We start from the raw sequence: 187235 nt of genomic DNA on the forward strand, positions 1-187235 counted from the left end.
ACAGCGGCGAGCAGGCCGTGGCGATCCTCGGCACTGCGCCGGTGGAAGGCCATATCAGCGGCGTGGTGGATATTCCGAATGCCTGCGCCACCTTGTGGCTGCCGACCGAGATCTTCGATTTCGACCTGAAGCCGAATGCGGATGGCCCGAAGAAGATCATCACCGGCACCGCGGATGTCGCCAAGACATCCTGAACAGCGTTTCTTTATTGACGATTTGAAAGCATAAGGGGAAGAGCCATGCCTATGTATGAATACCGATGCGACGAGTGCGGCGTGTTTTCCGCACTGGGGAAGATGAGCACATCCAGCGAGCCCACGATCTGTCCGGATTGCGGCGAGTTGAGCGAGCGCATTCTCTCGGCACCGCGTCTGGCCATCATGGGCAAGGCTCAACGAAGTGCGCATGAACGCAACGAAAAATCTGCCCATGAACCCCGGTCCACCCGCCGCTCCAGCTGCGGATGTTCCGGGAGTCATACCTGCGGTTCATCCTCCACTTCGAAGCAGTCCACTCAGGGAAAAGAGAAAGGAAGCCTATTGCAGATGCAAACCAAGAAAACCGCCCGCCCCTGGATGCTGGGGCATTAGGGATGTCCAGCATTGCGCGATAGCGGCGTTGCGCCTCCTTGCCGTACTTGTTCGTACTGTCTGCGTTGGCGTGCCTTGCTCTCACACAATGCTGAATATCCTCGGTAGTTAAGTTAATTGAACACCCCACTTTTTTAGTTTTTTCAGGAGAATTCTGATGAGTAAGACAAATCGACGCCAGTTCATCACCAAGACAGGCGCCCTGATGGGGGCAATGCTCGCAGCAGGCATTATTTCCGGCAGCGCTTATGCAGCCGACTTCCCGACAGCCAAGGTCAACACCACCAAACTGGCGGTGACCGACACTACAGTCAAGGTCGGCATCCTGCATTCGTCCACCGGCACCATGGCGATCAGCGAAACCGGTTCCATCCAGGCTGAGAAGCTGGCGATCGCCCAGATCAACGCCATGGGCGGTGTATTGGGCCGCAAGATCGAGGTGATCCAGGAAGACGGCGCTAGCGATTGGCCGACTTTCGCCGAAAAGTCCAAGAAGCTGCTGGAAAAAGACAAGGTAGCCGCAGTGTTCGGCTGCTGGACTTCCGCTTCCCGCAAGGCGGTGTTGCCGGTGTTCGAGAAAGACAATGGTTTGCTGTTCTACCCGACTTTCTACGAAGGCCTGGAGCAGTCCAAGAACGTGTTCTACACCGGCCAGGAAGCCACGCAGCAAATCCTCGCTGGCCTGGACTGGATCGCCAAGGAAAAGAAGGCCAAAACTTTTTACCTGATCGGTTCCGACTACATCTGGCCGCGTACTTCCATGAAGATCGCCCGCAAGCACATCGAGAACAAGCTCGGCGGCAAGGTGGTGGGTGAAGAGTACATCGCGCTGGGCGACACTCAGTTCGGTTCGGTCATCAACAAGATCAAACTGAAGAAGCCTGACGTGATCTACGCAGCGGTTGTCGGCGGCAGTAACGTGGCATGGTTCAAGCAGTTGAACGCCGCTGGCCTCAACTCCAAGAAGCAGAACATGCTGACCATCTCCGTGACCGAGGACGAAGTCCTGGGCATCGGCGGCGAGAACCTCGAAGGCTTCTACTCCGCGATGAAGTACTTCCAGACCTTGAAGAACCCGAACAACGAGAAGTTCGTTGCCGAGTTCAAGAAGATGTGGGGTCCCAAGGCTGTGATCGGCGACGTGACGCAGGCTGCCTACCTCGGCCCATGGCTGTGGAAGGCTGCGGTTGAGCGTGCTGGCAGCTTCGATGTGGACAAGGCAGCTGCAGCATTGCCTGGCTACGAGTTCAAGGAAGCACCAGAAGGCTACGTCAAGGTTGATCCTAACCATCACTTGGAAAGTAAGCTGCGTGTAGGCAAGTGGCGTGCTGACGGCCAGGCGGACGTGGTTTACGAGTCCGAGCTGATCAAGCCTGATCCGTTCCCAAAAGGTTATCAATAATCAGCTAGCGCTGACAATGCAAGAACCCGTGACAGCCCCTTATGGGGTTGTTACGGCGTGCAGTACCGGAATTTAAATCTGTAAGTAAAAGGCTGGAGGCCGATTATGTTTGATTATTCAATGGCAGAGATAGGCAATATCGTTGTCATGCAGGCTTTCTCGGGGTTAAGCCTGTTCAGCGTTCTTCTCCTGATGGCACTTGGCCTGGCGATCATCTTCGGGCAAATGGGCGTGATCAATATGGCCCATGGCGAATTCATGGCGATAGGCGCCTATACCACCGTGTTTCTTTCCCGGGTGGCCGAGACTTACGGAATCGTCAATTACTACTTCCTGTTTGCGATCATCGCCGCGTTCATTGTGGCGTTCATCATCGGTTATATCGTAGAGTTCGCCCTGATACGGCACTTGTACAAGCGGCCTCTCGATACCTTGCTTGCCACCTGGGGCTTGAGCCTAGTGATGCAGCAGATTTTCCGTTCCACTTTTGGCGCCAAGGAGGTTAGCGCCGTGCTGCCAGAATGGCTCATGGGCTCCTTCCAGCCGACGCCTGACATCGATATCCCGATCAACGGGGTGTTCGTGCTCGGTCTGGCATTGGTGGTCACCGTAGGCGTCTTTATCTTCATGTTCCGTTCCCGCTGGGGCCTGCGCGTGCGCGCCACGGTGCAGAACCGCGTGATGGCGGGTGCCGTCGGCATCAATACCAAGAAGGTCGACCGCGTGACCTTTGCGCTTGGCTGCGGTATCGCCGGCGTGGCAGGCGCGGCGTTCACCACGATCGCTTCCACCGGTCCCACCACAGGCTCGCTCTACATCGTCGACAGCTTCATGGTCGTCGTGTTCGGCGGCGCGGCCAGCGTATTAGGCACGATCGCTTCCGCCTTCGGCATCGCCCAGGCGCAATCCATCCTGCAGTTCTTCATGACCAGCTCCATGGGCAAGGTCGCGACCCTGATGGTGATCGTCGGCATCCTCATGATGCGTCCGGAAGGCCTGTTTGCATCCAAAGTACGTAAGTAAGGGGAACAACATGAATGAAACATTGAGCAAAATACTAGGCGGAAAGCAGGGGGCCATCGGCCTCGGCATCCTCGCCGCGTTCATCCTGGTGGTGCTGCCGCTGGGCCTGGACCCCTTCCGCCTTGGATTGGTCGGCAAATACCTCACTTACGCCTTCGTCGCGGTCAGCCTGGTGCTGCTGTGGGGTAACGGCGGCATCCTGAGCCTGGGTCAGGGCATCTTCTTCGGCCTGGGCGGCTACGCGATGGCGATGTTCCTCAAGCTCGAAGCGTCCGACCCGGTCAGTACCGCGATCCAGTCCACGCCCGGCATCCCCGACTTCATGGACTGGAATCAGCTCACGGCCCTGCCGTGGTTCTGGGAGCCGTTCAAGAGCTTGCCGCTGACTATCATCGCAATCCTGGTGGTGCCTACGCTGTTCGCCTTCATCATCGGTTATGCGATGTTCAAGCGCCGTGTCGGCGGCGTGTATTTCGCGATCATCACCCAGGCGATTGCACTGATCCTGTCCATCCTCATCATCGGCCAGCAGGGCTATACCGGCGGCGTGAACGGAATCACCGATCTCAAAACCGTGCTGGGCTGGGATATCCGGACCGAGAACGCCAAGTATGTGCTGTATTACCTCAATGCCGCGCTGCTGATCGGCTGCATCCTGCTCTCCCGCTATGTCCTCAGCAGCAAGTTCGGCATGCTGCTGCTGGCGATGCGCGACAAGGAAGAGCGCGTGCGCTTCTCGGGTTACGACGTGTCCAACTTCAAGATATTCATCTTCTGCCTGTCTGCCCTGATCTCGGCGATCGGCGGCGCGATGTTCACCTTGCAGGTCGGCTTCATGTCGCCATCCTTCATCGGCATCGTGCCTTCGATCGAAATGGTGATCTTCGCGGCGGTAGGCGGGCGCATGTCGCTGATCGGCGCAGTGTACGGCACCTTGCTGGTCAACTTCGGCAAGACCATGTTCTCGGAAACCTATCCGGAACTGTGGCTGTTCCTCATGGGCGGCCTGTTCATCGCCGTGGTGATGTTCTTCCCGAACGGCCTTGCCGGTATCTACGACAAGTATGCAAAGAAGGTGCCTTTCCTGCGCAAATTATCGGAAGAAACGCCCAAGGCCAAAAAGGCTGAAGCTGTACCAGCCGCGCCGATTGAAACCAAGGAAGTGGGGGTAAAAGCATGAGTAATACCGATTTCGTACTGGCTGTCGAGGACCTGACCGTGTCGTTCGACGGTTTCAAGGCGGTCGACAAGCTCAATATGTACATCGACAAGAACGAGTTGCGCGTGGTGATCGGGCCCAACGGCGCGGGCAAGACCACGGTGCTGGACCTGATCTGCGGCAAGACAAAATCGACTGCCGGTTCGATCAAGTTCAAGAACCGCGAACTGACCAAGCTTTCCGAGCACGAGATCGTGCGCGCCGGGGTAGGCCGCAAGTTCCAGACGCCGTCGATCTACGAGAACCTCACGGTGTACCAGAACCTGGAAGTCTCCTATCCCAAGGGCCGCGGCGTGTTCGGCAGCCTGTTCTTCAAGCGCAGCGACGAAGTCGTGGCGCAGGTGCACAAGATTGCCAAGGAAATCATGATGGAAGACATCCTGGGCATGGAAGCGGCGCTGCTGAGCCACGGCCAGAAACAATGGCTGGAAATCGGCATGCTGCTGATGCAGGAGCCGGAGCTGTTGATGCTGGATGAGCCTGTGGCGGGCATGAGCGCCAAGGAGCGCGACCAGACGGCCGAGCTGCTCAACCGCATCTGCCAGAACCGCTCCGTGATCGTGATCGAGCACGACATGGAATTCGTCAAGAAGATCGCGCACAAGGTGACCGTGCTGCACCAGGGCAAGATTCTTGCTGAAGGCGCCATGGACAAGGTGCAGGCCAACGAGAAAGTGATTGAGGTCTATCTGGGCCATTAATGCATGAAAGATGCGGCACTGGCTGACTAGGCCAGTGCCGCCAGCCCGGACAATGAAAGGATAGAAAATGATTGAGATTGAAGACCTGACAGTCAGCTACGGACAAAGCGAAGTCATCCACGGCATCAGCTTCAGCGCCGCCAAGAACGAAACCCTCGCCATCATGGGCCGCAACGGCATGGGCAAGACCACCTTGTTCAAGTCGTTGATGGGCATCCTGCCTAGCAAGAGCAAGAAGGCCAGCGTGGACGGTGTGGACATCGGCGGCAACGAAACCTTCCAGCGCGTGCAGAAAGGCCTGGCTTACGTGCCGCAGGGCCGCATGATCTTCCCGACCATGACCGTGCAGGAAAACATCGAGACCGGCCTGGAGAAGTCAAAATCCCGCCAGATTCCCGAGGACATCTATGCCTTGTTCCCGGTGCTTTACGACATGCGCAACCGCAAAGGGGGCAACCTTTCCGGCGGCCAGCAGCAGCAATTGGCGATTGCCCGCGCATTGGTGACCAACCCCAAGGTGTTGCTGCTGGACGAGCCGACCGAGGGCATCCAGCCGTCCATCATCAAGGACATCGCCAAGGTGCTGAATGAAATCCGCAAGATGCGCGAGATCACCATCATCGTGTCCGAGCAGGTGCTGAGCTTCACCATGGAGATCGCGGACCGCATCATCGTCATCGACAAGGGCAACTTCATCCATGAGAACAAGCGCAGCGAGGTGGATGCGGCAAAAATCAAGGGCTACCTCTCGGTCTGAGTGGAACAATCAACAAGGTCTGCTGGCGGCGTTGCGCCTCCTTGCCGTACTCATACATACGTACTGTCTGCGTCGGCGCGCCTTGCCAGCACCGTTTCACTGACCTTCTTGATTGTTCTTACATGCCAGGAGGGCAATTGTAATTATTTATGATGCTGGCGTTTTTATGGCAGGATGCTGCCGATGGATGACTCACAAACAAAAACGGCGGCATGGGCGGATAAGCGCTGGCAGGCATTGCTGGCGCTAGATTTTGCAGCCAGGGCAGGGCGGACGACGCTGGTAGGCAAACGCCACCAAGGGCCGCTGATGGTGCAGAAAATGCTCTACCCGGAAGGAGACGAGGTCTGCCACGGCATCATCATCCATCCGCCGGGCGGCGTCGCGGGCGGCGACCAATTGCAATTGGTCGCAACCTTGGGAGCATTAGCTAAAGCCTTGTTGACTACGCCGGGTGCCGGCAAATGGTACAAGGCCAACCAATTGAGCGCGAGCCAGGAAATACGGTTCCAGTTGGCGGCCAATAGCTGCCTGGAATGGCTGCCGCAGGAAAACATCCTGTTCGACGGCAGCGATGTGCGCTTCAGTAGCGAAATCGACCTTGCCGAGGGTGCCGTATTCTGTGGCTGGGACATCATGTGCTTTGGCCGCCAGGCGCGGAGCGAGCAATGGGACGAAGGTGAGCTGCGTCAGGTGATGCAAGTGCGGCGTGAAGGGCGCTTGATCTGGAACGAGCGATTGTTTGCCCAGCCGCAAAGCCTGGTGATGCGTTCCGGTATCGGCTTGAAAGGCATGCCGGTCAATGGCAGCCTGGTGGTGGCCGCAGGCGCGGTGCCTGTGGATATTGTCGAAGCCTGCCGGGCGATCGAAGCCCGTGGCGATGCGCATTACGGCGTGACTGCCTTGCCGGAGATATTTTCGGCGCGTTATATTGGCCGTTCCTCGGAAGCTGCGCGGGAATACTTCGAGCGGCTCTGGCAAGTGCTCAGGCCATGGTATGCTGCGCACCCTGCCGTCAGGCCCCGGATATGGAATACCTGACTGGCATCACATTGAATCGATGAAGAAGAACTGTCTATGGAATTAAGCCCAAGAGAAAAAGACAAGCTGCTGATCTTTACCGCAGCCTTGCTGGCGGAGCGGCGCAAGGCGCGTGGCCTCAAGCTCAACTATCCCGAGTCGATTGCATTCATCAGCGCCGCCATCATGGAAGGCGCGCGCGACGGCAAGACGGTGGCTGAATTGATGGGGTACGGCGCGACGCTGCTGACGCGCGAGGATGTGATGGAGGGCGTGCCGGAGATGATTCCGGAGATACAGGTGGAGGCGACGTTTCCGGATGGGACCAAGCTAGTCACCGTCCACCAACCGATTCCTTGAGGTCGTGTTTCACAATCCATCGCTAGCGGCGTTGCGCCTTCTTGCCGTACTCATCCGTACTGTCTGCGTCGGCGCGCCTTGCTAGCAATGGATTGTGAAGCACTCAGGACAGTGTGAAATTGAAAAAAGTAAATGAGCGCGACTGGAGCAATACACATGATCCCAGGTGAAATGAAAATAGACGCAGGCGAAATCCTGCTCAACGACGGGCGCGAGACGGTGACGTTGGAGGTGGCGAATACGGGCGACCGGCCTATCCAGGTGGGTTCGCATTACCATTTTTACGAGACCAATGAAGCCTTGTCGTTTGAGCGGCAACTGGCCTATGGCTTCCGCCTCGATATTGCCGCAGGCACGGCGGTACGTTTCGAGCCGGGGCAAAGCCGCACGGTACAATTGGTTGCCTTGGCCGGAGATCGCAAAGTGTATGGGTTTGCCGGCAAGGTGATGGGAGCGCTGAAATGAGTGTGAAAATCGACAAACGTGCCTATGCCGAAATGTTCGGCCCGACGGTGGGCGATCGCGTGCGCCTAGCTGACACTGAGCTGTGGCTGGAGGTGGAAAAGGATTACACCATCTACGGCGAGGAGGTGAAGTTCGGCGGCGGCAAGGTGATCCGCGACGGCATGGGGCAAGGCCAGGGCGTGGCGAGCGAGGTGGCGGATACGGTGATTACCAATGCGTTGATCGTCGACCATTGGGGCATCGTCAAGGCCGATATCGGCATCAAGGGCGGCTATATTTCCGCCATCGGCAAGGCGGGCAATCCCGACATCCAGCCCGGCGTGGAGATTGCCATCGGCGCGGGCACAGAGGTGATCGCGGGCGAGGGCATGATCGTCACCGCAGGCGGCATCGACACCCATATCCATTTCATCTGCCCGCAACAGATCGAGGAGGCGCTGATGTCCGGCGTCACCACCATGATAGGCGGCGGCACCGGCCCGGCGACCGGCACGTTTGCCACTACCTGTACCCCCGGCCCCTGGCATATCCACCGCATGCTGCAATCGGCGGATGCCTTCCCGATGAACCTGGGTTTTCTCGGTAAGGGCAACGCCAGCCTGCCGCAGCCGTTGCGCGAGCAGGTCGAGGCGGGCGTGGTCGGGCTCAAGCTGCATGAGGACTGGGGCACCACGCCAGCCGCGATCGACAATTGCCTGAGCATTGCCGAGGAAATGGATGTGCAGGTGGCAATCCATTCAGATACCCTCAACGAATCCGGTTTCGTCGAGACCACGCTGGATGCGTTCAAGGGCCGCACCATCCATACCTTCCATACCGAGGGTGCGGGCGGCGGCCATGCGCCGGACATCATCCGCGCGGCGGGGCATCCCAATGTGTTGCCATCGTCGACCAACCCGACCCGGCCTTTCACTATCAACACCATAGACGAGCATCTCGATATGCTCATGGTCTGCCACCACCTCGACCCGGCAATTGCCGAGGACGTGGCGTTCGCCGAAAGCCGCATCCGCCGCGAGACGATTGCGGCGGAGGATATCCTGCACGATCTTGGCGCGTTCGCCATGATGTCTTCCGACTCGCAGGCCATGGGCCGCGTGGGCGAGGTGGTGATCCGCACCTGGCAGACCGCGCACAAGATGAAGGTGCAGCGCGGCCCCTTGCCTGAAGACAGCGCGCGCAACGACAATTTCCGCATCAAGCGATACATTGCCAAATACACGATCAACCCTGCATTGACGCACGGCATCGCCCATGTCGTCGGTTCGGTCGAAGTCGGCAAGCTGGCCGACCTCGTGCTGTGGCGACCGGCCTTCTTCGGCGTCAAGCCTTCGACTATCCTCAAGGGCGGCATGATCGCGGCTGCCGTGATGGGCGACGCCAATGCCTCTATCCCGACGCCGCAGCCCGTGCATTACCGTCCAATGTTCGGTTCCTATGGCGGTGCGTTGCAGACCTCGGTGACTTTTGTTTCGCAGGCGGCGTTGAGCAACCCGGAAGTTGCGGCATTGAACCTGAAGAAACCGTTGGTGGCGGTCAAGGGCACGCGTGGCGTCAGAAAGTCGGATATGGTGCACAACGGTTGGATGCCCGAGATTGACGTGGACCCTGAAACGTATGAAGTGCGTGCCGATGGCATGGTGCTGAGCTGTGAGCCGGCGGAGGTGCTGCCCCTGGCCCAACGCTACTTCCTGTTTTGACGCGCACTCAATAAAGCGACCCCGACGTTGTTGCTTTGCCTTGCCGTACTAACTGTACTGTCTGCGACAAAGCGCCTAGTCAGAATCGCTTTGTTGAGCGCTTGTAGTCCTTATTTTAAGAGTTTAAAGACATGATGCTGGAATTTGAATGTTAGGAATCAGCAAGAAAATAGAGAGTGCCAGCCGGGTTGACGACCAGCTAGTGCTGCCGTTCGACCGCAGGCAGAAAAGCCGCTTGCGTGTGGAGCTGGCTTCGGGCACTGAGGCGGCGTTGCTGCTGGAGCGTGGCACGGTCTTGCGTGGCGGCGATTTGCTGCGGGCCGAGGACGGGCGTGTGGTGCAGGTGGTCGCGGCGGATGAGCCGGTATTGCGGGTGACGGCTGCGACGCCGCGCGAATTGGCGCGGGCGGCCTACCACCTGGGCAACCGCCATGTGCCGCTTGAGGTCGGTGATGGCTGGCTGCGTCTGGAGCAGGACCATGTGTTGCAGGAGATGCTGCTCGGGCTGGGCGTGCAGGTGGAAGGGCAGATGGCGCCGTTCGAGCCGGAGGCCGGCGCGTATGGCGGCGGGCATCGCCATCATCATGACGACGATGCGCCTTCGATTCGCCCGCCGGCACGCTTGAGGACGTATGAATAAATCTAGGTCATTGGTGCGCCTGCTGCAACTGGCAAGCCCGATGCTGCCAGTGGGCGCGTATAGCTATTCGCAGGGGCTGGAATGGGGCATCGAGTCGGGCGAAGTGCATGACCTGGCAAGCGCCCAGGCCTGGATAGGCGACGTATTGCAGGTGTATCAGGGCGGTTTCGAACTGCCGCTGCTGAGCCGGTTTTACCGTGCATGGCAGCGTGGCGACGCTGAGGCATTGAACGAATGGAACGCGTTTTACCTGGCCGGGCGCGACAATGCCGAGGCCTTGGCTGAGAGCAGGCAGATGGGGTATTCGCTTAAGCGACTATTGTTGGAATTTGATGATTTGCCCAATGGCTGGATGGCGATGCTGGAGGCTCTGCCCACAGCCTCTTTTCCTGTTTTGTACGCGGGCATTAGCCAGGTTTGGGGCATCGACGAGCAGGATGCCTTGCAGGCGTATGCCTGGTCCTGGCTGGAAAACCAGGCCAGCGCGGCGATGAAGGCGGTGCCGTTGGGGCAGGTGGCGGGGCAGAAGATATTGTTGGGAGTGGCGGAGAAAATTCCTCTGTTGGTGGAGGCTGCGATGCAGATGCAGGATCACGAGATCAGTAATTTTTGTCCTGCGTTGACTATTGCGGGATGTAGGCATGAGACGCAGTACAGCAGGTTGTTTAGGTCGTAGGCAGTTTGATGGCGAAAGGATGGTTGTCGTCCCTGACGGGCGAGTCACTTTCCTTTGCTTCGCCAAAGGAAAGTAACCAAAGGAAAGGCGACCACGATTGTCTGCGACCCGGAACGTTGTTCCGGGCAACCTGCGTTGCTCGCTTTTAATGGGGACTGGCTGAACTCGCTGCGCTCAGACAGACGCAAGCCCTGGTCCATCCGTCACTTGCGCTACTCGGCGCAGCCAGACGGGGAAGATTGGGCGGATGGCGAGCCTTTTGCTTATAGATAGTTACCGTGTCGAGCTTTTTTGTTTTTGAGTGATTTTAAATATTGGATCAAGTAATGCAGATTAAGGAACCTTTACGCGTTGGCATCGGCGGGCCGGTCGGGTCGGGCAAGACGGCGCTGACGTTGGCCTTGTGCCAGCGCTTGCGCGATGTGTACAACATCGCGGTGGTGACCAACGACATTTATACGCGGGAGGATGCCGAATTCCTCACGCGCAACGAGGCGTTGGCGCCGGAGCGCATCATCGGGGTGGAGACGGGCGGCTGCCCGCACACGGCGATCCGCGAGGATGCTTCGATGAACCTCGAGGCGGTGGCGCAGTTGAGCGAGCGTTTCAACCCGTTGGATATCGTGTTTGTCGAAAGCGGCGGCGACAACCTGGCGGCCACGTTCAGTCCGGAGCTTTCCGACCTGACGATCTACGTGATCGACGTCGCGGCGGGCGAGAAGATTCCGCGCAAGGGCGGGCCGGGCATCACCAAATCCGACTTGCTGGTGATCAACAAGATCGACCTGGCGCCGCTGGTGGGGGCCTCGCTCGAGGTGATGGACCGCGATGCGCGCAAGATGCGCGGCGATCGTCCTTTCATCTTTACCAATCTCAAGAGCAGGCAGGGCCTGGAAGAGATTGTCGGCTTTATCGAGAAACAAGGGTTGATGCTCTAGCAAGCCAAAAAATAAGGAAAACATATGAAAATTCATCGTTTCGCAGCACTGGGCCTGTTGGCGTTCTCCCCGTTGGCTTTCGCGCACCCTGGGCACGAAGCCCAAGGCTTGCTGGCCGGCTTCATGCATCCGCTCACCGGGCTGGACCACCTGTTGGTCATGCTCGCTGTCGGCTTATGGGCCGGACGCATCGGCGGCGCGGCGCGCTGGCAGCTTCCGGCTACCTTCGTTGCCGTCATGGCGCTGGGCGCCGTTATCGGCATGGCGGGATACCGCCTGCCCGCTATTGAAACGCTGCTTGCCGCGAGCGTGATGGCGCTGGGCGCATTGCTTGTCATCAGCCTGCGCCTACCACGGGCGCTGCAAGCCGGGCTGGTCGCCTTGTTCGCCCTGTTCCATGGCATTGCCCATGGCAGCGAGCTGGCCACGGATCAAGGTTTGGCGGTGATGTTTGGCATGTTGGCCGCAACTACGCTGCTGCATATCTTCGGTCTGGTATTGTCCAGCCGCCGCTTGCGGCTTCCTGTTTTGGTGCATTCAATTTTTGGATGCACCATGATGGTGCTAGGCGCATGGTTGTTGGCAAGCTGATTATCGCCATGGGCGTATGCCCGGTTGATTAGCCGGACAATAGAGGGAATATGGTTTTCTAGTGCCTGACTGGCTTGAAACTTGCTGCATTGATGGCAGGCATTAACGGAGAACAACACGGCTGCATGACGGCGATTGACTATCAGGCGGGGGCAAGCGGGGGCGTTGGCGAGGTGATGGAACCCACGCAGCGCATCGTCAAGGTGCGCCGCGACTACAACACCTGGGTAGTCAACGAAACGCTGGAGGATTACGCGCTCAGGTTCACGCCGCGCTCCTTCCGCAAGTGGTCGATCTTCCGCGTCGCCAATACTGCGTTCGGCGCGATTTCCTTCCTGGTGTTGGAGGCGATCGGCGGCACGTTGGCCGTCAATTACGGCTTCACCAACGCTTTCTGGGCGATTCTCGCCATTGGGCTGGTGATCTTCATGACCGGGCTGCCGATCAGCTATTACGCGGCCAAGTTCGGGCTGGACATGGACCTGCTCACGCGCGGCGCGGGCTTCGGCTACATCGGCTCCACCATCTCCTCGTTCGTCTACGCCTCGTTCACTTTCATCCTGTTCGCGCTCGAGGCGGCCATCATGGCCTATGCGCTGGAGCTGTATTTCGACCTGCCGCTCTACATCGGCTACCTGGTGAGCGCGCTGGTGATCGTGCCGCTGGTGACCCACGGCGTCACCCTGGTCAGCCGCATCCAGATGATTACCCAGCCGGTCTGGCTATTCCTGCTCGCATTGCCCTATGTGTTCATCATCTACAAGGACCCCGGCGTGCTCGGCCGCCTAGGCGAGTTCGCGGGCAAGTCGGGCTACGACAGCGACTTCAACCTGCTGATGTTCGGCACGGCGATGGCGGTCGGCATGGCCTTGATCCCGCAGATCGGCGAGCAGGTGGATTTCTTGCGCTTCATGCCGGAAAAGACGCACAAGAACCGCTTCCGCTGGCACCTGGGCGTGCTGGTGGCGGGGCCGGGCTGGATATCGCTCGGCATGCTCAAGATGCTGGGCGGCGCCTTGCTGGCCTACTTGGCGGTGGAAGGCGCCAGGTCTTTCGAGCAGGCGGTCAATCCCAACCAGATGTACATGGCCGGCTTCAGCCAGGTGTTCTCGAACCCCGAAGTCGTGCTGGCGGTGACGGTGTTCTTCGTGGTGATCTCGCAGATCAAGGTCAACATGACCAATGCCTATGCGGGCTCCCTCGCGTGGTCGAATTTCTTCGCGCGCCTCACGCACAGCCACCCGGGCCGCGTGGTGTGGGTGGTGTTCAATGCCATGATCGCGATCATCCTCATGGAGATGGACGTGTTCCAGGCGCTGGAGCAGGTGCTGGGCCTGTATTCCAATATCGCCATTTCCTGGATCACGGCGGTGGTGGCCGACCTCGTCATCAACAAGCCGCTGGGCCTGAGCCCCAAGGGCATCGAGTTCCGCCGCGCCTACCTTTACGACATCAACCCGGTCGGCGTCGGGGCGATGGTGATCGCCTCGCTGCTGTCGGTGGCCGCGTTCTTCGGCATATTCGGCGTCGAGGCGGAAGCGTTCTCGGCCTTGATCGCGCTCGGCACCGCGTTGGTGGTTTCCCCGTTGATCGCCTGGCTGACCAAGGGCAGGTACTACATCGCGCGCCGGCCGGTGAGCTACCAGCCGGTGAGCGGCGTGCAGCGCTGCAGCATCTGCGAGAAGCAGTACGAGGTCGACGACATGGCGCATTGCCCGGCCTACCAGGGCGCGATCTGCTCGCTATGCTGCTCGCTGGACGCGCGCTGCAACGATATCTGCAAGCCGCACGGTCGCATCGAGTACCAATGGCAGCGCGTGATGCGGCGGGTGCTGCCGGACAGCTGGGTCGAGGTGATGCAAAGCGGCCTGGGGCATTACCTGCTGCTGATGGCGGTGACGCTGGCGTTCCTCAGCGCCTTGTTCGGACTGATCTATTTCCATGAATCGCTCACCTTCACGGGCGAGAAGGAAGTCCTGCTGCCCGAGCTCAGGCTGGGCTACCTCAAGGTCTTCGCAGCGCTTGCGTTCGCGAGCGGCATCATTGCCTGGTGGATCGTGCTGACCTCGGAGAGCAGGCGCGTCGCGCAGGAGGAATCCAACCGCCAGACCAATTTATTGCAGCGCGAGATTACCCTGCACAGGCAGACCGACGCCGAACTGCAGCGCGCGCGCCAGGTCGCGGAGCAGGCCAACCAGGCCAAGAGCCGCTACATCACCGGCATCAGCCACGAGTTGCGCACGCCGCTCAACAGCATCCTCGGCTATGCGCAGCTACTGGACAACGACCCCAGCATCCCGGAAAGCCGCCACCAGTCGATCCGCGTGATCCGCCGCAGCGGCGAGCATTTGCTGTCCCTGATCGAGGGCACGCTGGACATCGCGCGCATCGAGAGCGGCAAGCTTACGTTCGATCTGCGCCTGGTGCGTTTTCCCGAATTCATCCAGCAGCTCGTGAGCATGTTCGAGCTGCAGGCGCACAACAAGGGCATCGGTTTCCATTACGAGCTGCATGGTGATTTGCCCAAGGTGGTGCGCATCGACCAGAAGCGCCTGAGCCAGATCCTCATCAACATCCTCGGCAACGCCGTGAAGTTCACGCGCCAGGGCGGCGTTTCGTTCAAGCTGCGCTATGCGCGCGAAATGCTCAATATCAGCATCGAGGATACCGGCCCGGGCATTGCGCCGGAGGAGATCGAGAAAGTGTTCGAGCCGTTTGCTCGCGGTTCGGCCGCCGCCAACAGCAATATCGGCGGCACCGGCCTCGGCCTCACCATCAGCAAGATGCTGACCGAGCTCATGGGCGGCCAGCTCACGGTGCGCAGCACGCCGGGGCAGGGCAGCCAGTTCAATATCCGCCTGTTCCTATCGCAGGTGCGGGTGGCTGAAGAGATCGAGAACGCCTCCATGCCCATGCCGCTGGCCTACAAAGGCCCGCGCCGGCGCATATTGGTGGTGGACAACGAGCAGGTGGACAGGGAGCTGCTCAAGAATATCCTGCAGCCCCTGGGCTTCGAGGTGGCGGAGGCGGCGAGCGGGCGCGAGTGCCTGCAGGTCTACACCGAGTTCAAGCCCAACGTGATCCTCATGGACCTTGCCATGCCGGACATGGACGGCTGGGAGGCGAGCTACATGATACGCAAGGTGCACCAGTCCGACGTGCCGATCGCGATCGTCTCGGCCAATGCGTTCGACAAGGGGCTGGAAAACACCGCAGGCATCCCGGCCTCGGATTTCATCGTCAAGCCGGTGAACGTGATGGAACTGTTGCGCTGGATCGGCGAGCAGCTCAAGCTGGAATGGGTGACCGAGATGGGCGACGCGGTTGCCGATGCAGGCATTGCCGTCGCTTCCGGACCTAATGCCGTGGAGGCGCCGTCCAAGGAGCAGCGGGACGAATTGATGGCCTTGATCAAGGTGGGCTACGTGCGCGGCATCACCCGCAAGCTCGACGAGATCGGGCAGGACGACCGATATGGGACTTTTGTTGCGGCGATGCGCCAGCTGTCGCAGCAGTTCGAACTTGAAGCAATGCAGAAAATGTTGGAAGAAGTGAATGATGGAGGCTAGAAAAGACACCGCGGTCGTGCTGATCGTGGACGACGTGCCGGATAACCTGGCCGTGCTGCACGATGCGCTGGACGAATCCGGCTACATGGTGCTGGTGGCCAACAACGGCGAGACCGCGCTCAGGCGCGCGGAAGAGGCGCGCCCCGACATCATCTTGCTGGATGCGATTATGCCGGGGCTGGATGGTTTCGAGGTCTGCGCCAGACTCAAGGCCAACCTCAACACCCGCCATATTCCGGTGATCTTCATGACTGGGCTCACCGAGTCCGAGCACGTGGTGGCAGGCTTCGCCGCCGGCGGCACCGATTACGTCACCAAGCCCATCCGCACCGCCGAAGTCCTGGCGCGCATCAGCACCCACTTGCAGGCGTCGCGCCAGATGCATCAGGCGCGCGGCGCCCTCGATGCCTTCGGACAGGCGGCCATCGCCGTATTGCCCGCGAGCGGCCGCATCGTCTGGCAGACGCCCCTGGCGCGGGACTGGATGCAACGGTATTTCAGCGCCAGCGAAGCCGATACCGAAACGCACACGCCGCAGGCATTGCTCAAATGGCTGGCCAGCCTGAAAACCAGCGGCGCGGAAGCCAATCCGCTGACCGTGGTCCAAGGCAGCGGTCGCCTGATCTTCTCCCCGGCCGACCTCAATGCCGAGGAGCAATGGGTCATCATTCTCAGGGAAGAATCCGACGCCGCCCAGATCGAGGCCCTGATGCAGACCTTCGGCCTGACCCAGCGCGAATCCGAGGTGCTCTACTGGGCGATCAAGGGCAAGACCAACCGCGACATCGGCGACATCCTCGGCACCAGCCCGCGTACCGTCAACAAGCACATGGAACACGTCTTCGCCAAGCTCGGCGTGGAAACCCGCACCGCAGCCGCCGCGCTCGCCACCAGCAAGATGCGCAACCTCAAGGCGGGCTGACGGCCAGACTTGGAGAGCGGCTAACAAAATTCAGCGAAGCGATGCTGGCTAGGCGCCCTGCCGCAGGCAGTACAAGCAGTACGGCCAGGCAGGGCAACAACGCCAGCAGGATTTTGTGGCAGCGCTTAGGCCGCCTGTTCCAGCATATCCCCTGTCTCCGCATTGGATGCGGCGGCATGCGAATTCACCTGCTGCGCCGCTTCGCTGATTCGCGTGATCAGGTTGACGGCCGATAGCAGGATCAGCAGGTTCTCGCCTTTTTCCGTCATCACCTTGGCAATGCCTTCGGCCGGGATGTTGATGGTCGCGAAAAAGGCCGACAGCGGCTCGATCGCGTTGGGGGCGATGGCGGGGATTTCTCCGAGTGCGCTCACCAGCAGGCCGAACTTGGGCAGCTTGGGGACGGCCTGGACAATGACGATCTGCTTGTCCTGCTCGGGCGGCTGGAAGTCTATGCCGGTCAGACGGGCGAGGTTGAGCACCGGCACGACGTTGTCCTCATGCTTGAGCATGCCTTCCAGCACAGATGAGGTGTCGGGCAACGGCTTGATGTTGTTGGCCTGTACCGCTTCGACAATTTGCGAGGCGGGCAGGCCGAGCCAGTGCTTGCCGATGTAGAAGGTGGCGTATTCCTCGGCATCCGCGGCGGCGGCCTGGTTGCCTGCCGGTTTGAACTGGTTCTGCTGCAGCAGGTTTTCCGAATCGATCATGGCGTTGATGTCCGCAGCCTTGCCCAGCGGAATGAAGATCAGCGCGGTCACGTGGTTCTTGTAGCTGTCGTCGGCACCCTTGTATTCGCGGTACCCGGCCGATGCGCGCGCGCCCACGGCGTAGTAGTTGCCGTTGTAGAGCGCGATGTCGAAGCCGGTGCTTCCCGGCGTCAGCTTGCACAGCTCCGGATGCACGGCGAAGTGGCTGCCGACGGCAAAATCGCGCGAGGTGGATGAGATCACGCGCAATTTTTCATCAACGTAGAGCGTGAAGCTGCCTTTGACGACATCGTTGTCCGCGCCGCGAGGCAGGGCGTCCGCGAGCATGGCGGAAAACTGCGGCGTGCTGTCGAACACGATGCCGATGCCGCCCACGGTCTGCTCCTGGTGGCGGATGGCGGCGGCATAGATGTAGGTGGGCTGATTGCCGTAGAGCGGGCTGGGCTCGAAATCCGACACGACGTAGTCTTGCGAATGGCGCAATTGCAATGCCGCCTTGACCCAGTCGGCGGTGATTGTTTCGCCGACCAGCCGCTGATAGGCCGGGTTGGAGGCCGCCACGATACAGCCGTGGCGGTCGAAGACGACCAGGTTGGAGTACACCGTGTAGGCCTTGTTGATGTAGACCAGCACCTTGGTGATCGCATTTTTCTCCTGCATGCTGAGTTCCGGCTGGGATAGCAGGCGCTGGAACGTCGCGGTCAATGCCCACCAGCGGCAGTCGTTGGCGCGCTCGTACAGGTTGCGGTCCATGATGTCCACTGCCAGCGATGCAAAGAAACGGGAGTTTTCCAGCATCACGGCCACCACGGTCTGGTAGAGGTCGGCCACCGTCTTTTCCACCACGTTTTGCGTCTTGAAGCCGGTATTGCTGATTTCCCACAACAGCATCTTGGAGAAATTGTTCTGCTGCGCGTTGTGGCTGGCGTCGCGCTTTTGCCAGATATTGCCGTTCCATACCGATTGGTTGAGCTTGCTCTGGATGGTGGCGGCCTGTTTGGGAATGCCCAGCAATGTCGCCGAGAACAACAGCGGGCTGCGCATGACTTTCTTCAGCAGCTTGCCGTCGATGCCGGCAATGATGTTGGCGACATTGTCTTCGAAGGCGTGCTCGAGCGGGATCATCACATGGCCGCGCCAGCCCGGGCCCATGTAGCCCTGGTAGCCTTTGGTTTCACGCGTGACGGCAAGATAGAGCCTGCCGGCGAAGCGCGTGAGTATCCAGTCCTGGCCCTGGGCATGCTCCAACGGCGCGCCCAGCGGGATCTGGTAGTGGTCGCTGCTGGCGACGACCCGGTCATTCTCGTCCAGCAGTAAGCCCACGCACCATTCGTTCTTGCGGATCAGGTCCTTGAAGATGCCATCCATTTCATTTTCAAACTTGAAGCAAAGGCAGAGCACGCCCAGCGCGTCGTCGCTGTCGTCGTGGCATACCCTGCGGGCATAGATCAGGCTGGTATCCTGCCCGGGCGATAAGTCGCTGTGACGGAATACCTCGATATAGGGTTCGTCGGAATGCAGGGCTTCCTTGATCAAGGGGTCGTGCGATTGCCTGGCCGGGTTGTCCTCATCCAGTTGCACCAAAATGTTGCCTCCTGCATCAAGCAGGATCACGTTGAAGTACACCGAGTACTTCTGGACGTACTCGCTGAAGCGTTCGCGCAGCAGCATGTAGTCATCCTCGTCGGCGCTGCCCGCAAGGTGCTTGTCGAGGAAGTTGCTGAGATTGTCGTCGGTGGAAAGAAAGCCGATATCCGCCGTGCGCTCGAACAGGTTGCGCACCACGATATCCACCGCCACCTGGGCCTTCGCCGTGATCGCTGTGATGGTCTTGTTCAGGGTTTCCCTGGCCAGGCTGTCCAGCACGTCGGTCGTGACCTTGCCGAAGGCCTGGCGCGTCTCGCTCATGTCGGTGCCCGTGCCGGAAAGCTGGCTGAGCAGGGATAGGTTGTCCCATGTGCTCTGCAATTGCTGCAACGATTCGCGATAGCGGTTGAGGCTGCTCATGCTTTGCGTCATGGCAGGGATATTGTGGTTTGCGGTGGTCATGCTTTGCTTTCTTGTCGGGATGCCTGCCTCCAGAGCAGCAATTATCATGCCCGTTGTGACGGCCCGGATTGGCCCTTGATTTCTCCCGAAGCTGAAAGTGCGCTTAGCCAGGGAGTAGGCAAATGTATTGTACGAACGTACAATATGCCGATGCAAGTGAAACAGAAACTCGAAATACTGGCCGACGCTGCCAAATACGACGCCTCGTGCGCCTCCAGCGGCACCGAGCGGCGCGACTCGCGGGACGGCAAGGGCATAGGCTCGACCACGGGAACGGGGATTTGCCACAGCTACGCGCCGGACGGCCGCTGCATTTCCCTGCTGAAAATATTGCTCACCAATTTTTGCCTGTACGACTGCGTCTATTGCGTCAATCGGGTAAGCAGCAATGTGCCGCGGGCGCGATTCAGCATAGACGAGGTAGTGCAGCTGACGCTGGCGTTTTACCGCCGCAACTACATTGAGGGCCTGTTCCTGAGCTCGGGCATTATCCAAAGCCCGGACTACACCATGGAGCAGGTGGTCGAGGTGGCGCGCACTCTGCGCGAGGAGCATGGCTTCCGCGGGTATATCCACCTGAAAACCATCCCGGATGCCGATCCGGAATTGCTGGCGCGCGCGGGACGCTATGCGGACAGGCTGAGCATCAATATCGAGTTGCCGACGGCAGCAAGCCTGTCCGCGCTGGCTCCGGAAAAGGACGGCGCGGCCATCCGCATTTCGATGGCGCGGCTGCGCGAACGCATTGACGCGGGCAAGGACAAGACCGCCAGCGGCAAGCGCCCGCCGAAATTCTCCCCGGGCGGACAAAGCACGCAAATGATCGTCGGGGCGGACGCCACGGACGACAGGACGATACTGAGCACCAGCGCCGACCTGTATGGGCGCTACCGCTTGCGGCGCGTCTATTATTCCGCGTTCAGTCCCATCCCAGATGCGAGCCCGGTATTGCCGTTGCAATCGCCGCCGCTGGTGCGGGAACACAGGCTGTACCAGGCGGACTGGCTGATGCGCTTCTACGGGTTCGAGTCGCATGAAATCATTACCGGCGAACAAGGCATGCTGGCGCTGGACATGGACCCCAAGACGGCATGGGCGCTGCAGAACCGCGCCATGTTTCCCGTGGACCTCAACCGTGCGCCCAAGTCTACGTTGCTGCGCGTGCCGGGCCTGGGGGTGCGCAACGTGCAGCGCATCCTGGCAGCCCGCCGCGTGCGCGCAGTGCGGCTGGATGACCTGGTGCGCATGCATGCCCCGATCAACCGCATGCTGCCGTTTATCCAGTTGCCGGACCATCATCCCGGCGCGACGCTGGACGCCGCCAGCCTGTCGGCGCGGCTCAAGGACACGCGTACAGCCCCGCAGCAACTGGGATTGTTCATGTAGAGCAAACACCATATGCACAATGTTTATCTCAAGGATGAAACCGATATCGAAGGCTGGCGCGCCGCAGCGCGGCGGCTGGTTGCCCAAGGCGTTGCGCCGCAGCAGGTGGACTGGTACGTGAGGCCGGCCGCAGACGAGGCGGTTCAGGAAGATTTTCTGGCGATGGCGGATGAGGCAGCGAACTTGGCTGGTGCTCAACCGCTCATTGCCGCCCCGGCAAAAAGCGCAGATATGGCGCCGCCAGCCATTTCAGAAGGGCAGCCTGCCGCCAGCGCGCGCCTGATGGTGCCGCGCCCATTCGTCGAGCTGGTGCGCCCGGTGATCCTGCACCGGGCGCCGGAGCGCTTTGGCTTGCTTTACCGGGTGCTATGGCGCTTGCAACGGGAGCGCGGCCTGATGAGGCTGGCAGGGGATGCCGATATTGCCCGCCTGAATTCCATGGTCAAGGCGGTGCGGCGCGATATGCACAAAATGACGGCGTTCGTCCGTTTCCGCGAGGCCATGGTGGAGGGCCGGCCGCGCTATCTGGCCTGGTTCGAGCCGGAGCACCACATCATGGCCGCGATCGCGCCTTTCTTCATCGGGCGTTTTGCCGCGATGGACTGGACCATCATGAGCCCGCGCATGGGCATGCGCTGGGACGGCGGCACGCTGCATTTCCTGCCCGGAGGCAAGCAAGAGGCGCTGCCCGCGGAGGATGCCGGCGAAGCGCTGTGGTTGAGCTACTACCGGCATATCTTCAATCCCGCGCGCCTCAAGCTCAAGGCCATGCAAAAGGAAATGCCGAAAAAATATTGGCACAACCTGCCCGAGGCGGAGCTGATCGCGTCATTGATCGCAGGCGCTGGAACGCGCACGCAGGCGATGCTGGAAAGGGCGCCCGAGCCGCCCAGGCGCAAGGTCGTCGGCTATCGGCGAAAGCCGCGGCGTCCGGATATCGCTAGCGGAAACGAATAACGGCATTCAGCATGCGATAGAGAGCCGGTAAAGCAGCAAATGTCGTGGCTGGCATTTTTCGTGCTTTTGCTCGGGTAACCCGCAAACCGCGAACAACCATAAGAAGCCGCCATGCAAATATTCCTGTTCCCGCTATCCGCTTTTTTCTGCCTTTACTTTCTTGGTCTCCCAGCAGTATCCGCAGGCGATGGCGCATCCCAGGCGCAGGCCATGGATAGCGTCTGGGTGGCGATTTCCGGCGCGCTGGTGTTCATGATGCAGGCCGGGTTCGCCATGCTGGAGAGCGGCATGGCGCGCGCCAAGAACGCCGTGAATGTGATGATGAAGAACTATATGGACTTGGCTGTCGGAGCGCTGTTGTTCTGGCTGGTGGGGTACGGCCTGATGTTCGGCGGCAATCCCAGCGGCTGGATCGGCACGGACCATTTTGCCTTGGCCTACGGCGGCGACTGGAGCGCCAGCATGCTGTTTTTCCAGTTGATGTTCGCGGCGACGGCAGCGACCATCGTGAGCGGCGCCATGGCCGAGCGCACGAGTTTCGTCGCCTACCTGCTGGGGGCTTGCGGCATCATGGCCTTGATCTACCCGGTGTTCGGCAGCTGGGCTTGGAATGAGCATGGCTGGCTCAAGCAGATGGGCTTCATCGATTTTGCCGGCTCCACAGTGGTGCATTCGGTCGGGGCATGGTGCGCGTTGGCGGGCATCATGGTGCTTGGCCCCAGGCTGGGGCGTTTCGGCAGCAAGGGCGAGGTGCACATGATCCCGGGGCATAACCTCAGCCTGGTGGCGATGGGCGGCTTCCTGCTCTGGTTCGGCTGGTTCGGCTTCAACGGCGGCAGCACGCTGGCGGCAGGCAGCGAGATCGGCCCGATTCTCTTGAATACGCATATGGCCGGCGCCGCAGGCGCGGTGGGCGCATTGCTGACTGCGCTGGCCATGCGCCAGCCGGTGCTGATGGCCTTCGTGGTCAACGGCAGCCTGGGCGGTCTGGTGGCGATTACGGCAGGTTGCGCCAGTATGGATGTGCCATATGCGGTACTGACCGGTTTCATGGGCGGGATCGTCACGATGTTCGGGGTATGGGCGCTGGAAAAATTAAGGCTGGATGACGTGGTGGGCGCGGTGGCCGTGCATGGCTTCAGCGGCGTATGGGGCACGATTGCGGCCGGCTTGTTCCTCAAGGGCAATATGTTCGACCTCAACCAGGTCATCGTGCAGCTGATCGGGGTGGCCGTGGCTTTTGTCTGGGTCTTCCTCAGCGCGTTGCTGATGTACGGGTTGCTGGCGCGCACGATCGGCTTACGCGTCAGTACCATGCACGAACAGCGCGGGCTGGACATCACGGAGCATGGCGAGGTGGGCTATCCCGAGTTCAACCGCGATGCCGCCTACCAGCGCGAACATGTTCAGCAACTCAACCGGCTCTGAGTCGATCTATGGATATCGTGTTACGCCGCCGCGCAATCCTTACCGGGCTCAGGCCATTCCTCAGCGATGAGGAGTTGCTGCCTGCGGTGGCGTTATGGGAGCGAGAGTATGCCGGGCAGCCAGTATTTGCCCTGAGCGGGTTCATCGCGAAATGCTGCACACGGCCGGCGCTCAAGGCGCAACGCGGCCAGATGCTGCGTGCCGTGATCGGCGCCATGGAGTTGCCGGAGAGACAATTGCTGTCGGACCCGGGCGCCCGGGAGGGCGATGCGGAAACGGCGCAACGCACGACAAGCTTGAGCGCAGATGATAAAACCAGTATGTTCGCCGTCCTGCTCCAAGCCATGCTATTGCTTATTGAGCCTGCATTGCAGGGTGCGGTTCGCAACCGCCTGTTGCAGCAGCTCGACAAGCAAAAGTTTGAAGGCGTGCGCCAGCAGGTATTGCAGGAGTGGCTGGCGGGCCATAATGCCACGCTGACCCACAGCTACAGCCTCGACTTGCTGCGGTCGTTCATCAACCAGGCTTATGTCGCGATGTGCGAAGCCCTGGGGCCGGTCAAGGCTGACCAGCTATTGGCGCAGGCGATCCGCCAGGCCGAGATACAAGGGCATCACCTGAGTTTTCGGGTGCATGATTTGTTGTAGATGAAGAGGCCAATAAAAAAGGGAGCTAATGCTCCCTTTTCAATATAGCCAATCGGTCTTACTTCACGCGGTTCTTGTATTCCAGCGTGCGGGTGTCGATTTCGATCTTGTCGCCGATGTCACAGAACAATGGCACTGGCAACTCGAAGCCTGTGTTGATCTTAGCCGGCTTCATTACCTTGCCGGAAGTGTCGCCCTTGACGGCCGGTTCGGTGTAGGTGATTTCGCGTACGACGGAGTTTGGCAGCTCGACGGAGATGGGCTTGCCGTTGTAGAACACCACTTCGCACTCCATGCCGTCTTCCAGGAACTTGAGCGCGTCTTCCATGGTTTCAGCTTCAACTTCGTACTGGTTGTATTCCGCGTCCATGAACACGTACATGGGGTCGGCGAAATAGGAGTAGGTCACTTCCTTCTTTTCCAGCACCACCACGTCGAACTTGTCATCAGCCTTGTAGACCGCTTCGCTCGGGGACTCGGTGAGCAGGTTCTTGAATTTCATCTTGACCACGGAGGAGTTGCGGCCCGATTTGCTGTATTCGGCCTTCAGCACGACCATGGGATCGTTGCCTACCATAAATACGTTGCCTACGCGAAGTTCCTGAGCTGTTTTCATGTGATGTCCTGGGACTTAAAATTGGTGAAGTGTAAAAAGTCGCGCATTATACCCGAAAATTAGAAAAATTTCTTACAGTAAATCACCAGCTTAGCGGCCAAGCCGGTTTGTTTTGCACATGCCTGGGCATAGTTCTGCGCCTGCCGCTGCCAGCCAGGCAGGGCGGTGAGCAGCGCTTGCCAGGCTGAGGAAGTGAAGCCATACCGGTTCCAAGCGCGATGGGCCGCCATGATGTGTACGGTCAAGTCTGACGGACTATCTTGACAATAGCGTTGCAGGAAGGCCTCCAGCTTGGCGAGGTGGGCATCCTCCGCTTGCAGATAGGGCTGCCAGATCATGGGCTTGCCTGCCCATAGTGCCCTGACCCAGCTGTCCTCGCCGCGCACGAAGTTGAGGTCGCAAGCCCAGAGCAACTGGTCATAGCGGTCCTGCGGGAGAAATGGGACGGTGGCGATCCTGAGCCCGCCTTGATTCTCCCTCTCTTCCAGCCAGCGCATGGCCTGGTCGGCGACAGGGCCGTGGGGAATAATGCAGAGGACCGGTTTATCCGCTTCCGCCATGGCATCCAGCAACGAGTCCACCGGCGCATGCGGATAGCAGAACAGGCTGACGGTATAGGCATGCTGCGGCATGATGCCCAGGCTCTGCCAGAAGGCCGCCTGCAAGGCCGGGCTTTGCTGGAAGCGCGCGCGGGCTTCCAGCAAGCGGCCTTCGCGCAGCAATCCGCCGGAAGCCGGGCTGAACCCTGGAAAGAAGAAGTGCTTGGTCAAGCCAAGCTGCGGGTGCGGGGAAGGCCGGGCGTGAAAGTCGTCCACCCATTGTTCCGCGCTCAGGTATTCCAGATTGACCCACACCGGCCGGGCATCCTGCATGGCGCGCAGGTAGGGTTCCGGCAACGCGCAGCCGAATGCCTCGATCACGACATCGGCAACATCCACTTGCGGGAATGGCGCAGTCCAGTGGCGGATTTCCACCCCAGAGGTTTCCTGCGACGCCAGTGCCGGGTCCAATCCCTGGACCAGCTTGGCGGCGGTTTGGGGCCGGTCTATCCACAGCCTGACTTTTATCCCATGCTCGTGCGCCAATTGCCTGGCCAGACGCCAGCAGACGCCGATGTCGCCGTAGTTGTCGACGATGCTGCAAAAGATGTCCCAGCGCATGGCTTCAGTCAGCCTTGTCTGGCGCATGGTAGCTCACGTCGACGACCTCGAAGCTTTCTTCCCCGGCCGGCGTCTCCACGCGGATCACGTCTCCGGGCTGCTTGCCGAGCAACGCGCGGGCGAGCGGCGATATCCAGCTGATATAGCCCTTGCCCGGCTCGAGTTCGTCCTGGCCGACGATACGGTAATGATGCTCGCTGTCCTTGTCGATGGAGTAGAGCTCGACCCAGGCGCCGAAATAGATTTTCTCCAGGTCCTGCTGCTGCGCCGGGTCCACGACCACGGCAATGTCCATGCGCTTCATGAGGAAGCGCAGGCGGGAGTCGATCTGGCGCAGGCGCTTCTTGCCGTAGATGTAATCGCCGTTCTCGCTGCGGTCGCCGTTGCCTGCCGCCCAGGCGACATCGCTGACGACCTTGGGGCGCTCGATTTTGTAGAGTTGCTCGAACTCGTCCTTGAGCCGCGCGTAGCCTTCCGGCGTGATGTAGTTTTTCTTGTCTGCCATAGGCTCGCAAATTAGGCGGCAAGGCGCCGGCTGTCAAGCGAGCAGGCGTGAAAAGCCGTAGCCATTGCATGAGCATGAGCTTTGGAGGTAAGCTCGACCCTGCCTTGCAGGCAAGGCAGGCATCATCAATTTATATAACAGCAACAATAAATTAAGGGAGTTTCATGATGAGTGGGGAGCAAAAAACGCCTGTCGTGTTCACAGGCAGGACGGGCGAGTATTTCGGCATCTGGATCGTCAACCTGCTGTTGAGCATCCTGACCTTGGGCATTTATTCCGCTTGGGCCAAGGTGAGGCGCAAGAAATATTTCTACCAGCATACCTTCATCGACGGCGTCGCCTTCGACTATCACGCTTCGCCGGTCGCCATCCTCAAAGGACGCTTTCTCGCTTTCGGCTTGTTCGTTCTGTATTCGATCAGCGCCGAGATTTCTCCCGTATTGTCCGGCGTGTTCATCATCGCCTTTATTATCTTCCTGCCCTGGATCATTGTGCGCTCGTTGACCTTCAATGCGCGCAATTCCAGCTATCGCGGTCTGCGCTTCGATTTCAAGGGCAGGCTATGGGACGCAGTGCTGTATTACATCTTGTTGCCGATACTGATGGTGCTGACGCTGGGCCTGCTGTACCCCTTCATTTCCCAGCGGCGCAACCGCTTCCTGGCCGAAGGGCACCGCTTCGGCAGGAGCCCCTTCATTGCCGGTTTCAAGGTGAAGGACTTTTACTTCGCCTACCTGAAAGCCTTGTTGCTGCTGGTGGGGCTTTTACTGGCGGCAGGGCTTTCCATCGGCTTGCTGAACGTCAACAACACCGACGCCTGGGCCAAGGAAAGCATGCAGCAAGCCATCGTGCCCTTGATATTCATCTACCTGCTGATCCTCACCATTTGCGGGGCCTTCCTGCGTGCGCGTTTGCTCAACCTGGTCTGGAGCGGCACGCGCGTCGAGCATGTCGGGTTCAGCGCCAACCTGCGCTCGCGCGACCTGGTCTGGCTCTATGCCACCAACCTGCTGCTGATCGTGCTTTCGCTCGGCTTGCTGACGCCATGGGCGCAAATCCGTACCATGCGCTACCATGCCGAGCGCCTGAGCCTTGTGGGCGAGACCGATTTCGCGCATTTCGTCGGCGAGAAAAAGGCGGAAGTCAAGGCCGCGGGCGAGGAAATCGGCGAGATGTTCGACGTCGAGCTTGCCCTGGGATAATTCCAGGAACATTGGCCTGTCATGCGCGTTTTTGAAGCGGATTATTTCGACGGTATCACTGCCGATGCCAAGCCTGTGCTGGTGACGCTTGAAGCGCAGCACCTGAGCTTTGGCATCGGTGGCGAACCCGAGCGTTTCCTGCTCGCGGCAATCCGGCCGCAAGCGCCGGTGGGCAGCGCCAGGCGCGTGATCGAGCTGCCGGACGGCGGCCGCCTGGAAACGCGGGACCATGCGGCCTTCGACAGCTTGCGCCTGCCTGCGGGCAACCGTTTCTGGCGCCTGCTGCATTTCATTGAAAACCACCTGGCGTGGGTGCTGCTCGCATTATTGCTGGCCGTGCTCGCCGGCTGGGGAATGATACGCTACGGCGTGCCGCTGGCCGCGGAGCAGGTGGCGCGCATGGTGCCTGCGGGCACGGAATCCGGCCTGGGGGAACAGGTGCTCAAGGCCATGGACCACAAGTATGGCTATTTCAAGCCGACCAGGCTGAAGCCCGAACGCCGGCAGGCCTTGGAGCAAGCTTTGGCTGCATTCTGCGCCCGCCAGGAAAGTTGTCCTCCTCACCGGCTGGAATTCCGACGCGGCGGTGATATCGGCGCCAATGCCATGGCGCTGCCGGGCGGCATCATCGTGGTCACCGACGAGCTGGTGGCGTTGAGCCGCAGCGACGACCAGGTGCTGGCCGTGCTCGCGCACGAACTGGGGCATGTGCAGCGGCGCCACTCCCTGCGCCACGCCTTGCAGGCGACATTGTCGGGATTGGTGCTGGTGGCGCTGACCGGCGATTTCGACGCGCTGGCCTCCGGCCTGCCGGCCGTGCTGTTGCAGCTCAATTACTCCCGCAGCATGGAAACCGAGGCAGATGCCTACGCCCTGGCAGCATTGCGTCAGGCCTGCATTCCTCCCAGTGCGTTTGCGGAAATCCTGACGGCGCTGCAACGCCAGGCCAAGGGCGGCAGGGTGCCGGAGATGCTTTCCTCGCATCCCGGTACGGTAGCGCGCATTGCGCCTTTCAAGGACGGTCTGCCTGCAGGTTGCGGAATTTAAGCAAGAGCGGCTAGCTAACATCCTGGCAGAGCTGTTCTGCTTGCCGTACCACTATAGAACGTCTGGCCAGGATCGCTTCGCTGGGCCTTGTTGGCCGCGCTAAGTCCTGAATGCCGATGCATAATCAAGTAAAATCCCGCTGATGAGTACCGATCACCTAATTCTCTGCGCCACGGCACGGCTGGCGCGCGCATTGCAGTTCGACCATGCCAGGGCGCAGTCGGCCCGTGGCATGAAGCAATGGGCGCTGCTGGATGCCATGACGGTCAGCCAGTGGCTGGACGCCTTGTTCGAGGAAGCCATGCTGACGGGCGGGCTGGACGTGCAGCAGGTGCCGCAGGGCGTGCTGAGCAATGTGCAGGAGCGCATGCTGTGGGAGGCGGTCATCAAGGAGATGTTGTCAGCCGAGGTGGCTGGCGAACTGTTCGACGTCAAGGGGCTGGCATGCATGGCGCAGGAGGCAAACCAGTTGTTGCTGGAGTGGCGCCTGCCGTTGCCCGATGCCGGTTATAGCGAGGAAACACGCCAGTTCCTCGCCTGGCGGCGCGAGTTCGTGTCGCGTTGCAGGCAGGGCGGCTGGATGGAGGCTGCGCGTTATCTCGACTGGCAGATCGACATGCTGGCGAACGGAGCGGGGCGTCTGCCGGACAGGATCGCGTTCGCGGGCTTTGACCGCATCACGCCGCAAATGGCGCGATTGCAGGAAATATTGCGGCAGCGCGGTGTCGATGTGCAGCGGCACCACACCGGACTGGCTGAACCAGGCCATGTCCGGCGTGTGCTGCTGGCTGACCAGGAGGCGGAATGCCGTGCCGCCGTTGCCTGGGCGAAACGGCAGCTTGCTGAAAACCCCGGCGCCAGCATCGGCATTGTGGTGCCTGAATTAGCCAAGCTGCGGGGCACGCTGGCACGTTTGCTGGATGATGTCCTGCATCCTTCATGGGTGCGTCCTGCCATGGTGGAGGCGCCGCGGCAATATGATTTTTCCCTGGGGCAGCCCTTGCAGCGGGAGCAGGTAGTGCAGACGGCGCTTGAGCTGCTGCGGTTCTTCAGCCAGTGCCGGCACCGGGACAAGGTAGAACAGCAGGATTTCTCGCAATTGCTGCAGCGGCCTTATTGGTCGCATGCCGTGACCGAGGCGGATGCCCGCGCCCAGCTGGATGCGCGCATGCGGGAATGGCTGCCGTTGTCCATGAGCATGCCGCGCCTGGTCCGGTTCATCCGGCGCGAAGCGAGCAGCGAGAAGGCGCCGTTATCGTTGGCCGGCCTACAGGCGCACATCAATGCAGCATTGGACATTCTGCAAGCCCAGTCCGACCGGCAGCTGCCTTCGGCCTGGGTCGACGTCATGCAGCGCACCCTGGAAGCGCTGGACTGGCCGGGCAGGCAGCGCAGCCTGTCCAGTTTCGAATTCCAGGCCATCCAGGCTTTCGATAAGGTCTTGCAGGCGATGGCGGCGCTGGATGTGCTGCAGCAGCCCATATCTTTTCAGCAGGCATTGGCAAGGCTGCGCGAGTTAGTGCAGGAGCAGATCTACCAACCGGAAGCGGAAGGCGAAGTCAGGTTGCAAGTCATGGGCATGCTGGAAAGCGTCAGCGAGCCGCTGGACGGCTTATGGGTGATGGGCATGAACGACCATAGCTGGCCGCCGCCGCCGCGGCCCAACCCCTTGCTGCCAGCCTCGATGCAACGCCAGCATGGCGTGCCGAACGCCGATAGCGCGGTGCAGGCCGCATTTGCCCAGGTGATCCATCAGCGCCTGCTGCATAGTGCGCATCGTGTCGTGTTCTCAAGCGCAGCGAAGGAGGGCGAGCGCGAGTTGCGCCTGAGCCCGTTGGTGCAGGCGATTCCCTTGCGTGAAGATATGGCGGAAGCCAGCCAGAGCCTGGCGCAGATGCTGGCAGAGCACGATAACAAGCCGCTTCAGCGGCTGGATGACCACCAAGCGCCGCCGGTTGCGGAAGGGGAGCATATCTCGGGCGGCACCGGCCTGCTCAAGGCGCAGGCGGTTTGCCCGGCCTGGGCCTATTTCCAGTACCGCTTGCATGCGCGGGCGTTGAAGACCCCTGTCAACGGCCTGGATGCGGCGGAACGCGGCACGCTGGTACACCTGGTGCTGGAGCATTTCTGGCGCGGAAGAGGCCTGCACGACCTGCAGGCGATGGACGAGCTGCAACTGGAACAGGCGCTTGCCGAAGCGGTGCGGTCCGCCTTGGCTACTTATATGGAAACTTGCGGCGAAGTATTGAGCGACGCGTTCGCCGGGCTGGAAACCATGCGCCTGACCCGCTTGCTGAAAGGCTGGCTGGCCTTGGAGAAAATGCGCGAGCAGCCGTTCACCGTGCTGGCAAGCGAACAGCAACAGAAGGTGGTCATCGAGGGGGTGGAGATCAGCCTGGTCATCGACCGCATCGACCGCTTGGAAAACGGCAGCCGCATCGTCATCGATTACAAGACCGGCCGCAAGCCCGATACCCGCAACTGGGCGCAAAACCGCATCACCGAACCGCAATTGCCGGTCTATGCCGCTTTCGTGCTGTCATCGCCTGACCCGGCAGATACGGGAGCAGGCAGCACGGGCGGCGACAGCGCCGAAATCTCCGCTATCGCCTTCGCCATGGTCAGGCTGGAGGAGCACGGCTTTGCCGGGCTTTCCAGTGAGAACGTGCTGCCGTCGATGCCAGTTTTGGACGACAAGAAGACGCGGGAAATCTTTCCCGAGGCGGATTTCCCCGATTGGCACAGCGTGCTCGCGCACTGGCGCGGCAGCATCACCGCGGTGGTCGATGAGTTGAAGCGCGGCGAGGCGGCGGTGCTGGTGCAGGACGAAAAGGAACTGGCCTATTGCGAAGTGCTGCCCTTGCTGCGCCTGCCGGAAAGGCGGCTGCAGTTCGAGCACATGCAGCAGGGAGAAGGGAAATGACTCAAACGACAGGTCAAGCCTTGGATTTGCTCGAGCTGGACCGCGTCAGCCGCGAACGCGCCCTCGAGCTTGCCTCCTTCATCGTGGAAGCGCCTGCAGGCGCCGGCAAGACCGAGCTGCTGACCCAACGCTTCCTGCGCCTGCTCACCACCGTATCTGCGCCCGAGCAGATCATTGCGATCACCTTCACCAACAAGGCGGCCGCTGAGATGCGCTCGCGCATCCTCGACAGCCTGCTCATGGCGGCGAGCGGCAACATGCCGCTGGCGGCGCACAAGCAGCAGACCTTCAGGCTGGGCGTGGCGGCATTGCAGCATGCGGCCAGCCAGGACTGGCAACTGCTGGACAATCCCTCGCGGCTGAGGATATTCACGATCGACTCCTTATCCGGCCACCTGGCGCGGCAGATGCCGTTGTTGAGCCGCTTCGGCAGCCAGCCTGCCATCAGCGAGGATGCCAGTGCGCATTACCGGCTTGCCGCCGAGCGCACGCTTGCTCTGGTGGATGAAGACGGCCTGGGCGAGGCGGTAAGGCTTGCGCTGAGCTATGTCGACAACGACGTGCAGAAACTCACGGGCCTGCTGGTCGATATGCTGGGCAAGCGCGACCAGTGGCTGGATTACGCCAACCACGGCGACCTGCAGCAGGCTGCCGAGCGGGCGCTGGAGCATTTGATCGCCCAGGACCTGCAAGCTGCCGCCAACCTATTGCCGGGTCGCTTGCAAAGCGCCTTGATGCCGGTGGCGCGGTATGCCGCCGGCAATCTGGCCTGCGACGTGCCCCAGGCCTTGTTGCTGGATTGGGAAACGCCATTGCCTGCCGCACCGCAGGCATTGCGTGCATGGCTGGCGCTTTGCGACCTCTTGCTGACCGGCACCGGCACATTGCGCAAGACGGTCAATGTCAAGAACGGCTTCCCGGCAACGCCGGAATCCAAGCCGTTCAAGGAGCAGTTTGCCGAGATCGTTGCCACCTTGCAGCAGACTGCCGGCGCGGAAGCGGCTTTGCAGCGCCTGCGCAGCCTGCCGTTGCGGCAGGACGGACAAAGCTGGCAGATGGTGGCGGCGCTGGCGCAGTTGTTGAACATTGCCGTGGCGCAATTGTGGCTGGTGTTCCAGCAGGCGGGAGAGGTCGATTTCGTCGAGGTGTCGCAGCGCGCGTTGCGGGCATTGGGCAATGAGGACGATGCGCCCAGCGAGCTGGCCTTGAAGCTGGATTATGAGATCAGCCATTTGCTGGTGGACGAGTTCCAGGACACCAGCCCGGGCCAGGTCAAGCTGTTGCAGCGGCTGACGCAAGGGTGGACGCCCGGCGATGGGCGGACCTTGTTTGCCGTAGGCGACCCGATGCAGTCGATTTACCGCTTCCGCAAGGCCAACGTCGGCCTGTTCCTCGAAGTGGCCGAGGAGGGCATAGGCGAGCTGCCGCTGGAGCGTCTGCAGCTTTGCCGCAACAACCGTTCTTCGCCGCCGGTGGTGGACTGGATCAATGCCACGTTCCGGCATGTGTTCCCTGCCGATGACAGCGTCGTGCAGGGCGCAATCCGCTACCGCGAGTTCGTGGCGACCCGCGGGCATGAGGCCGGTGCCGGCGTGACGGTGCATCCGTTGATCTGCGGAACTGAAGAGGACGCCGAAGCCCTGCGCATCCGCGAGGCGGCTACGGTGATCGAGATCATACGTAATACCTGGGCAAGCAAGCCTGATGCGAACATTGCGGTATTGGTGCGCGCACGCGCGCATCTTGAAACGCTGGTGGCGGAAATCCGCCGCCGCCATCCCGACCTGCGTTTCCAGGCGGTGGAAATCGAGCAGCTTACGGGACGCCAGAGCGTGCAGGACCTGCTGGCCCTTATCCATGCCCTGTTGCAGCGCGCCGACCGCGTCAACTGGCTGGCGATATTGCGCGCGCCCTGGTGCGGCCTGCAGCTTGCCGACCTGCATGTATTGGCCGGGCGCGAGCGCTATCGCACGGTCTGGTCGTTGTTGCATGATGGCGGTTTGCTGGCCGCCATGAGCGAGGATGGCCGCCAGCGCAGCCAGCATGTGATGCATGTGTTGTCGGAAGTCCTGGGGCAGCAAGGGCGTATGCCCTTGAGCCGGTGGCTGGAGAGCGCCTGGCTGATGCTGGGCGGCGCGCAATGCCTGTGGCAGCCGGGCGATATTGCCGACGTGGAAGCCTTTTTCTCGCTGGTGGACCAGCTTGACCAACAAGGCCGCTTCAGCTTGGAGCGCCTGGTGCAGGAAGTGGAAAAGCTCTATGCCGCACCGGATGTTGCAGCCGACGGCCAATTGCAGTTCATGACCATCCACAAGTCCAAGGGCCTGGAATTCGATACGGTCATCCTACCGGGGTTGGAGCGCCGCCCCCGCAACGGCGAAACGCCATTGTTGCTGTGGGAAGAAGTGGCAGTGGAAACCGAGGCCGGCGTCAGCACCGAGCTGGTCACGGCCCCTTTCATTCCCAAAGGCGCAGCGGGGCGGGACGAACCCAGTCCGTACAGCTACCTCAGGATGCTGGAAAAGGAACGCGCGGATAATGAAAGCGCGCGGGTGCTCTATGTCGCGGCGACCCGCACGGAGCGGTGCCTGCACCTGCTTGGCAGCGTCGCCCCGAATGCCAAGGGCGAGCTCAAGCCTGCCGGAGGCGCCTTCCTCGATTTGCTATGGCCGCATCTGGCGGGCGAGTTCCTGCAAATGGCTGCGCAAGATGTTCAGCCTGCGAATAATGCAAGCCAAGGCCCGCTGTTGGCCGACTTCATTCCCAAGCTGGTCAGGGTTGCAGAAGCAGGGATGCCCGCCATATATGCCGACAACAGGCACGAAGCCATTTCTTCCGGCCAGCCACATGGCGAGGCGCCGATGTTGGGCAGGCAAGCAGGGCTGGAAGCCCATATCGGCACGCTTGCGCATAAATATGTAGAAATGATCGCTGCCGATCCTGATCTGGATGACTGGCTTGCGCGCCTGCCGAGCCTGAAGCCTGCGATGGCCCGCTGGCTGGTCCGGCAAGGGCATCAGCACCATGCCGCTCAGGTGGCGGCAGACCAGGTGCTGCAGTTGTTGGAGCTTACCCTGCAAAGCAAGGATGGCCGTTGGGTATTGTCGGCCCGTCCGCAGGCGGCAGCCGAGCTCGCTATCGGGCATATCGGCGATACAGGCTTCAAGCAGCAAATCGTCGACCGGTGCTTTATCGAGAATGGCGAGCGCTGGATTATCGACTATAAATCAACACGTCTGCCCGCCGACGCGGATACTGAAATGATACTGAACGCCGCTTCGGCATATGAAGCGCAATTGGCCGGTTATGCTGCGTTGTTTGCGGATGAGGGAATCACGGTTCGCAAGGCGATTTACTTCATGGCGCTAGGAAAACTCTGTGAGTTGCCTTGAAAGGAAGTGGCAAGATTGACGAAATCATGACGCATGATTGTCAGAATTTTGATGGATGTGTGGAAATTTTGTCATATTGACTGGCATGGTCTTCAACCACAATCAGGCGTTTTTAATTGAAAATATATGGCCGTTAATTTTTAAATTATTGAATTTTAAATATATTTATCAATTAATCCTTAATTTGGCATACTGTCGATCCAGATTGGTACAGGGGTTGCTTATAGTAAAGCGAACGTAACCCCACTATAGGAAAACTGAAAGATGAAAACGAAGTTAGGTATGTTGGCAGTATTGGCAGCAATCTCTGCTCCGGCCGCTGCGGGTACGATTGATCTAGGGGTTGCGAGCGATTACAACGCATTCATTTTTGGCGATTACAGGACCAGCGGAAACTCTGTCGCTGGAGCGTTGGCAGTTGGTGGTGATGCGACCTTGTCCAGCAACAGTATTGCCAACGGCAAGCATAACGAATACGGCTTGGTGGTGGGGGGAGACTTTAACCAAGTATCTGGCGGTAGCCTAAATGGTAACGCCTGGATAGGCGGCAATAACGGCATTACCCAACAATACAGCGTTTCTGGTCACGTCGATACTGCGGCGACAGTGGGGGCACCAATCGATTTTGCCTCTGCTCAGGATTATCTGGCTTCATTGTCCAGCGGCTTGGCTGGTGTCGATGCCACAGGCACATATAGCAAGCCAAATAACTGGACTCAGGCGCTGACCGGCTCTGGATCGGCAGTAGAGTTCTTTTCGCTGGATGCTAGCGATTTTATCTCTGCGAATTTCGCATTAAACAATATCGTATCCGGCGCGACCTTGATTTTCAACGTGGCGGGGAGCGATGTTACCTTGGGTTGGCCGTGGCAGGTATTGAACGGCAATTACAACGTACTGTTCAACTTCTACGAAGCGACGAGCGTGAGACTGGAGAATGCGAGCATCAATGCAAGCATTCTGGCAGTCAACGCCACTATCACGGGTTCAGGAAACCTATATGGCACAGTGGTAGCCAACCAGTGGGACAATGCCATGACGTTGGGCAACGGCAGTTTTACGGTGACCGAGACCGCCTTGTTCTCCGGCATTACAACCGCTGTGCCGGAACCGCATGATTATGCCTTGCTATTGGCTGGTTTGGGTGTGATCGGGTTGACAGCAGCCCGTCGCAGGAAGATTTTGGCTAGGAAGTAAAGCCAGACCGTCTGAATCCCGGGGGGGATAGAGGAGGAGAAAGGCGTGGGGTAGCATTACCCACGCTTTTTTCCTTTCTGGCGTTTGCGTTTCTCTATCCGTTTTGACGGGATGCAGCAGTCCGGATTAACGGTGGTCGTGGTGGTGTACGCGGCGGATGGCCTTGAAGTGGCGCCTGACGTACCACACGGCAAAGATCACGCCAACGACGACCAACACGATATGGAACTGGTGGAAGTAAACCTCTAAGGATTCCCAGTGCTGGCCGAATTTCATGCCGGCATATGCCAGCAGGAAGCACCAGATAAGGGAGCCGACGAAGGTATAGGCGACGAACTTTCCTAGATGCATGCGTGCCACGCCGGCCGGGAAGGCGATGAAGGTGCGCACCGCAGGCAGCAGGCGGCCGATGAAGATGATGATGTCGCCGTATTTCTCGAACCAGCGGTCCGCCAGGTGTAGGTCGTGATGCGAGATCAGCACCCACTTGCCGTATTTCTCCACCAGTGGGCGGCCGCCGAACATGCCCAGATAATAGGCGGGGATGGAGCCGACCACGCAGCCCACAGCCCCAGCCAGCGCCACGCCCCATAAAGTCAGCTCTCCCGTGAACACCAGGTAGCCGGCAAACGGCATGATGATTTCAGAAGGCAGGGGAATGCAGGCGGACTCGATCGCCATCAGCAACACGATGCCGCCGTAGCCCATGGTCGAGATGATGCCGATGATCCAGGCTGCAACTGCGGCAATGATTTTTTCCAGCATGTCAGGCGAGTTCCTTTAACAAGTTCTTGATGAAGTCGGCGCGTGGCGCAATGCCGGGGTATTGTACCGTAACCCTGAGCTTGTCCGGCCCGTTCATGCGGCAGCGGCGGTCGCGTTGCAACAGCGCGATGAGCTTGGTCGGGTCGAGGTCGGTGCTCGGCGCGAAATGCAGCTGGATCGCGGAGTCGCTGGCGTCGATCTTGTTGATGCCCAGCGGCTTGGCGGCGATGCGCAAGCGGTGGCAGGCCATCAATGCCTCGCCTTGTTCCGGCAGCAATCCGAAACGGTCGATCAGTTCTTCCTGCATGGTGTCCAGCTCATCGTCGTCGTTGCAGTTGGCTAGGCGCTTGTAGAGCACCAGGCGTTCATGCACGTCCGGGCAATAGTCGTTCGGTAATAAGGCAGGCGTATGAAGGTTGATTTCGGTGGTAACGCCGAGCGGGGCCGAGAGGTCCGGCTCCTTGCCTGCCTTGAGCTGTTTCACGGCATGGTTGAGCATGTCGGAATAGAGGGTGAAGCCGATTTCCTGCATTTCCCCGCTTTGGCTATCGCCCAATAGTTCGCCCGCGCCGCGGATTTCCAGGTCGTGCATCGCTAAGTGGAAGCCTGCGCCCAGGTCTTCGAGCAGCTGGATCGCGTCCAGGCGCTTTTGTGCCTGTGGCGTGATATTGCGGTCGGGGTCGGTCAGCAGGTAGGCGTAAGCCTGGTGGTGCGAGCGGCCCACGCGTCCGCGCAACTGGTGCAGTTGCGCGAGGCCGAACATGTCGGCGCGGTTCATGATGATGGTGTTGGCCGTCGGCACGTCGATGCCGGTTTCGATGATGGTGGTGCACAGCAGCAGGTTGAAGCGCTGCTGGTAGAAGTCACGCATGACATGTTCCAGCTCACGTTCACGTAATTGGCCGTGGGCGATGCCGATGCGGGCCTCGGGCAGGATTTTCTCCAGCTTTTCCTTCATGACGAAGATGGTGTCCACCTCGTTGTGCAGGAAATACACCTGGCCACCGCGCTTGAATTCGCGCATGGCAGCTTCGCGGATGATGCCCTCGGAATAATGGGTGGCGAAGGTCTTGATCGCCAGGCGCTTCTGCGGCGGCGTGGCGATCACCGAGAATTCTCGCAGGCCTTCCATCGCCATCGACAAGGTGCGCGGGATCGGCGTGGCGGTCAGCGTCAGCACGTCCACTTCGGCGCGCAGGGCCTTGAGCTGCTCCTTCTGCCGCACGCCGAAGCGGTGCTCCTCGTCGAGGATGACCAGGCCGAGGTTCTTGAACTTGACGTCCTTCTGGATCAGGCGGTGGGTGCCGATGACGATGTCGATGCTGCCGTCTTCCAGGCCCTTGAGCGCCTGCGCTTGTTCCTTGGCGGTACGGAAGCGGGAGATTTCAGTGATTTTCACCGGCCAGTCAGCAAAGCGGTCGCTGAAGTTGTTGAAGTGCTGTTCGGCCAATAGCGTCGTCGGCACCAGCACGGCGACCTGCCTGCCGCCCATGACGGCGACGAAAGCGGCGCGCAAGGCTACTTCGGTTTTGCCGAAGCCGACATCGCCGCAGACCAGCCTGTCCATGGGGCGTCCGGACTGCATGTCGCCGATGACGGCCTCGATCGCGGCAAGCTGGTCGGCGGTTTCCTCGAACGGGAAGCCTTCGGCAAACGCCTCGTAATCATGCAGGCCGAGCTTGAAGGCATGGCCTTTGCGCGCCGCGCGCTGAGCGTAGAGGTTGAGCAATTCCGCGGCAGTATCGCGTACCTGCTTCAAGGCTTTTTTCTTGGCCTTTTCCCAATGGCCGCTGCCCAGGCGGTGTAACGGCGCGGATTCCGGCGGCCCGCCGGAATAACGCGAGATCAGGAACAGTTGCGACACCGGTACGTAGAGCTTGTCGTCGCCGGCGTATTCGAGCAGCAGGAACTCGGTCTCGCCTTCGCCGAAGTCGATATTGACCAGGCCGCGGTAGCGGCCTACGCCATGCTGTTCGTGCACCACCGGGTCGTGCTCGCGCAGCTCGGAGAGGTCCTTGAGCATGCCCTCGGTATTGCGCTGCTTTTCTTTGTCGCGGCGGCGCTGCTGGCGCACGGTATTGGCGTAGAGCTCGGCTTCGGTGATGACGGTCACGTCCACCAGCCTGAAGCCGCCATGCAGGGGGCCGATGCCCAGCATGACGTGGGCAGCGCTAGCCTGGAAGCCTTGCCAGTCCTCGCAGGTCTCGAATTGGATGCCATGGTCGTTGAAAAGCTGCGCCATGGTTTCGCGGCGGCCCAGGCTTTCGGCTGCAATCAGGATGCGGCCCTTGAAGCGGCGGATATAGTCCTCCAGCTTATGCAGCGGTTGTTCGGAACGGCGTTCCACTTCGAGCGCGGGCAGTTTCTTTTCCGCATCGAGGTTCAGTTGCAGCCTGGCCCAGCCGTGGCTTTGGCCGAAGAAATCCTCCGCCTTGATCAGCAGCGCATCCGGTTTGAGGATGGGGCGCTCGGGGTCGTGCGCCAGCTGGCGGTAGCGCGATTGCGCGTCGTGCCAGAAGGCTTGCGACGCTTGGTCGAGATTGCCATGCAGGCATAGCAGGGCGTCGGGCGGGACATAATCCAGCAGCGTCGCGGTCTGTTCGAAAAACAATGGCAGGTACCACTCGATGCCGCCGCTGGCGATGCCCTTGGAAACATCCTTGTAGATGCGGCTGCGCGAGGGGTCGCCCTCGAACACTTCGCGAAAACTCTGGCGGAAGCGGGCGATGCCGGTTTCATCCAGCGGAAATTCCTTGGCCGGCAGCAGGCGGATATCGGCCACCGGGTAGAGGCTGCGCTGGGTATCGACATCGAAGGTGCGGATGGTCTCGATTTCGTCATCGAACAGGTCCAGGCGGTAAGGCAGGGCGCTTCCCATGGGAAACAGGTCGATGAGGCCGCCACGCACACTGAACTCTCCCGGGCTCATGACCTGGCTGACATGGTGATAGCCTGCATCGGCACATTGGTTGCGCAAGGCCTCGATATCGAGAGTTTGTCCCTTTTTCAACAAGAAAGTATGGGCTGACAGGTAGGCATGAGGCGGCAGGCGTAGCAGCGCAGTCGATATCGGCACGAGTACGATATCGCAACTGTTCTGGCTGATCTGGTACAGCGTCGCCAGCCGCTCCGAGATCAGGTCCGGGTGCGGCGAGAAATGGTCGTACGGCAAGGTTTCCCAATCGGGCAGCAGGTGCACGCGCAACTGCGGTGCATACCAGGGAGTTTCTTCCAGCAGGCGCTGTGCATCGAAGGCATTCGAAGTGATGACGACGATAGGTGTCTTGGCTGATGCCTGTATGCGCTGGATGGCGAGTTGTGCGAGCGCCAGGCTGTCGGTGCCGGGCGTGAGTGGATCGATCCGGGATGTTTGGCCGGGTGCCGGGATGGGCAGGGAAAACTGCATTGCTTTGCCGTGACGTATTGAATAAACGGCTTATTATAGCCTTTTCACCTACCGGACAGGGCTAATGCCGGCATCAGGCGGAATTCTGGGATGGGGTGTCCCAAATGGCATTCCAGGCTGTCCGCTTGCGGACATGCCAGGAGCCGGACTTGAGAGAATTACTTGCTGAGCAGCTTGCTGATTTGCGCTTCGGCAGCCGTCCAGTATTCCACCGGGCTGCCAGCAAAACCATTGCGTTCGGCAAGAAAATAGGCGGCTACTTCCACCATGCGATAGCGTTCTTCCGGGCTGATCTGAGTCACGGTATCGGTAATCTTGGCCTTGCTAGTGCTAGCCTTCCTGGTGGCGGTGGTTTTTTTGGGAGATGCTGGTTTTGCCGTTACGGCCTTGGGCGTTGCGGTTTTTTTTGCAGTAGTGCTCTTGGATGTAGCCATTTCGGTTCCTTTCTTGTAGTCGGGACTTCCATGCTGCTTGGAATGGGAGGCGAAGGCGGTAACCTTCGCTTCCCATCATATTAAACCGTTCCGCCTACCGTCAAGCCGTCTATGCGCAGGGTGGGCTGGCCGACGCCGACCGGCACGCTCTGGCCTTCCTTGCCGCAGGTGCCGACGCCGCTGTCCAGCGCCATGTCGTTGCCGATCATGGACACTCGGGTGAGCACGTCCGGTCCGTTGCCGATCAAGGTGGCACCCTTGACCGGGTAGGCGAGCTTGCCGTCCTCGATCATCCATGCCTCGGCAGCGGAAAATACGAACTTGCCGCTGGTGATATCCACCTGACCGCCGCCGAAGTTGGCGGCATACAGCCCTCTCTTCACCGACTTGATGATTTCCTCTGGCGCCATGTTGCCGTTGAGCATGTAGGTATTGGTCATGCGTGGCATGGGGATATGGGCGTAGGATTCGCGGCGGGCGTTGCCTGTCAGCGCCATGTTCATGAGGCGGGCATTGAGGCTGTCCTGCAGGTAGCCGCGCAAGATGCCGTCCTCGATCAGCACGGTGCGCTGGGTGGGGTTGCCTTCGTCGTCGATATTGAGCGAGCCGCGGCGGTTGCTGATGGTGCCGTCGTCGACCACGGTCAGGCCCTTCGCAGCGACCTGCTGGCCGATCGCGTTGCTGAACGCGGAACTGCCCTTGCGGTTGAAGTCGCCTTCCAGGCCGTGGCCGATGGCCTCGTGCAGCAGGATGCCGGGCCAGCCGGCGCCGAGGACGACCGTCATGCTGCCTGCGGGGGCAGGGCGCGCCTCCAGGTTCACCAACGCCTGGTGCACGGCTTTCTGCGCGTAATCCTGCAACACTTCGTCGGTGAAATAGCTGTAGTCGAAGCGGCCGCCGCCGCCGGCGGAACCTTGCTCGCGCCTGCCGTTCTGCTCGGCGATCACTTGGATGGAGAGTCGCACCAAGGGGCGTACGTCAGCCGCCATGACGCCATCGTGGCGCGCCACCATGACCACTTCGTATTCGCCTGCGACCGAGGCCATGACCTGGGTGATGCGCGGGTCCGCCTTGCGCGCATACAACTCCAGGCGCTCCAGCAGCTTGACCTTGGCCTCGGCGCTCAGCGAGGCAATGGGGTCTTGCGGCAGGTAGAGTTGGGGCGCGCTGATGCGCTGAACGGCTTGTCCCTGCTTTTCCTCGCCGAGCGCGGCGATGGCGCGGGTGGCGGTGGCGGCCTGTTTCAAGGCTGCCAGGTTGATGTCGTCGGAATAGGCGAATGCGGTTTTCTCGCCGCTCACCGCGCGTACGCCTACCCCTTGGTCGATGCTGAAATTGCCCGACTTGACCTGGCCTTCTTCCAATCCCCAGCTTTCCGCACGGCTGTATTGGAAGTACAGGTCGGCGTAATCCACCTGGTGCGACATGATATTGCTGATCACGCCCTGCAAGTGGCCGACATCCAAGCCGCTAGGGTTGAGCAGGGCTTCTGTCGCAGTATGGAAATGCGAGTCGGTGGCGGGGCTGGAGGCGGTCGGTAATGTATCTGGCTTCATGGCGGAACGTCTTCAAGGTTGATTGATACCATCATAACAGCCCGCCGGGATGGCGGAACATAAGTATTTTCTGTAAATGATGATCAAGATATTGAGCTGTTTGGCTGTTTTTCAAGCCAGACAATTTAGAGCAACCAACGAACTCATCTTGCCGTTGTTGCCCTGTCTTGCCGTACTTACTTGTACTGTCTGCGGCAGAGCGCCTAGCCAGGATCGCTTCGCCGAGTTTTGTCAGTTGCTCTTTTACAGCTTGCGGTGCTTCAATGCCGGCAGGCTCTTGCGCAGGCTCTTCAGGTAGGCGGTATTGATGGATGAGATCACGATGCCCGACCCGCGCGGCAGCCTGTCCTGCACGACGCCCCAGGGGTCCACGATCATGCTGTTGCCATGGGTCTCGCGACCGGAAGCGTGATAGCCGCCTTGGCCTGGCGCAATCACGTAGCAAAGGTTCTCGATCGCGCGTGCCCGAATCAAGGTTTCCCAGTGGGACTTGCCCGTCGTCTCGGTAAAGGCCGAGGGCACGGCGATGATGTCGACATCCCCCATGGCGCGGTACAGCTCGGGAAAGCGCAGGTCGTAGCAGATGGAAAGTCCGAGCTTGCCGAAGGGGGTGTCCACGGTGACGACTTTGCTCCCGGGCTCTATGGTCTTCTTTTCCTGGTAGTGTTCCTGGCCTTTTTCGAAGCCGAACAGGTGAATCTTGTCGTAGCGCGCCACCTGCTTGCCCTTGTCGTCAAAGACTAGGCAGGCGTTGCGGACTTTTTCCGGGTTGTCGCATTCCAGCGGGACGGAGCCGCCGATGATCCAGACCTGGTGTTTTTTTGCCGTCTTCGAGAGAAAGCGCTGGATCGGGCCGCTGCCCTCTTTTTCACGGACGGCGACCTTGTCGGTGTCCTTGAGCCCCATGATGGCAAAGTATTCCGGCAGGGCGACGAGCTTGGCGCCCATGTTGACGGCAATTTCGATCAGGCGTTCCGCTTCGCTCAGGTTGGCGGCGACATAAGGCCCGGATGCCATCTGGATGGCAGCGATGCGGTTGATCCCGGGGATGGAGTTCTTGGTCTTGCTTTTGGCAACTTTTTCTCTTGATTTGATGGCCATATTTTAATTTCCGGACGGAATGCGAATTATCAGCTTGGTTTGTTGCATTTGTATGAGCAACCAGTCACCTGCCCAGCGGCAGCGGCGCCTGGTTGGCATTGTCCCGCTTGCTGCTTGCCTTGATTTCCACCGGGTTGTCCCAGGTGCCGACGAACTCGTACTCCGAGGAGGCGATCTGGTTCAGCGGGTCTTTCAGCAGTTTCTGCGCGAGGTAGGTGGCGGCGCCCACGACAGGGCCGCCTGCAAGCGCCGCAATCGAGAGGCTGTCGCTGACATAGGGCGTTACCTTGACCTTGATGTGCTGGGTTTCCTTCTGCAGGTCGGTTTCGCCTGTCATTTGCACCAGGGCGGTAGGGCCTTCCAGGCGGAAATCGTCGCTGCGCATGATGCCGTCATCAATGCGCACGTTGGCGCCGATCTTGTCGAAAGCAAAGCCGCTGCTGAACACGTCGCGGAAATCGAAAGTAAGGCGGCGCGGCAGGTTCTGCAATGTCAGCACGCTGAACAGGCGGCCGACGCCGGGCTGTATCTTGAGGATTTGCCCCTTGCGCACGTCGAGCTGGAGGTCGCCGCTCAGCTTGGTGGTTTCAAAGTCATGCGGGCTGCCGGGCCACTTGAGCTGGCCGGTGAGGTTGGCTGTGCCGTCCCTGATGGCGTTGGGATAGCCGAAGCGTTCCAGCGTCTTGCCTACGTTGCCGATTTTCCAGTTGATGTTGAGGCGGGTGTTGGGGGAGCGCTTCCAGTTATGCCATTCGCCATCAGCGTTCAGCTCGCTTTCCGGGGATGAAATGCGCAGTTTCTCTATGCTCCAGTCATTGTTGTGCTCGTTGGCGAGCAGCTCCAGTTTCCCCAGCTGCTTGGCACCATATTCGAAGCTGTCGGCGACGATGTCCAGCGAAGGGTATTCGCTGACATTGCTTTGCTGGCTGAACTGGCCCTGCGTGCGCAACATGGCGGTATCCGGCGTCGAGGAAGGGATGCTCAGGCGTTTCAGGCGCGCCAGCACTTTGCCGTTGCCCTGGCTTAGCCACTGGATATCGCCGGTCAATTCCTTGCTTTGCGCCTGCATCTGCCAGCCGTCCTTGATCGCGGTGGCGGCCAGCTTGAGGTCGTTGATGCGGCGGTCAAACACGTCCAGTTTGTTGATGTCGAGGTCTATCTTGCGGATGTCGACACTGTTGCCGGCTTGCTGTTTGTCGCCCTTGGTGCTGCTTGCCAGCTCCCGCCATTCGTCCACATCCAGGTGCTCGATCTTGCCGTGCACCGTGATGCCCGACTGCTGGGCGAGGGAGGGCGCCACGTTGAAGCCGATGTCTCCGCGCTCGATTTTCCAGTCGCCGTTGCCCTGTTTGCTGCGGGTGAATAAGGCGCCGAGGTTGCTGCCGTAGCTGATGCTGATATTGTCCTGGCTGGGATTGGGCTGCTTTTTCTCGATGCGCAACGGCACGTTGTCATTCATGGCCTTGTTGAGCGGGAAGGGCAGGCTGGACGTCATGCCTTGCAGGTTTGAATTGATGGCGATGTCGACGCCATTGGGGCTGACATTGATATTGCCGTTCCAGTCCGCAGTGCCGAATATGCGGTCGAAGACGCCATTGCCGAAGCTGGAGCGCAGGCCGGCATCGCTGACTTGCCCGCGTGCGGTGATGCGGACGGACTTGTCCTTGCCAGTGTTGAGGCTGACCTGCGCCGGGCCGCCGTACACCCAGGTCCCCAGATTCTGGCCGCGCACGCCGTTTTCAGTGAAGTCCAGCTTGCCGTTGATACGGGTCAACGGCGGCATGTCGTCGCTGGAGAGGCTGCCGTTGATGATGGTGTAGCTGCCCTTGACCTTGGTGGTGTTGACGTCATGCAGCGGAATCTGCAAGTCCAGCGCCAGCTTGCCGTTGCCGCTGGTTTGCAGGCCTTGGGTGAAGCCGCCCATGATCTTGACCAGCGGGCTGGAATTGAGGTACTGGATGCCGTTGCTGATCGGGCCCTGCCCTTCGCTCACCACGCTCAGGACCGGTTGGTGCGATGCCAGGTTCGGTATCACGACCTTGCTCCTGACCACCTGCGTGCCCAGCGTGCTGCCCTTGTTGGCATTCAATTCCATGCGGTTGCCCTCGAACAGCATGTCGAGGGCGATGTTCTCGATCTTGGGCCATTCCGGGGCGAACTTGAGTTCGCCGTCGTGAATTTTCGCCTTGACCTGGAACAAGCCGTTCTTGTTATCGGCGAAAGGGAATTGGCGCACGTTGCCCTTGATGATGACGCTGACGTCCTCGCTTTTGCCGGCCAGGATGGAGTTGTCCAGCCATGACAGGGTATGCTCGCCCAGCAACAATGGGTAGTAGAAGCGCGCATGCTGCCCATCCACGCGGTTGAACTTGCCGATCAGTTCGAGTATGCCGCCCTTGGCAGGGTCGTGCTGGAAGCTGGCGTTGATGGCGCCTGCAAGGTGCCGGTTGGCAATATTGAGATTGTTGACGCGAACTTCCGGTTTGCCGTCATTGGTTTTCCATTTCACCTGCCCGGTGAGCTTGTCCACAGGCAACGGCCAGCGCAGTATGTCCTTGAACTCAAGCTCCGTGTTGCGCGAGTTGAGCGTGAGGCTGCCGCCATCTTCATCAGCACTGATGGAGCCGCTCAACTGCTTGAAACCAGGTATCTTCATGTAGGGCTGCATGCCCAAGTCGCTGAACTGCGCGTGGAGCTTGTATTTTTCCGGAAAGCCGCCATGGCTGGTCCATTCCAGGCTGAGCTTGTGCAGGTCGCCCGCGGGCTTGATCTCTTCCAGGGCCTGTTTGAGTTTTTCCGGCAAGGGCAGGTGGGATGCGAGGAGATGGGCGGACGGCAGCGATATTTCATCGAGTGTGATGTTGCCTTCGAGCGATTGCTTTTCCGCAGCATGCCGTTCGCGCAGCGCAATCTGGCCGTTCTGCATATCCAGGCCGTTGGGCGTGACGATTTTGAGGTTTTCGCCCACCAGCTCCTGCCCGTCACCGTGCTTGATCCAGGTCAGCCTGCCGGAGAGTTTCTCCAGCCTGGTTTCGGGTTGCTCCTGGATAATGCGGCTAACGACGTTGTGCAGAATCATGTCGCTGACGAGCTTCTTGGGCTCGCCATTGGCAAACTCCAGCCATGCCCGCGTGGCGCCGTACCCTTGGCGGATATCGATCAGGTTGGCCGGCAGCCATTGGTGCCAGGCGGCGATATCGGTGCCGTCGGCGTGGACATACAAGGTGCCGCGCCAGTCGCCCGGCCTGCTGATGTCCTTGCCGTAGAGGTTGCCGCGTACATCGATCGGCCCGGAAGCCGCCACCGAAGGGACGGTCTGCAATCCAAAGCGGTGGTGGCCGACCAGGCTGCTCCAGGCCGGGTTTTCGACATGCAGGTTGAGTTTGTCTAGGCTCAGCGGCGGGGCCTGGCGCAAGTCGTCATGCCAGGTGATGCTGGCATTGCTTACATCGATGCGGGCCTGGCGCAGTAGCCAATTGGCGAAGTCCGGCTTGGAGGGGCCGCCGGTTGCAATGCCGGCGATATAGACCGTGCCGTCCGCCTCCCGGCGTATGCTCAATGCGGGCTCATGAATGACGAGCGAACTGAGGCGAGGCTCCAGCAGGGCAATGCTCAGCCACGATACGCTGGCCTCTATATGCTGGAAGGAAAGCGCAACGCGCTGCTCGGCATCGTAAATATCGATGTCGCGCAAGGATAGATGCGGGTTCAATCCGCTCCAACTTGCGTGCAGTTGCTTGATGGTCACGGTCTGGCCCAATGCCTCGCTGACCTTGGCGGCAATGCGTTCGCGGTATTCGCCGATATTGGGCAGGACGAGGTAGCGCAGGCTGAGGACGATGATGGAGAATGCAATGATGGCGAACCATAGCAGGGCAAGGGTGGCGCGGTAACACCATAGCAGGGACTTTTTGACCATATTTTATTGCACTATCATCGCCGGAATCCGCACGAATTGTGCCTGTGAGCAGCATGTCTATTTAATATGCCCAAAGTATTTCATTGGCACGATGGTTGGTCAACGCTTGAAGGGCGAAAGTTGCCAGGATTGGCTTACAATAACAATTGTTGACAATATATTTCCTGCAAAAGTCCTTCTTTAGACTTGGGCATTATCGAGTAAAGTTCTTGATTCAGCTAAAAAACATCAAATTATACCGTGGAGTGAAGTGCCTGGTCGAAGGCGCAAGCTTCCAGCTTCATCCCGGCCACAAAGTCGGCCTGACCGGTGCGAACGGCGCGGGCAAGTCCAGCGTATTCGCCATGTTGCGCGGCGAACTGCATCCCGAGTCGGGCGAACTGGAAATTCCCGCCCATTGGACCATTGCCCATGTGGCACAGGAAACCCCGGCGCTTGCCGACGCTGCGATCGAGTTCACGCTGGATGGCGACGTCGAGCTGAGGCAGGTCGAGGCGGCGTTGCGCGAGGCAGAGGCCGCGGGAGAAGGCGAAAAGGTCGGCGAGTTGCATGCCCGCCTGGGCGAGATCGATGGTTATTCCGCACGTGCGCGGGCGGCCGAGCTGTTGCATGGCCTCGGCTTCGCTACCGCCGATTTGCAACGCCCGGTTTCCGATTTCTCCGGCGGCTGGCGCGTGCGGCTCAACCTTGCCCGCGCGTTGATGAGCCGTTCCGACCTGCTGCTGCTGGACGAGCCGACCAACCACCTCGACCTCGACGCCGTGATCTGGCTGGAAAACTGGCTCAAGGATTACCGCGGCACCTTGCTGCTGATCTCGCACGACCGCGATTTCCTCGATGCCATCGTCAACCACATCGCGCATATCGAGCAGCAGAAACTCACCCTTTATCGCGGCGGCTATTCCGATTTCGAGCGCCAGCGCGCCGAACGGCTGGCACAACAGCAGGCAAACTACGAGCGGCAGCAGCGCGAAGTGGCGCACTTGCAGAAATATATCGACCGTTTCCGTGCCCAGGCCACCAAGGCCAGGCAGGCGCAAAGCCGTATCAAGATGCTGGAGCGCATGGAACTGATCAATGCGGCGCATGTGGACAGCCCGTTCAGTTTCAGCTTCCGCGAGCCATTGGCCGCACCCGATCCGTTGCTGGTGCTGGATGAGGCCGATGCAGGCTATCAATCCACCCCGATATTGCAGCGCATCATGCTGACCTTGCGCCCGGGCGAGCGGGTCGGCCTGCTCGGCCGCAATGGTGCAGGCAAGTCCACCCTGATCAAGCTGCTTGCCAATGCCATGACGCCCTTGCAAGGCAAACGGGTGGAAGGCAAGGATTTACGCCTGGGCTACTTCGCCCAGCACCAGCTCGAACAACTGCGCGCCGACGAATCGCCGTTGCAGCACATGCTGCGCCTGGACCCCGAGACGCGCGAGCAGGAGCACCGCAACTACCTCGGCGGTTTCGATTTTCGCGGCGACATGGCCACCAGCGCGGTCGGCGCATTTTCCGGCGGTGAAAAATCCAGGCTGGCATTGGCATTGCTGATCTGGCAGCGTCCCAACCTGCTGTTGCTGGACGAGCCGACCAACCACCTCGACCTGGAAATGCGCCATGCCCTGACCATGGCCCTGCAAGACTACCAGGGCGGCATGGTGCTGGTCTCGCATGACCGTGCCCTGTTGCGTGCCACCTGCGACCGCTTCCTGCTGGTCGCGGACGGCAAGGTGCAGGAGTTCGACGGCGACCTCGAGGATTACCGCAACTGGCTAAATGAGCAGCGCCTGCGTGACAAGGCCAAGGAAGAAAAAATCAAGCCCGAGGCGGCGCCCAATCCACGCGCGCAGAACAAGGCGGAACGCCATGCAAGGTTGCAGGAGCGCAGGCCATTGTTGAAAGAGCTGGAGCAGATAGAAAAGAAAATGGCCGCCTGGCAGCCGGAAAAGAACCAGCTGGAGCAAGCCTTGGCCGCGCCCGAGCTATACCAGGAGGCAGACAAAACCCGCCTGCAAACCCTGCAGAAGCGCCAGGCCGAGCTTGAGCAGCAATTGGGCCACGCCGAGGAGCGCTGGCTCAGCCTGCAGGAGCAACTGGAAGCCTTGCCGGAAATCAGTTGAATACGATCCGTCAAGATAATCGCCAAAAGAATTAAAAAGGAAAGCAAAGCAATGGAAATAAGTTATTCGCAAAGGCTGAGCCTGACTTACGCCCTGTGCCTCAACGAGGCGCGCACCAATGCCGGTGAGCCCCCCAGCACCAAGCTGGAAGATTATGATGCGCTGGAGGCTTCGACCTACCTGGCCTGCTACATCACCTTCCGCGCGATCCAGCACGCAGGCCGTTCGCCTGCCGACGAGCGCGTGGAAAATTTCGACATGCTGGCTGTGTACCAGGCGTACGCGATGCTGGCCTATACCTACCTGACCCTGCCGTTGGGGGATGAAGGCATAGAGCCGGATTACAAGACGGCCGCCATTACCATTGCGCGATCATTGTTTGCAGAGCTGGAAAACGAGGAACTGGCCGAGATCATCGAATCGGGTAACCATAAATACCAGTTGATCGGCGATGCCGAAGCCGAACACTGGATGAATTACCGCCAGGATATCGAGAAGGTGCTGATGGCCTTCGTGATCGCCGCGACGGATGAAGAAGCGCCATTCGACAAGGAGGAGTTGGTGCCGATGCAGGGAGCCTTGCTCAGTATGTTGTGTGAGGCGTTTGCGAGTGAGTAGAAATTGTCAGCATGTACAAAATCGCGCGAGGCCAGTAATTTTGAACGTTATACATTATGAGTCGTAGATGCTATGTGCCTCACTTTGAACACGTTGACCTTCCTAACATTCAGTCGTGTTTTTTTGACGGGAGAAGCCATCGTGCTTATCTTAAGATTCCTTTTGCAGGGGACAGAGGAAAAGAAAAGCTGTGTGTCATCGGGCAAAATCCCAGTGCTGCCGATGAGTTCAAAGCAGACAAAACCATTCGCTACTTGGAAAAACTCATTTGTTTAAAACATTTCCAGTACCGACAGTTAATTGTTTTGAATCTTTATTCCCAAGTTGATACGACCAAAACTGAACAAACAAATCCTCTTCACCCAAAATGCGAAGAGCTTTTCAACCGCATACTCGAAGAAGAGGCCAATTTCCTAGTTGTGTTCGGGAAGTTAACAAACCAAGGTCAGTATTGTTTTCTTGATAGAGTGCGGCAGATCGAACCTTTATTACGATACAAGCGTGTATCCAAGCTCAACCTTGATACGCAATACGCACCACATCCTGGTAACCCAAAAATTCTCTATAACAATTTTAATGTGGATTTCTCTCCGTATTCTTTCGCAGACATAGGTATATCAAATTCATCATGATATTTAACCAGTCGCTGGACACTATGCGATGAGGCACTATAGCGCCGATATGCGCTACGGTAGGGCTATTAGTAGCATTCCATACAATTTTAACGAGGAAGATAATGAAAGAAATCATTTTTTTTGTTGCTTTTTCCATCATTTCAACAACAGCTCTTAGTGCGAGTTTCGATTGCACTAAGGCTGGAACATCTGTTGAGAAAATGATCTGTAGTAATGAAGATATATCAAGGTACGACGATGAGTTAGGAAGTCTTTATAAAAAAGCTAAAGAGGTTTTTCCTGAAGAAAAGGTAAAACAGAGAGCCTGGATAGAGAAACGTAATCAATGTGATTCAATAATTTGTCTTATGAGCCTCTATCAGCAAAGAAATCTAGAATTGCAGGCAGTAGTTGACATGGCGCCTGTACAGGAGCTTGCTGTGTCAGCGGTCACTGAGGTGTCCGATATTGCAGAGTTGCCAGACGCATATCAGCAAAAAGATATAGAAGTTCAAGTACAAGCTCCAGTCGAAGTAGTCGCTGCACAAGAGGATAATGTGTCAGTAGTTGCTGATTCATCTGCTTCTCCAGAGTCGCTTGACGTAAACCAGCAAAGCTATGTGGAAGATCAAGCACAAGTTCAAGCTGAGGCGCTCGAAAATACTCAAGTGATGCCTGCAACACTGAAGAATCAGCCAAATATTAGTAGTCAAATTATTTTTCTGAGCGGGGGCTTTTTACTGCTTGCCATGGTAATTTCTGTCTGGGGCTTCATGAAGCGTTGTCCGAGTTGTGGTAAATGGTTTTCTGAACGGGTCATAGAGCAGGAGTTAGTAGATCAGCAGCAAAGTTTAAAGACAGTGAGGCGGGAAGATAAGCACAGAGATCGTAGCGGAAACATCATTAAGACAGTGGAACGGCAAGAGCAAGTTCAAATTACGATTTCTAGGTACAACCTGTTCCATCAGTGCAATAAATGTGGTCATGAGTGGACTACGACTAAAACGGTTGAGTCGGAATAACTCTAATCTCTTAATTTAGCGAGATCGGCTTGATTCAGGGGGTGATGGTTGAGGGAATAAGAAGCGAAGTTACTGTAGGCGAGGTCAGGGCCTACTCAATATGACGCTTTGATTGAAACGCAATGACCGTTGGTTATTGCGTCTTAAAGGTTCAAGCAGCCAAACTAAGCGAGCTGCTGGCGTTAGCATCGTCACCGCTGCCATAAGCCGCAATCAACTGCCCGATCTGCCGGTTGATGCTATTGGCCTCCTGCTGTTTTGCCTGGTTGCTATCGTTCTGGCTTTGATATTCCATTGCTTCCTTGGCGCTTACCTTGCCGTCCTTGTTGGTGTCGGCAGCCTCGAAATTGGCGGCGACGCTGCTCGCCAGGCTGGCGAGGTTGGTATCGGAGGTGGTGGACGCAATGCTTTCCAGTTCTTCCTGGGTATAGCCTTCATCGTCCTCTTCGTTTTGCGGGGGCGGTGGAGGTGGCATGCCGCCTTGCACGCGCGCATTGTTGAACTGGCTGTTCAGTTCGCTCAGCAGGTTGCTGATGCCGTTGCTGAGTTCCGATTCAGTCAGCTTGCCATCGCTGTCGCTATCCAGTGAGCTGAACAACTCGTCTGCATCGCTGCTGTCGTCGTTGCCATTCAGTTTGCTGAGCACGGACTGCAGGTCCGCTTGTTCGATATAGCCTTTGTTGCTGGTGTCCAGCTTGCTGAAAATCGAGCTGGCAATCTGGGATGCGTTGCCGGAAATGCTGTTGATCATGTTGTTCTTCTGATTGGTCGCGCTGTCGGCCGGGCGGTTGCCCGGCTCCTGGAGTTTCTAACGGACATGATGCGCTTATTTTTTGCCTGCGAGGTGTAAAGCCGGGTAAAGCTGTGTAAACCCTCATCCTCTAAAAAATGCTCCTGGCGCTGTTGCCCTACCTGGCCGTGCTACTTGCACCGTATGCGACAGCGCAAATAGCCAGGATCGCTGCATTGAGTGATTAAATGGGCCTGGGGCGATCCTCTTTCGGGCGGCCTTCCCATGGCTTGCTTGCAGGGAATGGGCATAGCTCGGGCCGGCCCTTGCCCAGCTCTTTTCTTTCATCCAGCTTGCCAAGCTGCTCGGGCGTGAGCAGTGCGCGAATGCGCGATTCCGTACTGACTCGGGAGAAGATGGCATCACTTTGCACGCGCGCGAGCTCTGCGGCCAATTGCCTGGCTTTCTTTTCATCGAAGTTGGGCGCAGTGCCCAGTTTGTCTATTTCCTCGCGCAGCTTGCGTTGCTGCTTGAAGTTGTTGCGTATTGCGGGCGCTTCGGCATGCAGGAGATAGAATATTTTATCTTCCTGCGCCTCGCTGAGCTCCAGGCCGGCAAGGTGAGGGGGCAGGGCAAAGCCCGGGGCTTCCTGGATAAGGCCGGAGCCCGGCCTTGGCGGGCCGTCTTCGCGCAACGGGGGCTCGGCGCTGGCCCATGTGCTTGATATTGCGAATGCTGCCATGAGGATCATGGATGGGATGATGCGGGGATTCATATGCGTCCTTTCTATTCACGGTAGGTATGGGGAAATTCTGCTGCCGCGAGTTGTTAGATGCTGTTAACCAGGGGTAAAGATAGGTAAAAGTAGGCGGCCGGGCATGTCGCCGGCATAGGCGAATCGTTATGATGTGATTGCAAAAATACTATTCAACATCTCAGCATTCAGAATCTTATGGTTAAAGTACTATTGATCGACGACGACGTGGAGCTGGTCAACCTGATCAGGGAATACCTCGTGCAGGAGGGGTTTGACGTGGAGTGCGCGCACGACGGCGAAACCGGGGTCGTCTATGCCGAGTCGCTCAAGCCGGCGCTGATCGTGCTGGATGTCATGATGCCCAAGCTCAACGGCATAGAGGTGCTGCGGCGCATTCGCGCCTCCAGCAACGTGCCGGTCTTGATGCTCACCGCCAAGGGCGATGATGAGCACCGGATTGTCGGCCTGGAGCTCGGGGCCGACGATTACGTGCCCAAGCCCTGCACCCCGCGAGAGTTGGTGGCGCGCATCCGCGCCATCCTGCGCCGCATCGTGCCGACCGACCAGCAGCCGCAGGCCCATCATATCGCCGTGGGGCCGTTGACGCTCTGGCCGGAGCGGCGTCTGGTAGAGTGGGCGGGCCAGCCTGTGAACCTGACCAGCACCGAGTTCAACCTGCTGGAGGTCCTGGTCAGGCAGGCAGGGCGCGTGGTCAGCAAGAGTGATCTCTCGACACTGGGCCTGGGACGTCCATTGTCGCGCTTTGACCGCACCATCGACGTGCATTTGAGCAGCATACGCCAGAAGCTGGGTACGCTGGCCGACGGCCGTCAATGCATCCAAACCGTCTACCGCATGGGTTACCAGCTGATCAAAGAATAGCCATGGGCCGCCTGTTCTGGAAATTCTTCACCTTTTTCGTGCTCGCACAGATGGCCTCCATCATCGGGGTGAGCCTGTTTTTCTGGATTTCCGCGCAGCAGCAGGCCAGCGAAAGGCAGGCGCGTGAATTGCTGCGCAGCGGGCCGATGGAAATGGCATTGCTGGAAGCGGCGAAAGGCGCCTTGCATTATGGCGGGGAGGCCGGGTTGTCGGATTTGTTGCGGCTATGGTCGCAGCGGCAGATGCCCCAGGTTTTCGCCGTCGATGAGGCTGGGCAAGAACTGTTGCAGCGTTCCTTGCCTACTGGCATCGAGGAAATATTGCGTTCCGGGCGCGGGGTTGCCGTCGGGCATGATAGCCAAGGCAAGTCCATCCGCCTGTTCACGCTGGACGGGCGCCGCATGGGTCCCGGCTTCGGCGCTATGCCTCCCCCACAGCCAATGTACGGAGATCGCCGTCCTCCAGGGCCGCCCGGCAGAATGGGCGGGCCACCCGATCCGCACGGCCCGATGTTTCCCTGGACGCCGGTATGGGCAGGCCTGATTGCCAGCCTGGTGTTTGCCGCATTGCTGGCCTGGTATGTTTCCAAGCCGATCAAGGAGTTGCGCGGCGCGTTTGCACGCGTGGCTGGAGGCAACCTCAAGGACAAGGTCAGCCCGGCCATGGGCAGGCGGCGCGACGAGTTGGCAGACCTGGGGCGTGGTTTCGACCGCATGACCGAGCAGCTGCATGCCCTCATGCGGGGGCAGAAACGTCTGTTGCATTACGTCTCGCATGAAATGCGCTCCCCGTTGGCGCGCCTGCAGATGGGTATCGGCCTTGCCAAGCAGAATCCGGAACGGCTGGGGGACACCCTGGACCGCATCGAGATGGAATCTATGCGCATGGATAAATTGCTGGGCGAGGTGTTGGAGCTGTCCAGGCTCGAGTCGGGCATCATGGCGGTGAAGAAGGAAAGGATTATGCTCAGCGAGTTGCTGGAAGGCGTGGTCGAGGATGCGCGTTTCGAAGCTTCGGCCAAGCATGTGGATATCCAGAGCCGGATAGAGGCGGACGCTGAAATAGAGGCGCAGCCTGATCTGTTGTACCGCGCGCTGGAAAACGTGCTGCGCAACGCCATCAAGTACAGTCCCGACTATAGCGAGGTCAGCCTGGAGACCCAGCGCAGAGATGGGGGCCTGGCGGTGCTGGTGTCGGATCGTGGGTCTGGCATTCCTGAAACCGAGCTCGACAATATTTTCCAGCCATTCTACCGCGCCGATAGCGCTGGCAACGTCAGCGGGCACGGCCTGGGGCTGGCCATCACCAAGCAGGTGCTGGACCTGCACGGCGGCAAGATCAAGTTGCAAAACCGCCAGGGCGGCGGCTTGGTGGTGGAAATCTCGTTGCCGGTGGCTTGAGCATGCCTGGCTGGCTATACTCTATGCCTTGGGTTCGCCAACAACGCCCAGTGAGGCGATTCTGCCGCAAGCAGGAGCACAGCAGGCAGAGCGACATCATCAGAAGGACTTTGTCAGCGCCCTTATAGCAGTTCGTTGAACAGTTGGCGGTAGGCCGAGATGCCTTGGCTCAACGGGTAGCGCTCAATGATGGTGGCGCGTGCGGTGTCGCGCATGGCTTGCAGTTTGTCTGGCGCTGCAAATACCCGGTCTATGGCATCCGCGAGTTGCTCGTCGGAGAAGAAATCCACCAGCAACCCGTTCTCTTCATGGCGAATTACTTCCTCCACCGGCGCGGTGCGCGAGCCTATCACCAGGCAGCCGGCGGACATGGCTTCCAGCATCGACCATGACAGCACGAAAGGCACGGTGAGGTAGACGTGCGCTGCGGACACTTGCAGCACGCGCAGGTATTGCTGGTAGGGCAGCTTGCCGAGGAAGTGCACCCGGCTGAGATCCAGGCCTGGCACTTCCTGCAATAGCTTTGCCCGGTAGGTTTCCCCCGGCGGTAGCTTGCGGCCGTAGCTGACGTCGTCGCCTCCTACGATCAATACATGGCACTTGGGCCTGCGCCTGAGAATTTCCGGCAAGGCGCGCATGAATACGTGAAAGCCGCGGTAGGGTTCTAGGTTACGCGACACATAGGTGATCACTTCGTCCTTGCGTGTGAGCCTCAGGCCGGAACCGAGCTGCAACCAAGCAGTGGGGTCGGGGTGGGCGGCATCGGTATTGATGCCTTCGTGGATCAGCCGGATTTTGTGCTGGTATTCCTGCGGGTAAAGGCTGCGTTGCCAAGCTGTGGGGCTGATGCCGATGTCGGCGGCATACAGCGAGAGCAGGTTGGTGATGTTCTTGGTGCGGATGCGCAGGAAGTCGTCCAGCGCGAGCGGGTATTCGGGGTCGAAACCGGCATCGGCGCCTTTCGTTTGGTAAAAGAACTCGAAGAACGTGACCAGCGGCACGCCGGGATAGATGTCCTTGGGGTAGATCGCCTCGCCCCAGCCCATATGGGCGACGATGATGTCGGGCCGGTAGCCCTTTTCTTTCAAATGCAATAGCGCGCGAGCGACGCTTTGGCCGCGGATCACATGTTCTTCCACGGGCGCCAGGTAGGCATGCACGCCCTGGGTGGCGGCGCGTGCCGGCTTGTACTCCATGCGCTGCACGCCCTGCATGCCGGGGGCATGGGCTTCGCACAGGCTCAGCACTTGATGTCCACCTTCATCGACCAGGGATTGGGCAATATGGCGGAATTGCCCGGGGAAGTTCTGGTGGATGAAGAGGATATTCATGTCAGTCCTCGATGAAGTCGCCGTCAACGTACAGCCATTGTCCATGTTCGCGCACAAAGCGGCTGTTCTCGTGGAGTTTCTCCGCCTTGCCGTTTACCTTGTAGCGGGCAATGAACTCGACAATAGCGCGGTCGCCGCCGGTTGCCTCATGCTGTACGATTTTGAGGCCTAGCCATTTCGGTGGCTGGGCACCCGCTTCGTCCTGCAAGGAGCCTGGACGAGTAGAGGGGTGCCAGGTATGCAGCAGGTAATCATTCAGACCTAACGCATAGGCCGTGTAGCGCGAACGCATGAGCGCTTCGGCGTCGGGCGCGGGCTCTCCCTGGTGCCAGCGCCTGCAGCACCGCTTGTAGGCAGTGCCGCTTTCACAAGGGCAAGGGTCGCTTGGTTTCATCGGGCTCAGAAAATCTCGCGGGTTTCGAGGAACTCGATGTCGGGGTAGCGTTCCTGCGCCATTTGTAGGTTGACGCGGTTGGGCGCGAGATAGACGTATTCCTCGTTGCCGTCCAGCGCGACATTGAAGCCGTACTTGTCGGCAATCGCCTTGAGGTCTGCATCCGAACCGCGCATCCAGCGTGCAGTGGCGCAATCGTAACTCTCGAACGCGACATCCACGCCGTATTCATGTTCGAGGCGGTGCGCTACCACGTCGAACTGCAACAGGCCGATGGCGCCGAGGATCAGGTCGTTGGAAAGTAAAGGGCGGAACAACTGCGAAGCGCCTTCTTCGGCAAGCTGTTTGAGGCCGATCTGCAATTGCTTCATCTTCATCGGGTTCTTGATGCGTGCGCGGCGGAAATATTCAGGCGCGAAGGATGGAATGCCGATGAACTTGAGGTTCTCGCCTTCGGAAAAAGTATCGCCGAGCTTGACCGTGCCGTGGTTGGGGATGCCGATGATATCTCCGGAATAGGCCTCGTCCATGGTGGTGCGGTCTTGCGCCATGAAGGTGATGGCATTGTTTACCGACAATGTCTTGCCGCTTGCGACCTGCTTGATCTTCATGCCGCGCTCGAAGCGGCCCGAGCAGATGCGCAGGAAGGCGATGCGGTCGCGGTGCTTGGGGTCCATATTCGCCTGGATCTTGAACACGAAGCCGGAGAATTTTTCCTCCTTGGGGTCAACGCTGCGGCTGGCGGTATTGCGCGGCAGAGGTGAGGGCGACAGGTCGACAACGGCGTCGAGCAGCGACTGCACGCCGAAGTTGTTGATGGCGGAACCGAAGAACACCGGCGTTTGCTTGCCATCGAGGTAGGCCTGCTTGTCGAACGCATTCGAGGCGCCACGCACCAATTCGACATCCACGCGCAGATCGTCGGCTTGCGAGCCGATCAATTCGTCCAGGCGCGGGTTGTCCAGGCCCTGGATGATTTCGGCCGTGCCTTTCTCCGCATGCGGGTCGAAGAAGCTGATGGTGTCGTTGTACAAATGGTAGACGCCGCGGAAGCTCTTGCCCATGCCGATCGGCCAGGTCATCGGGGCGCATTGCATGCCCAGCGTGGATTCAATCTCATCGAGTAGTTCGATCGGCGCGCGCGATTCGCGGTCCAGCTTGTTGATGAAGGTGAGGATGGGCGTGTCGCGCATGCGGCAGACGTTGAGCAGCTTAATGGTCTGCGCTTCCACGCCATTGACCGAGTCGATCACCATGACGGCGGAATCCACGGCGGTAAGCGTGCGGTAAGTGTCTTCCGAGAAATCGTCGTGGCCTGGTGTGTCGAGCAGGTTGATCATGTGTTCGCGATAGGGGAACTGCATGACGGAGGAGGTGACGGAAATGCCGCGCTGCTTTTCCAGCTCCATCCAGTCCGAAGTGGCATGGCGTGCCGCCTTGCGTCCACGCACTTCACCAGCCACCTGGATGGCGCCGCCGAACCAGAGCAGTTTTTCGGTGAGCGTGGTTTTACCCGCATCCGGGTGGGAGATGATCGCAAAGGTGCGGCGGCGTTGGACTTCTGAGCTGAAACTGGACATATCTAATATTGGGGATTTGGGCAAAAGGCTTATTTTACCTTTTTGCGCGGCAGTTCCGTTTTTATTTATGTTTTCGCGGGTATGATGCCGTGCTTGCTGCGCTCACTACAAAAAGTAATGAAAAGATGATAAAAACATAACGTCGCTGCAAGGGGGTAAGATATACGTCATCGACATTCATTATGTGAAAAGACATATTGCTAAGTATATGGTTTTTCTATAATCCACTTGCAGCTTATAAAAACCAGGGGGGCAGCGTGAGTAACAATAACAATCAGGCTCTAGAGGTTTTATCAAGGTTGAGGCAGGCCATCGCCGCACTGCATCGAAATATCGACAGTGCGTTGCCGTTAGCTGGCATTGCCCCCAGCCAGCAGGATTATATCGCCCACTTGAAACTCAGCTACCGCTGGTTGGCCGGGGTGAACGCGGTATTGGCCGGCGTGAGCGGTTTTTCCGCAGCGATGCTGGGCTATAACCGCTTGTGCATAGACGCATTGCGGCAAGACCTGGAATCGGCGCATATGCTCGAAGATGCGGAGTCCGAGGACATGGCCGGCTTTAGCCTGCCGGCAGGCCCAGGAGTGCCATGGGGCGTCCAGTATGTCATCGAGGGCTCTTATCTCGGGGTCAGCGTGCTTTACCAGCGCCTGCGCCACATGCAATCCCCTTCCTGCCCGATGCATTTCTTCTCTGCGCGCAGCCAGGCAAGCGCAGGCCGGTGGCGAACGTTCCGGTCGACGATCGAACAGGTATTGGATAACGAGCAGACGTTGCAGGAAGCCGAGCAGGGCGCTATCGAGGCGTTCCATTATTTCTCGTTGGTCATGCAGTCTGCAACCAAGGAGCGGGATGAGCCTCGCCAGCGTTACGCTTGATAATTGCGACCAGGAGCCCATCCACATCCCGGGTCTGATCCAGCCGCATGGCGTGCTGCTGGCCTTTGATTTCGAGGGGCACCTGCGCCACTACAGCAGCGGCGCCAACGCCGTGCTGGGCGCCCTGCCCAAGATCGGCGAAGTGTTGCAGCCTTCCCACATGCCGCATGCTGCCGCTGCCTATCAATTGATCAAGGAATACACGCAGGACGTGGTGGTGATCGAGGGCCTGGCACAGACCCATGAGCTGGAAGTGCAGGGCCGGAAATTCGACCTGGTGCTGCATGTAAACCAGAGATGCATCATTGCCGAGTTCGAGTTGCGCCTCAACGGCGACAAGAACATCAATATTTATTCCGTGAAGGCGCAGAAAGCGATCAATGCGATCAAGAGCCAGCGCAGTATAGAAAGCCTGCTCAACGTCGCTGCCGAGGAGTTTCGCGGCCTGACCGGGTTCGACCGCGTGATGGCTTACCGCTTCGGCCATGATGACAGCGGCGACATCGTGGCCGAAGCGAAGCGCGAGGATCTCGACAGCCTGGTCGGCAGGCGCTATCCCGCAAGCGACATCCCTGCCCAGGCAAGGCGCATGTACGTGGAAAACACCCTGCGCCTGATTGCTGACGTCGACGGCCAACCGGTGCCGGTTGTCAAGGCTGCGGATACGCCGCCGCTGGACATGAGCCGCAGCGTGCTGCGCAGCGTGTCGCCCATCCATATCGAATACCTGCGCAACATGGGCGTCGGGGCTTCCATGAGCGTTTCGATCGTGCTCAACGGCAAGCTCTGGGGCATGATGGCCTGTCACCATATGTCCGCGTACCAGGTGCCGTATTCCGTGCGTATGGCCTGCGACGTGCTCTGCCATATCCTCGCCAGCGCCATCCAGCATATTGAAACGCGCTTGAGCGCGGACAGGCAGATTGCCAGCAGCCACCACCGTGCGAGCCTGGTGATGAAATTTCTCGAATCCGACGACCTGTCGACGGCGCTTTTTTCCAGCTTGGATCGTCTCAGGGAACTGATTTCCTGCGACGCCATGGTGGTCAGCTACGGCGATAAAACCTATGCGACGGAAGGCATCCCGCAGGAACTCGGGCGCCAGCTGGTGCAATGGCTCAACCAGGGGCTGGAGGCCAGGGATTTCTACCATGTTTCCACTCTTGCTGAAATGCCGCCGGTGCTGGATGCCTTAACCGAAAGGTTCTGCGGCTTGCTGGCCTTCAACATAGACAAGGTGAATGCCAGCTGGGTCGTATTGTTGCGGCGTGAGCAAATCCATACCATCAGCTGGGGCGGCAAGCCGGAAAAGCATTACAAGCCAGGCCCGCTCGGGCCAAGGCTGACGCCGCGCGGCTCGTTTGACGAATGGAAGGAAACCGTCAAGGGCCAAGCCGAACCCTGGAGCGCTGCCGACCTGGCTGACGCCCGCGACCTGCAGCACGAGCTGCTCAAGGTGTGCAATGCGCGCAACGCGGAAACCGAGCGGACGCGCCTGCAACTCATGGCGATCCTGGGGCATGATTTGCGCGATCCCTTGAATTCCATCAGCATGGCGGCACAATTGATGGAAATGCAGTCCGGCTCCTCACGCATGAGCGCCCGGATCAAGAATTCAAGCAGCCGCATGCAGCGCCTGGTGAACCAGGTGCTGGACATGGCACGTCTGCAAACAGGGCTGGGCCTGAACCTGGGTTTTATCGAGACGGATGTTTCCGCGCTGCTGCATGACCTGGTGGAGGAAAACCTAACGGCCTATCCCGACGTCAGCATGGAAACGGACATCGAGACCCAGGTCACGGCGCAGGTCGACCCTGACCGGGTCGCGCAGGCGATCGCCAACCTGATCAGCAATGCGCGGCACCATGGCGAATCAGGCCGCCGGGTGAGGGTGAGGATGTGGCGCGCCGGGCATGCGTTCAATATCAGCGTGCATAACGCGGGCGCGCCGATCGATGCGGGCGCGGTGGAAGGCCTGTTCAACCCGTTCAAGCGGCAGGAACAGCTCAATATGCGCAACCGCAACGGTCTCGGCCTCGGGCTCTATATCGCCAACGAGATTGTGAAGGGGCATGGCGGCGAAATCAGCTACCGTTACCAGGACGGGGAAATTGTATTCAATGTGGAGTTACCGCTACGCAAGTAGCGAAAAGGAGCAGGATTGAACAGGCAAGTGCGGCAGGCATTGATTATCGAGGATTACCAGGCAGCGGCGGAAACTTTCAAGGAGCTGCTGGAGATGCTGGGTTGCGAAGCGAATTATGTCATGGCGGGCGCAGAAGCGCCGCAGGCGCTTTCCCAGCGTGATTACGACGTGGTGTTCATGGACTTGAACCTGCCTGACATCCCGGGCGTCGCGCTGGTCAAGCAACTGAGGGCCTTGGCTGCCGGCCGGATGCCGAAGTTTGTCGCCGTCAGCGGCTATGCCGAGGCCGAGCTGGGAAAGGAGGCTAGCGACTTGTTTGACTTCTACCTGGAGAAGCCGCTGGATATGAATAACTTGGAACGCATATTGCAATCCTTTTGACTAAGCCATGGATTCTCCAATGACAATACAACAGCAGGAGTGGCTGGTGGCCGGCATCAAGCATGAGATATTCATGCGGATTTTCCCGACATTGCGGCATGGCCTTGTCGGGCCGATCTCCATTGCCCGCATGAGCGCTTCCATCGTCAGGCGCCTGTTGTCGAAAGGCGAGAGCAGCAAGGCAGCGCTGGGCGAGCCGGTGGAGCGCATCGATCAGCAGCTGGCCGAGGCGGTGACCGGCATCCGCGCCTTGCAGGCATGGGAGCCGGAAGCCAGCGGCCTTGCCATCCCTGCCGAGATATTGCGTCAAGGCATTGCGCTGATGACGGCGCCGTTGGCTTTGCGCGATATCAAGATGGACTATGTGCCCAGCGATATCCAGGATCTTGAAGAGGTGCGGCAGCAACCGTTTCTCTATGCATGGCTTGCCTTGCTGTGCTATTTCGAAGACCAGCTGAACGAGCCTGCGACCTTGCGCCTCGAGCAAAAGGAGCCCAGGTCCATGTGCGTCCAGATCACCCGGCCTTTTTACGACGTCAATCAGGCAAAAGGCAAGGTCAAAGCCCATGCGCGCATCATTGACAAGTTTGCGTTGGAGGCTGTCGCAAATGCCGGCGGGTTTCGCCTGAAATTCGGCCAGGAGTGGGCCAGTTTCAGTTGGACATAACAGCCTAGCAAAGCAAGGGCCGGGGCTTGAGCGGCGCATAGAAATAATCCGCGAGGCTGGCCAGCATTTTTTCATCGTAGATAGTCAGCGAATTGTTGTTGATGCTGTGCAGCCCGAGCTTTTCCAGTTTGCGCAAGGTCTTGTTGGTATGGGCGAGCGATAGCCCCAGCGAGTCGGCGATTTCCTGTTGCGTCAATGGAAAGGGAATCGTTTTTCCAGGCGTGGGGTAGATGGATTTATAGCGTTTGTAGAGATGCAACAGCAGCATGGCAATTTTCTCCTGACCATTGCGCGCGCCTACGTTGACCAGGTTGTCGTCGACGATTCTCTCTTCTTGCGCGCATAGCCAGGTGATATCGTATGCCAGCGAAGGGTGATGCTCGTAAAGCGACCAGAGCCTGTTCTTGTCCAGTTCGCATAGGGTAACGGGCGTCAGGGATTGCACGCTGCTGTCGCTGTTGTCCAGCAGGTTCTGCTGCAATCCGATCAAATCTCCGGGCAACAGGAAATTGAGGATCTGGCGGTTGCCGTTCTTCAAGGCGCGGTAGCGGTAGGCCCAGCCGTCAAGCAAAGTGTAAAGCTGTGTCGAGCTGGTGCCTTCTTCCACGATCAACTTGGCGGCCGGCAAAGTGAGTTGGCGCTGCTTGAGTTGTTCGATAAAAGCGATTTCCTCAGGCCGGTGGGTTTTAAAGGCTTTTTGTTGCCGCAGGTACTCGCTCATTGTATCCATAAATATTTCCTCGTGAGAGTGGTTGTAGCCAGGAAGGCCTTTGTGCGCCCGCTTTATCAATGCCTGCTCACCCGTGTGGCAGGGACTCTATCCCCAGCCTGCGGTTGGCTGGCACCGCAATGTCGATCATCTCGGGCTTTGGCAGGTCGAGCGCGTGCATGATGGCAATGAATTCTTCACGGGATTTTCCCGCAAGCCTCGGATTGATGGCCTTTTCCTGGCCTATGGCGCTGACGCGATAGCCCTGGTAATCATGCCCTGGATAGACCAGCGTTTCGTCTTGCAAGGTGAAGAGCTTTTGTGTGATGCTGTCGTAGAGCGTGCCGGCATCGCCACCCTGGAAATCGGTCCGCCCGCAGCTGTTGATCAGCAAGGAATCTCCAGTGAATACACGGCCATCCACCAGGTAACTGACGCTGCCCGCCGTGTGACCCGGGGTCGCGAGCACGTGGATGATGTGGTGCCCCAGGCTGAGCTGGTCCCCATGCTGCAGTTGCAGGTCTGCAGGCAAGGCATTGCAACGGCTGCCAATGCCCGTGAGCGTATTGGTTTCCTGCCGCAGCAGGCCGCTGGCCGTAATATGGTCGGCATGCACGTGGGTTTCCAGGGAGTATTTCAGCACCAGGCCATATTGTTCCAGCAATGTAAGGTAGTGCTGGAACCCTGAATCCACAGGATCGATCAGCAATGCTTCCTTGCTGGATTCATCGCCGAGCAGGTAGGTATAAGTGGAGGATTCCTGGTCAAACAGTTGCCTGAATATCATTGAGGTTCCTTTCTTGATTGTTATCGGTTGATCCTCGAGGCAAGTATTTCAACTCAAACTGACACTGTAGGAGACAACGGTTTGCCGGACTATGTTCCTGGCCGGCATCCGTCTCATCAGCTTTTTACGTAGCCGCACCAAAAATTTTTCCAGCGTTATGGCAGGCTGCGGAAACATATCGTAAAAGGAATGAAATGTTGTCTCAGTCCTACAAATAAGCCGCTTTCCAGATAGTTAGGTTCCTTCCGAATTCTGGATATCCCGCGTCGCATCAGATTGAATCGAAAGACCAAATAGCCGAGCAGTAACGAAAAATATGTTATGGTAAAAAAGTCATCATTCATTTCACACTCGAGGTGAACCCCCATCATCAATCAGCGTTAAGGATTTTTAATGATTTTCAAGGAAAGACTTATCCATGCCGCCATATTCGATATGGACGGCACCATGTTCGATACCGAACGTCTTCGATTCACCACCATCAAGCAAGCTTCCGCCGAGCTATTCGGCGAAACCATCAGCGACGAAATCCTCATTGGATCCCTGGGCCTGAGCGCCAAGAAGGCGGAAGAGCTCGCCAAGAGCCGCTATGGCGAGGGGTATCCATATGCCGCGATCCGCAAGCGCGCGGACGAGCTGGAGCTGGCGCACGTGCGCAAGCATGGCGTGCCGGTCAAGCCGGGGCTGTATGAAATCCTCGAGCGCCTCAAGCGCAACGGCCTGTTGATGGCGGTGGCCACTTCAAGCCGCCGTGCGATTGCCGAGGAGTACCTGATCAACGCCAACGTCATGAAGTATTTCGACATCACGGTCTGCGGCGACGAGGTAAAGCAGGGCAAACCGCATCCTGAGATATTCCGCACCGCGGCCAAGGAGCTGAATTGCCTGCCCGAGCATTGCCTGATGTTCGAGGATTCGGAAAACGGCCTGCGTTCCGCCTCGGGAGCCGGCGGCCTGCCGATATTGATCAAGGATATCAAGGAGCCTCGGCCCGAGATCAAGCAACTGGCCTACCAGGCTTACGACCGCATGCCGGATTTTCTGGCCGACCTGGTCAGGTTTACGCCCAACCTGCCCAAGCCAAAATTGACGGATGCGTTCCCGCAAACCATCAACAACATGCGTGCCGGCATCCATGGCTTCGGCGCCATGGGCGGCGGTTACCTGGCGCAGATATTCTCGCATTGGGACGGCTATACCCGGCCTTATGAAATCATCGGCGCTAGCAACAATACGACCCTGCGCAGCTTGGTCAATGCATTCGGCAAGTACGACGTGCACTACAGCAACCTGGCTTTCCGCCAGACCATAGACCGCATCCGCTTGATCGACATGGCGGACGAGGCGGCAGTGTGCGAGATGTATGCGGTTTCGGAAATCGTCGGCCTGTGCCTGCCGGAATCGGCCATCAAACAGCAGGCGGCGATGATTGCCAAAGGGCTGATCGCACGCTACCAGAACGGGGCGGGCTCATTGACCATCCTGGTCGTACTCAACAAGCTGAGCGGGGCGGCATTTGTCCGGCGGCAAGTGAGGGAAGCCATGCTGCGCATGCTGGAGGGGCCGCAGGCAGAGCAGATCATGGAAATGGCGTACTTTACAGAAACGGTCGTCAACCGCATGGTGTCAAAAATACCGAAAGAAATTCTCTTGAAGCAGGCCAGGATTAATTTCGCTAGTTTTGAAAAGCACACCCAGCAAAAGGCATTGGCGCCTGGCGGTAGTGCAGCACCTATGCACCAGGAGTCCATCCTTCTGGCCGAGCCGGGGCTGGGCAAGATCGTGAGCCAGTTGCGGCATGCCTCGCACCTCAACCGGGCATTGGACCAACTGGGGGTCACCCTGTTTGAAAGCGGTCCCGACATGGTGCTCTACGCCAAGAAGGGCGGCAAGATACTGGAACGCCTGCGCCAGGTGCAGACCGTGGATAATATTGCCGAGATCCAGGCGATCAAGAACCGGCTCCTGAACGGCACGCACGCCATCATTGCCTGGTATGCCAGCCTGCTGGGCTACCAGACCATCGGGCAAGGCATGGGCGACGAGCGCGTCGTCATGCTGGTGAAACGCCTGGTGAACAACGAGATCAAGCCCGCCATGCTGCAGGAAAACCCGGCACTGGCGGAATACATCAACACTTCGTTCGTCAACAGCTTCATCGCGCGCTGCAAGGCTTCGTTCAAGGACCCGTGCCGCCGCATCGGGCGCGACCCTCTGCGCAAGCTGCAACGCAAGGAGCGCATCATGGGCAGCATCGAGCTGGCTGCGCGCCATGGCATTCCAACCCCCATGCTGGAGTTCGGCGCTGCGCTGGGCATTTTGTATTCGTTGCGCCTCATCACGCCCGAGGACAAGGAATGCCAGCGCATCAAGGCCTTGTTCGAGGAGAACGCTTCCGTTGCCGATGTGCTGGCCTTCAGCGGCGACTACCACGGCAAGCCCTACCAGGGCTTGGACCCGCAACAGGATGCGGCATTGATCGAACGTATCGCCGAGCATCTGCGGCAGTTGACCAATCCTGCCTCGGCCCACTGGCAATGGCCGCTGAGCTATAACTACGCGGAAGAGCTGGCGTCCTGATCGCCAGCCGATATCAAGGAGGCCCCGCCTCCTGTGGTATATTTGGCATTACCTTACAGGAGGAAACACAGGAAGATGACGCTTACCACCAAGACCATCAGCGACCAGTTCAGCAGTTGTCCGCAATTGACAGTCGACCAAGTGGCAGAGGCCTCTGCCGCCGGCTTCAAGACCATCATCAACAATCGCCCGGATGGCGAGGGTGGCGCCGAGCAGCCCAGCAGCGAGGAAATCCGCCAGGCTGCCGAAGCCAATGGCCTCCAGTACGTGCATATTCCTGTGGTGCCCGGCCAGTTGACTTATGCCCAGGTGGACGAGCTGGCCGGACTGCTACCCAGCCTGCCGATGCCGATCCTGGGGTTTTGCAAGCTTGGGACGCGCGCGGTCAATATCTATCAGCAGGCGTTGGCCAAGCATGAGCAGCAAGAGTGAACAATAAGTAAGCTGGAACACTAAAAAAACGGCATCCCTGGATGCCGTTTCTATTTTTAATGTGACAAAGTTTCTAACCTGCTGCCTGTTTGAGTTGTTCCAGGATGGCAGGGTTGTCCAGCGTGGAAATATCCGAGGTGATTTCCTCTCCCCTGGCGAGGGAGCGCAGCAGGCGGCGCATGATCTTGCCCGAGCGGGTCTTGGGCAGGTTCTCGCCGAAACGGATTTCATCCGGCTTGGCGATCGGGCCGATTTCCTTGCCGACCCAATCGCGCAACTGTGCCGCGATGGCCTTGGCGGCATCGCCTTCAGGGCGCTCGCCCTTGAGCACCACGTAGGCTATGATCGACTCGCCCTTGATGTCGTGAGGCTTGCCTACAATCGCGGCTTCGGCGACCAGCGGATTGGCGACCAGCGCGGACTCAATTTCCATGGTGCCCAGGCGGTGGCCGGAGACGTTGAGCACGTCGTCGATGCGGCCCATAATCCAGAAATAGCCGTCCTCGTCGCGGTGCGCGGAGTCGCCGGCCAGGTACAGGCCCTTGAGTTCCTCGGGGAAATAGGCTTTCCTGAAGCGTTCTGGGTTGCCCCAGATGTTGCGGATCATCGAGGGCCAGGGCTTTTTCACGACCAGCAGGCCGCCGCCTGTGCCTTCGATATGCGTGCCGTCTTCTTCGACGATATCCACGATGATGCCGGGCAGGGGGCGGGTGCAGGAGCCGGGCTTGAGATCAACGGCGCCGGGCAGCGGGGCGATCATGTGCGAGCCGGTCTCGGTCTGCCACCAGGTATCGGCGATCGGGCAGCGCTCCTTGCCGACCACCTTGTGGTACCACATCCAGGCTTCGGGGTTGATCGGTTCGCCCACGGTGCCAAGCAGGCGCAGGCTCGAGAGGTCGTACTTGTTCGGCAGGTCGCCGCCCAGCTTGATCAGCGAGCGGATGGCGGTGGGGGCGGTGTAGAAAATGCTGACCTTGTGGCGCTCTATCATCTGCCAGAAACGGCCCGCATCAGGATAGGTGGGCACCCCCTCGAACACCACTTGGGTGCTGCCGAGCGCCAAGGGGCCGTAGGCGACGTAGCTGTGGCCGGTGATCCAGCCCACGTCGGCGGTGCACCAGAAGATATCCGTGGCTTTGTGGTCGAACACCCATTTCATGCTCATGATGGCGCCGAGCAGGTAGCCCCCGGTGGAGTGCTGGACGCCCTTGGGCGTGCCAGTGGAGCCGGAAGTGTAAAGGATGAACAGCGGGTGCTCGGCATCCACCCAGGTAGGTTCGCAATAGTCGCTCTCGGCTGCTTCGACTTCATGCCACCATAAGTCGCGTTGCGGGTTCCAGGCAATATCAACGCCTGTGCGCTTGTAGACGATGACTTTCTCGACGGCTTCGCAGCCGCCCAGGGCCAATGCTTCGTCAACCGCCGGCTTCAGCGCTACCGGCTTGCCGCCACGTACGCCGCCGTCGGCAGTGATGACCAGCTTGGCGCCGACATCGACGATGCGTTCATGCAGGCTCTTGGCGGAGAATCCGCCGAACACCACGGAGTGGATGGCGCCGATACGGGCGCAGGCCTGCATGGCGACGATGGCTTCTATGCTCATGGGCAGGTAGATGATGACGCGGTCGCCTTTGCCGATCCCTTGCTTTTTCAAGGCATTGGCGAAGCGGCATACGCGCTGGTGCAGCTCCTTGTAGCTAATGTTCGCGATGTCGCCATTGTCCGCTTCGAAGATCAGGGCGATCTTGTTGGCGCGTTTTTCCAGGTGGCGGTCTATACAGTTGTAGGAGGCATTGAGCCTGCCGTCGGCAAACCAGCGATAGAACGGAGCGTTTGATTCGTTCAGCGTTTCAGTGAAGGGGGTCTGCCAGGTGATTTCCTGCCGGGCAAGATTGGCCCAGAAGCCGGTGTAATCCTGCTCAGCCGCATCGCACAAGGCCTGGTAGCCTGATAAACCCGACACGGTGGCGGCTTGGCGGAATGCTTCATGCGGCGCGAAAACGCGCGTTTCCGTCAGCACGGATTCAATGGACGACATAAATGCTCCTTCAAAACTCTATAATGAGGCGATGCTATCGGTGCCAAGGCACCCGTAACGTTAGGAAACGAATTATAACATTTCATTTACAATTTCAAGATGCGCACACTATCACAGATTTTGCAGACAGATACAGACTTATCGCAGAATGAACAATATTTGCTGCACGCCGCCAAGTGCAGCCCGTTCATTGCCAGGCTGGTCAATAGCGATGCGAGGCTGCTGCCTGAGCTGGATGCAACTTTGCACCAGGCATGGACAGCCGCGGAAATGCAGGCATGGCTGGATAGCCAGGATGTGGTGGATGATGCCAGCCTCAAGCGCGCATTGCGCAAGCTGCGCCAGCGCGTCATGCTGCGCCTGATTGTGCGCGACCTCAACGGCCTCGGGGGACTGGACGAAGTGATGCTAGTGGTGAGCGCATTGGCGGAGATCAGCCTGCAATTCGCCTTGTTTCACATTACCCCCTGGCTGGAAGCGCAGTATGGCGAACCTATCGGCGAGGAAAGCGGCGAGCGCCAGCATTTTACAGTGGTGGGCATGGGAAAGCTGGGCGGGCACGAACTCAACGTCTCTTCGGACATCGACCTCATCTTCGCGTTTGCCGAGGATGGCGAAACCAACGGCGCCAAGTCGATCGGCAATGTCGAATTCTTCACGCGGCTGGCCAAGCGACTGATCGCGGCGATCGACGAGATCACCGAGGACGGCTTCGTCTTCCGCGTCGACATGCGGCTGCGGCCTTACGGCTCGGAAGGCCCGCTGGCTTGCAGCTTTGCGATGCTGGAAGAGTACTACCAGAACCAGGGGCGTGAATGGGAGCGTTATGCCTGGATCAAGGGCAGGGTGGTCGCGGGGCCGGATCAGGGCTTGAGCGAATTGCTGCGGCCTTTCGTATTCCGCAAGTATCTCGATTTCGGCGCGTTTTCCTCCATGCGCGATCTCAAGGTGCAGATACAGCGCGACGTCAACCGGCGCGACATGCACGACAACATCAAGCTGGGACGCGGCGGCATCCGCGAGGTGGAATTCATCGCCCAGGTGTTCCAGTTGATCCGCGGCGGCCGCGATGCCAGCCTGCAGATCAAGCCTACCTTGTCGGTGTTGCGCCTGCTCGGGGAAAAGGGCCTGCTGCCCGCGAACGCGGTGCAGGAGTTGAAGCAGGCCTATATTTTCCTGCGCAACCTGGAGCACAGGCTGCAATACCTCGAGGACACGCAAACCCAGGATTTGCCGGTGAACGAGGAAAGCCGTCAACGCATCGCGTTGGGCATGGGATTCGGGGAATGGAGCGCTTTCCTCAAGGTGCTCGAGCAGCACCGCAGCGTGGTGCAGCGGCATTTCGAGGAAGTGTTCAGCGACCCTGCGGAAGAGCGCTCCGAGCAAGAAGTGCCGCTACAGCGCGAAGCGGCCTTGTGGCGGCGGATGGTAGAAGGCGAGGAGGCGGTCGAGGCCATGGCGCAGCTCAATTACCAGGAACCGGCGGAAACGTTGCGCAAGCTGCTCAGCCTGCACGACAGCCCGCGCTACAAGCAATTGCCGGAACTCAGCCGGCAGCGTTTCGATACCCTGATTCCGCTGGCGATCAAGGAGGCGGCGCAGGAGTCCAATCCGGACCAGGCGCTGATCCGGGTCGCCGACCTGCTGGACAGCATCTGCCGCCGCGCGAGCTACCTTGCGCTGCTGGCGGAATATCCCTCGGCGCTGACGCTGGTGACGCGCATCGTCAGCGCCAGTCCATGGCTTGCGCAATACCTGACCCTGCACCCGATACTGCTGGACGAATTGCTCGATACGCGCAACCTCTATGCTGCACCCGATTTTGCCGCTATGCATGCGGACCTGGAGCAGCGGGTGAGGCTGCTCTCCGGCGATGTGGAGCGGCAAATGGATGAAATGCGGCATTTCAAGCATGCCGCCGTGTTCCGCTTCGCTGCCAAGGACGTGGCGGGAGAGCTTGCGCTGGAGACGCTATCGGATTACCTGAGCGCACTGGCGGACATCATATTGGACGTGGCCATCAAAGCCATCTGGCCCAGCCTGCGCCACCGTCACCGCGAAGACCCCCTGTTTGCCGTCATCGGCTACGGCAAGCTGGGCGGCAAGGAACTGGGCTACGCTTCCGACCTGGATATCATCTTCCTTTACGACGATGAAGCGCCAGAGGCCGGCGAGGTGTATGCCAAGCTCGGGCAGCGCGTCAACACCTGGCTCAGCAGCATGACCCCGGCCGGTACCCTCTATGAAACCGACATGCAGTTGCGTCCGGATGGGGCGAGCGGGCTGCTGGTGAGCTCGGTGCAAGCGTTTGAAACCTACCAGCAGGAAAAGGCCTGGGTCTGGGAGCACCAGGCGCTGACGCGGGCCAGGTTTTGCGCAGGCAGCCAGGAGATCGGCGCCATCTTCGAGCGCATCCGCGAAACCGTGTTGCGCCAGCCGCGCGACAAGCAGGTACTCGCGGCCGAAGTCGTGGCGATGCGGCATAAGATGCACCAGGCCCATCCCAACCATGGCGAATTGTTCGACCTGAAGCATGACCGCGGCGGGATTGTGGATGTCGAGTTCATCGTGCAATACCTAGTGTTGGCACATGCGCCGCAATATCCCGAGCTGACGCGCAACCTCGGCAATATCGCATTGCTCGACATCCTGGGCGGTCTGGGCCTGGTGGATGCGGCGTTGGCGCACGAAGTGGCGCAGGCATATCGCGATTACCGGCGCCGCCAGCATGCCATCCGGCTGCAGGGAGACCAGAAGGCGCGCGTGCCGCTGGCAAAGGTGGAGCAGGAAGTGTCAGCCGTACGGCGCTTGTGGCAACAGGTGTTTGGCGAGGAGGGCGGCTAGTGGGCTAGGTGCCTAGTTGTTTAGAGCGACTAACAAAACTCGGCTAGGCGCTCTGTCGCAGACAGTACAAGCGATACGGCAACGACGGCAGGAGAGTGTTGTTAACTGCTCTTAGTCCACGCGCGCCTGGCTATACGCGATTACCCGCATGAATCGGGAGAGTACGTCGGGGTCGGCCTTGATGCCCTCCTCCGAAGCCAGGATACCTATGATCTCGCGATGCGAGCGCGCCCGGTGGTAGGGCCGCGTCGTCGCCATCGCGTCATAGGCGTCGGCGATCAGCATGATGCGGGAAGCCAGCGGAATTTCGTCGCCGGATAAGCCGTCCGGGTAGCCGCTGCCGTCGAAGCATTCGTGGTGATGGCGGATGATGTTGGCGACTTGATGCGCCTGGGGGTGCAGGGTATTGCGGAACAGGCGCTCGCCCTTCACGGGGTGCATCTTCATGATGCGCCATTCCTCGGCATCCAATGGCCCGGGCTTGAGCAGGACGCTGTCCGGGATGCCGATCTTGCCGATGTCGTGAAACCGCGCGCCCACGGCAATCAGGTCAAGCTCCTTCTGGCTCAATTCGCATGCCACGCCAATCTCGTGGGCGAGCAGCGAGACCCGGTCGCAATGCTGGTGGGTATAAGCATCCCGCTCATCCAGGGCGATGAACAGCGCCTGTGTGGATTCGGCAAGATAAGACTCGAAAGAGGAGGGAGCGACTGCGGTCGATGCACTATATGCCAAAACCGATCCCCTGAAAGCGCGTTGCAGGTAGTGCTACTATCAATCTAAATCCGTTTGAAGCTAAATATTACGTAACCTAAACACTAGGTGCGTACATTAACATAGGCATCTATTGATTGAAATAGCTGAATTCAGCAGGCGGGATTCTTGTCGATGATGGATTGCAGGCTCTTGCTGGCTTTCTGCGCGGCAAACGGGGCGTGGTATTCGATATCGTAAATCATCCACTGGCCGTTTTCCTTGCGTAGGATGACCTCGTCATCCCAGCGCTGCACCTTGCCGTCTTTTTCCAGGATGAAATGGACGGTCGACTGGCGCCCGAATTGGTTCGGGATGCTCGGCTCGATAGTAAAGCTGGTAAAGCCGGCATCGTTGGAAGTGAACAAGTCGCCGTTGGACCATGGCGTGACCTTGCCCCTGGTCCGGCAGCGGTGCTGCTCGCGCAGCGAGATATAGAAAATGCGGTGCAATTTCGGGATGAAATGCTGCGAAATCGCATCGAGCTGCTGCATATTCGGCAAGCCCACTACCTTGTCGTTTTTCTGCAAGGCGGCATAGTCGTCGAAAAAACGTATTGCCGCTTCCCGTGCCTCGTCCTTTTCCGGTTTTGCCGCATTGACCGGCAAGGTACCCAGCAAGCTGAGGCCGAGTGCAATGGAGAGAAATTGCCTGATCATGTTATGCGGCTCCGGTTAATGCAGCGACGAGTCAAGATGGCGCATTAGAGCATGTCGGGAAAAGTGCAGGCAAGCCCTGATTAGGGCTTGCCGCTAGATCAGGAAAAAATCCGTACCGCGCCTCATTAATTTGCTGACGACGATGACGTCACGCGCCAGACGGTATTGCCCACGTCGTCAGCTACCAGCAATGCGCCTTTCTGGTCCACCAGCACCCCTACCGGGCGGCCTTGCGCCTCGCCTTTCTCGTTCAGGAAGCCGGTGAGCACGTCGACAGGATAGTCGGAGGGTTTGCCGTCGGCAAAGGGCACGAACAACACCTTGTAACCACTGCTCGGCTTGCGGTTCCACGACCCGTGCTGTCCGACAAACATGCCGTTGGCAAATTGTTCAGGCAGCTTGTTGCCTTTGGCCGAGGCCAAGCCCAGTGAGGCCGTATGCGGGCCTAGCGCATAGTCGGGGGCAATGGCCTGGGCGACCAGTTCCGGCTTTTGCGGCTGTACGCGCACGTCGACATGGTCGCCATAATAGCTGTATGGCCAGCCATAGAAGCCCCCCTCCTGCACCGAGGTGATGTAGTCCGGCACCAGGTCGCTGCCGATTTCGTCCCGTTCGTTGACCGCGGTCCACAGCGCGCCGCTATCCGGCTCCCAGGCCAGGCCGTTGGGGTTGCGTAGGCCCGAGGCGAAAATACGGTGCTCGCCCGTCTTGGTATCCACTTCCCAGATGGCGGCGCGGCCTTGTTCGATGTCCATGCCGTTTTCGCCGATATTGCTGTTGGAGCCGACAGTGACGTACAGCTTGCTACCGTCCTGGCTGGCGATCAGGTTCTTGGTCCAGTGGTGGTTAAGGGGCAGGCCCGGCAGGGCAACCAGCTTGGTGGGCGGGGCGCTGATTTCGGTAGCGCCCTCCTGGTACGGGAAGGTCACCACGGCGTCTGCATTGGCAACGTAAAACGTATTGCCGATCAACGCCATGCCGAAAGGCGAGTGCAGGTCCTTGAGAAAGACCGAGCGCTGGTCGGCCACCCCGTCGCCGTCGGTATCACGCAATAGGGTGATGCGGTTGGCGCTCGGAGTGCCGGCACCGGCGCGCGCCATGAATTTCCCGGCAAACCAGGCGCGAAGGCTGAAGCTGCCTTCTTCCTTGGGAGGACTGTTGGTTTCCGCGACCAGAATATCGCCGTTGGGCAATTGGTAGAGCCAGCGGGGGTGGTCGAGGTCCTTGGCAAATGCATTGACCGCGGTGCCCTCCGCCGGCGTGGGTAAGGCCCCTTCGGCCCAGCCCACTGCAGTGGCGACATGCACCGTGGGAATCAGGCTGCTGCGTGGCTCCGGCAGCTCGGGCTTGGTGCCGGTGCCGGCGGAGACAGGCAGCTTGGCAACGTCGCCGCAGGCAGCGAGGGATAGTGTAAGCAAGGCAGGAAGCAATAGTCGATGCATGGTAATTGTCCTTTATGGCATCCGAGTCGGGGGCGGTCATGCTCTATAATGAGCGCTAGATTTATTTTGATTCTGCAGTTTAATGACGCATCTCGCATCAAGAAAGTTCTGATTTGAGCACATCCTCCCTCGCTGATACGCTTGTCCTCTGGCAGGAGGGCGAACAATCCCGCCAGGCGCTGTGGCGATCTGAAAACCATAGTAAGCCGCCGGCGCGGGTGCAAGTGGCGGATGACAGCATCAAGGCGGACCATGCCTACCGCTTGGCTTGCGAGGGTACGGCACTGCTGTGGCGAGGGGATTTCCAGAATGCCCGCCAACTGCTGCAGGCAATGGCGAGGCGGGTGGACCGCAAGCCTGCCAAGACTTCAGTCCAGCCCGTGGAAGCATTCAATCTGCACCGGCAAGCGCAGGCGCAGCGGGCGCGCGTGCTGGGCATGCTGCTGGTGGAGCTGGGCCAGGATTACACTATCGCCTTGCGCCGCGCGCCTGACGTGAGGGAAGCCTGCCTGCAGGCTTATGGCGCTGCGGATCAGCCATCCCTGATATCGTTGCGCGAATTGCAGGGGGTGGTCGGCGCATACGAATGGCGTAAGAAAGGCGTGGAGGTGGCAGCGCTGGGCGCCCGGATTCACCCGCATTACGGCGTGTTTTCGCCAGTGCGCGGCGAATATGTCGACCTGGTGGCCCAGGCGCCGTTGCCGGACAAAACACTGGCGTTCGACATCGGCACCGGCAGCGGCGTGCTGGCCGCGCTGCTGGCAAAGCGGGGCGTGCAGAAAGTCATTGCGACCGACCAGGATGCCCGCGCCCTGACCTGCGCGCGGGAAAATATGCAAAGGCTGGGTCTGGAGCCGCAGGTGGACGTGCTGGAATGCGACCTGTTCCCGCAGGGCCAGGCGCCGTTGATCGTCTGCAACCCGCCCTGGATACCGGCAAAAGCCAATGCCGCCATCGAGTATGCGATTTATGATCCCGCCAGTGCGATGCTCAAGGGGTTCCTCAATGGCGCCCCGGCCCATCTGACGCCTGGCGGGGAGGCCTGGCTGATCCTGTCCGATATTGCCGAGCACCTGGGGTTGCGCACCCGGGCGCAGCTGTTGGCAATGTTTGAAGAGGCCGGGCTCAAGGTGATCGAGAGGCTGGATATACGGCCGCGGCATGGCCGTGCCAGCGACCAGGCCGATCCGCTGCACCGGGCAAGGTCGGCCGAGGTCACGTCATTGTGGCGGCTCGCTGCCGTTTAGGCGGCGGCTTGCGGCTGGTCCGCATTTTCCATCGGTTCATCAACTGCCGGGGCTTGCTCGTCGAAACTGGCCTGTAGCTTATCGAACGCCAGCAGGGCCTTGGTCAATTGCTGGTTGAAGCGCCGCGTTTCCGCCAGCTTGAGCAGGTCGTCGCCCCCCGATTCCTGGCCTCGGCGTTCGTGCAGCACATCCTGGAAAATGAGCTGCTTTTTTTGCTGACGCTCGCGTACGAATTGCCGGTAGGCACGGCGCAACGCCGCCTGGTCAGGCGGCAACGGACTGCTGCTCAATGTCTGCCAGTAAGGGATTTCCAGTTCGAAAGCAGTCCGGTCTTGATCCAGGTGCCGCGCCAGGCTGGGCAGCAATTGCAGCGCCATGGAAAGGCGCAGCTGGTTCTGTACGAGCTGGTTGAGCAATTCGGCCTCTTCTGCCGACATGCTTTGCTGGGCAAGCTGCGCAATGTAGTGATGCAGGTTTTGCAGGATATGCTTGTTATCTTCCAGCAGCTGGCTGTCCAGTTCGTGCCGTTGCCCCATCATCAGCGCCAGGCGCGCGATCAATTGTCCGGCGCGCATGCCTTCCAGGCTCACGGCTTTGATCGCAAGGCTGGGGATTGCCAAACTGGATTGATCCAGGCTGAACGATCCCAGGTGGGTAGGCGTCTTGAACTTGGTTTCCAGCCAGCGTAGCAGCGGGGGCGTCAACGGGTACATGAGCACCACGCCCAAGGCATTGAACATGGTATGGAACAAGGCGAGGATGAATTGCGGCTGGGTGTCGTTGAATATCAGCTGGGCAATTTCCTGGATGCCCCAGAGCAGCGGTTTGAGCAGCAGCAGGGCCACGGTCGCGGTGAGCACGTTGAACAGCACGTGCAGGCTGGCAACGCGCTTGGCGGTTGCAGTGGCTGCCAAGGTCGCCAATAGTGCAGTCGATGTCGTGCCGACATTGGAGCCGATGACCACGGCAGCCCCGATCTCCAGCGGGACGGCGCCGGTCGATACCGCGGTGACGACGAGGGCGATGACCGCCAATGACGCCTGCATGACCACCGTGAGCAAAATGCCCGCCAGCATGGAAAGCAGGATGCCCCAGACGCCTAGGCTGGTGAGGTAGGCGAAGTCGACATTGACAAAGGCGGAGTCGAAGCTGGCCTTTAGGTAGCCCAGCCCGAGAAACAACAGCGCGAAGCCGGTAAACGCCTCTCCGATGCCTTGCCGGCGGGTTTGCTTGCTGAACAGCTTGAGCATGACGGCAATACCGAGGATGGGCAGCGCCAAGTCGTCCAGCTTGATGCTGCCGCCGACGACTGCCACCAGCCATGCGCTCAGCGAACTGCCCAGGTTGCTGCCGTAAATGACAAAGGCCGCGGCGGACAGCGAGAGGATGTTGGCATTGGCGAAGCCGATGGTCGCCACCGTAATCGCGGTGGAGGACTGTACCGCGAGCGTACTCGCGCCGCCGATGAAAATGCCTTGTAGCGGCGTGCCGGTCCAGCGTTGCAATAGTTGCATGAAGCTGGGGCCTGCCGCAGTTTTCAGGCCGCGCGTCATCCAGTCTATGCCCAGCAGCATGAGGCCGATCGCCCCCAGGCCCATGAAGAGATCAGACCACATTAAATTGTTGATGCCTCTGTATGCAGGGAAAACATTAGTTTAACCCGAAGTGATGTCGTGCCTGCCCTTAGCTGAAGTTACTAAAGATGCATTCTGGAAGATGGGGATGGACATGAAAAAGGAGAATGCCGATCGGCATTCTCCCTGGGTGTGATTGGCAAATGGCTTACTTGCCGACCTTCAATTTGCCGCCTGTGCCCAGGCCGCCTTCAACTTCCTGTGCCTTGTAGTGGCGCAGTGAAACTACCATTTTGTTGTAGGCATCCACGAATGCGGCGACAGTCGCCTTGCCTTCGGGCGTGCGGGAGAAGCCGCCGAGGCTGCCTGCTGCGCCGCCGCCAAAGGCGCCGAGCGCGGCACCATAATTAGTGGCGGTGGCATTGCCTTCCGCAATGCCGATTTGCACGGAAGAACGGATATCGTATAAAGACAATGTCACGACAGATACCTTGGATTCCAGGGAGCCAGCCAATGTGCCTACGCCGTTGCCGATCAGGCTGCCCAAGGCGCCTGCGATTTTACCGGTGGAGTCGTTGTCGATGATGATCGCTGGTTCAAGGAAGTAGTCGGCAGCCACGCGCTGGCCTTTTTGCTGGTTGGATCCAGCGCGGAATTCGCCGGAGTTGCGTTGCTTGTCGGTGATGGCGGAGATGCGGCCGTCAGTGCGGCTGTTGCCGATAGCGGTGATCACGAAGCAGTTCGACTGCTGCACCGCCAAGCGCAACAAGGGCTCGATGCTGGTGACTTTGGTAGCGGAACCGAAAGTGGTAAACCATTCCTTGTCGCGGCCGTCATCCATGGCAATCGTGCCAAGGGGAGCCTTGCAGCGCTCCAGGTTGGAGTTTGCATCCGCGCTGGTGCTGCCAGCCGCTGCGCCGGAAGCTGCAGTCGGCGATGAACCAGTGGACAGCATACCGCCCAGGCCGGGGCCATCGGTGCTGACGCAGCCAGCCAGTGTCAATGGCAGCAACACCATTGCCAGGTTAAGTTTTTTCTTGAACATGCTTATTCTCGCTAAGGTTGGGGTTGAGGTAATCGTAAACGTATCAATAAAAATACCAGGAAGATCCGCGCCAATAGCTGCGGTAGGTATAGCCGCTATGCCAATATCCGTACCAGTAAGGCCGGTAAAGATTCAGCCACCTGCGGTATTCCACTTCATTTTTCTTGGCTTCCTGTGCTTGTTTCAGCAGCGTTTGCGCTTCCTGGTTGCCCTTGCCTGCGGCCATACTCAGCCAGGATTCAGCCTCGGCAGGGTCTGAGCCCATCTCTTCCAGGCCCATCAGGTAGAAGCGGCCGACTGCCAGCTGGGCATCGACGTCGCCACGCTCTGCGGCATGGCGCATCCAGGTCAGTGCTTGATATGAGTTGCGGGTGATGCCATCGCCACGGAAATACCGCAATCCAAGATCAAAAGCTGCGCGCGGGTCTTTCTCTGCCAGCGCGGTGAGTTGCTCGATCTTCTGCTTTTCTTCCGGCGAGATGGAGGATTCAGGGACGAAGGTGGATTCGCTGCGCGGACGGTCTGAACAGCCTTGCTCATCGCAGATACGGACAGTTTGCTTGTTCGGGTTGGACGCACAAGCGGACAGATTGACTAATATAGTCAGAAATATAAGAAAATTTTTCATTGGTGTTTGAGTTATTCTTTTTTAAATCAACGCACTCATGACATGCTTATTTCCCAATAATAAGCATGAACTTATATTGATTCTATAGCGATAGATCGAATGGGGGCAAGTCTAGATTTTCACCTCACTGTCGAGGTGGTTGTCCCAAGATTTTTAGGAGAGGAGGGAAAAGCGCTACTGCATATGCTGCAGTAGCGCTTGAGTCGCCGATTAGGCTTGCTTGCGGCGGCGTGCTGCGAAACCTACAGCACCCAGACCCAGCATGAGCATCGCGTAGCTGGATGGTTCAGGCACGGCGGCAACTTGGTCAACCTGGAAAGCCAGGAGTTGGGAGTAGCCGATGCCGAAATTGATGGTGTAGGAAGTCACGGTTTCGCCCAGGCTGGAGAAATCCCAGCTGTATTGGTAGTAGTCGGCAGCCCATTGGGTATCGACGAAGCTTACCAATGTACCGGCAATGTTCTGGTCGCCGCCGTTATAGCTTAATGTAAAGCTGATATCGCCACCGCCCATTTGGGAGCTAAAGTCGTTGAGGATGCCTTGGAACACTAGAGAGGTAGCGCTGCTGTCCACGGTCGTGTCGGTGAAAGTGAAGGTGGATGGACCGCCATAAAGGCCGGCGCCAGCAGGGTAGTGGCTGCCGGAAGTGCGGGTGAGCACGGCGTCGCCGGAACCGGCGACATTGCCCAGGGTACCGGCAACCAACTGGTCTGTGGTCAATGGATCGGCATTGCCGTCAGCATCCAGGCGGCCGCGGTTGAGCTGGTTCCAGCCGTCAAAGGATACGGAGCCGTCCACATCTACAAAGCTATCGAAGGTTGCATTCGCTTGAGCCAGGGTTGCCACTGCGAGCAGGCTTGCACCGACGACGGTGCGAACAGATGTCATGTTCATTTTGTTAGTTTCCTTAGTGTTGAGAATGATCAACCGGATTTTCCCAATGAAAATCCGGATATCTTCGCTAGCTGTCTTGCAATGAGCACAAGCTGGGCCGGCGAGTTCCTATCTGGTATACAAATAATAATGATTTGTATTATGTTTATTTTTAATAATATGTCAACACAATTTACCTTTAGGTTGATCGATACAGAGGTTTTTCCTTTTGCCTTGTCATCCTCAAGCCTTGTAGAACGTTGGGTTCGGGATGCGTATATTCTCTTCTCTCGTTAGCCTTTCCCTGTGCCTTGTTCCCACTGCTTCGGCATTTGCGGCAGATACGCTGCAAACGCTCATGGATGACGACCGCCAATGGGCAAGCCCGCGCAAGGATTACTACAACCAAGGCTATAGCCGCCTCGGCCAGATCAATCGCCACAATGTTTCGCGCCTGAAGCTGGCATGGAGCTTTTCCACCGGCGTGCAACGCGGGCACGAAGGGGCGCCCTTGGTGGTGGGGAACGTGATGTATGTGCATACGGCGTTTCCTAATAATGTCTATGCGCTGGATCTGGATCATGACCGGAAGATTCTCTGGGCCTATTTCCCCAAGCAATCCAGCGATATCGAGGCCATCCTCTGCTGCGACAACGTGAGCCGCGGCTTGGCGTACGGCGACGGAAAGATATTGCTGCAGCAGAACGATGGCCTGTTGCTGGCACTGGACAGCCGCGATGGGCACAAGGTATGGGAAGCGCAGGTGAACGACCCCAGGATTGGCGCCACCAATACCAATGCGCCTTATGTCTTCCGCGACAAGGTGCTCACGGGGTGCAGCGGAGGCGAGTTCGGCGTGCGTTGCTTTCTTGCCGCCTACGCGTTGCAGGACGGCCAATTGCAATGGAAAGCCTACAGCACCGGGCCGGATAGCGATGTGTTGATCGGGCCGGGCTTCAATGCCGACAACCCGCATTACAACGCGCTCTCGGCCTACGAGGACGTCGCCGGCGGCAACAGGGAGGGCGGTTCGTTCCGCGCCTTGCCAAGGGAAAAACTAAAGTTCCCCGAGACTGAGCTGGGGGTCAAAACCTGGCTCAAGCCGCAGGCGGCCGCCAATGGCTGGCAGCACGGAGGAGGTCCAGTCTGGGGATGGTTTTCCTATGACCCTAAGCTCAACCTGGTGTATTACGGCACGGGCAATCCCTCGGTCTGGAACCCGGATATCCGGCCAGGGGACAACAAATGGGCCATGACGTTGTTTGCGCGCGACCTGGATACCGGCATGGCGAGGTGGGGCTACCAACTGACGCCCCATGACGAATGGGATTACGACAGCGTCAACGAACTGATCCTCTGGGATCGCGGCGGGCAAAAACTGGCGACGCATTTCGACCGCAACGGCTTTGCCTATACCCTGGACCGCCGGAGCGGAAAATTGCTGTCGGCGGAGAAAATGCATCCCTTCGTCAACTGGGCGACCGGCATCGACTTGCAGACCGGGATACCGCTCAAGGATGGCCGTTACTCCACGCATGAGGACCAGGAAACCGCGGCAATCTGTCCGTCCGCGATCGGGGTCAAGAATATTCAGCCTGCGGCATATTCCCCGAAAAACGGCTGGTTTTATGTGCCGATGAACCACCTGTGCATGACTTACGAAGCCGTGGAGGCCAAGTATGTCGCCGGCCAGCCGTGGGCCGGCGCGAGCCTGACCATGCAGCCGGGGCCGGACGGCGACATGGGCGCCTTCATGGCCTGGGATGCGCTCAAGGCTAAGCCGGCCTGGTACAACCGCGAAAAATTCGCGGTGTGGAGCGGGGCGTTGGCAACCGCCGGGCAACTGGTGTTCTACGGCACCTTGGATCGATGGTTCAAGGCCCTGGATGCGCGTAATGGCAAGGAGTTATGGCGCTTCCAGGTCGGCTCGGGCATTGTGGGCAATCCCATGACCTATCAGCATCGCGGCAGGCAATACGTCGCGGTTTTCTCAGGCATCGGCGGCTGGGCCGGGGTTGCGCTCAATCAGGGCTTGAGTGGCGATAGCGATGGGGCGGGCACTGCGGGTGTGTTTCGGGAGCTCGGCCGCTACAATGCCGCGCCAGGGAGCGGTGCGCTGAACGTATTTGCGCTATAGGTATACCGAAAGCGGTGCTGATGCGCTATTGCCATGTGAGCTTGAGTTCGCGCTGGTTACCGGAAAAGTCCAGGCCACCGACAGTGATGGCGAGAGTGGCGGCACGAATATCGCCATCGATGACGAACTCGATCAGCGCATCCTTGGTTTCATCCCGCGCCACCAGTTCATTGAGCATGTTGCTGGGCTTGATGCGCATGTCGCCGATGATCAGCCGAAACGAATCGCTCCAGAAATTCAGTCCGCCGGACGCGCTGGTCCAGGCGCGGATATTGAGCCGAAGGCGCTGCTGATTGGACGGTTCAGGCATGGTCGTGGCGGAAAGAATGGTATAGCGAAACTGGTAGCCGGTGCCGCTATCCATCTGCACGCTGTTGCCATCGGGAAGCTGGATATTCGCAGCATCTGCTGTTACCGGCGCCGGGCGGGAAGACGCAGGTTGCGCCCTTTCCGCCTGCTGGCTCGCAGCAGGTGAGGGCGGGACTTGTAATGTCGCTGCCGGCTCCGGCTTGCCAAACCATCCAGTTTGCTGCAATGCCACTACCAGGCCTGTCAATGCCGTGACGATGCCGGCAATCGTCGTCAGTATCCCGGGGATGGTTTGCCACCAGCTGCCTGTCTTGTTTTCATTCATCGCTAAGCTCCTAGGCGAAGACTGCAGTGCCGGCAGACAAGCGCTGCCTGAATTCAGCCAGCATTTGGCGTTCGGGAAGGTTCAAGGCCCATACGGGCCTGAGCTGGAAATGCGGCTGGTCGACAATGGTCTTCCAGTTGCCGCCCCATTCCAACCCCAGTTCCTCGCCGAGTACGCCTGCGGCCTTGTATTTTGGGGAGTCTCCCAAGTAGCGGTTGCCTTCGAACACGCCGATGTCGAATGCGATAGCGAAATTGTGATTGGAGTAGCCGCCGCGCGCATTGGTGACGATATTGCCGGCCGAAGTCCGGCCCTGGGCATAAAGCGCATCCTGTTCCGCATAGGTGCGCAGCCCGCTGATGATACGGATGCGGATACCTGCATTGGCGGCCTTTTCAACCAAGGCGCGAGCCAGCGGCTTGACTTCGGGTAGTAAGGTGGCGATGTGCTTTTCGCTTTGCGGGTCGGCGATATCGGGGACCGGAGGCGCAGTGAGGGGTTCTCGTGTCACCAATTGACGATAAATCGCTCCCCAGGTTTCCGGGCCTGCCTTGCCATCCACCTGCACGCCAAGCGCCTTCTGCACTGACTTGATCATCTCGTCCATCGTCATGATGCGCTCCCTGATGTCTTTGCTTCACATCATAGGGCAGAAATGATGATATGGGTATATCTTTAAATGGTGCTGGCAATGCAGGTCGATGGGGGTGCAATCTGCCATGTTCAGGAGGAGGTGCTCAGCAGCGCTTTGACGAATCCGCCAATGCCGCTGAGCTTGCTGCCGTATTCCAGTATGGCGGGCAGCCGTGATTTCTTCTGTGATTTCAGCTCTTCCAGGTGGTTTTCTGCAATGTGGCGGCCGATGTTGCCGATAATCGCGCGGATTTTTTCGCGCGCTTGCTCCAGCGGTTGTCCCTGCCATTCCGGGCCAAAAGCCTGTTCTTCCCAGCAATGGTCCAGGATGCGGTAGAGCGTGGCGAGGTTGCCAATCACATATTCCGATGCCGCGTTGAAGCTCAGGCTGTCATCCGCCAGCCGCGCCTGGTTTTGCAGATGGCGGAACAGCAATGGCGTTTTCAGGTGAAAGCGCATCTGGCCTTTTTCCACGCTTTCCACATGGTAGTCCACGCTTGCCAGCGCATCGAGCAATTGCGACCAGGCCTCGGCCTCCGTCAACTGGCCGAACTTGATCGCGGCGCTTTCCAACAGGCTCTTGGCGCGGGATTCGCGGATGCGGAACACGGAGCTGAGGCGGAATGTGTCGGCGGTCTGCACTGCCTGGGCATATTCCCATAGCAGCAAGGCGTCAAAGTCGTTTTTTGCCATGCCGCCCAGGCCGTGGGTCGTGACGTATTCCTGCCAAATGCGGTCGAAGAGGTCGATTTTCTGCTGGTCGGTGAGGGGCATGCCGGTTGGGTTTCCTTCTACGATCTAGCATGCATCATCGCCCGATTGCCTGGCTATTTCAACTCCCTCAGCCGGCCGTTTTCCAGCAGCAGGCGGATGCTGGCTTTCTTGCTGGGGAAGTTGACCGCATCATCGGAGAGGTTTTCCATAATCGGCATGGTGAACAGTACGCCGCCTTGCTTGGCCCGGCCTGTCACCTTTGCCTGCAGGCCGACAATGCTGCGCCAGCCGCCGGCGCCAATCGGAATGACGTCGAGCAGGCTGTAATAGGGCTTGTCTGCCGCCTCGTCGCTGCTGAAAGCCGCGAGATACTGGCGGAAATTATTGCCGCCGCCGAACCCCTCCACCGTGAACACCGCCAATGTCGTGGTTTCCTGGCCATGCCTGGACAATACCTGCGTTTGCGTGGCCCCCGGGTAGCCGACGGCAAACCCGTCGCTGAGCAAGGCTGCCAGGCGCTCAACCTGTGCCGTAAGCGCTTTAGGCGTAGCTGCCAAGGCCTGGCTGGCAGCGAGGCAGCATATGACGACCATCCACCTTAGTCTTTGTATCATGAGGCCAGCCTACTTTCCCAGCCGCGCCAGGGCGCGGTCATGCAACCGGGACAGCAGCAACAGGGCAAAAGCTCCGCCCAATAGCGCAAACGCCATATCGGATTGCGTATCCCATTCATCGCCTTGCGTGCCGAGGAACTCGTCCGCACCTTGTCCCATGATCAACGCCGCAGCCCATTCGATCAGCTCATAGGCGGCGCTGATCGCAAGCACGACGCTTAACACTAGGAATATCAGCATCTTTTTTCCGCGCACATAAGCGCCGCGGAGCAGGATTTCCCGCACGGCAATCGCCGGTACGAAGCCCTGCATGAAATGCCCGATCTTGTCGTAAGGATTGCGTTCCAGCCCCAGCCAGTGCGCCATCTCGAAACCCAGTGGGACGCGTGCATAGCTATAGGCACCGCCTATGATCAGCACCAATGCATGCAAGAAGATCAAGCCGTAGAGCAGTGTGGTCAAAGGGTAGTTGCGGTAGCTTGTCCACAAGATGGGCAGCACGATCAGCACCGGCAGCACTTCCATCAGCCAGGTGAGCCGGTCGTAGGGACGAATGCCGGAGGCCGCCAAGGCCGCAAGCAGGATCAGGCTGCCAAGCTGCAGCCAACGCAGTCGTGATATATGGCTCAATCTTGGTCAGGCCTGTTGAATAAGGAAAATACAATCCCAAGGGCAATGCCCACCACGGCACCTAGCAATAGGTTGTCGAGCGTCAGGCCGGTAATGGTCCCTAGGATGGTTGCGACGCTGAGGTTGAAAATGTCTTTGTATTTGTTCGGCATGGCAGGATTATAGGCTTTAAGCACACGCTGCAAAACCCGGTCATGCCAGTTGTACTTGCGAAGGTGGTCGGCGACACAACGAGCAGTAGGGCTATGTAACAGAGTTGTTGCATAGTCTCTCAATGCCTAACGTTGGAGGTAAGGGGCTGCGGCGCGAAAACGACTGGCCGGAGAAACCACGCCGGTTCCGCAGTCCCGCTTGACCGAAGGGTTAGATGTATTTATTCGCACCATACTTCACACTTCTCGCGTGTTCTCAAATTAAGCAAAGTAGCACTAGCACAGGCCCCGTATGGGCTGCCATCGAGAAATATGACCTGATCCCCTTCGTCCCAACCCAAGCAATACGTTTTCGCCTCGAACTTTTCGCCATTAATGATGAAGAGTTCGTCGTTATGGGCGACTTCAATTTCGTAACTATCTCGGCTTGCCCCCCGTCTTGGCGCGCTGCGCAGGCGGGCAGATGGTGCCCCTTTGACAGTAGGCTGTTGTGGAACAGATTTTGTACCACGAAGAGCATTCGACTCTCGCTGAATGCACGCGATATACAACGATGGGCCAACTGACGTCGGGCAAGTATCAGAAAGCCATTGTTTCTGCTGTTCAGTAAGCGACGAAATATCTACCCTAGCGTTTGCCAAAGCGCTACTTTCACGGTTAAGGCAGCTAATAGCTAATGATGGCCCTAGTGAATCTGGACAGCTACGAACTATCCAGGTTTGAAACTCTGGCTTGAAACGAGAAAGGTCCGGTTTCCCTTGTGAGGCCGCCGACGCTTCCCTCAAAACGCAGCTAGACCACAGTGATGGCCCCAAATTACGAGCGCAGGATCTATTAACCCAATCACGCATGGCCGGAGAAAGTTTGGCTAGCGCGGCATCCGGACTCTGTGCCATCACTACTGGCGCAGCTAAGGCAAGAAGGATCGCAAAGGCTTTCGATGTCCAACCCATATTCACATCTAACACCTGAGTTAAGCCGCGCCGCGAAGCGGCGTCGGCTTCGACGAATTGTTAGGCACTCCGCAACGTACGCCGGAACCACTCATACATCACCTCCATAGCCAGCTTCGCGTCCGTCTCAAGTATTGTGGCGGGGTGTGCCTTGGTGGCAAGGAATCGCGTGCCGAATGCCTCTGGGTGATCAGGCGCCTTGCGATGAGTGAAAGGGTTGCGGAGTAGGCGAAGCCTGTCCGTGCGATCAAACAGGTCGCTAGGCAGCGGCAGGTGTTGCCGCCCTGCCTTAATCATAAGCTCGAACGTGCGGCGCTTATGTGCAGGCACCACGTTTTCAAGCTCTTCGCTGAGGGTCTGCTCCACGAAGGAAGTGGCGAGGAGCAACGCGCCGACGAAGTGACCGGAAATGAAGCAGAGCCGAGCCTCTTCCAGCATGTGGAGCACGGCCAACTCACCCATCACGGCACCCGGATGGAAGTAGTGCTGAGCCAGCCACTCGATCCGCTCCACACGAGCTGCCCGCGACGATTCGTCGGCCTGCGCAAGGGCGGAAGTGAGATTTTCACGAGTTGCTGGAATGGGCATCGGGGTGCCTAACGTTTGACATGAGAGGCGGCGCCCGGCTTGCCGGGCGACGTCCTCTCGATGGAAGGGTTGGGCGTCACGGCTACGGCCTGGCCTTAGCCCCAGTTTTGATCTCTGACAGATGTTCCCGGTAGCCGGCTACTAGCTTCTTAGGAATGAAGACGTACTTGAGCAATTCGTCGAGCATCTCGGGATAGAGGTACAGAAGCGAATTCTGCGCATTTAGGTGATTCTTGGCCTTTACCGTAGCTCGCTTCCGAACGCCGAAACACGGGTTGTGCCAGAGCAGCGCTGAGTGACTTGGGTGCTTTCGGTCGGTGACGATCTTCTCCAGAAGACCGCCATGTAATCGGAACTTGTACCGAGGCTTGGTTTCGCTCAAGGCCAAATCTGACCGGGCATCTTCAAGAAGCTTCTGCTCCTCAGGCGGAAGCTGCTTTCCAAAGACTTCCAAGACTTGACAGTACCTGCGAACCTCCCAGACAGCCAAGTCGAGATCGACCAGTATGTGACCGTACACATGGAAGGGAACGTCGATGTATCGAAACTCGCCGACCTCCGCAAGGTGGTCAATGAACTTGCGGCTTCTCGTCGAAAGTTTGATTTCGAATGGCAAGGACTGTGTAAGAGACAAAGCTTGGGCCAGATCATGGCCCACCTGAGTTGCCTTTATGCGGTTGTAGAGAAGGATCGCCTTTAGGTACTTCTCTATCGCTTGATGTGAAGACCAAAGAAACTGCGGGAAGAGTTCATGGCGACATGCCAATCGCGCGGCAATGTAGTCCCGGTCTGCTTGATCTCGAAATGATTGCGTGGCGAATGCATTGACATACCGATCCAGCTTGTCTTGCTCGTTTGCGTAAGGAGCGAAGGACATGTTCTTGATCTCCAAGAGGTGCGATTTCGTGACGCCCAACGTCTGAATTCACCGGCTTGCGCGGCTTTTCGCGCAGGTCCGGTGGAATGATGGGTTGGGCATCAACTACCTGATGCTGAGCAATCGGGAAGCTGGTTGATCGGAGGATTGATACCACGCGCCTCGTAATCTTGTGGCGAAAGCGTCATTCCGATACCTGCTGTATCGACAACGTGAACACTAACGATCTCGCCTGTCGAAATGCGAACCACACACTTTCCTGTGTATTGGGACATGAACAACCCTCCCTTCAGAATTTGTCAAATTCAGCGACGTAGGTTGATGGCATGTTGGGACATGACCGAGCAGTGTCCATGCCAAGCATGGCGTCTACTCTCAAGGCCGACTCCATTTCGCTCCTACTTTGAGTCCTAATGCAGGTATCTATGAAGCTGTAGGCACATTGCCCGCTACGGTAGCCTTGTGATTTTGCTTGTTCAATGCACCGACTTCTAAGCGCTACGGCTGCTTTCTGCTCCGTGTCGGTTGAAGTTGAGGCAGATTGTGCGCCTGCCTGTGACTCGGTGGAATCATTCTTGCCACACCCTACAAGAAGGGCGATGAGAATAGTTGTTCCAAACAATGCAACAGATTTCATTTTTTTTGCTCCAATATCCCGACCGACTCAAAGGCGCGACCGAGAGGCCTAACGCTCAGCTTAACCGGCTGGCTTTGGAGCGCTAGCGGAAAAGCCAGTCCGAGTTGAAGCTGTTGTTAGATTTCATTTCGCGAACGGAGCTCTTGCAAAACCACGAGGTACTGATTAGCCATTAGCTCAATGGCATATCCAATTTTTAGGACGGGAAAATTGCAGGTCTTTCCGAACACATCTTGAAATATTGTGCCCAGGCTTTTTCCATGCGTATCGAAGCTAGCGATTCGATAAACGAAATACAGGTAGTTCAGCCGATCGCCATAGTCGTTTGTTGACTGAGCCATCATGCTGTTGACATCAAGTGCTCTCGGTAGAGTTGACCAAGCAGGATCAGCCGGTTCGAGTTTGGCTTTATGCGGAAGATGATTTTCGTTCAAAAGCTTCACGTAGTCGCGCTTAAAGGAGTTCTTTAACTCATCGTATCGGCTACTTGACTGTGCTGGATCATCGAACAGATAGATGGTCCAAAAGTAATTTTCTAGCAACGACCTGACGAGAATGTGAGTGAAATAGCGCTCATCATTACTGGCCGACTCATCCAAACGAAAGTCACAACCTTCCACCAAGGTGCCAGCAATTGAATGGAAGCGAAGCACCTCTTGCCCGAAGAAACCTAGATGACCGCCTCTTGAAGAAAGAGACCGATAGGCTTCGAGTTCGCTTTTTAACTGTTCAAAGTAATTGGTAGTCACATGCTCTCCCTGAAATCTAACGTAAAGTAGCCATCCTATTTGACGCTTTATTTTCCGTCAAATGGGTTTTTGAGTTGAGGGTAATTAATTTAATGTATAGTGTAATCATTAAGTTAGTATTTTTTAGTACTGCCTAAATTTTAAAAATGCATCCGTCAAATAATTCATCGCCAAAATTGCTCGATCAGGTGCGGGGTAAAATCCGCCTCAAGCATTACAGCATCCGCACCGAGCAGGCTTATGTTGACTGGATTAAACGGTACATTTTGCATTTTGGCAAGCGGCATCCAATAGAGTTGGGTGCTGCCGAGGTTGAGCTATTTTTAACTTATCTTGCAGTTGAAGGCAAGGTGTCTGCCTCAACGCAGAATCAGGCGAAAAGCGCATTGTTGTTTTTGTATAAAGAAGTGCTGGGAGTTGAACTGCCGTGGCTAGACAAGGTGGAACGTGCAAAAGCACCGCGGCGATTGCCGATTGTGCTGGCGGTTGAAGAGGTTCAGCAGATATTGGCGCGTTTGAGCGGAACCCATCATCTGGTTGTCAGTTTGTTGTATGGCACGGGGATGCGGATTTTGGAGGTGTTGCGCTTGAGGGTGAAGGATGTGGATTTTGCCCGTGGCGAGATTCTGGTTCGGGACGGCAAGGGATTTAAAGACCGGGTGACGATGTTGCCGCAGGTATTGGTGAAACCTTTGCGGGAGCATTTGAAGCAGGTGAAGGTATTGCACGAACAGGATTTGGCGGCAGGATATGGTTCGGTATATCTGCCTTATGCATTGCAACGCAAGTATCCGAATGCAAACCGGGAGTGGGGATGGCAATATGTGTTTCCTTCTGCGCGGTTATCGACTGATCCGCGGGATGGTGAGGCAGGGCAAGCAAGGCGCCACCACGTGCAGGACCAGGCGATTCAGCGTGCGGTTAGACAGGCTGTGGTGGATGCCGGTATCGCCAAGCATGCGACACCGCATACGTTTCGCCATAGTTTCGCCACTCATTTGCTCGAGAGTGGTTACGATATCCATACTGTGCAGGAGTTATTGGGCCACGGCGATGTTTCAACAACGATGATGTATACCCATGTATTGAACAAGGGTGGGCGTGGGGTAAGTAGCCCATTGGATAGTTTATTATGAGCCTGCGCGTCAGATTCAATCTCCTCATTACCACTCTGCTGCTGATGCTGATGGTGGCGGTGGGCTATGTGGTGATCAAGGGCATGCGCATTTCCACGGAGGAGAGCGTGGAGGCGGCGACGCGGGTGACGGTGCAGTTGCTCGATACCGTCATCATCAATTCGCGGCAGAACCCGGAGTGGGGCTATACGCATGACGTGATGCATACTTTTTTGCAGTCCCTCGGGCATGTGCGCAGCAGCGAGATTTTCCTCTACAACGCGCAGGGCGAGCTGATGTACCAGTCGCCGCCATCCACTTATCGCGCCAATGAAACCCCGCCGCGCTGGTTCGCCCGCATGGTGGAACCCGAACCGGAAGTAGTGTCGCGCCGCATCCGCTTCGGTATGCTGGTGGTGGCGTCCGATGCGGCCGGGGCGATCCGCGAATCCTGGGCTTCGTTCCAGAACTTGCTCTGGATCGAGACCGGGTTCTTCTTCGTGCTCAACGCCTTGATTTACTGGATGCTGGGGCGCTGGCTCAGGCCTGCGAACGATATCCTCAAGGCAATTTCCGCGGTGGAGCAGGGCAACCTGGACGTTAGGCTGCCCAAGTTCAAGGTTCCCGAGTTCTCACGCATTGCGCAGAATTTCAACCTAATGGGCGAGTCGTTGCGCGAGCGCACCGAGGAAAACCGCCGTCTCGCGCTGATCGTGCAGCAGAGCGCGGATGCGATCATGATTCACGACCTTAACGGCAATATTTCGTTCTGGAACCCCGCAGCGCAACGGATGTTCGGCTACGCACCGGCGGACATTATCGGCAGGTCTGCCGAGCTGCTGATGCCGCCTAACCATGAGAGCGAGCTGGAGCGTAACATGGCGAACATGCTGGCGAACGGCCTGGTGGAGCATTACGACACGCAACGGGTGGCACGCGACGGCAAGCTGCTCGATGTATCGCTTTCCGCCGCGCCGTTGATGGACCCGAAAACCGGCGAGCTGATCGGCGAGATCTGCAGCATGCGCGACATCACCGAGCGCAAGCTGGCGGAGGAAACTGCGCGCAAGCTGGAGGAAAACCGCCAGTTGACGCACCTGATCCAGCGCCATATCGAGGACGAGCGCCGCAGCCTGGCACGCGAGCTGCACGACGAGCTCGGGCAGTACGTCACCGCGATCAAGACCTTTGCGGTGGCGATCGCGAACAAGACCAGGCAGGATATGCCGAGCATAGAAAGCAGCGCGCAAACCATCGTCTCGGCAGCCAACCATATTTATGACGGCATGCATAACATCATCCGCCACTTGCGCCCCGGGTCGCTGGACAACCTCGGTTTGTCTGAAGCCTTGCGCGATGCCGTCGCCGATTGGCAGGCGCAGAACCCGGACGTGAAATTCAACCTGCAGTTGCACGGCAAGCTGGACCTGCTGGGGGAAAGCTTGAACATCAATCTCTATCGCATCGTGCAGGAATCCGTCACCAATGCCTTACGCCATGCGCGGGCCGACCGTATCGATATCAGCCTTTCGCGCCATGAAAATGGTACCCTCACACTTTTGATCAAGGACAATGGCATCGGCATGAATATGTGCAATGTGGACCAAAGCCGCCATTTCGGACTGCTGGGGATGCGGGAGCGCACTCAGGCCCTGTATGGCAGTTTCAACATTGATTCCCTGCCGGGCCAGGGTTCCGCCATATTGGTGACGATTCCGGAGAGAGTGTCATGAGTGCAGCAATCAAGGTGATGCTGGTGGATGACCATGCCGTGGTGCGCATGGGGTTCAAGCTGCTGCTTGAGTCGGACCAGGCGATCCAGGTGATTGCCGAAGCGGAGAGCGGCGAGCAGGCCATCAAACTGTACCAGGAGTATCAGCCGGACGTGGTGGTGATGGATATCACCATGCCTGGCATAGGCGGGCTGGAGGCGATAGACCGCATCCGGGCCAAGGATGAGCATGCGCGCGTTCTGGTGCTGTCCGCGCATGAGGATTCCGTGCATCCCAAGCGCGTGCTGAATGCGGGCGCGATGGGCTACTTGACCAAGCGCAGCGCGGCCGAGGAGCTGATCAAGGCGATCCATACGGTGGCGGGCGGCAAGATGTATCTTGAGGCCAATGTGGCCCAGCAGATGGCGATCCAGCAGATTTCAGGGCAGCAGAATCCCGTGGATATCCTCTCCGACCGCGAGTTCGAGGTGTTCATGGCCTTGGCCAAGGGCAAGACCACCAACGAAATCGCCGACACCTTGTCCCTCTCGCCGCGTACTGTCGGCACGCATCTCTACAATATCAAGCAGAAGCTCAATGCCAATAATTCGGCCGAGATCGCCCTGATCGCGATGCGGTCCGGCTTGATCGACCCTTGAGGATTCAGCGCTGGTTGACAGCAGGGTGGCCCGAGGCCTGCTGGAAGGCGTGTTGCGGCTGCATGAGGTAGCGTGCAATGTTCAGGTCGTTTTGCCCGGATATTTCCACCAGCAATTCCTGGCCGCTGCTGATGCGGCCAAGCTCGGGAGGCACCAAGAAGGTGATTGGCGATTGCGGCGAGGCGATGGACGCGCCCACTGCCATTTGCCATTGCGCTAGTTCCTGGATCTGAGGCAGATCGTTGCCGAGCAGCCTGGCCCGCTCCAGGACGGCGGTTTTCTCTTCTCCCACCAGCGTGCTCCAGACCTCAATGGCGACCAGCTCGCTCGCCGTCATGGCGTGGCTTTCGTCTTTTGATGCGCTGGCCGCGTGTTCAGGCAAAGGCTCTGCAGAAGGCTTGATCTCGGTAAAGCCCGCGTTGAGGAAGGCAATCCAATACTCATCAATTTGCGACTGCGACGATGGGGCGACGTGAATGGCGCCGCCATGGCCGGGAATGGTGGCCGTCGTGCTGGATTCATGGCCAGGAGAGGACGTGGACGGGTCTTTCAGCAAATATGCGTCGTAGGCATTGGACGTGGCCTGGTCTGCAGCGCGCATCAGCAGCGATGAAGCCACCTGCTGCGCAATGGGGCCGCCCATGCAGCCTGCCAGCATGAAGCTTAGCAGCGCTGTGCATGCAATGCTGGCAATGTGGCGGGAAGGCAAGAGGGTCATTCCATATTCTACGGACGCATCTGGCTGAAGTTTAACCTTTTATCCGGCCTAGGTGTCTTTCTTGGGTTTAGGCGTCGCGCATACGCTGATGATGCCGCTGAGGATGATCAGGCCGACAGCGAACCAGCGGTCCGAGGATAGTGTCTCGTTCCAGATCAGGATGCCGAACAGGCTGGCCAGTACCACTGTGGTATAGGCTAGGCTGCCGACCACGAGCGGGCTGCCGGTACGGTAGGCGCGTGTCAGGGCAAGCTGGGCGATGGTGGCCGATACGCCCAGCCCCAGCAGCAGCGGCAGGTCCGGCCAGTCCAGCGGCGTGAAGCGATAGAACAGCATCCATAGGCCGCCGCCTATGGTGCAGACCAGCGTGAAGTAAAACACCGTGCGCCAGTCCGGTTCGCCGGCGCGGCCAAGCTGGGTGACATGGACGTATACAATGCCCGCCATCGCGCCCGAGAGCAGGCCGATGGCGCCCGCGATCAGTTCATCCATGTGCAGGCTGGGCTTGAGCAACAAGGCGACGCCGATGAAGCCGAGCACTACGGCGAGCAGCAGGATCTTGCGCGGCTTTTCGTGCAGCATGAAGGGCAGGGCCATCGCCAGGAACAAGGGCGAGGTGTAATTGAGCGTGATGGCGGTGGCGAGCGGCAATTCGCTGATGGCGAAGAAAAAGCAGATCAGCGACGCGAAGCCGAGAATCGCCCGCTTCATGTGCGTGTTGATGAGCCGGGTCTTGAGCGAAACCTGCCGGTAGCGCGCGACGGCGATGATGAACAGCAGGCCGAACAGCGAGCGGTAGAACACCAGTTCCGCGCTGCTGAATTTTGCCGCCCCCAGCTTGACCAGAACGCCCATGATGGCAAAAAAGAAGGCGGCAACCAGCATCCACAGGCTGCCGAGTCTGGGCAGGTTCAAGGTTCGTCTTTCCGGCCTGGCGTGCAGGCCCAAATATTGAGCAGGCAATATGCTTGCCTGGAGAGGGTTATTTCAGGTGCGGGTCCAGTTGCTTGTGCAGCCAGGCATGGAAGTGCTGCATGCCGGTTTCCATCGGGTGCTGGTAGGGGCCGCGCTCATCGATGCCTTGGGCGGCCAGCGCATGGCGGCCGTCATGCATGCGCTGGCAGATTTCCATGTCTTCCACGGCGGTCTCGGTATACGCCGCCTGTTGCGCTGCGATGAATTCTTCCTCGAACAGGGCGATATCCTCGGGGTAATAGAACTCGACTACATTGGTGCAGGCGTCCGGTCCGCGCGGAATGATGTTGGAGACCACCAGCGTGTTCGGGTACCACTCGATCATGAGGAATGGGTAGTACACCATCCAGATCGCGCCATACTTGGGCGGCTGCTGCTTGTTGTAGCGCAGCACTTCATTGTGCCAGTTGTCGTATATCAAGGAGCCGGATTTCTGCAGGGCCTTGTGCACGCCCACTGTCTGCACGCTGTACCAGTCGCCGAACTCCCAGTTGAGGTCCTCGCAATCGACGAAGTGGCCGAGGCCGGGATGGAAGGGGCCGACATGATAGTCTTCCAGGTAGACCTCGATGAAGGTTTTCCAGTTGAAATTGTATTCATCCACCATCACGCGGTTGAGCATATAGCCGGTGAAGTCGAAGTCCTGTTTGCAACCTAATTTTTGCAAGTCCTGCGCAATATCGCGCTTGCTGTCGAAAAGCAGGCCTTGCCAGTTCTTCAGCGAGGATTTATTGAGGTTGAGGCAGGGGTTTTCCTTGAAGTGGGGGGCGCCCAGCAGCTGGCCACGGGTATCGTAGGTCCAGCGGTGCAAGGGGCAGATGATGTTCTTGGTCTTGCCGCTGCCCTTGAGCATGAGCGCCTGCCGGTGGCGGCAGACATTGCTGATCAGCTCGATGCCGTTTTCGTTGCGGACCAGCGCCTTGGCATTGTTCATCCATGATAGGACGTGGTAGCTGCCGACTTCGGGAACCATGAGCTCGTGCCCGATGTAATGGGGCGAGTGGGCGAACAGATGTTGCTGTTCAAGGGCGTAAACGGCAGGGTCGGTGTACCAGGAAACCGGCAACTGGGTGCCGGATTGCGCATCATGGCCCTGATCGGGCATCTTGGTAACTGTGGCTAGCGACACCATATAATGCAGGGTTGTGAGTAAATATCTTGAATTCGAGCGAACATTAGATTCTGCCTTAAACCCAAGGATTTTGAAACCCGGTTTGCATCACTGCCTGTGGTTTAATGCATAAATCCTCTTGCCTAATTCTTGCCTAAATCCGGGATTTGCGCTACTCTCGAGCCCTTGAAGAAAAATGTTTAAATAGCTTGAAAGCTTGGCAAAGTCCGGCGTAGTGGCAGGTTTTGGCCGGGTTTCCATTTGTAGAATTCGACGGTGACCTCATGAAGACTGTAGTGCGCAAGGTAGCAACTGGTATTGCTCTGCTGGCAGCCATCCGACTGCTGAAAAAGCGCGCGCTCGACCGCTGAGGGTGCCGCATGATGCTGTAAACGGCGGCTGGTGCCGCCGTTTTTGTTTTTGAGCTTAAGCTTGTATCCAAACGTAGAGGCTAGATACTGCAATGTCCGAACATTTGATGAATACCTACGCCCGTCAGCCTGTCACCTTCACTAAGGGAGAAGGCGCCTGGCTCTGGGATACCGAGGGCAAGCGTTACCTGGACGCATTGGCCGGGATCGCGGTCAATGGCCTGGGCCATGCGCATCCTCGCCTGGTGGCCGCCATTAGCGAGCAGGCCGGCCGCTTGATCCATGTCTCGAATGTCTACGGCATTGCCGAGCAGTCCAGGCTTGCGGACAGGTTATGCGAGGTTTCCGGCATGGACAAGGTGTTTGTCTGTAATTCCGGTTGCGAGGCCAATGAGGCCGCCATCAAGCTTGCACGACTCTATGGGCACAACAAGGGCATAGAAAATCCTGAAATCATCGTCATGGAGCGCGCATTCCATGGCCGCACCCTGGCAACGCTTTCCGCTACGGGCAACCGCAAGACCCAGGCCGGTTTCGAGCCGTTGGTGAGCGGCTTCATCCGCGTGCCGTTCGATGACCTCGATGCCGTGCGCCAGGTGGCGCGGCACAACAAGAACGTCGTCGCCATCTTGCTCGAGCCTATCCAGGGCGAGGGCGGCATCAATGTGCCGCGCGACTCGGCGGCGTATTTCAAAGGCTTGCGCGAGATTTGCGATACCCATGGCTGGCTGCTGATGCTGGACGAAGTGCAAAGCGGCGTGGCGCGTACCGGCACCTGGTTTGCATTCCAGCACACCGATGTAGTGCCCGACGTCATGACCCTGGCGAAGGGGCTGGGCTCGGGCGTGCCCATTGGCGCCTGTCTGGCACATGGCCCGGCGGCGGAAGTGTTTACCTATGGCAAGCACGGTTCTACTTTCGGCGGCAACCCGCTGGCCTGCAGCGCTGCGTTGGCGACGCTGGACATCATCGAGTCCGACGGCCTGCTCGCGCATGCCGAGCAACTGGGCAATTACATACGCGAGGCTTTTGCTGCCAGCCTGCAAGACGTGGCCGGCGTGAGCGTGATCCGCAATGCAGGCCTGATGATCGGCATAGAGCTGGACCGCCCGTGTGCGGAACTGGTCAAGCAGGCGCTGGAAGCAGGCTTGCTGATCAATGTGACGGCAGAAAAAGTGATCCGCCTGTTGCCGCCGCTCGTCATGAACGAGCAGGAAGCGCAGCAAGTGGTGGATATCCTGGCACCTTTAATCAAGAAGTTTTTGGCTTGATCGCGGGAATATAAACGTTATGGCAATCAAACATTTCTTGCAGTTCAACGACCTGAATGCAGACGAGCTGGCGCATATTTTCGACCGTACGCGCTGGATCAAGGAGCAGTTCAAGGCCTACCAGCAATACTGGCCGTTGACCGACCGCACCCTAGTGATGATTTTCGAGAAGGCCAGCACCCGCACGCGCCTGTCGTTCGAGGCCGGCATGCAGCAGTTGGGCGGCTCCGCCATCTATCTCAATACGCGCGATTCCCAATTGGGACGCGGCGAGCCGGTGGAGGATGCGGCGCAAGTCATCTCGCGCATGAGCGACATCGTCATGATCCGCACCTTCGAGCAGGAGATCATCGAACGCTTTGCCGCCAATTCGCGCGTGCCGGTGATCAACGGCCTGACCAATGAATACCATCCCTGCCAGATCCTCGCCGATATCTTTACCTATATCGAGCATCGCGGTTCGATCAAGGGTAAGACCGTGGCCTGGATCGGTGACTCGAACAACGTCTGCAACACCTGGCTGCAGGCGGCTGAAGTGCTGGATTTCAATGTGCATGTATCGACGCCACCCGGATACGAGGTCGAGCCGGAGCGCGCCAATCTCTATGGCACCGACCATTACGAAGAATTCACCGACCCGATGGAGGCAGCACGCGGTGCCGATCTCGTCACTACCGATGTCTGGACCTCGATGGGCTTTGAGGCCGAGAACGAAGAGCGCCGCCGTGATTTCCATGATTGGCAGGTGGATGCCGATATGATGCGTGTCGCGGGTAAGGACGCCTTATTCATGCACTGCCTGCCCGCGCACCGCGGCGAAGAGGTCGAGGCTGCCGTGATCGACGGCCCGCAGTCCGTGGTATGGGAAGAGGCCGAGAACCGGCTGCACGTGCAGAAGGCATTGATGGAGTATTTGCTGCTGGGCAAGGTGCAGGCATAAACCTAGGTTGAACTGGATTTAATCGAGAAAGAAATAGCGAAATGAGTGATGTGAAGAAAGTCGTGCTGGCCTATTCCGGCGGCCTGGATACCTCCGTGATCCTGAAATGGCTGCAGGACACCTACCAGTGCGAGGTGGTGACCTTTACTGCGGATATCGGCCAGGGCGAGGAGCTGGAGCCGGCGCGCGAAAAGGCCAAGAAGTTCGGCGTCAAGGAAATCTATATCGACGACCTGCGCGAGGAGTTCGTGCGCGACTTCGTGTTCCCGATGTTCCGCGCCAACACCGTATATGAAGGTGAATACCTGCTCGGCACCTCGATTGCACGTCCCCTGATCGCCAAGCGCCTGATCGAGATCGCCAATGAAACCGGCGCCGATGCCATTTCTCACGGCGCTACCGGCAAGGGCAACGATCAGGTGCGCTTCGAGCTGGGCGCCTATGCGCTCAAGCCCGGCGTCAAGGTCATCGCGCCATGGCGCGAATGGGATTTGCTCAGCCGCGAAAAGTTGCTAGCCTATGCCGAACAACATGGCATTCCTGTTGAGATGAAGCACCGCCAGGGCGGCAGTCCGTACAGCATGGACGCCAACCTGCTGCATATTTCCTACGAAGGCCGCCACCTGGAAAACCCGGCTGCGGAAGCCGAGGAAGATATGTGGCGTTGGACAGTATCGCCCGAGCGCGCGCCGGACGAAGCCGAATACCTGGAGATTGAATATCGCAATGGCGACCCCATCTCATTGAATGGCAAGGCATTGAAGCCGCATGAACTGCTGGCGGAGCTGAACCGCCTGGGCGGCAAGCACGGCATTGGCCGTCTCGACCTAGTAGAAAACCGTTATGTGGGCATGAAGTCGCGCGGCTGTTACGAGACTCCGGGCGGCACCATCCTGCTCAAGGCGCATCGCGCGATCGAGTCCATTACCCTCGACCGCGAAGTGGCGCACTTGAAGGACGACCTGATGCCGCGTTATGCGAGCATGATCTATAACGGCTACTGGTGGAGCCCTGAGCGTGTGGCCTTGCAGGCTTTGATTGACCATACGCAGCAGACCGTCAATGGCTGGGTCAAGCTCAAGCTGTACAAGGGCAACGTGATCGTGACCGGCCGCGATTCCAAGACCGATTCGCTGTTCGATCCGAACATCGCGACCTTCGAGGATGACGCAGGCGCCTACGACCACCGCGATGCGGGCGGCTTCATCAAGCTGAATGCCTTGCGCATGCGCATTGCTGCCAACCTGCGCAACAACAAGAAGTAACCAACCAATTTTAGGAGAAGCGTCGTGGCCCAGTTCGACAATGTGAGCGTCAAGAAAAAAGCCAATGTGTATTTCGATGGCAAGTGTGTCAGCCATACCGTGCTGTTCCCGAACGGCACTCGCGCGACCGTGGGCGTGATTTTCCCCGGCACGTTGACCTTCAATACCGGTTCTCCCGAGTTGATGGAAATCAACAGCGGCGCCTGCAAGGTGCGCCTCAATGGCGAAAGCGATTGGAAGACGTATGGCGCGGGCGAAAAATTCACTGTGCCGGGCAACTCCAGCTTCGACATCGAAGTGACGGAAACGCTGGATTACGTCTGTCATTTCGAATAAGCGTTGCAGCACCTGTATTTGTTGAATTTTAAATCGCTGCCTCACGCCGGGCTTACCGGCATGCAGCGTTGAATTTGGATGAGGATGGATAACGATGCCTTCATTTGATATTTCTTCTGAAGTCGATATGGTCGCATTGAAGAATGCGGTGGATGTCGCTGGCCGCCAGATTACCAACCGCTATGACTTCAAGGGCACCAGCGCGAGTGTCGAGCTGAACGAAAAGGATAACCTGATCACCTTGCATGGCGATTCAGATTTCCAGCTCGACCAGATCAAGGCCATCCTCCTGCCCGCGATGGAAAAGAAGGAAGCCGACAGCGCCAAGCGCCTGGATCACCAGGACGTGCAGAAGATTTCCGGCAACAAGGTCAAGCAGGTGCTCAAGATCAAGGCTGGCATCGATGCCGAACTGGCGAAGAAAATCGTCAAGCTGCTCAAGGATAGCGGCCTCAAGGTGCAGGCCAGCATCCAGGGCGACGAGGTGCGCGTGACCGGCGCCAAGCGCGATGTGTTGCAGGAGGCGATCGCCTTCGTCAGGAAGTCCATCACGGATTTCCCGTTGCAGTTCGGCAACTTCCGCGATTGAGCGGCCGGATTCAACCATAAACCGTCTCGTGACGTTAAACGGACTGTATCAGCAGGATTAGAAGGATCGTATGTCAGCCAAAACGCTTTACGACAAATTGTTTGATTCCCACGTGGTGCGTGAGGAAAACGGTGCCGCGTTGATCTATATCGACCGCCACCTGGTGCATGAGGTGACCAGCCCCCAGGCGTTCGAAGGCCTGAAGATGGCCGGCCGCAAGCTATGGCGCATCAGTTCCGTGCTGGCGGTGCCTGACCACAACGTGCCGACCACCGACCGCAGCCAGGGCATTGCCGATCCGATCTCGCGCCTGCAGGTGGAAACGCTGGACCAGAACTGCAACGATTTCGGCGTGACCGAATTCAGGATGGGCGATGCGCGCCAAGGCATCGTGCATGTCATGGGGCCTGAGCAGGGCGCGACCTTGCCTGGCATGACCGTGGTCTGCGGCGACTCCCATACTAGCACCCACGGCGCGTTTGGCGCATTGGCGCACGGCATCGGCACTTCAGAAGTCGAGCACGTAATGGCGACTCAATGCTTGGTGCAGAAGAAATCCAAGGCCATGCAGGTGCGTGTGGAGGGCCAGCTTGGCCCCGGTGTCACTGCCAAAGACATTGCGTTGGCGATCATCGGCAAGATCGGCACCGCGGGCGGCACCGGCTATGCGATCGAGTTCGCGGGATCGGCGATTCGCGGCTTGAGTATGGAAGGGCGCATGACATTGTGCAACATGGCGATCGAGGCGGGCGCGCGCGCCGGCATGGTGGCCGTGGACGACATCACCATCGATTACGTCAAGGGCCGTCCCTATGCGCCCAAGCCGGAGCAATGGGATGCGGCAGTGGCCTACTGGCGTACCTTGCATAGCGACGAGGGCGCCAAGTTCGATGCCCTGGTAGAACTCAAGGCTGAAGAAATCGAGCCGCAGGTCACCTGGGGCACTTCTCCCGAAATGGTGACGGCGGTCAACGGCATCGTGCCAGACCCCACTAAGGAAAACGACCCGACCAAGCGCAGCGGCATGGAGCGCGCCTTGCAGTACATGGGCTTGCAGGCCAATACCCCGATCTCGGAAATCCCGATCGACAAGGTGTTCATCGGCTCCTGCACCAATTCCCGCATCGAGGACTTGCGCGCCGCCGCGGCTGTGGCCAAGGGCAAGCACGTCGCACCCAACGTCAAGCTGGCGATGGTAGTGCCGGGTTCCGGCCTGGTCAAGGCGCAGGCGGAGCAGGAAGGCCTGGACAAGATTTTCAAGGAAGCCGGTTTCGAATGGCGTGAGCCCGGCTGCTCCATGTGTTTGGCCATGAATGCCGACCGCCTGGAGCCGGGCGAGCGTTGCGCCTCCACCTCGAACCGCAATTTCGAGGGACGTCAGGGCGCAGGCGGCCGTACCCACCTCGTCAGTCCTGAAATGGCGGCTGCCGCAGCGGTGACCGGGCATTTCGTCGACGTGCGCCAATTGCTGAATTGAGCCCGGCCATGCGACAAGTGTTCATGATGGCGGCCATGTCATTGCTGGCGATGGCCCTGGCTGCATGCAATACCATCAACGGCATGGGCAAGGACATCGAAAAGGCCGGCGAAGCCATACAGAAATCAACCAAGTAACGAATCGTTTATTGGATCAATATGCAAGCATTTACCCAGTTGAATGGATTGGTGGCCCCCTTGGATCGCGCCAATGTCGATACCGACGCCATCATCCCCAAGCAGTTCCTGAAGTCGATCAAGCGCGCGGGCTTCGGCCCCAACGCTTTCGATGAGTGGCGCTATCTGGATCAGGGCGAGCCGGGCAAGGACAACAGCAAGCGGCCGTTGAATCCTGACTTCCCGCTCAACTTCCCGCGCTACCAGGGCGCCAGCGTCCTGCTGACGCGCGAGAATTTCGGCTGCGGCTCCAGCCGCGAGCATGCGCCGTGGGCGCTGCTCGATTACGGTTTCCGCGCCATCATCGCCCCGAGCTTCGCCGACATCTTCTTCAACAACTGCTTCAAGAACGGTATCCTGCCGATTGTCCTCGATGCGGAAATCGTCGATAGCCTGTTCAAGGAAGTCGAGCCCAACGAGGGATATCACTTGCTGGTCGACCTGCAGACGCAAACCGTGCAGACGCCCGGCGGCAAAAGCTATGCTTTCGAGATAGACCCGTTCCGCAAGCATTGCCTATTGAACGGTCTCGACGATATCGGCCTGACCTTGCAGCACGTGTCCGACATCAAGGCGTTTGAAGCCAAGCACAAGGCCGCGCAGCCCTGGCTGTTCAATTAACCATGATCCATGCTGCCCGCCATAGGGCGCGGCATGGATTGCTCCTGTTCAAATCAATTCAATATCTGGGAACACGTTTATGAAGATTGCGGTATTGCCGGGCGACGGCATCGGTCCTGAAATCGTGGCGCAAGCCGTCAAGGTGCTGAAAGCGCTTGATCTCGACCTGGAGTTGCAGGAAGCGCCGATCGGCGGTGCAGGTTACGAAGCGGCCGGCGACCCGTTGCCCGAGGCGACGCTCAAGCTCGCCAAGGAGGCCGATGCCGTCCTGCTTGGCGCGGTGGGCGACTGGAAATACGATACCCTGCCGCGCGACAAGCGTCCCGAGCGCGGCCTGCTGCGTATCCGCAAGGAACTCAACCTGTTCGCCAACCTGCGTCCCGCCTTGTTGTATCCCGAGTTGGCTTCGGCATCCACACTGAAGCCAGAAGTGGTTTCCGGCCTGGATATCATGATCGTGCGCGAACTGACCGGCGACATCTATTTCGGCCAGCCGCGCGGCATTTCCACGCTGGACAACGGCGAGCGCGAAGGCGTCAACACCATGCGCTACAGCGAATCCGAAATCCGCCGCATCGCGCATGTGGCGTTCAGCATCGCGCAGAAACGCAACAAGAAAGTCTGTTCCGTGGACAAGGCCAACGTGCTGGAAACCACCGAACTCTGGCGCCAGGTGATGATCGAGGTGGCGAAGGAGTATCCGGAGGTCGAGCTCAGCCATATGTATGTCGATAATGCCGCGATGCAATTGATCCGCGCGCCCAAGCAGTTCGACGTGATGGTCACCGGCAACATCTTTGGTGACATCCTGTCCGATGAGGCTTCCATGCTGACAGGCTCCATCGGCATGCTGCCTTCCGCATCGCTGGACCAGGACAACAAGGGCATGTACGAGCCCAGCCACGGTTCTGCGCCGGATATTGCAGGCAAGGATATCGCCAACCCGCTGGCGACCATCCTTTCCGCCGCCATGATGCTGCGCTACACCTTCAATGACGAAGCTAATGCCAGCCGCGTGGAAAACGCCGTGAAGAAGGCCCTGGAACAGGGATACCGCACAGCGGATATCTGGACCGAGGGCACCAGCAAGGTCAAGTGCAGCGAAATGGGCGATGCGGTTGTAGCAGCGCTATAATCGTAAGCTAGATACAACGATAGGCCTGTGCAAGGCCATTTAACCAGGAAGAGATGATGTTCAAAGTAGGGTTTGTCGGCTGGCGGGGCATGGTGGGTTCCGTGCTCATGCAGCGCATGATGGCGGAAGGCGACTTCAAGGATATCGAGGCCATATTCTTCACCACTTCGCAGACCGGCGGCGCAGGCCCTGCGATCGGCCGCGATACGCCTCCGCTCAAGGATGCGAAGTCGCTTGCCGAACTCAAGGCCATGGACATCATCGTTTCCTGCCAGGGCGGCGACTATACCAGCGATATCTTCCCCAAGCTGCGCGCCGAAGGCTGGCAAGGCCACTGGATCGATGCTGCCTCCACGCTGCGCATGGAAAAGGATGCAGTGGTCATCCTGGACCCCGTCAACCTGGACGTAATCAAGCAGGCATTGTCGGCAGGCGGGCGCAATTGGATTGGCGGCAACTGTACCGTCTCCCTGATGCTGATGGCCTTGAACGGGCTGTTCAAGGCCGACCTGGTCGAGTGGGCGACTGCCATGACCTACCAGGCTGCTTCCGGCGCTGGCGCGCAGAACATGCGCGAACTCATCAAGCAGATGGGTGTGGTGCATACCGGTGTCGCATCCGAGTTGCAAGATCCATCCTCGGCCATTCTGGATATAGACCGCAAGGTGGCGGATACCCTGCGTAGCGATGAGTTGCCAGTGGACAATTTCGGCGTTCCGCTTGCCGGCAGCCTGATCCCATGGATAGACAAGGACTTGGGCAACGGCCAGAGCAAGGAAGAATGGAAGGGCATGGCGGAAACCAACAAGATCCTGGGACGCGAGGCTAACCCCATCGTGATCGATGGATTATGCGTGCGCATTGGCGCGATGCGCTGCCATTCCCAGGCGTTGACTATCAAGTTGAAGCAAGATGTGCCGTTGGATGAGATAGCCGATATGTTGGCAGCAGCCAATTCATGGGCGGAAGTCGTGCCCAACGAGCGCGATGCGACCATGAGGCGCTTGAGCCCCGCAGCGGTGACCGGCACCTTGCAGACCCCGGTTGGGCGCCTGCGCAAGATGGGCATGGGCGGCGACTATCTCTCCGCCTTCACCGTGGGCGACCAGTTGTTATGGGGCGCCGCAGAGCCGTTGCGCCGCATGCTGCGCATCCTGGTGGAAGCCTGATTGCGTTAGTCTGCGCCCTTGCGACCTTGGTCCCAGGGGATACATGCTGCCTGGGCTGGCATTGAGAATGTAAAGTTATGTATTAGCTTGAAACGGTAACTGATTGATGTTAGCTTAATAATGCTATTTAAAAGTTGATAAGGGTGGAATAGTGCATAAGTCCAAACTAAAGGGGGTCGCACTTGCCATGTTGTTGGCGTTTGCGCCAATGGTGGGCGAGGCTGCAGGCCTGGGCCGCTTGACCGTGACATCCGGACTTGGTGAGCCGCTTTCTGCTGAAATTGAACTTCTCTCCACTACGCCGGATGAACTGGCGACGTTGACGGCGGGCATCGCACCACAGGAGGCTTACAATGTCCAAGGCGTGGAGCGCACGGCAATCCACAATGCCATCAAGGTCGATGTGAGCAAGCGCGCCGATGGCGCCCCCGTACTCAAGCTCACGTCGTCGCAAGCCATCAGCGACCCTTTCCTGGATATGCTGATCCAGGTCGACTGGGCAACCGGCCGCTTGCTGCGAGAATACACCGTATTGCTCGACCCGCCCGGCTACAACAACCAGGCGCAGGTCTACAATGGCGTGCAACTGCCGCCGAGCGCGGCGCCTGCCATTCCTGCACCTGCCGCTACGCCAGCACAGACTCCTCCTCCCGCCAGTACAGCTACCCAACGCCCACCGGCGCCGACTCAAACCCCAGCAAGAGCCGCTCCCGAACCAGTTGCCCCAGCACAAAGCTCCGCATCGCAAAGCTATACCACCGCTAGCGGAGATACCTTGAGCGCGATTGCGCGAGAGCACCAGGTGCAGGGCGTCAGCCTTGACCAGATGCTGGTCGGCCTGTACCGCGCCAATGAGGATGCCTTTGCCGGCAAGAACATGAACCGCCTGAAGGTGGGGCAGATCCTGCGCGTGCCGAGCGCAAGCGAGCTGCAACAACTCACCCCTGCCGAGGCAACGCGGGAGGTCAGGGTCCAGACCGCTGATTGGAACGCCTATCGCAACCGCCTGGCTGACCTGGCTGCCGAGTCAGTGCCTTCAACAGATGGCGGAGCGCAGCAGTCTGCATCCGGACGCATTTCCTCTCCAGCGACTGACCGCGCCGCGCCGCCTGCCGACGCTTCCCGTGATGTGGTCAGGCTTTCCAGCAACAATGCCAGCCAGGCGCAATTGAATGCCATGCAGGAAGAGCTCACTGCCAAGGACAAGAGCTTGAAGGAGGCGGCCGAGCGTGCTGCGATGCTTGAGAAGCAAATCGCCGACATGCAGAAGCTGCTGGCAATCAAGAACCAGGCGTTGGCTACCCTGCAGAACGGCGACGCGCCTCCCGCCAAGCCTGAGGAGGCTCCTGCACCTCCTCCTGCAGAAACGCCAGAGCCCCAGCCTGAACCTGAAGCCGCTGCACCCGCGGCAGAGCCTTCCGCACAGGAGCCAGCCACTGATGCAGCACCGGCAGGCGACGAAGCGGAACCTGTGAAGCCGGAACCTCAACCGGCGCCTGCACCGGTCGCTCCGGCAGTGGAAGACCCCAGCTTGTTTGACGAACTGGTCGGCGATGATCCATTGCCGCTTGCGCTGGCTGCTGGCGGCATCGTCTTGTTGCTTGGCGGCTGGCTCTATATGCGCAACAAACGCAAGCGCGAGCTGGACAGTTTCGAGAGGGGAATCCAGACGGCCGGCGGGCTCAAGCCCAATACCGTGTTCGGCAACACTGCCGGCGCCACCGTCAATACAGGGGATACCTCCTTCCTCAACGATTTCTCCCAGAATACCGGCGGCATGATCGATACGCACGACGTCGACCCCATTGCCGAGGCTGAAGTCTATATGGCATACGGGCGCGATGCGCAGGCTGAGGAAATCCTCAAGGATGCGATCGTCAAGGAGCCCCAGCGTCATGAGTTGCATCTCAAATTGCTGGAAATTTATGCAGCGCGTAACGATACCTCGGCATTCGAAACTGTCGCGGGCGAAATCTATACCACGCTGGGCGCAGCCGATCCCATCTGGAGCAAGGTTGCCGCGATGGGACGCAAGCTGGAGCCGGACAATCCCTTGTATTCGGAAGACAACATAGCTGAGCGGCCTGCATCATTGCCCGCTCAGAACACGCCTCAAGCCGGCAAGCCCGAACAGCAAGCCGCACAGGATCATCAGTCGGCATTCACCAGTGCTGCCGTCGCAACTGGCGCCAGTCTGCTGGGTGAAAAAGACGCACAAGACTCTGTCGTTGACGATGCGCCTTTTGCCGGGGCGGACGATAGTCAGGCGGAAGAGCGTGATTTGCCGGCGCTTGACTTCGATCTGGATGCCGCGTCGCTGGAAAGCGCCAAGGACGCGGATGCAGATGCCGCCGAACAGCATGCGGGCAACAGCATGGACTTCACCTTGGACCTGCCGGAGCCGCCAGCCAAGAACAGCTTGCAACTGGATATCGCAGAACTTGATGCCGCAATCCCGGACTTTGACTTGCCGGAGTTGCCTGGCAATGAAACGGATGAGAATGCGGTAACCGAACCGGATGCCGATGCCGTGCCTGAGTTCTTCATTCCCGAGCTGGATGATGCGGATAGCCAGCAACAGCCGGTAGATTCGCCGTTGCAAACTCCTGATGTCGACCTTGGCTTGCCTGAGATTGCATTGCCGGAAATCGAACTTCCCAATCCTGCAGCCGAAAGCACTGCAGAGGGCGAAGATTTGCAGGACTATGGTCTGCCAGATATCGATTTTGATCTGCCGGAAATCAGTTTCGCTGAAGAGCCGGCCTCAAAAGAGGCCGAAACAGAAGCGGGCGGCGACTTGTCTGAGTTGCTGGGCAATGGTCCGGATGTTCCTGAGTCGACTCTTGAAGCTGATGGACCGCAGGATGATGCGGCTCCCAGCTTCAATTTTGCCGAGATAGACCTGGATAGTGACGAGCTGAATAGCGGTGTTAGCGCAACAGCGGCGCCGAGCCAGGAGGAAGAGATCGTATTGCCTGATTTCGATCTGGATATCGAGGAGGACGAACCTTCCCAGGCTACCACAGCGGATATCGATCTTTCCGGCATCAGCCTGGATGTCGCAGGTGATTCGACAGAGGCAGAAAGTCTTGCTCCAGACGGAGAGGTTGAAGAGTCAGCCGATGTGGACACCAAGCTGGATCTGGTGACTGCCTACATGGATATGGGCGACAACGAAGGCGCGCGCGAATTGCTCGAGGAAATCCTGAAAGAGGGAGGTCCGCGGCAAAAGCAAAAAGCCCAGGCTATCCTGGATAGCCTTGCCTGATTAATGCGCCAGCCTTCCATGCAAAGCCGGGCATTGCCCGGCTTTTTTTAATGGCATGCCGCTCAAACACGATGGCAGGCAAGGGTAAAATAGCGCCATGAACAAGTATCTGGAGCAGGGTGGCAGCGTATGAGGCTGGCATTGGGTATCGAGTATGACGGCGCCGGCTTTTGTGGCTGGCAGAGCCAGCCCAACGGGCTTGCCGTGCAGGATGCCCTGGAGTCTGCATTGTCGCAGCTGGCCGGCCACGAGGTGCGGGTCTCCGCTGCCGGGCGTACTGATACCGGGGTCCACGCCCTGTCCCAGGTCGCGCACTTCGATACGGCGGCTGTACGGCCGCAAAATGCCTGGGTGCGCGGCGTGAACACCAGACTGCCAAGAGGCGTACGCGTTTTATGGGCAAGCGAGGTGGATGCGCGTTTTCATGCCCGGTTCGATGCCTATCAGCGCAGTTATCAATACTGGCTCATCAACCAGCCGGTAGCCCCCGCGGTGATGGCGGGAAAGGCGGGGTGGTTTCATCAGCCGCTCGACCTGCAGGCGATGCAGGAAGCCATGGCCTATTTGCAGGGGCAGCATGATTTCAGCGCGTTCCGCGCGGCGGAATGCCAGGCGAAGTCGCCGGTCAAGACCATGCACCGTGCCTCGGTCAACGCCTTTGGCAGCAGCCTGCTATTCGATTTTTGCGCCAATGCCTTCCTGCACCACCAGGTGCGCAATATGGTGGGAGCGCTGGTGTATATCGGCAAAGGAAAATATCCTCCAGCGTTCATGGCGGAGTTGCTCGCAGCACAGGACCGTACGCTTTCCCCTCCCACTTTTTCGCCCGACGGGCTGTACCTGACCGGAGTGGGCTATGATGCCCGCTGGGGATTGCCTGGCACTGAGCGCAAATTGCAGCTCGGGATTGCCTGAGATGAATCAGGATTTTTGTGACAGGGGGCCGGCTTTAAGGTACCCTAGCGCCTTTCAATGACAGGTGCTTTTTTGAGTTTGAGAACCCGTGTCAAAATTTGCGGGATCACCCGCGTCGAGGATGCGCTAGCTGCCGTGGAGCATGGCTGTGATGCCATCGGGCTGGTGTTTTACCGGCCTAGCCCCAGGAGTATCGATCTGCAGCAGGCTGAGGAAATCGCGGCTGCGCTGCCGCCTTTCGTCAGTATCGTCGGATTGTTCGTTGATGCTGAGCCAAGAGAAATAGAAGCGGTGCTCGCCAAAGTCAGGCTTGATCTATTGCAGTTTCACGGCGATGAGACTCCCGATGCTTGCCGGGTTTACAGCGTGCCTTATATGAAGGCGGTCCGCGTCAAGAACGATACAAATTTGCTACAATACGCCACTCAATACCATGATGCCCACGCGCTGTTGCTGGATGCTTATTTGCCAGGCGTGGCAGGCGGCACAGGGCAGGTGTTTGACTGGAGCCTGGTCCCGCGCCAAATGCCAGTTCCCATCGTGCTTGCGGGCGGACTGAGCCCCGATAACGTGACAGCGGCCATCCGCCAGGTGCGGCCTTATGCGGTGGATGTCAGCGGCGGTGTCGAACAAACCAAAGGAATCAAGGATGCGGGCAAGATTGCCGCGTTCATGCAAGGAGTACAGAATGCAGCTTTATGACATGCCGGATCAGCGTGGCCATTTTGGCCCTTATGGCGGTATTTTTGTGGCCGAGACCTTGGTCGAGGCGCTGGAAGAGTTGCGGGTCATGTATGAGCGCTATCGGCATGATCCTGAGTTCCTTGCCGAGTTCGCCTATGACCTCAAGCATTTTGTCGGGCGTCCCAGCCCGGTTTACTATGCCGAACGCCTGACGCAGAAGGCCGGTGGCGCGAGGATTTACCTCAAGCGCGAAGACTTGAACCACACCGGCGCCCACAAGGTGAACAACACGATCGGCCAGGCGTTGCTCGCCAAGCGCATGGGCAAGCCGCGCGTAATCGCCGAGACCGGCGCGGGACAGCATGGCGTGGCCACAGCCACGATTGCAGCCCGCCTGGGCCTCGAGTGTGTCGTGTATATGGGGTCGGAAGACGTCAAACGCCAGGCGCCCAATGTCTATCGAATGAAGCTGCTGGGCGCAACCGTCGTGCCGGTGGAAAGCGGCTCCAAGACCCTCAAGGATGCGCTCAATGAAGCCATGCGCGACTGGGTGACCAACATCTCGAACACTTTCTATATCATCGGCACCGTTGCAGGCCCTCATCCTTATCCCATGATGGTGCGCGACTTCCAGGCGGTGATCGGCATCGAAGCCAAGCAGCAGATGCAGGAAATGATCGGCCGCCAGCCCGATGCGGTGATTGCCTGTGTCGGCGGTGGCTCCAATGCCATGGGCATTTTCTATCCCTACATCGACGTGGAAGGCGTGCGCCTGATCGGCGTCGAAGCCGCCGGGCACGGCATCGACACCGGCAAGCATGCCGCGCCTTTGACCGCCAACAGTCCTGCCGGCGTGCTGCACGGCAACCGTACCTACCTGATGCAGGATGAGAACGGCCAGATCATCGAGACGCATTCTGTTTCGGCCGGGCTGGATTATCCTGGCGTCGGCCCCGAGCATGCATGGCTCAAGGACATCAAGCGTGCCGAATATGTCGCCATCACGGACGATGAGGCCATGGAGGCGTTCCATACGCTTTGCCGTACCGAAGGCATCATCCCTGCGCTGGAATCCAGCCATGCCCTGGCCTATGCGATGAAGCTCGCAGCAACCATGTCGCCTGACCAGGCGTTGCTGGTCAACCTGTCCGGACGCGGCGACAAGGATATCAACACCGTAGCCAGCCTGGCTGGCATCACCCTGTAAGCTGGTTTTTCACATGTCTCGTATTCAAGCAACTTTTGCGGCGCTGAAGTCGCAAGGCAAGAAAGCCCTGATCCCCTACATCACTGCGGGCGATCCTCATCCCAAGCATACCGTGGCGGTGATGCATGCCCTGGTGCAGTCGGGTTCCGACATCATCGAGCTGGGCGTACCATTTTCCGATCCCATGGCGGATGGCCCGGTCATCCAGCGTGCAACCGAGCGCGCCTTGGCGCACAAGGTCGGCCTCGGGGATGTGCTGGAGATGGTGCGTGAATTCCGCCAGACCGATGACAAGACACCGATCGTCTTGATGGGGTATGCCAACCCCATAGAGGCCATGGGGCAGGCCAAGTTTGCCGAGCGTGCCCATGCGGCGGGTGTGGATGGCGTGCTGACGGTGGATTATCCGCCAGAGGAGTGCCAGGATTTTGTCGAGCTGCTGAAAACACAGCAGCTTGACCCGATATTCCTGTTGTCGCCCACCTCCGAAAGCAGCCGCGTCGACATGATCGTGCACCAGGCTGCAGGCTTTGTTTATTATGTCTCGCTCAAGGGCGTCACCGGCTCCAAGAATCTGGATATTGTCGAAGTCGGGGGGAAGGTGAAGGCGATCCGCGGCCAGACGGACCTACCCATCGGCGTTGGCTTTGGCGTGCGCGATGCCGCCACGGCAAAGGCGGTGGCCGAAGTGGCCGATGCCGTGGTGATCGGCAGTCGCATGATTCAGGAAATTGAAAATTCCAGTGAAGATGATTTGTTGAGCAATGTGGTGAAGTTGACGCAGAGCATGCGCGCTGCCATTGACGATACCAAGCGTTAATCAATGAGGGCGAGCAGGCCCGCCTGCTTGACCGAATGAAAGCAATTGAAAGTAGAGGGCTGGCGATCATGGCTGGCCGCTTCATTTCTGAATAAAGGATAAACCATGAGCTGGTTGCAAAAACTTCTGCCTCCAAAGATCAACCGCCCGGCGGGCAATAGCCGCAAGACCGTGCCGGAGGGGTTGTGGAGCAAATGCCCTTCATGCGAATCAGTGCTGTATCGCACTGATCTGGAAAGCAATGCCGAGGTTTGCCCCAAGTGTTCCTACCATAACCGCATCTCTGCGCGTACGCGGTTGAATTTCCTGCTCGATGAAGAGGGGCGCTCGGAAATCGGCGTGGAAGTGCAGCCGGTCGATCCGCTCAAGTTCAAGGACAGCAAGCGTTATGTCGACCGCTTGAAAGCTACCCAGACAGAGATAGATGAAACCGATTCGCTGATCGTGATGCAAGGCAGCATCAAGACGGTAGGGGTGGTGGCTGCCGCATTCGAGTTCAAGTTCATGGGCGGCTCCATGGGCTCGGTGGTGGGCGAGCGGTTCGCGCGCGGCGTGCAGGCGGCGATTGACAACAATATCCCGTTCATTTGCGTATCGGCCAGCGGCGGCGCGCGTATGCAGGAGGGCTTGTTCTCCCTGATGCAAATGGCCAAGACCAGCGCTGCGCTGACCAAGCTGAGCAAGGCCGGCCTGCCCTATATCTCGGTATTGACCGATCCTACCATGGGCGGGGTGTCGGCAAGTTTTGCCATGCTGGGCGACGTGATCATTGCCGAGCCGCAAGCGTTGATCGGCTTTGCCGGTCCGCGCGTGATTGAACAGACTGTCCGCGAGACCCTGCCGGAAGGGTTCCAGCGCTCCGAATTCCTATTGGAGCATGGCGCAATCGACATGATTGTCGACAGGCGTGAAATGCGCGACAAATTGGCGACCCTGATGACCAGCTTTATGCGTATTCCTGCAAGCGCGGCGTAACTTATTCAATCTCCTGTGACATCCTTCTTTCCTGCCACTCGTGACTTAGCGGACTGGCTTGCTTACATTGAGGCTTTGCACCCGGCCTCCATCGAGATGGGGCTGGAGCGCGTCGAGCTGGTCCGCCAGCGCCTGGGGCTGCATCCGCAATTCCCCATCGTGATCGTGGCGGGCACCAACGGCAAAGGCTCGACCTGCGCCATGCTGGAAAGCATTTACCAGGCAGCCGGCTACAAGGTCGGCTGCTACACGTCCCCGCATTTTGTACGCTATAACGAGCGCGTGCGCATCGGCGGGATCGAGGCTGAGGATGCCGTGCTAGTTGAGGCTTTTGAGGCGATAGAGCAGGCGCGCCATGAAACCGCATTGACCTATTTCGAATTCGGCACCTTGGCTGCCGTCTGGAGCATGGTGAAAGCGAATGTCGATGTGGCGATACTGGAGGTCGGCCTGGGCGGCCGCCTGGATGCCGTCAATGTGTTTTCGCCGGTATGCAGTATCGTCACCAGCGTGGACCTAGACCATATGGATTTCCTCGGCAATGACCGCGAGTGCATAGGGCGGGAGAAGGCGGGGGTGTTCCGCAGCGGCATCCCGGCAATATGCGGCGATGTCCGTCCGCCGTTGTCGCTCCAGGCCCATGCGGCCGAGATAGGGGCCGATCTGCTTTTGATCGGCAGAGAGTTCCGCTTCCAGCCGCAAGCGACTGGTTGGCTTTACCGCTCGCCTACCCATGAATACCTGTTGCCATTGCCCGCCTTGGCGGGCGAGTTCCAGCTCAATAACGCGGCTTGCGTCGTCAATGCCGTCGATGCTTTGCGGGAAATATTGCCCGCGACGCCGGAGCACATGCGGCAAGGATTGCAGAGCGTTGCCCTCAACGGCCGCTTCCAACTGTGCCGCCAGCAGCCGCAAGTGATCCTGGATGTGGCCCATAATCCGCATGCCGCCTGGGCGCTGGCTTCTAATCTCGCACAGCATCCAGTTGCCGGACGCACCTTGGCGGTGTTTTCCATGCTGGCCGATAAGGATATTCCGGGAGTGGTGCGGGCAGTCGCGCCCCATATCGATGCCTGGCATATCGCCAAGGTGGCGCATGGCCGGGGGGCCGGCGCAGCGCAACTGCGCGAATGCGTGCTGGCCCAGGCGGCATCCAGTCCGGTATCCATCCATGCCGATGTGAGCACTGCTTACCGGCAAGCCTGTAATGATGCAGGCGAAAATGATAGAATTATCGTCTTTGGTTCATTCTTCACTGTGGCCGATATCATGCGCGAGCTTGCCATATCCGGTTCTGCAGAGATAGCGGCGCACTGACTCAACAAGGATAGTAGGATTTTTGATGGCATCTGACCAGTCGAGTGATCAGGAACTTCAGTTCAAGAAACGTGCGCGCAGGCGCCTGGTAGGAGCCATCGCATTGGTGCTGCTGATGGTCACCATCCTGCCGATGGTGCTGGATGACCGCAGCAGCAAGACCCTGCCGCAGGAAATCGCGATCAACATTCCCAGCCAGGACGGCCCTGAGTTCACCTCCAAGGTGGCTCCCCAAGGAGAGCCTGTAGAGGAGGTCGTCTCCGAACCTGTATTGTCCGTGCCGGAATCACCGGATACCGAACCTGATTTTGAAGCAGCCCCCGTTCAGCCTGCGCCCAAGCAAGAGCCCGTAAAGAAGGAAGCTGCCAAGCCTGAAGCGAAGCCCGTTGCTCCAAAAGTCGAGACTCCCAAGGCGGAAGCTCCAAAAGCTGAACCAGCAAAGCAAAAGCCCGCCGATGCCAAGCCCGCCGCTACAGGCAGCTTCCTGGTTCAGATCGGCGTATTTTCCGACCCGATCAACGTCAAGAATTTGCAGGATAAGCTATCAGGCCAGGGCCTGAAGTCGCATACCGAAGTCATCGCCACTGCCAGCGGCGACAAAACCCGTCTGCGCGTCGGGCCGTTCGCCAGCCGTGAAGCTGCCGAGCAGGCGTTGGGCAAGGTCAAGGCGGCCGGTTTGTCCGGAATGGTCATCAGCAATAAATAGCAATGACCGGCTTTGACTATGCAGTGCTGGTGATCATGGGGGTTTCCGTCCTGCTCAGCATGATGCGCGGGTTTGTGCGCGAGGTGCTGGCGCTGGCGGCATGGGCAATTGCATTCGTGGTAGCCAAGCTTTACACCGTGGAAGTGGCGGCCATGTTGCCCGATTCCATCCCGGCGGAGGAATTGAAATTCCTTGCGGCCTTTTTAATTTTGTTTTTGTCCATATTATTGGTGTGTAGCCTGCTGGCGATCGCGATTGCGCAAATATTCAAGACCATAGGTCTGAGCGCCCTCGATCGAGGCTTGGGCGGCCTTTTCGGGTTCGCCCGCGGGCTGCTGATTATACTGACGCTGGTGCTGTTGGCCGGCCTGACTTCGTTGCCGCAAGATCCGCGTTGGCGTAATGCGATGTTCAGCGCGCCGCTGGAGGCAATGGTCGTCGGTATCCTGCCCTGGTTTCCGCAGGATATTGCAAAACATATTAAATACGACTAGATTGAGGCCAATGGCTTGTCTAGTTATTCCAGATTTTCGTTTCTAAGGCATATAGCTCATGTGTGGAATTATCGGTGTAGTCGGTAAAAACCCAGTCAACCAGCTGCTGTACGATGGGCTGCTGGTCTTACAGCATCGGGGCCAGGATGCTGCGGGGATTGTTACCTGCGATGGCAATACCTTCTTCATGCACAAAAACAACGGCCTAGTCCAGGACGTATTCCGGACACGGCATATGCGCAGCCTGATCGGCAACGCGGGCATTGCCCACGTCCGCTATCCCACCGCCGGCTCCTCGTCCGCGGCGGAAGCCCAGCCCTTCTACGTGAACTCCCCGTTCGGCATCGTGCTGGGGCATAACGGCAACCTGACCAATTCTGCCCAGCTCAAGCAAGAGATGTTCAGGCAGGACTTGCGCCACATCAATACCAGTTCCGATTCCGAAGTGCTGCTGAATGTGCTTGCGCACGAGATCGAGACCTCCTCGCACAACGCGGTCCTCAACACCGACATGATATTCGAGGCTGTGGCCGGCGTGCACAAGCGCTGCCGCGGCGCTTATGCCGTAGTGGCCATGATCGCGAATTTCGGCTTGCTGGCATTCCGCGATCCGCACGGCATCCGTCCCCTGGTCATCGGCAAGAACGAGTCCGAGCAGGGGACAGAGTATATTGTCGCCTCCGAAAGTGTGGCGCTGGACGTGCTGGGCTTCACCCTGGTGCGAGATGTCGAGCCGGGAGAGGCCATCTTCATCGACCTGGACGGCAATTTCTTCTCGCGCCAATGTGCTGAGGCACCGCAGCTATCTCCTTGCATTTTCGAGTACGTCTACCTGGCGCGTCCCGACTCCGTCATCGACAACGTTTCCGTCTACCAGACCCGTTTGCATATGGGCGAAAGCCTGGCAGACAAGATCGCACGCGAGTGGAAGCACTTGAAGATCGACGTGGTGATCCCGATTCCGGATACCAGCCGCCCGAGCGCGCTGGAGCTGGCGAACAAGCTCAATCTGACCTATCGCGAAGGCTTTATCAAGAACCGCTACATTGGCCGTACCTTCATCATGCCCGGGCAGGCCTTGCGCAAGAAATCGGTACGCCAGAAGCTCAACCCCATCGGTATGGAGTTCCAGGGTAAGAACGTGCTGTTGGTGGACGACTCCATCGTGCGGGGCACCACTTCCCAGCAGATCGTGCAGATGGCGCGTGATGCCGGGGCGAGCAAGGTGTTCTTCGCCTCTGCTGCGCCTCCGGTGCGTTATCCCAACGTCTATGGCATCGATATGCCTTCGCGCAGCGAGCTGTTGGCCACCGGGCGTACGGATGAGGAAATCTGCGCGGAAATCGGCGCAGACGCCTTGATCTACCAGGACCTGGATGCCTTGATCAGCGCCGTGCAGAAGAGCAACCCCGACATTGAGGTATTCGATTGTTCCTGTTTTGACGGCAAGTACATCACCGGCGATATCGACGAAGCCTACCTGGCGCGTGCAGAGACGGTGCGGGGCGACGGCGCCGCGCAGAAGCGCCCGGCCAACTCGATCACCCAGCTTGACCTCAACCTGGTCGGGGCCGAAGAGGAGGAGCTGGTATAGTTGACGACGGGCCCTGGCGGGACTAATATCAACCCATGCGCCGATTTGAGGAGAAGTAGCACTCAGCTTGCGGGCGCAATATAAATACTGCTAAAGCGAGTTGATATTGAAAAACCCGTTTTAGCCCAGGCGCTACAGCGGGTTTTTTTATGCCCGTCCTTTTTGTTATTGAGCCCGGTAGCGGGCGGGAAGGTAAGAAGTATGAGTCAGCATGAATGGCATGCAGAAACATTGAGCGTGCGTGCGGGTAGCGAGCACACGCCATTCGGGGAAAACTCCGAGGCCATGTTCCTGACATCCAGTTTCGTATTCGAAAATGCCGCACAGGCCGCCGCGCGCTTTGGCGGCCAGGAGCCGGGCAATATCTATTCGCGCTTTACCAATCCTACCGTCAGCATGTTCCAGAACAAGCTGGCGGCGCTGGAAGGGGCGGAATTTTGCGTGGCGACTTCTTCCGGCATGTCGGCCATCCTTGCGTGCGTCATGGGCGTTTGTTCCGCCGGCGACCATGTGGTCGCTTCGCGCAGCATCTTCGGCACATCGGTGCAATTGTTCAGCAACATCCTCAAACGCTGGGGGCTGGAAACCACCTTCGTTCAGCTTTCCGATCCGGAGGCATGGAAAGCGGCGGTCAAGCCTAATACCAAGCTGTTCTTCCTGGAGACGCCCTCCAACCCGCTGACCGAAATCTGCGATATTGCGGCGGTGGCCGAGATTGCGCACCAGGCCGGAGCGCTGCTTGCAGTGGATAACTGCTTTTGCACGCCTGCATTGCAGAAGCCCCTGGAGCTCGGCGCGGATATCGTGGTGCATTCCGCCACCAAGTACATCGACGGGCAGGGGCGCTGCCTGGGCGGCGCGGTATTGGGCCGCAAGGACGTGCTGGAGCCGGTCTACGGCTTCCTGCGCACGGCTGGCCCCACCATGAGCGCGTTCAATGCCTGGGTGTTCCTCAAGGGGCTGGAGACCTTGCACGTGCGCATGGAGGCCCATGCGCGCAATGCTTTGGCATTGGCACAATGGCTGGAGCAGCAGCCGCGCGTCGAACGCGTGTACTATCCTGGATTGCCGTCCCATCCGCAATACGAGCTGGCACAGAAGCAACAGAAGAGCGGCGGCGCCATCGTGTCGTTCGACGTCAAGGGCGGCCAGCCTGCGGCCTGGCACTTGATCGACGCCACCAGGATGATCTCGATCACGGCGAACCTCGGGGACGCGAAAAGCACGATTACGCATCCGGCCACGACCACCCACAGCCGCGTCAGCCCCGAAGCCAGGGCGGCGGCGGGTGTCGGCGACGGCCTGGTGCGCATTGCCGTCGGCCTGGAACATATCGACGACCTCAAGGCCGACCTCGCCTGGCTCAGCAGCCAGGGTTGAAAACGGGCACTATTGCAGCGTAAGCCTGTCATAATGACAGTGCATGAATCGTTTGATCAGATCAGATAAGGAGAACAATATGAGCTTGAAAGATGAATACGTTGAAAAGCTGAAAACACAGCTTGACGAGTGGAGTGCGGATATCGACGTGCTAGAAGCCAAGGTGCGCAAGGCCGACGCTGAGCTGCGCGTCAAATACGATGAGCAGATTGCCAGCTTGAAGGAAAAGCGCGAAGAAGCCAAGGTGAAGCTCGGCGAAATCCAGGCGTCGGCAGGAGAAGCCTGGAAGGAGCTCAAGAAGGGCAGCGACGAGGCATGGGAAGCCATCAAGCATGCTATTGCCGAGGCACGCAAGAAATTCAACGAATAAACCATAATCCAGATTCTTGACCACAGGCGAGGAGGCCGCGATGAAAACATCGATAATTGTTGGCGTGTTGCTGATCGTATTGGGCGCTGCAGCGTTGGTTTACAAGGGTTTCAGCTTTACTACGGAGGAAACGGTGGCGCAAATCGGGCCGTTGAAGGCAACCGCCGAGGTTGAGAACGATGTGGCGATTCCCGAAGTGCTGGGCATCGTCGCGATTGTGGCAGGGATTGCAGTCGTAGCCTTGGGTGCACGCAAGAAGTAGCCGAAGGCAATTTGTGCTGTAGCCAATAAAAAAAACGGGACATCGAGTCCCGTTTTTTTATTGCGCCGTCCTGCTGAATTTACAGTGCGGAGGCGTTTTCTGCCAGGTACTTGGCAACGCCTTCAGGGGAAGCGTTCATGCCGGCCTTGCCTTTCTTCCAGCCTGCTGGGCAGACTTCGCCATGCTCTTCGAAAAACTGCAGGGCATCCACCATGCGCAACATTTCATCAATGTCGCGGCCCAACGGCAGGTCGTTTACCACCTGGTGCACGACAACGCCTTCCTTGTTGATGAGGAAGGAGCCGCGGTAGGCGACGCCGCCGTCAGATTCGACGTCGTAAGCCTTGGCGATCTCGTGACGGATGTCCGCTACCAATGGATAGCCGACCTTGCCAATGCCGCCCTTGTCCACCGGCGTGTTCTTCCAGGCCAGGTGGCTGAAGTGGGAGTCGATGGAAACGCCAATGACTTCGACGCCGCGCGACTTGAAATCCTCCAGGCGGTGATCAAAGGCGATCAGCTCGGAAGGGCAGACGAAAGTGAAATCGAGCGGGTAAAAGAAGATAACGGCAGGCTTGCCCTTGATGTGTTGGGAAAGGTTGAAGTCTTCCTTGATGGAATTGTCACCCAGTACTGCGGCAGCAGTGAAATCGGGAGCTGGTTTGCCAACTAAAACGGCCATGTGCTTTCTCCTTTTATCGTTAAGTTGTTCGAAACGCGTTAGCCTAAAGCAACTCCGGGTAAATTTCTAATTAATTTTTGCAATCGCCGGGATGGATGCCAAGGTCGCGATTGAGCCTGCTGGCGGCGCCAGGCCTGAAATCCTCTGCAGGATCAAGGACTAAATCCCGGCATGCTTTGCCGGGCGTATCGTGCTAGAATCCATGGCTTTAAGCCATTTTAAAGCCGATAGCCAATAATGGATCAGTTCGCCAAAGAAACCCTTCCTATCAGCCTCGAAGACGAGATGCGTCGCTCCTATCTCGATTACGCGATGAGCGTGATCGTGGGGCGCGCGTTGCCGGATGTGCGTGACGGCCTGAAGCCCGTGCATCGCCGTGTCCTTTTTGCGATGCATGAGCTCAGCAACGACTGGAACAGACCTTACAAGAAATCTGCCCGTATTGTCGGCGACGTCATCGGTAAATACCACCCGCACGGCGATACCGCGGTATACGACACCATTGTCCGCATGGCGCAGGATTTCTCGTTGCGCTACATGCTGGTGGACGGCCAGGGCAACTTCGGTTCGGTGGACGGCGACAATGCCGCTGCGATGCGGTATACCGAAATCCGCATGGCGCGCATCGCGCACGAACTGCTGGCCGACATCGACAAGGAAACGGTTGATTTCGGGCCGAACTACGACGGTTCCGAGCACGAACCGCTCATCATGCCGGCGCGTATCCCGAACCTGCTCATCAACGGCAGTTCCGGCATTGCGGTCGGCATGGCGACCAATATCCCGCCGCACAACCTCAACGAGGTGATTGCAGGCTGTCTGGCGCTGCTCAAGAACCCGGAAACCACGGTGGATGAATTGATCGAGATCATCCCGGCACCCGACTTCCCGACCGCCGGCATCATTTACGGCACGGTAGGCGTGAGGGAAGGCTACCGCACTGGCCGTGGACGCGTCGTCATGCGCGGCCGCACCCACGTCGAAGACCTGGAAAAGGGCAACCGCCAGGCCTTGATCGTGGATGAGCTGCCGTACCAGGTCAACAAGAAGACCTTTGTCGAGAAGATCGCCGAGCTGGTCAACGAGAAGAAGATCGAGGGTATTTCCGACCTGCGCGACGAGTCCGACAAGTCGGGCATGCGAGTCGTGATCGAGCTCAAGCGCGGCGAAGTCCCCGAGGTGGTGCTCAACAATCTCTACAAGCAGACCCAGCTGCAGGACACTTTCGGCATGAACATGGTGGCGCTGCTGGACGGCCAGCCGCGCCTGCTCAACCTCAAGCAGATGCTGGAAGCCTTCCTGCGCCACCGCCGCGAAGTGGTGACGCGCCGTACCGTCTACGAATTGCGCAAGGCGCGCGAGCGCGGCCACGTGCTCGAAGGCCTGGCAGTTGCATTGGCCAACGTGGACGAGATGATCGCGCTGATCAAGGCCGCACCGACGCCGCCTGAAGCCAAGCGCGAACTGATGGCGCGCACCTGGAAGTCGCCCGTGGTCGAGGAAATGCTCAAGCGCGCGGCCATGGAGGCTTCGCGTCCTGAAGGCTTGTCCGTCGATTTCGGCCTGACTCCGAACGGCTACAGATTGTCCGACGTGCAGGCGCAGGAAATCCTGCAGATGCGCCTGCAACGCTTGACCGGCCTTGAACAGGACAAGATCGTCAACGAGTACAAGGAGGTCATGGATATCATTGCCGACTTGCTTGATATCCTCGCCAAATCGGAGCGCGTGACGCAAATCATTGTGGAGGAGCTGGCAGCCATCCTCAACCAGTTCGGCGACAAGCGCCGCAGCGAGATCGTGCACAACGCGCAGGACCTTTCGCTGGAAGACCTGATTACGCCGCAGGACGTGGTGGTGACGCTTTCGCATACCGGGTACGTGAAGTCGCAGCCGCTGGAAGAATATCGCGCGCAGCGCCGCGGCGGCCGCGGCAAGCAGGCGGCGGCTACCAAGGAAGACGATTTCATTGACAAGATGTTCGTGGCGAATACGCACGACTACATCCTGTGCTTCTCCAGCCGCGGCCGCGTCTACTGGCTCAAGGTCTACGAAGTGCCGCAAGGCAGCCGCGTCAGCCGCGGCAAGCCGATCGTCAACCTGTTCCCATTGGAAGAGGGAGAGAAGATCAATGCCATCCTGCCGGTCAAGGAGTTCGACGAGAACCACTTCGTCTTCATGGCGACCGCCAAGGGTACTGTCAAGAAGACCGCGCTCACCGAGTTCTCCAATCCGCGCCGCTCGGGCATCATTGCGTTGAACCTGGACGACGGCGATTACCTGATCGGGGCTGAAGTCACCAACGGCGTGAACGACATCGTCCTCGTTTCCAACGGCGGCAAGGCTGTCTGGTTCGATGAAGAGGACGTGCGCGCGATGGGCCGTGCCGCGCGCGGCGTGCGCGGCATGAAGCTGCAAGCCAAGCAGCAGGTGATTTCGCTATTGATTGCGGACGACGACAAGCAAACGGTATTGGTGGCCACTGAAAATGGCTACGGCAAGCGCACCGTTCTGGCTGATTTCCGTCATTCCGGCCGCGGCACGCAAGGCGTGAAAGCGATTGCCACCAGCGAACGTAATGGCGTGGTGGTAGGCGCGCGCCTGGTGAACGACGATGACGAGATCATGCTGATCACCACAGGCGGCGTGCTGATCCGCACCCGTGTCAAGGAAATCCGCGAGCTGGGCCGTGCCACCCAGGGCGTGACCTTGATCAACCTGGGCGAAGGCGAGAAGCTTTCCGGCCTGGAAAAGGTCGTGGAAACGGATGACGACACCGAAACTGCCGATGAATAGAGCCAAGTAGGGTATTGATGACGCAAATCTATAATTTTTCTGCAGGTCCCGCAGTGCTTCCCAAGGAGGTATTGCAACAAGCCAGCGAGGAAATGCTGGACTGGCATGGCTCTGGCATGTCCGTGATGGAAATGAGCCATCGCGGCAAGGAGTTCATCAGCATTGCGCAAGAGGCGGAGGCCGACTTGCGAGAACTAATGGGGATTCCAGCCAACTACAAGGTGTTGTTCCTGCAGGGTGGGGCGCATGCGCAGTTTTCCATGATTCCTATGAACCTGCTGCGCGGCAAGAAGACAGCGGATTATCTGGATACCGGCATCTGGGCGCAGAAGGCGATAGAGGAGGCATCCAGGTATTGCGAGGTCAATATCGTGGCTTCCGCTGCCGGGCAGCAATACCGGCAGGTGCCGCAACAGTCGCAATGGAAACTGAACCCTGACGCTGCGTTCCTGCATTACACATCCAACGAAACGATAGGCGGCCTTGAAATGTTCTGGACGCCGCGAGTGGACGATGTGCCCCTGGTGGTGGATATGTCCTCGCATATTCTTTCCCGTCCCGTGGACGTGAGCCAATACGGCCTGATCTACGCGGGCGCCCAGAAGAACATCGGCCCGGCCGGGTTGACCATCGTGATCGTTCGCGAAGACCTCATCGGCGAGACCCTCCCCGGAACGCCGACCATGTTCGATTACAAGGTGCATGCGGATAACGAGTCGATGTACAACACGCCGCCTACCTACGGCATCTATATCGCAGGCCTGGTGTTCAAATGGCTGAAAGCCAAGGGCGGCCTTGCGGCCATCGAGAAGCTCAATATCGAGAAATCGGCCCTGCTGTACGATTATCTCGACAGCACGGATTTCTACAATTCGCCGATCGCATTGGAAAACCGCTCACGCATGAACATTCCGTTCACGCTCAAGGATAGCGCCCTGGATGCGGAATTCCTCAAGCAGGCGCAAGCCCGCGGCTTGTTGCAGCTCAAGGGCCACCGCTTGCTTGGCGGCATGCGCGCTTCCATCTACAACGCCATGCCGTTGGCCGGTGTGCAGGCATTGGTCGGCTTCATGCAGGATTTCGAGCGCGCTCACGGTTAAGAGAGGTCTGCATGAGTGATATCCTAAAAGGTTGCCGCGACCAGATCGATGCGATTGACGAGCAACTGCTGAAACTGATCAACGCGCGGGCCGCCCTGGCGCGCGAAATCGGCGCGCTCAAGGGCGAGGGGCCGGTCTACCGCCCCGAACGCGAGGCCCAGGTGTTGCGCCGCCTGCTTGAGAAGAATACCGGACCGCTGTCTGCAGAAGCGGTGACCGGGATTTTCCGCAGCGTCATGTCCAATTGCCGCGCATTGGAGCGCGAGCTCTCCGTGGCCTTCCTTGGTCCGCAAGGCACCTTCAGCGAGGAGGCGGCCAACAAGCAGTTTGGCGGATTGAGTTCTCCCAAACCGTGTATTTCCATCGATGAAGTATTTCGCATGGTGGAGTCCGGCGGCGCGGATTATGCCGTCGTGCCAGTGGAAAATTCCACCGAAGGCGCGGTGGGACGCACCCTGGACCTTTTGACCACCACCAGTCTGCACATCTGTGGCGAAATCACCTTGCCGATCCATCATTGCCTATTGCGCAGCAAGCAGACCGACGGGGAAATCAAGCGGGTCTATTCCCATGCCCAGTCCCTTGGGCAATGCCATGAATGGCTCAATCTCAACCTGGGCGGAGTCGAGCGAGTCAGCACCGGCAGCAATGCCCAGGCTGCGGAGCTGGCAAAGCAGGATCCATTTGCGGTGGCGATCGCCAGCCAACGCGCAGCCGAGATATTCGACTTGGCCGTCCTGGCTGAGAATATTGAAGACGATCCCAAGAACGTGACGCGTTTCCTTATCCTCTCCACGCACGAGGTCGACCCCTCGGGCAAGGACAAGACTTCCTTGTTGCTGGCAGCCAAGAATGTGCCCGGTGCCGTGGTCGGCTTGCTTGCGCCGCTGGCCCAGCATGGCGTGGACATGAGCAAGTTCGAGTCGCGTCCTTCCAAGCTGGGGATATGGGAATATGTGTTCTTTGTGGATATCGAGGGGCATTATCAGGACCCCAAGGTGGCCAAGGCATTGCATGAGCTTGAACAGCGTGCTTCCTTGCTCAAGGTGCTTGGTTCTTACCCTGTTGCCGTAATATGATGCGGGTGTGCCAGATGCAATGTCTGGCGCGGAATTAGCGCAAGCTGCATGATAGTATTTCGTTGCCTCGTTCGGGAAGTTTGAGGCGGGTAGTGCGTGCTTGCGAATTATCGGGGAAATGATCTGTTGTTGAAGGGGGAGTATGCCGATTAGCCAGAACTTGTTATGGTCTGCTTCGCTACGCAAATGGACGCTGAGTTTCGAGAATGAGCGCCTGGAAGCGCTTTATCAATTGCACGCCATTTCCAGTTTGCGCAGGCATTCACGCTTGGCCCTGGTGATCGGGGCCGTCATGACCATGCTCTACGGCTTGCTGGACCCATTATTCGTCAAGCCGGATGCCTTTGTCCATGTCTGGTATATCCGTACCATGGCGGTAATGCTGTTTTTCGCGGTGTTCTGGCTTTCATTCTATCGACATTTCCTGAAATACAACCAGTTGTTCCTCGCCATCGTCGCCTTGTTCAGCGGCCTGGGACTATTAGCCCAGGTGAGCTACATGCCCGTGGCCGCCATCAATTTCTACTACACCGGCTTGGTGGTCATGGTGTTCTGGACCTATACCTTCTCGGGGCTGCGATTTTTCAACTCGACCCTGGTCGGCATTGTGTTGTTCTTGGTGTTCAACATCATGTTTCTGTTTTTGAGATCGCTGCCGCCATTGCAGGTACTGATTTATGACGTATTCATCCTCTCCGCGAATATTGTCGGCGGCTTCGCTAGCTATGTGTCTGAAAAGCAGAGCCGGGAATTGTTTTTGCGCGAGAAGGATCTGGACAACGAGCGCCAGCGCCAGCAGGAGCGTGCGTTGCATGACCGCCTGACCGGCTTGCCCAACCGTGAGTTGCTGCTTGACCGCATCGAGCAGGCGATCAATTACTCTTCACGTAACAACCAGGTATGTGCCGGCTTGTTCATTGACCTGGACAAATTCAAGCCGATCAACGATACCTACGGCCACCTCATCGGCGACATCGTGCTGAAAGAGGTGGCGACGCGCCTGAAATATACCATGCGCGAGGCGGACACCCTGGCGCGGCTGGGCGGCGACGAGTTCTTCGTGTTGGCACGCGATATCGGCAATGCGGAAGCCGCCGATATTCTGGCCGAGAAATTGAAACGGCAGTTCCTGGCGCCGATCATTCTCGATGGCTTGCCGCCGATCCGCGACCTGTCCGCCAGCATCGGCATCTGCGTCTTCCCGTACCGGGATGTGTCGGCGGTAGACGTCATCAGGCGCGCGGACCATGCCATGTATGACGCCAAGCGCGAGGGCAGGCGCGAATCAAGCTACGCTTGAACGCCCGTGTTCGAATTCAATACCATGTTCAAAGGAAACCTATCGTGACCAGGCTGTGCGACCTCGCGCCGTCCAATATTCGCGCGATTGCGCCTTACCAGCCGGGCAAGCCGATTACCGAGCTTGCACGGGAAATGGGGCTCAAGCCGGAGGCCATTATCAAGCTGGCTTCCAATGAAAATCCATTGGGCGTCAGCCCCAAGGCTTATGAAGCCATGCAGGAGGCGCTGGAGGATATCGCACGCTATCCTGACGGCAATAGCTTTGCCCTGCGCGACTGCGTATGCCGCAAATTCAAGCTGCAGCCGGATCAACTGGTATTCGGCAACGGCTCCAACGACATCCTTGAGCTTGCCGCCCGTGCGTTCCTAACGCCTGGCACTGAAGCGGTATACGCCCAGCATGCGTTCGCTGTCTATGCCTTGGTGACGCAGGCCACGGGGGCGGTCGGCATCAGCGTGCCTGCCCGGGATTTCGGCCACGACCTGGATGCCATGCTGGCGGCAATCACGGACAAGACCCGTATCGTCTTCATTGCCAATCCCAATAATCCGACCGGCACCTTGCTTGGCAAGCAAGCCTTGCGCGATTTTCTCGCCAAGGTGCCCAAACAGGTATTGGTGGTACTGGATGAGGCTTATGACGAATATCTTGCCGCCGATCTCAAGTCCGAGGCATTTTCCTGGTTGGCTGAGTTCGATAACCTGCTGATTTCCAGGACCTTGTCCAAGGCATATGGCTTGGCAGGCCTGCGCATCGGCTTTGGCGTTACCTCGCCCGCGGTTGCGGATTTGATGAACAGGGTGCGCCAGCCCTTCAACGTCAATAGCGTAGCCCAGGCGGCGGCGGTGGCCGCATTGGAGGACGATGAATTTGTCGAGCGCAGTTATGCGCTTAACCAGGCCGGCATGGTGCAGGTCACGCAAGGCTTGGTCCGGCTCGGCTTGAACTATGTTCCCTCGTATGGCAACTTCGTTAGCTTCCACGTGGCGCAGGCCGGGGAGGTGTATCAGCAATTGCTCAAGCACGGCGTGATCGTGCGGCCGGTTGCGGCATATGAAATGCCGGACTACCTGCGGGTAAGCATCGGCTTGCATGCGGAAAATGCGCGTTTCCTCGAAGTGCTTGAACACATATTGAAAACACGCGCTTAACTCCCCATCGTCACAGGCCTCGCAAGAGGCCTGATTGCTTTCTGGCCTTTGTGAGAGCTTGGTTCTCCTTGATTGACTCATGATAATCATGAGATGACTTTCGGTGTTTTCGCACTGTTTCCTGAGTCGTCCTCATTGCACAATGCACTCACGTTGGCGTCAGGCGTTTTTGCCCGGCGGCAGCGATATAAATCAATTCAATTTAAAGGAGAGTATTATGTGGACCAAGCCAGAAGTTACTGAAATGCGTTTCGGTTTTGAAGTCACTATGTACGTTTGCAATCGCTAAGCGAGTCGATTGTAAGTGACACGATAGCCGGGGACCGAGGTTCCCGGCAATTCATCAGCAAAAATCGAATTCTATAAAAAGGCTGATATGCATATTCATGTTCTAGGATCGGCAGCAGGCGGCGGTTTCCCGCAATGGAACTGCAATTGCCCGAATTGCGATGGCCTACGCAAAGGCACGATCAAGGCAAAAAAACGCACGCAGTCTTCCATCTGCGTCAGCGCCGACGGCATCAACTGGGTACTGTTCAACACTTCCCCCGACATTCTGCAGCAAATCCAGGAATTTGCTCCATTGCAGCCTGGCCGTGCGATCCGCGATAGCGGGATCGTGGGCATCGTGCTGATAGACGCGCAGATCGACCATACGACGGGCCTGCTGATGTTGCGCGAGGGTCAGGTCAAGCGCGAGATTTACTGTACCGACATGGTGTACCAGGACCTGACCACCGGTAACCCCTTGCTCAACATTCTCGGCCATTATTGCGGCGTGAACCGCCACGACATCCCGATCGACGGCAAAAACAGCTTCAGCGTGGAAAATGCGCCTGGCTTGCGTTTTACCGCTGTCGCCCTGAAAAGTGCTGCGCCGCCGTATTCGCCGCATCGTAACGATCCGCATCCCGGCGACACCATCGGCGTGCTGATCGAAGACCTCAACAACGGCAAGAAAGCTTTCTATGCGCCAGGCCTGGGCGAGATCGAGCCTCACCTGCCAGCCCTGATGGAGCAGGCGGACTGCATCATGGTGGACGGCACGTTCTGGACCAATACCGAAATGATCGATATGGGCCTGATGACCAAGAAGGCACGCGACATCGGCCATAACCCGCAGTCGGGCCCAGGCGGCATGATCGAGGTGCTGGATGCTTACCCCAATGCGCGCCGTGTGTTGATTCATATCAACAACACCAACCCGATTCTGCGCGAGGATTCCGCAGAGCGTGCAGAATTGACAAAACATGGTATCGAGGTCGCCTATGACGGCCTGGACATTATTCTCTAGGAGAAGGACATGAACGCACCTGTGATAGGCAACACTCCCTGGACACGCGAAGAGTTCGAGCAGCAATTGCGCGACAAGGGCAGGGGATACCATATCTACCATCCGTTCCACGTGATGATGTACGAAGGCAAGCTCACGCGCGAGCAATTGCAATGCTGGGTCGCCAACCGCTTCTATTACCAGATCAGCATTCCGCAGAAAGACGCGGCCATCATGTCCAACTGCCCGGACAAGGAAATCCGCAAGGGCTGGATCCAGCGCATTATCGACCATGACGGAGATGCAAATAACGTCGGCGGCATCGAGGCATGGATACAGCTCGGCCAGGCAGTCGGCCTGAGCCGTGAAGACGTGACTTCCCTCAAGTTCGTCGCGCCCGGCGTAAGGTTTGCCGTGGATGCCTATGTTAATTTTGCCAAGCAACGGCCATGGCAGGAGTCGGTATGTTCCTCCCTGACCGAACTGTTTGCGCCACATATCCATCAACAGCGCATCAGCTCCTGGCCCAGCATGTATCCCTGGGTCAAGGAAGAAGGGCTGGTCTATTTCAAGAAGCGCCTGACCGAAGCCAGGCGCGATGTCGAGCAAGGGCTCGCCGTGACCCTGGATTACTTCAGCCAGAGCCGTGAGTTGCAGGAAAAGGCGCTGGATATCCTGCAATTCAAGCTGGATGTGCTATGGGTCATCGCTGATGCCATCATGCTCGCCTCAACCAACATCAAGGTAGAACAGAATGTCGACTATCTCAGACAACCACGATAAGGCGGATAACGCCAGCGTCGTCTCCGCAGGCGACGTCTATGCCATTGCGCGCCATTACCGTTTCCAATGGGAAGAAGCGCAGCAATGCTACGTGCTGCTGTTTCCCGAGGGCATGATCAAGCTCAACGGCGGGGCTGGCGAAGTTATCAAGCGCGTGGACGGCCAACGCAGCGTCGCTGACATCGTGGCCGATGTGCAGGCCGCCTTTCCCGACGTGGCGGACATCGAGGCTGACGTGATCGCCATGCTTGACCTTGCGCTGGAAAAGGCCTGGCTGGAGAAACGTAATTAGCGGCCTGTGGCAGGCGCATTGCGTGAAGGAGCAGACAAATGAGTACACCAGTTCAACAAAACAACGGCGTTGCCGCTTCCAAGACCAACACCCAACCCTTGTGGCTGCTGGCCGAGGTGACGTATCGCTGCCCCTTGCATTGCGCCTTCTGCTACAACCCTACCGATTACGACAAGCACACCAAGAACGAGCTGAGCACCGAACAATGGATACAGGCCCTGCGCGATGCGCGCAAGCTTGGCGCATTGCAATTAGGTATCTCCGGCGGTGAGCCGCTCTTGCGAGACGATATTGAGGAGATTATTGCCGAGGCCAGCAGCCTTGGGTATTACACCAACCTCATCACCTCCGGCGTCGGCCTCACGGAAAAGCGCATCAGCGCCTTCAAGGAGGGCGGGCTGGACCATATCCAGCTTTCCATGCATGACATCACCGAGGAAATCAACAACTTCATCACCGGCACCCGCACCTTCGAGCTCAAAAAGAAAGTCGCCGCCATGATCAAGGAACATGGCTATCCCATGGTGCTCAACGTCGTGATCCACCGCTTCAACATCAAGCACGTCAAGGAAATCCTCGAAATGGCGGAAGCGCTGGGGGCGGACTTTGTCGAACTGGCGAATACCCAGTATTACGGCTGGTCCCTGGTCAACCGCAGCCAGCTTATGCCGACCAAGGAACAGATTGATGAGGCCGAGGCCATCACCAATGCCTTCCGTGAAAAAGTCGGCAATAAAATGAAGATATTCTTCGTGGTGCCGGACTACTTCTCCAACCGTCCAAAAAAATGCATGAACGGCTGGGGCGAAGTGTTCATGATCGTCACGGCCAACGGCGACGTGCTGCCATGCCACTCGGCGCGCGTATTGCCCAACATGAGCTTCCCCAACGTCAAGACCAATGGCCTGAAATGGGTTTGGGAAGAGTCGCCCGCATTCAATAAATACCGCGGCGACGATTGGATGAAAGAACCCTGCCGCAGCTGCCCGGAAAAAGAGAAAGACCTCGGAGGCTGCCGTTGCCAGGCCTTCCTGCTCTCAGGCGATGCCGAGGCGGCTGACCCCGTTTGCACCAAGTCGCCGCACCGGCACTTGATCGACGAAGCCATCGCCAATGCGCAAAAGCCTTACCTGCAGGCGCAGCCCATCCTCTTCCGCAACGACAAGAACTCGCGCAAGCTGATCGAAGGTGAGAATAGGGAGTTGGTGGAAGAATTCCACGCATTGCCTTAATTAATGAAAAAGGGGAGCGACGGCTTCCCTTTCTATTTCAGCCTTAGAGGCTTAGTGCGAAAGATGCAAACCGCACTCGCGATTTTCTTCGCCCTTGGTCGGGTCGAAGTAGTCGAAGTTGTTCGGCAAGTTGTGTGCAGTCAGGTATTGATACAGGTCTTTTGAGGTCCAGTGCAATAAAGGCGCGACCTTGATCAAGCCGTCCGGGTTGATGCTGACCGGGTCCATTTGGGCGCGTACTGCGGTATCGGTGGCGCGGAGGGCGGTGAACCAGACTTCAGGTGCGGTTTCACGCAGGGCGCGTGCGAAGGGTTCCAGTTTGACTTCTTCCGTAAACGCGGCGTGGCGCGGGTCATCAAGTGCCGGAACGGGGCCGTCAACGGCCTCCTGGTGGGCGCGGGAGCGCCTGGGCAGGTAGATGCTCAGGTTGAGTTTGAGCTGGTTCGTGACTTCATCGGCAAAGCGGTAGGTGGCCTCGGTGTTGTAGCCGCTGTCCATCCAGATCACGGGAGTGTCGGGCCGGATTTTGGCGACCATGTGCAGGATGACGGCCTCGAAAGGGCGGAAGTTGGTCGTGACGATGGCTTTCTTGTTCAGGCCTAGCGCCCATTCCACCAGTTTTTCCGCGTCGCGTCCCAATTCTGCGTTGATTTTTGCCAAGTCCAGTTGCATGCTTTACTCCGTATTGATGGATCGACTAAAGTCGACATAAGGTAAGTGACTTATTGTAACAAAGCGCCGCTCCGATTACATTGGCACTAGCCTGGTTGCAGGCTATCCATTATTGGCCGTATGGGGAATGTTGGAGCGGCTTATAAAAAAATCAAACGCTTAGTCTATGGAGGTAAGGGATGTTCAGTGCGCTGCTGCAAAACCAGATCCAGAAGAGTTTGACCGGCTTGCCCGTATCCGTGAGCTGGAACGGCGAATTAGTCGCAGGCGATGCGGATGCCAAGGTATCGATCCTGGTGAACGATGCCAAGGTCCTGGCCGTGCTGGCCAAGCCGACATTGGGCGGGCTTGCGCGGGCCTATGTCGAAGGCTGGGTGGATTTGCTGGGCAGCGCGAAGGATATCTTGTCGCTGGGCCAGGCCTATTGCGGGGTAGATGCGAGCAACGATGCCGAGACGCGCAAGGATTGGCGGTGGTGGCGCCACACCCGCAGCCGCGACCGCCGCAATATCACTTACCACTATGATGTTTCCAATGATTTCTACGGGTTGTGGCTGGATCGGCGGCGGGTCTATTCCTGCGCTTATTTCGCCGATGGCGACGAAAGCCTGGACCTGGCCCAGGAAAAAAAGCTCGACCATATCTGCCGCAAGCTGATGCTGAAGCCGGGGGAGCGCTTCCTCGATATCGGTTGCGGCTGGGGCGGCCTGGTGATGCATGCCGTCGAGCATTACGGCGTGAAGGCGGTAGGCATTACCTTGTCCGACAACCAGCATGCCCACGTGCAGCGCCTGATAGAGGAGCGCGGCTGGCAGGATAGGCTGGAGGTCAGGCTCATGGACTACCGCGACCTGCCTGCGCACGAGACGTTCGACAAGATTGCCAGCGTCGGCATGTTCGAGCATGTCGGCCGCAAGAACCTCCGGCTGTATTTCGACAAGATCTACAGCCTGCTGAATACCGGCGGGCTGGTCATGAACCACGGCATCACCTCGGTGGCGGTGAAGAGCAGCGGGCTGGGCAACGGCATTGCCGAGTTCATCGATGAGTATGTCTTTCCCGGCGGCGAGCTGACGCATGTGTCCAACGTGCTGGCGGAGCTGTCCCTTTCCGGCCTCGAGCCGCTGGATGCGGAAAACCTGCGTCCGCATTACGGCAAGACGCTGTGGGAATGGGTGGAGCGCCTGGAGCAGCATCGCGAGCAGGCATTGTCCATGATCGGCGAGAGTAAATATCGCATTTGGCGCATCTACATGGCGGGGTCAGCGTTCGCGTTCGATCATAACTGGCTGGCCTTGTTCCAGGTCGTCGCCGGCAAGCCCGATGCGCAAGGCATGCTGGATTATCCATACAACCGTAGCCATATTTACCGTTAGGCGATATTCTTGAGGCTTTTGCCGGGCTGGCCCTGGCAGGGCTTACCGGAACATGCGTCATTCCATTTTGCTGGTGTACGTGCTTGCAGGCCTGACGGCGCTGGCACCGTTCGCGATCGATACCTACCTGCCTGCCTTTCCCCTGCTGGAGCGCGATCTTGGCGCTTCCACGGTGGAAATCCAGCATAGCCTTACCCTGTACCTGCTGCCTTATGCGCTGATGACGCTGTTCCACGGCGCCATCAGCGATGCGGTAGGCCGCATCACGACCATACGCTGGGGGCTGGGCATCTTCATCCTCGCCTCGATAGGCTGCATGCTGGCGCCCAATGTGGAGACGCTGTGGGCCATGCGGATTCTGCAGGGGCTCTCGGCCGGGGCAGGCAATGTGGTGGCGCGCGCCATGGTGCGCGATCTTTTCCAGGGAGTGGAGGCGCAGCGCGTCATGGCGACGGTGCAGATGCTGTTCGGCATTGCCCCGGCGGTGGCGCCCATCATCGGCGGTTGGCTGCTTGGCATCCATTGGCAGGCAATCTTCGGCTTCCTCGCGCTGTATGCGGTATTGATCGCGCTTGCGGCATCAAGGTATCTGCCCGAGACCATGACTAAGGAAAAGCGTACGCCGTTGTCGGTGGCGAACGTATGCCGCAATTACCAGACGATTTTCGGCCATCGTGAATTCAGCTTGCTGGTGTTGGCAATCGGGGCGAATTTCTCGGCATTCTTTCTCTATGTGCTGGCGAGCCCGGTATTCCTCATCCATCACCTGGGCCTGAGCTCGCAGCAGTTCGCCTGGATGTTCATTCCCACGGTTTGCGGCACGGTGCTGGGCTCATGGCTTGCCAAGCGCGCGGCGGGCAAGTATGGCGCCCAGCAGATATTGCGCTTTGCCTATGTCTGGATGGCTGCCATGGCAGTGCTGAACCTTGCAGCCAGCCTGTTGCCTTTTACCCACGCTGCATTGAATATCCTGCCGATCGCCTTGTTCAATATCGGCCTGGCGCTCGGCATGCCATTGCTTTCGATCAGCGCGCTGGATTGCCATCCCCGAATCCGCGGCACGGCAGCGTCCGGGCAGGCGTTCATGCAAATGCTGCTGTCGACGGTTTCCGCCGGAGTGGTGGCCCCCTTGGTCTGGCATCATCCGGCAGGACTGGCCTTGGCGATGCTCGGCTATTTGCTGCTAGGCTGGCTCGCCGTCAGGCGCACCGGGCTGTTCAGACATGCGCATGCCGGGCAAGGATTGCCCGAGCAATAAAGGCGCCAGCCCTTTATAATAGCGAACTTGACTGGCCGTACTGTGGTAGGTACTGGCTTCAACTGCATTCAACCAGGCAGCCTTGCTGCCAAGAACTCGAGAGGTTTTCATGGTAATCAAACCCCGCGTGCGCGGCTTTATTTGTGTCACGGCACACCCCACCGGCTGCGAAGCCAACGTCAAGCAGCAGATCGACTACGTCAAGGCGCAAGGCGCCTTCAATGGCCCCAAGCGCGTGTTGGTGATCGGCGCATCCACCGGCTATGGTCTGGCGGCGCGCATCAGTGCCGCATTCGCAAGCGGCGCCGCGACAGTAGGCGTGTTCCTGGAGCGGGCAGGCGAGGGCAGTAAGCCGGGGTCGGCGGGCTGGTACAACTCCGCTGCATTCCACAAGTTTGCGGAAGCGGAAGGGCTGTATGCCAGCAGCGTGAATGGGGATGCGTTCTCCGATGCCGTGAAGCAGCAGACCATAGACATCATCAAGCGCGACCTCGGACAGGTCGATCTCGTGGTCTACAGCCTCGCCGCGCCGCGCCGCACCCATCCCAAGACCGGCCATGTCTACAACTCCACCCTCAAGCCCATAGGCAAGACCCTGCATCAGCGCGGCCTGGATACCGACAAGGAAGTGGTGAAGGAAAACGTGATCGAGCCTGCCAGCGACGAGGAAATTGCCAACACCGTCGCCGTGATGGGCGGCGAGGACTGGCAGATGTGGATAGAGGCGCTGGACCAGGCGGGCGTGCTGGCCGATGGCGCCAAGACCACGGCCTTTACTTACCTGGGCGAGAAGATCACGCACGATATTTACTGGAACGGCACCATAGGCGCGGCCAAGAAGGACCTGGACCAGCGTGTTCTGAAGATTCGCGAGCAATTGGCCGCCAAGGGCGGCGATGCGCGCGTGGCGGTGCTCAAGGCATTGGTGACCCAGGCCAGCTCTGCGATCCCGATGATGCCGCTCTATCTTTCCCTGTTGTTCAAGGCGATGAAGAAGGCAGGCACGCACGAAGGCTGTATCGAGCAGGTTGACGGCCTGTACCGCGATAGCCTATACAACGGCACACCGATTGTGGACGAAGAAGGCCGTTTGCGTGCCGACTACAAGGAGCTTGCGCCCGAAATCCAGGAAGAAGTGGCTACCTTGTGGGATAAAGTCACTGATGAAAACCTGTATGAGCTGACTGATTTCTCAGGCTATAAATCAGACTTCCTGCGCCTGTTCGGTTTTGGCGTGGAAGGCGTGGATTATGAGGCCGACGTGAATCCTGAAGTCCCGATTCGGAACCTGGCCCAGGTTTAAAGATCCAGGTGTAAAAACTATGCCCAATAAAAAAGCCCACACATGTGGGCTTTTTTATTGGGCTGAAAAGCGCGAATTGACTATTCAACCAACAGGTCGCGCTTGCCAGGCGTGCCGTTGTTGGCATCGGCATCGGGCAGCGGGGCCTTGCGTGCGGTAATAGCCGGCCAGATTTGTGACAGGCGGGCATTCAGTTCGATGAATTCCTGCTGGTCTTCGGGCACATCATCCTCGGAGAAGATGGCTTCAGCAGGGCATTCCGCTACGCACAGGGTGCAGTCTATGCATTCATCCGGATTGATTGCCAGGAAGTTGGGGCCTTCAACAAAGCAATCCACCGGGCAAACATCGACACAGTCGGTATATTTGCACTGGATGCAGTTCTCGGTTACTACGTATGCCATTTATATTCCTCTATGGGTCTTAGCACTACTTAATATAATGCTGGGATTATAAGCGATATTAAATACGGTATTTATTGATTTTAGCAATAAGACTGTTTGGTTTTGCCGATATAAATCAAGCCTGTACCATCCCTGCGCCAACGGTGTTGTTGGTCGCTTCATCGATAATAATGAACGAGCCGGTGGCACGGTTGACATCGTAAGGGTCGACCATCAACGGTTGCGCCAGCTTGAAGCTGATGCTGGCGATATCGTTCATGTTCAGGCTGCCCTCGGCTGCCAGTCGCTCGGTGGTGTTGACATCGATCTTGTACTCGATGCTGCCCACCTTGGCCTTGGATTCGCGCGTGGTATGGCGGATGATGTAGGTGCGGGCAGGCGAAAGCGGAGTTTCGGACAGCCAGCACACCATGGCATTCAACTGCTTGACCGGGGCAGGCGCTTCAGCCTTTTTCACGATCATGTCGCCGCGGGAAATATCAATCTCGTCCTCGAGCAGGATGGTGATGGATTGCTCGGTGATGGCATGCCGCAACGTCACGTCGCCAAGCTGGATCGCCTTGACGCGGGAATTCAAGCCGGACGGCAGCACGGTGACTTCGTCGCCCACGGCAATGTCGCCGGACTCGACGCGGCCCATGAATCCACGGAAATCATGCAGCTCGGGATCGTCGGAAGCGTGCGGGCGGCAGACGAACTGCACGGGGAAGCGGAAGGACTCGGTGCGTTCGGAGTGGGCCGGCGGGGCCGATTCCAGCAGCTCCAGCACCGTAGGGCCCTGGTACCAGGGCATGGCATTGCCGCGATCCACGATCATGTCGCCGTTGAGCGCGGACATGGGCACGAAGTGGATATCACGTCCGTTGCGCTGCAGGCCGATCTGCTCGGCGAATTCCAGGTAGGTGGCGCGGATGCGCTCGAATTCGGACTGCGAGTAATCCACCAGGTCCATCTTGTTGATCGCGACCACGATATGCGGGATGCCCACCAATTGCGCCAGATAGGAGTGACGGCGTGTCTGGGTCAATACGCCCTTGCGCGCGTCGATCAAGATGATGGCGAGGTTGGCGGTGGAGGCGGCCGTGACCATGTTGCGCGTGTATTGCTCGTGACCGGGGGCGTCGGCAATGATGTACTTGCGGGTGCCGGTGCTGAAGTAGCGGTAGGCGACATCGATGGTGATGCCTTGCTCGCGTTCCGCCTGCAGTCCGTCGGTGAGCAGGGAAAGGTCGACGGATTCCATGCCGCGCTTTTGCGAGGTGCGCTCGATCTGGGTCAGGGTGTCCGCCAGGATGGTCTTGGTGTCGTACAGCAGGCGGCCGATCAATGTGCTCTTGCCGTCGTCCACGCTACCGCAGGTCATGAAGCGCAACAGGCTGTCGTTGTGCGCAGGTAGATTTTCTAGTTTGGACATCTTCAGTACTCTTTAAACTTGTCGCTATTCAGCTGGTTGGTTGGTCGGCTGATGAATCTGGCCGTCATCTGCAGTGCGTAGTGGCCTAGAAATAGCCTTCCTTCTTGCGTTGCTCCATGGAGGCGTCCGAGGTCTGGTCGTCCAGGCGCGTGGCGCCGCGTTCGGTGATGGTGGTGGTCGCGGTTTCCAGCACGATCTTGCCCAGAGAGTCGGCATCGCTAGGCACCGGCGCCGTACACGTGATGTCGCCGACGGTGCGGAAGCGCACCTGCATGCTGATGACTTCTTCGCCTGCCTTGGGATGGTTGATGACCTCGCCGCTGGTAAGCGGCACATTGACAGGGAAAATCGCGCCATTGCGCATCACGACATCGCGGTTGTGCGCGAAGTAGATGCTGGGCAGGCCGAGCTGCTCGCGTTCGATGTATTGCCAGACGTCCATTTCCGTCCAGTTGGAAATCGGGAAGGCGCGGATGTTCTCGCCCTTGTGGGTACGGGCATTGTAGAGGTTCCACAATTCCGGGCGCTGGTTCTTCGGGTCCCATTGGCCGAACTCGTCGCGGAAGCTCATGATGCGTTCCTTGGCGCGGGCCTTTTCCTCGTCACGGCGTGCGCCGCCGATGCAGCAATCGAAGCCGAACTCTTCAATCGCTTCCAGCAGGGTGACGGACTGGTGCTTGTTGCGGGATTCGTCCGGCGATTTCAGCACCACGCTGCCGCGCTTGATGGAGTCTTCAACCGAGCGCACGATCAGGCGCTCGCCGAGCTCGGCGGCACGCTGGTCGCGGAAGTTGATCACTTCCTGGTAGTTGTGGCCGGTGTCGATATGCATGAGCGGGAACGGAAAGCGGCCCGGGCGGAACGCCTTTTCTGCTAGGCGCAGTATGCATAGCGAATCCTTGCCGCCGGAAAACAGCAGCACGGGGTTGGAGCATTGGCCTGCCACTTCGCGCAGGATATGGATCGCTTCCGCTTCAAGCCAGTCGAGGTGGGAGAGGGTGGATTGGGTCAAGGTCGTCATATCGATTTTGTGCTGAAACTGTTGCTGTCTGTCAGCTCACATCTCCAGTTAGGATTCCTAAAACAAAACTACAACTTGCAAAGCCAGGCTGGCGTAGTCGTGGTGACCAGCCGGCATACGGTTTACTGCGCAGTGGGCTGCCGGTTCACGCGGCGCCAGACGGGCAATTGCTCGTCAACGGCGCCTTGGTAGGGCTGGCTGAAGTCCTGCAGGCTAGCCAAGGCGTCTTCCGCGGAGCGGTCGGCGCGGATCAGGTAGCTGTTGAAGCCGCAGCGCTTGAGGAAGAACAACTGGTCACGCAGCACATCGCCGAAAGCGCGCAGGATGTTCTTGTAATGGTAGCGCGTGCGCAGCAGGTTGCCGATCGAGAAGATGCGGCCGTCGGCGAAGCGCTCCACATGCACGGCGATCAAGGGCAGGCTGTTGATGTCCTCGACCGAGCCGACCAGGTCTTCCAGCAGCTCATGGGTGTCGAGCCAGACGCCCAGCTCGCCGGCGGCATGGCGTGCCGCGAGTTCGGCCTTGCGTTCGCGCCATACGGCCAAGGGCACCAGTATCTTGCCAGTGGCTGGGATTTCGGTATTGGCGATCTGCTCGGCGGTGTGGCTGGCTTCGCCCGTGAGCTTGAACAGCACCACCTTGCCGGCCTGTTTCTTGACGACTTCTTCGCCGGCGGGCATGGTGACCAATGCCCATTCGTCCTCGACGATGGCGTTGTTCAGGATCAGGTTGGACTGATGATCAGGCATGTGCTACTTCCTTTTTCTTCTCGCCATAAACATGCGTCTTGAACGGGGCAACGCCAATGCGCCGCACCGTATCGATAAAGCGTTCCTCCGGGGTGCGCTCGCGCACATAGACATCGATCAGCTTCTGGATCACGCCAGGCATTTCTTCAGCCGCGAACGACGGGCCGAGAACGGTGCCCAGGCTGGCATCGTTGCCTTGCTTGCCGCCCAGCGTGACCTGGTACCACTCGGAACCGTCCTTGTCCACGCCCAGAATGCCGATATGGCCCACATGGTGGTGGCCGCAGGCATTCATGCAACCCGAGATGTTCAGCTCGAGTTCGCCGATGTCGTATACGTAGTCCAGATCGTCGAATTGCATCTGGATGGCCTCGGCAATCGGGATGCTCTTGGCATTGGCCAATGCGCAGAAGTCGCCGCCGGGGCAGCAGATGATGTCGGTCAACAGGCCGATATTCGCGGTAGCGAGGCCAGCCGCGCGCGCCTTCTCCCACAGCGGGAAAAGGTCGGACAGCTTGACGTCGGCCAGGATCAGGTTCTGCTCGTGAGAGGGCCGCACCTCGCCGAAACTGTATTCGTCGGCGAAGTCCGCAACGATATGCATTTGCTCGGAGGTAATGTCGCCGGGCGGATTGCCATGCGTCTTGAGCGACAAGGTCACGGCGCGATAGCCAGGCTGTTTGTGCGCATGGGTGTTGCGTTTGACCCAGGCAGCGAATGCGGGGTTGCTCGCGACTGCGCTATCAAAGCCGGCATCATGCTCCGGCAGCGTTTCGTACGGCATTTGGGTGAAATACTTGCTCACGCGGGCCAGTTCGGACTCGGTGATGGTGTTCGGGCTGTCCTTGAGGTACTGCCATTCCTCTTCCACCTGGCGGCGGAACTCCTCGATGCCCAGCGCCTTGACCAAGATCTTGATACGCGCCTTGTAGGCGTTGTCGCGGCGGCCATGCAGGTTGTAGACGCGGATGATCGCTTCGCAATAAGTCAATACATGCTGCCACTCCAGGTGTTCTCGCACGACGGAGCCCAGGATGGGGGTACGGCCCAGGCCGCCGCCTACCCAGACGCGGACTGCCATCTTGTCTTCCTGGTCGCGATAGAACTCCAGGCCGATATCGTGGGCCTGGATCAAGGCGCGATCCTGTTTGGTGCCCGAAACCGCAATCTTGAACTTGCGCGGCAGCAGGGCGAATTCAGGGTGGAACGTGCTCCATTGGCGGGCGATTTCGGCGATGGCGCGCGGGTCGACCACTTCATCAGGCGCAACGCCGGCGAACTGGTCGGTGGTGATATTGCGGATGCAATTGCCGGAAGTCTGGATGGCGTGCATTTGCACAGTGGCGAGCTCTGCCAGGATATCGGGCACGTCTTCCAACTGGGGCCAGTTCAATTGCAGGTTTTGACGGGTGCTGAAGTGGCCATAACCGCGGTCATAGCGCTTGGCAATGTCGCCAAGCTTGCGCAGTTGCCTGGAGGAGAGCATTCCGTAAGGGACTGCGATACGCAGCATGGGGGCATGACGCTGGATGTACAAGCCGTTTTGCAGGCGCAGCGGACGGAACTCCTCGTCGGTCAACTCGCCCGCGAGAAAGCGGCGAGTCTGGTCACGGTACTGTTTGACGCGCTCGTCTACGATGGCCTGGTCAATTTCGTCGTATTTATACATGAGCTCACTTTATGCTAGAACAAATTTCAAACCGATCAGCAAGAGGATCAATGCCAGGATCGGGCGTAATACTTTTTCCGGAATTTTGGCACTCAAATGGCTGCCAATCCAGATGCCTGGCAGCGAGCCGATCAGCAGGCTGCCGAGCAATACAAAATCCACGTGACCCAGCGTCCAATGCCCGATGCCTGCGAGCGCAGTCAGCGGAATGGCGTGGGCGAGGTCGGTGCCCACGACTTTCAAGGTGCTCATCTTCGGGTAGAGCAGGAGGATGGCAATCGTGCCCAGCGCCCCCGCGCCTACTGAGGATAATGTCACCAGCGCTCCTAGTACGGCGCCAGTCAAGATAGTGGCAGCGACTTGTGTCGTGCCCGTGAAGCGACCGGTGCTGATGGCACTTTGCTCGACTTCACGCTGCTTGTTGCGCATGATGACGCTGCGGACCAGCAGAGCACATGCGGTTAAAATCAATGCAATACCCAGGGCATAGGTAATCAACCCGCCGATTTCCTTGCCCACGGCCATCAAGTGCTTGATGACGTAAATCGTGATGACCGATACTGGCAAGCTGCCAGCCGACAGCAACCCGACGACCTTCCAGTCCACAGACTTGTGAGTGCCATGATGCACCCAAACGCCGCCTGTCTTGGTTAGTGCCGCAAACAGCAAGTCGGTTCCAACTGCCACTACTGGCTTGAAGCCAAACAGGAATACCAGCAGAGGGGTCATCAATGAGCCGCCTCCCACTCCGGTAATGCCAACAAGAAAACCTACGGCAAAGCCGGAGAGAATGTATCCTATGTCCATGAGTTGATTGTTGTTTTTATCTGGGACGTCTGGTTGTCCAGTTAAAAAACCATGCCAGAAAAAGCCTTACATTATAACAGGTTAATTAAAATTTTTCATAGTATGTTATTCTATGCATATGTGATTTTGTTATAAAACCAAGGCTGAATAAACACATGAAAATACATCAATTGCGGTACATTCGCGAAGTCGCCCGCCAGGGCTTGAGTGTATCCCTTGCGGCTGATGCCTTGCATACTTCCCAGCCGGGGGTAAGCAAGCAGATCCAACTGCTTGAGGACGAGTTGAGCCTGCAGATATTCAAGCGCAATGGCAAGAGGCTGATCGGGGTTACGGAACCGGGCCAAATTATACTGCAGTTGGCTGAACGCGTCATGATGGAGATGGACAACATCAAGCGCGTCGGCGATGAGTTTTCACATGAGGATTCCGGCACGCTGACCATCGCCACCACCCATACCCAGGCGCGCTATCGCCTGCCTGCGGCGGTGAAGGAGTTCATGCAGCGCTATCCCAAGGTCAAGCTGACCATCCACCAGGGCAACCCTACGCAAGTGGCTGAGCAGGTGCAGAAGGGGGAGGCCGACATCGGCATCGCAACCGAGTCCATCAGCAGCTTCACCGACCTGCTTTGCCTGCCTTGCTACCAATGGAACCGTTGCCTCGTGATGCCGCAGGCCCACCCCTTGCTGGCGGAACAGCCCATCACGCTCGAGAAAATCACGCGCTACCCCTTGATCACCTACGATTTCGCTTTCACCGGCGGTTCCTTGGTGAGCAAGGTATTCGAAAAGGCAGGCCTGAACCCGAACGTGGTATTGACCGCGATTGATGCCGATGTGATCAAGACCTATGTCAACCTCGGGCTGGGCATTGGCTTGCTTGCCAACATGGCGTACGACCCGCAGCGCGACAGCCACTTGGCGATGCTGGACGTGAGCGATTTGTTCCCGCCCAGCACGACTTATATCGGCTTGCGCCGCGATGCCTACCTGCGCGGGTATTCTTATGCGTTCATCGAATTACTGGCGCCGCATTATCCCCGCAAGGCGGTGGAGGCCGAATTGAAGACCGGCTACAACGCGGCGGCGGAACAATAAACGTTCATGCGGTGATTACCGAGGTTGCCGCCGTGCATTTCTGGTATTGTTGAGCATCTGTTCAATTGATAGTTCTTTGAGGTTGTATGACACCGACTCCTTTAGCTAAAAGCGCGGATTTCCTCTACCTGCTGCCTAAAATGGCCAACCGCCACGGCTTGGTGGCAGGCGCGACGGGGACCGGCAAGACGGTAACGCTGCAGAGCATCGCTGAAAGCTTTTCGCGCATGGGCGTGCCGGTGTTCATGGCCGACGTCAAAGGCGATTTGGCCGGCATCAGCCAGGTCGGCGGCGGCAACGCCAAGATCGATGCGCGCGTCGCCCAGCTCGGCCTGAACGATTTCAGCTTGGCCGCCTGCCCCGTGACCTTGTGGGATGTCTTCGGCAAGCAAGGCCACCCGATCAGGACCACCATCGCCGAGATGGGGCCGTTGCTGCTGGGGCGCATGCTCAACCTCAATGACGTGCAGTCCGGCGTGCTGACCGCGGTATTCAAGATTGCCGACGACCAGGGCTGGCTGCTGCTTGACCTCAAGGATTTGCGCGCCATGATCCAGCACGCATCCGAAAATGCCGCCCAATACAGCGCGCAATACGGCAACATCTCCAGCGCCAGCGTGGGAGCGATCCAACGCGCATTGCTGCAGCTCGAGCACGAGGGGGCGGACCAGCTTTTCGGCGAGCCGGCCTTGAACCTCGACGACATGATCCAGACCGACCAGAAAGGCTGGGGCGTCGTGAACGTGCTGGCAGCCGATACCCTGTATAACTCCCCTAGGGTATACGCGACCTTGCTGCTGTGGCTGTTGTCCGAGCTGTTCGAGAAACTACCGGAAGTAGGGGACCTGGAAAAACCCAAGCTGGCATTCTTCTTCGACGAGGCGCACCTGTTGTTCAACGATGCGCCCAAGTCCCTGCTCGACAAGATCGAGCAAGTCGTGCGGCTGATCCGCTCCAAAGGCGTTGGCGTATATTTCGTCAGCCAGAACCCGCTCGATATTCCCGATGTAGTGCTCGGCCAATTAGGCAACCGCGTGCAACACGCATTGCGCGCATTCACGCCGCGCGACCAGAAGGCGGTCAAGGCCGCGGCCGAAACCTTCCGCGCCAACCCGGCGGTGAAGGTCAGCGAGGTCATCACCGAGCTTGCCGTGGGCGAGGCATTGGTGTCGTTCCTCGACGAGCACGGCCGCCCGACCCCGGTGGAGCGTGCGTTCATCTGCCCTCCGGGCAGCCGTATCGGTGCCATAACGCCGGTCGAGCGCGAGCAGCTCATCAAGAGCTCCATCGTATACGGCCATTATGAGAACAGCATAGACCGCGAGTCCGCCTATGAAATCCTCAAGGGCCGGGCCACGGAAACGCCTACTGAACAGCAGGAGGCCGACAAGGGCTTCGATTGGGGCGACTTGTTCGGCGGCAATGCAGAAAAGTCCGGCAAACCGTCCAGCCGCCAGGGCGTGCTGGAAACCGCCGCCAAGAGCGCAGCGCGTGCAATTGGCTCCGAATTGGGGCGGCAGATATTGCGCGGGGTGCTGGGTTCCATTCTCGGGGGCAAGCGCCGCAAGTAGCCGGCGGTATTCAGTATTCAGTGGTAAAGGTCGGGTAGTTTGCAGATCATCGTACAGCCAGGTCAGGCAGAGCAGACCATCAATAAATCCCGTTTTTTCGCGATCGCGGAGTATTGCGCGGATGAGCGCGCCGTCGGCATGTCGCTGCGCCGCCTGGCGGCAGCGCACCAGAGCGCACATCATCTCGCCTATGCGTTCCGCCTCAAGACGCCCCAAGGCATCGTGCAGCGCTTCAGCGACGCAGGCGAGCCGTCCGGCACTGCGGGCAAGCCTGTGCTGCAATTCCTAGAAGGCCGCGACCTCATCAACGTCTGCGTCGGCGTGATTCGCTATTACGGCGGCATCAACCTCGGCACCGGCGGCCTCGTCCGCGCCTATGGCGGCACTGCGAAGATGGCGCTGGACGCCGCGCAGATTGGGCCTTTCGTCGAGATGCAGAAAATTCGGATTGAGCTTGATTACAAGCAGTTGGATATCTTCACTCGGGAAATTGCCAAAATGAATGGCGAAATCCTGGACAAGACATTCGCTGAATATGTGACGGTCATTGCGACCGTGCCGGCAAGCGAGATTCCGGACTTGCAGCAGAAATACGGATAGTTGTGGTGTTGGGAATGCAATCTATGTGGCGCATATTTTTAATATTGTGTGCTGCATTAACGTGGTTGGCGGTATCTGTGCTCTGATGCTTAAGTTGTTAAGCCGTGCCACGAAGCAGCATCGGCTTGAATGAATTGTGAGAACCCAACTCAGTGCGTCTCAAAAGAGTTCCATTGATGCGTGTCCAACTCAAGAGCGCAATACGGCTCGAAGACGTACAGCTCAAGCGGATTCTCGATAGCGATGGCAGCGACCTTCAACGAGCGTAAATAGGCTTGGGCCTCAGCGAAAGACGTTCCAAACAGTGGGTCTTGCATTGCCTCCGATCGGGTTAGGTTGGCAATAGCTCTGTCCGGGTGTCTGGCCATGGCGATGCGGAACGCTAAGCTCGCGTCAAAGTGAGTTTTGCCGAAGACATGCTGCCGAAGTCGCCCGATCACACCACGCGAAATACCAACGTAGATTGGTGCGTCTGCTTCAAGAAGCACATAGCAGCCAGAGAAGTCCTGGGGAATGCCAAATTCTTTGATTAGCGTGCCGGGGCCGATTCCGGGTCTTGCAAATAGATCCATGTTGCGCGGATCCGCTAAGGCGACGTGCATTCTGGCCATGTGCGCCGGAAGCGTAGTTGTGGCCAGCTCTTGGAAGGTGTGAGGGCACTCGTGTAGTGGCATTGGGAGCTAACTAATATTTAGATAGCCGCATCGTATTTGATGAGGTAAAGCTAAGTCAATCTACTCTCCAATGATTCAAATAACATCAATCTACATATGATGATTTAGGCCGACTAAAATTTTGCAGATCAATATATTGATAATGCTCACTGGCATTAATAGGTATCGTATCGTAATCTGATTATCATCAGCCAATACAGCCTCAGAATTCATTCATAAAATAACCCCGCATATTCAACTGAATATGCGGGGTTATTCATTGGCTACCTGCTAAGAATGTCAGACGAGGTAGGGTTATTGCGCCGGTGCTGGTTCCGCGACGAAAATCTCCACGCGGCGGTTCTTGGCACGGTTGGCTGGAGTGTCGTTGGCAACTAAGGGTTCGTGCGAGCCACGGCCGTCAATGGTGAAGCGGCTGGCGGCGATGCCGCGCGCGGTGAGGTAGTCGCGAGTGTTGGCAGCGCGGTTCACGGACAATGGGTTGTTGATGGAATCGGAACCGGTATTGTCGGTGTGGCCGATGATAGTGACCAGGGTGCTGGGGTTGTTTTTCAGGGTGGTGGCGAAGTTGTCCAGCACAGCACGGAAATTAGGCTGGATATCGGCCTTGCCCGAGGCGAAGGAGATGTCGCTGGGGATGTTCAGCTTGAGCTGGTTGTCTTCGGTCTGGGAGACTTGCACGCCAGTGCCTTGCGTGGCTTCCTCCATCTGGCGCTTTTGTTCTTCCATGCGCTTGGACCATACATTGCCCGCAATGGCACCAGCACCAGCACCGACGGCAGCGCCAATCGCTGCGCCTTTGCCCTTGCCTGCGATAGCACCTACTACTGCGCCTGCACCTGCACCAATTGCAGCGCCTTTTGCGGTACCTTTCTGAGTTTCAGACATATTGGCACAGCCGCTTAATATCAGGGCTGTGACGAGTGCGCTAATGGTCAGTTGAGTTTTCATATTTTCCTTTATTGTTGGGTAACGCATTGATGCTTTTGTCAGTTTAACTCAGCATAAGTTCGCTATTTCAGTGATTAACATTTGTTGATATTTGATTGGAAAAATGAAAAAAGCCCGTCCAGGCAGGCACGGGCTTTTTTTATCCGGTGTGATGCAATGAAGCTTATTTGAACACCAGGATTTCACCCTTGCCATCATTGGCAATATCGCCAGCATAACGCTGTACGCGGTTTTTGCTGATGCTGGCAAATTTGCTTGGCAAATTGCGGAATGACTTAAACATCAAGCTGAGGTAAGGCAAGGTGTGAGTGCCACAGTCTTGCAAGGTGGCATGTAGTTGAGGCTCTTGCGTGAGCAGCAACGTGCCACGGCGCATGCCGTAACCGACATATTCACCGACGCTGCCCAGCACGCCGATGGTGCCTGCCAGCATGCGCGAGGCGAGGTATGATCCGGCGTTGCCCTCGATGAGGATGATGCCGCGGCGCATCTGGTCGCCTGCGCGCTCGCCGACGTTGCCGCTGATGAGGACGATGCCGCCTTTCATGCCCTTGCGGTCGCCGGGCAGCGCTGCGGCGAGGAAGTCGCCTACATTGCCCTTGACCTCGATCAGGCCGCCCGCCAGTCCGCTGGCAAGGAAGGCGTCGGCATCGCCGTTGAGCACGATGTGGCCGTTGCGCATCTGCAGGCCGAGATAGGAGCCTGCTCCGCCGTTGACGGTGATGCGGCCAGACTTCATCTGACTGCCGATGAAGTCCAGCTTGCCGTTGGCGTTGTTGAAGACGATGTCTGCGGTATCGTCGCCTGAAATGTCGAACAGGCTGTCCGCGCGCAGTTTCTCGCGGCCGCTATCAAGCAGGATGGCGCCGATGTCCGCCAGGCTCTTGCCTGCCAGGTTGTCGGGGGTGAGCGGGGACAGGTCGACCCGTTGCTGCAATGTTGTCTTGAGAGTGAAGGTCAAAGCGCTCATGCCATGATCTCCCTTAGTTTGAAGTGGTAGGGTCCGAGTTTGCCGCCGTAGTTGCCGGCGGAGATGCGCTTGATGCCGTTCTTGGCGCCGAGTGCGCATGCGGCGGCGATGCCTGCGCGCATGGCGACGCGGATGTCGGGGTCGGTGAGGCCGTCGATCACGATTTCCATCACCGATTCGATCTCGGGCGAAAGCTCGGTCTTGGTGATGCCCTTGAGCGTGGGGCAGAACGCATCGTTGGTCGATGCGATCAATGCCTTGTACTTGGAGCCGACCTTGGACCCGGAGCGTACCACGCCGCCGGGGAACGGCATGATGACGTTGGGCACCTTGCTCATGGCGTCGATCGCGGCTTCGCATGCGGCGAGCGCTTGCGGCTGGGATTCCGCCAGGATCAGGAAGTTGCCGCCGCCGACGGAGCGGATCATGCCGGTGCTTTCCTCGGTGAGGAATTCGCCGTCCATCACTGGTACGCGCCAGTAGCGCTTGCCGTTGAACACCTTGGAGATCTGGAAGCCGTCGCCGAAGAAGCGCAGGTTCTTGCCGAGATTGATCTTGGTAATTTCAGGATAGCCGTCGTCTATGCCCGAGAATGCCGCCGCGGTAGGGCAGGTCAGCACGCATTGGCCCATGCGGGTTTCGAGTTGCTTGATCAATACCGCGCTACTCATCGCGAACATGAGGATGGAGACGCCGGGGCGGCCGTCCGGGGTTTCTTCCGGGGTGAGCTCGCGCTCGATGCCTGCTTCCACGCCGCAGGCGATCACCGAGGTGGCGAAGCCGGTCATGGCGCACGCTGCGTTGTAGGCCCAGCGCAGGTTCTGCGCGGTGATGATGACACGGGTGCCGCGCATGCCGAAGGCTTCGGCAAAAGTGTCGTCTATGGTTACGCCGTTGATAATCATTATGCTGTCTTCTCCCTGCGACCCTTGGCTTCCTGAACAATCACCTTGCCGCGGCCGCCGTCTTCAAGCTCGGCGGCGTTGACCTTGTAGTTTTCCATGTTCATGGTGTGATAGCGGTCGAAATATTGCTTGAGATCCTTTTCAATGCTGCGGTCGAAGTCCGGCTTGACCGTATGCGTGCTGCCCCAGGTGACTTTGACCACCTGGCCGTCCCTGACCACCAGTTCGCCGTCCTTGAACACATAGTCGGGTTTGGAGAACATGGCTTCGCGGTCCGGGTTGTCGGTGTAGACCGTGATGTCGGCGGCACCGCCGACGCCGAGATGGCCGCGGTCGTGCAGGCCGACCAGCTTGGCTGCCCCAGCACGCGTCATGACGGCGATTTCGTAGAGGCTGTATTCGCGGTCGATCGATGTCAGCGTGCTCATGGCCTGGGCATCCAGGTTGAGCTTGGTGAACATATCGTTGCGGAAGCTCTTGTCCATCAGCAGGCGGATCAGGTGCGGGTAGCTGGTGAAAGGCGCGCCGTTCGGGTGGTCGGTGGTAAGGAAGATGCGCCATGGGTCTTCCGTCAGCAGGAAGATTTCCAGGCCGATCGCCCATTGCAAGGCGTTGACGAAGTTTTGGTCCTTGTACTTGAACGGCACTACGCCGCAGCCGGAATCGCACTCGATATCCATGAGCACGGCTTTGTTCGGGTGCGCATGGCCGGAGTTGGCATACTGGCGCATGGTGTCGCCGGAGGCGGTGACGGTCTGGCCGAACAGGATCTGGCCGACGTCTGCGGAGACGTTCTTGTGCTTGTTCAATGCTTCGGCAACGGCGGCAGCGCCAGACGAGAACTTGCGGTCGCCCTCGGTGCCGTAGCTGTGGAACTGGATATGGGTGAGGTGGACCGGGTAGCCTTCCACCGCACCCATGGTCTTGAGCGTGGTTTCCATGTTGCCGGGTACGCCGAGGTTGTTGCCGTGCACGTGCAGCGGGTGGGCAATGCCCAGTTCGTAGACGGCGCGCGTCAGCGCTTGCAGCACTTCGCGCGGCGTCACCTGGTAATACACGTTCTCCTCGTCCAGGTTCAGTGCGCGCTGGTTGAACTTGAAGGCGTTGATGCCGCCCGGGTTCACCACCTTGATGCCGATGGCCTGCGTCGCGTGCAGTATCCACGCGACGTAGTCATTGATCGCGTTCTGGTCCTTCTTGGCGGCGAGCATGCGCAGGAAGTAGTCGTCGCTGCCGAGCATGGCGTAGCCGCCCTTGTCCAGGATGGGGATGTCGCACATTTCCAGGTGCGACTGGCGCGCATTGACCGGGGAGAGCGCCGGCTCGAAGCCTGCGGTGTAGCCCATTTCCGCGTAGCGGTAGCCGGTGTTCAATGTCGAGGGGGCCGCATGGCCGCAACCGGCGCGGCAGGCGGCCGTATGCGTGGTGGCGGAGCTGCGGTGGTCCTCGGGCAGCATCAGGCGGGCGATATTGACCTTGCCGCCGCCGATGTGGGTATGCATGTCGATCGCGCCCGCCATGACCACCTTGCCGCGCAGGTCGTATTCCTGGTCTATGGTGTCGTTGTCGCCGGGACGGTCGATGATGCGGCCGTCGCGGACGTAGATGTCCATGACCTTGCCGTCGATCTGGTGCGCAGGGTCGTAGACCCGGCCACCTGTCAGTTTAATCAGCATGTTTCTGGTTCCTTGACTTGCTTAAGCGGCCTTGAGTGCGAACTCTATGGCAGAGAGCACGTCGGCGAGTGTGGGCAGGCTGGTGTCGCGCAGTTTGCGCAATGGCAACGTTACCGAGCTGTCGCTGCGGAATTGTGCGCCGTTGGCTTCCAGGCCGGGAATCGCGATCGGGATGAACACCTCTGGCGCTTGCTCGAACTGCATGGCGGAATGGCCGATGACTATAGTGGGCGCCTTGCTCTTGGGCGGTACGCGCTCCGGCTTGAAGCTGTTGATCCAGACCAGTACGTCGGCTTCGCCCTCAGCCAGCAAGCGCGCGGTGTCGTAGTGGTAGGGGTCGTAGTCTGGGTAGCCGCGGCGGTAGGAGTTGCGGAACGGATAGCCGCTGATCCAGGTGCTGACGTTGTAGGCCGTCACGTCGCCGTCGTTGCCGCTCAGTGGCAAGCCGGCGCTGCGCGTGGTCTTGTTCAGCTCCTGCACCACGCCGACGATGTTCTGGATGGAAAGCTCGGCATGCGGGAAATCCAGTGCGCTGCCGGTCCAGGCGAGCACGCTGTACTTGGCTGCCTTGAGGCGATCTGCGAGTTTTTCCAGCGACTCGCGGGCGATGCCGGCGACATTGTCCGCTTTGAGCGGCTTGCCGGCGACGATCGCGCGCAATGCGGCCAACACCTCAGGCACGCGGTCAAGGTCGCAAGGCAGCACGTCGGGTTGCTTGCCGTTCGGCGAAACGCCCGGCGCGGTATTGAGGTCGCGGCCGCCCAGATAGACGATTTCGCGGTCGGCGGTGTTCTCGGTGAACATCGCCTCCTTGTTCCAGATCACGCGCTCGAAAAAACGCGGGAAATAGCTGACGATATCGGTGCCGATCACGACCAGCAGGTCCACGCGGTTCTTCACTTCGCTCAGTGTGGTGACGAACCAGCCGGAATTCTGCATGACCAGGATGTTCTTCATCGAGCTCTTGGAATTCATGTGGTCGATGGTGGCGCCGGAGGTTTCGGCGAGGTTCATGACTGCACGCATGCCGTAGACGTCTGTCGCCAGGCCGGACAGCAAAGGGTGCTTCGCGCCGCGCAACAGGCCGCTTGCCTTCTCGATGGCGGCTTCCAGCGTGGCTGCCTGACCATTGATGGCGGGAGTGGCGTTGCTGGAAGGTTGTTCGAAGAAGGCTTTGCTTTGGGGACAGTGCGGAGACTGCAGTGATAAGTTGCCGTTGGCATCCCGCGAGAGCGTGAGATCGTCGCTCAATAGCCCGTCGGCAGGATAGGGCACAGCTTCCAGCGATGCCGCCGGAAATTGGGTTGATTGCGTCATGTTCTCCATCCGAAAACTGGTTAGTTTTTCAAGGTTCGTGCCTCGGTCAGGCACGCTGCAAGATTATACCCCTTGATCTTGCCCGAAAACAGCTTCAAGCGCGACCATGCCGTTTTGTGCCAACAAACTTTATCTTGAGGGAGGAGAATAAAAATCTTACTCGAACTTTTTAAACTGTATAAGGCTGGGCTACAATAACGGATTATTGGCATCACAAGTGCCGGTTTCTCGCAAGCTGAAGGAATTTATCATCAATAAGCAGGGCGTCAGTGTTGTTACCACGGCACGATTGCACATGGGGTTTTTTGATCTCAACGGTAATTTGGGTCGCAAGTTCGGAAGTATCGGCGTATCGTTGGATCAACCGGCGACCTCCCTGCGCGCTTTTCCCGCACATGATATTCAGGTGGAAGGCCCCGGCGCCAAGCGCGGACTGAGAATCGCCACTTCCATTGCCGACGCGCTGCAATTATCCCAGGGCGTGCGTATCCAGATCGAAAGCGCAATTCCGCAACATGCCGGGCTGGGCTCCGGCACCCAGATGTCGCTCGCCATCGGCAGCGCAATCAACCGATTATTCAATCTTGGCCTGAACCTGCGTGATATTGCAGTGCTCACCTCGCGCGGCGCGCGCTCCGGTATCGGGCTGGGCACGTTTGCCCAAGGCGGCGTGATCGTCGATGGCGGCCGCGGAGAGGATACGGATGTCCCGCCTATCATTGCACGGGCCGAGTTTCCCGAAGGCTGGCGCATCATCCTCATGTTCGACCGCAGCCATACCGGCGTGCATGGCGCGGAGGAGCGTGAAGCGTTCCGCCGTTTGCCGGAGTTTCCCGCCGATAGCGCGGCGGTGCTGTGCCGCCATTTGCTGATGCGGGCCTTGCCTGCCCTGGCCGAGCATGATCTGCCCGCTTTCGGGCAGGCGATACGCGAGCTGCAATGGCGCACCGGCGACCATTTTGCCCCGGCCCAGGGCGGGCGATATGCCAGCCCTGTGATTTCAAGGATATTGACGCAATTGGAAACCGACGGCATCGATTGCGTCGGCCAAAGCTCATGGGGGCCTACAGGTTTCGCCGTCTGTGCCGATGAAACAGATGCACGAGTGCTGCTGGAAGCGCTAGAATCCCGATATTCCCATATTTCTGAAGTGGAATTTTTGTTGTGCAGAGGGATCAATTCTGGCGCGCAGATCAGTTCATGCTCGATAGAATAGTGTCTTGAAGATTTTTGGAACCATCAGGTTTTTGAAACAATGGCAACAGCCATTATTTACTCAACGTAAAGTACCGCATTAATGAGGGCAAGCGAAATGGAAGGGATCAAATTGGAAAAGCCTTATGTACTACACTTTATTACGCCATCGAAGAACGCCAGTCCGTTCGACGTGAACATGGCGTACGATGCGGGCTACGATGCAATTGCGCAATACACCAACGTGCAGCTGAATGAAGTGACCGGCCTTGTGCAGGATGCCATTTTCTCGCGCGGTCCTCGCGGCGTATGGCGCACCGGCATGCTGATCGGCGGCCGTGATGTGGATCTGGCGATGGACATGCTGGAAACTGCCAAGAAATCCATGGTGCCGCCTTTTGAAATTTCCGTGTTTGCCGACCCGTCCGGCGCGTTCACAACCTCCGCCGCAATGATGGCGCGTGTAGAGCAGTTGCTGATCAAGAATTTCGGCGGCACTCTCGAAGGCCGCAAGGTGAGCGTATTCGGCGCGACCGGCCCGGTGGGCGGCTGCACTGCCGTGATCGCCTCCAAGTATGGCGCAACCGTGCAGATGGTGGCGCACAAGACCATGGCGGATGTCGAAGAGAAGGCTGCAGCCTACAATAAGCGCTACGGCACCAGCATTGTCTGTGTCGACGGCAGCAACGACGAATTGAAGACGCAGATTCTGGCGAGCACCGACATTGCGCTTTGCTGCGCGGCGGCAGGCGTGCGCGTGCTGACCATCGAGCAGATGAAGAAGTCCAAGACCCTGAAGGTGGTGGCCGATGTGAATGCCGTGCCGCCGACCGGCGCGGAAGGCGTAGGCGTGATGGCCGATGGCGTGCTGATCGAAGGCACGGAAATCTACGGCGTGGGCGCCTTGGCGATCGGCAATATCAAGTACCAGACGCAGCAGCGCCTGTTCAAGCGCATGCTGGAAGGTCAAAGCCACGTCTACATCGACTTCATGACCGCGTTTGAACTTGCACGCAAAGACCTCGTGTAATCACGCTGAATAACAAGATCGCGATCGTGGCGGCAAATGTCCGCCCTTATGTCGTCGCAGCTTCGGCAGCAGGATTCCAAGTCCTGGCTGCCGATGTTTTTGGTGACGAGGATACTTTGCTTGCCTGCGACCGGCATTTGCTGCTGGATTATGGCAGCCGAGGATTCTCTGCCGACGCCGTGAGGGACTGCCTCCTGCCCGCGATTGAGGAGTTCGGCGCCAGCCGCTTGCTGTACGGCAGCGGTTTCGAAGCCCAGCCAGCCTTGATTGCCGAGCTTGCTTCGCAGGTAGATTTGGTTGGCAACTCTGCGGAAACCGTGGCCGCCTGCAAGGATGCACGCCGTTTTTTCCAGGCATGCGTCCAGCACCGCATCCCGGTGCCGGAAACTTGTTTTGATCAGTTCCCGGATCAATCCCTGTCCGGCGCGGAGGCTTCTCAATGGCTGAGCAAGAGGCAGGGCGGTTGCGGCGGCATGCATATTGCCCCGGCTGGATTGTCGACGGCGGGAGAAGGAAGCTATTTCCAGCGCAAGGTCGATGGACAGCCGTTTTCCTTGCTGTTTCTTGCCTCTGAGGGCGGTATTCAACCGCTGGGTTTCCAGCGGCAGTTATTGTCTCCTCTGGATTCCCTGCCATATCGTTATGGCGGCCTCGCCGGACCAGCCGTAATGGCTGGGGCTGTGACGAAGGAACTGATACGGGCTGCCGGGTGCCTGGCTGACGCATTTGGCTTGCGCGGCTTGAACAGCCTGGATGTGGTCGTGGACGGCGAGCAGTTCTGGGTGCTGGAAGTCAACCCGAGGTTGAGTTCCAGCCTGGGGCTGTACCCAATGGAAATGCAGGCCGAATGGCTGGTTTGCCATCTATCGGGACAACCCGCTAGTTTCACGTCATCCGGGCGAATCCAAGCAACGGCGAATCTGGTATTCTACGCTCCTTTCGATATCCGCATTCCGGGCGGCTTTTCATGGCCGGAATGGACGATGGACAAGCCTTTGGCCGGCAGCGCCATCGCTCGAAACATGCCCTTGTGCAGCATTGAAGCCGAGGCCGAAAATGCGCAGGATGCCGAAGCGCTGGCAAGAACACGAATGACATTATTGAGCGCTATGCTCCAACCATATTTCAACCCTTGATAGATAAATTAGGAGAACTCCATGTCCGAGGCTGTGATCGATACCAGTTATTGGCCAAGCGTTAATCAACTCACCAATCCGTTGGTCAAGCACTTGGTGGATAATGCCAAGACCTTGCGCCTGCTGGTGGAAAAGCTGCCCAGCGGAGCTACCGTCATCGATGCGGGCATCAAGGCCGAGGGCGGCCTGGAAGCCGGGCGCCTGATTGCTGAAATCTGCATGGGCGGCCTCGGGCATGTCAACCTGCATTCTTCCAGCACTTTCCCGCACTGGCCCTGGACGCTGTCCGTGCATTCCAACAATCCCGTGCTTTCTTGCCTGGGCAGCCAGTATGCCGGCTGGAGCCTTTCCCATGAAAAGTTCTTCTCTCTCGGTTCCGGCCCGGGCCGTGCGCTGGCTGGCCGTGAAGAGCTTTATAAGGAGCTGGGCTACAAGGACAGCGCCGATGCCGCAGTGCTGGTGCTCGAAAGCGACAAGGTGCCGCCGCAGGAGGTGGTCGAGAAGGTTGCGCGCGATACCGGCGTCAAGGCGGAGAACCTGACCTTCATCCTGACCCCGACCCGCAGCCTGGCCGGCACCGTGCAGATCGTGGCGCGCGTGCTGGAAGTGGCCTTGCACAAGATCCATACCTTGCACTTCCCGCTGGAGCACGTGGTCGATGGCGCGGCGAGCGCGCCGTTGCCGCCGCCGGCACCTGATTTCCTCATCGGCATGGGCCGTACCAACGATGCCATCCTGTTCGGCGGGCATGCGCATATCTTCGTCAAGGGCAGCGACGAGGCGGCAGCGAAGCTGGCTAAGGAATTGCCAAGCAGCGCCTCCCGCGACTACGGCCGTCCGTTCGCCGAGGTGTTCAAGGCGGTCAACATGGATTTTTACAAGATCGACCCCTTGTTGTTCAGTCCGGCCGCAGTGACGGTGACAGCCATCGAATCGGGCAAGAGCTTCATCGGCGGCAAGCTGGATGCGGCCCTGTTGGATCAGTCGTTCGGCTATAGCGCATAGTGGATCACCGTATTCCGGTTTTCACCGATGATCCCGGCTGGCATGGCAAGCGCCTCAAGGAGGCGTTTGCCGCGCGTGGATACGAGGCGGTATTCGTCTCCCTCAAGGACTGTGCGCTCAATCTTGGCCTTGGTGCCAACCAGCCGGCAGTCCTGATCCCGGGGTTTGAGGACGCCCTGCCAAAGGGAGTGTTCGTGCGCGGCGTGCCGGGCGGAACATTGCAGCGCGTGATTGCACGGCTCGATATCCTGCATGCGCTCAAGCTGCTGGGCGTGGTGGTCTATAACGACGGCCATGCGGTGGAGCGCACCGTCGACAAGGCCATGACCAGCTTCCTGCTGCACCTGAACCAGGTGCCGACGCCGCAAACCTGGGTTTGCGAGTCGCGCTACCAGGCGCAGGAAATCTACCTCAGGGAAACAATGGCCGGCCGGCAATTGGTGCTCAAGCCGTTGTTTGGCTCGCAAGGGCAGGGCATACGCAAGCTCACGCATGAAACCGCCTTCCCCATCCCCATGGAGCAATATGTGGACGGCCTGTACTACCTGCAGGCCTATGTGGACAGCGGCGAGGGCGCCTGGCATGACCACCGGGTGTTCGTTATCAAGGGCAAGGCGGTTGCCGCCATGATCCGTCATGGCAGCCACTGGGTGAATAACGTGGCCCAGGGCGGCCGTTGCGAGGCGGTTGCGGCCGAGGGCGAGCTGGTCCAGCTGGCGGAGGCCGCTGCCAGGGCGGTCGATGTGGACTATTGCGGCGTGGATATCATCCGGGACGGTGCCGGCAAGCTTTACGTGCTGGAAGTCAACAGCATCCCGGCATGGAAGGGCCTGCAAGGGGCAACCGGCCTGAATATCGGGCAGCTCCTGGTCGACGATTTCCTCTCCCGCATCCATACGCAACCTGCCTTGACGGCCGTCTCATGAACGGTTCCCAGCTTGCCGAAGCCTTCCGTGCGGCATGCATGGCGGAGCTGACCAGCCTCAAGCCGGGCAATGTACATATCTTTGCCGACGGACACGGCATGGTGGTGCAGGAGTTCATTCGCAGCGCCGATGCCGTAGCCGGCGTGATTGCACAGCCAGGGCTTTCGGTGGGGCAGCGCATCCTGGCTTCGGTGGAAGCAACCTGGAACGTCGTGGATTGCAATACCAACCTTGGCATCGTGTTGTTGTCCGCGCCCTTGATCCATGCCGCCTTGTCTGATGCGAAAGGTTCGCTGCGCCAGCGGTTGCTGCAGGTACTGGCGCAATTGGATGTCTGTGATGCCGAGCTTGCGTTCAAGGCCATCGTCCGCGCTTCCCCAGGAGGCTTGGGCGAGGCTGGCGAGCATGACGTGCGCGAAGCGCCGAGCATTACCTTGCTTGAGGCAATGCAGGCTTCTGCCGGGCGGGATCGTATCGCCTGGCAGTATGCGCACGGATTCGAAGATGTGTTTGGCGTCGGCCTGGATGCGTATACGCAGGCGATGGGGAGATGGCAGAACGCTGCCTGGGCGACAACGGCGCTTTATTTGACGCTGTTAAGCCGCTTTCCTGATAGCCACATCCAGCGCAAGTACGGCCGGTTGCAGGCGGAAGACGTCAGCCGCCAGGCAGGCGTGCACCTGAATGCGTTGCTGTCGCACGAAAATCCCAAGCTTTACCAGCGGGCGTTGCTCCGGTTCGATGCCGAACTGAAGGAGCGGGAGCTGAATCCAGGAACCAGCGCAGACCTGACTGTCGCGACCTTGCTGGCGTATGCGCTGTCGAGACGCGACGCTCTATAGTTATGAATAAAATTCAGTTATACTAGCCCGATTCCTTTGGCGGGGTCTGGGCCTATTCCTGGCTGAACAGCCTCCCAGTCGGGCAAGCAAGTTTTCAAGCGTAATATTTCTGTATTTTCTCAAGGAGGAGCAATATGGCTAATTTATTCGATCAACTTAAGGAATTCACGACGATTGTAGCGGATACCGGCGATGTGGAAGCGATCAAGAGCGTTAAGCCTTACGATGCAACCACCAACCCATCCCTGCTGCTGAAGGCAAGTACCATTCCTCAATATGCTCCACTGATCGATGAAGCAATCGCCTACGCCAAGTCCCAGAGCAGCGACAAGGCACAACAAATCGAAGACGCTGCCGACAAGCTGGCCGTATTGATCGGTCAAGAAATCCTCAAGCATATCCCTGGCAAGATCTCCACGGAAGTGGACGCACGCCTGTCCTTCGACACCGAAGCGATGGTGCAAAAGGGCCGCAAGCTGATCAAGCTGTACGCTGATGCCGGCATTTCCAAGGATCGCGTACTGATCAAGCTGGCTTCCACCTGGGAAGGCATCAAGGCTGGTGAGATCCTCGAGAAGGAAGGCATCAACTGCAACCTGACACTGTTGTTCAGCTTTGCCCAGGCGCGTGCCTGTGCTGAAGCTGGCGTGTTCCTGATTTCCCCGTTCGTTGGCCGTATCCTTGACTGGTACAAGGCCAAGACCGGTGAGACCTACACTGCTGAAACCGATCCAGGCGTTTTGTCCGTACGCCGCATTTATGCTTACTACAAGGAGCATGGCTACAAGACCGTGGTGATGGGCGCTTCCTTCCGCAATACCGGTGAAATCATTGCGCTGGCTGGTTGCGACCGCCTGACTGTTTCTCCCAACCTGTTGGAAGAGCTGAAGGCGACAGAAGGCAACCTGCCACGCGTGCTGGTGGATAACGGTGCTACCAAGCAACGTCCTGCCTTGTTGACAGAGAAAGAGTTCCGCTTCGAGCAGAACGAAGATGCCATGGCGACAGAAAAGCTGGCTGAAGGCATCCGCGGTTTCGTGGTTGACCAAAACAAGCTGGAAAAGGCATTGGCCGAAAAGCTGTAATGACTTCAATCGCCTGCGTGTCAATGCCTCATTAACGTTGACACGCGGCGCTCTTGGCGATTACCATTGCCGTTCCGCTTTTGTATAAAAAGTAGTTTTTATTTTCAGTAGTACTCAATTTGTAACCCTTTTGGAGGAAGTATCGTGGCATTGACACAAATGGCATTAGATTCACTGGATTTCGACGCAACCGTTGCGCTGGCTGAAAAGGTAGCTCCACACGTTGACATTCTCGAAATCGGTACACCATGTATCAAGCACAACGGTATCAAGTTGCTGGAAACTCTGCGCGCAAAGTTCCCTAACAACAAGATCCTGGTTGACCTGAAGACCATGGATGCTGGTTTCTACGAAGCTGAGCCTTTCTACAAGGCTGGTGCTGACATCACTACTGTTCTGGGTGTAGCTGATCTGGGTACTATCAAGGGTGTGATTGACGCTGCTAACAAGTACGGCAAAAAGGCTCAAGTCGACCTGATCAACGTAGCTGACAAGGCTGCTCGTACCAAGGAAGTTGCTAAGCTGGGCGCGCACATCATCGGTGTTCACACTGGCCTGGACCAACAAGCTGCCGGTCAAACTCCATTCGCTGACCTGTCGACTGTTACCGGTCTGAACCTGGGTCTGGAAGTTTCCGTTGCTGGTGGTGTTAAGCCAGCTACCGTTAAGCAAGTTAAGGACGCTGGTGCTACCATCATCGTTGCTGGCGCTGCTATCTACGGTGCTGCTGATCCAGCTGCTGCTGCTGCTGAAATCACTGGTCTGGCTAAGTAATCTTTCGCTTAAGCCAAGCTAAAAAAATCCACCATACATAGCTCTTCCGAGCTAAGTTGGTGGATTTTTTATTATGGCCTTTTAGAGTTTCATCATCGTTTAATTAAGGTGAATACTATGAATAAATATCAAGAGCTCGTGGTCAGCAAACTGACCAATGTAATCAACAATACAGCAGAAGGCTATGATGACAAGATTCTGAGCCTGGTTGATGCTGCCGGCCGTACTTTTATCGGCGGCGCTGGCCGTTCCCTGTTGGTTTCCCGTTTCTTCGCCATGCGCCTGGTGCATGCCGGCTATCAAGTGAGCATGGTGGGCGAGGTTGTCACGCCAAGCATCCAGGCTGGCGATCTCTTCATCGTGATCTCCGGTTCCGGCAGCACGGAAACCTTGATGCCTCTGGTCAAGAAGGCCAAGAGCCAAGGCGCCAAGATCATCGTGATCTCCATGAAGGCCCAGTCTCCGATGGCGGAGCTGGCTGACCTGGTGGTGCCGGTCGGCGGCAACGATGCACATGCATTCGACAAGACTCATGGCCTGCCTATGGGCACCATTTTCGAGTTGTCTACGCTTTGGTTCCTGGAAGCCACAATTGCCAAGCTGGTAGACCAAAAGGGCCTGACAGAAGAGGGCATGCGCGCGATCCACGCCAACCTCGAATAAGCCCTCGGTTTTAATACCAAGGCGAAACCCGGACGCCCCACAAGGTCTCCGGGTTTTTTATTGCTTAATTTTCAATCTTGTGTGAACTTCTATTTAAAGTATCACACTAACTCGCCGTTACCATGCATATGCTCATGCTCATCATGGTGAGTAGACCGGGGACAAGCCCGATGTTAATTTTGTATGGAAGCAAATTATTTATGTGGCAATTCACATAGTTTTCATAAACTATGTATAATATTTGCAAATTTTCAAGCTTGACGTTAAACAGACGTAAGGCAGTTAGATGGCATAGCTAACCCGGCAATGTCGACGTGTTTCTACGGAAACTTTATATTGGAGAATGAAATGGCAGTTATTGATCGCGTTTTAGTAGGTGAAGCTCTTGTTATTGACAATCGTCCTGACGGCAGCGGCCTGGACCTGCTGAACGTAGCTCACATCGATCTGATTATTGGGCCTCGCGGTAGCGCTGCAGAAGACGCTTTCTGCCGCACTTTGACCGACCAGAAGGAAGGCGTAAACGGCCTGTTGGCTATCGTGGCTCCTAACCTGATGGTGAAGCCTGCTACCGTGATGTTCAACAAGGTTACCATCAAGAACGGCAAGCAAGCTGTTCAGATGTTCGGCCCTGCACAACGCGGTATCGCGATGGCTGTGATGGATTGTGTTGCCGACGGCACCATTCCACAAGAAGAAGCTGATGACGTATTCATCTCCGTAGGTGTATTCATCGACAGCCGTGCTGACATCGATGAGCGTATCCAAGAGTGGAACTACCAAGCAACTAAGCAAGCGATCAAGAACGCTGTTGCACGTGAGCCTAAGGTAGCTGATGTACTGAAGAGCTACAAGGAATCTGCTCACCCATTCCAAGCTAAGTAATCCTCTAGCGTGGAAGATCCGATATCGCCATCATGATATCGGAACACAGAACGAACGCCCTGATATTCCGGTATCAGGGCGTTTTGCTTTATGAAGCGAGCAAGGTGCGCAATGCGCTTTTATCCAGGCTACCGTTGTGCAACGCGCTGGCGATCAGTGCGCCCTTGATGCCTTTTCCACCCAGTAATTGCAAATCGCCCAAGTGGCGAATGCCGCCAGCAGCATAGATGCAGTGCCCGGGATACCGGGAGTGGAAGCGAGTCAGTTTTTCCATGTCAGGGCCATTGTGGCTGCCGACGTGCGGCAGGCTCATGACGATCACGTCCTGGGGCCATGACGTACTGTTGTGCAATAGCTCGGGAGGCCCTTGATACCCGGCCGCGGTGAAGTCCAGCGACAGGATATGCCGGCTCGCACATGCCTGGGCAAGCTGGTGCCAAGTGGCTAGGTCAGGAATGCTTTCAGTGCCAAGCACCGGACGCAGGCGGGCATGCTTCCAATGCTGGATATCCGCGACGGAGCTGATGCCTGCATCAATCCAGATTTCTAGGTCGGGATGTTGGGAAAGCAATGTGTCGATTAGGTTGCGATGGTGGCCGCGGCCTTGTATCGCGTCCAAATCGGCAATGTAGAGGATAGGGAATGGGTATAATCCCAGCAATGCTTGAACAATCTCCGAAGCTTCGCTGCCGTGGCAAAGATTGGAAACAATCGGCTGGTAATGCGCGCGGTCGCCCTTGCGTGCATGGACCACGGCGCCATTCATCAGATCAATCACGGGTATGACTTGCACAAGCGCTCCTTTTTCTTTGTCCCAGTCACCGGCTGCAATGCGTATCCTGGTGTGTGAATATCTCACAGCGGGAGGATTATACCGCGAGCCCATTCCAGCATCGCTGGCGCAGGAGGCTCTCCTGATGCGGGATGCCATGCTGGGCGCCATGAGTGACGTTCCTGGTGTGGAAATCCTTTCGGCGCACGATGCGCGCTTGCCGTTGCCGGAGCATGTATCACGGTGTCATGTGTTGAATGAGGATGATGTGCCCTGGCAAGTGTGGACGTCACTGATTGCCGAGGCAGATCTGGTATGGCTGGTAGCACCGGAAAGTGCCGGCGCTTTATTGCAATTGACGGAATTGGCCGAGGCCTCAGGCAAGGCGTTGCTTTCAAGCGCGGGCGAGTCGGTCAGGGTGGCCGGCAGCAAGTGGCTGACCTACCAACAATTGCATTCTGCTGGTGTGCCTGTCGTGGAAACCATGCGGGTTCCGCATCGTCCTGGTTCAGGAAGTGCCTGGGTGGCCAAACCGGATGATGGCGTGAGCTGCGAGGGTGCCAGATATTTCCGGGATGTACATGCGTTGGAACATTGGCTGCGGCATGCGCCAGCGGATCATATCGTGCAGCCTTATGTGCAAGGGCAGCCGGCCAGCCTGACCATGCTCTGCCGTGGCGGCAAGGCCTGGTTATTGACGTGCAATCAACAATTGATTGAGTTCGAGCAGGGAAAAATATGTTATCGCGGCGGAGTCGTGAACGGCGCTGCCGGGCATTGGGCAAGTTTTGACCGGCTTGCCCGCCAGGTTGCCGCGGCCATGCCGGGTTTGTTCGGTTATGTGGGCGTCGACTTGATCATCGGCAACGATGGCGGCTTGCATGTCCTGGAGGTGAATCCGCGCCTGACCACTTCTTTTGCCGGGCTTCAGGCTGCGATCCACTATAACCCGGCGCGGTTGCTGCTGGACTTGTTTTATAATGAGGCCTTCAAGCTGCCGGCTGGATTGCAGCGCAACCGAATTGAAATCAATCTGAATGACTGAAACAACCCCTTCTGCCCAATATTATCTCGGTTGGGACATTGGTGGTGCCAATCTGAAAGCGGCCCTGGTGCGCGCGGATGGCGTTGCCGTCCAGGTAGTGCAGGTTCCATGCCCTTTATGGCAAGGCCTGGATCAATTGGATGCCGCGTTGAATGCGGCATTTGCCCAATTGGGCGCGCCTCAAGGCATTCGCCATAGCGTGACGATGACCGGGGAGCTGGCGGATATTTTTCCTGACCGGCCCAGCGGCGTATGGGAAATCGCGTCGCGGGCGCATGCCAGGCTCGGCGGGGAGGTGTTGTTCTTTGCCGGCGCCAACGGCTTTGTGCCATTGGCGCAGGTGCAGGCGAACGCCAATGCGATTGCGTCGGCCAATTGGCTGGCAAGTGCGGCTTTTGTCGCACGCAAGCTGAAGCAAGGCCTGTTCATCGATATCGGCAGCACCACAGCGGATTTTGTCCTGCTTCAGGACGGCCGCCCCGCCAATCTCGGGCTGACCGATGCGGAGCGCATGCAGTATGAGGAACTGGTCTACACTGGCGTGGCGCGTACCTCCCTCATGGCATTGGCTTCCCGCATTCCTTTTGCCGGGCAATGGCACAATGTAGCGGCTGAGCATTTTGCGACAACGGCCGATGTCTACCGGCTGACCGGCGAGTTGGAGACAGCAGAGGATATGGCGGCGACGGCGGATGGCGCTGGCAAGAGTATCGAGGAAACCTGCAGGCGTCTCGCAAGAATGGTGGGGCGGGATGCCGGCGATGCCGACAAGGCGGCCTGGGTGCATTTGGCGCAGGCGTTCAAGCAGCAGCAGCTGGCCTTATTGCGTCACGCGACCTTGCGCAATCTTTCCCGTAATTTGATTCGGCCAGGAACACCGTTCATCGGCGCAGGGGCCGGGACATTCCTTGTGCGCGAGCTGGCTCAGCAGCTAGGCCATGAGTTCATCGCGGTCAGTTCCTTGTTGAAGGCTGAGTCGGATCCAGTCAGGAATTGGGCTGGCATTTGCCTGCCTGCCTATGCCGTCGCCAATTTGGGCATTCCTGCAACGGGAGCGGAGTCGTTATGCTGAGGCGGGAACTTCCCTACTTGGCGGATAGTTCCTCCCTGTTCGCGAGAATAGCGCAACGGCCTTGGGCCATTTACCTGGATAGCGGGCGTCCCGGCAACGAGTACGGGCGCTATGATATCATGGTGGCCGATCCTGTCATGACGTTCATCACGCGTGGCGGTACGACCGAGGTGCATGACCGGGAGGGCGCGCACGAATCCCATGAAGACCCATTTCTATTGCTGAAGCAGGCGTTGCGGCAATATCCGCGCTTGCAGTCGGACTTGCCGTTTACCGGCGGTGCAGTCGGCTATTTCGGCTATGACCTGGCACGCAGTATTGAATCCTTGCCCAGCCAGGCCCACGATGGCGAAAATATTCCTGAACTGATGGTGGGCATTTACGATTGGGCCGTCATCGTTGATCACCGCAAGCAGCAAACCTGGCTGGTGTGTTGCGCGATTGCCGAAGAGCGCAAAGCCGGCTGGGAATCGTTATGTGCATCGTTTGAAGAGGATGACAGGCGGCAGAATGCTGGCTTCGCCGTCAATACGCCAGTACGTTCCAATTTTGATGCTGCGGGTTATCAGCATGCGTTTGAGCGCATCCAGCGCTATATCCACGAGGGCGATTGCTACCAGGTGAACTTGGCTCAGCGCTTCAGTGCTGATGCCAGCGGCGACGCGTGGCACGCTTATCAATATTTGCGCGGCATAGGCCCGGCGCCTTTCATGGCCTTCATGAACCTGCCCGGGGTGCAGGTGTTGTCTGATTCACCTGAGCGTTTCCTCCAGGTAAGCGGACGCCATGTCGAAACCCGTCCGATCAAAGGCACCCGTCCACGGTCAGCCGATGCCGGCGAAGACGCACGCCAGGCGGATGACCTGAAAAGCAGCCTCAAGGACAGGGCAGAGAATCTCATGATCGTCGATTTGTTGCGCAACGATATCGGCAAGAGCTGCGCCACCGGTTCCGTCAGGGCCGACCGCCTGTTTGTACTCGAAAGCTATGCCAACGTGCACCATCTGGTCAGCACCGTGACGGGAAAGCTGGCTGACCAATATGAGGCGGTCGACCTGCTGCGCGGCGCATTTCCCGGCGGTTCCATCACCGGGGCGCCCAAGCTCAGGGCCATGGAAATCATCGAGGAGCTGGAGCCGCATCGGCGTGGCGTCTATTGCGGCGCCATCGGTTACATCGGGTTTGACGGCAATATGGATACCAATATTGCGATCCGCACGGCGGTTTATTCGCACGGGGAAATCCGCTTCTGGGCTGGAGGTGGTATCGTAGCGGATTCGGAAGCGGATAAAGAATATCGCGAAACCTGGGATAAGGCATCAACCATGCTAAAACTCGTTGAACATTTTCGGGGTGACCAAGATGTGGGTAATTAAACTGGGAGGCAGTCTTCTAGGCTCGTCCGAGCTCAATCTCTGGCTGGATGTCGTGGCGCGCCATGGGGACGGCAAGGTGCTGATCGTGCCCGGAGGAGGTATTTTTGCCGATGCTGTGCGCGATGCCCAGATCAGCAGCGGCATCGATGACGCGACCGCGCACCGCATGGCAGTCATGGCGATGGACCAATATGGGGTCCTGATGACCGGCTTGAGCCCGCGTTTGGTCACCGCCAAGAGCGAGCTGGAAATCGCCGAACGCGGCTGGCAGCACCGCGGTATCGTCTGGCTGCCCAGCGACATGATCTGTGCCGATGAGACCATTCCCATGAATTGGGGAATTACTTCCGACAGCTTGGCTGCCTATCTTGCGGCCAAGCTCAATGCCGAACACCTGATTCTCGTAAAATCCTCGCGTCCTGACGCGGACCAGCAGGTTTCGCTGGAAAAGCTGACCAAGGAAGGGTTCGTCGACGACGCCTTCGGCGACCACATTGCCGGGCGGGCGTTCAACACCTGGGTGGTCGGGCGCCAGGATTGCGTGGCATTCAACGACGGCTTTAGCGAAGAGGAACTGACGCGGGTAGGCTTGCCGGTGCGTTGTTCCTGGAATTGAAGGAGGACATATGGGCGAAACGGAAGGTACTTACAGCGAAGCGGAAATCCAGGCCAGGATTGCGGCGGAGTTGCCGCACTGGTATTACGAGGATGGCTGGATACGCCGCAAATACAAGACCAGCGGCTGGAAGGCGACCCTGATGGTGGTCAATACCGTCGGGCATCTTGCCGAAGCGGCCTGGCATCATCCCGACCTGACGGTGTCCTATGCGTTCGTCATCGTCAAGCTGTGCACCCATAGCGCCAAGGGCATTACCGACAAGGACTGGGAACTGGCGCATAAGATAGAATCCGTGATCCAGTGGCAGCCGGCCAAGGAGCAAGGCGCGCTGGAAGGCACTCCTAATGACGATGCCCGCTTCAAATACATCAAGTACGACGACTGATACTTAGTTTCCAGTCTCCACGCATATATAAGACGGCCAGGATGTTTATCCTGGCCGTTTTTTTTGCCCAGCCCTTAAAGAAACCGGGAGTGTTGCCGATAGATAAATTGTAATTATCATATTTTTCATATTTACTGTATTTATCAAAATGTGTATGCTGTGCTTCAGCTGCGATTGAAAATCGCCCGGCATAACTTGAACGAGTAGTCGAGAAGGAGACAAACATGTTTGCAACGATGAAACAGTGGCTGGTGAATCTTTACCTGGATGAAGAGGGCGCAAGCGGCATTGAATATGCCCTGATTGCAGCGATGGTGGCGGTGGTGATCGCAGGGTTGTCCGATGGGGTTAGGACGGCCGTCAGTACGATTTTCACGAATATTAGTACTGCACTCACTACTGCGGCAGCTGCTTGAAGGATTGTTCTGATGCTAACGCTGCTCTGTATCTGGGCGGGATTGCTGGCTTTTTATGATTTCTCCCAGAGACGCATTCCTAATCTGCTCAGCTTGGGGGCATTCGTTATTGGCTGTATCTATATGGTAGTAACAGGAGAGGTTTTCTACTACGGCCAGCCCATATCCTCTGCCTTTTGGGGCTTGGCCGTTTCTTTTCTTCTGACGATTCCCGGATATGCCACCAAAACATTGGGCGGCGGGGACGTGAAACTGCTGGCGGCGATTGCCGTACTGTGCGGCGTGAAGGTGGTGGTGGCGAGTTTCGTGCTGGCATCGCTAGGCGTTCTGGCGGCATTGGTAATCTGGTGGCAGTTGAGCCCGCAATTGAGTACTTCAGGCTGGGTGTCGGTGAGCAGGGAAAGCAACAAGCGGCGTTATATCCCTTTCGGTGCTGCGCTGGCATTGGCGATGGGCGTTGTCATCCTGTTTCCGGAAATATGGGGGATGGAATCATGGCATCTATGAAGCACATATCAAGTAGGCGTATATCCAGGCATCGGCAATCCGGCGCTGCGGCGATCGAGTTCGCCTTGTTGTTCATGCTGTTCTTCACCTTGTTCTATGCATTGGTGACGTACGCCATCTTGTTCCTGTTGCAGTCGTCTTTCGTCTTTGCCGCATCGGAAGGCGCGCGGGCGGCTATCGCCGTGGATCCGATGGCTTATAGCAGCAGTGCCCAGTATGCCAATGAAGGTATTGCCTCGCGGGTCAGGCATACGGTAGGCAATGCGTTGACCTGGCTGCCGGAGAGCGTGCGGGAGCACGTGCTGGGCGCCGGCAACAGCAAGGTGGTGGTGGATGTGGCCGGCGGCAGCTTGACCGTGCGGGTGGTGTATTCCAATTACAACGATAACCCGGTCATCCCCATCCTGACCATTCCCGGCTATGGGCCCATGCTGCCCATGCCACTGGATTTACAAGGTAATGCCAGGATAAATCTCGTCTGACCTGGCATTACCGCTGATTACAACAGCGGAACATCATAATAATGAGCGGAAATGCATTAAGGATTACAGCAATCCTTCTATTCATCGGGGCGGTATTGATAGGCTGGTATGGCATCAGGGCGGGGCGTCAGCCCGAGGTGCATGCGCCGGCTCCAGCGCCAGCGGTGCGCTACTCCCAAGTGGTTGCACGCCAGGATATCCCGGCCGGGCATGTATTGCTGCCGGAAGATCTGGCGCTGGAAGAGAGTGAAAGCCAAAACCCATTGGCTTTCACCTCTATTGCAGACTTGATCGGGCGCATGGTGGAAAGCGGCGTGGAGAAAGATGCGCCTGTGCTGTCCACCCACTTCGCGCAGCGAGGCCCGGCCGCGCAATTGCTCAAGCATGGCGAGCGCGGCGTTGCCATCAAGGTCGACGAAGTCGTCGGCGTAGGCGGGTTTATCCAGCCTGGCGACCATGTCGACGTACTGGTGTATATCAATAGCAGCAACGGCATGACCACGGATAGCTCCGCGCAGTCCATCCTCAAGGATGTGCGCGTGATAAGTTACGGCGAAGCTCTGCAGCAGAATGTCTCCTCCTCAAGTGTCTCCCCCGGGCCTGCTTCGCTACTTGCCGACAATAGTGGTACCGGCAAGCAGCAAGCGTTGAGCGGACATTCTGCTGTCATCGCCGTCAAGGAAGAGGATGTCTCCCGCCTGATGCTGGCGGCCAGCGGCGGCACTTTGCGCCTGTCCCTGCGTGGCGCCAGCCCTGATTCACCAAGCAAATCCAGCGATTTGGTACGGTTGTCGGAAATTACCGGGTTGCAGCAACAAACCAGGGTTCCTGCCGTGCCCAGGCCTGTAAAAGCATTGCCGGCAAAGAAACAAGCCGGGGTGGTCAATGTCGTTGTCCACTCCGGCGACAAGACGGAAACGATCAGTTTCAAAGGACAATAAATGGCAGCATTCAATTCACGGGGAAAATGGGCCTGCATGGCGGGGGCTGGCTTGCTGTTGCTCGGGCAGTGGGCTTGGGCCGAGGAGGTTCTGGTCAGCATGGGGCAGCAAAAGTTGTATGAGCACACGGTTGCGTTGCAGCGCGTCGCCGTGGCCGACCCGGCAGTGCTTGCGGTCACGCTGACCAGCCCCAAGACCATGATGATCGTGCCCAAGGCAGTCGGCGCCACTGAAATCAGCCTGTGGGACAGCCAGGCGGCCCAGCCCAGCCGGGTGTTGCAAGTCAGCGTGTCGCCTTCGCTGGCGTTTGAGAACCAGGGCTTGAAGGCGGCTGATGTGGAGGATTTGCATATCGAGGCTGCGGGAAACGGCGTCGCCCTCACCGGGGAGGCGCGGTCGCTCGAAGAGCATGCCAGGGCGCTGGAATCCTTGCAGAAAGACCGCAAGGGGGCGCTGGATGTAGCAAGCAGCGAGTTCGAAAGCCATGTGCAGATCGACATCAAGGTGGTGGAGGTCAGTAGGCAGAATGCGATGCGCTTTGGCTTCCTTCTCGGGCGGAACAACAGCCGCAGTCATGAAGACTTTGGTGTTGTGGCACCTCCCAGCAGCTTTTCCGGGGTAGAGAATAGCGGAGACGGTTTCAACTTTACCAGCGGTTCTGGGTTCTTGCCCATCCTGAATGCATTCAATGTGGTATTCGGCAATCATGGTTCTGGTTTGCTAGGCAGCTTGAGCATACTCGAAACCAACGGTTTTGCTTACACCCTTGCCGAACCATCGTTGTCCGCCATCTCGGGCCAGACCGCCACCTTTCTCGCCGGGGGCGAGTTCCCGGTGCCGATCCGTACCGGCGGCGGGTCTGATAGCGCCATCACGATCCGTTACAAGGAATACGGCGTCAGGCTGATGCTGACGCCCACCATCCTCAGCAGCGAGCGGATTTTTCTCAAGGTGGCGCCGGAAGTCAGCGAGCTGGATTTCGCCAATGCGGTCCAGACCGGCGGCGTGGCGGTGCCCGGCCTCAAGGTCAGGCGCACGGAGACCAGCGTATCGCTGGGCAACGGCGAGAGCTTCGTGATCAGCGGCATGGTGAGCCGCAATACCGTCAACAACATAGACAAGATGCCCTGGCTGGGCAATATCCCGATTATCGGGGCTTTTTTCAGCTCCAAGCGTTTCGACCGCGAGGACAAGGAGTTGCTGATGGTCGTGACGCCCCGTCTGGTGCGCCCGATTGCGCGCAACGCCGCACTGCCGGCGTTACCGGGGGACGAACTCAGGCACTACAAACCGTCATTCAGCGAGTTTTTCCTCTCGCGTGACGCCTATCCGAAACCAAGCTCAACAGGGATGTCACGCTAATGCACGATAGCCGGAACTACATTGTGGTCAGCAATGGTGACGAATGCATACGCTGGCTCAGGAATATCTCCGACCATTCCAGCAAGTTCATCTTCGTGGAAGAACAGGATACCCGCAAGGTGATGCAATTGGTCGATGCCGTCGATATCAATGCCGTGCTGCTGCATATGCGCTCGCAGGATTTCCGGCAGGAAGTGGCGTTGTCGCCGGCATTCCTGCAAGAGGTCGCCTTCATCGAGGAGATCAGTTCCACCCGGCCCGATCTGCCGGTGCTTGCCCTGGCGGATACGACGGATGAGCAATTGCTGTTGACGATCATGCGCGCCGGGGCCAGGGATTTCATTCGCATCGGCAGCAAGGAAAACGAGCTCCTTGCCATCCTGGGGCGGTATAGCTTGCGCAATGCCATCCGGCGCGAGCAATCGGCCCCGCAACAGGCATCGGGCCGGATTACGGCCATCATCAATGCGCGGCCCAGCCCTGATTCGGCCATGCTGGCGATCCATTTGGCCCAGGCGATGCAGGAAACGGAATCGACGCTGCTGGTCGACTTGGGCATCCCGCATGCGGACAGCCTGTTGTTCATGGGCGTGCAGGGGAAATACAGTTTTGTGGATGTGATGCGCAACCTGGCAAGAGTGGATGCAACCCTGATCGACACCGGGTTTGCCCGGCACCGGTCTGGGTTGACCGTGCTCTCCATGCCGGACGATCCGGAAGATGATTTCGAGATTTCCCCTGCGGATATCTATACGGTATTGCGCACATTGAGGAAGCACTTCTCGCAGGTGGTGATCAACCTCGGCGGTGTGACGCGCGTGGATTTCCTGCAATTGCTGCTGTCCGCGGTGGACCGCACCATCCTCGTGGCTGAGCAGAGCGTGCCGAGTTGCAAGCGCAATTATGAGTTATTGCGCGCCTTGCGCGCGCAGAACCTGGAACTGCAGAACACCGGCCTGGTGCTGGATCATTACCTTCCACGCCTGCTGCCGGATGCCGACAACATTGCCAGTTCATTCGATTTGCCGCTGTTGGGCATGCTGCCTCCTGCAGGCATGATCCGCCTTTCTTCGGTCAATACCGGCGACAGCATATTGGAGTTGAGCCCCAAGAGCCTGTATGCCGTCAAGATACGCGAGATTGCGCAAATCCTGCAGGACAGCAGGAAAAAGTTACCCCGCAAGCCGGGTTTGGCTGCTAGTTTGCAGCGCTTGTTCAGCCATTGGCATCTCTCGAGATCCAAGTTGCTATCATGAGGCTCTCTGAATATCGGTTCGACCTCAAGGCGGCGGAGCAGTCGCAAGATACCAAGCTCCTGCTGCACAGCTATCTGATCGCGGAGATCGAGCAGGACCGGGCCGACTTGACCAACATGTCGCGCCAGCAGATGTTCACTTACGTCAATAGCAAGGTCTACCGCTATGTGGCCGAGAAACAGCTGGTGGTGAGCGCCTACGACCTGGAAAAGCTCACCGAGGAAATGGTCGATGAGCTGGCGGGATTCGGCCCGCTGGAAACGCTGATCAAGGACGACAGCATCAACGACATCCTCGTCAACGGCGCCCGGGATATTTTCGTCGAGCGCAAGGGCAAGCTCGAAAAGAGCCAGTTGCGCTTTATCGACGACGAGCATGTGCTGCGCGTGATACGCCGCATCCTTTCCCCGTTGGGCCGCCGGGTGGACGAGGCCAGCCCAACCGTGGACGCGCGCCTGCCGGACGGCAGCCGCTTGAATGTGATTATCCCGCCGTTGGCCTTGAACGGGCCTTGCATGTCCATCCGCAAGTTCCGCAAGACGCCCATCCTCGGCAACGACCTTCTGGCCTACGGCACCTTGAACTCGCAAATGCTGAGTTTCCTGATCAATGCCGCCCAGCGCCGCGTCAATACCATCATCAGCGGCGGCACGGGCGCCGGTAAGACCACCATGCTTAATTTCATGAGCCGTTCCATTCCCTCCGGCGAGCGCATCGTCACCATCGAGGACGCGGCCGAGCTGAGGCTGGAGCATGACCATGTGGTGCGCCTGGAAACCCGCCCGCACAATCTCGACGGGGTGGGAGAGGTGTCCGCGCACGACCTGGTGCGCAACGCCCTGCGCATGCGGCCGGACCGCATCATCCTGGGCGAGGTGCGCAGCAGGGAGGTGATGGATATGCTGCAGGCCATGAACACCGGCCACGAGGGCTGCATGAGCACCGTGCATGCCAATAACCCGACCGATGCCTTGCTGCGCCTGGAGACCCTGGCGGGGCTGGCCGGATTCCAGGGGGCCGAGGCCACCTTGCGCAAGATGATTGCAGCAGCGATCGAGCTGATCGTGCAGGTCACCCGCATGCCGGACGGCAGACGTCGCATCACTTCGATTGTCGAAGTGGTGGGACTCCGCGACGAGCGTTTCGTCACCAACGAATTGTTCAGCTACAACCTGGAGCTGGAGCAGTTTGCCAGCCTGCCGGTCACTCCCAGCAACCCCAAGCTCCGCGGCGCGCTTGCCTTCAGTTAGGAGGAGTCATGAATAGATGGATATTGCTGTCGTTTTGCATCATGTTGCTGGTGCTGGGCCTGTTGTTATGGTCCGCAAGCAAGCAGCAGCAGGTCCAGGCGAAGGCGCGGGTCAATTTCGAGCAGGCCTTGCCGTATTTCGGCAAGATAGAAAGCCTGCTGCCCGGGCGCGATGAAAGCTGGATATCGCGCGCCAAGCTGCGCTTCTCCGTCGTGTACGGCTTTGAGCTGGCTTCCTGGCATATCGCGGCATTCGCGGCCGCGTTATTGATCCTGTTTGCGTTCGGCAATACCTATATGCAGGTGTGGCAAGCCATGCTGTGCGTCTTGATGCTGATCATCCTCTTGCTGGTGGTGATTCCCTATATCCGGTTGCGGCGGCGCCAGCGTGCGGTCGTGGCGCAAATCCCGCTGTTCGTCGATCAGGTTTCACGGGCGCTCTCCATAGGCAAGAGCGTGGAGGGGGCCGTACGCGGCGTGACCGAGGATATGCAGATGCCACTGCGCGCGGTGCTGGAGCGGGTGGTGCGCGCGACCGACCTCGGCGCCAGTTTCGCCGACGCCATGCAAAAGGCTGCGGAACTCCATCATATCAAGGAGCTCGGGCTGATTGCCTTGGCCATCCGCATCAGCAGCAATTACGGGAGCTCGCCACAGGAACTGCTCAAGAGCATTGTGCAGATGATACGCCAGCAAGAACAGGCGCAGCGCGAGTTGGCGGCCATGACGGGGGAAACCAAGATTACCGCCTGGGTGCTGTCGCTGACGCCTTTGTTGATCGTCGCCTATATGTTTGCAGCCAATCCCGGCTATATCGACATGATGCTGAACGACCCGTCCGGCGCAATGATCTTCAAGGCGGCGCTGATCATGCAGGCTGTGGGCATCCTGATTTTCTGGCGCATGATGAAAAGTATCTAGGGGCTATCGTGAACGCCTGGGTGATGATCAGTGTGTTGGGTTTGTTCGCGGGCAGTGTGCTGCTGCTGATCGCGGAATTCTCGAAGCGGGCCCGCCATGACGCCCATGCCCGTTTCGACGAGGTGTTTGGCCGCAAGCGCGGAATCTACCTGCCGTCGCCCAAGCGCGGTATCGAGCGTTTCATCGAGCGGCTTTCCATCCTGCCTTCAAGCAAGGACCGGGAAATCCTCAAGCTCCTGGTGCAGGCCGGTTACAAGGGCAAGGCGCGTATCGTGTTCAACGCCGTCATCCGCCTCGGGCCGATCCTGACTGCGGCCCTCGTGCTGTTGATCGACCTGGTGCAAGGACAGGACCTGCTTCGCTGCCTGGCATTCGCCTTGTTCGGGTTTGCCTTTTTCTTTGTCGGCATCCGCTATCTGTTGCGTTGGCTTGCCGTACGCCGGCGCAAGCTGATCAGCAAGGAAATCACCACTTTCCTGCATATGCTGGTCATGCTGTTCGACTCGGGCCTTTCCCTGGAGCATTCGTTGCGCATCATGGTGGAGCAGGCGGGCGACATCATGCCTCACCTGGCCCAGGAGCTCGAGCGTGTGCTGGCCAGGATCAGGGCGGGGCAGGACCAGGGCGAGGCATTGATGAGCATGAGCCAGATGCTGGATATCCCGGAACTGAGCGAAACGGTGGCGATGCTGAAGCAAGTAGCCCAGCAGGGAGGAAACGTGCGCGACTCCATTATGCGTTATGCCGCGCTGATTGAGGAGCGACAGTTTTCGCGGTTGCGTGAGCGTGTCAGCAAGTTGTCGGCCAAGATGACGATCGTGATGATGCTCTTCATGTTTCCGGCGTTGATGATCTTCATTGCCGGTCCTGGTTTCATTGGTTTGGGCAAGGCATTGAGCGGACAGGGGTAGGAAATGAAAAAATCTCGATGGATCGGTGTATTGTGCGCGATCGGCTTTTCCTTGGCGGCACTGCCTGGATTGGCCGACGGCAAGGAGCAGAAAAACGGCAAGCAGGGCTGTGCGGAAACCACCCAGGAGGACAGGACGCAACTGGAAATGATCGCCAAGGTGCTTGCCGAAGGCAAGGCATATGCCGCGCTGGCGTTCCTGGATGCGGCCAAGCTCGACTCGCCTGCGGCCCGTTTGTACCGCGCCAATGCCTTGCGCCAGACAGCGCAGTTCGAACAGGCAGGCGAACTGTACCAACAGCTGCTTGGCAGTTGCGTCGGCGGCTTGGCGTACCAGGGGCTGGGCTTGCTGGCGGAAATGCAGGAGCAGCATGAAACGGCAATCGGTTTTCTCAAGTCCGCTAGCAGGATGCTGCCGGTGGACAGCAAGGTCAGGGGGGATTACGGCTATGCGTTGATGATGTACGGCGACCATCAGTCGGCCCTGAGCGAGCTCCTCACTGCGATCGAGCTGGACGGCAATAACCGGCTGGCCATCCATAACCTCGTCATGCTGATGTACAAGACAGGCCAGGATGAACGTGCCGCCCAGCTTGCACGCGACTTCGACATTACGGAACAACACCTGCAGGGGATCCGCCAGGCCAGCGGCTTGCCTGCATTTAAGGTTAATCAGCGCCAGCAATTCTCATCGGGTAGCTGCTACGGCAACACCCAGCTTTGCACTGGCATCCTGAGTCCGCAACTGGAGGTAGTGCAATGATGATGAAACGGAAAATGATAGCCCTGTTGTCCATAAGCCTGTTCTCTGCGGGCGCTTTTGCAGAAGCCGGTAGCAATCAGGCGCAAGAACAGCAAGTTAACCCTTCCTCCCAGGCCGAAAGGTGGTTGGAGTTGCAGCGGGAAGGCAGCCAGGCATCGTTGAACAAGCAATACCTGTCGGGGCCTGCCATGGAGAATATCCACAAGCGCTATCTCGAAAGCTTCACGCGCCCTATTCCCGAACGGTTTGATCCGGGCCAGTTCAACCGCCAATGATGCAGTCCATGCATAAAACAAGTAAAAAAAACCAGCAAGGCGCCATCGGCCTGTTCGGCGTGTTGACGCTCATGATGGCGGTGCTGTTCGTGGCAGTGGCCGTGGATAGCGGCCGCATGTGGATGGAAAAGCGTAAACTCCAGAACATTGCGGACATGGCCGCCATCGCTGCCGGGGGGCAGGTGGGCGGGTGCGTGCAAAATAATAGCGATGTCTACAGAATGGCGGCGCAGGGCGCGGCGATGGCAAACGGCTACCAAGGGAGCCTGCTTGCTCCGCCAAACGTAGTGGAGCTGGGCGGTTACAGCACCGATGAAGGAGGGGTTCGTACCTTCGTCGCTAATGGGGAGCGGCGTGCCGTGCATGTCCTGGCGACGCAGGAAGTGCCTTCCAGCTTGATTGCCGGAGGGATTTTCAACCAGCGGGTTGTGTTACAGGCGGAGGCGGTTGCCGCGGTGCGTGCTCCGGTTGCGGCATTTCGAGCAGGGTCTATGGTTGCCGATGCTGACTTATTGAATAATTTGTTGAGTGGGATTTTAGGCTCCAACATCCGATTGGTTTCATACGATGGATTATTAAATACCAATATCAAGCTACTGGATTTGGTGAAGGTAAACTCAAATGTAGGTTCAGTTTCTGAATTGTTGAATATGAATCTCTCATTAGGCCAGTTCTTCACGCTTTTGCAAACCGCAGTAGATCAAAATGGAAATCCCTCCGAGCCAGGTTTGGGCGCTGTTGTTGAAAATTTAGGCTATTTGGCTACCGGTACAGTCAAGTCACTGCATTTACGTTTGGCTGATGTGTTAAAAATATCGAATCCAGATGCCAATGCGGTAGCAAGCACTCAGGTCAATCTTCTGAACCTCATTACCACCGCTGCTTTTGTTGCGAATGGTAGCAATGCCATTCATGTGCCATTAGGAATTAGTTTGCTTGGACTGGCTAATATTGAGACGAGCATCCGTGTGATTGAGCCGCCTCAGTTAGCTATTGGTCCGCCGGCAGTAAACGGGGTGGCTTGTACGGTGGCGAGAACTGCACAGGTACGAGTTGAAACTAATATATTTCCTTCTGATGTGCTGAGTGTTCTGGCATCTGTAGATCTCAAACTTTCGCTTGAAGTGGCTCAGGGCCGGGCTGAATTAATGGAGGTTCGTACACAAGGAAATAGAACAAATGTGGTGATTAATCCATATTCTGGATTAATCAATTTAAGATTGACCAGCACAAGTGACTCATCTAAACCAGCGGAAATTAGAGCATTAGCCGGGATTATTAGTACCAATGTTGGCCTTCGGGATAATCCAGCTCAATCTTCGCCTTCGAATAATGCGATCATCTTTGATGTAAATCATCCTGTTGCTGATCATTTATCGCAATCAGCGAATAGCTCTGCAGGCACAAAGAGTCTTGCAGAGTATACAAAATCGAGTCAGCTTGTTATTGAGGATGTATGTCTTATTGGATTGTGCCTTGATTTTGTTATCAAGCCAATTATCAACACAGTTATCACACCCGTAATAAATCAGTTGGTTGTGCCTTTGTTGACGACTGTGACAGCCAATGTATTGGATCCCTTGCTTAGAATGCTGGGGATTGACGTCGCTGGCGTTACTGTAATACTAGACGATGTTGGTTTGGGTAACGCTCAAGTGCTTTTGCGATGACTAAATAAGTCAAGGAGTAGCCAGCTTGAGCCCAATAATGCCAATAATGATGAGCGTGACGCTGGCCAGGCGAATGGCGCTGGTCGGTTCGTCAAACAGGAAAATCCCCATGATCACAGTACCCACGGCCCCAATTCCCACCCAGACGGCGTAGGCGGTTCCCATGGGCAGCGAGCGCATCGCCAGGCTCAACAGCACTACGCTGAGCACCATGGCGATGACGGTGCCGACGCTGGGCCAGAAGCGCGTGAAGCCGTGACTGTATTTGAGGCCCACTGCCCAGACGACTTCGAGCAGGCCTGCGATGAAGAGGGTAAGCCAATCCATGGAAAATCCTAAATATGTGATGCGCTGCCTCAATGGCGGCAGTTGTTGTCCTTGAATGGGCCCTTGACCTGCGTCCAGCCCTGGCCGGGCGAGGATTGCAGGCAAACCAGCTTGCCGTCCAGCTTGCTTTGCCAGAGGTACCAGGGAGCAGGGGCCGCAGCCAGCGGGGCTGACCACAGCAAAGCCAGCAACATCCATTGTTTCGCCGATTTCATGCGGCTATTCTACAGAGAATCCTGGCAGTTAGGCCATAGGCTCTTGCATTCGGGATGGCTGTTTTTCGAAGCGTCCCAGGTGCAGCATGATGGCCGGCATGATGAGCAGGTTGAGCACGGTGGAGGTCACCAGGCCGCCGACGATGATGGTGGCCATGGGGCCTTCGATCTCGCGGCCGGGTTCGCCGCTGCCGATGGCCAGCGGCAGCAACCCCAGGCCTGTGACGAGCGCCGTCATCAGGATGGAAGGCAGCCGCTCCGATGCGCCGCGTATGGCTGTTTCCAGGTTCCATTCGAGCCCCTCGTGGTCGATCAGGTGTTGGTAGTGCGAGATCAGCATGATGGAGTTGCGTAAGGTGATGCCAAACAGGGTCACGAACCCGACCATGGAGCCTATCGATATCCAGCCTCCCGCCATGACGGCGGCGAAGATGCCCCCGATCAATGCGAACGGCAGGTTGAAAAAGGTCAGCGTCAGGTTGCGCAGGTTGCCGAGCGCAATGTAGAGCAACAGGAATATCCCGCCAAATGCCAGCAGGGAGTGCGCGACGAGCTCCCGGTTTGCCTGGCTGCCGGCCTGGGCTTCGCCGCTGAATGCGAGATAGTTGCCGGGCGAAAGGGCCACCTCGGCATTGATCTTGTGCCGTGCTCGCTCGTAAAAGGCATGGATGTCGCCTTCCTTGACGTTGGCCGTGACGGTCTGGATGCGTTTTGCTCCCTGGTGCAATATCTTGGACTGGCCGTTTTCCTGGCGGATATCCGCCACATCCTTGAGTTGGAGCATGCGGCCTTCGATGTTGCGCAATGGCAGCTTGCCCACTTGCTGGATATTCTGCCGTGCCTCGGGCGCAAGCACCACGGCCACGCCGATGACGCGGTTGCCATGGTAGACCTGGTTCACCGGCATGCTTTCGTAGGCGATGCGGATGGTATCCAGCACATCGCTGGGATGCAGTCCGAATTGCAGCAATTTCTCCGGCAGCAGCCTGATCACCAACTGGGGCGTCCCGGGAGGAGACTGGATCATCACGTCGGTTGCCCCCGGGGTGTCGGCCAATGCTGCCGCCACCGCCGCCGCATCGCGGTTGAGGCCGTCGAGGTCGCGTCCGTAAATATTGACCACCAAGGCGGCGGCATAGCCGGAAATGGTTTCTTCTATGCGCTCGGTGAGGAAGGTGTTGATGGCGAAATTGACACCGACGAACCCTGGATAGCCCGGCCCGTCGTCGTCCATGCCGGACAGTTTTTCACGGATGTCTTCGAGGATGCGGCTTTGCTCTGCGCCGGATAGCGCGCCTATCTCGATCTCGAACTCGCTGTAATGGGTGCCGAAGGTGTCCGCGGCGTTCGGCGCGCGGCCCACCCATTGGGCTACCGAACGCACTCCCTCGATGCTCTGCAGCACTTCTGTCACCTTCTTTCCGATGCGCAGGGATTCTTGCTCAGAAGTGCCGGGCACGGCTGTCATGTGCATGATGTAGTGGCCTTCATGCAGGCTGGGGATGAATTGGGTCTTGAACAGCGGCAACGTGGTGAGGCCCAGGGCGATCAACATCAGAGTGACCCCGATCAGGATTTTGTAATGCTGCTCTATGTTGCGCAGGCAGCGTACATAATGGCGCTTGATGAAGCGGATGATGGGGGAGTCTTCCGTTTTCAGGTTGGCGGACTTGCCGAGCAGTAGGTAGCAAAGCGCGGGCGTCACGGTTAGCGCAATGACCAGCGACGCCATGATCGCCACGATGTAGGCCATACCCAGGGGTGCGAACAGCTTGCCGGCCACGCCGCCGATTGTGAGCAAGGGCAGGAATACCAGGGCCACGATGAACGTGGCATAGACCACCGAGCTGCGTACCTCCATGGAAGCCTGGAAAACGACTAGGTGCAACGGCGCAGGGACTGGCCGCAAACGGTTTTCACGGATGCGGCGGAAAATGTTTTCCGAATCGATGATGGCGTCGTCCACCACCTCGCCGAGCGCAATCGCCAAGCCACCCAGCACCATGATGTTGAGGCCGATGCCAAATTGCTGCAATACCAGGATGGCGGCAAGGAGAGAGAGGGGGATGGCGGTGGCGGAAATAAACGCGGCCCGCACATTGAAGAGAAACAGGAACAGGATGCCGATGACGAGGGCGGAGCCGATCAGGATATCGGTCTGCACGCTGTCGATGGCGGTTTCGATGAAGTTGGCCGGGCGGAACAATTCAGGATGAAGCGTGACTTCGCGGGCATCCAGCACGGGGGCGAGTTCGGCGAGGGCAGCTTCGACCGCCTGGGTGACGCCTTTGGTATTGGCCCCCAGTTGCGATTGTATCGACAGGTATATCCCGGTCTTGCCGTTGATGGCGGCCGCGCTGATAGACGGCACGGCTCCCTCGACGACCTGGCCGATATCGCTGACGCGCAGCGTCTGCCCGGCCACATGCAACAGGGCCGTGCGCGCCAGTTGCTGCGGGTTCAAGGCCTGGCCTTCGGTGTTGATGATGATGCGCTGGTTATTGTTCTCGATGAAGCCTGCGCCGCGGATGGCCGTGCTGCGGCTGACCGCATCCACGACTTGCTGCAGCGACACGTTGTAGCGCACCAGCTTGGCAGGATCGACCTGGACCTGGAACTGGCGGACTTCTCCTCCGAACACATTGACATCCGCGACGCCCTGCACGGCCATCAAGTGCGGTTTGACCGTCCAATCCACCAATGTGCGCAACTCGCTGAGACTCCTGATATTCGAAGTCAGGCCGATGCCCAACACCGTGCTGGCAGAGGAGGTCAATGGCGTGATGTTGGGGACAATCCCCGCGGGTAAAGTGCTGTTGAGCGTGGAAAGCCGTTCGGCCACCACCTGGCGGTTGCGGTAAATGTCTGTGGATTCGTCAAAGATCACCGTAATGACGGACAGCCCGGGAATGGATTGCGAGCGTATGCTGGCGATGCCGACAGTGCCGGCAATGCCATTTTCCAGTGGCTGAGTGACCAGAGACTCGACGAGCTCGGCCGAGAGGCCGGGGGCCTCGGTCTGGATGATCAGCTGGGTGGGGGCGAACTCGGGGAAGACATCGAGATGGCTATGCACTGTCTTGTATATGCCATAAATCACCAGCATGAGCGCCAGTGCCATCATCACGCCGCTATGGCGGATGGAAAAACGGATCAGGGCCGACATCATGGTGGCATCAGCTCCTAATCGTCATTCTCGTTGGTGATCTGGTACTTGAGCTCTTCCGAGAGCAGAAGCTGGGCGCCGTTGGTGACGATGGTATCGCCGGGCTTGAACTTGTCGCGGTTGAACCAGCCGTTATCGCTTTCAATATCCGTGTTGATGGGTTCGCGGACGAATTTGTCGGCCTCGTGCTTGCGGTATACCCACGCCTTGCCACCATACCAGACGACCGCCTGTTGCGGTATCACCACGCCGGTCATCATATTGGCGGTATCAAGCTCCCGCGTGCCAAGGCGCATGCCCGCCCGCAGGCTGGTGGCGGGCGCGGTGTAGAAATAGGTTTTGCCTTGCAGCACCGGATCGGCTTGCGGGGATAGGGCAAGCAAATGCGCCGTGACCGGAGGAATGCCGCTGCCTACCGGGGTCACGCGCAAAGTCGCGGTGGGTTCGGCCTGTTGTGGGGGCAGGACAATGCGCAGCAACACCTGCCTGTATTCGAGCAGGGCGTTGATTTCTGCGCTGGGCTTGGGCTCCAGCATGCCCAGCCCCAAGCGTTCGCCCCATTGTTGGCGCGCGGTGTAACGCAGGTTTTCCAGCGCCGCTTCATGCGCCTGCAGCTTGGCAAGGTCGCTTTTGTACAGGGCTTCCGCTGCTACCAGCATACGGTCGGAGATATTGCGGTCATGCTGGTTGAGCAGCGACAGGCGCTCATAGTCGTTCTTGCTGTTGCTCAAGGATGCCTGGGCAACCGCCAGGTCGCCCAAGGCATTCATGTATTGGGTGCGCAAGCTCAATAGCCCATCGAGGCTGAGCACGTTGCCCAGGCCTTCCAGCATGGGCTGATACTTGGTCATGTTGAGGATTGCGGTGCGGATATCGCTTTGCTGCTGGGTTTCCGCGCTCAATACGATAGTGCTGATGCCTGCCTCGGTCTGGACGCGTTGCGGGCTTTCGATTTCTTCCTCTTCATTGAACGCCTCGAACTCGTCCTTACTGAACAGCACCAGCAACCAGAGCAGCACCACGATCATGCAAGCCTGGACGATGATGACGGCGACAGCTTTTTTATTCATGACTTGGCTTTCTGAAACGATTGGCGCTGGATAGTGGAATGGCGGGAAGGCGCTGTAACCTGGTCAAGGTTTTCCAGCGGCAGTTGCATACTGTCCTCAAGCGCTGCCGCGGCACGTTGCACCTGGTATTCGGCAGCAAGGAGCCGCTGCTTGGCCAACACATTCTCCAGCTGGTAAGTGAACAGCTCGAGGCGGTCGGCAAAGCCGTGCTCGAATCGCAGGCTGGCTTGTTGGGCCTGGGTTTGCTGGGTTGCGTACAAGTCGCGGGCTTGCTCAAGCGCCAGCAGCGCGGAGCGGTACCGGCTCCTGGCGCTGTCCATGGAGGCGATGACGCGCGCTTGCAGCGCCTCGAACTGCGCTGCTTCCGTTTCGCGCAGCGCCTTGGCTTCAGCGATCTGCCCCTGGTTGCGGTGCAGCACGTTCAGAAGGCTGCTGATGCCCAGCGACCAGATGTGGAATCCCTCTTCATAGTTGTAAGCGGGCGCCAGGCTGATATCGGGATATTGCCGGGCGATTTCCAGGCGCAGGCGCGCCTCGCTTGCCGCGTAGTTTGCAAGGCCTGCCCGGATATCCACGCGATTGAGCAGGGCGGCGTCTTGCGCGGCGGGGTTAAGGGCATTGGTGATGTCGATATCGCGCCGCATCCCGAGCAATTGGTCGGTGGCATGCAGCTTCAACTGGAGCTGGTCGAACTTATCCAGCGGAAGGCCGGCATTGCTGGCAAGCTGGGTCTTGAGCTCATCGATGCGTCCCTGCTCTTCGACCAAGGTTTGTTGCGCCTTCTGCCATTGCAGTCTGGCATTGCTCAGCTCCACGCTTGAAATCATACCGGCCTGCAAGCGTAGCGTGAGCATGGAAACGATCTCGTCGCGCAGCTGCGCCTCTTGCTTGAGCATGGACAGGTTCTGGTGCGCGGCATTGAATTCTATCCAGCTTGAAAGCAGGCGGTAGCGCAGGTTCCAGGTGGTCTGGGCGATATTGAGGCGCGCGCTTTCGGAAAGGTTGGAGGCCATGTCGATCCTGGCCTGGCGCTTGCCGGCCGTTTCCACCGGGATGCTGAAACTCAGGCTGTAGACCTCGGGAACCTCGGGCTCGTTGCGGCGACCGGCGCCGATTGAAACGCTGGGATTGGGACGTTGCGCCGCAGTGGTGATGGCGGCCATGGCGCGGCTCAGCTGGGCGCGGGCAACATCGAGGTCGGGGTGGAAATACAGCGTGCAGAATATCAGCTCCTGCCACCCCCATTGCTCAGGCCGGCTGGCATAGCCCTCCTCATGCAAATAGGCCAGAAAGCCGCTATCTCCCGTATCGTGCGCCCGTAACGAGACATGCCCATGGGCTGCCGCGAGCGGGTGCGTCTGGTATTGCTGATAGCCGCATCCCGTCGCCAGTAAGCTGCACAGGGTCATCGTAGTCCATAGTCCGGGCGGTCGTTTTATTGTTTTCATTGCGCCGCCATTGTTCACTCCACGTGCGATGGTACAACCTGCAGTGCTTGACGGCAATGTTGTCAATGCAAAGCGTACCTATTGCTGCTGATAAAGATGCAGCTTGTTGGAAACGCATCAGAACATTTCGCTGCCGCTGCAATTGTAGGGATGAACTATCTATAGTTTGTCGTAATTCAACTTAGTATTGATGTTAGGTAAACATTGAGAGAATAGTTTGCAAGGAAAGGTGCTGGCAAAAGGCAAGCTGGTGGGAATCTATGAATCTCCCAAAGAGTAATAACGCTAGCCTGCAATAATGGCCTGGACTGAGTTCAAGGCATCCTGCAGTGTTTCTTCGGAGAGGGTGTTGATGCTGCTTGCCAGTAGCTCGGCAGCCTCTTCAGTGCCTGATGGCAGGTCATGGCTGTCCAACTCGGCAATCAAGCCTGCCGCTGCACCGGCAACTTTCAACAATGCTTGGCGCTCCCGCATGAGGATTTCGAGCTCGGCACGTAACATATTGATTTCATCTTGATTGATAGTGCTTTGCATAATTGACTTTCTTGGTGCGTGAACGTGTCGATATTGGCTAGGTTTGGATGATGTGTCAAACAGACGGGCCGGTATTAATTTATACCGGCCTTTTTGTACGGCTGGCTTCGGCCTTTCATGTCAGCTTCGGCATACATAGGCCGATAAGCATTTTATCACTTTTCAGAGCGTCCCTTCCGAGTATCGAAGAATCCCGACGCCATATTTTGTGGGGAGTAGCTGATTGATAAACTATTGAGGTTAAGTCATTCTTACATCCAAATAAGCTGTAATGCATTGAAAATGCTAGCTAGAGCAGGCACATTCTCCTTCTCAACAGTAAATCCTGAAGAAGGAAAAGATAGATACTCAATACTACAAAGACCACAGCGTGCAAGTCGTCTTTAAAGCGGTGGATGATATTGGATTCATGTGGCTGGCCTTGGTTGATGGCAGATTTGTTGGCCCTCCAGATCAACAAAAGTTTATTTACGAGACGCCGGAAGAAGCGAAAGATGCAGGTTGGCAATATGCAGCTTCCTACATCAATGGTCTTGAAAAAGCGGTTTAGTAAAAAGGAATGCAGTCATGATTTCCATCGTGAAAGCAGTTAGGTTCGGAAATGGCGGTCAAGATGTCACTCATGTGGAGTGGGGCGTGATTGATGAGCATGATCCACGAGAGTGGATTGAGCAACCGCAATTGGCAAAGGCTATTGACGTGGTGAAAGCCATCAAGAATGGCCAAACCGTTCGTCCATTGTTTGAGATCAATGGATTATTGATGATTGGCGAACCGCTACTGGTTAAAATGCTTCCAGATGGTCACGAAACCATTGAAATGCATCAGCCTTACAACGAACGCACCTTGATGGATATTCCTAAGATCTAATTATTGCTGCTCCTCCAAAGAGGACAATTAGAGCGGGAATATGTTAATACACAAATGACTACACATTTTAGTTTGAATTCAAACTACATTCCTGTAAGTCATTGGTGCGAAAGGAGAGACTCGAAAACCTTGATTTGGCTGGAATTCAGATGGTTTTCAGCGTAAAAAGCGTGTAATAAAATTAATTTTTTATTTTTATTCTTACGTGATCAGCTTGGTTTTTCGAATCATCTAGCCTAATGAGGAATAGGGATTTTAACGTATCTTGGCTAAGTTTCCCTAACAAAAAGCCCATCATGGTGATGGGCTTTTTACTGTTTGCTACTGTTGCTCCGCCCACCTTCGCAGGTCGGCGATTTTCCACCTCGGCTGGCCATGGCCGCCTTTTCCAGTTTTGGCGTGGATGGGTTTGGGGAAGCCGGATGAATACCGGATCACCTTTCGGAAGTAAGCAGGTGAGTAGCCGAGGAAATCAGCCACGTCTTTTGCTCTCAGTAGCTTATCCATCATGGCTTTATCCTGCGGAATTCAATCACCCATACCCATGGATTTTTTGCCCATGCGCCATCACCGTTGATGAGTTCCCACAGATGGGCGAAGCCATTGCGATATGGTGATCCGTTTTCCATCAGAGGGAAGTTGAGCAGGGAGCGGGTTTCTGGTGTGGCATTGTCTGAAATCAGACAATCAGCGCCTTCAGCTTTGGCGTCGGCTTCGCTAATATCCTGCAAACGCTCTACGCGAATGCTTGTTATCTCAAGCTGAATGCGGCTAGCCCAGCGGGGCATGTGGATGCTAGGTTTCCAGGGACGGCCATCCGCAAGAATTAGAGCACCTGGATCAGCGGCATAGTGAATAGTGCCGGCGGCAGCTACAACTGCGTCCCAAGTATGAGGAATCATTTCCCGAGTTAAACCCAGGTCTACAGGATTCGGCTCAACCATAAAGTTTTCACGTACCCATAGCTGATCACCTGGTGCATTGCTGTAGTGGTGATGTAGAGCTAATACTTTGCTATCAGAGTCTGCTCTGGAGATAAGCGAGGTCAGCACAGGCTGCGGCTTCATAATCCTTCTAGTCTGCGTCTTATTCCCCGCCAGGATTGCCTGCACCATCGGTGCGCTGAAAATGATTGGGCGTTCTTTCATCATTATTCTCCTCAATCATTCACACTTGTTGAGCACAAGACATCAGTGCAATCGACGTCACCACAATGGCGATCAGGATGCAGGTGTAGAAGATGTCAAAGACTTTGTTCACCGTTTCACCTGATCCTTTCCAGGCGTCACCGCATGTCATTTTCTGGCCTGTTTTCAGGCCTAGAAAGGTCAGCAAACGCAGGATCATGACGTGCTCCTTGCAAGGGTTTGGATGATGCCATTGGCATAGGCGAGGGCGACGAAGGCCAGCAGAAACACCGCGGCAATCTTGAGGTTGGTTTTCATGGCCACATCGCCTCATGCCCGGTGACATCCTTGTAAATCTTGCAGGTGTCATGTACCACCTTGGCGTGGTGATTCAGGTTATCGATCACGATGCAGGGTCTGACTCCATGGCGCAGGGCCTGAATCATTGCGGTGTAAACAGTCCGTTCAAAGTCGACGGCTGCGTCGGTTGTTTTCTTTTGCTGATCATCGGTGCTCATGATTGCCCTTGTGGTTAGAAATAGACTCTGCGGATGGCTATTGCACGCAGCTTGCTGTTAAGTGTGCAAAACTCTTGAAGCCCGTTTCGCACACAACAGCAAAAGGCATACCCCTTTCTGAGCGGGCGAGCATCACTAGTCCAATAAGATTGGTTGAGGGATTGGTTTCCTATTTCCTGTCTAATGAGCAAAAACTCAATAAGATTAGGAATAACCCCACCACATTTTGAAGCCCAATCAAGCTGCTTTTTATAGTTTGCAGGTGCGCTATCTCCTGGTAGCCGTACTATTTGATAGCGCTTATTTGCACTGACAATGGTTCCAACCCAGATTTCACCTCTTTCAAGAGCGGGAGGAGTGGCGATGTTGTTTTCTATCTGGACTAATGCATTCAAAGCGCCTCTCCTTGTTTGATATTCACGCGGTGTTGCTTCCAGCCGGGAAGGAGGATGGAGCAGAGGCGGATATCGCCGCGGCTGTTAGTGATCATATGTAGGTGCCGGGCGATGGCCTGCTGGCGTATTTCCAGCATGGTGGCTTCGCTTGGCGGTTTTTCGAGGATGATGAGTTTGTTCATTTCAATAACCAAAAGTAATTGATATGGCAATTATTACTATCGGTTATTATCTTGTCAATAACTATAGGTTATTATTTGTGGTGGATTGGTGATATATTGGTTTCTATGGGGAGAAAGGGGAAAAAATAAAAAAGCCCTCAGGTGAGGGCCTCGGAGATGATGTAGTGTTTTATCTTTAATTGGTTCCGGTAGTAGTGGTGGATACTCGCTGTGGAGCATTTGCAGGGGCTGCTACTGGATGTTGAATGATGAGTTTTTTGGGACATGTACTTCTAAGCCCATCAATATGCTCATTTAGGTTGGAAGGAATACTTTGCCACATAGGGTCAAGAATAAAATCAACTCCTTCTCTTCTAGCCAGCTTAGCTGCAGGTACAAAGTCAGCATCACCAGCTATAAGAACAATTTGATTGACTTGTTTCTTGAATGCCAATGAGGAAATATCAATACCTATCCTCATGTCTACACCTTTCTGGCGGACATTGGGTATTACATCGTGTTCTGTCAAAGCTGAAAATTGCATTTGAATCGCCCCTACTATCCTAGACAGTCGCCAGCCCCTCGAAATAACGCTTTTCATACTCTACTGGCGATAGGCCATTATTGAAACTGTGTCGACGCCTAGGGTTGTAAAACATCTCGATGTAAT

At 58.1% G+C, this 187235-nt stretch carries 177 protein-coding genes (1 of these 177 only partly in view); 112 read left to right on the forward strand and 65 right to left on the reverse strand.

Annotated elements, in window-relative coordinates:
* The 17 genes from fmdA to ACKF11_RS10770 all read left to right on the forward strand — a co-directional run.
* Nucleotides 1-194, forward strand: the 3' portion of a protein-coding gene (gene fmdA, locus ACKF11_RS10690; RefSeq protein WP_407997043.1) for a formamidase. 1030 nt of this gene lie to the left of the window's left edge; the window shows 194 of its 1224 coding nt (coding positions 1031-1224); its start codon lies beyond the left edge, outside the window; it ends in the stop codon at nucleotides 192-194.
* Nucleotides 195-245: 51 nt separating this feature from the next.
* On the forward strand, nucleotides 246-590 hold the full coding sequence (locus tag ACKF11_RS10695) for an FmdB family zinc ribbon protein (RefSeq protein WP_407997174.1): 345 nt from the start codon (nucleotides 246-248) through the stop codon (nucleotides 588-590).
* 157 nt (nucleotides 591-747) lie between these two features.
* Nucleotides 748-1992: an urea ABC transporter substrate-binding protein gene (gene urtA, locus ACKF11_RS10700; RefSeq protein WP_309565605.1), complete on the forward strand. Its 1245-nt coding sequence runs from the start codon at nucleotides 748-750 to the stop codon at nucleotides 1990-1992.
* Between the two features lie 105 nt (nucleotides 1993-2097).
* Nucleotides 2098-3015 (forward strand): urea ABC transporter permease subunit UrtB, encoded by a 918-nt coding sequence (gene urtB, locus ACKF11_RS10705; RefSeq protein ID WP_309565604.1) that lies wholly within the window; start codon nucleotides 2098-2100, stop codon nucleotides 3013-3015.
* Between the two features lie 10 nt (nucleotides 3016-3025).
* The gene (gene urtC / locus ACKF11_RS10710) at nucleotides 3026-4195 is read left to right on the forward strand and encodes an urea ABC transporter permease subunit UrtC (RefSeq protein ID WP_407993708.1); all 1170 of its coding nucleotides are present in this window, start codon (nucleotides 3026-3028) and stop codon (nucleotides 4193-4195) included.
* Nucleotides 4192-4935 (forward strand): urea ABC transporter ATP-binding protein UrtD, encoded by a 744-nt coding sequence (gene urtD, locus ACKF11_RS10715; protein ID WP_407997044.1) that lies wholly within the window; start codon nucleotides 4192-4194, stop codon nucleotides 4933-4935. The genes urtC and urtD overlap by 4 nt, the downstream gene beginning before the upstream one ends.
* A 67-nt stretch (nucleotides 4936-5002) precedes the next feature.
* The gene (urtE, locus tag ACKF11_RS10720) at nucleotides 5003-5692 is read left to right on the forward strand and encodes an urea ABC transporter ATP-binding subunit UrtE (protein ID WP_407997045.1); all 690 of its coding nucleotides are present in this window, start codon (nucleotides 5003-5005) and stop codon (nucleotides 5690-5692) included.
* A gap of 183 nt (nucleotides 5693-5875) precedes the next feature.
* A complete protein-coding gene (locus tag ACKF11_RS10725; RefSeq protein WP_407997046.1) occupies nucleotides 5876-6733 on the forward strand; it encodes an urease accessory protein UreD in 858 nt (285 codons plus the stop codon).
* A gap of 36 nt (nucleotides 6734-6769) precedes the next feature.
* On the forward strand, nucleotides 6770-7072 hold the full coding sequence (gene ureA, locus ACKF11_RS10730) for an urease subunit gamma (RefSeq protein ID WP_309565599.1): 303 nt from the start codon (nucleotides 6770-6772) through the stop codon (nucleotides 7070-7072).
* 156 nt (nucleotides 7073-7228) lie between these two features.
* Entirely contained in the window at nucleotides 7229-7537 is a 309-nt protein-coding gene (locus tag ACKF11_RS10735; protein WP_407993704.1) for an urease subunit beta, read from the forward strand.
* The gene (gene ureC / locus ACKF11_RS10740; RefSeq protein ID WP_407997047.1) at nucleotides 7534-9237 is read left to right on the forward strand and encodes an urease subunit alpha; all 1704 of its coding nucleotides are present in this window, start codon (nucleotides 7534-7536) and stop codon (nucleotides 9235-9237) included. The genes ACKF11_RS10735 and ureC overlap by 4 nt, the downstream gene beginning before the upstream one ends.
* A 148-nt stretch (nucleotides 9238-9385) precedes the next feature.
* On the forward strand, nucleotides 9386-9877 hold the full coding sequence (gene ureE, locus ACKF11_RS10745) for an urease accessory protein UreE (RefSeq protein WP_407997048.1): 492 nt from the start codon (nucleotides 9386-9388) through the stop codon (nucleotides 9875-9877).
* Nucleotides 9870-10553 carry an urease accessory protein UreF gene (locus tag ACKF11_RS10750; protein ID WP_407997049.1) on the forward strand — a complete coding sequence of 228 codons (684 nt, stop codon included), beginning with the start codon at nucleotides 9870-9872 and terminating at the stop codon, nucleotides 10551-10553. The genes ureE and ACKF11_RS10750 overlap by 8 nt, the downstream gene beginning before the upstream one ends.
* Before the next feature lie 326 nt (nucleotides 10554-10879).
* Nucleotides 10880-11491 carry an urease accessory protein UreG gene (ureG, locus tag ACKF11_RS10755; protein ID WP_309565594.1) on the forward strand — a complete coding sequence of 204 codons (612 nt, stop codon included), beginning with the start codon at nucleotides 10880-10882 and terminating at the stop codon, nucleotides 11489-11491.
* A 24-nt stretch (nucleotides 11492-11515) separates the two neighbouring features.
* Nucleotides 11516-12082 carry a HupE/UreJ family protein gene (locus tag ACKF11_RS10760; RefSeq protein ID WP_407997050.1) on the forward strand — a complete coding sequence of 189 codons (567 nt, stop codon included), beginning with the start codon at nucleotides 11516-11518 and terminating at the stop codon, nucleotides 12080-12082.
* A gap of 125 nt (nucleotides 12083-12207) precedes the next feature.
* Complete coding sequence (locus ACKF11_RS10765) at nucleotides 12208-15651, forward strand: hybrid sensor histidine kinase/response regulator (protein ID WP_407997175.1); 3444 nt, start codon at nucleotides 12208-12210, stop codon at nucleotides 15649-15651.
* Complete coding sequence (locus ACKF11_RS10770; RefSeq protein ID WP_407997051.1) at nucleotides 15638-16573, forward strand: response regulator; 936 nt, start codon at nucleotides 15638-15640, stop codon at nucleotides 16571-16573. The genes ACKF11_RS10765 and ACKF11_RS10770 overlap by 14 nt, the downstream gene beginning before the upstream one ends.
* A gap of 125 nt (nucleotides 16574-16698) precedes the next feature.
* Here ACKF11_RS10770 and ACKF11_RS10775 read toward each other — a convergent pair whose 3' ends face one another.
* Entirely contained in the window at nucleotides 16699-19332 is a 2634-nt protein-coding gene (locus ACKF11_RS10775) for a chemotaxis protein CheW (protein ID WP_407997052.1), read from the reverse strand.
* A 150-nt stretch (nucleotides 19333-19482) separates the two neighbouring features.
* Here ACKF11_RS10775 and ACKF11_RS10780 point away from each other — a divergent pair, with 150 nt between their 5' ends.
* The 4 genes from ACKF11_RS10780 (at nucleotide 19483) to ACKF11_RS10795 (ending at nucleotide 23750) form a co-directional block, all read left to right on the forward strand.
* The gene (locus tag ACKF11_RS10780; RefSeq protein WP_407997053.1) at nucleotides 19483-20718 is read left to right on the forward strand and encodes a putative DNA modification/repair radical SAM protein; all 1236 of its coding nucleotides are present in this window, start codon (nucleotides 19483-19485) and stop codon (nucleotides 20716-20718) included.
* A 12-nt stretch (nucleotides 20719-20730) separates the two neighbouring features.
* Nucleotides 20731-21675 (forward strand): TIGR03915 family putative DNA repair protein, encoded by a 945-nt coding sequence (locus ACKF11_RS10785; RefSeq protein WP_407997054.1) that lies wholly within the window; start codon nucleotides 20731-20733, stop codon nucleotides 21673-21675.
* Between the two features lie 111 nt (nucleotides 21676-21786).
* A complete protein-coding gene (locus ACKF11_RS10790) occupies nucleotides 21787-23103 on the forward strand; it encodes an ammonium transporter (RefSeq protein WP_407997055.1) in 1317 nt (438 codons plus the stop codon).
* Between the two features lie 8 nt (nucleotides 23104-23111).
* Nucleotides 23112-23750 (forward strand): hypothetical protein, encoded by a 639-nt coding sequence (locus ACKF11_RS10795; RefSeq protein ID WP_407997056.1) that lies wholly within the window; start codon nucleotides 23112-23114, stop codon nucleotides 23748-23750.
* A gap of 58 nt (nucleotides 23751-23808) precedes the next feature.
* Here the strand turns inward: ACKF11_RS10795 and efp are convergent, their stop codons facing one another.
* From efp to greB, 3 genes are read right to left on the reverse strand one after another with little or no spacing between them, the layout of a single operon-like run.
* Nucleotides 23809-24366, reverse strand: coding sequence for an elongation factor P (efp, locus tag ACKF11_RS10800; RefSeq protein ID WP_089374702.1), 558 nt, complete (start codon nucleotides 24364-24366; stop codon nucleotides 23809-23811).
* 59 nt (nucleotides 24367-24425) lie between these two features.
* Nucleotides 24426-25553 (reverse strand): elongation factor P maturation arginine rhamnosyltransferase EarP, encoded by a 1128-nt coding sequence (gene earP / locus ACKF11_RS10805; protein WP_407997057.1) that lies wholly within the window; start codon nucleotides 25551-25553, stop codon nucleotides 24426-24428.
* Nucleotides 25531-26031, reverse strand: a complete 501-nt coding sequence (greB, locus tag ACKF11_RS10810; protein WP_309565585.1) for a transcription elongation factor GreB — start codon at nucleotides 26029-26031, stop codon at nucleotides 25531-25533. The genes earP and greB overlap by 23 nt, the downstream gene beginning before the upstream one ends.
* Nucleotides 26032-26195: 164 nt before the next feature.
* Here greB and ACKF11_RS10815 point away from each other — a divergent pair, with 164 nt between their 5' ends.
* The 5 genes from ACKF11_RS10815 to ACKF11_RS10835 all read left to right on the forward strand — a co-directional run bounded on the left by ACKF11_RS10815 (nucleotide 26196) and on the right by ACKF11_RS10835 (nucleotide 35792).
* Nucleotides 26196-27233 (forward strand): YjgN family protein, encoded by a 1038-nt coding sequence (locus ACKF11_RS10815; protein WP_407997058.1) that lies wholly within the window; start codon nucleotides 26196-26198, stop codon nucleotides 27231-27233.
* Between the two features lie 21 nt (nucleotides 27234-27254).
* Nucleotides 27255-28280, forward strand: a complete 1026-nt coding sequence (locus ACKF11_RS10820; protein ID WP_407997059.1) for a M48 family metallopeptidase — start codon at nucleotides 27255-27257, stop codon at nucleotides 28278-28280.
* Nucleotides 28281-28422: 142 nt separating this feature from the next.
* Nucleotides 28423-31203, forward strand: coding sequence for a PD-(D/E)XK nuclease family protein (locus ACKF11_RS10825; protein ID WP_407997060.1), 2781 nt, complete (start codon nucleotides 28423-28425; stop codon nucleotides 31201-31203).
* The gene (locus ACKF11_RS10830) at nucleotides 31200-34595 is read left to right on the forward strand and encodes a UvrD-helicase domain-containing protein (protein ID WP_407997061.1); all 3396 of its coding nucleotides are present in this window, start codon (nucleotides 31200-31202) and stop codon (nucleotides 34593-34595) included. The genes ACKF11_RS10825 and ACKF11_RS10830 overlap by 4 nt, the downstream gene beginning before the upstream one ends.
* Before the next feature lie 264 nt (nucleotides 34596-34859).
* Complete coding sequence (locus ACKF11_RS10835) at nucleotides 34860-35792, forward strand: choice-of-anchor A family protein (RefSeq protein WP_407997062.1); 933 nt, start codon at nucleotides 34860-34862, stop codon at nucleotides 35790-35792.
* 126 nt (nucleotides 35793-35918) lie between these two features.
* On the opposite strand, the gene ACKF11_RS10840 is transcribed toward ACKF11_RS10835, so the two are convergent.
* From ACKF11_RS10840 to ACKF11_RS10865, 6 genes are all read right to left on the reverse strand, one after another.
* Nucleotides 35919-36557 carry a DedA family protein gene (locus tag ACKF11_RS10840; RefSeq protein ID WP_309565579.1) on the reverse strand — a complete coding sequence of 213 codons (639 nt, stop codon included), beginning with the start codon at nucleotides 36555-36557 and terminating at the stop codon, nucleotides 35919-35921.
* A gap of 1 nt (nucleotide 36558) precedes the next feature.
* Nucleotides 36559-39963 (reverse strand): transcription-repair coupling factor, encoded by a 3405-nt coding sequence (gene mfd / locus ACKF11_RS10845; protein WP_407997063.1) that lies wholly within the window; start codon nucleotides 39961-39963, stop codon nucleotides 36559-36561.
* Between the two features lie 158 nt (nucleotides 39964-40121).
* A complete protein-coding gene (locus ACKF11_RS10850) occupies nucleotides 40122-40397 on the reverse strand; it encodes a DUF2934 domain-containing protein (RefSeq protein WP_309565577.1) in 276 nt (91 codons plus the stop codon).
* Between the two features lie 80 nt (nucleotides 40398-40477).
* Complete coding sequence (tldD, locus tag ACKF11_RS10855) at nucleotides 40478-41953, reverse strand: metalloprotease TldD (RefSeq protein ID WP_407997064.1); 1476 nt, start codon at nucleotides 41951-41953, stop codon at nucleotides 40478-40480.
* 243 nt (nucleotides 41954-42196) lie between these two features.
* On the reverse strand, nucleotides 42197-43054 hold the full coding sequence (locus ACKF11_RS10860; RefSeq protein WP_407993684.1) for a carbon-nitrogen hydrolase family protein: 858 nt from the start codon (nucleotides 43052-43054) through the stop codon (nucleotides 42197-42199).
* A gap of 64 nt (nucleotides 43055-43118) precedes the next feature.
* Nucleotides 43119-46973, reverse strand: a complete 3855-nt coding sequence (locus tag ACKF11_RS10865) for a YhdP family protein (protein ID WP_407997065.1) — start codon at nucleotides 46971-46973, stop codon at nucleotides 43119-43121.
* 209 nt (nucleotides 46974-47182) lie between these two features.
* Between ACKF11_RS10865 and ACKF11_RS10870 the strand changes: the two genes are divergently transcribed.
* The 4 genes from ACKF11_RS10870 (at nucleotide 47183) to ACKF11_RS10885 (ending at nucleotide 51338) form a co-directional block, all read left to right on the forward strand.
* Complete coding sequence (locus ACKF11_RS10870) at nucleotides 47183-49084, forward strand: ATP-binding cassette domain-containing protein (RefSeq protein ID WP_407993682.1); 1902 nt, start codon at nucleotides 47183-47185, stop codon at nucleotides 49082-49084.
* A 51-nt stretch (nucleotides 49085-49135) separates the two neighbouring features.
* On the forward strand, nucleotides 49136-49702 hold the full coding sequence (locus ACKF11_RS10875) for a hypothetical protein (protein ID WP_407997066.1): 567 nt from the start codon (nucleotides 49136-49138) through the stop codon (nucleotides 49700-49702).
* 56 nt (nucleotides 49703-49758) lie between these two features.
* Entirely contained in the window at nucleotides 49759-50334 is a 576-nt protein-coding gene (locus ACKF11_RS10880; protein WP_407997067.1) for a DUF1643 domain-containing protein, read from the forward strand.
* A gap of 104 nt (nucleotides 50335-50438) precedes the next feature.
* A complete protein-coding gene (locus tag ACKF11_RS10885) occupies nucleotides 50439-51338 on the forward strand; it encodes a lysozyme inhibitor LprI family protein (RefSeq protein WP_407997068.1) in 900 nt (299 codons plus the stop codon).
* A gap of 151 nt (nucleotides 51339-51489) precedes the next feature.
* On the opposite strand, the gene ACKF11_RS10890 is transcribed toward ACKF11_RS10885, so the two are convergent.
* Both ACKF11_RS10890 and ACKF11_RS10895 read right to left on the reverse strand, forming a co-directional pair.
* The gene (locus ACKF11_RS10890; RefSeq protein ID WP_407997069.1) at nucleotides 51490-52089 is read right to left on the reverse strand and encodes an EF-hand domain-containing protein; all 600 of its coding nucleotides are present in this window, start codon (nucleotides 52087-52089) and stop codon (nucleotides 51490-51492) included.
* A 223-nt stretch (nucleotides 52090-52312) separates the two neighbouring features.
* A complete protein-coding gene (locus ACKF11_RS10895) occupies nucleotides 52313-52843 on the reverse strand; it encodes a Spy/CpxP family protein refolding chaperone (protein ID WP_407997070.1) in 531 nt (176 codons plus the stop codon).
* A 177-nt stretch (nucleotides 52844-53020) separates the two neighbouring features.
* Between ACKF11_RS10895 and ACKF11_RS10900 the strand changes: the two genes are divergently transcribed.
* Both ACKF11_RS10900 and ACKF11_RS10905 read left to right on the forward strand, forming a co-directional pair.
* Complete coding sequence (locus tag ACKF11_RS10900) at nucleotides 53021-53707, forward strand: response regulator transcription factor (protein WP_407997071.1); 687 nt, start codon at nucleotides 53021-53023, stop codon at nucleotides 53705-53707.
* Between the two features lie 2 nt (nucleotides 53708-53709).
* Nucleotides 53710-55107 carry a sensor histidine kinase gene (locus ACKF11_RS10905; protein WP_407997072.1) on the forward strand — a complete coding sequence of 466 codons (1398 nt, stop codon included), beginning with the start codon at nucleotides 53710-53712 and terminating at the stop codon, nucleotides 55105-55107.
* 122 nt (nucleotides 55108-55229) lie between these two features.
* Here the strand turns inward: ACKF11_RS10905 and ACKF11_RS10910 are convergent, their stop codons facing one another.
* Genes ACKF11_RS10910 through ACKF11_RS10920 form a run of 3 tightly spaced genes read right to left on the reverse strand, consistent with a single transcriptional unit; the run spans nucleotide 55230 to nucleotide 58412 of the window.
* A complete protein-coding gene (locus ACKF11_RS10910) occupies nucleotides 55230-56438 on the reverse strand; it encodes a glycosyltransferase family 4 protein (RefSeq protein WP_407997073.1) in 1209 nt (402 codons plus the stop codon).
* 1 nt (nucleotide 56439) lies between these two features.
* Complete coding sequence (locus ACKF11_RS10915; protein ID WP_407997074.1) at nucleotides 56440-56832, reverse strand: YchJ family protein; 393 nt, start codon at nucleotides 56830-56832, stop codon at nucleotides 56440-56442.
* A gap of 5 nt (nucleotides 56833-56837) precedes the next feature.
* On the reverse strand, nucleotides 56838-58412 hold the full coding sequence (locus ACKF11_RS10920) for a peptide chain release factor 3 (RefSeq protein ID WP_407997075.1): 1575 nt from the start codon (nucleotides 58410-58412) through the stop codon (nucleotides 56838-56840).
* 257 nt (nucleotides 58413-58669) lie between these two features.
* Between ACKF11_RS10920 and ACKF11_RS10925 the strand changes: the two genes are divergently transcribed.
* Genes ACKF11_RS10925 through ACKF11_RS10940 form a run of 4 tightly spaced genes read left to right on the forward strand, consistent with a single transcriptional unit; the run spans nucleotide 58670 to nucleotide 62484 of the window.
* Nucleotides 58670-59290 carry a biliverdin-producing heme oxygenase gene (locus tag ACKF11_RS10925; protein ID WP_407997076.1) on the forward strand — a complete coding sequence of 207 codons (621 nt, stop codon included), beginning with the start codon at nucleotides 58670-58672 and terminating at the stop codon, nucleotides 59288-59290.
* Complete coding sequence (locus tag ACKF11_RS10930; RefSeq protein ID WP_407997077.1) at nucleotides 59265-61436, forward strand: ATP-binding protein; 2172 nt, start codon at nucleotides 59265-59267, stop codon at nucleotides 61434-61436. Before ACKF11_RS10925 ends, ACKF11_RS10930 begins: the two co-directional genes overlap by 26 nt.
* A 15-nt stretch (nucleotides 61437-61451) precedes the next feature.
* Entirely contained in the window at nucleotides 61452-61817 is a 366-nt protein-coding gene (locus ACKF11_RS10935; protein WP_407997078.1) for a response regulator, read from the forward strand.
* A 19-nt stretch (nucleotides 61818-61836) separates the two neighbouring features.
* Complete coding sequence (locus tag ACKF11_RS10940; RefSeq protein ID WP_407997079.1) at nucleotides 61837-62484, forward strand: hypothetical protein; 648 nt, start codon at nucleotides 61837-61839, stop codon at nucleotides 62482-62484.
* 4 nt (nucleotides 62485-62488) lie between these two features.
* Here ACKF11_RS10940 and ACKF11_RS10945 read toward each other — a convergent pair whose 3' ends face one another.
* Both ACKF11_RS10945 and ACKF11_RS10950 read right to left on the reverse strand, forming a co-directional pair.
* Complete coding sequence (locus ACKF11_RS10945; RefSeq protein ID WP_309565558.1) at nucleotides 62489-63214, reverse strand: Crp/Fnr family transcriptional regulator; 726 nt, start codon at nucleotides 63212-63214, stop codon at nucleotides 62489-62491.
* A 67-nt stretch (nucleotides 63215-63281) separates the two neighbouring features.
* On the reverse strand, nucleotides 63282-63977 hold the full coding sequence (locus tag ACKF11_RS10950) for an MBL fold metallo-hydrolase (RefSeq protein ID WP_510338917.1): 696 nt from the start codon (nucleotides 63975-63977) through the stop codon (nucleotides 63282-63284).
* Nucleotides 63978-64373: 396 nt separating this feature from the next.
* Between ACKF11_RS10950 and mtlD the strand changes: the two genes are divergently transcribed.
* Both mtlD and ACKF11_RS10960 read left to right on the forward strand, forming a co-directional pair.
* Nucleotides 64374-66560: a bifunctional mannitol-1-phosphate dehydrogenase/phosphatase gene (mtlD, locus tag ACKF11_RS10955; RefSeq protein ID WP_407997081.1), complete on the forward strand. Its 2187-nt coding sequence runs from the start codon at nucleotides 64374-64376 to the stop codon at nucleotides 66558-66560.
* A gap of 75 nt (nucleotides 66561-66635) precedes the next feature.
* Nucleotides 66636-66992, forward strand: a complete 357-nt coding sequence (locus ACKF11_RS10960) for a protein tyrosine phosphatase family protein (protein WP_407997082.1) — start codon at nucleotides 66636-66638, stop codon at nucleotides 66990-66992.
* 73 nt (nucleotides 66993-67065) lie between these two features.
* On the opposite strand, the gene acs is transcribed toward ACKF11_RS10960, so the two are convergent.
* Nucleotides 67066-69030 (reverse strand): acetate--CoA ligase, encoded by a 1965-nt coding sequence (gene acs, locus ACKF11_RS10965; RefSeq protein ID WP_407997083.1) that lies wholly within the window; start codon nucleotides 69028-69030, stop codon nucleotides 67066-67068.
* A gap of 99 nt (nucleotides 69031-69129) precedes the next feature.
* Between acs and glnE the strand changes: the two genes are divergently transcribed.
* The gene (gene glnE / locus ACKF11_RS10970; RefSeq protein WP_407997084.1) at nucleotides 69130-71874 is read left to right on the forward strand and encodes a bifunctional [glutamate--ammonia ligase]-adenylyl-L-tyrosine phosphorylase/[glutamate--ammonia-ligase] adenylyltransferase; all 2745 of its coding nucleotides are present in this window, start codon (nucleotides 69130-69132) and stop codon (nucleotides 71872-71874) included.
* 111 nt (nucleotides 71875-71985) lie between these two features.
* Here glnE and ACKF11_RS10975 read toward each other — a convergent pair whose 3' ends face one another.
* The 3 genes from ACKF11_RS10975 to ACKF11_RS10985 all read right to left on the reverse strand — a co-directional run bounded on the left by ACKF11_RS10975 (nucleotide 71986) and on the right by ACKF11_RS10985 (nucleotide 74728).
* Nucleotides 71986-72609: an HD-GYP domain-containing protein gene (locus ACKF11_RS10975; protein WP_407997085.1), complete on the reverse strand. Its 624-nt coding sequence runs from the start codon at nucleotides 72607-72609 to the stop codon at nucleotides 71986-71988.
* A 131-nt stretch (nucleotides 72610-72740) separates the two neighbouring features.
* The gene (locus ACKF11_RS10980; RefSeq protein WP_407997086.1) at nucleotides 72741-73286 is read right to left on the reverse strand and encodes a DUF3828 domain-containing protein; all 546 of its coding nucleotides are present in this window, start codon (nucleotides 73284-73286) and stop codon (nucleotides 72741-72743) included.
* A 125-nt stretch (nucleotides 73287-73411) separates the two neighbouring features.
* A complete protein-coding gene (locus ACKF11_RS10985) occupies nucleotides 73412-74728 on the reverse strand; it encodes a PQQ-dependent sugar dehydrogenase (protein WP_407997087.1) in 1317 nt (438 codons plus the stop codon).
* Nucleotides 74729-74841: 113 nt separating this feature from the next.
* Between ACKF11_RS10985 and ACKF11_RS10990 the strand changes: the two genes are divergently transcribed.
* Nucleotides 74842-75975 (forward strand): methyltransferase, encoded by a 1134-nt coding sequence (locus ACKF11_RS10990; RefSeq protein ID WP_407997088.1) that lies wholly within the window; start codon nucleotides 74842-74844, stop codon nucleotides 75973-75975.
* Here ACKF11_RS10990 and ACKF11_RS10995 read toward each other — a convergent pair.
* The 4 genes from ACKF11_RS10995 to ACKF11_RS11010 all read right to left on the reverse strand — a co-directional run bounded on the left by ACKF11_RS10995 (nucleotide 75972) and on the right by ACKF11_RS11010 (nucleotide 80116).
* Entirely contained in the window at nucleotides 75972-77591 is a 1620-nt protein-coding gene (locus tag ACKF11_RS10995; RefSeq protein WP_407997089.1) for a Na/Pi cotransporter family protein, read from the reverse strand. The genes ACKF11_RS10990 and ACKF11_RS10995 overlap by 4 nt on opposite strands.
* A 166-nt stretch (nucleotides 77592-77757) precedes the next feature.
* The gene (locus ACKF11_RS11000; protein WP_407997090.1) at nucleotides 77758-78594 is read right to left on the reverse strand and encodes a hypothetical protein; all 837 of its coding nucleotides are present in this window, start codon (nucleotides 78592-78594) and stop codon (nucleotides 77758-77760) included.
* A 43-nt stretch (nucleotides 78595-78637) separates the two neighbouring features.
* A complete protein-coding gene (locus ACKF11_RS11005; RefSeq protein WP_407997091.1) occupies nucleotides 78638-79222 on the reverse strand; it encodes a tetratricopeptide repeat protein in 585 nt (194 codons plus the stop codon).
* A gap of 210 nt (nucleotides 79223-79432) precedes the next feature.
* A complete protein-coding gene (locus tag ACKF11_RS11010) occupies nucleotides 79433-80116 on the reverse strand; it encodes a PEP-CTERM sorting domain-containing protein (RefSeq protein WP_407997092.1) in 684 nt (227 codons plus the stop codon).
* 250 nt (nucleotides 80117-80366) lie between these two features.
* Between ACKF11_RS11010 and ACKF11_RS11015 the strand changes: the two genes are divergently transcribed.
* Nucleotides 80367-82232, forward strand: a complete 1866-nt coding sequence (locus ACKF11_RS11015; RefSeq protein ID WP_407997093.1) for a PQQ-dependent dehydrogenase, methanol/ethanol family — start codon at nucleotides 80367-80369, stop codon at nucleotides 82230-82232.
* 25 nt (nucleotides 82233-82257) lie between these two features.
* Here ACKF11_RS11015 and ACKF11_RS11020 read toward each other — a convergent pair whose 3' ends face one another.
* The 9 genes from ACKF11_RS11020 to ACKF11_RS11060 all read right to left on the reverse strand — a co-directional run bounded on the left by ACKF11_RS11020 (nucleotide 82258) and on the right by ACKF11_RS11060 (nucleotide 89413).
* On the reverse strand, nucleotides 82258-82866 hold the full coding sequence (locus ACKF11_RS11020; RefSeq protein WP_407997094.1) for a hypothetical protein: 609 nt from the start codon (nucleotides 82864-82866) through the stop codon (nucleotides 82258-82260).
* Between the two features lie 10 nt (nucleotides 82867-82876).
* A complete protein-coding gene (locus ACKF11_RS11025; protein ID WP_407997095.1) occupies nucleotides 82877-83479 on the reverse strand; it encodes a M15 family metallopeptidase in 603 nt (200 codons plus the stop codon).
* 110 nt (nucleotides 83480-83589) lie between these two features.
* Nucleotides 83590-84273: a hypothetical protein gene (locus ACKF11_RS11030; protein ID WP_407993652.1), complete on the reverse strand. Its 684-nt coding sequence runs from the start codon at nucleotides 84271-84273 to the stop codon at nucleotides 83590-83592.
* A 53-nt stretch (nucleotides 84274-84326) separates the two neighbouring features.
* The gene (locus ACKF11_RS11035) at nucleotides 84327-84827 is read right to left on the reverse strand and encodes a hypothetical protein (RefSeq protein ID WP_407997096.1); all 501 of its coding nucleotides are present in this window, start codon (nucleotides 84825-84827) and stop codon (nucleotides 84327-84329) included.
* A 9-nt stretch (nucleotides 84828-84836) separates the two neighbouring features.
* Nucleotides 84837-85457, reverse strand: coding sequence for a DUF2238 domain-containing protein (locus tag ACKF11_RS11040; RefSeq protein WP_407997097.1), 621 nt, complete (start codon nucleotides 85455-85457; stop codon nucleotides 84837-84839).
* Nucleotides 85454-85642: a hypothetical protein gene (locus ACKF11_RS11045; protein WP_407997098.1), complete on the reverse strand. Its 189-nt coding sequence runs from the start codon at nucleotides 85640-85642 to the stop codon at nucleotides 85454-85456. Before ACKF11_RS11045 ends, ACKF11_RS11040 begins: the two co-directional genes overlap by 4 nt.
* 980 nt (nucleotides 85643-86622) lie before the next feature.
* Nucleotides 86623-87150 (reverse strand): hypothetical protein, encoded by a 528-nt coding sequence (locus ACKF11_RS11050; RefSeq protein ID WP_407997099.1) that lies wholly within the window; start codon nucleotides 87148-87150, stop codon nucleotides 86623-86625.
* A gap of 82 nt (nucleotides 87151-87232) precedes the next feature.
* The gene (locus tag ACKF11_RS11055) at nucleotides 87233-88027 is read right to left on the reverse strand and encodes a HEPN domain-containing protein (RefSeq protein WP_407997100.1); all 795 of its coding nucleotides are present in this window, start codon (nucleotides 88025-88027) and stop codon (nucleotides 87233-87235) included.
* 753 nt (nucleotides 88028-88780) lie between these two features.
* Complete coding sequence (locus ACKF11_RS11060; RefSeq protein ID WP_407997101.1) at nucleotides 88781-89413, reverse strand: hypothetical protein; 633 nt, start codon at nucleotides 89411-89413, stop codon at nucleotides 88781-88783.
* A gap of 146 nt (nucleotides 89414-89559) precedes the next feature.
* Here ACKF11_RS11060 and ACKF11_RS11065 point away from each other — a divergent pair, with 146 nt between their 5' ends.
* The 3 genes from ACKF11_RS11065 to ACKF11_RS11075 are packed head-to-tail and all read left to right on the forward strand — an operon-like array spanning nucleotide 89560 to nucleotide 92899.
* Nucleotides 89560-90549 carry an integron integrase gene (locus tag ACKF11_RS11065; RefSeq protein ID WP_407997102.1) on the forward strand — a complete coding sequence of 330 codons (990 nt, stop codon included), beginning with the start codon at nucleotides 89560-89562 and terminating at the stop codon, nucleotides 90547-90549.
* Nucleotides 90546-92261, forward strand: coding sequence for a PAS domain S-box protein (locus ACKF11_RS11070; protein WP_407997103.1), 1716 nt, complete (start codon nucleotides 90546-90548; stop codon nucleotides 92259-92261). The genes ACKF11_RS11065 and ACKF11_RS11070 overlap by 4 nt, the downstream gene beginning before the upstream one ends.
* A complete protein-coding gene (locus tag ACKF11_RS11075) occupies nucleotides 92258-92899 on the forward strand; it encodes a response regulator (protein ID WP_407997104.1) in 642 nt (213 codons plus the stop codon). The genes ACKF11_RS11070 and ACKF11_RS11075 overlap by 4 nt, the downstream gene beginning before the upstream one ends.
* Before the next feature lie 4 nt (nucleotides 92900-92903).
* Here the strand turns inward: ACKF11_RS11075 and ACKF11_RS11080 are convergent, their stop codons facing one another.
* From ACKF11_RS11080 to ACKF11_RS11090, 3 genes are all read right to left on the reverse strand, one after another.
* Entirely contained in the window at nucleotides 92904-93617 is a 714-nt protein-coding gene (locus ACKF11_RS11080; protein ID WP_407997105.1) for a hypothetical protein, read from the reverse strand.
* A 48-nt stretch (nucleotides 93618-93665) separates the two neighbouring features.
* On the reverse strand, nucleotides 93666-94532 hold the full coding sequence (locus ACKF11_RS11085) for a DMT family transporter (protein ID WP_407997106.1): 867 nt from the start codon (nucleotides 94530-94532) through the stop codon (nucleotides 93666-93668).
* A gap of 67 nt (nucleotides 94533-94599) precedes the next feature.
* Complete coding sequence (locus ACKF11_RS11090) at nucleotides 94600-95724, reverse strand: aromatic ring-hydroxylating oxygenase subunit alpha (protein WP_407997107.1); 1125 nt, start codon at nucleotides 95722-95724, stop codon at nucleotides 94600-94602.
* A 442-nt stretch (nucleotides 95725-96166) separates the two neighbouring features.
* Here ACKF11_RS11090 and ACKF11_RS11095 point away from each other — a divergent pair, with 442 nt between their 5' ends.
* The 23 genes from ACKF11_RS11095 to ACKF11_RS11205 all read left to right on the forward strand — a co-directional run bounded on the left by ACKF11_RS11095 (nucleotide 96167) and on the right by ACKF11_RS11205 (nucleotide 119045).
* Nucleotides 96167-97345 carry an acetylornithine transaminase gene (locus ACKF11_RS11095; RefSeq protein WP_407997108.1) on the forward strand — a complete coding sequence of 393 codons (1179 nt, stop codon included), beginning with the start codon at nucleotides 96167-96169 and terminating at the stop codon, nucleotides 97343-97345.
* Between the two features lie 19 nt (nucleotides 97346-97364).
* Nucleotides 97365-98285: an ornithine carbamoyltransferase gene (gene argF / locus ACKF11_RS11100; RefSeq protein WP_407993637.1), complete on the forward strand. Its 921-nt coding sequence runs from the start codon at nucleotides 97365-97367 to the stop codon at nucleotides 98283-98285.
* A 41-nt stretch (nucleotides 98286-98326) separates the two neighbouring features.
* On the forward strand, nucleotides 98327-99550 hold the full coding sequence (locus ACKF11_RS11105; protein ID WP_407997109.1) for an argininosuccinate synthase: 1224 nt from the start codon (nucleotides 98327-98329) through the stop codon (nucleotides 99548-99550).
* 24 nt (nucleotides 99551-99574) lie between these two features.
* Complete coding sequence (gene ppnP, locus ACKF11_RS11110) at nucleotides 99575-99886, forward strand: pyrimidine/purine nucleoside phosphorylase (RefSeq protein ID WP_407993635.1); 312 nt, start codon at nucleotides 99575-99577, stop codon at nucleotides 99884-99886.
* Nucleotides 99887-99980: 94 nt separating this feature from the next.
* Complete coding sequence (locus tag ACKF11_RS11115; RefSeq protein ID WP_407997110.1) at nucleotides 99981-100475, forward strand: YajQ family cyclic di-GMP-binding protein; 495 nt, start codon at nucleotides 99981-99983, stop codon at nucleotides 100473-100475.
* 70 nt (nucleotides 100476-100545) lie between these two features.
* A complete protein-coding gene (leuC, locus tag ACKF11_RS11120) occupies nucleotides 100546-101952 on the forward strand; it encodes a 3-isopropylmalate dehydratase large subunit (protein WP_407997111.1) in 1407 nt (468 codons plus the stop codon).
* A gap of 8 nt (nucleotides 101953-101960) precedes the next feature.
* Nucleotides 101961-102089 (forward strand): entericidin A/B family lipoprotein, encoded by a 129-nt coding sequence (locus ACKF11_RS11125; protein ID WP_309565524.1) that lies wholly within the window; start codon nucleotides 101961-101963, stop codon nucleotides 102087-102089.
* A gap of 21 nt (nucleotides 102090-102110) precedes the next feature.
* Nucleotides 102111-102749: a 3-isopropylmalate dehydratase small subunit gene (gene leuD, locus ACKF11_RS11130; RefSeq protein ID WP_309565523.1), complete on the forward strand. Its 639-nt coding sequence runs from the start codon at nucleotides 102111-102113 to the stop codon at nucleotides 102747-102749.
* Between the two features lie 79 nt (nucleotides 102750-102828).
* Nucleotides 102829-103884 (forward strand): 3-isopropylmalate dehydrogenase, encoded by a 1056-nt coding sequence (leuB, locus tag ACKF11_RS11135; RefSeq protein ID WP_407997112.1) that lies wholly within the window; start codon nucleotides 102829-102831, stop codon nucleotides 103882-103884.
* A gap of 56 nt (nucleotides 103885-103940) precedes the next feature.
* Nucleotides 103941-105053 carry an aspartate-semialdehyde dehydrogenase gene (asd, locus tag ACKF11_RS11140; protein WP_407997176.1) on the forward strand — a complete coding sequence of 371 codons (1113 nt, stop codon included), beginning with the start codon at nucleotides 103941-103943 and terminating at the stop codon, nucleotides 105051-105053.
* Between the two features lie 151 nt (nucleotides 105054-105204).
* Nucleotides 105205-108321, forward strand: coding sequence for a FimV/HubP family polar landmark protein (locus ACKF11_RS11145; RefSeq protein ID WP_407997113.1), 3117 nt, complete (start codon nucleotides 105205-105207; stop codon nucleotides 108319-108321).
* A 129-nt stretch (nucleotides 108322-108450) separates the two neighbouring features.
* Entirely contained in the window at nucleotides 108451-109236 is a 786-nt protein-coding gene (gene truA, locus ACKF11_RS11150) for a tRNA pseudouridine(38-40) synthase TruA (protein WP_407997114.1), read from the forward strand.
* Between the two features lie 78 nt (nucleotides 109237-109314).
* Nucleotides 109315-109938 carry a phosphoribosylanthranilate isomerase gene (locus tag ACKF11_RS11155; protein ID WP_407997177.1) on the forward strand — a complete coding sequence of 208 codons (624 nt, stop codon included), beginning with the start codon at nucleotides 109315-109317 and terminating at the stop codon, nucleotides 109936-109938.
* On the forward strand, nucleotides 109925-111127 hold the full coding sequence (gene trpB, locus ACKF11_RS11160; RefSeq protein ID WP_407997115.1) for a tryptophan synthase subunit beta: 1203 nt from the start codon (nucleotides 109925-109927) through the stop codon (nucleotides 111125-111127). Before ACKF11_RS11155 ends, trpB begins: the two co-directional genes overlap by 14 nt.
* 13 nt (nucleotides 111128-111140) lie before the next feature.
* Nucleotides 111141-111947, forward strand: coding sequence for a tryptophan synthase subunit alpha (trpA, locus tag ACKF11_RS11165; protein WP_407997116.1), 807 nt, complete (start codon nucleotides 111141-111143; stop codon nucleotides 111945-111947).
* 105 nt (nucleotides 111948-112052) lie between these two features.
* The gene (gene accD, locus ACKF11_RS11170; protein WP_407993625.1) at nucleotides 112053-112922 is read left to right on the forward strand and encodes an acetyl-CoA carboxylase, carboxyltransferase subunit beta; all 870 of its coding nucleotides are present in this window, start codon (nucleotides 112053-112055) and stop codon (nucleotides 112920-112922) included.
* A 15-nt stretch (nucleotides 112923-112937) separates the two neighbouring features.
* Nucleotides 112938-114239 (forward strand): bifunctional tetrahydrofolate synthase/dihydrofolate synthase, encoded by a 1302-nt coding sequence (gene folC / locus ACKF11_RS11175; protein ID WP_407997117.1) that lies wholly within the window; start codon nucleotides 112938-112940, stop codon nucleotides 114237-114239.
* Nucleotides 114240-114264: 25 nt separating this feature from the next.
* Entirely contained in the window at nucleotides 114265-114945 is a 681-nt protein-coding gene (locus ACKF11_RS11180) for an SPOR domain-containing protein (protein ID WP_407993623.1), read from the forward strand.
* A 2-nt stretch (nucleotides 114946-114947) separates the two neighbouring features.
* Nucleotides 114948-115439, forward strand: coding sequence for a CvpA family protein (locus tag ACKF11_RS11185; RefSeq protein ID WP_407997118.1), 492 nt, complete (start codon nucleotides 114948-114950; stop codon nucleotides 115437-115439).
* 58 nt (nucleotides 115440-115497) lie between these two features.
* Nucleotides 115498-117033, forward strand: coding sequence for an amidophosphoribosyltransferase (gene purF / locus ACKF11_RS11190; RefSeq protein WP_309565513.1), 1536 nt, complete (start codon nucleotides 115498-115500; stop codon nucleotides 117031-117033).
* Nucleotides 117034-117234: 201 nt separating this feature from the next.
* Entirely contained in the window at nucleotides 117235-118413 is a 1179-nt protein-coding gene (locus tag ACKF11_RS11195) for an O-succinylhomoserine sulfhydrylase (protein WP_407997119.1), read from the forward strand.
* 79 nt (nucleotides 118414-118492) lie between these two features.
* Nucleotides 118493-118783, forward strand: a complete 291-nt coding sequence (locus tag ACKF11_RS11200; RefSeq protein WP_407997120.1) for a sll1863 family stress response protein — start codon at nucleotides 118493-118495, stop codon at nucleotides 118781-118783.
* 40 nt (nucleotides 118784-118823) lie between these two features.
* Nucleotides 118824-119045, forward strand: coding sequence for a hypothetical protein (locus ACKF11_RS11205; RefSeq protein ID WP_309565510.1), 222 nt, complete (start codon nucleotides 118824-118826; stop codon nucleotides 119043-119045).
* Between the two features lie 79 nt (nucleotides 119046-119124).
* On the opposite strand, the gene ACKF11_RS11210 is transcribed toward ACKF11_RS11205, so the two are convergent.
* The gene (locus ACKF11_RS11210) at nucleotides 119125-119727 is read right to left on the reverse strand and encodes a peroxiredoxin (RefSeq protein ID WP_407993619.1); all 603 of its coding nucleotides are present in this window, start codon (nucleotides 119725-119727) and stop codon (nucleotides 119125-119127) included.
* Nucleotides 119728-119964: 237 nt separating this feature from the next.
* On the opposite strand from ACKF11_RS11210, the gene gyrA reads away from it, so the two are divergent.
* The 10 genes from gyrA to pqqE all read left to right on the forward strand — a co-directional run bounded on the left by gyrA (nucleotide 119965) and on the right by pqqE (nucleotide 130736).
* Nucleotides 119965-122523 (forward strand): DNA gyrase subunit A, encoded by a 2559-nt coding sequence (gene gyrA / locus ACKF11_RS11215; RefSeq protein WP_309565508.1) that lies wholly within the window; start codon nucleotides 119965-119967, stop codon nucleotides 122521-122523.
* 17 nt (nucleotides 122524-122540) lie between these two features.
* Nucleotides 122541-123623 carry a 3-phosphoserine/phosphohydroxythreonine transaminase gene (gene serC / locus ACKF11_RS11220; RefSeq protein ID WP_407997121.1) on the forward strand — a complete coding sequence of 361 codons (1083 nt, stop codon included), beginning with the start codon at nucleotides 122541-122543 and terminating at the stop codon, nucleotides 123621-123623.
* Nucleotides 123624-123634: 11 nt separating this feature from the next.
* Complete coding sequence (pheA, locus tag ACKF11_RS11225; protein ID WP_407993616.1) at nucleotides 123635-124702, forward strand: prephenate dehydratase; 1068 nt, start codon at nucleotides 123635-123637, stop codon at nucleotides 124700-124702.
* A 142-nt stretch (nucleotides 124703-124844) separates the two neighbouring features.
* Entirely contained in the window at nucleotides 124845-126002 is a 1158-nt protein-coding gene (locus tag ACKF11_RS11230; protein ID WP_407993615.1) for a diguanylate cyclase domain-containing protein, read from the forward strand.
* Between the two features lie 44 nt (nucleotides 126003-126046).
* The gene (hisC, locus tag ACKF11_RS11235; protein ID WP_407997122.1) at nucleotides 126047-127156 is read left to right on the forward strand and encodes a histidinol-phosphate transaminase; all 1110 of its coding nucleotides are present in this window, start codon (nucleotides 126047-126049) and stop codon (nucleotides 127154-127156) included.
* Nucleotides 127157-127373: 217 nt separating this feature from the next.
* Nucleotides 127374-127445: a pyrroloquinoline quinone precursor peptide PqqA gene (gene pqqA, locus ACKF11_RS11240; RefSeq protein WP_081774944.1), complete on the forward strand. Its 72-nt coding sequence runs from the start codon at nucleotides 127374-127376 to the stop codon at nucleotides 127443-127445.
* Between the two features lie 87 nt (nucleotides 127446-127532).
* Nucleotides 127533-128450: a pyrroloquinoline quinone biosynthesis protein PqqB gene (gene pqqB, locus ACKF11_RS11245; protein WP_407993613.1), complete on the forward strand. Its 918-nt coding sequence runs from the start codon at nucleotides 127533-127535 to the stop codon at nucleotides 128448-128450.
* A gap of 9 nt (nucleotides 128451-128459) precedes the next feature.
* Nucleotides 128460-129212 (forward strand): pyrroloquinoline-quinone synthase PqqC, encoded by a 753-nt coding sequence (gene pqqC, locus ACKF11_RS11250; protein ID WP_309565502.1) that lies wholly within the window; start codon nucleotides 128460-128462, stop codon nucleotides 129210-129212.
* A complete protein-coding gene (pqqD, locus tag ACKF11_RS11255) occupies nucleotides 129184-129504 on the forward strand; it encodes a pyrroloquinoline quinone biosynthesis peptide chaperone PqqD (RefSeq protein ID WP_309565501.1) in 321 nt (106 codons plus the stop codon). The genes pqqC and pqqD overlap by 29 nt, the downstream gene beginning before the upstream one ends.
* 38 nt (nucleotides 129505-129542) lie before the next feature.
* A complete protein-coding gene (gene pqqE, locus ACKF11_RS11260) occupies nucleotides 129543-130736 on the forward strand; it encodes a pyrroloquinoline quinone biosynthesis protein PqqE (protein ID WP_407997123.1) in 1194 nt (397 codons plus the stop codon).
* Between the two features lie 51 nt (nucleotides 130737-130787).
* On the opposite strand, the gene ACKF11_RS11265 is transcribed toward pqqE, so the two are convergent.
* Nucleotides 130788-131408, reverse strand: coding sequence for a phosphoadenosine phosphosulfate reductase domain-containing protein (locus tag ACKF11_RS11265; RefSeq protein ID WP_407993610.1), 621 nt, complete (start codon nucleotides 131406-131408; stop codon nucleotides 130788-130790).
* A 179-nt stretch (nucleotides 131409-131587) separates the two neighbouring features.
* Here ACKF11_RS11265 and ACKF11_RS11270 point away from each other — a divergent pair, with 179 nt between their 5' ends.
* The 3 genes from ACKF11_RS11270 (at nucleotide 131588) to fabV (ending at nucleotide 135345) form a co-directional block, all read left to right on the forward strand.
* The gene (locus ACKF11_RS11270; RefSeq protein ID WP_407997124.1) at nucleotides 131588-132784 is read left to right on the forward strand and encodes a class I SAM-dependent methyltransferase; all 1197 of its coding nucleotides are present in this window, start codon (nucleotides 131588-131590) and stop codon (nucleotides 132782-132784) included.
* A gap of 52 nt (nucleotides 132785-132836) precedes the next feature.
* On the forward strand, nucleotides 132837-134042 hold the full coding sequence (locus ACKF11_RS11275; protein WP_407997125.1) for a multidrug effflux MFS transporter: 1206 nt from the start codon (nucleotides 132837-132839) through the stop codon (nucleotides 134040-134042).
* Between the two features lie 109 nt (nucleotides 134043-134151).
* Nucleotides 134152-135345, forward strand: a complete 1194-nt coding sequence (gene fabV, locus ACKF11_RS11280; RefSeq protein WP_407997126.1) for an enoyl-ACP reductase FabV — start codon at nucleotides 134152-134154, stop codon at nucleotides 135343-135345.
* An 80-nt stretch (nucleotides 135346-135425) separates the two neighbouring features.
* Here fabV and fdxA read toward each other — a convergent pair whose 3' ends face one another.
* The 6 genes from fdxA to ACKF11_RS11310 all read right to left on the reverse strand — a co-directional run bounded on the left by fdxA (nucleotide 135426) and on the right by ACKF11_RS11310 (nucleotide 141409).
* Nucleotides 135426-135749: a ferredoxin FdxA gene (gene fdxA, locus ACKF11_RS11285; protein WP_309565495.1), complete on the reverse strand. Its 324-nt coding sequence runs from the start codon at nucleotides 135747-135749 to the stop codon at nucleotides 135426-135428.
* Between the two features lie 115 nt (nucleotides 135750-135864).
* Nucleotides 135865-137163, reverse strand: coding sequence for a sulfate adenylyltransferase subunit CysN (cysN, locus tag ACKF11_RS11290; protein ID WP_407997127.1), 1299 nt, complete (start codon nucleotides 137161-137163; stop codon nucleotides 135865-135867).
* 85 nt (nucleotides 137164-137248) lie between these two features.
* A complete protein-coding gene (cysD, locus tag ACKF11_RS11295) occupies nucleotides 137249-138184 on the reverse strand; it encodes a sulfate adenylyltransferase subunit CysD (RefSeq protein ID WP_407993606.1) in 936 nt (311 codons plus the stop codon).
* Between the two features lie 122 nt (nucleotides 138185-138306).
* Complete coding sequence (locus ACKF11_RS11300) at nucleotides 138307-138933, reverse strand: DUF934 domain-containing protein (RefSeq protein WP_407993605.1); 627 nt, start codon at nucleotides 138931-138933, stop codon at nucleotides 138307-138309.
* On the reverse strand, nucleotides 138926-140602 hold the full coding sequence (locus ACKF11_RS11305; protein ID WP_309565491.1) for a nitrite/sulfite reductase: 1677 nt from the start codon (nucleotides 140600-140602) through the stop codon (nucleotides 138926-138928). Before ACKF11_RS11305 ends, ACKF11_RS11300 begins: the two co-directional genes overlap by 8 nt.
* 9 nt (nucleotides 140603-140611) lie before the next feature.
* Nucleotides 140612-141409 carry a sulfite exporter TauE/SafE family protein gene (locus ACKF11_RS11310; protein ID WP_407997128.1) on the reverse strand — a complete coding sequence of 266 codons (798 nt, stop codon included), beginning with the start codon at nucleotides 141407-141409 and terminating at the stop codon, nucleotides 140612-140614.
* A gap of 155 nt (nucleotides 141410-141564) precedes the next feature.
* Between ACKF11_RS11310 and ACKF11_RS11315 the strand changes: the two genes are divergently transcribed.
* From ACKF11_RS11315 to ACKF11_RS11325, 3 genes are all read left to right on the forward strand, one after another.
* Nucleotides 141565-142509, forward strand: coding sequence for a CysB family HTH-type transcriptional regulator (locus tag ACKF11_RS11315; protein WP_407997129.1), 945 nt, complete (start codon nucleotides 141565-141567; stop codon nucleotides 142507-142509).
* Nucleotides 142510-142595: 86 nt separating this feature from the next.
* Nucleotides 142596-144080, forward strand: a complete 1485-nt coding sequence (locus tag ACKF11_RS11320; protein ID WP_407997130.1) for a helicase HerA-like domain-containing protein — start codon at nucleotides 142596-142598, stop codon at nucleotides 144078-144080.
* Nucleotides 144081-144119: 39 nt separating this feature from the next.
* Nucleotides 144120-144680: an IMPACT family protein gene (locus ACKF11_RS11325; protein ID WP_407993601.1), complete on the forward strand. Its 561-nt coding sequence runs from the start codon at nucleotides 144120-144122 to the stop codon at nucleotides 144678-144680.
* A gap of 149 nt (nucleotides 144681-144829) precedes the next feature.
* Here ACKF11_RS11325 and ACKF11_RS11330 read toward each other — a convergent pair whose 3' ends face one another.
* The 6 genes from ACKF11_RS11330 to ACKF11_RS11355 all read right to left on the reverse strand — a co-directional run bounded on the left by ACKF11_RS11330 (nucleotide 144830) and on the right by ACKF11_RS11355 (nucleotide 151173).
* Nucleotides 144830-145291 carry a GIY-YIG nuclease family protein gene (locus ACKF11_RS11330; protein ID WP_407993600.1) on the reverse strand — a complete coding sequence of 154 codons (462 nt, stop codon included), beginning with the start codon at nucleotides 145289-145291 and terminating at the stop codon, nucleotides 144830-144832.
* A 357-nt stretch (nucleotides 145292-145648) separates the two neighbouring features.
* Entirely contained in the window at nucleotides 145649-146305 is a 657-nt protein-coding gene (locus tag ACKF11_RS11335; protein WP_407997131.1) for a YiaD family glycine zipper/OmpA-like lipoprotein, read from the reverse strand.
* 163 nt (nucleotides 146306-146468) lie between these two features.
* Nucleotides 146469-147275 carry a formylmethanofuran dehydrogenase subunit C gene (locus ACKF11_RS11340; protein WP_407997132.1) on the reverse strand — a complete coding sequence of 269 codons (807 nt, stop codon included), beginning with the start codon at nucleotides 147273-147275 and terminating at the stop codon, nucleotides 146469-146471.
* Nucleotides 147272-148180 carry a formylmethanofuran--tetrahydromethanopterin N-formyltransferase gene (gene fhcD, locus ACKF11_RS11345; protein WP_407997133.1) on the reverse strand — a complete coding sequence of 303 codons (909 nt, stop codon included), beginning with the start codon at nucleotides 148178-148180 and terminating at the stop codon, nucleotides 147272-147274. Before fhcD ends, ACKF11_RS11340 begins: the two co-directional genes overlap by 4 nt.
* Entirely contained in the window at nucleotides 148180-149856 is a 1677-nt protein-coding gene (locus ACKF11_RS11350; RefSeq protein ID WP_407993597.1) for a formylmethanofuran dehydrogenase subunit A, read from the reverse strand. The genes fhcD and ACKF11_RS11350 overlap by 1 nt, the downstream gene beginning before the upstream one ends.
* A 21-nt stretch (nucleotides 149857-149877) precedes the next feature.
* Nucleotides 149878-151173 (reverse strand): formylmethanofuran dehydrogenase subunit B, encoded by a 1296-nt coding sequence (locus tag ACKF11_RS11355; RefSeq protein ID WP_407993596.1) that lies wholly within the window; start codon nucleotides 151171-151173, stop codon nucleotides 149878-149880.
* 217 nt (nucleotides 151174-151390) lie between these two features.
* On the opposite strand from ACKF11_RS11355, the gene ACKF11_RS11360 reads away from it, so the two are divergent.
* From ACKF11_RS11360 to fae, 10 genes are all read left to right on the forward strand, one after another.
* Nucleotides 151391-152389 (forward strand): beta-ribofuranosylaminobenzene 5'-phosphate synthase family protein, encoded by a 999-nt coding sequence (locus ACKF11_RS11360; protein WP_407997134.1) that lies wholly within the window; start codon nucleotides 151391-151393, stop codon nucleotides 152387-152389.
* Between the two features lie 96 nt (nucleotides 152390-152485).
* On the forward strand, nucleotides 152486-153397 hold the full coding sequence (locus tag ACKF11_RS11365; RefSeq protein WP_309565480.1) for an NAD(P)-dependent methylenetetrahydromethanopterin dehydrogenase: 912 nt from the start codon (nucleotides 152486-152488) through the stop codon (nucleotides 153395-153397).
* Between the two features lie 26 nt (nucleotides 153398-153423).
* Nucleotides 153424-154533, forward strand: a complete 1110-nt coding sequence (locus ACKF11_RS11370; protein ID WP_407997135.1) for an ATP-grasp domain-containing protein — start codon at nucleotides 153424-153426, stop codon at nucleotides 154531-154533.
* Between the two features lie 21 nt (nucleotides 154534-154554).
* The gene (gene mch, locus ACKF11_RS11375) at nucleotides 154555-155538 is read left to right on the forward strand and encodes a methenyltetrahydromethanopterin cyclohydrolase (protein ID WP_407997136.1); all 984 of its coding nucleotides are present in this window, start codon (nucleotides 154555-154557) and stop codon (nucleotides 155536-155538) included.
* The gene (locus ACKF11_RS11380; RefSeq protein ID WP_407993591.1) at nucleotides 155538-156464 is read left to right on the forward strand and encodes an ATP-grasp domain-containing protein; all 927 of its coding nucleotides are present in this window, start codon (nucleotides 155538-155540) and stop codon (nucleotides 156462-156464) included. The genes mch and ACKF11_RS11380 overlap by 1 nt, the downstream gene beginning before the upstream one ends.
* Nucleotides 156461-157306: a triphosphoribosyl-dephospho-CoA synthase gene (locus ACKF11_RS11385; protein WP_407993590.1), complete on the forward strand. Its 846-nt coding sequence runs from the start codon at nucleotides 156461-156463 to the stop codon at nucleotides 157304-157306. The genes ACKF11_RS11380 and ACKF11_RS11385 overlap by 4 nt, the downstream gene beginning before the upstream one ends.
* 134 nt (nucleotides 157307-157440) lie before the next feature.
* Nucleotides 157441-158391, forward strand: a complete 951-nt coding sequence (gene tal / locus ACKF11_RS11390) for a transaldolase (RefSeq protein WP_407997137.1) — start codon at nucleotides 157441-157443, stop codon at nucleotides 158389-158391.
* Between the two features lie 144 nt (nucleotides 158392-158535).
* Nucleotides 158536-159165 carry a 3-hexulose-6-phosphate synthase gene (gene hxlA / locus ACKF11_RS11395; protein ID WP_407997138.1) on the forward strand — a complete coding sequence of 210 codons (630 nt, stop codon included), beginning with the start codon at nucleotides 158536-158538 and terminating at the stop codon, nucleotides 159163-159165.
* A gap of 117 nt (nucleotides 159166-159282) precedes the next feature.
* Nucleotides 159283-159828 (forward strand): 6-phospho-3-hexuloisomerase, encoded by a 546-nt coding sequence (hxlB, locus tag ACKF11_RS11400; protein ID WP_309565473.1) that lies wholly within the window; start codon nucleotides 159283-159285, stop codon nucleotides 159826-159828.
* Between the two features lie 348 nt (nucleotides 159829-160176).
* A complete protein-coding gene (fae, locus tag ACKF11_RS11405) occupies nucleotides 160177-160713 on the forward strand; it encodes a formaldehyde-activating enzyme (protein ID WP_230347420.1) in 537 nt (178 codons plus the stop codon).
* A gap of 88 nt (nucleotides 160714-160801) precedes the next feature.
* On the opposite strand, the gene ACKF11_RS11410 is transcribed toward fae, so the two are convergent.
* Nucleotides 160802-161506, reverse strand: a complete 705-nt coding sequence (locus tag ACKF11_RS11410; protein WP_407997139.1) for a HisA/HisF-related TIM barrel protein — start codon at nucleotides 161504-161506, stop codon at nucleotides 160802-160804.
* 49 nt (nucleotides 161507-161555) lie between these two features.
* On the opposite strand from ACKF11_RS11410, the gene ACKF11_RS11415 reads away from it, so the two are divergent.
* The 17 genes from ACKF11_RS11415 (at nucleotide 161556) to ACKF11_RS11495 (ending at nucleotide 176734) form a co-directional block, all read left to right on the forward strand.
* A complete protein-coding gene (locus ACKF11_RS11415) occupies nucleotides 161556-162530 on the forward strand; it encodes an ATP-grasp domain-containing protein (protein WP_407997140.1) in 975 nt (324 codons plus the stop codon).
* Nucleotides 162523-163602 (forward strand): hydantoinase/oxoprolinase family protein, encoded by a 1080-nt coding sequence (locus ACKF11_RS11420; RefSeq protein WP_407997141.1) that lies wholly within the window; start codon nucleotides 162523-162525, stop codon nucleotides 163600-163602. Before ACKF11_RS11415 ends, ACKF11_RS11420 begins: the two co-directional genes overlap by 8 nt.
* A complete protein-coding gene (gene pabB, locus ACKF11_RS11425; RefSeq protein ID WP_407997142.1) occupies nucleotides 163596-164978 on the forward strand; it encodes an aminodeoxychorismate synthase component I in 1383 nt (460 codons plus the stop codon). The genes ACKF11_RS11420 and pabB overlap by 7 nt, the downstream gene beginning before the upstream one ends.
* The gene (locus ACKF11_RS11430; protein WP_309565468.1) at nucleotides 164965-165594 is read left to right on the forward strand and encodes an amino acid kinase family protein; all 630 of its coding nucleotides are present in this window, start codon (nucleotides 164965-164967) and stop codon (nucleotides 165592-165594) included. The genes pabB and ACKF11_RS11430 overlap by 14 nt, the downstream gene beginning before the upstream one ends.
* Before the next feature lie 10 nt (nucleotides 165595-165604).
* Entirely contained in the window at nucleotides 165605-165982 is a 378-nt protein-coding gene (locus tag ACKF11_RS11435) for a 4a-hydroxytetrahydrobiopterin dehydratase (RefSeq protein ID WP_407993584.1), read from the forward strand.
* Nucleotides 165983-166206: 224 nt separating this feature from the next.
* Nucleotides 166207-166398: a Flp family type IVb pilin gene (locus tag ACKF11_RS11440; protein ID WP_407997143.1), complete on the forward strand. Its 192-nt coding sequence runs from the start codon at nucleotides 166207-166209 to the stop codon at nucleotides 166396-166398.
* 12 nt (nucleotides 166399-166410) lie between these two features.
* Nucleotides 166411-166905: an A24 family peptidase gene (locus tag ACKF11_RS11445; protein WP_407993582.1), complete on the forward strand. Its 495-nt coding sequence runs from the start codon at nucleotides 166411-166413 to the stop codon at nucleotides 166903-166905.
* Nucleotides 166902-167387, forward strand: a complete 486-nt coding sequence (locus tag ACKF11_RS11450) for a TadE/TadG family type IV pilus assembly protein (RefSeq protein WP_309565464.1) — start codon at nucleotides 166902-166904, stop codon at nucleotides 167385-167387. The genes ACKF11_RS11445 and ACKF11_RS11450 overlap by 4 nt, the downstream gene beginning before the upstream one ends.
* A 41-nt stretch (nucleotides 167388-167428) precedes the next feature.
* The gene (gene cpaB / locus ACKF11_RS11455) at nucleotides 167429-168328 is read left to right on the forward strand and encodes a Flp pilus assembly protein CpaB (protein ID WP_407997144.1); all 900 of its coding nucleotides are present in this window, start codon (nucleotides 167429-167431) and stop codon (nucleotides 168326-168328) included.
* Nucleotides 168329-169690: a type II and III secretion system protein family protein gene (locus ACKF11_RS11460; protein WP_407997145.1), complete on the forward strand. Its 1362-nt coding sequence runs from the start codon at nucleotides 168329-168331 to the stop codon at nucleotides 169688-169690.
* A complete protein-coding gene (locus tag ACKF11_RS11465; RefSeq protein ID WP_407997146.1) occupies nucleotides 169690-170946 on the forward strand; it encodes a CpaE/TadZ family protein in 1257 nt (418 codons plus the stop codon). Before ACKF11_RS11460 ends, ACKF11_RS11465 begins: the two co-directional genes overlap by 1 nt.
* Nucleotides 170943-172196, forward strand: coding sequence for a TadA family conjugal transfer-associated ATPase (locus ACKF11_RS11470; protein ID WP_407997147.1), 1254 nt, complete (start codon nucleotides 170943-170945; stop codon nucleotides 172194-172196). The genes ACKF11_RS11465 and ACKF11_RS11470 overlap by 4 nt, the downstream gene beginning before the upstream one ends.
* 8 nt (nucleotides 172197-172204) lie before the next feature.
* Entirely contained in the window at nucleotides 172205-173116 is a 912-nt protein-coding gene (locus ACKF11_RS11475) for a type II secretion system F family protein (protein WP_407997148.1), read from the forward strand.
* Nucleotides 173117-173124: 8 nt separating this feature from the next.
* Nucleotides 173125-174027, forward strand: a complete 903-nt coding sequence (locus tag ACKF11_RS11480; protein ID WP_407997149.1) for a type II secretion system F family protein — start codon at nucleotides 173125-173127, stop codon at nucleotides 174025-174027.
* A 3-nt stretch (nucleotides 174028-174030) separates the two neighbouring features.
* Entirely contained in the window at nucleotides 174031-174789 is a 759-nt protein-coding gene (locus ACKF11_RS11485; protein ID WP_309565457.1) for a tetratricopeptide repeat protein, read from the forward strand.
* Nucleotides 174786-175064 carry a DUF3613 domain-containing protein gene (locus ACKF11_RS11490; RefSeq protein WP_407993573.1) on the forward strand — a complete coding sequence of 93 codons (279 nt, stop codon included), beginning with the start codon at nucleotides 174786-174788 and terminating at the stop codon, nucleotides 175062-175064. The genes ACKF11_RS11485 and ACKF11_RS11490 overlap by 4 nt, the downstream gene beginning before the upstream one ends.
* Before the next feature lie 8 nt (nucleotides 175065-175072).
* On the forward strand, nucleotides 175073-176734 hold the full coding sequence (locus tag ACKF11_RS11495) for a TadG family pilus assembly protein (RefSeq protein WP_407997150.1): 1662 nt from the start codon (nucleotides 175073-175075) through the stop codon (nucleotides 176732-176734).
* Nucleotides 176735-176743: 9 nt separating this feature from the next.
* On the opposite strand, the gene sugE is transcribed toward ACKF11_RS11495, so the two are convergent.
* The 6 genes from sugE to ACKF11_RS11525 all read right to left on the reverse strand — a co-directional run bounded on the left by sugE (nucleotide 176744) and on the right by ACKF11_RS11525 (nucleotide 183494).
* Entirely contained in the window at nucleotides 176744-177061 is a 318-nt protein-coding gene (gene sugE, locus ACKF11_RS11500; protein ID WP_407997151.1) for a quaternary ammonium compound efflux SMR transporter SugE, read from the reverse strand.
* A 29-nt stretch (nucleotides 177062-177090) separates the two neighbouring features.
* Entirely contained in the window at nucleotides 177091-177276 is a 186-nt protein-coding gene (locus ACKF11_RS11505; RefSeq protein WP_309565453.1) for a hypothetical protein, read from the reverse strand.
* Between the two features lie 28 nt (nucleotides 177277-177304).
* Nucleotides 177305-180445: an efflux RND transporter permease subunit gene (locus ACKF11_RS11510; RefSeq protein ID WP_407997152.1), complete on the reverse strand. Its 3141-nt coding sequence runs from the start codon at nucleotides 180443-180445 to the stop codon at nucleotides 177305-177307.
* A 14-nt stretch (nucleotides 180446-180459) separates the two neighbouring features.
* Entirely contained in the window at nucleotides 180460-181512 is a 1053-nt protein-coding gene (locus ACKF11_RS11515) for an efflux RND transporter periplasmic adaptor subunit (protein ID WP_407997153.1), read from the reverse strand.
* A complete protein-coding gene (locus ACKF11_RS11520; protein WP_407997154.1) occupies nucleotides 181509-182960 on the reverse strand; it encodes a TolC family protein in 1452 nt (483 codons plus the stop codon). Before ACKF11_RS11520 ends, ACKF11_RS11515 begins: the two co-directional genes overlap by 4 nt.
* A gap of 285 nt (nucleotides 182961-183245) precedes the next feature.
* On the reverse strand, nucleotides 183246-183494 hold the full coding sequence (locus tag ACKF11_RS11525) for a hypothetical protein (protein ID WP_309565449.1): 249 nt from the start codon (nucleotides 183492-183494) through the stop codon (nucleotides 183246-183248).
* Between the two features lie 370 nt (nucleotides 183495-183864).
* On the opposite strand from ACKF11_RS11525, the gene ACKF11_RS11530 reads away from it, so the two are divergent.
* Complete coding sequence (locus ACKF11_RS11530; protein ID WP_407997155.1) at nucleotides 183865-184044, forward strand: hypothetical protein; 180 nt, start codon at nucleotides 183865-183867, stop codon at nucleotides 184042-184044.
* Nucleotides 184045-184061: 17 nt separating this feature from the next.
* On the forward strand, nucleotides 184062-184364 hold the full coding sequence (locus ACKF11_RS11535) for a hypothetical protein (RefSeq protein WP_407997156.1): 303 nt from the start codon (nucleotides 184062-184064) through the stop codon (nucleotides 184362-184364).
* 321 nt (nucleotides 184365-184685) lie between these two features.
* Here ACKF11_RS11535 and ACKF11_RS11540 read toward each other — a convergent pair whose 3' ends face one another.
* From ACKF11_RS11540 to ACKF11_RS11570, 7 genes are all read right to left on the reverse strand, one after another.
* The gene (locus ACKF11_RS11540; protein ID WP_407997157.1) at nucleotides 184686-184874 is read right to left on the reverse strand and encodes a helix-turn-helix transcriptional regulator; all 189 of its coding nucleotides are present in this window, start codon (nucleotides 184872-184874) and stop codon (nucleotides 184686-184688) included.
* On the reverse strand, nucleotides 184871-185515 hold the full coding sequence (locus ACKF11_RS11545; protein ID WP_407997158.1) for an ASCH domain-containing protein: 645 nt from the start codon (nucleotides 185513-185515) through the stop codon (nucleotides 184871-184873). Before ACKF11_RS11545 ends, ACKF11_RS11540 begins: the two co-directional genes overlap by 4 nt.
* Nucleotides 185516-185531: 16 nt before the next feature.
* Nucleotides 185532-185711, reverse strand: a complete 180-nt coding sequence (locus ACKF11_RS11550) for a hypothetical protein (RefSeq protein ID WP_407997159.1) — start codon at nucleotides 185709-185711, stop codon at nucleotides 185532-185534.
* 94 nt (nucleotides 185712-185805) lie between these two features.
* A complete protein-coding gene (locus ACKF11_RS11555) occupies nucleotides 185806-186009 on the reverse strand; it encodes a hypothetical protein (protein ID WP_407997160.1) in 204 nt (67 codons plus the stop codon).
* A gap of 14 nt (nucleotides 186010-186023) precedes the next feature.
* Nucleotides 186024-186404: a hypothetical protein gene (locus ACKF11_RS11560; RefSeq protein WP_407997161.1), complete on the reverse strand. Its 381-nt coding sequence runs from the start codon at nucleotides 186402-186404 to the stop codon at nucleotides 186024-186026.
* Nucleotides 186401-186586: a hypothetical protein gene (locus ACKF11_RS11565; RefSeq protein ID WP_407997162.1), complete on the reverse strand. Its 186-nt coding sequence runs from the start codon at nucleotides 186584-186586 to the stop codon at nucleotides 186401-186403. Before ACKF11_RS11565 ends, ACKF11_RS11560 begins: the two co-directional genes overlap by 4 nt.
* A gap of 175 nt (nucleotides 186587-186761) precedes the next feature.
* Entirely contained in the window at nucleotides 186762-187109 is a 348-nt protein-coding gene (locus ACKF11_RS11570) for an NYN domain-containing protein (RefSeq protein WP_407997163.1), read from the reverse strand.
* Between the last annotated feature and the right edge of the window lie 126 nt (nucleotides 187110-187235).

Origin of the sequence: Methylobacillus draconifructus (assembly GCF_045984385.1) — a bacterium.
GTDB classification, from domain to species: Bacteria; Pseudomonadota; Gammaproteobacteria; order Burkholderiales; family Methylophilaceae; genus Methylobacillus; species Methylobacillus flagellatus_A.

Coding starts and splice junctions, on each gene's coding strand:
- ACKF11_RS10695 (WP_407997174.1), top strand. CDS start 246: ATGTATGAATACCGATGCGACGAGTGCGGCGTGTTTTCCGCACTGGGG.
- trpA (WP_407997116.1), top strand. CDS start 111,141: ATGTCTCGTATTCAAGCAACTTTTGCGGCGCTGAAGTCGCAAGGCAAG.
- ACKF11_RS11540 (WP_407997157.1), bottom strand. CDS start 184,874: ATGATGGATAAGCTACTGAGAGCAAAAGACGTGGCTGATTTCCTCGGC.
- ACKF11_RS10890 (WP_407997069.1), bottom strand. CDS start 52,089: ATGATCAACAGCATTTCCGGCAACGCATCCCAGATTGCCAGCTCGATT.
- ACKF11_RS11450 (WP_309565464.1), top strand. CDS start 166,902: ATGAAGCACATATCAAGTAGGCGTATATCCAGGCATCGGCAATCCGGC.
- leuD (WP_309565523.1), top strand. CDS start 102,111: ATGCAAGCATTTACCCAGTTGAATGGATTGGTGGCCCCCTTGGATCGC.
- ACKF11_RS11180 (WP_407993623.1), top strand. CDS start 114,265: ATGGCATCTGACCAGTCGAGTGATCAGGAACTTCAGTTCAAGAAACGT.
- ACKF11_RS11305 (WP_309565491.1), bottom strand. CDS start 140,602: ATGTATAAATACGACGAAATTGACCAGGCCATCGTAGACGAGCGCGTC.
- ACKF11_RS11050 (WP_407997099.1), bottom strand. CDS start 87,150: ATGCCCATTCCAGCAACTCGTGAAAATCTCACTTCCGCCCTTGCGCAG.
- ACKF11_RS10860 (WP_407993684.1), bottom strand. CDS start 43,054: ATGGCCATCAAATCAAGAGAAAAAGTTGCCAAAAGCAAGACCAAGAAC.
- ACKF11_RS10980 (WP_407997086.1), bottom strand. CDS start 73,286: ATGATCAGGCAATTTCTCTCCATTGCACTCGGCCTCAGCTTGCTGGGT.
- greB (WP_309565585.1), bottom strand. CDS start 26,031: ATGGCAGACAAGAAAAACTACATCACGCCGGAAGGCTACGCGCGGCTC.
- cysD (WP_407993606.1), bottom strand. CDS start 138,184: ATGACGACCTTGACCCAATCCACCCTCTCCCACCTCGACTGGCTTGAA.
- argF (WP_407993637.1), top strand. CDS start 97,365: ATGGCAATCAAACATTTCTTGCAGTTCAACGACCTGAATGCAGACGAG.
- sugE (WP_407997151.1), bottom strand. CDS start 177,061: ATGGATTGGCTTACCCTCTTCATCGCAGGCCTGCTCGAAGTCGTCTGG.
- ACKF11_RS10725 (WP_407997046.1), top strand. CDS start 5,876: ATGGATGACTCACAAACAAAAACGGCGGCATGGGCGGATAAGCGCTGG.
- ACKF11_RS10820 (WP_407997059.1), top strand. CDS start 27,255: ATGCGCGTTTTTGAAGCGGATTATTTCGACGGTATCACTGCCGATGCC.
- ACKF11_RS11210 (WP_407993619.1), bottom strand. CDS start 119,727: ATGGCCGTTTTAGTTGGCAAACCAGCTCCCGATTTCACTGCTGCCGCA.
- ACKF11_RS11340 (WP_407997132.1), bottom strand. CDS start 147,275: ATGAGCGCTTTGACCTTCACTCTCAAGACAACATTGCAGCAACGGGTC.
- ACKF11_RS10765 (WP_407997175.1), top strand. CDS start 12,208: ATGACGGCGATTGACTATCAGGCGGGGGCAAGCGGGGGCGTTGGCGAG.
- ACKF11_RS10940 (WP_407997079.1), top strand. CDS start 61,837: ATGACAATACAACAGCAGGAGTGGCTGGTGGCCGGCATCAAGCATGAG.
- tldD (WP_407997064.1), bottom strand. CDS start 41,953: ATGAAGCCAGATACATTACCGACCGCCTCCAGCCCCGCCACCGACTCG.
- ACKF11_RS10910 (WP_407997073.1), bottom strand. CDS start 56,438: ATGAATATCCTCTTCATCCACCAGAACTTCCCCGGGCAATTCCGCCAT.
- urtD (WP_407997044.1), top strand. CDS start 4,192: ATGAGTAATACCGATTTCGTACTGGCTGTCGAGGACCTGACCGTGTCG.
- ACKF11_RS11080 (WP_407997105.1), bottom strand. CDS start 93,617: ATGACCCTCTTGCCTTCCCGCCACATTGCCAGCATTGCATGCACAGCG.
- ACKF11_RS11535 (WP_407997156.1), top strand. CDS start 184,062: ATGATTTCCATCGTGAAAGCAGTTAGGTTCGGAAATGGCGGTCAAGAT.
- ACKF11_RS11200 (WP_407997120.1), top strand. CDS start 118,493: ATGAGCTTGAAAGATGAATACGTTGAAAAGCTGAAAACACAGCTTGAC.
- ACKF11_RS11460 (WP_407997145.1), top strand. CDS start 168,329: ATGGCAGCATTCAATTCACGGGGAAAATGGGCCTGCATGGCGGGGGCT.
- ACKF11_RS10815 (WP_407997058.1), top strand. CDS start 26,196: ATGATGAGTGGGGAGCAAAAAACGCCTGTCGTGTTCACAGGCAGGACG.
- pheA (WP_407993616.1), top strand. CDS start 123,635: ATGAGTGATATCCTAAAAGGTTGCCGCGACCAGATCGATGCGATTGAC.
- ACKF11_RS11570 (WP_407997163.1), bottom strand. CDS start 187,109: ATGCAATTTTCAGCTTTGACAGAACACGATGTAATACCCAATGTCCGC.
- ACKF11_RS11070 (WP_407997103.1), top strand. CDS start 90,546: ATGAGCCTGCGCGTCAGATTCAATCTCCTCATTACCACTCTGCTGCTG.
- ACKF11_RS11350 (WP_407993597.1), bottom strand. CDS start 149,856: ATGCTGATTAAACTGACAGGTGGCCGGGTCTACGACCCTGCGCACCAG.
- mtlD (WP_407997081.1), top strand. CDS start 64,374: ATGATTTTCAAGGAAAGACTTATCCATGCCGCCATATTCGATATGGAC.
- ACKF11_RS10875 (WP_407997066.1), top strand. CDS start 49,136: ATGGAAATAAGTTATTCGCAAAGGCTGAGCCTGACTTACGCCCTGTGC.
- ACKF11_RS10930 (WP_407997077.1), top strand. CDS start 59,265: ATGAGCCTCGCCAGCGTTACGCTTGATAATTGCGACCAGGAGCCCATC.
- ACKF11_RS10780 (WP_407997053.1), top strand. CDS start 19,483: ATGCAAGTGAAACAGAAACTCGAAATACTGGCCGACGCTGCCAAATAC.
- ACKF11_RS11265 (WP_407993610.1), bottom strand. CDS start 131,408: ATGCAACTGGACTTGGCAAAAATCAACGCAGAATTGGGACGCGACGCG.
- ACKF11_RS11320 (WP_407997130.1), top strand. CDS start 142,596: ATGACACCGACTCCTTTAGCTAAAAGCGCGGATTTCCTCTACCTGCTG.
- ACKF11_RS10985 (WP_407997087.1), bottom strand. CDS start 74,728: ATGCATCGACTATTGCTTCCTGCCTTGCTTACACTATCCCTCGCTGCC.
- ACKF11_RS11185 (WP_407997118.1), top strand. CDS start 114,948: ATGACCGGCTTTGACTATGCAGTGCTGGTGATCATGGGGGTTTCCGTC.
- ACKF11_RS11315 (WP_407997129.1), top strand. CDS start 141,565: ATGAAAATACATCAATTGCGGTACATTCGCGAAGTCGCCCGCCAGGGC.
- ACKF11_RS10945 (WP_309565558.1), bottom strand. CDS start 63,214: ATGGATACAATGAGCGAGTACCTGCGGCAACAAAAAGCCTTTAAAACC.
- ACKF11_RS11205 (WP_309565510.1), top strand. CDS start 118,824: ATGAAAACATCGATAATTGTTGGCGTGTTGCTGATCGTATTGGGCGCT.
- pqqE (WP_407997123.1), top strand. CDS start 129,543: ATGAGTACACCAGTTCAACAAAACAACGGCGTTGCCGCTTCCAAGACC.
- ACKF11_RS11555 (WP_407997160.1), bottom strand. CDS start 186,009: ATGAGCACCGATGATCAGCAAAAGAAAACAACCGACGCAGCCGTCGAC.
- ACKF11_RS10850 (WP_309565577.1), bottom strand. CDS start 40,397: ATGGCTACATCCAAGAGCACTACTGCAAAAAAAACCGCAACGCCCAAG.
- ACKF11_RS11430 (WP_309565468.1), top strand. CDS start 164,965: ATGTGGGTAATTAAACTGGGAGGCAGTCTTCTAGGCTCGTCCGAGCTC.
- ACKF11_RS11550 (WP_407997159.1), bottom strand. CDS start 185,711: ATGATCCTGCGTTTGCTGACCTTTCTAGGCCTGAAAACAGGCCAGAAA.
- ACKF11_RS11485 (WP_309565457.1), top strand. CDS start 174,031: ATGAAAAAATCTCGATGGATCGGTGTATTGTGCGCGATCGGCTTTTCC.
- ACKF11_RS11015 (WP_407997093.1), top strand. CDS start 80,367: ATGCGTATATTCTCTTCTCTCGTTAGCCTTTCCCTGTGCCTTGTTCCC.
- ACKF11_RS10770 (WP_407997051.1), top strand. CDS start 15,638: ATGATGGAGGCTAGAAAAGACACCGCGGTCGTGCTGATCGTGGACGAC.
- ACKF11_RS11065 (WP_407997102.1), top strand. CDS start 89,560: ATGCATCCGTCAAATAATTCATCGCCAAAATTGCTCGATCAGGTGCGG.
- leuC (WP_407997111.1), top strand. CDS start 100,546: ATGTCAGCCAAAACGCTTTACGACAAATTGTTTGATTCCCACGTGGTG.
- ACKF11_RS10895 (WP_407997070.1), bottom strand. CDS start 52,843: ATGAATCCCCGCATCATCCCATCCATGATCCTCATGGCAGCATTCGCA.
- ACKF11_RS10830 (WP_407997061.1), top strand. CDS start 31,200: ATGACTCAAACGACAGGTCAAGCCTTGGATTTGCTCGAGCTGGACCGC.
- ACKF11_RS11470 (WP_407997147.1), top strand. CDS start 170,943: ATGAGGCTCTCTGAATATCGGTTCGACCTCAAGGCGGCGGAGCAGTCG.
- mfd (WP_407997063.1), bottom strand. CDS start 39,963: ATGCAGTTTTCCCTGCCCATCCCGGCACCCGGCCAAACATCCCGGATC.
- pabB (WP_407997142.1), top strand. CDS start 163,596: ATGCTGAGGCGGGAACTTCCCTACTTGGCGGATAGTTCCTCCCTGTTC.
- ACKF11_RS10915 (WP_407997074.1), bottom strand. CDS start 56,832: ATGAAACCAAGCGACCCTTGCCCTTGTGAAAGCGGCACTGCCTACAAG.
- ACKF11_RS11505 (WP_309565453.1), bottom strand. CDS start 177,276: ATGAAATCGGCGAAACAATGGATGTTGCTGGCTTTGCTGTGGTCAGCC.
- fdxA (WP_309565495.1), bottom strand. CDS start 135,749: ATGGCATACGTAGTAACCGAGAACTGCATCCAGTGCAAATATACCGAC.
- ACKF11_RS11075 (WP_407997104.1), top strand. CDS start 92,258: ATGAGTGCAGCAATCAAGGTGATGCTGGTGGATGACCATGCCGTGGTG.
- ACKF11_RS11105 (WP_407997109.1), top strand. CDS start 98,327: ATGAGTGATGTGAAGAAAGTCGTGCTGGCCTATTCCGGCGGCCTGGAT.
- ACKF11_RS11025 (WP_407997095.1), bottom strand. CDS start 83,479: ATGACGATGGACGAGATGATCAAGTCAGTGCAGAAGGCGCTTGGCGTG.
- ACKF11_RS11270 (WP_407997124.1), top strand. CDS start 131,588: ATGTTCAGTGCGCTGCTGCAAAACCAGATCCAGAAGAGTTTGACCGGC.
- ureA (WP_309565599.1), top strand. CDS start 6,770: ATGGAATTAAGCCCAAGAGAAAAAGACAAGCTGCTGATCTTTACCGCA.
- ACKF11_RS10775 (WP_407997052.1), bottom strand. CDS start 19,332: ATGACCACCGCAAACCACAATATCCCTGCCATGACGCAAAGCATGAGC.
- urtB (WP_309565604.1), top strand. CDS start 2,098: ATGTTTGATTATTCAATGGCAGAGATAGGCAATATCGTTGTCATGCAG.
- ACKF11_RS11515 (WP_407997153.1), bottom strand. CDS start 181,512: ATGAATAAAAAAGCTGTCGCCGTCATCATCGTCCAGGCTTGCATGATC.
- gyrA (WP_309565508.1), top strand. CDS start 119,965: ATGGATCAGTTCGCCAAAGAAACCCTTCCTATCAGCCTCGAAGACGAG.
- ACKF11_RS11055 (WP_407997100.1), bottom strand. CDS start 88,027: ATGTCCTTCGCTCCTTACGCAAACGAGCAAGACAAGCTGGATCGGTAT.
- ACKF11_RS11565 (WP_407997162.1), bottom strand. CDS start 186,586: ATGAACAAACTCATCATCCTCGAAAAACCGCCAAGCGAAGCCACCATG.
- ACKF11_RS11440 (WP_407997143.1), top strand. CDS start 166,207: ATGTTTGCAACGATGAAACAGTGGCTGGTGAATCTTTACCTGGATGAA.
- acs (WP_407997083.1), bottom strand. CDS start 69,030: ATGTCGTCCATTGAATCCGTGCTGACGGAAACGCGCGTTTTCGCGCCG.
- ACKF11_RS10865 (WP_407997065.1), bottom strand. CDS start 46,973: ATGGTCAAAAAGTCCCTGCTATGGTGTTACCGCGCCACCCTTGCCCTG.
- ACKF11_RS11525 (WP_309565449.1), bottom strand. CDS start 183,494: ATGCAAAGCACTATCAATCAAGATGAAATCAATATGTTACGTGCCGAG.
- ACKF11_RS11495 (WP_407997150.1), top strand. CDS start 175,073: ATGCATAAAACAAGTAAAAAAAACCAGCAAGGCGCCATCGGCCTGTTC.
- ACKF11_RS11000 (WP_407997090.1), bottom strand. CDS start 78,594: ATGTTCAAGAAAAAACTTAACCTGGCAATGGTGTTGCTGCCATTGACA.
- ACKF11_RS11490 (WP_407993573.1), top strand. CDS start 174,786: ATGATGATGAAACGGAAAATGATAGCCCTGTTGTCCATAAGCCTGTTC.
- mch (WP_407997136.1), top strand. CDS start 154,555: ATGTCCGAGGCTGTGATCGATACCAGTTATTGGCCAAGCGTTAATCAA.
- urtE (WP_407997045.1), top strand. CDS start 5,003: ATGATTGAGATTGAAGACCTGACAGTCAGCTACGGACAAAGCGAAGTC.
- accD (WP_407993625.1), top strand. CDS start 112,053: ATGAGCTGGTTGCAAAAACTTCTGCCTCCAAAGATCAACCGCCCGGCG.
- cysN (WP_407997127.1), bottom strand. CDS start 137,163: ATGTCCAAACTAGAAAATCTACCTGCGCACAACGACAGCCTGTTGCGC.
- asd (WP_407997176.1), top strand. CDS start 103,941: ATGTTCAAAGTAGGGTTTGTCGGCTGGCGGGGCATGGTGGGTTCCGTG.
- ACKF11_RS11330 (WP_407993600.1), bottom strand. CDS start 145,291: ATGGCCAGAATGCACGTCGCCTTAGCGGATCCGCGCAACATGGATCTA.
- truA (WP_407997114.1), top strand. CDS start 108,451: ATGAGGCTGGCATTGGGTATCGAGTATGACGGCGCCGGCTTTTGTGGC.
- ureC (WP_407997047.1), top strand. CDS start 7,534: ATGAGTGTGAAAATCGACAAACGTGCCTATGCCGAAATGTTCGGCCCG.
- ACKF11_RS10880 (WP_407997067.1), top strand. CDS start 49,759: ATGAGTCGTAGATGCTATGTGCCTCACTTTGAACACGTTGACCTTCCT.
- ACKF11_RS10760 (WP_407997050.1), top strand. CDS start 11,516: ATGAAAATTCATCGTTTCGCAGCACTGGGCCTGTTGGCGTTCTCCCCG.
- ACKF11_RS11125 (WP_309565524.1), top strand. CDS start 101,961: ATGCGACAAGTGTTCATGATGGCGGCCATGTCATTGCTGGCGATGGCC.
- ACKF11_RS11435 (WP_407993584.1), top strand. CDS start 165,605: ATGGGCGAAACGGAAGGTACTTACAGCGAAGCGGAAATCCAGGCCAGG.
- ACKF11_RS11230 (WP_407993615.1), top strand. CDS start 124,845: ATGCCGATTAGCCAGAACTTGTTATGGTCTGCTTCGCTACGCAAATGG.
- pqqB (WP_407993613.1), top strand. CDS start 127,533: ATGCATATTCATGTTCTAGGATCGGCAGCAGGCGGCGGTTTCCCGCAA.
- ACKF11_RS10960 (WP_407997082.1), top strand. CDS start 66,636: ATGACGCTTACCACCAAGACCATCAGCGACCAGTTCAGCAGTTGTCCG.
- ureG (WP_309565594.1), top strand. CDS start 10,880: ATGCAGATTAAGGAACCTTTACGCGTTGGCATCGGCGGGCCGGTCGGG.
- trpB (WP_407997115.1), top strand. CDS start 109,925: ATGCAGCTTTATGACATGCCGGATCAGCGTGGCCATTTTGGCCCTTAT.
- ACKF11_RS10825 (WP_407997060.1), top strand. CDS start 28,423: ATGAGTACCGATCACCTAATTCTCTGCGCCACGGCACGGCTGGCGCGC.
- tal (WP_407997137.1), top strand. CDS start 157,441: ATGGCTAATTTATTCGATCAACTTAAGGAATTCACGACGATTGTAGCG.
- ACKF11_RS10835 (WP_407997062.1), top strand. CDS start 34,860: ATGAAAACGAAGTTAGGTATGTTGGCAGTATTGGCAGCAATCTCTGCT.
- ACKF11_RS10790 (WP_407997055.1), top strand. CDS start 21,787: ATGCAAATATTCCTGTTCCCGCTATCCGCTTTTTTCTGCCTTTACTTT.
- ACKF11_RS10840 (WP_309565579.1), bottom strand. CDS start 36,557: ATGCTGGAAAAAATCATTGCCGCAGTTGCAGCCTGGATCATCGGCATC.
- efp (WP_089374702.1), bottom strand. CDS start 24,366: ATGAAAACAGCTCAGGAACTTCGCGTAGGCAACGTATTTATGGTAGGC.
- ACKF11_RS10735 (WP_407993704.1), top strand. CDS start 7,229: ATGATCCCAGGTGAAATGAAAATAGACGCAGGCGAAATCCTGCTCAAC.
- purF (WP_309565513.1), top strand. CDS start 115,498: ATGTGTGGAATTATCGGTGTAGTCGGTAAAAACCCAGTCAACCAGCTG.
- pqqD (WP_309565501.1), top strand. CDS start 129,184: ATGTCGACTATCTCAGACAACCACGATAAGGCGGATAACGCCAGCGTC.
- ACKF11_RS11355 (WP_407993596.1), bottom strand. CDS start 151,173: ATGACGCAATCAACCCAATTTCCGGCGGCATCGCTGGAAGCTGTGCCC.
- ACKF11_RS11030 (WP_407993652.1), bottom strand. CDS start 84,273: ATGCCCCTCACCGACCAGCAGAAAATCGACCTCTTCGACCGCATTTGG.
- ACKF11_RS10905 (WP_407997072.1), top strand. CDS start 53,710: ATGGGCCGCCTGTTCTGGAAATTCTTCACCTTTTTCGTGCTCGCACAG.
- pqqC (WP_309565502.1), top strand. CDS start 128,460: ATGAACGCACCTGTGATAGGCAACACTCCCTGGACACGCGAAGAGTTC.
- ACKF11_RS11465 (WP_407997146.1), top strand. CDS start 169,690: ATGCACGATAGCCGGAACTACATTGTGGTCAGCAATGGTGACGAATGC.
- serC (WP_407997121.1), top strand. CDS start 122,541: ATGACGCAAATCTATAATTTTTCTGCAGGTCCCGCAGTGCTTCCCAAG.
- ACKF11_RS10900 (WP_407997071.1), top strand. CDS start 53,021: ATGGTTAAAGTACTATTGATCGACGACGACGTGGAGCTGGTCAACCTG.
- urtA (WP_309565605.1), top strand. CDS start 748: ATGAGTAAGACAAATCGACGCCAGTTCATCACCAAGACAGGCGCCCTG.
- ACKF11_RS11545 (WP_407997158.1), bottom strand. CDS start 185,515: ATGATGAAAGAACGCCCAATCATTTTCAGCGCACCGATGGTGCAGGCA.
- ACKF11_RS11090 (WP_407997107.1), bottom strand. CDS start 95,724: ATGGTGTCGCTAGCCACAGTTACCAAGATGCCCGATCAGGGCCATGAT.
- ACKF11_RS10885 (WP_407997068.1), top strand. CDS start 50,439: ATGAAAGAAATCATTTTTTTTGTTGCTTTTTCCATCATTTCAACAACA.
- urtC (WP_407993708.1), top strand. CDS start 3,026: ATGAATGAAACATTGAGCAAAATACTAGGCGGAAAGCAGGGGGCCATC.
- ACKF11_RS11010 (WP_407997092.1), bottom strand. CDS start 80,116: ATGAACATGACATCTGTTCGCACCGTCGTCGGTGCAAGCCTGCTCGCA.
- ACKF11_RS10785 (WP_407997054.1), top strand. CDS start 20,731: ATGCACAATGTTTATCTCAAGGATGAAACCGATATCGAAGGCTGGCGC.
- ACKF11_RS11520 (WP_407997154.1), bottom strand. CDS start 182,960: ATGAAAACAATAAAACGACCGCCCGGACTATGGACTACGATGACCCTG.
- leuB (WP_407997112.1), top strand. CDS start 102,829: ATGAAGATTGCGGTATTGCCGGGCGACGGCATCGGTCCTGAAATCGTG.
- ACKF11_RS11510 (WP_407997152.1), bottom strand. CDS start 180,445: ATGATGTCGGCCCTGATCCGTTTTTCCATCCGCCATAGCGGCGTGATG.
- ACKF11_RS10920 (WP_407997075.1), bottom strand. CDS start 58,412: ATGTCCAGTTTCAGCTCAGAAGTCCAACGCCGCCGCACCTTTGCGATC.
- ACKF11_RS11095 (WP_407997108.1), top strand. CDS start 96,167: ATGTCCGAACATTTGATGAATACCTACGCCCGTCAGCCTGTCACCTTC.
- fhcD (WP_407997133.1), bottom strand. CDS start 148,180: ATGATTATCAACGGCGTAACCATAGACGACACTTTTGCCGAAGCCTTC.
- ACKF11_RS11385 (WP_407993590.1), top strand. CDS start 156,461: ATGAACGGTTCCCAGCTTGCCGAAGCCTTCCGTGCGGCATGCATGGCG.
- ACKF11_RS11475 (WP_407997148.1), top strand. CDS start 172,205: ATGAATAGATGGATATTGCTGTCGTTTTGCATCATGTTGCTGGTGCTG.
- earP (WP_407997057.1), bottom strand. CDS start 25,553: ATGCGCCAGACAAGGCTGACTGAAGCCATGCGCTGGGACATCTTTTGC.
- fae (WP_230347420.1), top strand. CDS start 160,177: ATGGCAGTTATTGATCGCGTTTTAGTAGGTGAAGCTCTTGTTATTGAC.
- ACKF11_RS11020 (WP_407997094.1), bottom strand. CDS start 82,866: ATGAATGAAAACAAGACAGGCAGCTGGTGGCAAACCATCCCCGGGATA.
- glnE (WP_407997084.1), top strand. CDS start 69,130: ATGCGCACACTATCACAGATTTTGCAGACAGATACAGACTTATCGCAG.
- ACKF11_RS11005 (WP_407997091.1), bottom strand. CDS start 79,222: ATGAAAAATTTTCTTATATTTCTGACTATATTAGTCAATCTGTCCGCT.
- ACKF11_RS11335 (WP_407997131.1), bottom strand. CDS start 146,305: ATGAAAACTCAACTGACCATTAGCGCACTCGTCACAGCCCTGATATTA.
- ACKF11_RS11300 (WP_407993605.1), bottom strand. CDS start 138,933: ATGCCTGATCATCAGTCCAACCTGATCCTGAACAACGCCATCGTCGAG.
- cpaB (WP_407997144.1), top strand. CDS start 167,429: ATGAGCGGAAATGCATTAAGGATTACAGCAATCCTTCTATTCATCGGG.
- ACKF11_RS11420 (WP_407997141.1), top strand. CDS start 162,523: ATGACTGAAACAACCCCTTCTGCCCAATATTATCTCGGTTGGGACATT.
- ACKF11_RS11310 (WP_407997128.1), bottom strand. CDS start 141,409: ATGGACATAGGATACATTCTCTCCGGCTTTGCCGTAGGTTTTCTTGTT.
- ACKF11_RS11365 (WP_309565480.1), top strand. CDS start 152,486: ATGGAAGGGATCAAATTGGAAAAGCCTTATGTACTACACTTTATTACG.
- ACKF11_RS11275 (WP_407997125.1), top strand. CDS start 132,837: ATGCGTCATTCCATTTTGCTGGTGTACGTGCTTGCAGGCCTGACGGCG.
- ACKF11_RS11445 (WP_407993582.1), top strand. CDS start 166,411: ATGCTAACGCTGCTCTGTATCTGGGCGGGATTGCTGGCTTTTTATGAT.
- ACKF11_RS10795 (WP_407997056.1), top strand. CDS start 23,112: ATGGATATCGTGTTACGCCGCCGCGCAATCCTTACCGGGCTCAGGCCA.
- hxlB (WP_309565473.1), top strand. CDS start 159,283: ATGAATAAATATCAAGAGCTCGTGGTCAGCAAACTGACCAATGTAATC.
- ACKF11_RS10750 (WP_407997049.1), top strand. CDS start 9,870: ATGAATAAATCTAGGTCATTGGTGCGCCTGCTGCAACTGGCAAGCCCG.
- ACKF11_RS11195 (WP_407997119.1), top strand. CDS start 117,235: ATGAGTCAGCATGAATGGCATGCAGAAACATTGAGCGTGCGTGCGGGT.
- ureE (WP_407997048.1), top strand. CDS start 9,386: ATGTTAGGAATCAGCAAGAAAATAGAGAGTGCCAGCCGGGTTGACGAC.
- ACKF11_RS10995 (WP_407997089.1), bottom strand. CDS start 77,591: ATGTGGTCTGATCTCTTCATGGGCCTGGGGGCGATCGGCCTCATGCTG.
- ACKF11_RS11035 (WP_407997096.1), bottom strand. CDS start 84,827: ATGATACAAAGACTAAGGTGGATGGTCGTCATATGCTGCCTCGCTGCC.
- fabV (WP_407997126.1), top strand. CDS start 134,152: ATGGTAATCAAACCCCGCGTGCGCGGCTTTATTTGTGTCACGGCACAC.
- ACKF11_RS11115 (WP_407997110.1), top strand. CDS start 99,981: ATGCCTTCATTTGATATTTCTTCTGAAGTCGATATGGTCGCATTGAAG.